Below are 228,447 nucleotides of genomic sequence, written 5' to 3'. Positions count from 1 at the left end.
GAATTTTGCGCGTTACAACCCGCCCTGGACTTTGCCGTTTATGCGGCGAAATGAGGTCATGATTAACCTACGCGACTAATTCTTTGCTTCAAAGCTTTTCAATAAAAATTGACCACCACCATTAATGCCCAACGCTTTCGATAGGGTAGGTAAGGCTTGAGCCAAATGTTTTTCTAGGGTCCAGGGTGGGTTAATAATAAACATACCGCTGGACTGAAGGCGACGTTCACCAGGCACATTTTCAACACGTAACTCCGTATGAAGCCAAGAGCGTTTATGCGTTGCGGCAATTTTCTTCAGGCGATCAGGCAGAGCGATAGATTCTCTTCTGGAAATAACGGGATACCAGATTGCATAGCAGCCAGTGGCAAAGCGTTGCAATGCATCTTCCATGGCGGTTTCAAGGTAGCGATAGTCTTGTTTGTCTTCGTAAGAGGGGTCAATCAATACCAAGCCACGCCGACTGGGAGGGGGTAGTAAGCCTTTAAGTCTGGAAAAGCTATCCTCGGCATAAATATCAATCTGTTTTGATTGCTTGAGCTCGCCAATATTGTGGCGCAGAATATCAATCTCTTTGGGATGTAGCTCAAATAACTTAAGACGGTCTTGCGGACGCAATAGACGAGCCAAAATGAAGGGGGATCCGGGATAAGTTGTCAGTTGTCCATCAATATTCTCCGCATTGATGAATTTTAAATACTCCAAAATACTCTCTGGAACCGGTGTATTCGCATGCTTACAGGTTTCCACATATTGAGTGAGGCGAAAAATTCCGCCATCTGCTTCTTTGCTGACGGTTGAGAAGCCATCTTGCAAGCTATAAACACCTGCACCAGCATGGGTATCCACTATGGTGAGAGCCCCAGGCTTCTCTTGTAGATATTCAACCAAATGAATCAGGGTGAGGTGCTTAAGGATATCCGCATGACTGCCGGCATGAAATGCATGTCTGTAGCTAAACATGTTGAGTCGAACTCATTATGGACGCTCTTGAGTAAATTGCGCTTTGCCATATAGTGCAAGCGTAATCAAGATGATCACAATCGAAGCGTATTGCAGCGGTTGATTTAATTCAAGATCCATTTTTTGGGTGAAGTGTGAGTAGGCTGCCACAACACCACCAAGTGCAATTAGGTGAGTCCATATTTTTTTGGGGCCTAGTTGGTTCTCCGGAAAATGATTGGCTAACCAAGCTCCAATCATGCCACACCAAATACCAAAACCTGCTCCACCCAAAACATCGGTTAGCCAATGCGCTCCCACCGCATTACGCGAAAGCCCTACGAATGCAGCCAAGACAAATAAAAGCAGGAGGGGCGCCCTTTTTTCTCTGGGCGCTGAGAAATAGAAGGCGCTGGCAATAGCAAATGCTGTAAGAGTGTGACCGGAAGGGAAAGCTCTATGTAATAGCGCTTCACCGATGCGATAAAAACTTCCTTCAGCCAAAATACCTGCGGGTCTTGGTAGATTGAATATGCCTTTCAATAGCGAGCTTGTTACAGCCGCTATAGCGCCAGCAAATATACCTGCAGTTAAGATTCTTGGCGCTAATAATAAGAGTGGAAAAGCTAACGCAAAAATACCCCAACCATTACCTAGGAAGGTAAGCCATGCCCAAAGTGTGTCTGGTAGTTGCTGAGTAAATTCATTGATATATAGAAAGCTACTGCTCTGAAGGTCGCAGAAGTAGGTGATGGCTGCCAGCGTAAATGGAGCTAGCGGGATGAACCAAGCAAACCCAGGTATTGCTTTCTTACTCATCCAGCTTAACGAGCCTTTGCCTGATCTGCATCTTGTAATTGCTTCATCACTTTATCTAAGACCTGTGGAACGGTGATGGCTTGCATGCAGACATTGTCATGGCAAGGTGTCTTACGGTGATTGGCGGCACTCACGCAAGGAGAGCAAGCCAAATTGGCGGTGATGGCGATGGAATTGCCAACAGAACCATACAGAGCTGGAGTCTCAGGGCCAAAGAGAACAACGGTTCTTAATGGTGTTACCGCTGAAAAATGGCCTGGACCAGAGTCATTGGTCACCATGACATCGGATAGGGTGTAAAGGGGTGGTAGTTCAGCAAAGCTGACCTGTCCGGCAAAGTTCAGAGCATTTTTAATATTTGCAACGGCGCGAACTTTTTCTACATAGGCAAACTCAGTAGGCGATCCAGTAATGAGAATCAGATCATCTGGGTATTTCTGGTGAATAGCTTGAATCAACTCTGAAAAACGCTGCTGCGCCCAACGGCGTTGTGGTAGCAGATCACTCGCGTTTGGGTTAATCAGAATGAGACGATTTTTCCCAGACACATAATGGATGTTGGCTTCTTTCGCTAGCCTCTCAATTCGTTCGCGAACCTTTTCTAGAGCGCTTGGATTGATGATGGCCTGTTCCAAACGAACCTCTGAATCAGGAATTTCAATCTTGCTAAAAGGAATTTCAATCTTTTGGGCAAAGGCTGCATGGATTAGCGACAGAAAATTCTTAGTAATGTGAATGTGTGGGTTGTAATGGACCTTACGGGTCAGCATGAAACCACGCCATAAGCCTTCGCCATGAAAGATATGATATCCAACACGACGGCGTGCGCCACACATACCAGTTAGTAAAGCTGTGAAGCGTGAAAACAACTCCAAATCAATAACGGTATCAATACGATGCTTGCGAGCAAGTAATAGAAAGAGAAGCGTGTCTTTGATTAAGCCGCCCAAGCTGGATGAGTCGATTGTGAAGATATTTTCCGGTTTAACAGTATTGAGTAAAGTGAGGCTGGCACGATTACTTTTAAAGATAAGGAAAAATATCTCTGCTCCACGAGCCTGCGCATTGCGCATTGCTGGGTCTACCAAAATCGCACTACCCATTTCTGAGAGTTCAATAAAGAGTAATTTTTTTGGAGTCTCTGGTCCGCGATTAAATACATTCTTAATGCCATCAATCAAAGCAATAACAGGACTCACAATTGCACAAAGAGGTACGCCGACCCAATGATCAATGGCGCGCATAGTATTGACGCTAATAGTCATAGTTTTGCTCTAAAAAAATTATTTTCGTTTTAATAAAAAGTAGGCGCCAGGCAGAACTGACAAAACAGTAATTGCTCCATAGCTGATGGAGGCCAGCACTGTTAATGATGGATTTACGCCCCATAAGGCCAAGACTGAAGAAAGGGTAGCTTCACGCAATCCCCATCCAGAGATGCTGATTGGCAACATGAGTAGAAGGCTGAGGGCAGGTAGGCCAATCATGAGACTTTCAATAGGTGCATCCACTCCATAAGCCTTTAAGCAAAATAGCAAGGTCAAAATGGTGAGGAAGTGGATGCCAATTGCTAAGCCCGCTTGCGCAATATTCTTTGGCCATGAAAAAGCTAACTCAATTCCAGGCATCGCATTATTCATATTGAAGCGATCTAGAAATTTTTGTAATAGCTGCTTGCTTGGCCCCCAAGCTAAGATAAGCGCAATGGCTACGCCTGCCAACAACATTACTGCCATGACTGCATATCCTAAGTCTTGTCCCCAAGCTGCAAGAGTGGCACCCCCTAATATCAAACCAATAGCACCGAGTAAGTTGTTACCTGCTAAACCTAAAAGGCGATCGACTAAGACCATTGCAAAACTTAAACGTAATTTCGGCGTGGCGTGCTCAAGGTCTACTGAGTGATGAAGTTCCTCATCTAACTCTTTAGTTTCAGAGAGGTTGCCGGTGTTGGTTAAATGAGTCGCAGTAATTGCGCGATAGCTATCGCCGCCTAATGTGCTTGGCAGCCCCTGATTGATGAGGCCACCGGCAAAGTAGAGGCCGATATAGGAGCGGATGCGGCGTGGAAACCCTACTGCCTGCATGAATAATCCCCAGCGATAACCGCCGCAAATAAAGGCGCTCATCATACTGGCTAGTGCAGCTAAAAACCAGAGTGGTTGCATCTGAATTTGGGTATTAAAAAGTGAGTGCCAATCAATTCCGCTAGTAGCCTTCCAAAGCAATGCTATAGACAGAAGTACGCGAATGGTGGGCCACGCTCGTTTGAGAATGGATTTCCACCCCGATTGGGTTTTTGGGGTGGGCTTGGCTTGTGAACTCATAAGCGTAAGGATAATGCCTTGGGCGCCTAAGGTCTTGAATTTGAGGGAATTACTCTGAAGAACCTGATCCCCGCCATTTGCTACAAAGGCTAAAGTCAAATTTGGACAAAATTCGACCAAATCGCTCAATTTCAAGGCTATCAAGGGGCTGGCATGCCTCAAAGGCAGACTTATTGCCTACTGGCAGAGGGTAGGCCATTCCAGACCAGCTGATAAGAAGGATATTTGCCCCAATCGGAATCTCGCCAAACCATAGGTCAAATTGATCTTGTCTCTGATCTAAGACAAATACCGGGGTGGGTGACGCATACCAAGCAGCGCGACTGCCTAAGGTCCAGTTTTGAACGGCGATGCCATTTGCTTTGGTGGCTTTGGTCAGCTCAGCTGCTTTCTGGCCAGCAATTTTCCATCCGTACAAATCTGCAATGGGGTTGGATTTGATTGCGCCTGAGCTAATTCCTCCAGATAAGACATAAGTAAAGCCGATACAACAGATTGCAATTTGGATGAAAAACAAAATACGAATCCAATGACGATGTTGCATTACCCATGCTTTTGCTAAACCAATTCCGGCAAAAGGAGCGAGGCAGAACCATGCAGGGGAGGTCCAGTGAGGAAGGCCGCCCCCACCCGCTAAGCTAGTAAAAATTACAAAAGGAATAAAAAAGAATCCTAAAAGTGCAACTAGAGAAAGCTTCGCCCCATGCATGCAATCTTTAATAAAGATCACGCAACCCAAGATAAATAGTGGACCAAAGACGAGAATTTGAATTCCAATATACGCAGCTAGTCGACGCCAAAGCCATTCACCGCCACCGCCATGAGCTAGTTGGTATTTAAATGAAATCCAGTCATTCACCCAATTCCAATAAAGCACGGGCGAGATGAGCAAGAGGGCTGTCAATGCTGCTAGCCAGAAACCTACTTTGGTGAACCAAGATTTTCTGGGTGAGCTGAGGAATACTAATAACAATGCAAACGCTGTAAAAGCGGCAGTGTATTTGCTAAGGCCTGCGAGGCCCAGCAAGATGCCAGTCACAATCCAATCACCAATGCTGAATTGATCTTTTCTTAGCCAACGAAGCGCCATTAGCATCAGACCAAGGCTTAAGGGTGCCAGTAGAGTATCGGGCAATAAACCAATTGCTAGTACATGAAGCATCGGTGCGGCAGTGATAATTAACACTGCCAATAGACCGCATAAATTTGCTGATGGAAGTGTACTGGTGAGGTAGCCGGCATTACGTCCTTGAATCAGGCGATGAAGCTCAATCGTGACTTGATAAACCAAATAACAAGAAATAATCCATAACAATTCTGGGATAAGGCGAATCAAACCCTCTGAGGAGGTTAGGGCAACCAGGGGCCACTGAATCCAGCCTACTAAAGGTGGGTGATCAAAATAGCTCCAAGCTAAGTGTTGGGCATACAAAGCGTAGTGGGCCTCATCCACTGAGAACTCAATAGAAAAACCCAGGGCCAAATGCACTACCGCGGCAATAAAGACGCAGATTCCGGCCCAGCTTGAGGGTGATTGATGGCGCATGAAATGATTTTAGACTCACATCGAGCAATCTTTGGGACAATTAAGGCATGTGGAAGCGAGCCCCTTTATTTTTCATTCTCAGTGCGATCCTAATTCTTGTCGGCTGTGCTGGCTTAAGTGGCGATTCTGTCCAAAACGAAGCCGGCCAACCATTTAATGCGGATCAGCTGCCGGACCAAGAGGAGCTGCCTAAATTCTCTGCCGAGACAGCCCGAAACGGTATGCCAAACGGATGGAATTTTTATCGCATAGCGCCCTTTAAAAAGAATACGGTGTATCGCCTTGAGAGCTATCAAGGGAAAACAGTACTGAGTGCAAATTCAAAAACCTCTGCATCTGGATTGGCGGTGAAGTTGCGTCCACGTCAGGCATCAAATCTACTACTGCAATGGGAATGGAAAGCGCTGAATCCAATCGTTAATGCTGACAATGCCGATGGGTATGCTGACGATGCACCCCTGCGCATTCTGGTTGCATTTGATGGCAATAAATCCAAGCTACCCTTAAAAGAAAAAATGACTTTTGAGATGGCTAATCTCATCAGTGGTCAAGAGATGCCGTATGCCACGCTGATGTATATCTGGTCCGGAAAATCACCTGTCGACACCATCATTACAAATGCACATACTTCGCGTATCAGAATGATTGTGGTTGATTCTGGCTGGGATAACTTAGGGCAGTGGCATAAACACCAGCGTGATTTGGCGGCTGACTACAAGCGTGCATATGGCGAAGCGCCCGGTGAAGTTATTGGTATTGCTTTGCTGACCGATACCGATAACACTAAGTCAGAGACACGCGCGTTCTATGGCGATATTGAATTGATACGCAAGAATGCAAAATAAGTACAACTTACTAAAAGATGTTTTATTAGCGAGTAGGGCGCCAGCGCTTGAGTAAAAGCGCATTGCTTAGAACGCAAAAGCTTGATAGCGCCATGGCACTTCCGGCCAGCATCGGCGAGAGGTAGCCCAGAGCAGCCAGAGGGATGCCAGTAGCGTTAAAGATAAAAGCCCAGAATAAATTTTGCTGAATTTTTTGCCAGGTTCGCTTGGAGATATCAATCGCATTTGCAACTAATGTAGGGTCACCTCGCATTAAGGTGATACCGGCAGCCTGCATTGCAACATCAGTCCCAGTAGACATAGCCATACCAACATCTGCGGTAGCTAAGGCAGGCGCGTCGTTCACACCATCGCCTACCATGGCAACAAATTGGCGATGACCATCTTTAGATTGAAGCTTGCGAATAATCTCTGCTTTATCACTTGGCATAATTTGCGCAAATGCTTCTTCAATTCCAATGTTTCTTGCAACACGGTTCGCTGCAGCAACATTGTCACCAGATAGCATTACAGCCCGAATATTAAGATGGCGCAATGAGGTAATTGCTTCTTGAGCATTCTCTTTAAGTTCATCCCCGAATGAGAATATGGCAATTGGCGAAATGGGTACTTCATTATTCATCAAGATTGAAACAGTTTGACCAGCCTCAAAACAAGCCTGAGTTTTACTTAGTATTTCGGCATAGTGGCAGTTGCTCTCTAGGGATGCAATGCTTTGTAGGGTAAGGCTCTGCCCAGCAAGAGGGCCAGCATTAGGTTTGCCGCTAATGCCAATACCAGGCAATGCTTTGCTATCGGTTGGTGTTATTGGGGTCAAATCATTTTGTTTGGCGGCATCAAGGAGTGCTTTTGCAAGAGGGTGCTCACTACCAAGTTGAAGGCCTGCAGCTGTTACCAGGATGTCACTCTCAGAAAATGTTCCGCTAAAAGAAATTACTTTCAGTAGTCTTGGTTTGCCAATGGTGAGCGTCCCTGTTTTATCAAACGCAACAACATTTAAGCGATGCGCCAACTCTAAAACTTGTGGGTCCTTAATTAAAATCCCAAAACGCGCCGCCACCCCAGTACCCGCCATGATGGCTGCTGGTGTTGCAAGTCCTAGTGCGCATGGACAGGCGATCACGAGCACTGATACGGCTCTCAATATGGCAATAGATGCAGAGTCCAGATAAAACCAGTTTGCCAATCCTGTAATGATTGCAATTACGATCACGCTAGGAACAAAAATAGCGCTCACCTGATCTACCAGTTTTTGTATTGGCGCCTTTTGAGTTTGTGCATCTTCAACTAGGGAGATGATTTTAGAAAGCACGCTCTCAACGCCCACTGCTTGAGCCTCAATGACTAAGACGCCTTCGCCATTGAGTGAGCCGCCGATAACTTTTTCTCCGATACGTTTTTTGACTGGATCACTTTCTCCTGTGAGCAGTGATTCATCAATGTGGCTATTGCCAAGTAGGATGATGCCGTCCACTGGTATTCGCTCGCCGGGCAGAACCAAGATACGGTCTTTCGGAAACACCTGATCTAAAGGTAGATCATGAAATTGATCTAATGCGGAACTCTCGGTGATGGCAATATCTCGTTCAATCACTTTGGCGTGCTCTGGCCACAACTTTTGTAATGCACGAATTGCTTCGCTAGTTTGTTGCTTAGCTCTGGCCTCTAACCATTTACCTAGTAAAACCATGCAGATAATGACTGCGGATCCTTCAAAGTACAGCTCATGATTTGCGTGAGGCGATGTAATCATTTGATAAATACTGAGACCATACGCTGCGCTAGTTCCCAGTGCCACCAATAAATCCATATTGCCCACACCGGACATGAGAGATTTGAAGCCTGCTTTATAAAAACGCCATCCCAAAAAGAATTGCACTGGAGTGGCAAGTAGAAGTTGCCACTTTGGCGAAAGTGCCCAATGTATGCCAAAAGGCATGAGGAACATCGGGAGAAAAAGTGGGGCGGAGAGGGCGAATCCTAGTAGCACACGCCCCAAACCATCTGTCCCCCAGAATAATTTAGAGGCTGCTATTTCTGAAATTTGATGGGGGCTACTGATTTTCGCTTCGTAACCTGTTTTTTGGACTATGGCGATAAGGTCATCCGCATTGAGCCCGGAATCTGTTTTTAAGCGGATTTTGGCCTGTTCCGTTGCCAAATTCACACTGGCAGCCTCTACGCCGGGTATTTTGTCCAAAGCCTTCTCAACCCTGCCTACACAGGAGGCGCAGGTCATCCCGCCGATATCCAGAGTAAATAGCTCTGATTTAGTGTCTATTTGGGGTTTCATATAGAAGATAATCTACTGCATGCAAGCCGCATTTACATCAAAAAGGCCTATATGTTGACTTTAAAAGTATCTGGGATGACCTGTGGAGGCTGTATTAATGCGGTCACGAGAGCAATTCAGGCTCAGGACCCTGAAGCTAAAGTTCAGGCTGACTTGGTAAGCCAGATTGTCAGCCTGGAAACTACATTATCTGAAGCGCAGGCTAGCCAGCTTATAACAGATGCTGGCTTTCCAGTTACTAAATAGCAATTGTTTAGAATGTCGTCAAACCTAACAAAACCCGTAGTTTTTGTTCCTAAAGGATCGTGATTTATGTTCTTCAGTAAGCTAATGCCTCACGATGGTAATTTCTTCGAGCTTTTCAATGAACACGCTAACAATATTGTTTCTGCCTCCGAATCTTTCTTAAAGTTTGTCGAGCACTATAACGATGAAGCCTTGCGCGCCAAGTACACACAAGATGTTGATAAAGCAGAGCATGCTTGCGACGACGTAGTAAAAGAGGTACATCGTCGTTTACACAAAACGTTTATCACACCAATCGATCGAGATCAAATTTTCTCGCTCATCAATACGATGGATGACGTAGCCGATTTATTGCAAAACGGTACCGAGGCAATGCATTTATATGACGTAAAGCAAATGACACCAGAAATGGTGCAAATGGCAGAGCTTTGCAATCAATGCTGTATCAGCATGAAGAATGCAGTTGCAACGTTAAAAGATATCTCCGATCCAGAAGTTGCTAAAGCCGCCCTGAAGACTTGCGACGAGATAGATCACTTGGAGTCAGGTGCTGACCGCCTTTTATCTACTGCGATTACCCGCTTATTCCGCGAAGATATCGAAGTGCGTGAACTCATTAAGTGCCAGCGTATTTATGAGTTGCTTGAGGAGGTTACAGACAAATGTGAAGACGTTGCCAATTTAGTTGAAGGCATCGTTCTTGAAAACTCTTAAGGCGAATTAAGTTGCCAGCGATAGAAGTGGCTTTTTGGGTTGTAGCGCTATTGGTAGCATTAGCGCTTGCATTCGATTTCATGAATGGTTTTCATGATGCCGCCAACTCAATTGCCACTGTAGTTTCCACTGGAGTTTTGAAGCCGCAGCAAGCAGTAGTATTTGCAGCCTTCTTTAACTTTCTAGCGATCTTCATTTTTCATTTAAGTGTTGCTGCCACGGTAGGCAAGGGAATTGTGCATCCTGCTGCAGTTGATTTACACGTCATCTTTGGTGCTTTAGTGGGAGCAATTGTATGGAATGTGATTACTTGGTACTACGGTATTCCATCAAGCTCTTCTCACGCTCTGATTGGCGGCTTAGTTGGAGCGGCATTACCAAAAGCGGGTACAGATGGCTTGGTTTGGTCAGGAATCATTAAAACCGTTTCCTTTATCTTTATTTCACCGTTTGTTGGCTTCTTGCTTGGCTCTTTAATGATGTTGATCGTTGCGTGGATTTGCCGAAATGCAAACTTAGCTAAAACAGATCGCTGGTTCCGCCGCCTACAATTAGTTTCTGCAAGCGCTTACAGCTTGGGTCACGGTGGTAATGACGCTCAAAAGACTATCGGCATTATTTGGCTTTTGCTCATTATTACTGGCTATGCTGAAGCTAGCGCAAAGATGCCGCCTACATGGACAATTATTTCTTGTTATGTCGCTATTGCTGCGGGCACGATGTTTGGTGGCTGGCGAATTGTAAAAACCATGGGGCAGAAGCTCACCAAGTTAAAGCCTGTAGGTGGTTTCTGTGCTGAAACTGGTGGCGCAATTACTTTATTCGCAGCAACAGCTATTGGTATTCCCGTTTCCACTACCCATACGATTACCGGGGCTATTGTGGGTGTGGGCTCAACTCAAAGAGCTAGTGCAGTTCGCTGGGGGGTTGCGGGAAACATCATTTGGGCGTGGATCTTCACCATACCAGCAACTGCGCTCATGTCTATGGCGGTCTATTATCTGAGTCTGCTCATTTTCTAAAGCGCTCTATTCCAGCTTGCCGGGGGTTCTCTCAGCAAATATTTGTGGCTACGAGTAAGCTAGCGCTAATTAAGAAAAATACTAAAACCTAGAATCCCACTCTAGGTATATTCATATTAGGAGAAGGTTGTGTCGGTTACACCAGAGTTGGTCCAAGCAGCACTTAAAGGCTTAGTTGATCCTAATACTAAGATTGACTTCGTTACTGCAAAAAACGTTAAAAATCTCCGCGTAGATGATGGCGACATTTCTTTAGACATCGTACTAGGCTATCCAGCAAAGAGTCAGTTTGATTCGATTCGCAAATCGGTGATTAATGCTTTGCGCGAATTGTCTGGCGTTAAAAATGTCAGCGTCAATATTTCTAGTCAAATTGTTGCGCATGCAGTGCAGCGTGGCGTAAAGCTATTGCCTGGTGTAAAAAATATTATTGCGGTTGCTAGTGGCAAGGGTGGAGTTGGTAAATCGACAACAGCAGTGAACTTGGCTTTAGCGCTAGCGGCCGAGGGTGCACAGGTTGGCATTTTGGATGCAGACATTTATGGTCCAAGTCAGCCAATGATGTTGGGTATTACTGGTAGACCAGACTCTCTTGAAGAGAACACGATTGAGCCAATGGAGGCTTATGGCTTGCAGGCAAGTTCAATTGGCTTTTTGATTGATGATGATGCGCCAATGGTCTGGCGTGGCCCAATGGTGACCTCTGCTCTCGAGCAGTTGCTTCGTCAAACCCGTTGGCGTGATTTGGACTATTTAATTGTGGATATGCCCCCAGGTACTGGTGATATTCAATTAACCCTGGCGCAAAAAGTTCCCGTTACTGGCTCAGTGATTGTTACTACACCGCAAGACATTGCCTTGTTAGATGCTCGCAAAGGTCTGAAGATGTTTGAAAAGGTGGGCGTTCCCATCATCGGCATTATTGAAAATATGAGTACCTACGTGTGTACAAAATGCGGAAATGAGGAGCATGTATTCGGTGCAGGCGGTGGCCAAAAGATGTGCAAAGAGTATGGAGTGGATTTCTTGGGTGGCTTACCTTTGAACCTATCTATCCGAGAGCAGGCAGACGCAGGGCGTCCTACAGTGGTCGCAGACCCTGATGGTGCCATTAGTGCGATTTATAAAGGCATTGCTAGACAGGTTGCTATACGTGTTGCTACTCTATCCAAAGATATGAGCAGTAAATTTCCGAACATTGTTGTTCAAAACACCTAAGGCCCTGAACATTTATGCGCTTTGCTGTATTAATGCGTAAACAAAATATTGATAACCCATGGGTTTCTTACCGCTGGGCGCCTCAAGAAGTGGTGCCTGATTTGGGGCAATTTAATAGCAAACAAAGCAATGCTATTTCTGGTCAGTTTCTTGGGCGTGATCCCGAGGGAGAGTCTTGGTTGTTTACTGGTTACGAACTTGATCTTTTTCCTGATGAGGCTGAGGGTTACTACCTCAACGTTTCTGCCACAACCCCAAGCTGGTTTGTGATGTGGCGTCTCGAAGAAGATATTGAGCGATATGTTGACGAGCAATCCTTGGCTTTAGCCAAAGCGGAATCAACTTTTGCAGTGCCACATCGTATTTGCGTTAGCTATAACGAAGCGGCTCGCTTGCTTGATGGCGGTGAGTCAGTTGATACGGTTTCCATGAGTGAGCAGCATGCATCTTGGTTGCAAGAGTACGTCAATGAAAAGTATCGACCTGAACCCAAAAAACGTCACAAGCCTGCCTCATTTAAAGGTCCCGAGCGTCCTGCGGAGGAATGATGGCAGACGGATTTCTCGGGCGTTGGTCTAAACGCAAGGCAGGCATTGAGCCTGATTCTGTAGAGAAGAAGGTTGAAGCTCCTAAGGATTTATCTCCAGCTCCAGCTGTTGAGAAGATTGAAGATGAAGCTCCACCGTTGCCGACATTGGATGACGTTGCGAAGATCGATCGTTTTGACCCCGATTTTTCTGCTTTCATGAAGCCGGACGTAGACCCCGCTGTTCAACAAGCTGCCCTTAAGAAAATGTTTACAGACCCCCATTTCAACATCATGGATGGGTTGGACATTTATATTGACGATTACAGTAAACCAGACCCTCTGCCGCTAGGAATGCTTGAAAGAATGGTGCAGAGCGATATGTTGAAGCTCTTTAGCAAGTCTACTGATGGGCCTCTTAAAGAGGTGTCTACAGATTCCCTGAAAATTGAAGTTCAGTCCGCTAATCCTGAGTTGGAGGCGAATGCTTTAGATGTGCAACAGCAAACTGATTTAACATCCACACAACCAAAGCTCTCCGACCAGTTAGACGGAGTCCCGAAAGATCTGTCGACTGAGCCTGAACAGAAAAAAACTTAAGAAGATTGCGCATGAGTCAAAAATTAGTCTGTAACTGTAATGGCACCATGCCTTTGGATGAAAAAGCGCTTGGTGTGCCGATGCACTCTTCTTTATGTAGACAAGAGGTAGGCTCTTTTTTGAAAGCCTTGGATGGCTCTGATTCCTTAGTAGTGGCATGCACTCAAGAGGCTGCACTTTTTACTGAGTTAGCTGAGCAAGCAGAGAAGCCTCTGATAGCTCCACTGCGTTTTGTCAATATCCGTGAAGTTGCAGGTTGGACGCAAGAAGCGAAAACATCTGGGCCTAAGATTGCAGCACTGTTAGCTTTAGCTGATATGCCAGAGGCTGATCCGGTTCCAGTGGTGAATTACGAAAGCCAAGGAAGGTTGCTGATTGTTGGTGCTGGATCTCAAGCCATTCCTTGGGCTGAAAAATTGAGCCCATCCTTGGATGTCTCAGTTCTATGCACCGAGCCTGGTGATTTGCCACTCAATAGAAGTTACCCAATCTACACTGGTGTTGTTACTAAGTTGGACGGATATCTCGGCAACTTTTCAGTGGATTGGGATTTACAAAATCCGATTGACCCAGAGATGTGCACGCGCTGTGGTGCTTGTGTGGAAGTTTGCCCTGAAGGCGCTATTGATCTTTCCTTTCAGATTGATTTAAATAAATGTAAGTCTCATCGTGCTTGCGTTACTGCCTGCGCTGGAATTGGCGCCATCTCGTTTGATCGCAAAGATCGCGGGCGTAATTCTGAATTTGATTTGATTTTGGACTTACGCGTTGATCCTAAAATGCGCATGAGTCAAGCTCCGCAAGGCTACTTTGCTCCTGGAGTTGATCCCTTGGATCAGGCATTGGCCGTAAATCAATTGTCGGAGATGGTGGGCGAGTTTGAAAAGCCTAAGTACTTTACTTATAACGAAAAGATTTGCGCGCATGGTCGCAATGGCAAAGTAGGTTGCAGCGCTTGTATTGATGTTTGCTCAACTGGCGCTATTGGCTCCATCTTTAAAAATGGCCAGGGTTCTGTGGAAGTAAATCCAAATCTTTGTATGGGCTGTGGCGCTTGTGCCACCTCCTGTCCATCTGGCGCCATGAGCTACAACTATCCGAGCGTTGCTCACCAAGGTAAAGAGTTAAAAATAGTAGCGAATGTATTTACGGCTGAAGCTAAAAAAATTAACCAAGTAATGGCCCCTAGTTTGCTGTTGCATACCTTAAAAGCTGGCACGCAAATGATTGACGACTTGGGTAGGTCATCGCACATCATGCCAAAGCAGTTCGAAGGTCTTCCTGCATTTGTTATTCCTTATGGTATTGAGCACATAGCTTCGACTGGTTTAGATTTGTGGCTAGGCGCTTTGAGCTATGGATTTGCTGAAGTTATCTTGTTGCTAAGTGGAGATGAAGATCCTGCATACCGTGCCGCTCTCGAGGTGCAGGCAGATTTAGCGAATAGCATTCTCAAGGCATATGGCTTCGATGAACGTATTCATTTGATATTGGCTAACTCGATTGATGATTTATCAACGATATCGAAGGCAATGGGAGTATTACGTCAACGTGGCTCCTTAAGTGCAATTTGCACTCCCGCAAGCATTGGTTTATCCAATCAAAAGCGTGAAACATTAGAAGCTGTTTTGGAGCACTTACAAAAGCAAGCTAAAACACCTTTGCCTGATGGAGGCGCAGTACTTCCATCATCTTCATTGTTGGGCGGTCTTACAATTAATAAGGAGGCTTGCACATTGTGTATGTCTTGTGTGAGCAGCTGTCCTGAAGGCGCGCTTTTAGATAATCCTGATGAGCCCATACTCTCCTTTATTGAGAAGCAGTGCGTTCAATGTGGAATCTGTACACAAACCTGTCCAGAGCAAGCATTAATACTTGCCCCTCGCTTGCAGACTGTAGAACAACGTAAGCAAAGGGTGAAGCTAAATGAAACCGAACCTTTCCACTGCATTAGCTGTGGCAAAGTATTTGGAACACTCAAGATGGTTGATTTGATGCTTACTAAGTTGGGTGCGCACGGCGCTTTTGCTGGAGCAGCTATGGATCGATTAAAGATGTGCGGCGATTGTCGAGTAGTAGATATGGTGAAAAAAGAACATGAGTGAAACTGCTAAAGAAGTGGCAAAAGAAAATGTAACGGCTGAAGTGGGGGATGTTGGTTTACCTGAGGATTTGGCTAGAGCAGATTTATATGGCTTGATTGCTCGCTTTTTTCAGATGCCACCCGATCAAGAGTTATTAGATCAAATCGCCGCTACAGCAGATCAGCAAGATGCTGCTAACGATGCGCCTTTAGCCAAAGTGTGGATGGATGTGGTTGAGGTTGCTAAAAATAATTCTGCGAAGGCTTGGCACAATGAGTTTGATTTGAATTTCATTAGCGTTGGTAAGCCTAATGTTGTTCTGAATGGTTCTTTTTATATGGCGGGCCATCTCAATGAGAAGCCTTTGGTTAATATTCGTAAAGCCCTAGAGGGATTTGGGCTTGAGGCGGCGGAAGAGGTCACTGAAACTGAGGACCATATTTCTGCGCTTTGCGAAGTCATGCGATATCTGATCGCTGGGGATGATGTTGAAATCTCAAACCTTACAAATCAAAGGGTTTTTTTTAATGAGCATATCCGCCCCTGGTATGACGAATTGTGCGATGCAATAGAAGGTATTCCAGAGATGCATTTGTACCACCCAGTTGCCGCCCTCACCAGAGAATTCCTCGCGATCGAAGGTCAAGGCTTTGACATGATTTAATGCTGCATAGCAGCAGAGGGAATCCCCTAGTTTTTACTCTTGAAGTAAATATGTCAAAAATGCAATTACGGATTACACTTGTTTGAAATCAAGAATAATCAGATAGGAGCATGTCATGAGCACTAAATCTAAAGTTGCTTTAAGTGATGAAGCTAAGCCATCCCGCCGTAATTTTTTTATTGGCGCAGGCGCTGCAGTCGGCGCTGTTGCAGTAGCGAGTCAAACTCCGGTCGGTAAAGCGGTCATCCAAGAAATCAGTAGCACCAAAACGGTGAAGGATGCAGGTCAAACAATGACTGCACACATGCGCAAGTACTACGAAACCACTTTGATTTAATTAGTTTCACTAGTTATTGCTTTAGTAGTTAATTAATAAATACAAAAACTTTCTCAGGGACACCATATGAGTCTGACTCGTAAATCCAATACCCCACAAAGCAGTCGTTCGACATCACGACTCATTGGCAGTTTGTCACGGGGCCTAAAAGCCGCTGTGCCGACGATGGATCGCCGCACATTCTTAAAGCGCTCAGGCGTAGGAGTTGGTGCTGGTATCGCTGCAAGTCAATTGAGCTTTGTGCAAAAAGCATCAGCAGAGCAAAGCAAAGCAATGCTGGACGGCAAAGGCAAGATTGAGGTTAAGCGCTCCATTTGTACTCACTGTTCAGTAGGTTGCGCAGTCGATGCGACAGTTGAGAATGGTGTTTGGGTTCGTCAGGATCCAGTATTTGATTCGCCAATTAACTTAGGCGCCCATTGCGCAAAAGGCGCAGCATTACGAGAGCATGGTCATGGTGACTATCGCCTACGTTATCCAATGAAATTGGTTGACGGAAAGTATCAACGTATTTCTTGGGATCAAGCGCTTACAGAAATTACTGCACAGATGAAGAGTATTCGTGAGAAATATTCTCCGGATGCAATGTTCTTTATTGGTTCATCAAAGCACAACAACGAACAGGCCTACTTACTCCGTAAGTGGGTCTCTTTCTTTGGCACAAACAATACAGACCATCAGGCTCGTATTTGTCACTCCACAACGGTAGCGGGTGTTGCAAACACTTGGGGCTATGGTGCGATGACCAATAGCTACAACGACATGATGAACTCCAAGGCTGCTTTGTACATTGGTTCAAATGCTGCTGAGGCTCACCCAGTTTCTATGTTGAGCTTGTTGCATGCTAAAGAGAATGGCTGCAAAGTGATTGTGGTTGATCCGCGCTACACACGTACAGCGGCGAAGTCAGATCAGTACATCCGCATTCGTTCCGGTACAGATATTCCATTTTTGTTTGGTCTTCTCTATCACATCTTCAAAAACGGTTGGGAAGATAAGAAATACATCAATGACCGCGTTTACGGTATGGATGAGATTCGTAAAGAGGTTATGGAGAAGTGGACTCCTGCTGCGGTTGAAGAGGCTTGCGGCGTGCCAGAAGCGCAAATGTATAAAGCTGCGGAAACTATGGCTAAGAATCGTCCGAGTACGATTGTTTGGTGTATGGGTCAAACACAACACACCATTGGCAATTCCATGGTTCGCGCATCATGCATCTTGCAATTGGCATTAGGCAACGTTGGTAAGTCTGGTGGCGGTACAAATATTTTCCGCGGTCACGATAACGTACAAGGCGCAACTGACGTCGGCCCTAACCCAGACTCATTGCCTGGGTATTATGGCTTGGCTGCTGGTTCATGGAAACATTACGCAACAGTTTGGGGTGTTGACTACGAGTGGATTAAGGGTCGCTATGCACCTGACATGATGGAGAAGTCCGGCACTACCGTCTCTCGTTGGGTCGACGCTGTTCTTGAACAGAACGACATGATTGATCAACAGACTAGCGTCAAAGGTGTGTTCTTCTGGGGTCATGCTCCAAACTCACAGACTCGCGGCTTGGATATGAAGCGGGCGATGAATAAGTTGGACCTCTTGGTAGTGGTTGATCCATACCCAAGTGCTACTGCAGCGATGGCAGCAATGCCTGCGGCAGAGGGCGATGTAGTAAACAAGAACCGCAATGTTTACTTGTTGCCAGCAGCAACCCAGTTTGAAACATGCGGAACCGCGACAGCATCAAATCGTTCCTTACAGTGGCGCGAGAAAGTGATCGACCCATTGTTTGAATCCGTACCTGACCATGTGATCATGCAAGCGTTTGCTGACCGCCTTGGCTTCGGGGAAGAGTTGTCCAAGAACTACAAGATGCTCAACTCTAAATTTGCTGGTAAGCAATGGAAAGAGCCGCAAATCGAAGACATCTTGCGTGAAATTAATCGCTCCGTTTGGACTATTGGTTACACAGGTCAAACTCCTGAGCGTCTCAAAGCGCATATGAGAATGGTTGGTGTATTTGATCCGAAGACCTTGAAGTCTCGTGGTGGTATAGATCCAGTCACTGGATATAACACTGCTGGCGATTACTACGGTTTGCCTTGGCCTTGCTATGGCACTGCTGCAATCAAGCATCCAGGCTCTCCAAATCTCTATGACACCAGTAAGAGCGTCATGGAGGGTGGTGGTAACTTCCGCGCAAACTTCGGTGTTGAGCGCGATGGCGTGAGCTTGTTGGCTGGTGACGGTTCTTGTTCTAAGGGTTCTGCAATTACTACTGGCTACCCAGAGTTTGATCACGTGTTTGTGAAGAAGCTTGGTTGGTGGGATCAGTTAACTGAAGATGAGAAGAAACTTGCTGAAGGCAAGAACTGGAAGACTGACTTGTCTGGCGGAATCCAGCGCGTTGTGATGAAAAATGGTTGCCATCCATTTGGTAATGCAAAAGCACGCGCAGTTGTTTGGAACTTCCCAGATGCTATTCCAATTCACCGTGAAGCGCTCTACAGTACTAATGAGAAGATGATGCGTAAGTATCCAACTTCTGCCGATAAGAAGAATTTCTGGCGCTTGCCAACTCTCTATAAGACTGTTCAAGATCAAAATTTGAATCAAAAGTTATATGAGAAGTTCCCAATCATTCTGACCTCTGGTCGTTTAGTTGAGTATGAGGGTGGTGGTGATGAGACTCGTTCAAATCCATGGTTGGCTGAACTTCAACAAGAAAATTTTGTTGAAATTAATCCTAAAGCAGCAGCTGATCGCGGCATTAAAAACTGGGATTACGTTTGGGTGAAATCACCTACAGGCGCAAGAATCAAAGTTCGCGCATTGGTTACCGAGCGTGTTGACCAAGGTACAGCTTGGGTGCCGTTCCACTTTGCTGGCTGGTGGCAAGGTAATGATTTGCGTAAGTATTACCCAGAAGGCGCAGCTCCAGTGGTTCTTGGTGAGGCGGTCAATACTGCAACTACCTATGGTTATGACCAGGTAACAATGATGCAAGAGACCAAAACCACTATGTGCCAAATCGAAAAATTTGCCTAAGTAAAAAATAAAGTCAGGAGAACACAATGGCAAGAATGAAATTTATTTGCGACACAGAGCGATGCATTGAATGTAATGGTTGTGTCACGGCCTGTAAAAACGACAACGAAGTACCTTGGGGTGTTAATCGCCGCCGCGTTGTAACGGTGAATGACGGTATCATCGGTCAAGAAAAATCAGTATCAGTTGCATGTATGCATTGCAGTGATGCTCCTTGCATGGCAGTATGTCCAGTAGATTGCTTCTACCGCACTGATGAGGGTGTTGTATTGCACGATAAAGATATCTGTATCGGTTGCGGCTACTGCTCTTTTGCATGCCCATTTGGTGCTCCACAATTCTTAAGCAAGGGTGCATTCGGCACACGAAGCAAGATGGATAAGTGCACGTTCTGTAGCGGTGGTCCGGAAGAAAACGGCAGCGTTGCTGAGTTCGAAAAGTATGGGCGTAATCGCTTAGCTGAAGGAAAGTTGCCGCTATGTGCTGAGATGTGTTCTACCAAAGCTTTGATTGGTGGTGACAGCGATATTATTTCTAGCATCTTTAATAATCGTGTTGCCACTCGCGAAAAGAATGGCAAGTACCCAGGCTCCAAGGCATTTGGTTGGACTACTGCATACGGTGGCCCAGACACACCAGCGCCAACACCAACACCTGCTGCAAAAATTCCAGGAGCTAAATAATGAAAGTTAATTTCAAAACTCTCGGTTTATGTTTTGCAGCAGCAACGTTATTGGCTGCTTGCTCCGAGCCTCCAGAAATTGCCGCTAAAGCCGCTAAACGTCCGGACGTTGCCCCTTATATGGGTGCTAATAATGGCTTTATGACTAAGAATTGGACGCCCGGTAATCAGGCTAGTTGGACTGAGTCTGTTGACAAGCGTACTCAAGGTCAAAACGAATACAGTCGCGTTAAGTGATCAACTAAATAACAATAAATAAAACGAAAACGTTTAAGGACATGTGTATGAAACGATCATTTTCAAAAGTTCTACGCGCTTTAGTAGTGACCGCAGGTTTGTCGCTAACTTTGGCAAGCGGGATCAGTTTCGCGGAGCGTGCACCAATGGCGCCATTGCCTTCTCCAAGTGGAGTGGACATCCCGCCTTTGTCTGTACCTGCCAATCCAAATGCATTGGCTAATGGCACGCAAGCGCAAGCTCAACCTGCGAACCCTTCTATTTTTACCTCTGCTAATAGCGATCCATACAACTATGTCAGCATTCCAGACAAAGAATCTAGCGTATTGATTCAGCGCTCTGGTCAGCAGTGGCGTGTGATTCGCAACGGTGTCATTACTGTCTATGGCGGTTGGTTGCTAGCGCTTGCCTTTTTTGGTGTGGTTGCAATGTACACAATCAAGGGCTCAATCAAACTGCATGAACCAATGTCAGGCGTCAAAATCAAACGTTTCAGTGCTTTTGACCGCCTGGTTCATTGGTTGATGGCTTTTAGTTTCTTGGCTTTGGCATTCACTGGATTGTTGATTCTTTACGGTAAGTATTTTGCAATGCCATTGATGGGTGGCCAAGCTTATGGTTCATTCCTCGATGTTTGCAAGAACATTCATAACTTCACTGGCCCATTGTTTACGATCTGTATCGTGATTTTCTTCTTGCTCTTTGTTAGCAAGAATATCCCGGGCAAAGGGGATATGAATTGGATCATGAACTTCGGCGGCATTTTGAATGGCAAACATATACCGGCTGGTTTCTTTAACTTCGGTGAGAAATTCTGGTTCTGGTTTGGTATGACCTTCTTGGGTCTCCTGATTTCAGCTTCAGGTTTTGTGCTCGATATGATCGTGCCATTCATGACTATTGAATACACCCGTGGCACCATGCAGATTGCAAATATCATTCACAGCAGCGCTGCAATCTTGATGAGTGCGCTGGCGATGGGGCATATTTATATCGGCACTATCGGTATGCAAGGTTCAATCGATGGCATGAAAACTGGTTATGTAGATGCGACTTGGGCTAAAGAGCACCATGAGCTCTGGTACGACGATCTTAATAAAAAGGGTTAAGCCATGAAAAAAATCATTGCTTTCACATTCTGTGCGTTTGCTGGAACAGCGGCATTTGCTGCATTACCTCCTTTAACCCCTGAGCAAGCAGAAGCAGCAGCTTTAACTAAAGCCAAGGCTGCTTATGGAGACAGAGTGGGTGCCTACAAATTATGTCTGGCACAAAACAAGGTGGCGGATCAATTTAGAGTGCCTGGTACACCTGCTCCTGGAGCTTGTACTGCGCCTCCACCATTTACTCCCCCGGTAGCGGCTGCTGCACCTGCGGCGCCAGCAGCTAAGTAACTAGTCGGAGAGCAACTCTTGATGTAAGTAGCACTGGGCTGCTTTAGTCCGAGGATTTTCAAAAAAGGGGCCTACGGGTCCCTTTTCCTTTATCTCCCCCTGATCAATGAAGATGATGTACTCAGAAAGTCTTTGTACTTGAGCTAGTTGGTGAGATGAAAAAATAACATCAGCCCCTTGTTGAGCAAATTGACGAATGAGGTCTTCAACTTGCTCAGTAGTGTTGGGGTCTAAGTTGGCAGTAGGCTCATCCAATAAAACTAAATTCGGTCTAAGAAGAATGGCTCGTGCAAGGCAAAGTTTTTGCCTTTCGCCGGCTGATAATTTATGTGCCGGACTATTGGCTAAGTTGCTGAGGCCAACTTCCTCCATGACCTTTTGGATATCCATTTTTGTGATGTTCGAATCGATATCTTGAACTACCCCAATGTTAGCGGCTGCAGAAGCTTTAATCATTGGAGTGTGATGCAGAACTAATGAGGTCTTCGTTTTGAAGGAGTAGGTTACGTTACCGCCATCTGGTTTGATAAGGCCGTCAAGTACCTTGAGAAAAGTAGTTTTGCCAGCGCCGTTCGGCCCAATACAAGCGGTAATTCTGTCTGCTGGAATGATGGCATGTGGAATATTGAGAATTGTTCTGCCGTTGCTCTTGACGATGATGTCTTTGAGTTCGATGAACCTCTCAAAATTTTCATTGGCTTTATCCATAGCGGTGCTCCGCGACTTGACGTACTGCAAACGTAAATAAGTTAGCTAGTAAAACAATGCCAAGCAAAACGATGCCTAGAGCAAGCGCTAAAGGAAGATCCCCTTTACTCGTTTCAAGCGCAATTGCTGTAGTCATGGTTCTGGTCGAGCGATCGATATTGCCGCCCACAATCATGACGGCTCCAACCTCGGAAATAGCTCTGGCCAAACCCGCAAGGATGGCGATAGTGAGCGAAAAGCGACAATCCCATATCAACCATTTAAAACGAGACAGGGGTGGCAGTCTAAGACTTAGAAAGGAATCGCGGTGTATTTTCCAGGAATCCTCAAGGATTTGTCTGCTAAGGGCGGCGATTAGCGGGGTAGTGAGCAATACTTGGGCCACAATCATGCCATTGACAGTGAATAGCCAACCCCAAGTACCTAGAGGGCCTGTGCGTGAGAGCATGAGGTATACCAAAACCCCAACTATCACTGTAGGCACGCCCATCAAGGTATTGAGGGTCACAATGATCGTCTTTTTGCCGGTAAATTGCTCAGTTGCCAGAAGGGCGCCAATCGGAAGGCCTAAAAGCGTGCCAATCAAAAGGGCGCTCAGGCTTACCTGCAGTGATACTAGGACGATACCCAAAACTGCCCCATCTAGATGGGCAAGCAAATTAAGGGCGTCCTGAAAAGCTTTCAACATGCGCTAGATTCTATCAAGGGAGTGGCAAAATGACTCTAATGCGACTGATTTCCCTATTTTCGACTTATGGCTGAAGTGGTTTGCCTCTGTAATGAGGTTTTCGATGTTGATTTGCGTGAGTATCTAGATACCCACCCGATAGACTCTATTGATGAGTTACGCGAGCAGGCGTCTATTTGTAATAAATGCATGCAGTGTCAGGAATTGGTTGAGGGTGAAATCTATTTAGCGCGCGTTCGACGACAACGTGCGGCAGGGCAGTTTTAATGAGCCAGGTCAACTCTTCTCGCTTCACGGTCTTGAGTATGAATGTTCATAAGGGTTTATCGCCCTTGCATCGACATTCTACGATTTATCAGTTGCGTCAAAAAATGCGCAGCCACTACCCAGACCTACTTTTTTTACAAGAGTTGCAACAAGAGCATCGAGGGAGGGTGCGGCGTTTTGGTCAATGGCCGTTGACAGAGCTAACTCATTTTCTTTCTGAGGATTTTTGGCAGCACTGGCATTATGGAAAAAATGTGGAGTATCGCGATGGGCATCATGGTAATGCGATTCTTTCCAGACACCCTCAGCAAAAAGGAAATAACTACGATATCTCAGCATATCGCTTTGAAGGCCGTGGGTTGCTGCACAGTATTACCAAGTTAAATGGAATAGATAGGCCTATTCATTGCTTTTGTGTGCATCTGGCGCTCTTCGAGCGCGGCAGGGAGCGGCAGCTGGAAACCATCATTCGACATATTCAAGACTTAACGAAAAATGGTCCCACAATCGTAGCTGGCGACTTTAATGATTGGCGCAATAGAGTGAGCGCCCCTATGAAGGCTGCGGGCTTTGATGAGGTATTTGAAGTGCTCACTGGCTCGCCGGCTAAAACTTTCCCCAGTGTAAAACCCTTGTTGGCGATGGATCGAATTTATGTACGTGGATTAAAAATTCATTCTGCTCAAATCTTGCATGAATGGTTAAAGTTATCTGATCACCTTGGCATTACAGCTGAACTGGAACTTGTATGAATATCTTGGCATTTATTTTTGGCTCTCTTTTTGGGTTCTCTCTAATATGGGTCCCAATCGCACATGCCGTTATCGTGCTTTTATTTGGCATTCATTTAATCTCAGCAAGAAGACCGGTCGGCGTTGCCTTCGCATGGTTTTTAATTGTGATTTTGCTTCCCATCATTGGTGTTGCCCTATACATTCTGATCGGTGAGAGGCCGGTTGGTCGTAAACTTACTCGTAAGATTGTTCGCATGAATCGGGAGTACGAGAAGATTACTGAAATGATGCGCGAGGAGTTTGCGGCCGATAGACAGAAATTGCCAGTTGAGGGAAGAGCCCTCAGTCTTTTGGCAGAGTCTAAAAATGGCGCACCGGTAGTGGCTGGTAACAAGATAGAGTTGCATACAGATTCGTTGAAAATCCTCCAAAATTTTATTGACGAGATTAATCAGGCTAAAAAGAGTCTGCACTTGGAGTTCTATATCTGGGCTTTAGGTGGTGATGCTGATCGAGTTTGCGAAGCTTTGATTTCAGCCTCTAAGAGAGGGGTCAAATGTAAGGTTTTGCTTGATTCATTGGGCAGTAAGGATTGGTTTAAGTCTCCATGGCCAGTGCGTTTTCGTGCAGCGGGTATCAAGGTAACAGAAGCATTACCGATTCAGATTGGTCGTTTTCAGTTCCGTAGGGCTGATTTGCGCCTTCATCGCAAGATATTCGTTATAGATGGTGCTGTGGTGTGGACGGGCAGCATGAATTTAGTTGATCCTCGAACCTTTAAACAAGACTCAGGCGTTGGTGAGTGGGTTGATGCTATGGTTCGTATCGAAGGCCCAGTGGCTGCTCAGTTTGAGTTGACCTTTGCATTTGACTGGAGTGTTGATGATCCTAGCATTACTAATTTTAGAGATCGCGAGCCACCAGCATCACCTCGTGAAGGAGGCGCCTTGGCTCAGGAGTTCTCCTCAGGCCCGGTTTACCGTGACGATATTCTTTATCAGGTCTTGCTCTCAGCCATCATGGATGCCCGCGAAGAGTTGACCATTACTACCCCTTATTTTGGGCCGGATGATGGTTTAATCCAGGCGCTGATGGCTGCCGCAGCGAGAGGCGTCAAGGTCACTCTGATCGTTCCCAAGCTCAATGATTCGACGCTAGTAGCTTGGAGTAGTAAGAGCTTCTATGAAGATTTGATGAACTCCGGAGTAATTATTGCGGAGTTCCATGGTGGCTTACTGCATACTAAGAGCTTATTAATTGATAAGCGTATTGCCATCTTTGGCTCTGTTAATTTTGATCAGCGCAGCCTACGCTTGAATTTTGAAATCAGTCTAATTGTTTACAACGTTGATTTTTGCGCCAAATTAGAGAGGTTAATAGGGTCTTATTTAGCGCAATCAGATTATGTTGATCCAAAAGCCTGGGCAAAAAGATCTACATGGCGTCGTTATCTGGAGAATGCTGCACACCTTACTTCACCACTGCTTTAAATTGCTCCATTTGCCCGCATAGACGCTATCTCAGACTCTGAAATCCCGAGCTCTTTGAGAATGGCGTCAGTATGCTGTCCTACTGCAGGTATGGCATCCATCCGGTAGTTGTAGCTGTCATTCAGGCCTGGAGGTAAAAGGGCGGCTATGGAGCCATTCGGCGTATCAACTTTCGTCCAGCGATTGCGTGCTTTCAGTTGTTCATGCTTCCAAAGGCCCGCCATGTCATTGAGATGTGCATTGGCAATTTGTGCTTTTTCTAATCGAGCGATTAATTGCTCTGAACTGAGTTTGCAAAAACAGGCATCAATGATCCCTAAGAGTTCGGCACGTTTTTCGTTACGCTTGAAGTTGCGATCAAAACGTTCGTCTTGAGCTAGTCCGGGATTTTCTAAAACTATCTCGCAAAACTGTACCCATTCGCGTTCGTTTTGAAGGCCCAGCATGACAGTCTTTCCATCGCCTGCTTTGAAGGGGCCATATGGGTAGATAGTTGCGTGTGATGCACCATTTCTTGGTGGCGGGTTCGCCCCGTTGTAGGCGTAATACATTGGGAAACTCATCCATTCGCTCAGGGATTCGAGCATAGAGATGTCAATAACAGAACCTTTGCCAGTTTTCCCTCTTTGCAGAAGGGCGGCTAAGATATTGGTGTATGCATACATTCCTGCTGCGATATCAGCGATGGAATTGCCGGCTTTGCTTGGAGTTTCTGGGGTGCCCGTAACCGATAAGAATCCAGCTTCACTCTGAATCAGTAGATCGTACGCTTTTTTATCGCGATAAGGACCATCACTGCCGTAGCCCGAGATGTCGCACAGAATGAGTTGGGGGTTTTCTTTTTGCAAAACCTCTGCAGTAAGCCCCATGCGGGCTGCAGCTCCCGGAGCTAAGTTTTGCACCAAGACATCAGCTGTCTTTAGTAGTATCTTGAGCGTGGCGAGGGCTGATGGCTGCTTTAGATCTAAAGTCAAACTTTCTTTAGAGCGATTCACCCAAACAAAATGAGAACTGAGTCCATCTACCTGGGTGTCATACCCCCTAGCAAAGTCACCACTACCAGGCCTTTCAACTTTAATAACTCGTGCTCCTAAATCAGCCAATTGACGAGTGCAAAAAGGTGCTGCAATAGCATGCTCAAGGGAAACAACAGTAATGCCATCAAGCGGACAAATGTTCATATTGATAATCTTTTAGAAAGATCTTGGCAGTCCAAGAACATGCTCGGCAATATAGGAGTAAATCAGATTGGTTGAAATTGGCGCCACTTGATAGAGGCGAGTTTCTCTAAACTTACGTTCAACGTCATATTCATTGGCAAAGCCAAAGCCACCATGAGTTTGTAAGCACACATTAGCGGCCTCCCAAGATGCTTTGGCCGCAAGGTACTTAGCCATATTGGCTTCTGGCCCACATGGTTGGTGATTGTCAAATAGTTCACAAGCCTTGAAGCGCATAAGATTAGCCGCTTCAGTTTCGATATAGCTATCTGCGATCGGAAATTGAATCCCTTGATTTTTGCCAATAGGTCGATCAAATACGACTCGGTCATTGGCATAACGACGTGCGCGATCAATAAACCAGTAAGCATCACCTATGCATTCAGCAGCAATTAAGACTCGCTCTGCATTCAGGCCGTCTAGAATATATTTGAAGCCCTGACCTTCGGTGCCAATGAGGTTTTCAGCGGGTATTTCTAGATTGTCAAAAAATACTTCATTAGTTTCGTGATTGACCATATTAGCAATTGGTCTAACCTCCATACCTTTGCCAATAGCATCGGCAAGATTTACGATAAAGATCGACATGCCTTCTGATTTTCGCTGCACTTCGCTGATAGGGGTGGTGCGAGCAAGTAGGATCATCAAATCAGAGTGTTGAATACGGGAGATCCAAACTTTTTGGCCATTCACAACATACTTGTCACCTTTTTTAACTGCAGTGGTTTTTAGCTTAGTTGTATCAGTTCCTGTGGTTGGCTCGGTCACGGCCATGCTTTGTAAGCGCAACTCACCTGATGCAATTTTAGGGAGATACATTTTTTTCTGGGTTTCTGATCCGTGACGCAATAAGGTGCCCATGTTGTACATCTGCCCATGGCATGAGCCTGAATTACCGCCAGAAAAATTAATCTCTTCCATGATAACGGAGGCTTCGGCAAGACCTAGACCTGATCCACCGTATTCTTCGGGAATGAGGGCGGCTAACCATCCAGCTTTGGACATCGCATCCACAAACGCTTCTGGATAGTCTCTTTCGTGATCAATTTTTTGCCAGTATGCAGAATCAAAAGAGCCGCAGAGGTCGCGCAATGCTTCGCGCATTTCTTGATATTGGTCTGGCTTTGGAATGGGGTAACTCATTGAGGTCTCATTTATAGGTTTTATGGTTTAACTGCTCATACAGTCGTTAGTTTAAGCAAGATTTAGAAAACATGGGGCTCACTCAAAACAAGGCAAAATAGCCCATATGAGAGCAAATGAAGGCGCCATAATTGCCAATAGCCTAAGTCAGTGGATTGAGTTCATTTGCTTGCGGGCCTATGTTATGGGAGGCAGGCCTTAATGGAGCACATGTTCGAGCATTTCTTTGCCTGGTTTGGAATGCCCTCCGTTGGATTGCCAGCGGTATTTATCAGTTCCTTTATCTCAGCAACATTAATTCCTGCAGGTTCTGAGCCAATTTTGTTTGGCTATGTCACGCTCAATCCCCACTTATTTTGGCTTGCAATCATGGTTGCTACAGTTGGCAATACATTGGGCGGAATGGTGGATTGGTGGCTTGGATTGGTGGCCCGCAATAGCTTTAAAGCCATGGATGAGCCTAGCAATAGTCGCCTCAAGCGTTGGCTAGAGAGTTGGGGCCCCAAGCTTTTGTTGCTCTCTTGGCTGCCTGGTCTTGGGGACCCATTATGTTTGGCGGCGGGATGGTTAAAGCTTCCCTGGCGGCCATGCTTAATTTATATGTTTATAGGTAAGCTATTACGCTTCATTATGTTCACCTGGCTGCTTACCATGGTCCCAGATAGTTTTTGGCATCAGCTGGGCCGCTGGTTGCACCTCATTTAAACCGCACAATACTTCTGCTGAATCTCATCGTTGTTTAAAAGGTTCTGAGCAGTATCGTGGAACACAATTTCGCCTTGATCCAGAATATAAGCACGATCAGAAATTTTTAGAGCTTGCTGGACGTTTTGCTCCACTAAAAGAATTGTTAGACCCTCTTGCTTTAGTTTGGCAAATAATTCAAACATTTCATCGACCAATACCGGCATGATGCCTTCTGAAGGCTCATCGAGCAAAATCACTTTAGGCTTGCCAATCATAGCTCTAGCAATCGCTAGCATCTGCTGCTCACCACCAGACATAGAAGTGCCATCCTGATGTAGGCGCTCTTTAAGTCTAGGGAAGGTTTCGGCGATTTCATCAACGAGGGCGGCCATGTCGCCAGAATTCTTTTTGGCGATCACACCAAGCTCTAAATTTTCTTTTACAGTAAGGCCGGGAACAATACGGCGATCCTCGGGTACATACGCTAAGCCGAGGTGAAAGCGTTCATGTGGCGGTAAATCTAAAAATGAAGTGCCATCAATTTCGGCTTTACCTTGACGCTTGGAAAGTAAGCCCATTAATGAGCGCAGGGTAGTTGTTTTACCTGCACCATTGCGACCCATTAGGGTCACGATTTCACCTTTGTTCACTTGGAGTGATACACCTTGCAAGACGTGACTGCGGTCGTACCAGGCATTTAAATTCTCTACACGCAACATAATTTGCTCTCTATTTAACCTTGGCCTAGATACACGCGACGTACCTCGGCATTATTTTGAATTTCTTCGGGCGTGCCTTCTGCCAAAAATTCACCATGGTGCAAAACAATGATGCGTTTGCATAAACCCATAATAAGTTTCATTTTGTGCTCAACCAGTATGACCGTGCGCTCACTAGCAAGTGTGCGTATCAATTCCATCATCACTAAGGTCTCTTCTGGAGACATTCCTGCTGTAGGCTCATCCAGCAAGAGTAGGCTTGGATTGCAAGCTAGTGCCATCGCAATCTCGAGTGCGCGTTGTTGACCATGAGCGAGGTCGCCCGTCTTTTTATTACGTAAATGATCAAGATTAACGCGGTGAAGCAATTCATCAGCGATTTCAATAGGCTTTGGATAACTCTGCGCATTACTAAGAAAGTTATAGCGTGATGTCTCCATTTGAGCTGCTACGCGGACATTTTCATGGACGCTTAATTGCTTAAAGACATTTGTAATCTGAAAACTCTTAGAAATCCCAATACGAGCAAACTCATGTTGCTGCATGCCGGTAATGTCTTTGCCGTTAAATAAGATTTGACCGCTTGAAGGGGGGAATGCACCGCTCAGAACGTTAAAGAACGTACTTTTGCCAGCGCCATTGGGTCCGATGATTGCAGTCAGCGTTCCAGGCATAAAGCTGGTCGATACATTTTGCAGGGCCTTGAACTTGCCAAAACTCTTGCTAACGTCACGCGCTTCAAGAATGGGGGTTGTAGTTGCGCTATTCATTATTTCGAATCCTGATTAATTTGTAGCTTGCTCAGAATGGTTCCCCAGATACCTTTGGGGAAGAACAGCACAAAGAACATGAAAATCACGCCAATGACGGCCATCCAATGTTTGGTGAAGGTGGTAACGACATCTTCAAGGTAAAGCATGACTGCCGCACCAATAAATGGACCAAAGAATGTGCCCATACCACCTAAAATACTCATCATCACCGCTTGACCAGATTGAAGGTAATGCAAAGAATCAATTGGAACAATGGATAAGTGGAGGGCGCGCAATGAGCCTGCTAAACCACAAATTGCTGCCGATAAGACGAACACCAATAATTTGGTACGAGCAACGTCAAATCCACAGGCTGCAGCACGTTTCTCATTCTCGCGAATTGCTTCCATCACTGCTCCCAAAGGTGAGCTCAGAATGCGAGAGATCAACCAGATAGCAATTACTACAAAGAAAAGAATGATGTAGTACTTTGTCAGAGGGTTTAAGAAATCCACTGGGATTCCAAAAATATTGAATTGATCGACTCGCACGCCACGCAAACCATTCTCGCCACCGGTAAGGCTCTCTGCCTTATAAAATATGTAATAAATGATTTGACCCAGCGCCAAGGTCACCATGGAGAAGTAAATGCCCCGAGTACGAATGGCCAGATAGCCCATGATGAGTCCACCCAAGGCTGCGCCAATAATACCAACTAAGATGGCAGCTCCCCAGGGCATGCCATAGTGAACAATGCCAATCCCAGTCAGGTAGCTACCAATTCCTAAGAAGGCGGCATGACCAAATGAGAGAAGCCCCATGTAACCAAATAGCAAGTTAAAGCCCATAGCAAACAATCCAAAAATCAGGATATTGATCGCTAGGGCCTCATACGGCATGATGAAAGGGAAGATCGCCAAAAATAACGTACTAGCTAGTACGCGATGACGTGCAATAAGTTGGAAGAATGAATTCATAAATATACCGAGCCTTAGCCCATCGCTCCTGCTTTACCAAATAAACCTTGCGGGCGAATTAATAGCACTACAGCCATCAATATAAAAATAGATAGCTCCGCTAAGTCAGGGAAGAAAAGGGATGTCATGCTATAGACCACACCTACTAATAGTCCGGCAACCACTGCGCCTACTGGTGAGCCCATGCCGCCGACAACAGTCACCACAAACGACTCTGCCAAAATCGGGATGCCCATCTCAGGATTTACAGAACGTGTTGGCGAGGCCAAGATACCTGACAGGCCTGCGATTGCGCAGCCCAGTCCAAAGACTAATAACCATACCTTGGCAATATCAACGCCCAATACTTTGACGATCTCTTGATCCGCTGCACCAGCTTTGATAATGAGACCATAGCGAGTTTTTTGGATGAGAAACCACACTCCTAAAATAATGAGTGCGGTAGCAGCAATTAAGAAGAGACGGTATTTGGGGAAGTAGCCAATTCCAACATTCATTGATCCAGTAAGTCCTTCAGGGGTGACTGAAGGTAGACCCTCAATACCGAAGGTAACTCGCATAATTTCGATCAGCACATAAGAAAGGCCAAAGGTAAGCAGCAGAGGATAGTCAAGTCCGCGACCGTATAGCGGCCTTACTAAGAAACGCTCAGTGATCAAGCCAATAGCGCCAGTAACCAAAGGGGTTATCACTAGACTAAACCAAAAGCTTCCGGTGATGCCCAAAAAGTAGACGCCCAAAAATGCGCCCACCATAAAGAAGGCGCCATGAGCGAAATTAACTACGTTAAGCATGCCAAAAATAAGGCATAAGCCAAGCGCAAGAAGTGCATAAATGCTGCCTAAGGCAATGCCTGTTAGCAACTGCATGGCAAGAAGTTCAAAAGTAAGACCGGTCATAAATTTACTCAGAAAAAACTCCCCTTCACCGGGTGGTATTGGGGAGTGGGTCAGGGTGAACGATTAGTCCACCCTGAAATTTTGGGATTAGGCTTTGTGGCCTAGCTCTGCGCAAGAGCGCATGTTTTTCTCAGTAGTAGGCTCAATCGTCAAAATATTGAAGACGTCATACTTGTCTTTCATATTTTTAGATTTTGACTCTACGATGATGACTGTTTGAACTGCTTGATGATCACATTTGCGATAGTACTCCGGACCCTTGTAAAAGTCGTACTTCAAGTTTTCCAGTGCAGTAACCACCTTCATTGTGTCAGTGGATTTTGCGTTCTTAACTGCGGCAAGAACAGTTTTTACACCGGCATAGCCTAGTGCACCGTAATCGGATGGCACGGAGCCGTTATACATCTTGCGGAACGCATCATTAAATGCCTTGGCGGTTGGGATGCGATCTTCCAGACCCCAGTAATATGAAGTGCCGCCGATAATGCCTTCAAAGGCATCTGGACCACCAGCAAGACGTGCAGTGTAGAGAAGTACCGGTGTCACGATCTTGATGTTATTTTTGAGGCCAAAGTCAGTACATTGCTTAGCTGAATTAACTAAGTCGCGACCAAAGTTACAGAGAACCAAGATATCTGGATTTAATGCTTTGATACGTGGCAAGAAAGCAGAGTAGTCAGAGGTACCCAATGGGTGGCGAATATCAGCCAAAGTAGTTGCGCCCATTTCTTTTCCAGCGCGCTCAAAAGCACGAACCATTTCATGGCCGTAAGCGTAGTCTGCTGTCAGGAAAACAATTTTCTTGCCGAAGCGAGGAATAGAGTAACGCGCTACGGCACCTGCAGTCATAGTTGGGTTTAGCGCTTCGTGGAATGTGTATACGCTCCAGTCTTTAGCTTCGTTAATTGCATCGGATTGGCTAATAGAGTTAAAAAGCACCTTACGCTCTTTGCAAACTGCATTGATTGAAAGTTGTGTTGCTGCAGAGAGTGAGCCAACAACGTAATTCACTTTATCTTTTTCAATCAACTCCAGGGTTCGGGTTGCAGCTTCACCTGGGTTAAGTTTGTCATCTCGAACCAAGAGTTCTGCTTTCCGACCATTAAAACCGCCAGCATCGTTGAATTCTTTAATGGCCAATTCAGCAGCCCTAACTTGGTCTTGTGCCTCAGCAGAGAATGGACCAGTCAAAGGGGTTGGAAAGCCAATCTTAATAGTGTCGGCTTGTGCGTTTGCAACATTTAACCAAAGTGGGGTGCTTGCAGCAGCAGCTCCACCAATCAACATCTTGCGTCTAGTTTGATTCGTTACTTTTTGTTTCATGGTTGTCTCCTCCATATAAAACTTTGTTAAATAAGAATACTTTTTGTTATCAAATCTTAACTGAATGCGCCAATTAATGTGCGTACTCAGGCACTGCTTTCCCTTGAGCTAATAGTTCGCTGATATCGATAGCAGTTTCTGCCATGACAGTATCCGCATTTCTTTTGAGCTTCTCGTTATCCCTATTACCCTTGCTACCCTGGGCTTGCATATAGCGCCCCAAATACTGGGCTCTGGCTACCACCTGTTGGCCAAGCTTAAGACGTTCATCGCTGTAGGCTTTGAGGGCAGCTGGGGTGGCTCCAAGGGCCGCAATATGCTTTGCAATTACCATAGCTTCATCGCCGGCTTTGGTTACACCCATACCAACATGTGGCCTGCCAACGAATGCTGCATCACCCATTAATGCGATTCTGTCAAAAACAATTTGTTCAGAGCGCACGTCATAAATTGCTTGCAAGAATGGGGCTGCGGTTTTCTCTAGAATTTCAGCGTACTGTGGTGCTAAGATTTCTTGCGCTACTTTACGCATATGAGCAATATGCCTCCAAGAAACCTTCAGCGGCGGAATACCAGTGGGGTAATGATTTCCATCATCGTCTGTCAGAAGGCTCACTAACTCTTCATGCTCCGAGGCGGGGCGATACCAAACAAAGTTATATCGACGCTTTCCTGGGCGAGTATCGTTGCCAGAGCCGGCTACGGGATAGCCTAGCATTTGCTCACCATTGGGTAAGCAAAAGCCAAATTGATTAAATAGCGTCTCGAGTGTGTACTTTGACAAACAAGCCTCATCACAGACGCCACGCCAAGCAATGTATCCGGCGTACTCAGGCTGAATCTGTGGAGCAACTTGAGCTCTTACTGCAGAGCGGATACCATCAGAAGCAATTAGTAGTTCACCATCATATTTGCTGCCATCCTCACAAAGCACATGCACAGTACTTTCATCTTGTGTAACTGTCTTTACTGTTTTTCCTTGGAGGTAGCGTTCACTAGGGAAGCCTTCTTTGAGCATGTGATACAGGCGGCTCCAGGATGTAAGCACTTGAGGTAATTCCATTTCTCCGAGGCTTTGACCATCGGCGCCCAATGTAACTCGTTTATTAACAGATACGCCTAGAGTTTCATCAACAGCTACTCCAGCAGCGCGCAGTGCTTCAGCTAAGGCATCGTGAGTCACAATACCAGCGCCTCTGCCATCTAAGGATCCAACTGTCTTCTCTAGGAGGGTCACATCGTGACCTTGGCGCAGCAGAATATTGGCAGCAAATAAGCCGCCAAGAGATCCGCCTGCTACCAATATTTTTGCCATCACTAGCTCCTATGCTGCTTTCGCATCTAAGGCGGTTTTTTCTGCTGCTGGATAGTTCAATTCAATAACAATGCCATTAGGGTCATCCAAAAATATTTGATAGAGTCCTATGACCGGTACGGTTCTCTCGCGAAAAGAAATATTTAATTTTTTGAGAAGCGCAATTTTTTCTTCCAGACCATTTGCAAAAAATGCGATGTGATCAACCGCGCCTGATCCATGCAAGGAGCGAGGGTCGCGCTCACCTAAATATTGTTTTAGACCGTTCGGATCATTTTTATCAATAGCGATAAGGTGTAGTACTGCATTAGCCCAGCTACTTTCATCGCCGTTGTAAAGCCAAACACCTGGAAACGGGAACTCTGGTCTAGGACCGACTTTTAAGCCAAGTAACTTGCTATAGAACTCAGTAGTTTTTTCGATCTCGAGGCTGCGGATTGAGAAGTGGTTAAGGCTTAAGTTAGACATGATGACCTTTGTAATTAAGCGAATAGTGATTTGGCGGAATGAAGATAAGCCTGAACGCGATCCCGAATAATTTCTTGTTCGGTATCAGGGCTTTCAGCGGCATAGATGGCTTGCCCGTAGATCCAGCGGCGCATCCCGATGTAGAAGACACCGCCATGCAGACCCATTAGGAATTCAAGCTCACGCTGAGTCGGTTTTGAGGTATTGGGTCTACCACAATGCTTGCGGGTTTCCCGGATGAGTCGCGGTAATAAGCGTGAGCGCAAAAGTTCAAAAAATTTATCGCTGATGGAGTGATCACTCAAACCAGAGAATATTAAGATGCGTACGAAGTCGTAAGTGAGTACGGTATTTGAATAATCGAGATAAAAAGCATTCAACTTTTCTTCTGGAGTGAGCGAGTTATCGTCCAGCAATTCTTCCCACTCAGGCTTCCAGCGAGATTCAAAAACCTCTTTGTAAACTTCCTGAATCAAGGCATCTTTAGTGGGGAAGTAGTGATAGAGCAGGGTGTGTGTAACACCCAATTCTTTTGTTAAATTTCTTAATTGACCATCAATGCCATGCTTAGCGAAGAACTGAATGGCGCTATCCAATATTTGGCGCTTGCGTTCAGCTGTACCCATTCGCTTTCTTGTTGGCGTTGCTACCCCTGCTGAAACTTCAGCTTTATTCGGGCTGGAAACGCTATCTTCAGTAAAACGCATGGGTTCTCAGGGTTTATCCGAATTTGGACTTATTGACCAAAAGTTAAATAATGGTACATTGTTGAACAATTGGTAGATAAGACTCTATTCGTACAAACCCCAAGGAGATCAAATGGAATTAAATGGTGAGCAACTAATATCGGCTCCAATCCCTGATGTGTGGAAGGGTTTGAACGATATTGACGTGCTGGCCAAGTCCATTCCTGGCTGTGAGGAGATCAGCCGAGTTTCCCCGGAAGAGATCCACGCCAAAGTAATGTTCAAAATCGGGCCTGTTAGAGCCCGCTTTGCCGGGAAATTGCTCTTGAGCGATATCGTTCCTGACCAGTCATGTTCTATGGCCTTTGAGGGGTCTGGTGGGGCAGCAGGCTTTGCCAAAGGAAAGTCGCGTGTAGAGCTTAAGCAGGCCGAAGGGGGGACTTTGGTCTCCTACACAACTGAAGCTTCGATTGGCGGCAAGTTAGGACAAATTGGTGGTCGCTTGATTAGCGCATCAGCAAAAAAGATTGCAGACGACTTTTTTCAGAGGTTCGCAAAAGAATTAGGCGGGGAGACAGTGGCGTTGGAGTTGGACGCCAGCAGTAAATAAAAGAGTAAACATAAAGCTCTATAAAACTAAAAAAAGCAGTTGCTGTAAAAACTAAAGTAGTGCAAAAAATAAAAAGCTAAAAAGGCTAATTACATTGGTGGTGGAGGAGACGTAATGAAAGCTGCAGCATTTGACTATGTGAAGCCTAAGGCCTTACATGAGGCCCTAACTTTGCTTGAGGAAGCTGGTGAAGATGCCCGTTTAATTGCGGGTGGACAAACTTTGTTGGCAACGCTCAATATGCGCTTGTCTGAGCCAAGCGTATTGATTGACATTACTGATATCGCCGAGCTCAAAGGCATTTCTGTTGTTGGAAATAGCTTGCGCATTGGTGCACTTGTTACTCATACAGAAATCGAAGATTCAGACTTGGTTGCAAAGCACGCACCGCTTTTGAAAGCTGCTGCACCGCATATTGCACATAGAGCTATTCGCAATCTAGGCACCTGGGGCGGTTCTTTAGCTTACGGTGATCCTGCGGCCGAGTGGCCAGCCTGTAGCTTGACTCTGCGTGCCACGATGATTATTCATGGTCCAGCGGGTGAGCGTCGTATTTCCGCAAAAGATTTCTTCATTGATTTGTACACAACCTCTCTTGAGCCCGATGAAATTTTAGTTGCAACAGAAATTCCTCTTGCTTGCTTGCAAGAGGTTTTCTACTTTCATGAGCTTGCTAGACGTCACGGTGACTATGCGGTTGCTGGTCTTGCGGCGGTAGCTCAAAAGCAAGGTGAAGTATTAACCAATTGTGCTTTTACTTTCTTCTCGGTTGGAGCTACACCGGTGATGGCGACAGCTGCACAAGATTTGGTTGATGGCAAAAAACTAAATGATGAATTGATTGCTCAAGCGGTTGCTGCAGCACGTAATGAAATTGAAGCAATTGCTGACATTACGAATAGCGCAGAAGCCAAGCAACACTTAATTGGTGTTTTGCTTGAGCGTGGTCTTAAGCACATGGCTGCATAAGACAAAACAGCAAAACATCATTAGAAGAATTTGGAGATCAAAATGACCTTGAAGAAAAAAATTTCAATGACTGTAAACGGTCAACTTGTAAATGCAGAGGTAGAGCCGCGTAAACATCTAGTGGATTTTTTACGTGAAGACCTTTACCTCAAGGGACCTCATTTGGGTTGCGAGCAAGGTGCTTGTGGAGCCTGCACCGTCAAGGTCGATGGACAAATCATTCGTGGCTGTCTGTTTTTGGCAGTTCAAGCTGACGGTAGCGTGGTTGACACTGTTGAGGGGTTGACTAAAAACGGCGTTTTAACGGATCTTCAAGAATCTTTCATGCGACATAACGCAATGCAGTGCGGCTTTTGCTCATCAGGCATGTTGCTAGCTGCCGCAGAGTTAATTGAAAAGCAACCAAAGGCAACGCGCGAACAAGTGCGTGAATGGATCTCTGGTAATTACTGTCGTTGCACTGGCTATCACTCGATTGTGGATGCCATTATTGACGTTTTGGATGCTCGTGCTAAGGGCCAAAAAATTAAACCTGTCCTTGCTAACGCTTAGGGTATTGAGGGAAACGCATTATGAATAAGCCAAGTGATTTGAAGGGAATGGTTCTTGATCCCGTAACAAATGATCAGCGTTACATCGGTCATAGTGAACCAAGACACGGTGCTCGACGTCTGCTAGAGGGTCAAGGAACTTATATTGATGACATTCAGCTGCCACGTATGGGGCACGTTGTGTATTGGCGCTCTCCAGTGGCGCATATGAAGATTGGAAAAATCCATACTGAACAGGCGAGCAAGATGCCTGGCGTTCTGGCCGTTGTGGATGGTGTGCAGATGGCAAAGCTTTGTAAGCCATGGGTTGCAACCTTGGGCCACTTGGCTGGCATGAAATCTGCCCCACAACATGCATTGGCCATTGATCGTGCGTGCTGGCAAGGTGAGCCAGTGGTTGCGGTCGTTGCTGAAACTAGAGCGCAGGCAGAGGATGCTTTGCAGCATATTGATGTTGAGTGGGAAGAATTGCCTGCGGTAGTTTCTATGGAAACTGCTCTTGATGCAAATACTCCATTGATTCATCCAGAGCTTGGTGATAATTTATGCTTTACCCGTAGCTTAGATGTTGGTAATGTGGATGAGGTATTCGCAACAGCTGATGTGGTTGCTGAAGCTACCTTTGGATTTGGTCGCCATACTGGAGTGACTCTTGAGCCGCGCTGTCAGATTGCAGATTACAACCCAGGCAATCGTCGCCTGACTGTGTACCACTCGCAACAAGCGCCTCATATGATGCAAGATTTATATTGCCGCCAGTTTGGGCTTTCAGAGTCTGACGTGCATGTAATCTGTAAAGATGTAGGCGGTTCTTTTGGCATCAAGGTGCATGCTTATCCTGATGACTTTGCTACTGTCGGTCTATCGATGATGCTGCAGCGTCCTGTGAAGTTTGTTGCTGATCGTTTGGAGTCATTTACCAGCGATATTCATGCGCGTGAACATCGCATTAAAGGTCGTATCGCCGCCAATAAGGCGGGCGACATCTTAGCTTTTGAGATCGATGACTTAACGGCAATTGGCCCTTACTCAATGTTCCCAAGAACGAGTGCTATTGAGGGTAACCAGGTTGTCAATTTAGTCGGCGGCCCATACAAGCATCAAAACTATCGCGCTCATTTAAATGTAGTCTTTCAGAACAAAACTCCAACTTGCCAGTATCGCGGTGTGGGACATCCGATTGCTTGTGCAGTGACTGAGGGCTTAGTTGATTTGGCTGCTCAAAAATTACAAATGGATCCGCTTGAGTTCCGTAAGCGTAATGTGATTCCAGATGATGCATATCCATGCTCTGGGATTTCTGGAATTAAGTTAGAAGTGCTCTCGCATGAGCAGTGCTTACGTGAAATTGAAAAAATGATGGATTACCCAGCCTTGCGCAAGGAGCAGGCAGAACTCCGTAAGAAGGGTATCTATCGTGGCATTGGATTTGCAACCTTAATTGAGTTAACTAATCCAAGCCCAGCATTCTACGGAGTGGGTGGAGCAAGAATTGCCTCTCAGGATGGAGCTACTGTCCGTATGGATCCTAGTGGCGTGGTTTCTGTAATGATTGGTGTTGGTGAGCAAGGACAGGGAACTGAAGGTATCTACACTCAAATTGCTGCTGATGCGGTGGGCGTTTCAATTGATCAAGTGCGGATCATCACTGGCGACACTGATGTCACTCCATATGGAGGAGGTACCTGGGCATCTCGTGGTGCAGGTGTTGGTGGCGAGGCAGTTCTGTTGGCAGCCCAAGCCCTGCATGAAAATATATTGAAACTTGCCGGTGCAATTTTGAATCGTCCGCTTGCGGAACTTATTGCTCGTCGTGGTTATATTTTGGATAAAGCAACTGGTGAACAGTTGCTGCCGTTTAGTGAAGTTGGTAGGGTTGGTTATTTCCGTACCGATACTCTGCCAGCAGGATTTTCTGCTGATCTCATGGTAACGCGACATTACACCCAGAAAGATTATCCATTTATCTTTACCAATGGTGTTCAGGCATCCTATGTTGAGGTTGATCCGGAAACTGGATTTGTGAAGTTACTAAAACACTGGGCTGTAGAGGATTGCGGACGCGTGATTAACCCAATGTTGGTTAATGAGCAAGTTCGCGGTGCAATTGTGCAGGGTATTGGTGGCGTTCTGTTTGAAGAGTGCCTCTATGATGAAAGTGGTTTGTTACGCAACGGCAGTATGGCCGACTACTTGGTACCGATGGCCAATGAAATGCCGGATATTGAGGTGGCACACGTAGAGACCCCTACTCAGTCTTCAAAATTAGGCGCCAAGGGGGCGGGTGAGGCAGGAACTGCTGGCGCACCAGGGGCGGTACAAAATGCAATCAATGATGCTTTGGCGCCATTTAATGTAAACGTCTTAGATCAGCCCATCACTTCAGAAAAGATCTTGCGAGCCCTCAAGAAGATCTGATTTTTAATGGGTTCTGGCCGCCCTAGTGCATTGTCTGCTGGGGTGGTCCGGCTCATCCTGTAACATCAAGTTTTTGGGCAAATTGAACGGCCCTTTAGTTAACTTGATACGGTAAAAGAGAAATGTCCACATTAAAAGGTAAAACTGCCCTAGTTACTGGCTCTACTAGCGGTATTGGCTTGGGAATGGCTATTGCATTAGCAAAGCAAGGTGTCAACATTATGGTTAATGGTTTTGGTGAGAAAGATGAGGCCATTGCCAAAATCAAAGCATGTGGAGTAGAAGTTGATTATCACGGTGCAGATATGAGCAAGCCCGCTGAAATTGAGGACCTCATCAAGCAGACAGAAAAGCGTTTTGGCTCACTGGATATTTTGGTTAATAACGCCGGCATTCAATACACTGCAAGTATTGAAGAGTTTCCGACAGATAAGTGGGATGCCATCATCGCTATTAATTTGAGCTCTGCATTTCATACGACGCACCATGCATTACCTGGAATGAAGAAGCGTAATTGGGGCCGCATTATTAATATTGCATCTGTACATGGTTTAGTTGCCTCTACTCAGAAGGCTGCTTACGTTGCTGCAAAGCACGGCATTATTGGTCTTACAAAGGTTACCGCTTTAGAAAATGCCCGCACTGGTATTACCTGCAACGCAATTTGTCCGGGTTGGGTTTTGACCCCGCTAGTGCAGAAACAGGTAGATGCGCGTGCAGAGCGTGAAGGCATTTCTAATGAGGCTGCCAAAACTGCTTTGGTATCTGAGAAGCAGCCTTCCGGTGAGTTTGTTACTCCAGAACAATTAGCTGCTTTGGCGGTATTTCTATGTGGGCCGGATGCTTCTGAGGTACGTGGAGCAGCTTGGAACATGGACGGTGGTTGGACGGCTCAATAGGCTGCAAAACCCCATGTTTTATTGGATGCCGGCGAACCTGCCGGCATTTCTTTTCTTAACTAGGCCTTAAGTTATCAGGGCTTGCAGAATTTATTTGTCCCTCAAACAAAAAAGCCAGAATAGTCTATAGTTATTCAAAAATAACCTATATTTTTGCTCTTAATGTAATTAAAAGGAATACAAATGGAACATACCTTACCTCAGTTGCCGTATGCACTTGATGCTTTAGCGCCTTACATTTCTAAGGAAACTTTGGAGTTTCACTACGGCAAGCATCATCAGACCTATGTCACTAATTTGAATAACTTAATTAAGGGTACCGAGTTTGAGAATGCCACCCTTGAGGAGATTGTTAAAAAATCTTCAGGCGGTATTTTTAATAATGCAGCTCAAGTTTGGAATCACACTTTTTATTGGTTCGGCATGAAGCCAAATGGCGGCGGAGCTCCAACAGGTGCATTGGCCGATGCCATTAATGCTAAGTGGGGATCATTTGATAAATTCAAAGAAGAGTTCACCAAATGCGCAGTTGGAACTTTTGGATCGGGTTGGGCATGGTTGGTTAAGAAGGCGGATGGCACTCTTGATCTGGTTTCTACTAGCAATGCAGCAACTCCTCTTACTACTGATGCTAAAGCTCTGCTCACATGCGACGTTTGGGAGCACGCCTACTACATCGATACTCGCAATGCACGTCCAAAGTATCTCGAAAACTTTTGGAATCTGGTGAACTGGGATTTTGCTAGCCAGAATTTCGCTAAATAATATTTGAATCTCTGGAAAATCTCATGACTTCTATCTTAACTTCGCTGGGACGTACTGTTCTTGCGGGCTTTGTTCTTCTTGTCTTAATCATCTTTGCTTTGGGCGGAAGCTTTAGCTCTGCTGAGCTCCCGTTTGTATTCCGTTGGTTGCACGTGATGTTTGGCGTGATGTGGATTGGTTTGCTCTGGTATTTCAACTTTGTGCAAATTCCTTCTATGCCAAAGATTCCAGATGAGCAAAAACCAGCGATTGGCAAAGTGATTGCTCCAACTGCATTGTTTTGGTTCCGTTATGCAGCCTTGTTTACTGTGGTAACTGGCTTGATAGTTGCGGGCTTAAGTGGCTATTTACACCAAGCTTTCACACTGCAAGCACCATTTCGCGCAATCGGTTTAGGTATGTGGATTGCTCTAGTCATGGCTTTCAATGTTTGGTTCATCATTTGGCCAAATCAGAAGCGTGCGCTTGGTATCGTAGCCGTTGAGTCTGATGTAAAAGCAAAGTCTGCTCGTTTTGCGATGCTGACATCCCGTTTAAATACAGTCTTATCTATCCCAATGTTGTTCTTGATGGTTGCTCAATCACACAACACCACTTGGTTTGTGATTGTTTCTTAATCACCGCTAGCTGTATAAAGAAAAGGCCCGTATTGCGGGCCTTTTTTTGTTTTTGTATCGGGGTTGCTTAGGCCAGTATGGCTGGCAGTTCCTTGGTGAGGGTGCCGCGTTGTGCTGTGGCTGCGCCCATTAATGCAAAGCCCAATAACTTGCCATCAGCAGATTCAAAGCGGGCCTCCAGGCCACCCTCTACTGGGTTGGTGGCCCACTTACCTTCAGCGCCCTTTGCTGGCGGAGAAACAATGGTGGGCAAGGCAGGGGTCTTCACCATCACCGGCATTGCAGGGTAGGTGAGTGCTGTGGCTTGACCTAATAAGGTTGGTGCCAATGCTCTTGCTGCCTGCATAATTGGCATCACGTATGGCAAAACTAAACCATCCACCTCTGCGCAATCTCCTATTGCAAAGATATTTTTGATATTGGTTTCTAGTTCGCGATTGACCTGAATGCCTGTGCCAACGCTGATACCAGCTGCATTTGCTAATTCAATTCTCGGTTTTAGACCTACTGCAGACAAAAATACATCGCAATGTATCGTGCTGCCATTTTTCAGTGTTACCTGCAGGCCCTCTCCCGTGCGGTCAATGGCATTTACAGTTGTAGCAAGATGCCAGCGCACTCCAGCTGCACTTAAATTTCCTTGCAGCTCAAGTGCCGCCGCTTCCGGTAATAGGCGCCCTAAGGCCTGTGGAGCCAAGTCAATAACATCTACCTCGAATCCACCCAGCACAAGATCGTTGGCAAACTCACAACCAATTAGACCTGCACCCAGAATGGCCACTTTCTTTTTGCCATCAATAGCGGCGCGAAAACGGGCATAGTCTTCAAGATCATTAACAGTAAAGACTTCGTTGGCAGCGTTACCTTGTAATGGCAAACGAATTTGATCGGATCCCAATGCCATGACCAATTTCCCATAAGGAAGATCACCCTTGCTGGTTTTAATTGTTTGAGTACTAGATTCAATTCCGCTAACATCACACTCACTCAAGATCGTCATATCTAGTTGTGTTGCCATGCCATCAGCCGCAGTTGAGATGAGTTGCATTGCATCTTTCTTACTTGCAAGTGCAGTGGAGAGCATTGGCTTGGAATAAAAGTAACCAGGCTCTCTTGTTATCAAAGTGATGGGGACTGCTTTATCCAGTTTACGAATTTCTCGTACAACAGTGTAGCCAGCCAATCCGCTGCCAATGATGACAATCGCGGAACCGGATTGAGGGGTGGTTTGATCCAAAGCTTGACTCTCCAAAATGACGAAAAATAAACAGGGTTAGTTGTGATGAATGGGCATTAGCTTACTTGAACCATCTCAAAATCAGCTTTTGCAACTCCGCAGTCAGGGCATTCCCAATCATCGGGTACGTCAGCCCAGAGTGTTCCGGCTGGAATGCCATCTTCAGGAATGCCTTTTGCTTCATCGTAAATGTAGCCACACACGATACATTGGTAAGTTTTCATACTGGTTCCTTAGATAATTCGTTAATTTTAAATTTAATTGCTATTAATTTCTGAGCCACCCTTATTGAGCGGCAAAAACCTTTGCTTTTTCCAAAGCCTGCTTGTAATGGTTTGCGTGGCGCTCTTCAACATTGGCCAATGCAGCGAACCGTTTTGCTGCTTTTGTTAGTACCGCCTGAAACTGCTGTGCATGCTCTTTTGATTCAGCAATTTGCTCATCAATCTCTTGAATTGCAGCTGCATTACCTTCTTCTACGGCAGTTTTTCGGAACGAAGGATACATTTCAGTGTATTCATAAGTTTCACCTTCGATTGCAATTTCCAAGGCGCGCGCTGGCGTAATTGTATTGGCAGGGTAGAGTATGTCTAGGTGACCAAATGCATGCATTACCTCTTGCTCGGCGGTTACTTCAAATATTTTGGCTGTCTCTTCGTCGCCTGCTGCGCGAGCTAACTTGGCAAAGTAGCGATATTTAATATGGGCCATAGATTCACCAGCAAAAGCTGACTCTAAGTTGTGGATAGTTTTGATTTCTGGACGAGCCATTTTGATTCCTTTTTATTAAGTTCGATTTGTTGAGTCTTTTGAGTTCTATCTACTGCTTTCTCAACCATGGATGTAGTGTGCGCTTAATTCATTTATCATTCCAGTAAATGATTATGATAGTATTTATCCAATAAATCGATAACAAGGGGTATATATGGCTTATTTACCGTCTTTAAGACAGTTAGGTTATTTCGTTGCCCTAGCTAAAGAGCTCAATTTCACCAGAGCTGCGCAAGCCTGCTTTGTTGGGCAGTCAACATTGAGCGCAGGATTAAAAGAATTGGAGGATGCGCTAGGGATCCATTTGGTGGAACGTGATCGCCAAAATGTATCAATAACCCCGATTGGGTTAGAGGTGCTTGAGCGTGCAAAACTTATTTTGGCTGCTTCTGAAGATTTGGTGGAGTATGCAGGTGCAACCGGTAAGCCGATGACCGCCACCATTCGATTGGGGGTAATACCAACCATTGCTCCATTCTTGTTGCCTGTAGTTTTGCCGGAAGTCCGCGCGCGATTTCCGGATCTCAAAATTACTCTAAGGGAGGATCTAACAGCAAATCTACTTTCAAGACTTGCTGAACACAAATTAGATTTTGCTTTGATTGCTTTGCCATATGATGTCAGCGGACTTCTCGTACAAGAATTGTTCGACGATCACTTTTGGTTGGTTGCTAAAGAGGGTGATCCAGCTTTAAAAGGGAAAGAGGTAACTTTGCCAGCTAAGATGGCCGAGCGTCTCTTGTTGTTAGAGGAGGGGCATTGCTTGCGAGAGCATAGCTTGCAAGCATGTAAGAGAACTGATATTCGCAAAGCTGAAGGCTTGGAGGCAACAAGCCTTCTAACGCTATTGCAAATGGTCGAGTCAGGCCTTGGGATCGCTTTGCTTCCTGGTATGGCGGTAAAGAGTAGCTTGTTGAATAACACTCAATTAGTGGCCAAGGAATTGGCGTCGCCTACACCTAAAAGGGTGATAGCGTTGGTTGCGCGGTCATCTACGGCGCATACCCAGGAATTTAATGCACTGGCTAATTGCATTCGTGAGCAATTTGGACGCACCTAGTTGAGCCAGCTCCTTGCTCAGCAAAAACTACCAATCCTTGTTACAGTCCATCATCTAATTTATTAATACAAAAGGGCAGCAAATGTCAGGCAAAGAAATCATGTTCACACCGGTTAGTCTCGGTTCAATTCAATTAAAAAACCGTCTAGTCATGGCGCCGCTTACAAGAATGCGAGCGATTGCAGGTGATGTGCCAAATCCATTAGCAAAAACCTATTACGCACAGCGTGCTAGCGCTGGATTAATTATTACCGAGGCAACGCAAATTTCTCCCTTGGGCAAGGGCTATCCTGCTACGCCTGGAATTTATTCGGCAGAACAGACTGCCGCATGGAAAGAGATCGTTCAAGCGGTTCATGATAAGGGTGGCTCAATCGTTGCGCAGTTATGGCATGTTGGCCGTATCTCACATTCTTCTTTGCACCCTGAGCAGGGCGTACCTCGGGCGCCTTCAGCAATTGCCCCCTTTGGTCAAACATATGGTGCTGATTGGAAGCTGCATGATTATGAAGTGCCAAAAGAAATGAGTTTGGAAGACATCACTCGTTTGCTTAAGGAATTTGAGGAAGCTGCTCAAAATGCAAAAGCTGCAGGCTTTGATGGCATTGAAATTCATTCTGCTAATGGCTACTTGTTAGATCAATTCTTGCAAGATAAAACTAATCAACGTACCGATCAATATGGTGGCTCCATTGAGAACCGCCTGCGTTTATTGGGTCAAGTCATTGAGTCAGTCTGCAAGGTGTTTCCAAGTGATAAGGTGGGCGTACGCCTTTCACCTTACGGTACTTTTAACGATATGGGAGATAGTGATCCGGTTGCCTTGTTTACAGCTGCGATTGCAAAACTCAATACTTATAACCTGTCCTATGTTCATATGATTGAGCCTCGCTCAAGCAGTGCGGGAGGCGGTGATCAAGTGAATGAAGATGCGCCTATCACCTCTGAAATGTTCCGCTCTGCTTATACGGGAAAATTTATCACTGCTGGTGGGTATGACCAAGCTATGGGTGAGAAGGTTCTGGAGGATGGTTTGGCTGATGCAGTAGCTTATGGCCGTATGTATATTGCTAATCCAGATTTGGCTGAAAGATTCCAGAAAGGCGCCGCTTTAAATCCTTATAACCGCGCTACTTTTTATGGTGGTGGTGAAGCTGGCTATACCGATTACCCAACTCTTTAATACAAGCCTTAGACTCGGAAATGCATGTTAATAATCCCACCCACATAGGTGGGATTATTTTTTGTCTTCAGGATCTTTTAGAAGATCGTAGTGATTCGCCACAAGCAGAACGGCGATGGACGCGCAACCCATTGCAAAGAATTGCCACTGGTGCAACATCGCGGTTCCAATAACAGTCATTAAAATTGTCCAGCCTACAGCCATCTTGGCTTTTTTAGAGAGTGGCTTCATTTAGTTATTGCTCCAAATATAGTTGAGTTATTCACTTCAATAGTGAATGCTAGCGACCCTAATTTAATTGTTCGGACGAGCTTTTGCACTAAGCTCATTGGCTGTACCTCGTTTATCTAGCTGAGAGAGCCTGAGAGCCTCTACCTCAAAGTCCAGCTGTCCAGGATGAAAACCCTCGTCATTTTGAAGATGAATGACGTAGGTCCAGACCAGCTCGCGGCCACGGTTTTTAAAAACATCCACTACACGTTTCATCTGGACCGCCTTTATCGTGAAGCTTATTTAATGCCGACCGATGGCTGGGCTTTTTCCATCTGCTGCATTAGATTATTTTTTAGCGCTACTAGATTTCTAGCTTCAATTCGAATTACTCCACCTCTTGGACTGTCAATGTCGGCAATCAAAAAGAATGACACTGCAACAACAAAAGGGAAGATCATGAAGAGAGCAATATTCTTTTGAAAATTACGCGCACCAAATCCCACTAATAGATTTGCACAAACTGCTATGGCGGCCATTAGCGCCCAGGCGGTGTATGGTATGCGATTCCACCAAGCGGCCTGAACATAGCCTTGAGAATTTAAGACATCATTCATGCCGGATGCAACTAGAGCAATCGGGGCGGTGGGTTGCGTACGAACAACTGGAAGGATTTCATTCCAGAGGGCCATTTGCAGCTGATCTGTTTTGCTGCGAATTTCCAGAATCTTTTCTGGGCTCTGTTTGGAGTAAAACAGAATGCGTTGATCTATATATTGAATTAATAAATCTTTAGTTGCGGCTGCGGCCTTTGGGGGGAGAAGGTCTGCTCGTAAGTACTCGGTTCCGATAGCGTTTGCTTCGCCTTCCTCATAAATTTCCCGCTGGTCATGGCGATCAATAGCCATTGAGAAGGTAAATCCAATGATGAGCGCCAGCAAAGTTAATGTGGCAGTCTGAATGATGCCTAGATCTTCAGAGGTTTCGGTGTCTTTGGTGCGGTAGCGACTAAGTGCAGCATGCCCAAACCATACGGCGAAAGCGAATACTGCAAGTGATACACCAAAGACGGCAAGAGGGTAGTTGAGTAGGTGAAAAATTTAAAAGGTTCCCGGATACAAAATATCTTTAGTCACATTTTGGATATCACGATGACCTGTAAATGCCATGGTGATGTCTAGTTCATTGTGGATGATCTCTAGGCACTTAGTGACGCCGGCTTCGCCCATCGCGCCCAAGCCATACAAGAATGGGCGACCGATCATCGTGCCGCGTGCACCCAAAGCCCAAGCCTTCAGAACATCTTGACCAGAGCGTATGCCACCGTCCATCCAGACTTCAATATCTTTGCCAACCGCATCAACAATTCCGGGCAATGCCTTGATGCTAGAAATTGCGCCATCGAGTTGACGACCGCCATGATTAGAAACAATCAATGCATCTGCCCCGGAGTTTGCAGCTAAGCGTGCATCATCTTCATCCAGGATGCCTTTGATGATGAGCTTTCCGCCCCAGAGTTTTTTAATCCATTCAACATCTCCCCAGTTAAGTCCTGGGTCAAACTGTTCTGCAGTCCAAGAGGAGAGTGAAGACATGTTGCCAACGCCGGTGGCATGACCAACAATGTTGCGGAATGTTCTACGCGGCGTCATTGCCATTCCCATGCACCAGCGTGGCTTAGTTGCCATATTGATCATATTGGCAATGGTGAGCTTGGGTGGGGCTGAGAGACCATTCTTTAAGTCTTTATGGCGTTGACCTAGGATTTGTAAATCCAAAGTCAGAACAAGAGCGGAGCATTTTGCTGCCTTAGCGCGTTCAATGAGGCGCTCAATAAAGCCACGATCCTTCATAACATAGAGCTGAAACCAAAATGGCTTGGTAGTACGTTCTGCCACATCCTCAATTGAGCAGATACTCATTGTGGATAGACAAAATGGCACGCCAAATTTCTCAGCAGCCTTGGCGGCCAAAATTTCACCATCAGCATGTTGCATTCCAGTGAGGCCAGTTGGCGCCAGAGCAACCGGCATAGCAACTTCTTGACCAACCATAGTTGTCTTGGTCGTACGGTTGGTCATATTGACGGCTACACGTTGACGCAATTTAATTTTTTGAAAATCAGATTCATTGGCGCGATATGTGGACTCGGTCCATGATCCAGAGTCTGCGTAGTCGTAGAACATCTTGGGGGTACGTTTTTTGTGGAGGACCCGCAAGTCTTCTATATTGGTAATGATTGCCACAATAAATCCTTCTATTTGATGCTATTTTGTGAGAGCAAAAGCTTAATTTAAGCACTATCTTAGCAATACCCGGAGAATTGTTTCTACAATAACTGGGTATCCCTTGTTCGGGGACGCTAAATAACCGCTCCCCCTCATAAATCTCACTATGCCCCAGCTTAATTTCGCGACTATCGGCTACTTACTATTGGCTACCGCCTTGTGGGCAGGTAATGCTATTGCTGGCCGTGTATTGGTGGGAAGCATTTCTCCAATTACTTTAAGCGCAGTTCGTTGGGGGTTAGCTGCTTTGCTTCTACTTCCATTAGGTTGGCGTGTCTTCATGCCCGGAAGTGCTTTATGGCAAAACAAAAAACGCTTTCTACTCTTAGGTTTATTTGGGGTGGGGAGCTATAACGTACTCCTGTACCTTGCGCTGCAAACTTCTACTGCGATCAATGTCACCTTAATTGGCGCCAGCATGCCGATCTGGATGTTATTAATTGGCGCAGTGTTTTATCAAGTAAAGCCAAGTGTCCTGCAAATGATTGGCGCATTAGTGAGTTTGCTGGGTGTTGGCATCGTATTAACACGCGGTGATTTAGCAACGCTGTTGTCCATGGAAATGGTGATCGGCGATCTTTTAATTATGCTGGCCACTATCTTGTGGGCTTTTTATAGCTGGATGCTTAGCCGCCCTGGATCGAGTTCTGAGCGCCAATGGCCATGGGCCGAGTTTTTAATGGCGCAAGTGACTGTCGGTCTTTTGTGGACAGGATTTTTCGATGGTGTTGAAATTGCCGCCGGCCATGCTTTTATTGACTTAAATTGGTGGACAGCATCTTTAATCTTGTTTGTTGCTATTGGCCCATCTCTTATTGCCTATCGTTGTTGGGGTTTGGGTGTAAATGGAGCCGGACCTACGGGCGCTGCTTTTTTTGCGAACTTCATTCCTCTGTTTACAGCACTTTTATCGGCTGCCATGCTCGGTGAGCCACCGCAGCTATTTCATGGTTTGGCTTTTGCGCTAATCGTTATCGGAATCGCTATTTCTTCCAAAACTGGAAAGTAGGCTGGCAAAACAGTGAAAAAAGCCCTTTTAAAGAGGGTTTGGGCTTCATCTGCCCAAAAAAGACTTAAATCAGTATCATTTAGGGCTAATTACTGAAATCCCTAGGAAATTACTATGCCAGGCCTACTTCCCAACGTTGATCCAGACGGTTTATTGGAGTTCTCGGTTGTTTATACCGACCGCTCTTTAAATCATATGTCTGAAGAATTTAAGCGCGTGATGGTTGATATCTCAAGCGTCTTAAAAGATGCTTATAACGCTAGTTCAGCAGTGATCGTTCCTGGCAGCGGCACTTTTGGCATGGAGGCGGTTGCTCGTCAGTTTGCCAATAATGAAAAATGCTTAGTTTTACGCAATGGTTGGTTTAGCTACCGTTGGACACAAATCTTTGATTTGGCGAATATCACCAAGGATGTCACCGTTATTAAAGGTCGCCAATTAGAAGATTCCGCGCAAGGTGTATTTGCTCCAGCTCCGATTGAGGAAGTGGTGGCGTTTATTAAGAAAGAAAAACCAGCGGTAGTATTTGCTCCGCACGTAGAAACTTCGGCGGGCATCATTCTTCCAGACGATTACCTCAAAGCAGTAGGTGATGCAGTGCGCTCAGTAAACGGTTTATTTGTATTGGATTGCATTGCCTCTGGTGCAATGTGGGTTGATATGAAGGCTTGCAATGTTGATGTGCTGATTACTGCACCTCAAAAAGGTTGGAGCAGCTCACCATGTTGCGCGCTGATCGCCTTAGGTGAGCGTGCACGTGAGCGTATTGATGCTACCCAAAGCAGCAGCTTTTCGATGGATATGAAAAAGTGGTTACAGATCATGGAGGCCTACGAAAAAGGTGGCCACGTTTATCACACCACTATGCCTACGGACGCTTTAAAGATTTTGCGTAACGTGATGAAAGAAACTCAATCACTCGGCTTTGCTGCACTTAAAGACAAACAGGTGGAGCTGGGTACAAAAGTACGCAACCTATTGGTTTCTAAAGGCTATCACTCTGTCTCAGCTAAAGGCTTCCAAGCTCCTGGCGTTGTAGTGAGCTACACCAAAGATCCCGATATTCAGTCTGGTAAAAAGTTTATTGCGCTTGGCTTGCAGACTGCAGCAGGCGTTCCTTTGCAGTGTGACGAGCGTCCTGACTTCCGCACTTTCCGCATCGGTTTGTTTGGTTTAGAAAAGCTGGCTCATGTTGATCGCACTGTCGGTCATCTTGAAGCGGCACTTGAAAAAATTACCGAGACTGAAGCCCAGCCTGCATAAAGAATTCGGTAGTTAAGTAATATAAATAAAGGCCATCACATGATGGCCTTTATTACGTTTTCTGAAATTAAATTCAGATTCATCTCGCCAATCATCTGGCTAGAGGATTAGGCGTTGCCTCTCCAATCTTATGTAGCGTATTGTTATCTACATGATGAAATAACTCTGCCTGATCTTTGATTTTCATAACCGTATCTTGCTCATAAGACCAAGTGCCATCATCATTAATTGAAACCTGAATGTGAAACTCGACCGTTCTAAATGCGTAATCCAGGAAAGGGTTGGAGGAGATGCCTGCACATCGATCATCTTCACTGGCGAGTAACTCAAATTGCTTGGCATCTGGAGTGGCTTTGCCAGTTGCCATCGTGATCATGCCGCGCGGTATCGAAAGGGTATGAATGATGTTGCCAGTTGCTGGCTCCCATAGCCAATATCCAACCTGATCATGGTAGGTTTTTACTTGATCGGGCTTGGTAATATGAGTGTGATATCTCAAGCCATAAAACAATTGAGGACCATTAGTTTGGGGATCAATAGGCTGTAGTTCAATGCGCTCTACATAGGTTTGTTTCTTTGGCCCCTCTGCTTTAGGTTTCACATCTAAGCCACGTACGCCTTCCCAGATACCCGCCATACCAGTCAAAGGCCCTAGCTGTTCTAGGGTGTTGACTGAATATCCTTGAGGCTCAGTAAAGATGTCGTTCGGAAAATCGCTCATGTCCAGCCTTGTAAAAATGAAGCATTAATCTCAATTTTTTGAGTATTATTAAATTATCCACAAACTTTCTCGGAGAATTACATGATTTCTCGTATTGCGCGCTTGAGCCTAGCTGCTCTGATTTCTGCTGCTATCGGTATTGCCCCAACTTTTGTGATGGCTGCTGACCCAGCGCCAGCGTCTGCCCCAGCTGCTGCCCCAAGTGAGAAATCTGCCGAGAAGAAGGCTAAGAAAAACGCCAAGAAAGAAAAGAAAGCTGAGAAAAAGTCTAAAAAGAAGTCTAAAAAGAAATCTAATCCAGCAGCTGACGCAGCAGTACAGTAAATCGGTTTCCCCTAATTTAGGGGCTCCGCACTATCGAAGTCATCAGATTTTTTTGGGTCTGGTGACTTTTTTGTTGGCGCATCATTGCGTACTAATAGCCACATAGCTGCAATCACTAAAGTCATTCCACTAATTTGCGTCCAGGTGATTGGCTCAGCCAAAATTAAATATCCCATAAAAATAGTAGATACAGGGCCGAGTATTCCCGCTTGTGCCACCAATGGTGATCCGATGCGATTGATGGCAACCATGATGAGTAGCATTGGAATGACTGTGCAGAGACTCGCATTCAGTAAGCTATACCAATAAATCTGTGGGGGTTGCTCAAATATGGCGGTCGGATTATGAATCGTTGATTGCAATATGCTGAGGATGGCTGAGGCTGAGCTGGCGTAGACAACAAGGCGAACGCTTCCAATGCGCTTGACCATTTCTCCTGCGCCAATCATGTAGGCCGCGTAAGAACAGGCGCTACCAAAAACTAAGAACATTCCAAGCCATGCACTTAACCCTGAAGAACTGGCATCCTGTATGAATACGATAAATACTCCAATGTAGCCAACGATCAGTGAATACCATTGCAGTTTAGAGATCGGTTTTTTTAATACAAAGTAAGAGATAAGCAGAACGATAGTTGGTGTGAGATAGAGGACGATGCGCTCCAAACCAACCGAGATATATTGCAGACCTAAGAAATCAATGTAGCTTGATAGGAAGTAGCCCAAGAACCCCAAGAAGAATAATTTGCCACGATCAAGCCAGGTAATTGGACTCATAGTCTTGCGACGAGATTCCCACCAGAAGATCCCCCAAAATAAGGGAAGGGCCATGAGCATGCGTAAAGCTAAAAGTGTTTCTGCGTTTGCACCATAACCAAAAGCGAGTTTTACCAAAATCGCCTTGCCTGAGAACAGCATGGAGCCGATCCCAGCCATCAAGATGCCATAAAGGTACTGTCGATGATGATGTGCTGCGCTTACTGAATACATAAAGATTTACAACAGTTTATTGAGTAGGGATCGCATTTCTAAAATAGTCTCGGAGGGAGTAAGGCCAATCGGGCCAACCCCTTTTTTTACGAGGCTATCTGCAGCACTAGCATGGAGCTCAACCGCGATCCCGGTCGCCTGCCATAAGTTAATTTGATGTCGCACGCCTTGACCTGCGATGGCTGCGATGCTTCCAGTCAGAGCATCCCCCATACCTCCTGTTGCCATACCGGGATTGCCTGCCAGGCATTGCATTGGAGGATGCTCTGGCAAAGCAATCAGGGTATGTTGTCCTTTGAGTACTACGATTGAATGCGTTAATTCAACAAGTCGTTGGATAGATTTCACGCGATCTGACTGCACTTCTTCAGTCGTAGACTGCAAGAGTTTTGCCGCTTCCCCAGGATGTGGTGTGAGAACGGTAGAGCCAGGAAATTGTTTATTGCGAATCTGAAGTTGCTTAAGTAACTCAGGAGATTCGCTAATGAGATTGAGTGCATCGGCATCAATTACTAACGGAATGCCTGGGTATGCCAGTGCTGCATGCAAACAGCAAGATGCCAACTCCGATTTGCCGAGGCCTGGGCCAATAGCAATCACATCAGGTTTTGCAGCAGCTAGGCTTACTTGAATATCCAACGTGGCAAGACGAATCATGAGCTCGGGTTGGCCGGTATCGGCATGTGCTGACGCTGGGTCTAGCATATCCAGAATGGTCCAGCCTGCACCTAGATGTAAGCAGGCATTGCCTGCCAAAATCAGTGCACCAGCCATGCCAGGTGCGCCGCCAATCAATACAACTTTACCGGCACTGCCTTTATGTTCTGCAGGCTCACGTTTGAGAAGCTTAATTAGCTTTAGCGTATCGAGGGTCGCTGGTTGAGAGTTCATTTGAGTAGTATCGCTCTGATTACAAAGCTCTTGAGCTCATTATAGAAAAGAGTATGCTGAGATTATGAAGATTCAATTTCTTGGTGCTGCGGGCGAGGTAACAGGCTCACGCCATTCGGTTGAGGCGATGCTTTCTGGGAAGCTAAGGCGTTTCATGGTTGACTACGGCATGTTCCAGGGTGGTCGCGAGGCAACCAATAAGAACCTTGAGCCTTTACCATTTGCACCTAAAGACCTTGATTTTGTGGTGCTCACACATGCACACATTGACCATAGTGGTTTGTTGCCGCGTTTATGCGCGCAAGGCTTTTCCGGGCCTGTCTACTGTACTAAAGCTACCTATGAATTGTTAAAAATTCTTTTGTTGGATAGCGCTCATTTACAGCGCGCCGATGTGGAGCGGGCGGAGAGAAAGAAAAAAGCAGGTAAGTGGCATGGAGAGATGCCAGTTGTGCTTTATTCAAGAGAAGAAGTTGAGATGACGCTGACCCAGTTTGAGTCTTTGGAGTATGGGCAGTCGGTAGAACTAGCCCCGGGTGTACAGCTAGAGTTTCGTAACGCTGGGCATATTTTGGGTTCAGCTATAGCGGTCATAGATATCACTGAAGATGGTCTGGAGAAAAAACGCTGTGTGTTTTCAGGTGATATTGGCATGAAGGGTAAAGTCCTTATGCCTGATCCTGATTTAATTCGCAGCGCTGATGTTGTTGTGGTTGAGTCAACTTATGGCGATCGACTCCATCGCAGTCTCCAAGATACAGAAGACGAATTAGTGGAAGTGATTAATTCGACCATGACTGCGCGTGGCAATATAGTGATACCCGCTTTTGCGGTCGGACGAACTCAAGAAATTCTCTTTCTATTAATTGACTTGGTGAGAAGAGAGCGTCTACCCCATTTAAGTATTTGGGTAGACTCTCCGATGGCTACAGCAGCAACTCACCTCACTCAGCATTTTTTTGCGCAGCTCGATGGTGAGTCGCAAGTATGCTTTGAGTGGTACAAAAATAATCCGGATGCGGTAGACCTTCGCTTTATTGCTGATGTAGAAGAATCTAAGGCGCTAAATAAGCTGAAGGGCGGCGCGATCATCATTTCTGCCAGCGGTATGTGTGATGCTGGCCGCATTGTTCATCACTTGGCTAGTAATTTGCCGCGCTCGCAAAATGCGATTGTGATTACTGGCTTTCAGGCATATGGCAGCCTTGGTAGGCGCCTAGTAGACAAGGTGCAGAAAGTGCGTTTATTTGGCGAGGACGTGCCTGTTAAAGCATCTATACATACCATTGGCGGCTTGTCGGCCCATGCTGATCAGGCGGGATTGCTGGATTGGTTGAAAGGATTTGAAAAGGCGCCTAGTGCTGTCTTCGTAGTACATGGCGAACCAGAGTCTTCTTCGGTGCTGGCTGAATGCATCAGGGATGAGCTGCGTTGGAGCAATGTCATCATCCCCGAGCGTTTGCATACCTATCAGTGCTAGATAGGTATAAATTTAGTCGGCTACTTTTGCGCCCTGAATGTTATGACGCTTCATGGCGTCAGCAATGAAACCGGATTGTTTGAGTTCGGCGATGACATCGCTTAAGTAGGCAGTGGTGCTCTCATAGTGCGTACGAGCCTTCGGAATGCCAATCGCCTGATTGATCACCATAAAACGTCCGGGTAGCATGCGTAAACCCTCGTAACGTTTTGCATCACTCTCTAACTGCTGTTTTACGCCTGCCGCTACATTTCCCTGACCAGACATAAAGTCGTCTACAACAGCTTGCGAGCTAGCAGCACGGAGTAGGGCGGCGTTCTTGATCTCACGGGACAGGTAGAGGTCATAGGCGCTGCCTTTGCCTACCACGATTTCATTGCCGACAGCATCCACCTCTTCATTGTTGTCGATGTTTGAATCGGCCTTGACCATGTAAGCGCCTTCAATCTGAATGTAGGCTGGGGTGTAGCTAATATCGGCGCCACGCACTGGATCAATCGCTACAAATACTAAATCAATTTCTCCAGTCTTGACTGCATCGACTGTTGCGCCAGCAGTTTTAAAGGGGGTGAGTTGCACCGGTAGAGAAATTCTCTTTCCAATCTCGTTTGCAATATCAATCGTTACGCCATAAAGACGTTTTGTATCAGAGTCCTCATTTGCAAGAATAGGATTGCCCAAATTGATTCCGACACGCAAGGTTGCGGTTGGTGCAAAAGAAGTGAGGGTAGAAGAGTCGATGGTTTTCATGGCTATAAAAGTAGATATAAAAAAACCGCGGCGGACCGCGGTTTTATATACAGAAGAAAGAATTACTTCTTAGCGTCGGCTGCAGGAGCTGCTGGAGCTGCTGCAGGAGCGGCAGGTGCATCTTTCTTTGCATCTTCCATGTGCGCAGCTTCAGCACCATGCTTTTCACCGCCCATATCAATGTCGCCATCGCCTTTGATTAGTAAATAGGCTGTGGCACCAATTAAGACTAGTACCATAATGATAATTGCACGGTTGCTCATTGCTTTTCCTTCGATTGGATTGAAATTACAACTATATTAACTCGGGATGGGCTCTGGGTAAATCCCAATAATCCCTAGAGGCCCCTTATCCTTGGTTGAACTAGGTATTAACACTTATTTTGGACGCGAGTTAAGATGGTCCAAATTACCCCAAAAGGTTGCCCTATGAGTCCGAAGCTGCCCATCCATAACTCGCAAACGATCACCGAGTTTTTAAATCTGCATCAAAGTCAAATCTCGGAGCAAGATTCTCAGGACTCTTATAAGTTTGCTTTTGATGATGAAGCTTTTTTAGCTCGCAGAGAAACTATGGGCATTCGATTTGAGTTGGAGTTGCTTAAACCAGAGGTGTTACTCAAAGAGCATGGCATTGAGCACACGATCACTGTTTTTGGATCCACGCGTTTTGTGAGTCAGGCAGTAGCGCTAGCTCTCAAAGAAAGTGCCAAGACTTCAGACGAGATGGCTGCTGCTAATAAAGCCTTACTCCACAGTCAATATTACGAGTCTGCTCGTCAGTTTGGCGCTCTAGTAGCCTCTTACAATTCAACGCAGAAAAAAGACTCTGACAAGCTTCATATTTGTACGGGTGGAGGCCCTGGCATTATGGAAGCGGCTAACCGAGGTGCGTTTGAATCTGGTGACAAAACGATTGGTTTTAATATCAGCCTTCCTAGAGAGCAGCATCCAAATCAGTACATCAGCCCTGGTTTAAGTTTTCGTTTTCATTATTTCGCTCTGCGTAAGATGCACTTCATGCTGAGAGCAAGGGCAATCGTGGCCTATCCAGGGGGATTCGGTTCTTTTGATGAGTTGTTTGAGGTCTTAACGCTCATACAGACCAAAAAGGTTGTGCCTATACCAGTGATTTTGGTTGGTCAAAGCTATTGGAATGAGATGTTGAACTTCAAGGGTATGGTGGAATTTGGTGTGATTGATCAAGAAGATATGCAGAGCATACACTTTTCCGAGACCGCAGAGGAGGCTTGGCAGGTGATTCGAGATTGGTATCAGCTAGGCTAAGAGGGCGCCTGTAAAATCCGAATATGAATCCTTCGCAAGCCAACCTCGTTACCTCTCTTGATCTTCCTGGCTATCTTCTAGGCGGGGCTATGCTCTTATTGATCATGGTGTTCCATGGCGTAATACTGCTCCAGATTGCTAAGCGCTATGAGGTAAAAACATTTTTGTATTTGGCTGAGAAAAAATATTCTGCTGTTGCGCTCTGTTTTTATATCAGCGTATTCCTGTTATTTTTAACACACATTGCTGAAATACTCATCTGGGGTATTGCGTTATATGCATTCAAATTACTGCCAGCATTAGGCCAAAGCATTTTATTTAGCGGTAGTACCTATACTGCAATGGGCTTCATGGAAGACATTCTTCCAGATGGTTGGAAAATGTTGGCAGTTATCATCGCTTTTTCTGGAATGTTTTCTTTTGCATGGACAGCATCAGTCATGATCTCGATGACCAAGAACTTCCGTCAGGCCTATACCAAGCTTCATATGAGAAAGCTGAAAATCTCATCTGACATCATCGATCGTTTTGAGTAAGGCATGAGTAAAACTTGGGATGCCATTGTTATTGGTGGTGGTGCAGCGGGCTTATTTTGTGCGGGCGTAGCAGGTCAGTTGGGAAAGAGGGTGCTAGTACTAGATCACGCAGAAGTTTTGGGCGAGAAGATTCGTATTAGCGGGGGCGGTCGTTGCAATTTCACAAACCTGAATAGCAGCCCGGCCAATTTCTTATCCCTCAATCAACATTTTGTTAAAAGTGCACTTGCCAGGTATCCATCCTCGGAATTCATTAAGCTAGTTACCGCTTATAAGATTGCTTATCACGAGAAACATCAAGGCCAGCTGTTTTGCGATGACTCTGCCAAGCAAATTATTGAGATGCTGTTTGCTGAGTGTTCCAAGGGTAAGGTCACTATTCGTCATCCTGTCACGATTCGCTCCATTGCTCAAGACGAAGATCAGTGGGCTGTGCATACGAATGCAGGTATTGAAAAGTCAAAGTCAGTGGTTATGGCTACCGGTGGTTTGCCTGTTCCTGCTATTGGAGCCACTGCCTATTCTTTGGATATTGCAAAGCAGTTTGGGTTAAAAGTAGTTGACCCAAGGCCTGCTCTAGTGCCGCTTTCATTCACTGCAGATAATTTTGGGAATCTGAATGAATTGGCTGGCCTGAGCGTCCCCGTCAGAATAGCTTCAGGATCCAAAGGATATCGTTATGGTGCCTGTAGATTTAATGAAGATCTACTTCTCACTCACAAAGGCTTATCAGGCCCAGCAGTTCTGCAGGCAAGTAGTTATTGGGAGGAGGGCGAGCCGATTCATATTGATTGGTTGGGTGCCATCGAGCGTCCAGGAGGATTTAATTGCGATGAACTCTTTAGTAATGAAGAGAATCGCTTAAAACTGACTGAAACTATTTTGGCCTCTGTTTTACCGCAGCGATTGGCTAAAGCATTTGCAGATCAAAAAGGCTTAACGGGTCGTAAGTGGGCCGAAGTTTCTAAAAAGGATCGTCAAGCTCTCAGAGAGCTCATCACAAACTGGTCAGTCAAACCGGCTGGTACTTTGGGGTGGAAAAAGGCCGAGGTAATGTTGGGTGGCGTAGACACGAAAGAGCTCGATGGTCAAAGCATGATGTCACGCAAACATCAGGGGTTATTCTTTATTGGCGAATGCGTTGATGTCACTGGCCATTTAGGCGGACATAACTTCCAGTGGGCTTGGGCGAGTGGATTTGCTTGCGCACACGCTCTCTAAATTGCTGATCCGGCTCTAGTCGGGTTGATTTCTCATCCAGTCTGCAGTGTTGAAAAACGACTCTTCTAGTTGTTTTGCAATGTTGCCCTTGATACCACATTCTTCCATGGCTTTATACATGCACGCCAACCACTGATTGCGTTCTTTTAAGCCGATCTTAAATGGGAGATGGCGGGCTCTGAGCATGGGATGCCCATACTTCGGGGAGTAGATATCAGGACCGCCCATCCAGCCCGTCAGGAAGAATTTGAGCTTTTCTCGTGAGGTCGAGAGATCTTGAGGATGCATTGCTCGTAAATCATGAAAAATTGGCTCTAAAACCATTAAATCGTAAAAACGATCCACTAATTCATCGATTTTGTCGATTCCACCAATGCTGTCATAAACGGATTTTCTTTCAGTCATCCCCTCATTTTAATGCCTGGAATCAGGGGAATTGGCAGCTCACCTAATTCGGTATAGAGTTAAGTATCAAAGTCTTATTAACCCTTATTCATAGGAGCGACAAAATGGATGCAAAAGATCTACAAAAGTGGCAACAAGAAAAAGCTAAGGAATTGTTTGACTACTCACACAAGTTATTGGATGCTGCTAAACAATTAAGCGAGCATCATATTGCCGAAATGGAGTGGGGCATGAAAAATGCCCTCGATAGCGCTAAGTCGGCCGCAAAAAATGATTTGGCTAAATTAAAAGATTTGCAAGAAGAGGCAACAAAGGAAGCTGCAAAGAGGGCTGCTGTTTATCAAAAGAAAGTGAAATCAGTTCTCAAGGATATTGGTGAGAGTGCCGCTGATGAAACCGAGAAGCATCTTGAGAAAGTTCGCAGCTCATTAGTCAATTGGCTAGAGGATGCTGAAAACAAGCTACCAAGTCATGCCGACAAGTTATCCAAGGTTGTGAATGAAATGTCTACAACCGGACAGAAGATGTTTAAAGAAGGTCGTCGTATTGTGAATCAAGTGGCTGATGCTGCTGAAAAGAATATCGATGACTTGGTTAAAAAATCTGGAGGCAAAAAGTAGCCTGATTAACAATCATCCCTACTAACGCACTGCAAGAGCCGCCTCATTCCCGAGGCGGTTTTTTATTGCCAGCCCTGCAACCATAGCTCGCTATTGGTGAGATCGCGCCATGCGATGAGGGTTGTTTTCTTAGAATAGACAGCTTCAATTTCAACGAATTCAATTTTCTCGCTTGGTGGCTCGGGAAGAATCACCTTGCTGACTAAGAAGTGTTTTTGTTTGGCAATCGGGTTTACGGCCGTCCATTTAGTGAGGAGTAATTTCTTAGGGCTGAGGCGGTTCATGGGTTAATTGAGTGAGGTTACCTTTACAACGCTGCGCATTGCAACTCCCGACCTTTGTTTACCAGTAATCCCGTAGATGGTGTAAATGTAATGCTAGATTGATTTGTCTCGGCTGAACATTTTTGATCAAAGTAGCTTTGATTTCCAAGGCTGCCGCAATAGTCAAAAGCATTCCCTTGTAGTTCCATTTGGGCTTTTCGCAGCACCATAGGAATCTTACTTTCTGTTTGGGAATTGCAACTCCAGCTTGTATAGGTTTCACGCTCGCAAGCGCAAAGTCCTAAAAAAATAAGAACGCAGGCCAGTGGTCGAAAAGGCACAGATGCCTGAGGGATGGCTATCAAGGGTTACAGCACCCAGAAGTGATGAGTACCATCTTTCCCAAGTTGCTCCACTAAACCAAACTCCCAGTCTAAATATGCCTGCATAGCAGCCGGGTCAACGTTGGTGCCTTCATAAGGGCGCTTGTAGCGGTCAAGAGGAGGTGATGCCAAATGGCTTGGACCTTTCTCAATCTCCAATCCTGCCTTTGTCCAGGCTGTATTGCCGCCCTCTAAAACAAGCACTTCTGCATCGGAGAGAGCTTGCAATTCTTGGGCGGCAAAAAGACTTAATTCACTTGGTGAGCTTGTGATGACATAGCGATCTGCCTGGGGGATTTTTTTCATTGCCTCTGCAAGTTCAGAGCGCAGGGCATACCAACTTCCTGGGATATGCCCTTTAACGTAATTAGCATGCGTGCTGAAATCAATTGCAATGGTGTTGCTGTCACTCTTGAGCCAATTAGAAACGGTGGCCGCATCTACAGTTTCTAATTTTGGAAGGTCTGGTAAAGGTGATTGCCATGGTCCTTTTTCAGTGAGATTAGAGGAGTGGACTTCATCAAGCACATAGACATCCCAGGCCATTTGCGCTAACCAAGAGGCTGGCATATTGGCGCGTACTCCTCCGCCGCTAGGGTCTACTAGGACTACACGGGCGCCACGAACTGGGGCAACCATCTCGGTCTCTTGTACAAGCTGTCCGCCTGGTACGGAGCGAAATCCTGGGAGGTGGCCTGCCTCATATTCTTCTGGAGTGCGCGTATCAAAGAAATATGTAGTGCGTTCAGATTGCGCTTTCCAAGCTTGGACATCATCAAGTCTGGCACGTTTGACACCAGCTCTATCGGCAACGTTACGAGCACGAATCGCTGCTTCATTCTTTGTGTCGTCGCTCACCTCATGAAATTTTCTACTCTGGCCTTTATCTAGCTCTTGTCCAGCAAGTGTCCAGCCGATCGTGCCATTGCGCAGGGCATTTACTTTATTGGGGATACCTGCGTTAATAAGCGATTGGGTGCCGATGATGCTGCGGGTTCTGCCGGCGCAGTTCACAATCACCTTGGTTTTAGGATTGGGGGCCAACTCAGGAAGGCGCAGTACAAGCTCAGCACCAGGCACGCTAATCCCAGTTGGAATACTCATAGTGTTGTACTCATCAAAACGACGAACGTCTACAACTACAACATCCTCTTTGCTGTCGATTAACTGCTTCACCTCTTGAGCTGATAATGAGGGTGTGTGCCGCTTTGATTCCACAAACTCACCAAAAGATTTGCTGGGAACATTTACATCCTTAAAGACTTCGCCTCCTGCTGCCTTCCAGCCCTTGACTCCCCCTTCAAATACAGAAACATCGGTAAAGCCTAAATTAGCTAAGCGTTGTGCTGCAAGCTGAGCAAATCCTTCGCCATCATCTAGGGTGACAATAGGCACACTATTCTTTGGCAGCTTGGCGTATGCATCAATCTCAATTCTGGAAAGAGGTAAGTTTGCAGCAAAAAGAGGGTGTTCCTGTGCATGAGGATCTTCTTCGCGCACATCTAGGAATGCAATCTCTTCTTTATTGAGAAGCTTGTTACGAACAAAGGAATAGTTTTTGGTCTGAATGGTCATGCTGTCTCTTGATGAGTATGTATTATTTTTTTTAGTCTAATTTGGCGCCGGACTTTTTAACCACTTCGCTCCAGCGAGTAATTTCTTGATTGATGTAAGCGGCAAGCTCAGGGCGTGTCATCTTAGGAACGGTAGCTCCCATGCTTGCCCAGCGCTCTTTAATATCAGGGGAGGCAAGTGCGACTTGTACTTCAGAACTCATCTTGTCAACGATCTCTTTAGGTGTGCCTTTGATGGCCCACATGGCATACCAACTGGATACGATGAAATTCGATATTCCGAGTTCTTGAGCGGTTGGCACGTTTGGAAACGCATCCACTCGTTTGGAGGTTGCCACTGCGACTGCAATGAGTTGTCCATTCTTGATGAAAGGCGCAGCTCCAGCTAGTGTGTCAAACATCATATCAACCTGACCTGCAACGAGGTCTTGGAGAGCAGGCCCTGTACCGCGGTATGGAATATGCGTAATGAACAGCTTGTTTTGCATCTTAAAGAGCTCACCCGTTAAATGCTGTGAGGTACCGTTACCAGTAGATGCGTAGTTGTATTTTCCTGGATATTTACGAATCTCTTCCATGATGGATTTCAGATCATTCTTCGGAAACTTTGTAGGGTTGACAACAATGACATGGGGAACGCTGCCAATAATCGCGATAGGTTCAAAATCCTTGGTGATGTCATAAGAGAGGTTGGTATACATGCTTGGCGCAATTGAATGATGCACTGCACCAAGAAGCCAGGTATACCCATCTGGCGCCATTTTTGCTGCAGCAGCAGCGCCGACTGTGCCACCAGCACCCCCACGGTTATCCACCACGATGGAGTCGTTTAGTTGGGTCGATAGTTGCTTGGCAAGCGGGCGTCCAAACGCGTCTACGGCCCCTCCTGGAGGGAAAGGGTTAATAAACGTGATTGGCTTGCTGGGATTGGGCCAGGAGGTGGTTTGTGCATTGGCTGAGAGTCCAATGAGGGCGCCAAAAACCAATAGAAAGATATTTCTAATCATTTTGCATGTCTCCGAATTATTTTTATTAATCAGCCTATTTTGGCTGAAGCCACCAATATAAGAGTTATCCCTGATTTAAGGGTTGATTTCCTGTGGTTTTTATAGGGATATACTGAATTAGCTGTCAGTATAAATATTCATTTGTTAATAGGAGATGTGATGTCACAACACGATACATTGTTGGCTGCTTTCGAAACATATAAAGCTGAAAACGAAAAATTTATTGAAAAAGGCATTAAGGCATCTGCTGCGCGCGCACGCAAAGCCTTGCAAGAAATCGCTGGTGCTTGTAAAGAGCGTCGTAAAGAAATCACTGCTGCCAAAGAGGCAATGGAAGCGAAGAAGTAATTCTCACCTCATATTGATAGATCAGCCTAGCTTGCGAGCTAGGCTTTTTATTTTCGGTACCGAAATTTAAAGAGTGGATCGCTTTACTTATATTGCAATGCTAAATAGGGTGAACTTCATTGCTTTGTTGCGAATAGGTACAAGAGCTTGGTACTCGGGACTATTGGCCCATGTTTTAGCATCTTTTGCACTAGGAAATTCTAGCTCTACAAATGCCCTGAATGGCGTGCAATCAAGTTCATTCCAAAACACGTCGACAACAGAGCCCCGATTGTTGATGGAGCCCTCATATAGCTCTACGGTCTGACCTACTTGGGAGCGGTATTGCTCAAAAGCGCCTTCATCCCGTAATTCAATCAAACCAATCACTTTTACCATCATGACCCCCTATGAAAATTGCTTAATGCCAGGTGAGTATATCCACGCTATAGTTAAGGCATGAATTCAGGGCAATTTTTGCATTTGCTTCGACAGGATGGTTTCCCTGAGCCGGTAGAGGTTCAGCAAGCCCCCAATGGGCTGCTTGGCATTCACGAGCATCCCTTTGAAGTGAAGGCTCTAGTTATCGAGGGAGATATCACTATCGAGGTCGATGGCTTCAGTACGATTTACAAGGCTGGGGATATTTTCCACCTGGCATTAAAGCAGCCTCATGCAGAATCATATGGATCTGAGGGTGTGAAATACTTGGCCTCAAGAAAACAATAAAACTAGGAGCATTATGAAAATCGGATTTATTGGGCTTGGCAATATGGGCTTACCCATGGCCCTGAACTTACTAAAAGCAGGTCATCAGGTATCAGGCTTTGATTTGGTAAAGAGTCAGCTAGATGCATTTGCGAATGCGGGAGGTATTGTTACAGCTAATGCCAACGACACGGCTAAAGATGCGGATGTGTTGATTAGTATGCTTCCTGCTTCACATCATGTCGAAGGTTTGTATCTTGGTGACACAGGCTTATTGGCAAACGCCAATCCTAAAACCTTGCTGATTGATTGCTCAACTATTTCACCTAAGGTAGCGCAAGCAGTTGCTGCTGCAGCCAAGGCAAAAGGTTTTGTCATGATTGATGCGCCCGTCTCTGGTGGAACTGCTGGTGCGCAGGCTGGCACCCTAACGTTTATGGTTGGTGGTGCTGTTGGGGCGGTGGAGTGCGCCCGCCCGATATTGGAGAGGATGGGTAAAAATATTTTTCATGCTGGTGCTAATGGAGCAGGGCAGACCGTTAAGGTTTGTAACAATATGCTGTTGGGTATTCAGATGCTCGGCACGAGTGAGGCGTTGCGTTTGGGTATTGCAAATGGCCTTGATCCCAAGGTGCTTTCTGACATCATGACGAAGAGTTCGGGGCGCAATTGGACGCTAGAGCTTTATAACCCTTGTCCAGGCGTTATGGAAAATGTGCCATCCTCAAAGGAATACGCTGGTGGATTCGGAGTTGACCTTATGCTCAAAGATTTGGGTTTGGCAGTTGAAAATGCTGAGAAGCTTGATGCCAGCGTTCCGCTTGGAAAGCTGGCGCAGCAGCTTTATGAAACTCATAGCAAAGCAGGTAACGGTCAGCTTGATTTCTCAAGCGTATTTAATCTCAAGAAATAAAAAATCTTAGCAGCTTAAAAATTGCTAAGAAACAACTAACGGCTTGTCTTGGCGCTTGCTCATTTGACCAATGACGCGGGCGCCCAAGAAATGATGTTGATTAAAAATATCCAATACCTCTTTGACACTATCAGGACTGCAAGACACAAGCAGACCGCCGCTCGTTTGTGGATCCGTTAATAAAGCACGTTGAGCAGGAGTGAAGTCTGCTGGGATGCCAACTTCATTGCCATAGCTAAGCCAGTTTCTATCGGAGGCGCCAGTAATCACGCCATCATCAGCCAGTGTCTGTACGTTAGAGAGCAGGGGTACTTGGCTCCAGTCAATATGTGCTGTGCAATTAGACCCGCGTGCCAATTCTAGAGTGTGACCAGCTAATCCAAATCCAGTGACATCAGTTAAGGCATGCACGCCAGATAGTTTGGCCAGATAAGGGCCGGCAGCATTAAGTTTGGTTGTATTGGAGATCATCTCTCGATATCCGTCTGGACCTAATAGATCTTTTTTCAAGGCGGCAGATAAGATTCCTACGCCCAGAGGTTTTCCTAGGATGAGTACATCGCCTGGTTTTGCGCTGGCGTTACTCTTTACGCGCTTAGGGTCAACTATACCAATTGCTACCAACCCATAAATAGGTTCAACAGAGTCAATCGTATGTCCGCCAGCAATAGGAATGCCAGCGCTGCGACAAGCTTCAGCGCCACCTTCTAAGATGCGAGCAATGGTTTTATTTGATAAGACCTTAATAGGCATACCAACTAAAGCAAGCGCAAACAAAGGAGTGCCACCCATCGCATAGATATCGCTAATCGCATTGGTAGCAGCAATTTTTCCGAAATCAAATGGATCATCTACGATCGGCATGAAAAAATCGGTAGTCGCAACGATTGCCTGGGAATCATTGATTTGATAAACCGCAGCATCGTCTGATGTTTCAATTCCAATAAGCAACTCTTTTGGAAAAGGTAGCTGCGGAACGTTCTTCAGAATTTCAGAAAGAACTCCAGGGGCAATCTTGCAGCCGCAGCCCCCACCATGTGAGAGGGAGGTAAGGCGTGGTTCGTTCGGAGAGGTGTCTGCGTTTTGGCTCATGCTAAATATTCTAAACGTAGGTGCAATTAACGATTAGAGCTTCTTTTAGAGGGCCTACTGCGCTTGGCCGGAGTCTTTTTGGTCGGGGCGCCACCAGCACTAGCAGGTCTTGGCTTTCTGGATTGTTGGTGTTGTTGACTACGCAGCTGAATGGGTTGCGCCACTGCATTCGGATCTGGCTCAAAACCTGCAATTACTTCCTGCGGTAACTTCTGCTTAATCAATTTTTCAATATCTCTCAGCATTTGATGTTCATCAACGCATACTAAAGACACAGCTACGCCATTTGATCCCGCACGTCCTGTACGTCCAATGCGGTGTACGTAATCTTCAGAGACGTTCGGTAGATCGTAGTTAACAACATGAGGTAGCTGGTCGATATCAATTCCGCGTGCTGCAATATCGGTAGCAACTAGGGCGGTTAACTTACCTGCCTTGAAGTCGGCTAATGCTTTAGTACGGGCCGATTGGCTCTTATTGCCATGAATAGCCATGCTAGTGATGTCATCTTTTTCTAGCTGCGTCACTAATTTATTGGCGCCATGCTTAGTACGAGTAAATACCAGCACTTGCTGCCAGTCGTTACTCTTAATAAGATGGGCTAATAATGGATGCTTCTTGGTTCTATCTACTGGATGTATGAGTTGGGCGATTGCCTCATTGGCGCTGTTACTGCGAGCTACCTCAATCAACTCCGGTGTATTTAGCAATCCATCAGCCAGCGTTTTGATTTCGGAGGAGAAAGTGGCTGAGAAGAGAAGGTTCTGGCGCTGCTGTGGTAGTGCGGCTAAGATTTTCTTAATGTCGCGCAAGAAGCCCATGTCGAGCATACGATCCGCTTCATCGAGAACTAAAATTTCAATGTTCTTGAGTGAAACACAATTTTGCGACATTAAATCTAACAGGCGCCCTGGTGTGGCCACCAAAATATCAAGACCACCAGCAATCGCTTTAATTTGAGGATTGGCACCAACTCCGCCAAAAATTACTGTGGACTTTAAGCCAGTGTATTTGCCATAGGTCACAACAGACTCTTGGACTTGAGCGGCTAATTCGCGAGTAGGCGTCAGAATCAAGACGCGTAACAAGCGCTTACCTGAACTTGCCTTGCTTGAAGTTAAACGCTGCAGAATTGGAAGGGTAAAGCCAGCAGTTTTGCCTGTGCCAGTTTGTGCTGCAGCTAATAGATCACCGCCTTTTAAAACAGCAGGAATCGATTTAGCTTGAATCGGTGTGGGGCTGGTATAGCCTTCTTCAGCAATAGCGCGAAGAATGGGCTCTGATAAACCAAGATCTGCGAATAACATAAGGACCAATAAAGTATTGACCCGTATTCAACGTATTTAAAAAACGACTATCCCGGTCAATGGGGTGAGCTGCCACGCTAATACGTTTGCAGTAAGAGGCTCTATTTTAAGTCATCGACCGCAAAGCTCGAGAATTGCCTAATTAAGCAGGATTCCAGAGGTTTGGTACGACGGAATTAGCATAGCCAGAGACAAAAGATTTTTCTGCGCCGGTGGCGGGATCAAATACGGAGCGATGAATGCGTCCAATATTGCCACCATAGACATGAATGCTGATTGAAGTCTGATCGCTCACGTTGTTTTCTACTACATGAATATCGTGGGTTGTAGGTGATACGGTATCTACATGTCCTGGTCGGCTAATGCAGGATTCACCAGGTTTAAATTCGCCATTTGCCTGTCGATAGTAAGGCGTTCCTTTTTCTTGGCCGCGTAATTGACCAACCATTCCCCAGACGGTGTGATTGTGAATGGGTGTTTTTTGTCCCGGACCCCATACAAAGCTGACAACTGAGAAGCGATCTAGAGGGTCCGCATATAAAAGATATTGTTGGTAATACTGGGGATCGGGCTTAGTAAATTCTTCGGGAAGCCAATCATCAACGGTAATCAGATTCTCTAGTAATTTTTTTCCTTTAGTAAAAATCACGGCCTCACTCGGCTTTTGCTCAAGCAGCAGGCTAAGTTCCTTTACGAAGGTTAGGAGTTTCCCATCAGACATACATTGCTCCAGTGCATACATTACTCATTTTGGAATACACAATCAGGCCATGCCTTGGGTTTGAGAGTATTGGTGTCAACGCAGACGATATGCAGTACAGCGCTTGCAATCACCTGGAACTCTTCGCTATTAGGAAGTTTTCTTTGAGCCGTCTGCTTAACGGTCACTTGAGTGCGGCCACGGTGTTCAATGACTTGGTCTATGTAAAGCAAATCATCCAGACGTCCTGGCTTATAGAAGTTCATGGTGAGTTCACGCAAGGGCATGACCATGGTGAATTCATTTGCAAGCTGAGTGGGGCTTAGTCCTTTTTGGGCGAGCCATTCTGCGCGACTGCGCTCAAATATTTCCAAATAGCGACCGTGATAAACAAAACCAGCGGCATCAGTATCGGAATAGCAAACTCGATGAACGTAAGTGAAAGTTGAAAGGCTTGAGGTGGTGTTAGTGGTCATTACTTATTAATCTGAATTTGCTAATGAGAGCATCATATTACGATGTGGAATGCCAGCCTCATCATAGATATCCCCTTGAGCTTGAAAGCCCAGTTTTTCATAGAAAGGGATTGCACTAACTTGGGAATGCAGAATGATTCCTCGGATTCCCCGGGAGGCCGCTAGATCCACTAGCTTTCGCAGGATTTGCTTCCCTACGCCTTTCCCTCTAAATTTGGGTAAGACCGCCATACGTCCAATTTGAGCCTGCTTAGCGCTTAAATTCACTAGTCTTCCTGTGCCAATGCACCGAGCATCTTGATAGGCCAATACATGAGCTGCTGACGAATCAAAACCATCCAATTCAAGTTCGGCTGGAACGCCTTGCTCCACGATAAAAACTTCCTGGCGTACCAAAAAGGCGTCAACTTCAGCCTCTTTCCACGATTTCAGCAGTATTTCCAAGATCTTTTGCGCCTTTGTTTTGATTTCTCGCTCAATTTACCAAAGAAGTGTGGGTGGCAGATAGTTCGCTTTCGCACAAAAAACAGTTCATTCCATGGTTAAAATGAATTGTGGCTCTGAATTGAGCCCCTCTGAAACCTTTTACTCACTAGGAGTTATCTTGAAGAAATCTTTATTGGCTGGTTTATTTGCGGCAGCAGGCGTTACCCTTGCAAGCTCTGTGTTTGCACAACTTCCTGCAAAAATGATGCCTTTGGCAGCTGACGTTGTGGTTTTAAGTGCTACTGTTGATTCAGTGGATGCTAAGAAGCGCATCGTTGTATTGAAAGATGCTAATGGTAATTTGGCGCAGATGAATGTTGCTAAATCTGTTAATGATTTAGAAAAAGTTAAAAAAGGCGATGTGTTCTTGGTTGAGCATGCTCAAGCGGTTGCTGTTGGCTTGACTGCTGTAGGTAAAGATCAAAAACCTGGCGTATCTGGTGTGCGCTCAGTAGTAGTGGCCGGTAAAGGTTCTGCTAAGCCATTTGAGGAAACTACAGACACTGTCTACGCAACTGTAAAGATTTCAACCATTGATCAAAAGACACGTATCGTGACTTTCACAATGCCTAGCGGCGAGAAACAAAAGGTAAAAGTGGATCAAGCCGTTCTTGGTCTTGAGAAATTTAAAGCTGGTGATGACGTGATGGTTGAGTTTGTTGACGACACCGCTATCGGCTTTGTAACTCCAAAGAAATAAAGACTCACAGTATTAAATGAGCTGGGTGGTGCACCAGCAAGAAAAAGCCCGCTAACGCGGGCTTTTTTATTGCCTTTTAAGATATTGATTTACGCACTTTTGGCGATCATGACATCAGAGGCTTTGATAACAGCCCAAGCTTGATCACCAACCTTAAGGTTGAGCTCGTCCACTGCTTCATTAGTAATGGAGGCAGTCACAATGTGGCCACCACCAATATCTAACTTCACATGAGAGGTGGTTTGACCCATTTTGAGCTCAACTACTTTCCCGTTTAGAGTATTGCGAGCGCTAAGTTTGACTTTCAGTTCCATGATTTCTCCTAATTAATTTTGGGTGCGAATTTATTTTCCAGCATTAGGGAAGAACAATTGCTCTCCATCAATCTTGTAGCTAGCAATCACGTCTTGACCATTCTTGGAGATAAGCCAATCAATAAACTCCTGTCCTTGTGCTTTTTTCACATGAGGAAACTTAGCTGGGTTTACTAGCATCACGCCGTATTGGTTAAATAACTTTGGATCTCCTTGAACCAAAATCGTGAGATCGCCGCGATTTTTAAAGCTGAGCCAAGTGCCACGGTCAGCCAAGATGTAGCCATTCATTGCTGATGCAGTGTTCAGGGCGGGCCCCATGCCTGAGCCAGTTTCTTTATACCAAGATGGGCCAGGAGAGACTGAAACGCCAGCACCTTTCCAGTAGCGCAATTCAGCTGCATGAGTGCCGCTCTTGTCTGCGCGAGACACAAATGGTGCTTGTGCGGCAGCAATTTTTTGAAGTGCTACTTGAATATCTTTGCCGCCAGCAATTTTTGCAGGATCTGATTTAGGTCCGATAAGGACAAAGTCGTTGTACATCACTTCGTATCGTTTTGTTGAGAAACCTTCTTCAATAAATTTTTCTTCAGCAGGTTTATCGTGAACAAATACAACATCAGCATCGCCACGTCTACCAATGTCTAGCGCCTGACCAGTTCCTACAGCTACTACTTTGACTTCGATGCCAGTTTTCATCTTAAAGATGGGCAGCATGTAATTGAAAAGGCCTGATTGCTCAGTAGAAGTGGTAGATGAAACCACAATACTTTTCTCCTGCGCACAAACCTGTGCCGCAGGAATGGATAGGGCTACGAGGGTAGTAAGGAATAGTTTCCGGAACATTTTTTTCATATTTGCACTCGAAAGGGTTGATTAAAGGGATATCATCGCATACATTAATACTTAATGAATATGAAAAAAATTACATATGCAAATTGAAGTCCGCCCCACGCTAATTGTTAATACCAAGGTTGATGGAAGGGCTTCTGTCGATCTGATTTGGCTCTCTCAGCTGCTCAAAGACATTGGTCAAGGCAGCTCTCTGGTAGTTGCTAGTAAAAAATCAGGCACTTCCTATAGGGGTGCGTGGGGTAAGTTGAATCAAGTAGAGGCTGAATTAGGTATGCCGCTCATTATTCGGACCAAAGGCCATGGCTCCGAGTTGACCGAATTCGGAACTTTTTTAATTCAGTTTATTGAGGATATGCAGGCCGAGCACTTAAAGCACGATGCCCACTATCACGATAGATTGTTAAAAGAAATTAAGAAAATACAAAAGTCAGAAAGCGTACGCTGGAAATTTTTCTCCAGTAGCGATTCCGTTATTCAAAAAGCAGCAGGAGAAATTCAGGGGCTTGAACTCAAAATTGCAGGTTCAGGCGAATCGCTAGAAAGACTTCTCAGTAACGAAGCGCATATTGCTGGCTATCACGTCTCTGATCAAGATAACTCAAAAGCGATTTATCAGCGCTTATCAAAAAGTAATATTGAAATCTACCCCGTTATGAAGCGTACCCAGGGGTTGATTGTGAAAAAAGGAAATCCACTCCGCATTCGTGCGGTTGAAGATTTGATCGGCAAAAGAGTGCGCTTTATCAATCGCCAAATCGGCTCAGGGACTCGTTTGTTATTGGACAACTTATTAATGGAGGAGGGAATTGATCCCTCAGACATTAATGGTTATCTCCATGAGGAATTTACCCATTCAGCCGTAGCTAATGCGATTCTTGCGGGCAAAGCTGATGTCGGCTTGGGGGTAAAAAATATTGCCATAGAAAATGGCCTTGGATTTGTGCCTATCAAGGATGAAATTTTCTTTGTGGCTATGCATAAGGATATGACTGCTCATTCAGCATCTTCTAAGTTGATACGTAAGATTCGAAGTGCCTCTGGTGAAACGCCTGGGTATAAAGCGGTCAGTCTCAATAGACAAATTCAGGATTGGCTGTAGTTCTCTAAAGACCACTCCATCAGCTAGAATGGATTTGACATGATCAAGCGAACCTTTTTCTTACTCGCAGTATTTTTTTTCTTTACCGGTAGCGTATTTGCACAGGTTAGTACTATTGCTGTCGCGGCCAATATGAAAGATGCCTTTACGGAGATTGCCGCTGAATTTAGATCTACCCGAAAGCCTGAGATGAGAGTGGTTTATGGCTCATCTGGTAATTTCGCTGCGCAAATTATGAATGGCGCTCCTTTCAGCTTATTTATTGCGGCGGATGAGCAGTTTCCGCTTGAGCTCTTTAAAAATGGCAAGACCGTAGATGATGGTTCGGTGTATGCCATTGGTAAGTTAGTCATCATCACTAAAACATCATCTGGCATTCATTTGCTAGATGGTAGGGCAGACATTGCTAAGGCAATTAGTAAGGCCAATAAGGTAGCAATTGCTAAGCCAGAACTTGCGCCTTACGGTAGGGCAGCCGTTCAATATTTAAGGGCGGAAGGTCTATGGGACCTTGCAAAAGACAAGCTTGTTTATGCTGACAATGTTGGGGCTGCGACTACCTATGTAGCTAGTGGCGCCGCCGATCTTGGCTTTACTGCATTTTCATTGGCGCTGTTGCCTGAACTTTTAAAGCAAACGAGTTATGTGGCGGTCGATACAAAAATGTATGAGCCTATTAAGCAGCGTATGGTGCTAATAAAAGGTGCGCCACAAGAAGGGCAAGATCTGTACCGTTTTATGCAGGGACCTAAAGCAAAAGCTATCCTGCAAAAATATGGTTACAGCACGCCTTAGTCACTAAAGAGCGTATTAATCCCCTTCCATTTGCTTTGGATCAAGCCTTAGATGCTTGAAACGGGGCATTATTGCCAGATGGTTAGTCCGTTAAACGAATGATATTCATTCTCATTTGTAGCTATAATGGACTTTAAACAAGCTAAAAAGCATATTTAATGAATTTAGACCAAGTCGACTTAGGTAGTCTTTATCGTGTTACTGAGGTAGACGCACCCAAAGGTGCACCCCAAATTAAAGGGCAACTAGAAGACATTGGCTTTTTACCTGGTGAGCAAGTTACTGTTTTGCGTAAAGGTTTGCTTGGTAAGGGCCCCTATATGGTTCGCGTAGGCGCTTCAACTTTTGCCTTGAGGCAATCAGAGGTGCGCATGATTTTGGTTGAAGCTTTGCGGCATGCCTGAATCCAAAGTCCACTTTTTTCCTAGTGAGCCACTTGTAGCACTTTTGGGTAATCCCAATTGCGGCAAAACAGCACTATTTAATTTATTAACTGGTAGTCGCCAAAAGGTGGCTAATTATTCTGGCGTTACCGTTGAGCGCAAAGAAGGGCGTCTGACGCTAGATTCAGAAAAAAATATTCGCATCCTAGATTTACCGGGTGCATATAGTCTGTATCCAAGATCGCTAGATGAGCGGGTGACTTGTAATGTATTGCTTGGCAGGGCGGAAGGTGAGAAGCGCCCTGATTTGGTTATCTGCGTATTAAGCGCAATGAATCTACGCCGCAACTTACGTTTGGTATTGGCCGCCAAACGCCTTGGTTTGCCTTGTGTTGTGGTGCTCAACATGCTCGATATCGCCAAGCGTCAAGGCCTGCAAATAGATACTGCTGCGCTATCCAAGGAGTTGGGCCTGCCCGTGCTTACCAGTATTGGTATTCAATCCAATGGTGCTGATGAGATTAAGCAGTTTCTGTCTACTTTAGATTGGCGAAACTTAAATAGTCTTCGCACTGGCACAGGTGACGCTACTCTGGAGAGTGTTGCTTCTCATATTGCGCATACTGAATCAGACAATATTCAAGTGCAAAAGATTCTGCAAAACCTGAAGTTGGATCGCATCATTCCTGATCAGTTAAGCGATCGTCTGGATGCGGTATTGCTCCATCCAGTTTTTGGTCCCATTATTTTGGTGGTCTTACTCTTTTGCATTTTTCAGGCAGTCTTTAGTTGGGCTACGGTACCGATGGACCTCATTAAGGATGCGGTCGAATATCTTGGCGGTCATATTGCTGAATTGCTGCCCAATGGTTGGTTGCGCAGTTTATTGATCAACGGAATTTTGGCCGGCTTAGGTGGCGTGGTGATCTTCTTGCCGCAGATTCTAATTTTGTTTTTCTTCATTTTGTTGCTTGAAGAATCCGGCTATCTTCCAAGAGCTGCGTATCTTTTGGATAGGGTAATGGGATCGGTTGGTCTGTCCGGCAGATCTTTTATACCGCTGCTTTCCAGCTTTGCTTGTGCAATTCCTGGAATCATGGCTACTAGAAGTATCTCGAATTCGCGCGATCGTATGGTGACCATTCTCATTGCGCCGATGATGACGTGTTCTGCGCGTTTACCGGTTTATGCGCTATTAATCTCTGCATTTATTCCAGAACGAAAGCTCTGGGCAGGTATTGATCTGCAAGGCTTAGTTTTGTTCTTACTCTATCTCGCTGGAATCTTAGGGGCGATGGCAGTTGCTTGGATTCTGAAACGCTTTACGAGTGAGCAATTTAAGATGAACGCGCTGATGATGGAGTTGCCTAGCTATCACATGCCTCGCTTAAGTAATTTGGCGATCAGCCTATGGCAACGCGCAGAAATATTCTTACGTCGTGTCGGCGGTATTATTTTGGTAATGACAATTGGCTTATGGGTGTTGTCTAGTTTTCCATTGCCTCCAGACAGTTCAACAGGCTCGCCTATTCAATATAGCTTTGCTGGCATGTTAGGCCAAGCCTTGGCTTATGTATTCTCGCCTATTGGTTTTAACTGGCAAATCAGCATTGCCCTGGTGCCTGGTATGGCGGCTCGCGAGGTTGTGGTGAGCTCTTTGGCAACGGTATACGCGTTATCCAGCTCAAGTGCGGATGCAGCAGACGCATTGATCCCTTTGATTTCTAGCGGCTGGTCTTTAGCCACTGCACTTTCTTTATTGGCATGGTTTGTATTTGCTCCGCAATGCTTGTCAACCATTGCGGCAGTAAAGCGAGAGACTGGCGGCTGGAAGATTCCTTTCATTATGCTGGGCTATCTGTTCGGATTGGCCTATATTGCTGCATTTATCACCTATCAGATTGCTAGCGCCCTTGGCTTGGCCTGATTATTTATTGGGTGTAGGCAAATCTCAGCAATTTGAGATACATTCTTAATCATCCATTAATAAGAGGGTGCTCCGATGCGCTTAAAGTCCTTTAGCTTGATCTTGCCATGTTTATTCGGTGTTATGTTTTCACAAATCGCTAACGCGCAATCTGGCGAGAACACCTATAAACAAGTCTGCGCCGCTTGTCATGGAACGGGTGTACTGAATGCACCTAAATTTGGTGACAAAGCTAAATGGGCTCCTCTCATTGCAGAAGGCCAGGCAACCTTGACCGCTCATGCTTATTTTGGCGTGAGAGGAATGCCTCCAAAAGGTGGCAACCCTAATCTCAGTATTGAGGGCTTCTCAGACGCAGTGGTTTATATCGTCAATAATTCAGGCGGCAATTGGAAAACGCCAGATGCCAAAATGACTGCAGCCATTAATAAAGAATTAGAAGTTCGTAAAGCGGGTACGAAAAAGCCTTAACTCTGGCGCTATAGAGTGAAGCGGAACATAGATTGTTTGCTTTAGAGATTAAATGACCTTAAATCCTCATCAAATAGAGATTATTGGTTATTGCGCTGCATTCTTAACCACAATCGCCTTTCTGCCTCAGGCCTTACGCTCTTGGCGAACGAGGGATCTTTCGGGCATTTCCTTAGGGATGTATTCCTTGTTTACTGTTGGCGTGGGCTTGTGGCTCATCTATGGCCTCATTATTGAGAAGTGGCCTCTGATCATAGCAAATGCATTGACCTTTGCTTTAGCTCTTAGTATCTTGTTATTGAAATTGCGCCATACTTCTACTCATCAGAAATAAAACACTCATTTAGCAAAATTCATAGAAAGGTTTTTATGTGCTCAGCATTTGTGATTGACCCTCCTGCAGTAGTTTCCCTGCCGGTAACGGGGGATACCCGTCGCTTTGCAGTCAATCGCATTTATTGTGTTGGCCGTAACTATGCTGATCATGCTCGTGAAATGGGGCATGATCCTGATCGTGAGCCACCATTCTTCTTTATGAAGCCTGCTAATTCGATTGTGACTGATGGCAAAGAGATGGCTTATCCCAATCTTTCAAATGACGTTCATCACGAAATTGAAATGGTTGTAGCGATTGGCAAGGGTGGTGCAAACATCCCTGCAGATAAAGCGCTTGAACATGTGTATGGTTATGGGGTGGGTTTGGATATGACCAGACGTGATCTACAAGGTGAGGCTAAAAAGATGGGGCGCCCTTGGGATACGGGCAAGGCATTTGATCAATCTGCACCGTGCGGAGAAATTACCCCAGTAAGTCAGTGTGGCCATCCATCCAAGGGTTCAGTCAAGTTGTTAGTGAATGGTGAAGTTCGTCAAGAGGGCGATCTCAATCAACTGATTTGGAATGTTCCTGATACGATTGCTTATCTTTCTACTCTATTTACTTTGGAACCAGGGGATCTTATTTTCTCGGGCACGCCAGCAGGTGTTGGTCCCGTGAAAAAAGGCGATGTGCTCGAAGGTAGCGTTGCAGGCTTACCTAATTTAAAGACAAAAGTGATCTAAATACAAAAGAGGTTTGCTTGATGAATCGTTTGTTTAAGAAAATAGGTCTCGTATTTTCGGCAGGGGCTCTGTCCTTGTTTCTTGTTTCCTGCGCTCATAATGAGCAAGCTAGCAAACCTACTGCTCCGTCCAGCCTCTATGCTGATGCAGCCCCATTAGATTTGCGCTTAAGTAATTGGCCCTATCCTTACCCTTTAAAAGAATTTAAGACTTCCTTACAAGGGCAGCCAGCCAGCATGATGTACATGGATGTTGCTAGTTTAGGTAAACAAAAGGGTGTGGTGGTTTTGTTTCATGGCAAGAACTTTTCTAGTGATTATTGGGTGCCAACGATTGTTGGCCTATCTAAAGCCGGTTATAGGGTAATTGCCCCAGATCAGATTGGCTTTGGAAAGTCCTCTAAGCCTGATGTGGCTTACCACTTTGATGATTTAGCTGCTAATACTCAGGCTTTATTAAAGTCTCTCAATATTCAACGAGTTTCAGTCATTGCAAACTCAATGGGGGGAATGGTTGGTGTTCGTTTTGCACGTCTATATCCTCAAACAGTGCAAAAGTTGGTTCTAGAGAATCCACTGGGTCTTGAGGATTACAGTAAAGATATTCCTCCGCAGAAGAATGAAGATCTTCTGAAATTAGAAATGGCGCAAACAGAAACTAGCTACCGTCGTTTTTTGCAAACCTATTTCCCAGTTTGGCAGCCTAGTTATGAAAAGTTTGTAGAGGTCTATGTGCGAGTACAAAAAGGCCCAGACTATCCAGCTTATGCTAAGACTTCTGTGCTGACCTATCAGATGATTGCAGAAAAACCAGTTGTGAATGACTTGCCGCAACTAAAGATGCCGGTGCTCTTGGTAATTGGTCAAAAAGATCGCACCGTATTTGGACGCCGCTTTGCGCCGCCAGAGGCTGTTAAGTCTTTGGGTAACTTTCCGGAGTTGGGCAAGAAAGCGCAAGCAGCTATCCCTAATGCAAAACTAGTACCGATTGAGAATGTCGGTCACGTGCCTCATGTTGAGGTGCCGGATCAGTTTGTAAAAATCGTAGTGGATTTTTTAAACTCTAAGGCTAAGTTAGCGGCTCTTTAGGCCTTACTTACCAATCCACTGGGGTGAGCGGCTCTCTAAGAAGGCGTTCACTCCCTCTCTGAAGTCTTTACTGTTGTAGGTTTCACGCATGAGATCAGTGCAATCCGGTAGATTGCTTTGGAGAAGACGTGCCAATGCTAGCTTGCTTGCCTTTTGAGTGATTGGTGCAAGTGATGCCAGTTTTTGTGCCAGCGCAGTCGTTGCTGCATCTATTTCTGATGCATCTATCGTTTGATATAGAAAACCTGACTCCAATAATTGTGGTGCCTTAATCAGTTCTGCGGTGAGTAACATTTTCTTTGCGGTAGGTATGCCAAGGTGAGTCGCGAGCCAGGATAGATTGCTTGGTGATAAGCAGTTACCCAAGGTCTTGGCTACTGGTATACCAAAGCGCGCTTCGGGTGTGGAGATTCGAAAGTCACATGCGGTTGCCATTAAAAGTCCGCTACCTACTGCCAAACCTTCAATCATAGCAATCGTTGGCATAGGCAGTTGTTGCAAGGAAGCAAAGATTTGGTCGACAGCAACTTCATAAGCCTCATTCTCTTTGAGATCAACAAACTGTTGAATATCGCTTCCCGAAACAAATGCTTTGTCTCCCGCTCCCCGAAAAATGACTACTCGAATATCGGTGTTTTTTGCCAGTGAGTCGCAAATCAGTTTTAGCTCTTCATACATTGGCCATGTTAGGGCATTACGGGCTGCGGGATTATTAAAGATAACTCGCGCAATTTTTCCGTCGATGTTTAAATCCAGGCAGGGTGGGGAGGAGTTGGCAGTCATAGTCTTATTCTAAACAAAGGCCCATGCCTTAAATCGAGAAAAGACCATTTCTCAAGCCTTGCAATAGAGTTTTTATCCATACCCAGAACCTACTGCGCTAGAATTCCTTTATGTACATGTTCCTGCCTTTCCTGACAGCTTTCATCGGACTCGTATTGGTCTGGTTTGAGAAACGCCTTGCAGGCTTAATACTTTTGGCCATTACTATCGGAATCCTGTTGGTTTGGTTCCGTTTCCATGCAAATAGCCATCTCAACATTAGTCTGTAATCCATCATGAGCAGACATTCTTTTCCTTCATTAGCCGCCTTGGGTAACCAACTTGCGCTGCTAGCGGTTGTTGGCATGCTAGCCTATGCATTTGTAGATCAAATCTATTTTGGTGAGCTGCCTTGCCCTCTATGTCTAATGCAACGTATTGGATTTGTGATTATTGGTTTTGCCTTGGTCTTAAATATTCGTTGTGGTGCGCATTCATCTCATTATGGCTGGGGCATTATTGGTGGCCTTGTGGGGATGATGGTTTCATTACGCCAGGTGTTCTTACATATTTTGCCGGGCGACAAAGGTTTTGGTAAAACCTTCTTAGAGTTGCATTTCTATACTTGGGCTTATGTTGGCTATACCGGTTTATTGCTAGGTTTAGCAGTGTTGTTAATGCTGCCTAATCGTGATGTGCGCTCGCGCTCCTGGTTTGCAAATGCTTTAGTCATTCTCTTTATTTTGTTGGTACTAGGAAATCTTGTTTCCACTTTGCTGGAATGCGGTATCGGCCCTTGTGCTGACGACCCAGTGAAATACGATGGCTGGCTGTGGCTGCGCTCTCGCTTTGGTTTTTAACTTAGACCCCTCGGTCTAGTTCTGCGTTCATAGAATATGCAATTCTCCAGGGTTTTTAAGCGCCTCCTGTTTTTTTGTCTAGCGTTGCTAGTGGCTGTTAGCGCTCATGGACAATCGAAATCAGCGGGAAAGTCTGCTTGGCCTAAGCAGCCAATTCGGATTATTGTCACTTTTACTCCGGGCGGCGCACCAGATATCTTGGCCCGCGTGCTAGCTGAAAATTGGCAGCAAAGCTTAGGGGTTCCAGTATTGGTAGAGAACAAGCCAGGTTATGGCGGTAATATTGGTGCTGACTTGGTTGCAAAAAGTGAGTCTGATGGATATACCTTACTCATCGGCACCGTAGGCATTCATGCGATTAATGGCGCTCTTTATGAAAAACTTTCTTACGATCCTGTAAAAGATTTCACGCCCATTAGTTTTTTAGCTAGCACACCAAACGTACTGGTTGTGAATAAAAAATTAGGCGTGAATAATCTTCATGAGTTAATTGAGTTGGCAAAAGCAAAGCCAGATCAATTGACTTTTGGCTCATCAGGAGTTGGCACTTCACTGCATATGTCAGGCGAGCTATTCAAAGAGATGGCTGGCGTTCAAATAAGACATATCCCTTATAAGGGTCGCGCCCAATCATTGCCAGATTTATTAAGCGGCCGTATCTCCATGCTATTTGATAACCTCTCATCGTCTTTGACTCTGATTAAGGCCGGGGAAGTACAGGCTCTTGGAGTAACCACTCTCAAGCGTTCTCATGCCGCCCCAGAAATCCCGACTCTGGCTGAGCAGGGATTGACCGGGTTTGAATCCGTTTCTTGGTTTTCTTTGATGGCGCCAGCGAATTTGCCTCCGCATATTCAAAAGCAACTGAATCAAATGGTGCGCCATACCTTGGGTAATTCCGAGGTTAAATCCCGTCTTTTGGCTGGTGGCCTCGATCCAGCGCCTGGCAGCCCCAAAGACCTTTCTAAGCTAATCGCTTCGGAGGCCTCTAAATGGGGTAGGGTGGTGCAGCAATCTGGCGCAAAATTAGAGTAATAAGCTCTTTTATGTCAGCTTCAAGCTGTTTTCAGGCGTTAAAAGGGTGGCAGCTAAATAAAGGCACTATTGTTTTTCTACTATATTCACCAACCCATCAATTTGCTTAAATTTTTAGCATTAGACTTTTCTAAATTCGGTATCGTACTGGCAGTCACTTTATTGCTTGGCTGCGCAACGCAGACTCAGCAATTGAAGATGAATGAGTCTAAGGAGCCGTTCAAAAACGGAGACTTGCAAAACACTGCGGCTGTCATTCAGAGTGCATTCAAAGATAAAAATACCCTCTACTACATGGAGATGGGTGGGGTGCAGCGCTTACAGGGCCCTTCTCAGATCCCAAGTAGTACACAAAATCTGTTAGCAGCAGATCAATTGGTAAGTCGTTGGGAGGTAACAACTGGCGACAAACTGAGGCGCTCTTTTTCGGGAACTAGCTCCTATGTTTTGTCTGAAGGTTTTAGTAGTGAGTACGACCCCAAGCCTTATGAAGTGACTTTGTTAAGTCAGACCTTAGCTTTAAATCATCTCTCACAAGGCCGATGGGATGATGCCATGGTAGAGGCAAAAAAGATGGCGCAGCGCGAGAAGGTGATTGAAGAGCTTATTCAAAGTAAAGTTGCCGCAGTATCCAAAGTAGAGCGTGAGCAGCAAGCGAACCCAAATACTCAGGCCGCTACCAGTCGTATTGAAAATATCAGCGGCTATCCAATTAATTTATTGGACGATGAAGAAACCCGTAGCCTCAAGAATTCTTATCAAAATCCAGCAGCGTATTACTTATCAGGCTTTATTCATGAGTCACAAGGTGAGGCTAGCTTGGCTGCTCCAGGATATCGCCTTGCGATTGAATTGCGTCCACAAGTCAATTTCTTTAAAACCAGTATTGCTAAGCTAGATTCAAATATTGCTAATCGCAGTAAAAAATCTTTTGCCGATACCTTGATCGTGATTGATACAGGGTATATGCCAAAAATTATTCCTTATCAAATTAGCCAAACATTTAATATCGGCGGCAATTCTAAGCTCATCACCTTAACTTTTCCTGTGATTGAAAAATCTACTGAGCGTTTTAGACCCTCATTGATCCAATTGGGCGATAGGGTAGCCAATCCAGAATTGGTTGCAAATATTGATGCAATGGCCCGGAAGAACTTACGTGATGAGATGCCGGCTTACGTCTTAAGAGCTTCTTCAAGAGCGCTTGTATCTCTTGCTGCTCAATTTGCGGCTGATCGCGCTGCTCAACAAGCTGCTACTCAGCGTAATCAGAACAATCAAAATAACCAAAACAATGGGACTGCCGCTCTTATAGGGGCTATAGCTGGCATGATCACGGGGTATGGTCTACAAGCGATTAATGTGACCGATGTGCGCCATTGGTCAACTTTGCCAGCACAAACGTATATGGCCAGAATGGGTTTACCAATTGGCCCTACTGCTCTTAAATACACTTTGCCATCAGGCGTAACAGCTTCCCAAACAGTCAATTTGGTGGGCGGGTATAACGTAGTTTACATTCGCATGTTTAGAAATAAAGCTACAGTACTCACCTCAAATGATCCGGCAGCGCTTCCGCCTAAATTAGTTGCGCCCGTACCTGTTACTAGTAGTCCCGCAGTACCTCCAGTTGAGGTCTCTACAGCTACAACTTCATCTATCACCCTACCAGCTCAGTCATCAGGCAGTGCCATGGATGGTCTCAAGAAGTTATGGGAAAGTTTTCAGGATCCAAAGCCTGAGGAGGTCGATTCAGTAGTGCCGATCGTGACTACCGAGAAGGTTATTTCTACACCTGTTGTAGCTCAGCCGTCGACTCCAACACCAGCCCCAGCCTCAAGTCCGAATAACGCTTCTGCGCCCAGCCCTTCTGATAGACCAGCAAGCAGTAATATAGAAGGGGTGAGGCCGTATGAGCCACCCAACCTGCTAAACAGCTTTCAGCAGCTTTTTAATTAAGAAAGACCTCGATGAATAAGTACCTTGCCATTCTTCTGACCGCGCTTGCACTAGCAGCGTGTAGCTCAACACCATCCATGAAGGACATGACGGTAAGGATGGGTGATACAGATAGCATTCAAATTACCGATATGCGAAGTCTGATGCGCAATGGCGTATTAACTGCACAAGTGACGATTTTGAATGAGAGTAAATCGAATCTCGTTTCTTATCGATTCAAATGGATTGGTAAAAACGGCATGACAGTGACAGATGAAGAGGCATGGAAGCCTGTGACGGTTGGCAAAGGTCAGACGACCGTTATTATGGGTATAGCTCCAACACCTGATGCTACCGACTTTCGTTTTGAGTTAAATCAATACAAATAAAAACCTTTTTGAAGACATTAGGACTGATTGAAAATGACTATGAAGACAAAGACCATCCATTTATCCGCCATTGTTTTGTCTGTAGCCGCTCTAGCTGCTTGCTCAGGACCGCAAGTTCGTTACGGCGATGCCAAAGCTGTTGAGACAGTCAACGTAAATTATGGCTCTACTGATTTGCAGATGATAGCTGAGGCAATGACAAGATCATTGCTGCAGTCTAAAGCCATCTCTGGAAGTAAGGATGCGCCTATTGTGACCCTGGCAGACGTGAAGAATAAGACTTCTGAGTACATTGATACGCGCGTCATTACCGATAAGATCCGCACGCAATTAATGAAAAGTGGTCAAGTGCGTTTTGCCGTTAGCGTATCTGAGATGCAAAATCAAACAGAAGAGCTTAAGCGTCAGAATCAGTCAGGCCTATATAAGAACAGCACAATTGCCAAAACTGGCAATATGCAAGGTGCTCAATATCGCATTGAGGGATCTATTGCTTCTATTGTGAAGAATACGAAAGATGTAAAAGATGTTTATTACGTCTTTAACTTAAATCTGATTAATAACGAATCTGGTCTGCTTGAGTGGGCTGATGAAAAAGAGATTCGTAAGACTGCAACGCGCTAATACGCTATTTCACACCATAAAGAATTGAGCATACATGAATAAAATCTTTTTAGCTTGCACGAGTCTGAGTCTGGTTTTCTTGGCTGGTTGTGCTACTAAGCCGCCTGCTCCAAGCGTAGAATCGGCGATCGTTGGTCAAAGACCTGCTGATCCACCCAAGAATCCAGTCATTAATGCTGAGGCTCTTAATGCTGATTCGAAGTCTATTGCCGTGACGGATATCTACTTCAAAAGAGAAGGTAAGAACTTAACCTTTATTGAGGAGACTAGAACAACGACAGGAAACAGCATATCCTCAACTATTGCACCAAAGACAATAGAGGTGGATGCTGATAAGGCAAATGCCTCTGCTATTACAGGCGGCGCAAATTCATCTGCATTTCCAGTGAAGTTCACAGACTTATCTGATCCAAAGGCGACAAGCCCTGGCACAGGCGCGCCTCCAGCCCCACTAGTTGATGCTGCGACACCAGGCTCAAGCTCATCAATCGCAAGTACCCAAAGCATGAAGAAGTCTGGCTATCAAAGTAATAGTGAATATGGCGAATTGCGTTATTTGGCTAACCCTATTCGCGGTCTGCTAATCAAGTCCGGCTATAAAGTAGTTCAAGCTAAAGCTACCGTAGCTACGCCTAATCAAGGTGACGAGTTTTTTGATATCGTCAAACGTATTAAGGCAGGTGATTTTGGTGATGCAGACTATGTGTTGTATGGCGTTTTAGCTGAAATATCCAGTACAGATAACGTAGCAGATATCCCGGGTACAAAATCTACCTCGCAACAGGTGACGCTAGAGGTGACAGTAGACTTTAATATTATTGACACCAAGACATCTCAAATCGTGGCCTCTTTTGTTGCTTCAGGAGAGGGCAAAGACGTTCAAATCGACGGTAGAGATACCGGCCATAAACCAAGTAACGCGAAGCTAATGAAGTTGGCTTCTTTGGATTTGGCGGAAGATGTCCGTAAGCATTTGGCTGATCAAAACTTTATTACCAATAACCCTGGATCCGCAGGGCAGCAGCGCAATTTGAAGAGACGTTTAGATGATGATGCTTCTACTTTGAAGGTTTATAAGTAACGGAGCAGAAACGTAAAAGGCGTAAAGCCTTTTATTAAACCTCTACCGGCGGATGCGTTTTCTCATAGCGCTCCGCCGTTCTTCTAAAGAGGTAGAGTAAAAAGCATGCAGCCAAAGCTAGGCTCAGGCTATTTCCGGCCCAGAACCCATTAGCCCCCCGCAAGAACTCAGGCGTATTACCTAAGACATTAAAGCCCATGAGGTAGCCGCCACCAAGGCCAACACCCCAAAGCGAACCCGCGTAGATGACCATGGGCCAAAAAGCAATGCGGTAAGCTCGCAAAATAAATGCCGCAGTAATTTGTAGCGCATCAAACACTTGATAAAACGCAATAAACAAGAAGAGGGGGATGGAGAACGCCTTCACTTCCGCCGGTGGATCATATAAATCGAGTAGCTGCGCTCTTAAAATCCAAACGGTAATACCAATGCTGATACAAAGTGCGGTTGTAAAAAAGACGGAGGACCAACCGATCTCTTCGGCGCGCTCGGGTTTATTGGCGCCAATCGATTGAGATACTAGTGTCATCGTTGCAATCGAGAGTGAGAGTGGCACCATATAAATGACGGTCCCCATATTCGCCACAATTTGATGGCCTGCTAATGCGGTAGTTCCAAGGCGAGCGATAAATAGAGACATGAAGGTGAATGAAGTCACCTCAATCAAGTAACTAAAGCCAATAGGGGTACCAAGTTTAAGTAAAGTCCAGATGCGGTGCCAGTTAGGCATACTAAAGCGCGTAAAGATCTTAAATGGCTTGTAAAAGTGGTCAAACAATACAAAGCCCAAAGTCATGAGTAGCCATGACCAATTGATGATGACAGTGGCAACGGCACAACCGGGACCGCCCATGCCATCAATACCTAAGCCACCGTAAATAAAGAGCAGGTTGAGGGGTAATTTAAGAGCTAGGCCGATGATTTGCACCACTGTAATCACGGTAGGGCGCGACACGGCATTGTGAAGTGCCATCAGGACGCGCATTCCCATGCTGGCAGGTAGGCCGATTGCTAGGATATTGAGATATAACTTTGCTTTGCCTTCAATCGCGGTATTCATTTGTGAGATGGAAAGTAAATGATCTGCGTTGAGCAAAATGAAGCAGCCTAAAACACTCAGTCCTAAAGCGAGCCAGGTTGCTTGACGAACCTCTTCACCGATTTCTGAAAAGCGTTTCGCGCCAAATAGTTGACCTGCAATTGGTGCAAGCGCAGAGATCACGCCTGTTAACCCAACATAAATACTAATGAAAATAGCTGAGGCCATTGCGAGTGCTGCTAGGTCGTCAGCGGAGTATCGAGCTGTCATTGCTGTATCTAGAACGCCAAAAGCAATAACCGCTAGTTGACCAATAAGTAATGGCCCAGCTAGTTTTAGTAAGGAGGGAATATCCTCGCGCAGGCGCGATAACTTAAAGTGCAGCACGATTTATTCTGGGATGACTTCGTAAAGACGCAAGCGCTCGTCGCGGTCAGCGGCACGACGGTCTTCCCAAAGTAGAGTGAGTTTCTTATTATTCAATTGTGCGTAGGCTTTTGCCTCGGATTGGCTGTGGGTAAGCATCCAAGGACAATTTGGATCATCGCGCAAGTTGAGTTTGGAGAAATATTCAAAAGAGGCTAGTTGAGCAAAGCCAAGATTGCTGGTATCAATACAGCCACCTCTTGAGGGAACCATTTGCACTAAACGAGCTGAAACATGACGATAGGTTTTGGCATAGTTAATGGTTGGTAACCAAAGACTCATCAGTAGAACCCACATGAGGGTGGTGCCTGATGCTGAGATGATGAGGCAGCGCCAAATTTCTTTTGGAGCGCGTGAAGTTCTCCAGCGAACGACTGCAAGCCATACGCCAGTAGTAATGAGCGCCACAATGAATGCCAGAGCATTAAATTGACTCTCAAACCCTGGAAGTAGGCGTGCAATATTTGCCGCAGTAGATTCTGGATAGCCGGTAACTTTTGCTAACCAAATAATCCAGATGGCTAATGCAATGAGAGTAAAGCTAAACATCGCAAACCAATCAATAAAGCTAATCACACTACGCTTGAGAACGGGCAGGCTAAATGCAGCAATGATAGAAAGGCTTGGAATTAAGATCATCAAGTCATGTTCATTCGCTTCTAGGCGGAATAGAACATAAATTAAGCTGCCAATAAATAAACTCAATGGAATGGCGAGGTGTGGAGCGCGCCATGCGCCAGCTTCTTTAGTGCGACCCCAGTGAGCAAGTGAAACGACCGCAAGCGGCCAGACAGGCCAAGCGTAAGCCCAGAAGTTCACGCTTAAGAATCCTAGTGATTCAATAGATGGAGTAGCACGCATTTCTGGCATGTTGCGCCAACCTTCTTCGGCGATATGTCGCCACTGTGGTGAGAGATCGCCTAAGTACCAAACTAAAGGCCAAATTGCAAAACCAATTAAGCCCAAGACAGTGCTGGTAAGCGTCCAGCGAAAGCGCAACTTTGCATTGCTAGCAATGACCGCAATAATGGTTGAGGTGACAACAATTAAGCTCAGAGTGAGGTTGCTCGATAGTGCGACGATGGCAATACCAAGACCAGTCCATAAACCACCTTGCCACGGCTTATCTAAGCCACGCACTGTCCCATAAAGAACAATGCTGATGCCCATTAGTTGCGCCATCATTGGCGTAGTTTCATGAGCGCGCTGAGCAAGACCTACGCAAGCTAAGAAAATGAGTAGAGCGCCATCTGCCAAGGTCATGCCGTAACTCTTTAAGTCAGGTTGACCGCCAACAGCTAACGCCATTGGTTGCACTTCACGACGACGACCTAATAAATAGGTTGCATACCAAATAGCTAGTGCGGCAGCAAAGAAGCAAATTGCCGAATATAAACGAGCAGCATTGGCAGCGCCAATAAGTGGACCAAACCATTTAATGAGTGTCGCCCCAATCCAATAGGGTAGTGGTGTACCGAGTGAGATATCGCGACCGGCTAAATGCGGAACTATCCAGTCAATAGAGTTGCCGCGAAAGAGTGTCCACATGCCGCCAAAGCCAATAGCGTCTTCGTTCTTCCAGGGATCCCGAAAGAAAAGGCCAGCAAAACCATAAACCAAAGTCAGCGCAAAAATAATGATGCGCGGAATCGATTTAGTGGCAGCGGCGGTAAGTTTGACCATGAGTGCAGTTCAAAATAAAAAAGGCAGCAAACGCTGCCTTAATTATCTCGCAGAGATGGTATTTCATATACCCTGCGAATAGAGGTGTATTAAGCCTTCTTCTTGGCTGGCTTTTCAGCAGCTTTAGCTTCTGCAGCAGCAGCTTTTTTCTCAGCTGTTTTAGCAGCGCCATCACCGGATGCCTTAGCAACAGCCTTGGTGCCGAATTTCTGACGGAATTTCTCAACACGACCAGCGGTATCCATAATTTTTTGGGTACCAGTGTAGAAAGGGTGTGATTCAGAAGAAGTCTCGATCTTGGCCAATGGATATTCATTGCCATCTTCCCACTTAATGGTCTCTTTAGTAGCCATTGTGGAGCGAGTCTTGAAGCTGAAGTTATTAGAAACGTCTACAAAGACGATTTCACGATATTCAGGGTGAATGCCAGGTTTCATTATGAGTCCTATGAGCGGGTAGCCGTTTGAGCCAAATTGACTTAAATACTTTCCCAGGTTTTAAAAGCAGTAAAGGCGAAATTATGCCATGAAATCAATAACAAAGCGCATTTTGGCGGTCTAAAAAGGGCCAAAACGGCCTCCTAGACCCCTAAATTAGCCTCCGCGACGCATTAAGTCGAAGAATTCACCATTATTTTTGGTTGATTTGAGCTTATCGACGATGAAGTTCATCGCTTCGATATCGTCCATATCGGCCAGTAATTTACGCAATACCCAGATCTTCTGGAGGTTTTCAGCTTTAACCAGCAACTCTTCACGGCGGGTGCCGGACTTATTAAGGTTAATAGATGGGTAAACACGACGCTCGGCCAAACGACGCTCAAGGTGAACTTCCATATTGCCAGTACCCTTGAACTCTTCATAGATAAGGTCATCCATACGGCTGCCAGTTTCTATCAACGCAGTAGCGATGATAGTGAGAGATCCACCTTCTTCAATATTGCGAGCAGCACCGAAGAAGCGCTTAGGGCGTTGCAATGCATTTGCATCTACACCACCAGACAGTACCTTGCCTGATGAAGGAACTACCGTGTTGTATGCGCGAGCAAGACGGGTAATCGAGTCAAGCAAGATGATCACATCTTTACCCATTTCTACTAAACGTTTTGCTTTTTCAATCACCATTTCGGCAACTTGAACGTGACGCACAGCTGGCTCATCAAAAGTAGAGGCAACAACTTCGCCGCGAACGGAGCGTTGCATTTCAGTAACTTCTTCTGGGCGCTCGTCTACGAGCAATACGATGAGAATGGCATCAGGATTATTTGCAGAAATTGCGTGTGCAATGTGCTGCATCATCACGGTCTTTCCGGATTTAGGCGATGCTACGATCAAGCCACGTTGGCCGTAGCCAATAGGGGAGATCATATCAATAATGCGGCCAGTCAGATTCTCTTCTGCCTTGATATCGCGCTCTAAGCCGATCACACGGTTTGGGTGCAAAGGCGTTAAGTTCTCGAACATGATGCGGTTCTTGAGGGCTTCTGGGGCCAAACCGTTGATCTTGTCGACCTTTACCAAAGCAAAGTAACGCTCGCCATCTTTAGGTGTACGCACTTCACCTTCAACGCTGTCGCCGGTGTGTAAGTTAAAGCGGCGAATCTGCGCAGGGGAGATATAGATGTCATCTGGAGAAGCCATGTAAGAGGCTTCAGGTGAGCGCAAGAAACCAAAGCCGTCAGGCAATACCTCCAAAGTGCCGTCGCCGAATACTGTTTCACCAGCCTTCGCACGTTTTTTCAGAATGGCAAACATCAATTCTTGTTTGCGCATCCGTTGTGTGTTTTCAATCTCCAAGCTAGCTGCCATTTCAAGCAAAGCGGATACGTGGAGGCCTTTGAGTTCAGTTAATTGCATGTGGTTCTCGGGTGTAGATAAAAGAAAAAATCAGAATAGAAAGAATTTGTTTTGGGGTATCGCTGCGCTGATAGAGATCACGCAGATGTAGAAAAACAGAATTTGGGGTGTTTGCTAAAGAAGGGGGTAATTTGCTGAAAATCGGGGCACTGATTAGTGCGTTTAAGTAATACTACACTAAAAAACGGGGATGACAACTACCGTAAATTAGTAAAAACCACAGGCTCAGCTGGTGAACCTGTGGTCTGAGACTATTTACAGGTGACTATCAATAAATGCAGTCAACTGAGATTTGGCCAAAGCGCCTACTTTTTGAGCAGCCACGGTGCCATTTTTGAAGAGGATCAAGGTAGGAATGCCGCGAATATTAAATTGGGCAGGTACGCCTTGGTTCTCATCCACATTCATTTTTGCGATCTGTAGCTTGTCGCCGTATTCGCCAGCGAGCTCTTCCAGGATTGGACCAATCATTTTGCAAGGACCACACCACTCAGCCCAGAAGTCGAGCAGAACAGGTTTATCGGACTTGAGGACGTCTTGTTCGAAAGAGGCGTCAGTTACATATTTAATGCCGGCACTCATGAAAATTCCTTATTTAGACTTATTTAGCGAGTTATTTAATTATGTCGTTACAGCGCTTATATTAGCAATAAGCGAAACATTCTGCTCAAAATAGATAAATACACACTTAAATGCCTCAGTCTTTCCCAACCATTTCTGACCATAAGCAGCCGCAAGCTTGGGCAATCACGCCCAATAACCAAGCGCTTACCCAATTGGCAAAAGGTATCTGGGATTGTGCAGTGCAAACCAATCAGCGCCCTTTGGTAGTGCTAAGTACTGCTGGCCCAGTCATTGGGGTGAGAGTAGCTTTGGAGCGAAACCGACCCAAAGACTTGCCAAGCAGTATTGCCTTCTTGCCTCAAGTCATTAGCTTCACTGACTGGTTAGAAGCGGCACCAGGTGCATGGAAGTTTCCCAAGAAGCAAAGTGATTTAGAGAGATGGTTAAATGTCTACGCTACTTTGTGCAAACATAAAAATTTGCAGGCGTGGTTTAAGGCTGAAACTGAATCTGGTGCATGGGGCTTGGCGCAAGCAATTGTCGAAGCTTGTGACGCCTTGTCGACGGCGGTAAGTCCACTGCTGCAGAAACAGGTTCAAGAGTTTATTCAAAATAATCTAGCAGGACCGAGTAATCTCGGTGAGATTTGTCTTGTGCAAGCGCAAGCATTATTGGATAACGCTGTTGCTAAAGTCTATTCAAAAATGGCACGCAAGGTCGTGGATCAAGAGACTAAGGTCTTACTTGAGTTTTGGCGCTATACCGCGAGCGTGAGTGACCCAGCATTTCGTAATCAGCTTGCAATGGCCGCACACTTGAACGCCATTGAAACTGCAAAAAAAATAAATCAAAAGAATCAATCAAGTCAAGCAAGACCGCTCATATGGGTTGAGACCGCTGATCCAACACCAATTGAGCAAGAGAGTATTAGCGACTTACTTCAGCAGTATGCTCAGCATGCGCCGGTAGTAGAGGTCAAAATGGATTGGAGTGATGTGGGCTTGTGGCCGGAATCTATTGGCTCTGAAGATGGTGAGCAGGCAAAGGCGCAAGCGTTAGCAAATGCAAGGCACACCCAAAGCAAGGACTGGCGATTAATTGCTGCTAAACGCTTTGAAGAATTAGCATGGGCTGCTGCTAAAGCAATTGAGCAACATCTCATTGATGGCAAAACCAATTTGGCGCTGGTTGCACAAGATCGTTTAGTTACAAGAAGGGCGCGTGCACTACTCTCACGTTTAGGTCCATCGCTCAATATTCGTGATGAAACTGGTTGGAAGTTATCTACTACACGCGCTGCTGCTGCACTCAATAGTTGGTTGGAGCTCATGAAAGCGCCCAAAGATGGTCCGAGTGCAAAGACTTTGCTTGAGTTTTTGCAGAATCCTTTTTTAGACATTAGCAAGATCCTGAATCGAGATACGGAAGCGTGTGTAGGGCTTATTGCTGAGCTGGAAGATATCTTGGTTGGTAGTAAAGCTGAGTCGGGTTGGAAGACCTTTCACTTGGCCATTGAAGGGGCGCAAGCTAATGCAGCAAAAATGGCTGGCACATTACCAAGTGCCGCCTTGTTTGAGTTATTGCAGTTTATTCGGGAGCGCCATCATGAGTGGCTAAGCCTTAAGGTTGATTGCAATAAAGCTTTCGCTCTGTTGCAGAGGAATCTTGAGGTCACCGGCATGGCGCAAAGCCTGGAGAAAGACTCAGCCGGAAAGCAGCTACTAGAAGTGCTGAAGACATTTGATTTAAGTAAGACTCAACATCAGGAAATATCTATTCGTTTGAGTGAGTGGCTGAGTTTGCTCAAAACCGTTGTAGAGGGCGCTAGCTATCAAGAGGCTGGCAAAGACGCTCTAGCCACACTAAGTATTCTGCCGCTCAGTTCTACACGCATGCGTGACTTTGAGGCGGTAGTTGTCGTGGGTTGTGATGAACAACAGTTGCCAGCGTATTCAGAGCCACCACTATTTTTCTCGGATGCGCTTAATCAATTATTAAAGACCTCAACAATTGCCATGCAATTTGTGCAGCAATCTAGGGATCTGTCGCAACTCTTAGTGTCATGTCCCAATGTGGATTTGCTTTGGCAAAGTAAAAGTAATAATGGCGAGCCACTCAGACCCTCGGCTTGGATTCAGCGTTTGCAAAACCAAATGAAGTGGGAAGCGATTCCAACTCAATTAAAAAAACGACCTTTTGAAGCTGCGCCAATGGAGATGGCAGTTGCGCATTTTGAAGAACAATTGCCAATGCCGCTATCGATGAGTCCCAGTGCCTATAAGGCTCTACGGGATTGTCCGTATCGTTATTACGTCCGCAGTCTATTAGGTTTACGTAAAAACAAAGAGTTCGACGAAGGCTTTGATGCTTCGCTAGCAGGACAAACTTTACATAAATTACTCAAGCGTTTTTATCAAGCGCTTAAAACCCAAGAGCATACCAACGCAACACTCAAAACCAATTCAGAGCAAAGACGTGCCTGGATGGAGCAGAGCTTAAATATTTGTTCAGAGCAAGAGTTTGCCGCTTTGATTGAAGGCGACGCTAGAGTTATGGGTGTGTTAAGAGACTGGCAAAAACAAATTCCTAGCTTTGTGGATTGGCAATTGCAACGTGAGCTAGCGGGTTGGCAATTTTTTGATGGCGAGGTCAAAGTTGGCTTTGATCTGCCATTTCAAGACACTGATGGCAATCTTAAGATGATTCGCATTGAGGGCTATGCTGATCGCTATGACGTCCATATGGATGACAGCAGGCGTGCTTCAGTGATTGACTACAAAAATCAACGCTTTGAAAGAGTCAAAGTAAGAGCGGAGCATATCTTGGACGACCCTCAGCTCTTGATCTACGCCAGAGCTGCCAACGAAGAGCAAGAAAACCATAAGCTAATGGGTCATCAAGTCGAGCAAGCGGAATGGGTAGCCCTAAAGGCCGATATCTCTAAGGATGGTCAAAAGGCTGCACGTAGCCAAGAGGTGGCTGATATGCCAGAAATGATGCAGCAGTTCTCTGCGCAGATGATAAAAGATGTGGAGCAGCTTTGGGCTAAAAAGCCAATGCAAGCATTTGCACCTGATGGGGTATGTCAGTACTGTGAAGCAAGGGGTATTTGCAGGAAGGGGATTTGGTGAACGATCAATTCAGTAGCCTCCCTGTAAAGCAAGCATATTCAGAAAAGCTGGCTTGTGATCCGCAGCGCTCAGTGATTGTCTCTGCTTGCGCAGGAAGTGGTAAGACTTGGTTGTTAGTTGCTCGACTACTCCGTCTATTGCTCGATGATGTAAAGCCACAAGAAATCCTGGCGCTCACATTCACACGAAAAGCAGCGCAAGAAATGCGTGACCGTTTATACGGATTACTTGAGCAATTTTCGAAAAGTGATGACGCTTCTTTAATCAAAGAGCTCACCGTTAGAGGCCTGGAGAAGGTGCAAGCTGAAAAATATCTACCTAAAGCCAAAGCACTTTATGAGCAGGTACTAGCAAATCCACAGCCCATTGTGATCGATACCTTTCATGGTTGGTTTGGCAGGCTGCTAGGCGCAGCCCCAGTCTCGCTGGGTATTCAGCCGGGATTTAAATTACGCGAGGATGCTAAGCGACTACAAGAAGAATGCCTAGATGACTGGTGGGGCAATCTCACGCCAGAGCTCAAAGCACATTACGACGTCCTGCTCAACTATTTGGGTTCGCATGAGACACAAAAACTCTTAATGGGTAAAAGTAGCCTCTTTAAGCAAAGGGGCGCATGGACATTCTTTGCAAAGAAATGCAATCAAGCTGGCATCACTCCAATAGAGAGTCTTCAGCAATCTTTGCATAAGTTAAACCTACCAAATCCATTGCTAGCCCAGTGGAATGCGCCCAATGCATTGGCAGACTTGCAGTTCTTGGCACGCTGTTTTCAAAATAGCAGCGTAAAAGATAGTGATCTTCTCCAATATTTGCTACCTGCAATTGCTTGCAAGGAGCGTGCTGGAGATGTGATGGAAGTTGTGAGTAACTTTCAAACCGCTTTCTTAACTAAAGACCCAAAATACCGAAGCAATAATGACAAGGCCTTGGGTGAGATGAAGAAGTATCTTGAGAGGATGGGTGAAGCGCACCGTATCGAAGAACATATCGCCATCAAGCAAAGCTGGGGCCATGCTTTTGAGGAATACCTGCTCTGGCAAGCTGAGAAAGATATCTTTGCGATTAATGAAGCTTGGTTTGCGCTGAGCCAATCCATGATGGCGCACGCCAACGCCCAAAAAGAGAATATGCGCGTGCGTGACTTCGATGATTTAGAGGTTGGCGTTAGTTTGTTGATGGGCGAGCCTGAGCATGCTGCGTATCTTCAATCTCGATTAGATGCAAAGTACAAGCAAATCTTAGTCGATGAGTTCCAAGATACTAATCCATTGCAGTGGCAAATTCTGCGAGCCTGGTTAACGGGCTACAGCGAAGGTGATGAGCGTCCAAAAGTATTTATTGTGGGCGATCCCAAGCAGTCGATTTATCGCTTTCGGCGTGCCGATCCCAGATTGTTTGTGAGTGCGGCACAGTTTTTGCACCAGCATCATGACGCTGTCTATATCGAGCAGGACAAAACGCGTCGTAATGCTCCTGAAATTAATAAAACCGTTAATGCAATCTTTCAGGGCGAGCAAGTACCGCCCGATTACCCATACTCAGAGCAGCAAACCCTGTGGACTACTCCAGATAATGGCAAGCCAAGTGATGCGTATGCCCAGCAAGGCGAAGTGTATCTGTTGCCATTGATTCCTTATGTGGAGCCGACGCAGGAACTGCGAGAGGGTAGTGCTTTTGATGGGGCAATTGCTGATTTGAGTGAAACAGTTGGCGTGATTCAGCGCCAGCATGAGGGCGAGTTGGTTGCGCGTCTTATTAAAGAGATTATCGCCACACGTAAGGTCGCTGATAAAGAAGGCGGCCAAGAAATCTGGCGTGATGCTAGAGCAAGTGATTTCTTGTTACTAGTAAAGCGTCGTAAATATTTACCTCAATACGAAAGAGCGCTACGTGATGTAAAGCTTGCATATGAGAGCCCGCGCTTGGGTGGCTTACTCAATACTCTTGAGGTCGATGATCTGATTTCCTTGCTTACTGTATTGGTAACGCCTCGTCATGATTTGCCGCTGGCCCAGGTTCTCAGAAGTCCTATTTTTGGTTTTGCCGAAAAACAAATGCAGCAACTGGCAGTAGCGATGACTTCCGGTCGCTATCGCTCTTGGTGGGATGCTTTACAAGATAGTAAAGATGCAAAACTACAAGGGGCTGCACGTTATCTCCAGCATTGGCATCTTTTAGGCGAATGCTTGCCAGTGCATGACTTACTCGATCGTATTTACCAAGAGGGTGATGTTCGCCTTAAATACGCTGCAGTCTGTCAGGATCTCGATCGTCCGCAGGTATTGGCTAATTTGGATGCATTCCTTGAGGTTGCACTCAATCAAGATGGTGGTCAGTATCCAAGCTTGAGTCGTTTTATTCAGGAGATGAATATCAAACGCCGTGGCGATGACGATGAAACGCCTGATGAAGGGGATGTAGATGCAGCCAGTGATGACAACTTGGCTGAAATAGATGAAGAAAGTGAGATGTCAGAAGAGGATCGTCATAAGCGTGTGCGCCTCATGACAATTCATGGGGCTAAGGGATTAGAGTCGCCCTTTGTCATCATTCTTGATGCGAATAATACTGACACGAATGTGGACTACAGCGGTGTCTTGATTGATTGGTCGCCACAAGAAGAGAGTCCATCTCATTTATCGCTGTTCACTTCTAAAACATTAACCGGACTCCGTGCTGAGATTAACGAAGCAGAGAAGCAAATCGGTGAAAAAGAAAACTGGAACCTGCTTTACGTCGCTATGACGCGTGCGCGCCAGGGTTTATGGATTAGCGGCGATGCGCAAAAGCCAACCGCTAATAATCCTAGTGGCTTAGATAAAAGTTCTTGGTATGGCAAGGCGAGTAAAGCCGAGTTGTCCGTATATCAAGTGCGTGAGCAAGTGATAGCGGAGGAGGTTGAGAGTGTCAGGACCGCAACAGAATACGCAGTAGAAGATTATGTCTTGGAATGGAATCCTGCACAAGATAGCTATAAGCAAATGCTAAGTGATATTGAGAGCGGTGTAACTGTTGAAGTATTTGTTGGTGAAGATGAGCAAGTAGAAAATCCCGATCCAGAAATCTTGGAAGAGGGTATAAACTTCCACAAGTTACTAGAGTTCATTACTCCAGACTCTGCCAATCCAAGTAAGCCAGCAATGCCAAGCGAGCAAGAAGTGATGAACTGGCTGAATATAGATCAAGTCCACGCTAAAAGGGTTATTGAGCGAACTAAAACAGTATTAGAGGCGCCTAAACTCAAACCCTATCTCACCTCGGGTCAATGGATTGCCGCATGGAATGAATTGGATATCGCAAGCGAAGTGGGTAAAAGCTATCGTATCGATCGCTTGGTAGAGTTAGAGGATCATATTGCGATCATTGATTACAAACTCACGATCCCGGAAGTGGGAAGCGAAAAATATGAAATATATCGCAGGCAGTTACAGGGGTATCAAGCGGAGCTTATAAGAATCCGTCGGGATAAGCCCAGCAAAGCGTATTTGATTGCTGCGGATGGAAAGATGCATCAAGTTAGCTAGCCAACATGCTCTTAAATTTGTTCTAAATGCTCTATGCTATTTGAGTAAAGCAAAAACCTCCAAACTGGGGTTAATGAACGTGACAAGCAATATTCCGTTAGGAGGTAATGTGAACAAGCGTAATTTAATAAAGGCGTTTGTCTAACGCATTTCTTGATGATCCAGCCACTTTGGCATACATGTTCCGTTAGTCGGTTTTAAATGTTAAGTAAATTTTGCACATAAAGTGTGCAAATTGTCATGCAGATATCTTATTTTTTTGGTAGCCTAGACCCTTATATATTTTAGATAGGTTTTGACTTGGTCTTTTCAAGGCCGGTCTGCTATCAAAAAGAAAAAGGATGTTGGGAGATGACTGAGGGAGTATTGATCGGGGGCTTAGTAGTAATAGCGGGCTTAGTTGCTAGCTATATGAAGAGGCACCCCTTTTATAGTTATAAGACTCAAAAATACAAAGAGCGCTTTCAACACAAGCTGCAAGATGCACTCGCAGGCACTTATGACGCAAATGACTCTTATTGGCTGTCACGGGCAATTGCCGACAATATCTTTGATTTTGGTACGAGAACATATCGTGATTTCCACGTAGAGCGCTACGAGAAAAAAGCAAAATCAGAAAGACCCCATCTCTATAAAATGCATGTCGAGGAGCCCAGAATTTTATGTGAGCATTTGACAGAGCGTGCTATAGAATTAAAAGTCCCAGTTAGCGCTTTTAGTATGCATATGCGCTATCTCTGGCAAGAGTATCTAGTGCCAGTGGGTCGATTAACTCCAGCATCACTTGATCGTCTGCCCGGATCAAGCCTTTATGCCGCTGAATTAAAAAACTTGCCCGTCTCCAAAGAGGATGTGCAAATATTTATATATAAAACCGAGCAATCTTAATAGCGCACCCTTACTTAATCATCCCTGCGTTCTTTGCATCATCCATAGCTTGAGCAGCCCCCTTCATAAATGCCGGCATCTTTAGGGTGCAAAGGCTCAATACCATCGTCGGGCATCATGATGCCGTGCTTGCGCCAGTAGTCATCACCTCAATCAAAATGCTCGCATTCAAAAGCAACTTTAGGATGTTTTTTTAATTAAGGCGCAACTTCTAGGTCCACTATGCAATTCCTCAGGCCCAATGCAAGCATAGGGCACTTGGGGTTTATGGCTAGAGAATTGACGTGGGAAAGGGTTGGAAAAGAGGGGGTAGGAGGGGGTCATAGCCCCAAAACAACAAAAATAGCCCTGTTTTTGGGGTTTTTGCATATACTGTATAAACATACAGTATATTAATGACTATGACGCAAGTAATAAACCTCGAAAAAGCAACCCTCAGCCAGTCGCCACAAGCCTTGGCGGGGCATTTTGCTGCCTATGAGCTTAAGCTCCTGAGTCACCGGATTTCAGCTGGATTCCCTAGTCCAGCGGCAGATTACGCTGAGGATGGCTTGGATTTGAACCATTACTTAGTGCAGAACAAGCCAGCCACCTTCATGTTCACCGTGAAGGGGGATTCCATGTTGGGTGCAGGTATTTGCGATGGCGACAAGGTCGTTGTTGATAAAGCACTCAAACCAAAACACAAAGACATTGTTGTGGCTGTTGTCGATGGTGAATACACCATTAAGCGCCTCTATCAATTGCGTGGTCGTATTGAGCTCCAACCAGAAAATCCCAATTACCAACCCATCACCTTTAGCGAGGGTAGTGAGTTGCAGATCTGGGGTGTGGTTGTTGGGGTGGTTCGCAAGTACAGCAATACCAGTACTAGATACGGCAAAGAGGGTAAGTGAGATGAATACCCATTCACAAACTGCATCAATCTCATCAAATTCACTCTTTGCCCTCGTCGATGTCAATAACTTCTACGTTTCTTGCGAGCGCGTATTCCAGCCAAAGTTAGAGCAAGTGCCGATGGTTGTGCTTTCCAATAACGATGGTTGTGCTGTGGCGCGTAGCGCTGAGGTCAAAGCGCTTGGGGTAAAAATGGGCACACCTTGGTTTCAGATGAAAGATCTTGCCAAGAAGCATGGCATCCTGGCTCAATCATCGAACTACACGCTATATGGCGACATGAGTAGCCGGGTGGTTCAAGTGCTCAGAACATTTACACCCAATCTCGAGGTCTACAGCATCGATGAGAGCTTTTTGCAAATCGAAACTGTCTTGAAGCAATATTTAAATGCCACGCAACTAGGCCAAACAATCAAGCAAACAGTCAAAGACACTACCGGCTTGCCAGTCTGTGTTGGTATTGGACCTAGTAAGACCTTAGCAAAACTCGCCAATCACTTCGCTAAAAAGCACAAGCAGTTCGCCGGCGTATGTGATGTAAACGCTATGGCAAAAGAAGAGCTCTACCAGTGGATGAGTGAGACTGAGGTGGGTGAGGTCTGGGGTGTTGGTAAGCAAATTACCAAGAAACTCAAAGCCCAAAATATTCAGAGCGTATTGGATCTCTTGCAGGCCTCCCCACAAGCCATGCGGCAACAGTTTGGGGTGGTGATGGAGCGCCTTTGCTATGAACTGCATGGTACATCTTGTCTGCAGTTAGAGGAGGTAGCGCCAGCCAAACAACAAATCATTGCCTCACGTAGCTTTGGAAAATTGGTAACGAATCAAGCAGAGCTTGCGCAGTCCGTAGCGACCCATGTAGCGCGCGCCGCCGAAAAGTTAAGAAGTCAAAACAGTACTACGGGCGCGCTCACGGTATTTATTCAGACCAATCCATTTAAACAAAATGAGCCCCAGCATCATCAAAGCATCACTGTTCCATTGGTAAACCCAACTGATAACACGCTCACATTAACAAATGCAGCCTTAGCGGGGCTCAAGCAAATTTATCAGGCGAACTTTCGTTACAAGAAGGCTGGCGTTATTCTCAATCTCATTAGTGATAAACCGATAGCACAGCAATCACTCTTTGATGATCCTGAGACCAAAGGTAAGTCTATTCATCTCATGAAAGCAGTAGATGAGATCAATGCGCGATTTGGTAATGCGGTCATTCGATCTGCAGCTTCAGGAACCAATAGCGCTAAACAAGAGTGGCAAATGCGATCAAACAATCGTTCTCCAAACTACACCACCAGATGGGATGAGTTACCGATAGCAAGATAAAAGTATCGGAAAAAACACAAAAAACTATACGAAAAGACGCGAAAAAATATGAAATTTACACACAAAAAACCACTATTTTTCACTAGCTCATTTCATGAGCTTTAAGTCCGATATTCTGAATTCATAGCAGCAAAAAACAAATAGCAAAGAGGAGAAATAAATGAACACAATCAGCAACTTGATGAATAACTTTAACGGTATCTCATTGGCAGCAATCATGATTCTGTCTTACTGTGCAGTGTTGAAAAACACTAAGCGTAATGAAGGCGCAATAAAGCAGGTATTTAATCGTCACTATCAGTAATCAATACTGGTAGTAGAAGTAAAAACGCAGTAGGCAGCAAAGCAATGGGGGAATAAGGAAATCACGGATTCCTTATTCCCTTGCTCTTTTTTAGGGCAATAAAGTAAGCTATCAAGGTAATTTCATTACTGTGCAATCAAATGACTTCCAATCCTTGTTTTGAATGTGGCATGTGCTGCCAGTATTTCCGGGTCAGCTTTTACCATGGAGAAATTGCAGGCAATCGTACGGGAACAGTTCCAGAAGAGTTGACCACAAGAGTCTCTACCCATTTGGCCTGCATGAAAGGTACTGAGAAAGGTGGTGAACCATGCGTTGCGCTACGCTATACCCCGGAAGAAGGCTACCGCTGCTCTATCTATGAAAAGCGTTCAAGCACTTGTAGATCTTTTAATGTGCTCAATGACGATGGCACACCCAATCAAGATTGTCAGAAGTTACAACTGATTGCTAAACAGAAAAAGCAGCAGGGATTGGGCTGTAAGTAACTCTTACTTGGCTTCTAATGCTTTGCGTAAATAACCAGAGACATTATCTTGGCGCAATAACCATTGCTTGTAGTCAGTTGGTACTTGGCTAATGAGCTCACCCTTATGTTTGCCATAAGGCATGACCGTTGGGATCCTGGCTTTCTCAGACATTTCCCATAAAGCATCTAAAGAAACTGGATGGAGCTTATTAATAATCTGAGCAACTATCTTTGAGCAAATCCAAACATCGGCTAAAGCGCTATGGGCATTGCGTAATTGCTCTCTAGCGGTATCGCGTTCAAAGTAATAGAGTAGAGCACTCTGAGTATGGCTATCGAGTTCAGGCCAAAGGCTACGTGCCAAGGCTAATGTACAAATGCGTTTGACCTCAGGACTGCCAATAGCTACCCAGTCAAAATCAATATTGTGACCAATGAGATATTTAGTGCCAGCTGCCAATCGAAAGGAGCTGCTGGCTGGGCAATTAACTAATTCTTCATCCATGATGTGATGGGTAGCTAGCGCACCCAAGCTAATTGGCTTACCCGGGTTGTAACGCTGCACCCAAGGATTGCCAACTTCAAAAGGATTTAGTGAAGTGACATCAAGTGAGGCTGCCTCAATAATGACAGCATCGTTCTTATCGGTTGCTTCTACATCGAAAATAATGGCTTGGGACATAAGGAATTTGAAAAGGTTGTATGGATCTATTGTGCCCTGACTATCAACTTACTTACACCCAAATCATCCAAAATCCCTACTCGATCAGATATCAAATCGCTACGCTGAACTCTTATATGTAAAGGGGCTGACTTTGCGAGTATCTATTGAATGTTCTCATAAGCAATTGCAGTTATTTAGGATCTCGCTGGATGCGCGAACCGTCCTAGTTTTGCTAATTATTTGGATGATTTGGGGAATTTTCAGGATTCTGAAGATCTTCTGAATCGCTGTTTTTATAGGGGGAGGGTGGATGAGCCAAACCCCCGGCACTGGCAGAAATTGGGTTTGGCTGCTTCGTTCCCGACCTGACCAGGTTATCCAACCCACCATGCGGGGAGGCCCATCCAATTCCATTTTAGCTTGTTAGAATGTAAGACATGACAGCATTGGCATTAGCCCGTTCGTGGCGCCCCAAAACCTTCTCTGAATTAGTCGGCCAAGACCATGTGGTTAAGGCTTTAACGCATGCCTTAGATCAAGGCCGTTTGCATCATGCATGGTTATTTACGGGTACCCGTGGGGTAGGTAAGACAACAATCGCCCGCATCATGGCCAAAGCGCTCAATTGCACAGGATCCGATGGTTCAGGCAAGATGACTTCAGAGCCTTGCGGAAAATGCCCAGCTTGTATGGAAATTGATGCTGGTCGCTTTGTTGACTATGTAGAGATGGATGCTGCAAGTAATCGTGGTGTTGATGATATTGCTGCTCTCTTAGAAAAGGCCGCGTACGCACCAAGCAATGGTCGTTATAAGGTGTACATGATTGACGAGGTGCACATGCTCACCAATCATGCCTTTAACGCCATGCTCAAGACTTTGGAAGAACCACCAGAGCACGTCAAATTTATTTTGGCTACTACCGATCCACAAAAGATCCCAGTAACCATTTTGTCTCGATGCTTGCAGTTCAATCTCAAGCAAATGCCAGTACCGCTCATCGTGGAGCATCTCGAAAAAGTTCTCGCCTCGGAAAAGGTCGAATACGAAGTCAATGCCTTGCGTGTTCTGGCTAAAGCAGCTCAAGGCTCTATGCGTGATGCCTTATCGCTCACCGATCAAGCGATTGCGTACGCAGCTGGCAAGGTGACTGAAGAGTCTGTGCGCGGCATGCTTGGCACATTAGACGACGCTTACCTCATTCGTATTGTGGATTGTTTGATTGCTAAAGACGGTGCTAGCCTGCTAGCAGTCGCAAACGAGATGGGGGAGCGCAGCATGTCTTTCTCATTAGCATTGCAAGATCTCTCCAGCTTGTTGCAAAAAATTGCAGCAGCGCAAGTTGTTCCAGAGTCTGTATTGGATGATTGGCCAGAAGCGGGCGAGATTCGTCGCTTGGCCACTCAATTGACAAAAGAAGAAGCGCAACTCTTCTATCAAATCACCATTACAAGTCGCCCAGATTTATCACTCGCACCTGACGAGCAAACGGGTTTTGCTATGACGCTCTTGCGCATGTTGGCGTTTCGTCCAGGAAATAACAGCAGCGGCGGAGGAGGTAATTCTTCCTCGGCGCCCTCATCACCTTCGGCCCCACCAGTAAATACTTCACGCCCAGCAGCCTCAGCTGCTACAGCTGCTCCTGCATCCAGAGCTTCCGCACCAGCACCTGCTGCTAGAGTACCTACGTCTGCTGCACCATCGGCATCCGCTCCTAGTGCGCCAGCTGCTGTAGCTAGCTCAGCTGAGCGTCCTGATTGGCATGCTTTGATGCGTCAGCTGCCAGTTAAAGGATTGGTACAGCAATTGGCGTTTCAGACGGAGTTGCAAGATTGGAATGATTCAGTGGCTGGTGTGCGTGCAACGATTGTGACGCCCATGCCGCAGTTAGCTTCCGAGGCCTCAGTTGGTCGCCTTGCCGATGCATTAACTGCACACTTTGGTAAGCCGGTGAAGATCGTAATTGAAAAGGGTGAAGTAGAAGGTAAAACCGTGGCCAAGGTTGATGCCCAGATTCATCAAGAGAAAAGAATGAATGCTGAGCAAATGATTGCGGCTGATCCCTTTATTCAGCAATTAGAAAAAGAGTTTGGCGCTAAAGTCGTTGGTGGCTCAGTTAAACCTCTTTAATTTATATCAATATTCAAAAGCACTAAGGAAATAAAGCAATGATGAAAGGTGGACTTGCTGGTCTCATGAAACAGGCTCAGCAGATGCAAGAGAAGATGAAAACTGCGCAAGCCGAATTGGCTGCGTTAGAAGTAACGGGCCAAGCTGCTGGCGGCTTAGTTAAGGTAACCGTCTCTGGCAAATATGAACTTAAGCGCGTACAGATTGATCCGGGTGCAATGGATGATCGTGAGATGCTAGAAGACCTCATTGTGACCGCCTACACAGAAGCATTTAAGCAGGTAGAAGCGGCCAGTGCGCAGATGATGTCTGGCGCCACTGCTGGTATGCCAATGCCTCCAGGCTTTAAGCTGCCGTTCTAAATCTCTTTAAATATAAAGCTCTGATTACATGGCGCGCATAGAGGCACCTCAAGATGCACTCGGTCGATTGATCGAGGCCTTACGCGTGCTTCCGGGAGTAGGTCCTAAATCTGCTCAGCGCATGGCGTTCTATCTTTTGCAGCATGATCGTAATGGTGCAGCAGTTCTCGCTCAGTCATTGGGTGAGGCAGTGGAGACAGTAGGACACTGTGCGCGTTGTAATACATTTTCAGAAACACAGATTTGCAGCACTTGCTCGGATGATCGTCGTGATCCTTCGTTGCTTTGCATTGTCGAAACGCCCGCTGACCAAGTCATGGTGGAACAGACTCTCAGTTTCAAAGGTAATTACTTTGTATTGATGGGTCGCCTCTCGCCACTAGATGGCATGGGTCCTAATGAAATTGGTTTTGATCGTTTGCTCAATCGCATCGAGACTCCTGATACTGGTGTGCCAATTCGGGAAGTGGTGTTAGCAACGAATTTCACGAGTGAAGGCGAGGCTACTGCCCATTACATTGGCGAGGTGCTCAAAGCCAAAGGTATTAAAGTTACCCGTATTGCTAGAGGTATACCAGTTGGTGGCGAGCTTGAGTATGTTGATGCAGGCACACTGGCAAGAGCCTTAATGGATCGCCGCTAATCATCCTCTTCTATTTGTTTTAAAACTTACCTTAGGTTCATCATGAAAAAATCTACTTTAGCCTTGCTGGTTGCAGCACAGTTTTCTTTATTGGCTTGCAGCTCTAATCCCACGGCTAATTTAGGTGTAAATGCACAAAGAGTGGCAGTGTCAAACTTTGATCGTGACGGTATCCGTTTGGCTTATACGCTTGATGGAAAATTAGTTAGTGTAGAGTCCATCGTCTACACGCCAATATTTGGTGTTGATCCATTGGCAACAGAAAGCGCTCAAAAACGCACCGAGAAAATTTCTAAGGTACAACTCAAAAGCTTCATCGACAAGAAAGTTCTCGCAGGCACACTCTCCGCTAGCATCATCTCGATTAACCTTGAGCATGCAAGTATGCAAAAGAAAAGTGGTATGTCTGATGCTCAAAATCTTGTAGCTTCAGATAGAGAGGTATTTCTAGATAAATCCGGAAAAGATATCAATGCCAGCTCCGAGAGCTCAAAGGTATTGGATGACGCCACTAAATTAGCCCAGCTGCTTGATAAAAACGCTGATTGGAGAGCTATCGATAGCGGTATGGTTCTCTCAAGCTCTAAACCAATTAATAACGGCCAGACCTTAGAGGTGATCTATCGCTGGACTGCTAAGCCCCAAAATTAATCAGTCTTTTGCGCTTCACTTTTTTGGTTTTGTCGCCCATTGCCATCAATCTGTCATTGTCGCGACATAAAGACTAGGTAAATTGCTCCTTTTTGGGGATAATTTGGGTCTGCGCCACCCTTGAGCTTCAATCTCAAGCTGTGTTTGCCCTGTTTTCCCATCGGCATGTTGCCAATGCATCGTACCGGCATCCCCATTTAGAAATTGTGAATGACCCGCAAGATTTATTTACTCCTCCTGTTGAGCATCATTTGCACGTTTTTCGGAGCAACTGCATTTGCGCAGAGGGCAGGGTCGGGTGCTGATCAAATTGCTAGCTTTGCAGATGATTTATCTTGGTTGCCAACCGAGGGTGAGTTGTTTGGTTTGCCAGTAAATATTCATGGTCAAACCACGTATATCAATCAACGTTACAACAATTTCACATCCAGCTACTCTGGAGAGAATAGTTTGTCTTCCTTGAAGTCAATGAGCTATACCTGGTCTGGGACTTTGTTCTTGGGCGCACGCTTAGCGCCAAACACCGATATTTATTTCAATCCAGAGGTGGTATCTGGTGTGCCATTTTCTGGTTTAGTTGGTCTTGGTGGATTTTCTAACGGTGAGGCGACAAAAGCAGCTGGACTAAATGCCAAGTTTTATTCTGCGCGCGCATTTTTGCGGCAGACTATCAATCAAGAAGGTGATAAGGTTGTTCTGGAGAATGACGCCAATCAAATCACGCAAACGGTGAGTAGTAATCGCGTAGTGATTACTGCTGGACAGTTTTCTACTTTAGACATTTTTGACGATAGTAAATACGCCAAAGACCCTCGCATTCAGTTCATGAATTGGGGTAATATGACGTATCTAGCCTATGACTATGCCGCCGACGCGCGCGGCTACAGTACTGGCTTAGCGGGCGAGTGGTACCTGGATAACTGGGTATTGCGCGCATCTCGTATGCTCGCACCAAAGAACCCCAATGGCCGTGATTTGAATTGGCAAATCTTTAACGCCTATGGCGATCAATTTGAAGTGGAGCGTCAACACAATATTGCTGACTTACCTGGCAAGGTCTCGGTATTGGCTTATCGCAACAGAATGATCTTGGCGCGTTTTCAGGATGCGACAAATTACGTGATTGCTAATAATGCGCAAGGTACGCAAGCCATTAACAATGTACGCAATAACTACCAATACAAAACTGGCATCGGTATTAATGGGGAGCAGGCCTTAACCAAAGATTTAGGCATCTATGGTCGTGCGTTCACATCCGATGGTCACACAGAGACGATGTCTTTTACTGAGGCAGATAATTCAGTCTCCGTTGGTATGGGTTTAAATGGCGCCGGCTGGAAACGACCTTATGACACGATTGGAATCTCGATGATGCAAAACGGGCTCTCCAGTTTTAGAAGGGGATATCTGCAGGCTGGCGGTGTGTCTTACTTTATTGGTGACTATGCCGGTCCAGGACAAACTATTTCTTATCGTCCTGAGCGTATCGGCGAGTTGTACTACAACGCCCTAGTAGTTAAGAATGTATTGGCTGGTTTGAACTTTCAGCACATCAATAATCCAGCCTATAACTCGGCTCGCGGTCCTGTGAATATCCTATCCTTTAGGATTCATGCCGAGTTTTAAGGGTTTTGCTGACATTGGTGATAATTATTATCTTTAAAATCAATAAGTTAGAGAGCTCAAATATTTCGACTTTTGACTTTTGTCACCTATAATCCCTAAAACCCCCTGAAGTGGGCATAGATTGGATCTAATTCTGCATCTGGGGCTATAAAAACAGCATTTGATTGATTTAGAGGCAGTGGCATTTGTTGATTCTCGGCAAACATACAACAAGCGAAGTTAAATCGCTCAAAAGCAAGACATCATTTGCGGTATTTGCTTGCCTTCTTTGTGTCTTTGCCTCCCCATCTTTAGTGCTGGCCCAGCTTTCTACAAGCGAGATTCCTGCAAGTGTTACGGTTCAGTCCGGTGATACGTCTTTGGCTGCACCGCCATCGATTAGTGCTCAGTTGGGTGCGCAAGACCAAAAAACAAATGCGAACTCTAAAGCTTCCGAATTATTTGCCCCGGTAACAAAAGCAAATACGCCAAAGATTTATACCAAGCCTGTCTCATCGGGTCCTACGGAAATGGATTTGCGTCAGCTATGGAATGAGCTCAAGATCAATAATCCGCAGCTGTCTTCATTACGTGAGTCATATTTGTCTGCCAAAGCAACTGTTCCGCAGATTAATGCGCCAGCCAATCCACAAGTGGGGTTGGTTTGGTCTGGTATGCCTGTGGGTTCACCTTTGGCGCTAGGACTTGCAGGTAGCAATCCTAATGTTAGTAATAACAATGCAATATCGATTGCGCAACCTTTCCAGTTTCCTGGTAAGAAGAGTCTTGCTGCAGATATTGCCAATACGAATGCCGAGGCTTTGCTAGCTAGTACAGAGTCTACCTATTTGCAATTGGGCGCTCAACTTTCAACCTTGTACTACAGTGCTTTATCTTCACAAAAGCAATTGGCAGTTCTAAAGGAATCCGTCATTCGTTTAGAGATGATCAAGAATGTAGCAAAAGCACGTTATGCCAATAATGCCGCAGCCTATGTTGAATATCTAAATGCCCAAGTGGCACAGAGTGCTGCTCAAGCGGATCAATTCAATGTAGAGCGTCAGCTCAATGTAGCTTTACATAACATCAACACTTTGGTTGGCCGCCATTCACGTGAAAAATTGGTATTACGTGGTGATGTTCGTCGTGCTATGAGTGGCGTTCCAACCTTAATTGAGCTAGAAGATTACGCCGAAAGTAGTCATCCATCTTTAAAGAGTTCAGCACTTCAGTTGGATGCGGCTCGCAAAGGTGTTGATTTGGCTAAAAAGGCTTATTTGCCAGACTTTCAGGTGATTGGTTCATCCTATACTCCCCGTGGACCGCTCTCGGCAAATAACGGTGCGCTTTACTATCAGTTCGAACTGGATCTGATTATTCCTCTGTACTTCTTTACTAAAGAAAAGTATGGGGTAGAGCAAGCGCAGCGTAATGAAGCGGCTGCTGAAGCGGGAAACATCTCTAATCGTCAGCAAATTGTCTTGGCTGTAAACACAGCCTATGCTACTTACGAGCAAGCCAAGAATCAAACCCAGTTTTTGAAAGAGCGCCAAGTACCACAAGCTGATGCAGCATATAAGGTAGGTTTGACTCAGTATTCAAATAATGGCCAAGGCTTTAATGATTTATTGACTGCGCAAACACAGTTGCGTAACTTAGAGATTGCATTGGCTCAGGCTGAGAGTAATCTACTGCAATCGCAGGCGGTATTAATGGTATCAGCGGGTAAAGAGCCCTTTTAAGGAGCAGTTTTGAAAGACAAAATTCTTTCGTTTCTAAATCAATTAGCTGAAAAGGTTAAGCCAATTCTGCATAAAGGCGCGCATCACGGCACGCACCATGCAAAAGTGGCTGCTGTTGGCTTGGCAGGTTTGTATTGGAATCTATCACCGCAGAATCGTTATCGCGTTCGTCTCGCTGCTTTTGCTTTTGCCATTCTTTCCTTGGGCATCGTAGTAGGGCGTGTAACCAACGTCAATCGCGCTGTAAAAATCGAAGCCTCTGATAAAGCGCTCAAGGTTGAAAGCAGTGGCGTTTTGGAATTAAAGCTTCCCGGAGTGACTCTCAATCCTGATATTTATGTTTTTCAGACTGCTGAAAAAGTACAAGTTCCCGTTAATATCAAAGTGCCAGGTCGTCTGGCATTTAACGCAGAGAAATCTAAAGTTCTGTCAGCTCGTGCGCCTGGCCGCGTAGAGCGTATCTATGCTTTCGACGGCGCTCAAGTTGACATTGGTTCGCCAATTGTGGAGATGTATAGTCCAGAATTTTTATCTGCACAGCAAGAGTATTTGCTGTCTTCAAAAACTGCTAAGGTTCTCGAGGCAAACAAAAGCATGAGTGATTTGTTGGGTGATGCGCGTATTACTCAGCAAGCTGCCGCAAACCGCATGAGAAATCTCGGCGCTGCCGAGGGTGATATCAAAAATATCGAATCTACTGGTAAGACAAGCAATAACTTAATCATGCGCTCCCCTTTGAAGGGGGTGGTGGTAAAGCGTAATGTTGAGCCAGGCTCAGCGGTAAGTTCCGGTGATGTAATCACTACTTTGGCCGATCCTAAGCAGCTCTGGTTCTTGGGGAATGTGTTTGAGCAAGACTTTAGGATGATTAAACACGGTCAAAAAATGGTTTTGCATCTAGAAGCCTACCCAGAAAAAGAATTCATTGCTTATGCCAATTACATTTCGCCAACGGTAGATCCGCAAACCCGCGCCTTATTGATTCGTGCGGATGTTGAAAACACAGATGATCTCTTGCGTCCGGATATGTTTGCCTCTGGCTCTTTAACTACAGGTACAGCAGATGCTGTAGTGGTTCCGCAGTCAGCGATTGTAAGAATTCGTGAAAACCGTTACGCCATCATTAAGGTCGGCCCTGAAACATTCCGTCGTGTACCTGTTAAAGGCTATGACCTCAATAGCAAGAGTTTTGCAATCACCGAAGGTGTAGAGCAAGGCTGGCAAGTGCTATCTGAAGGAGCTGTTTTGTTAAACGATCGTTTTGCAAAGCAGGAGGACTAAGTGAGCGTTTTCACCTCCTTTATTCGAGGGGTAGTTGAGAAGCGTGTGCTTGTCATTTTTGCATCCATCGTATTGCTCGGCTTGGGCATGCTCAGTTTGAGCAAGCTGCCAATACAGCCTTATCCTGGTGTCGCGCCATTAACCATTCAAGCAATTTCGCAATGGCCGGGAAGAAGTACTACCGAAGTGGAGCAGCAGGTTACCATTCCAGTCGAGAATGCTTTGGCGGGTATTCCAGGCTTGCAAGCATTTCGCTCGGTATCGCTTTTTGGTTTATCTGTTGTTACTCTCAAATTTAATGACACTGCCGATCCATTCAAGGCTCGTCAAACCTTTTTAGCTAACTTAGCAAACGTTGCGTTTCCACAGGGCGTTACTTCCAGCATCAGCCCTGATTCAGATGCTACCGGCGAGATCATGCGTTACGAAGTCCGATCTGAGTATGCATCGTCATCTTTGTTAAAGACTTTGCAGAACTACGAGATCTATAAAGAGCTTAAGCAAACCCCGGGTGTAGCTGATGTCTCGTCTTTTGGCGGTAAGGTTCGCCAATATCAAGTTATTGTTAGCCCCGAGAGCTTGCAGGCGAAGGGTGTATCGGTTAACCAGTTAATTACCGCTCTCACTAATGCCAATAGCAATACCGGTGGTGGCTTGCTACCCAGTGGTGAGCAGCAGTTTGTGGTGCGCGGTGTAGGTCTTCTGAAGAATATTGATGACATCAAGCAAGTTGTGGTCACAATTAATAGTGGCGTTCCTATTCGCATTGGTGATGTAGCACGGGTAGAGATCGGTAATGCGCCACGCTTAGGCATGTTCCAGTTCAATGACAATCCCGATTCGGTTGAAGGCATTGTTTACTTGCGTCGTGGCGAGAACGCTACAGAGGTGCTGGCTCGTGTGCGCAACACAGTTGAAAACATTAACAAACATATCCTGCCACCTGGTATTGAGGTAAAGCCTTTCTACGATCGTCAGGTGTTGTTAGATATCACAATCGGTACTGTTAAGCACACATTGTTCTTCGGCATCTCTCTTGTATTGGCAGTCTTATTTTTCTTCCTAGGAAATATTCGTGCAGCTGCGGTAGTGGCTGCTGTGATTCCTCTGGCGCTTTGTGTTTCATTTATTCAAATGCATTTATGGAGTGTGCCAGCTAATTTGATTTCTTTGGGGGCAATTGACTTTGGTGTGATTGTTGACTCGGCGGTGATTCTGACCGAAAACGTCATGCGTCACTTAGAAGAGGGCGGTAAGCGCCTGAACCAAAGCATCATTTTGGCAACTAGTGAAGTGCAGCGTGCCATGATTTATTCTACTGGCATCATCATCGTCGCGTATTCACCATTGTTCTTTATGGGCGGTGTAGAAGGTATCATCTTTAAGCCGATGGCATTCACAATGGGCTTTGCTTTGATTGCGGCTATGGTTTTGAGTTTGACATTCCTGCCGGCAATGATTTCATTGGTATTTGGTGAAAATCTGCATCACAAACCACCATCTTTCATTACCAAGATTTTGGATAGTTATAAGCCTTTGCTGAGACGATGGATGGATCGTCCATTAACTGTTTTCTCAGTGGCAGTCTTTGTACTGGGAATTACGCTCCTGAGTATGACTCGCCTAGGTACGGCTTTCTTGCCAACCTTGGAAGAAAACAATATCTGGCTGCGGGTAACTCTGCCAAATACCGTTGATCTTGATTATTCAGTGAAGATTGCCAATCAATTGCGCGAAACCTTTATGAAGCAACCGGAGATTGAAAAGGTTGCCGCACAGATTGGTCGTCCAGACGATGGTACTGACTCTACTGGAGTGTTTAACCAAGAATACGGTCTTTACTTAAAGAGTCCTGACAAGATGCCAAGCGGATCCTCAAAGAAGGATTTGATAGCGCATTTAGAAGCTGAGCTCAATAAGATTCCGGGTATTACTTATAGCTTCTCCCAATACATTCAAGATAACGTTAACGAAGCTTTATCCGGTGTTAAGGGCGAAAACTCAGTCAAGATTTACGGTACAGACCTTGAGGTTTTAGATCAAAAAGCACATGAAGTTATTGATCAGCTCAAAAAAGTTCGGGGTGTAGCTGATGAGGGCATTCTGAAAGAGTTAGGTCAGCCTACGCTGAATATTCAGATTGATCGTGATCGTGCAGCGCGCTACGGCATTAATGTGAATGATATTCAGACAGTGGTAGCGAACGCCATTGGTGGCGCTGCTGTTACTAACTTACTTGAAGACGAAAAAACTTTTGGTATTGCCGTCCGCCTTAATGAAGGTAGTCGCAACGACGTGGCTGATATTGGTCACTTACTGGTTGAGGCACCTGATGGCACTAAGATTCCTCTGTCAATGGTGGCCAGTGTTCGCTTAACGGATGGTCCATTCTTTATCTACCGCGAAGCGGGCAAGCGCTATATTGCGATCAAGTTTAGCGTTCGTAATCGTGACTTAGGTAGTGCCGTTGAAGACGCTCAGTTCTTGGTAGAAAAGAACATCACCTTGCCGCCAAACTATTCGATTAGTTGGGATGGTCAGTTCAATCAAATGAAGCAAGCGCAGAAGAAGTTGATGTTAATTGTGCCGTTGGCATTGTTAGGCATTTTCTTATTGCTAGTAAGTGCATTTGGTAATTTCCGCGACGCCTTCATTGTGATGATCAACGTGCCATTTGCTGCCATTGGTGGTGTGATTGCCTTACATCTCGCAGGTGAGACCTTGAGTATCTCCGCATTCTTTGGGTTCTTATCGCTGTTTGGTATTGCGATCCAGGATGGTGTGATTCTGATTTCCTTTATTAATAAGACAGCTGCTACAGAGCATGGTCAGATGAAAGACATCATGGTAGAGGGCGCCTCTTTACGTGTGCGCCCAGTGTTGATGACTGCAGCACTTTCTGGTTTGGGCCTCTTACCAGCCGCCTTATCGCACTCTATTGGATCTGAGGCGCAGCGTCCTTTGGCATTGGTGATTGTGGGTGGTATGGTAACGACTACGATCTTGACGCTTTTGGTATTGCCAGTGATTTATGGCTGGTTTAGAGCTCGTGCATTGACCCCAGCAAGTAATATTTAATCGCTTTTAATTTAATAGCTAACAGAAAGAACTAAATAGTCATGAGCAATCGTCAACCTCACATCTTGGTTTCCAATGATGATGGCTATTTAGCTCCTGGCTTGCTGGCGTTGGTAAATGCTGTTCGTCCTTTGGGTCGAATTACGGTCATCGCTCCTGAGCAAAATCACAGCGGTGCATCGAATTCATTAACGCTCTCAAGACCGCTCTCGATTCATCGCGTTGCTGGTGGTGAACGTGATGGATTTTTCTTTATCAATGGTACGCCAACCGATTGTGTTCACGTTGCGATGACAGGCTTCTTAGATGAAAAGCCAGATTTGGTGATCTCCGGAATTAATCAAGGCGAGAACATGGGTGAAGATACTCTTTACTCTGGGACGGTTGCTGCTGCTATTGAGGGTGTCATGTTTGGAGTGCCGGGTATTGCTTTCTCACAAATTGATCGTGGCTGGAATCGTATTGAAGATGCCGCTAAAGCAGCGCACGATGTAGTAGCTCAGATGCTAGTGTCTGCCTTAAGCAAGAATCATGCTGATGGCGTAGCAACACTGCTGAACGTCAACATTCCAAATCGTCCTTACGCTGACCTTTATCGCTGGCGCGTAACCCGTCTAGGCAATCGCCATCATTCACAGCCGGTTGTGGTGCAAGACAGCCCTCGTGGTGAGAAGATCTATTGGATCGGTGCGGCAGGTGACGTTAAAGAGGGATCTGAAGGTACAGACTTTCATGCGATTGCTGAAGGGTGTATTTCAATTACGCCGATGCAATTGGACTTAACGCATCATGCACGTTTAGCGGCGATGCGCGCTAATGGATGGGATCGCGGTTGAAAGCTCCAACAGAACGCTTTGCTGCTTATCGGCAAGCGCTAGCTGCAAAAGTGCATGCTGGTGGCGTTAAGCATGGTAAAACTTTAGAGGCCATTGCCACTGTTCCACGACATGCTTTTATGGATGCGGGTTTGCATGCGCAGGCTTATGAAGATACCGCCTTGCCTATTGGGCATGAGCAAACCATCTCTAAGCCATCCGTAGTAGCGCGCATGATTGAACTACTTCATAAGCCCAAGCATAAGCTTGGCAAAGTGCTAGAGATTGGTACTGGTTGCGGTTATCAAGCGGCGGTTCTCAGTTTGCTAGCAGATGAGGTTTACTCCATTGAGCGTATACGTCCACTGCATGACATGGCTAGAGCGAAGTTACGCCCATTTCGGATTAATAACCTGCGTCTAATTTATGGAGACGGCATCTTGGGTTTGCCCCAAGCAGCACCATTTGACGGGATCATTTTGGCTGCAGCAGGCTTGGGCATTCCAGACGCCTTGCTTGACCAACTATCCATTGGCGGTCGCCTGGTAGCCCCAGTTGCCAAAAATGAGAAAGAGCAACAGCTTGTCATGGTAGAGAGAATGAGTTCTCAGCGCTATCAAAGAACTGTGCTGGACGAGGTCTTTTTTGTCCCCTTACAATCAGGGGTAGTATGAGATTTATGATGAATTCCACAATTCAGAAACCAATTTAATGCAAAGTACCCTATTTAAGCCGTTCTTCGTTGCACTCATTTCTGCGTCATTGATGTTGATGGTGGGTTGCTCAACACCTCGTACGAAGCCTGCCAGCGTAACTGATCGCAGCGGCGGATCTAGTAGTGAGCCAACGCCACCTGGATACTATCGAGTTAAAAAGGGCGATACCTTGGCGCGTATTGCTTTAGATAATGGTCAGGCGCCACGTGATGTGACTCAGTGGAATAAAGCAATTAATCCCAACTTCAATCCGAATGTGATTGAGGTTGGCGATTTGATTCTAATTAAAGCCCCTGCAGGGTCTAAGTCTGCGCGCATTGGGGATAAGAAACCAGCAGCAGATAAATCAGATTCACCGGTGACCTCTCCAGAGCCAGCAAAAGCTGAAGTAGTCGCTGAACCAGGTATTCGCTTATCTTGGCCGGCTAAAGGTAAAGTTATTACTGAATTTAGCGAGACCAATAAAGGGATTGATATTGCCGGTAAAGTCGGTGAACCTGTTCTTGCAGCGTCTGATGGCAAGGTGGTTTACGCTGGTAATAGCTTGCGTGGTTACGGCAATCTAGTCATTGTTAAACATGACAATACTTATCTCACTGCTTACGCCCACAATAGCAAACTCTTGGTAAAAGAGGGTGATGCTGTTCGTAAGGGTCAGAGGATCGCTGAGATGGGTGATACAGATGCCAATGCGATCAAGTTGCACTTTGAGTTACGCGTCAACGGAAAACCAGTTAACCCAACGCCGTATCTGCAGTAACGTTGCCCTAAGTAAGTATGGCAACCGTTCTCGTATTCGATATTGAAACCATTCCTGATGTAGCGGGATTGCGGCGCCTAGAAGATTTTCCAGAATCGATGAGTGATGCTGAAGTAGCTAGTAAAGCCATGACTGATCGTGCTGCTAAAACTGGCAGTGAATTTTTACCCTTGTTTCTGCAAAAGATTGTCGCTATATCTTGTGTGATTCGCAGAACTACTAAAGAGGGGTTGCCACAAATTAAAGTTGGGACCCTAGGCACCCCACAAGATGATGAAAAGGTTTTGGTTCAGGCCTTTTTTGATCTTATTGAAAAATATACCCCGCAATTAGTTTCATGGAATGGCAGTGGCTTTGACTTACCGGTATTGCACTATCGCGCTCTAGCAAATCACATTCAAGCACCGCGCTATTGGGAGATGGGTGAGAGCCAAGAGTCCGATAGCCGTGAATTCAAATGGAATAACTACATCAGTCGATATCACATGCGTCATCTCGACATGATGGATCTACTGGCTAAATTTAATGGTCGCGCCAATGCGCCTCTTGATGGTTTGGCTAAGTTATGTGGCTTTCCTGGCAAGATGGGTATGGATGGCAGTCAAGTATGGCCCTCTTACCAAGACGGCAAGATCAATGACATTCGCCGTTACTGTGAGACGGATGTGGTCAACACTTATCTCATGTACTGCCGCTTTCAGTTGCTGCGTGGCGGCTTCTCTCTCGAGGAATATCAAGAAGAGATTGAGTTTGTAAAAGCCTATTTAGAAAAAGAAGCTAAAGAGCCAAATGGTTCTCAATGGCAAGAATATCTCCAGGGTTTTTCAGCTAATGCGTAGAGGTGATAAGCCAGTCAATATCGAAGTGACTGAGCCAATCAAAGTTGAAGCCTTGGATCTCGATGCTCAAGGGATTGCGCGCTTAACGCCTAATGAGGAAGAGCTTGCCCAGGGTCAAAGCGGCAAAGTCATCTTTATTAAGGGAGCATTACCAACGGAGTTGGTGACTTACACCATCACCGGTGATAAAGCTCGCTTTAGTAAAGCTAAAGTTCGTAATATTCTCAAGCCAGCTGTATTTCGGGCTGAACCCAAATGCAAAGCCTTTGGTGTCTGCGGTGGCTGCACGATGCAGCATTTGGATATCCGCGCACAAGTGGCGATGAAGCAGCGGGTGCTAGAAGACGATCTGCAACACATTGCCAAAGTAAAGCCAGGAGAAATTCTGCGTCCAATGGGTGGACCCACCTGGGAATACCGTCATCGTGCGCGCTTAAGTGCTGTGAATCGCTCCATTAAAAAAGGCACAGTATTAATTGGCTTTCATGAAGGCAAGAGTGGCTATGTTGCTGACATGCTGGCCTGTGAGATTCTGCCTAAGCACGTATCCGATTTGCTACCACAGATGCGTAAATTAGTGATGGGTTTGTCTATCGTCGATCGTATGCCACAAATTGAAATTGCTGTTGGTGAGTCAGAAGATTCGCAATCAGAAGACCCTAAAAAATCAAAACCAGTTACTGCATTGGTGTTTCGGAACCTCAAGCCTCTAACGGCTGATGACGAACAACTGCTGCGAGAGTTTGCCGATCGGCATCAGGTGTGGATATGGCTCCAGCCTAAAGGGATTGAGACGGTGGCACCGTTTTATCCAGAGACTGGCAAGCTTTGTTACCGACTTCCTGAATTTGAAATCGAGATGCCATTTAAGCCGGCAGACTTTACGCAGGTTAATCACATGATGAACCGTGCATTGGTGAGTAGGGCGATTCGCTTGTTGGAAGTGAAGGAAACAGACCGAGTATTAGATCTCTTTTGCGGCATTGGTAATTTCACATTACCGCTTGCTAGAAAAGCAAAACAAGTTTTAGGTATAGAGGGTTTAGCAAGCTTAACCACTAGAGCAAAAGCCAATGCTGAACATAATGGTCTAGTGGATAAAGCGAACTTTATGCAAAGTGATTTGTTTGAGGTGACGCCAGAAACAATTGCATCCTGGGGAAAAGCGGAGCGTTGGTTAATGGATCCACCACGCGAAGGTGCGATGGAGATTTGCAAGGCGCTAGCTCAATTAAATCTCGGGCAAAGCAGTCTGCTCCCTCAGCGCATTGTCTATGTTTCCTGCAATCCCAAAACGCTAGCAAGAGACGTTGAGATTCTTTGTCACCAAGCGGGCTACTCCTTGAGTAGCGCGGGGATTATCAATATGTTCCCTCACACCTCCCATGTGGAGTCTATGGCAGTTTTTGATCGGCCTTAGCCGCCTAAGCCGTTGATTTAGGGGCGTTTTTCACTGTTAAACGCCCTAGATTGCCCCAATTTAGTGCGTAGAGCCTAAATCCAGTGCAGTTGGTAAATGCTCCACCCAAAGCCAAGAGTAGATTGAACTTGTGCAGAGATGTATTGCTGCCAAACCCGTAAATTACTTTGGGAGTTTGTCATGAAAGCCTCAGATAGTTTTGCCCTCTTATTAATATTGATGGCTCTGTCATATGTTGTGAGTATGTTTGTTGCTGTCTAGTTATAAACAATCCACATAAAGCTTTTTTGTAAGCAATAAAAAGGCGCCCGCAGGCGCCTTCGGAGAACATCACACTTCGGTTCTTAGTATTACTTAATCTCTATTACCGCCAACAATACCCAAGAGGGCAAGTAAGTTAGTAAAGACGTTATACACATCCAGGTAAATAGCTAATGTAGCCATGATGTAGTTGGTCTCGCCACCGTTAATCACGCGTTGTACATCAACCAAAATAAACGCGGAGAAGATTGCGATAGCTAGGACCATCACAGTCAGCATCAAAGCAGGTAACTGCAGCCAGATGTTTGCCAAAGAGGCCACGATCAAGAGCAATACGCCAACCATGAGCCACTTGCCCATGCCAGCAAAGTCACTCTTGCTTACAGTGGCAATGGTTGCCATCGTGGCGAAGATAGCAGCTGTGCCGCCGAATGACAGCATGATGAGCGTAGCACCATTGCTATAGCTATTCAGGGTAAAGCCAACTAAGCGGGACATCATGACGCCCATGAAGAAGGTAAAGCCCAGGAGTAGGAGAACGCCTACACCAGTATCTTTATTCTTTTCAATTGCCCAGAAGAAACCGAAGGCAACTGCCATGAACACGATAAAGCCGATGAATGGGCTGCCCGCAAAGAAATCCAATCCCATGGCAACACCGAGCCAGGCACCAATGACAGTAGGCACCATGGACAGCGCCAATAGCGCATAGGTATTGCGAAGTACGCGGTTGCGCACTTGGACGGTACTAATTGAGCCGGTTTGGCCAAAGCCGTAAGAGTTCAGATCACTCATATTGACTCCTTCTTTTTCATAGTTATTACAAGAGCCCATATAGGGCTGTTGTCTCTAAGTATAGACAAAACGCCTAAATTTCAAGCCCCCCTATGAAAGACCTACAAAATAAAGGCTTATGCCCTGTAAATTCAAGGGCTTAGCCCTACGGATATAGGGGTAAATACCGTCGGGCAATGTATAATTCGGGGGTCGCTGGAGTGGGGTCCTTAAAGCCCCAACCTGGCAAAAACCCTTGAAATCACTATTGGAGTCTTGAATGGCAATTGAACGCACCCTTTCTATTATCAAACCTGATGCTGTCGCTAAAAACGTCATCGGCAAAATCTATGACCGTTTCGAATCTGCTGGTTTGAAGATCGTTGCTTCCAGAATGGCGCATTTGTCACAATCAGAAGCAGAGCAGTTCTATGCCGTTCACAAAGATCGTCCTTTCTTCAAAGACTTGGTGAGCTTCATGATCTCCGGACCTGTCATGATTCAGGTTTTGCAAGGCGAGGGCGCTATTGCTAAGAATCGCGACTTGATGGGCGCTACTGATCCTAAGAAAGCAGAAAAAGGCACAATCCGTGCTGACTTTGCTGACAGCATTGATGCAAACGCTGTTCACGGTTCTGACGCTCCTGAAACGGCTGCTGTGGAAGTTGCATTCTTCTTCCCTGGCATGAATGTTTTCAATCGTTAATCGCTGATTAATCGATTCGCTATTTATTTATAAGTAGGCGCATTGACCTCCCCGCGCGTAAATCTCTTAGATTTTGACGCTGACCAAATGGCAGCGTATGTCGCGGGGTTGAATGAAAAGCCTTTTAGGGCAAAGCAGCTCATGCAGTGGATACATCAACGTGGTGTATCGGATATAAATGACATGAGTGATTTAGCAAAAAGCTTTAGAGCGACTTTGCTAGATAAGGCAGAAGTACTTTCTCTCCCTGTAATGAAAGATGAGCATGCGCTCGACGGCACCCGCAAATGGTTGCTGGATGTGGGCGCCGGCAATGCGGTGGAGTCCGTTTTTATTCCTGAGGATGATCGAGGCACTTTGTGCATCTCTTCTCAAGCAGGTTGTGCAGTGAACTGCCGCTTTTGCTCAACTGGGCGTCAGGGCTTCTCACGCAATCTCACTTCCGGTGAAATCATCGGTCAACTTTGGTTTGCTGAGCATCTCTTGCGCAACGATCCAGACGCTATTCGCAGGGTGGAGAAGTTTCCGACTCCAGGCTGGGAGCATACCGGTCGTGTGATTTCTAATGTGGTGATGATGGGAATGGGTGAGCCATTACTCAATTACGACAACGTTGTTTCTGCATTGCGTCTCATGCTTGATGACAGGGCTTATGGCTTGTCTCGTCGCCGAGTGACTGTTTCAACATCAGGTGTAGTACCGATGATTGATCGCCTGGCACAAGATTGTCCAGTGGCATTGGCAGTTTCCTTGCATGCGCCGAATGACGCATTACGTGATCAACTAGTGCCGTTGAACCAAAAATATCCTCTACGTGAATTACTTGATGCTTGTGAGCGCTACTTGCCATTTGCTCCAAGAGACTTTTTAACTTTCGAATATTGCATGCTCGATGGCGTGAATGACTCCGATATTCAAGCAAAAGAATTAGTGCGCTTGCTTAGAAACATTAAGTGCAAAATCAATCTCATTCCATTTAATCCTTTCCCAGAGTCTGGGCTTAAGCGTTCATCAGCCCAGAGGGTAAATGCCTTTGCCGGCATTCTTTTGGACGCTGGCATGGTTGCGACAGTACGTAAGACTCGTGGTGATGACATTGCTGCGGCCTGCGGTCAATTAGCAGGTGATGTTGTCGACCGCACTCGAGTTCGTGAGCGTGCGGTCCACAGTGCTGAGATTGAAATCGAAGAAGTGGAATCCGATGAGCAGTCAAATGAGCGCCCAATTGAGTGGCTCAAAAAATTAAATTAATGATTAGATCCTAGTAAATAGATCCAATGAGCTCCAATAATCTTTTACCACCATTGCCATTAGGTCCAGCGCCTAAGCGAGCCACACGTCAGGCAACCGTTGTCTGGAAAACTAACATCATTACTGTTGGTGGAGATGCTCCTGTTCGTGTGCAGTCGATGACAAATACCGATACTGCTGATGCAGTTGGTACGGCAATTCAGGTAAAAGAATTAGCGCGCGCTGGTTCAGAGATGGTGCGTATTACCGTTAATACACCAGAAGCTGCTGCTGCAGTTCCTTATATTCGCGAGCAGTTAGACAAGATGGATGTCTTGGTGCCACTCATTGGCGACTTCCACTACAACGGCCATACTTTATTAAATGATTTCCCGGAGTGCGCAAAGGCGCTCTCTAAGTACCGTATTAATCCAGGCAATGTAGGTAAGGGCGCGAAGCGTGACCCGCAGTTTGCTCAAATGATTGAGGCTGCATGTAAATATGACAAGCCGATTCGGATTGGTGTGAACTGGGGTAGCTTAGATCAAGACCTCCTGGCTTCCATTATGGATAGTAATGCGGCTTTAGCGGTCCCAAAAACTGCACAAGAAGTGATGATTGAAGCTTTGATTCAATCTGCACTGCAGTCTGCAGAAAAAGCAGTGGAGTTGGGTATGAACCCCAATCAAATTTTGTTGTCTTGCAAAGTAAGTAATGTGCAGGACTTGGTTGCGGTATATCGCGATCTCTCACGTCGCTCTGACTATCCATTGCATTTAGGTTTAACTGAAGCAGGCATGGGAAGCAAAGGAATTGTTTCTTCCACTGCGGCAATGGGCATCTTGTTGCAAGAAGGTATTGGCGACACAATTCGAGTTTCGTTAACGCCTGATCCAGGCGCGCCTCGTGAAAACGAAGTGATTGTTGCGCAAGAAATATTGCAGACCATGGGACTGCGTAATTTCACGCCAATGGTGATTGCTTGTCCCGGTTGCGGCAGAACAACCAGTACCACTTTCCAAGAATTAGCAGCCAATATTCAGTCCTACTTGCGCCAACAAATGCCGGTTTGGAAGAAAACCCATCCTGGCGTTGAGAATATGAACGTGGCTGTTATGGGATGTATCGTCAATGGCCCGGGTGAGAGTAAACATGCCAATATTGGTATTTCTTTGCCTGGAACGGGAGAAACCCCGGCGGCTCCAGTGTTTGTCGATGGGGTTAAAGTAAAAACGCTGCGTGGTGAGAGAATTGCCGAAGAGTTTCAGGTGATTGTGGATGAATACGTGAAACAAAATTACGCAGCTAAGGTTTAAATAGGTTTAAGTAAAGTAATAACAAAACAATAATAAAAATGACTGATCAAAATAACCAAGTTCAAAAAACGCAGAAGACGCAAAAAATTAATGGCGTGCGCGGCATGAATGATTTGCTGCCAGCTGATGCTGCTCAATGGGCGCATCTTGAACATGTTTTACGTGATCTCACACGCGCATATGGCTATGAGTTTTTGAGAACGCCCATTGTGGAAGCAACGGCGGTATTTCAGCGTGGTATTGGAGAGGTAACCGATATCGTTGAAAAGGAAATGTATTCCTTTGAAGATCGTTTAAATGGTGAGCAGCTGACATTGCGCCCAGAGGGCACTGCAGCATTAGTGCGTTCTGTTATTGAAAACAATTTGTTATATGAAGGACCAAAGCGTCTCTGGTACACAGGTCCGATGTTCCGTCATGAGCGTCCACAGCGTGGCCGCTATCGTCAGTTTCATCAGTTTGGTATTGAAGCCTTGGGCTTTGCTGGTCCTGATATCGATGCAGAAATTATTCTCATGGGTCAGCGCCTCTGGGATGAGCTTGGTCTGAAGGGCGTTCGTTTAGAGATTAACTCTCTGGGTCAAGCGCCTGAGCGTGCAGAGCATCGTGCAGCCTTGGTAACGTACTTTGAGAAGAACAAAGCGCAGTTGGATGAAGATTCACAACGTCGCCTCATTACAAATCCTTTGCGCATTTTGGATTCTAAGAATCCAGAGATGCAGGCCCTAATCGAAGGTGCGCCGAAATTGTTGGATTTTTTGGGTGAGGAGTCGCTTAAGCATTTCAATGCGGTGCAAGCATTGCTTAAGGCGAATAACATCCACTGCAAAATTAATCCCCGCTTAGTTCGTGGCTTAGATTATTACAACCTCACTGTATTTGAGTGGGTGACAGAAGAGTTAGGTGCGCAGGGCACTATTGCCGGTGGTGGTCGCTATGACCCCTTAATCGAACGCATGGGCGGTAAAGCTGCTCCGGCATGTGGTTGGGCGATGGGGATGGAGCGCGTTCTGGAGTTAATGAAAGTTTCTGGCTCATTGCCTGAAGCCAAGGCGCAATGCGATATTTTTGTTTTACACCAAGGTGGCGAGACATTATCGGCTGCCATGATCATTGCCGAGCGTTTACGCAGTGCTGGAATTGATACCATTCTTTTCTGTCCTCCAGATGGCCAATCCGCTAGCTTTAAGTCCCAAATGAAGAAGGCTGACAGCAGTGGAGCAGCCTTTGCAGTCATTATTGGCCCTGATGAATTGGCTAAAAATGAGGCTCAGCTCAAGGATCTGCGTGGCACAGGTGAACAAAAGTCTGTTCCTTTGGATGGCGTCTTGGGAGCAGCAATTGATGCCCTGGTAGGCGCCTCCGAATAGAATTAGCTTAATACTTATAAATTACCTATTAATTAGTTTGGATTGATATGCCTTTAGATCTAGAAGAACAAGAGCAATTAGACCAATTTAAAGCGTTTTGGCAAAAATATCGCAATCTCATTACAGGCGTAATTACTGCTGCTTTATTTGCCTATGCTGCTTATAGTGGTTATCAGTGGTGGCGTAATAGTCAGGCGCTTGAAGCCTCGAAACTATACGAAACAATGGTCGGCGCAATTGCTAAGGGCGATAAAGATCAAACCTTGCGTGCCGCAGATGATTTGCAAAAAGATTTTGGCCGTACACCTTATGCGGCGATGTCTAGTCTAATTGCTGCACGTATCGCATCAGATGCGGGTGATGGTAATAAAGCGTTGGATTATTTACGTTGGGCAGCTAAGAATGCTTCAAATAATGGCTACTTGGCATTGGCAAAGTTACGTTTAGTGACGCAGTTAATTGAGCAGGGTGGAGAAAAGGATTTTGCTGAGGCAGATCAAATTCTGAATCTGAAGCCGATTGCTGGTTTTGAGTCTCTCTGGCTTGAGCGTCGTGGTGATTGGTATTTGGCGCAAAAGAAAAATGATCAAGCAAAGCAGAGCTATCAAGAAGCCTGGAAGAAGTTAGATCAAGCAAAAGAATTTCCAGAGGAGGCGCGCCGCCTCTTGAAGGTTAAATTGGATGCAGTTGGAGGAGTTGCTCAGTGATGACTAAAGAGATGAAGCGTTTGCCGAAGCGCCTAGGCGCTGCCTTGGTATTGGGTTCGGTGGTAATGGCTTTAGTCGCTTGTTCGGGTAGCTCTCGTGTTAGAAAGCCCGCTGAACTGACTCCGGTGACGAATCAATTTGATTTGCAGCCGGTATGGTCAACTAGCGTGGGCTCTTCAGAAGGCTTTAACTTTCATCCTATTGTTGCTGGCGATGCTGTATACGCTGCTTCTCATCGAGGTAATTTAGCCAAAATTGATTTGGCATCAGGCAATAAGGTTTGGGAAGCATCTGTACCTGAGCGTTTGTCTGTTGGCCCTGGTTCTGATGGGCGTACTACGGTTGCTGTGACTACCAAAGGCGCTGTCTACGCTTATGACGACACAGGCAAGCAGATTTGGAAAGTCAGTGTTGGTAGTGAAGTATTGAGTGAACCAGTAGTTGCGGGCGGCATAGTAATTGTGCGCGCACTAGACAATCGGTTTGTTGGACTGGATGCGCAGACTGGCGCCAAAAAATGGACCTATCAGCGACAACAGTCTGCTTTGTCATTGCGCGTAGGTTATGGCATGTTGGCTATTGGTAACGAAGTTATTGTTACTGGTTTTGCAGGCGGACGTTTTGGCATGATTGCGATTGCTAATGGTGGTTTAGTGTGGGAGACACCGGTATCGTTTCCAAAAGGGTTTTCAGAAATTGAGCGCTTGAATGACGTCACTGCTAAACCTAGTATGGAAGGCGAGATTCTCTGTGCTGTTTCTTATCAAGGTCGCATTGGTTGTGGTCAGGCGCGTACAGGCAACCTTTTATGGTTCAAGGATTACTCAAGCTATACCGGCACTTCCCAAAGTGCGGATATGGTTTTCTCGGCAAACGATAAATCCTATGTCACTGCTTTTGCGACCAAGGATGGCACTCAGGTTTGGGAAAATACTCAGTTAACTTACCGGGACGTAGGCGAGTCGCTTGCAGTGGGTAGAGTTTTATTAATGGGTGATGCTCAAGGTTACATCCATGCATTTTCACAGGCGAATGGTGAGATGGTTGCACGTATTCGTCACGACAGTAGTCCAATCTCGGCTGCCCCAATTGCGGTAGGTGGCCTCATCTTGGTTCAATCTCAAGGTGGAAAAATAGCGGCGTACAGTCCAAAATGAATCCAGTCATTACCATCGTCGGTCGTCCCAATGTAGGGAAGTCGACTCTCTTTAATCGCTTAACGCGTTCACGTGATGCATTGGTGGCGGATTTTTCTGGCTTAACCAGGGATCGACACTACGGCAAAGGTCGCATTGGTGAGCGTGCATTTATTTGCGTAGACACCGGTGGTTTTGAGCCTGTTGCAAAAACTGGCATCGTTGCCGAAATGGCCAAACAAACCAAGCAGGCTGTTGCTGAATCAGATATTGTTATTTTCTTGGTGGATGGTCGTTTAGGGATGGCGCCACAAGATCGCGTCATCGCAGACTTCTTGCGCAAGACTGGTCGCCCGATCATCTTGGCAGTTAACAAAACTGAAGGCATGCAAGCTGGCGTTGTCACCGCAGACTTTCATGAGTTGGGTTTAGGTGAGCCTTTCCCAATCTCATCTGCGCACGGCGATGGTGTGCGTGGTTTGATTGATGATGCATTGGATTCTCTAGGCATCGCAGAGCCAGACGCAGATGAATTAGCAAACGATCCAAATCGCCCAATGAAGATTGCGGTTGTGGGTCGTCCAAATGTGGGTAAATCCACATTGATCAATAAGTTGATCGGTGAAGAGCGTGTTATTGCATTTGATATGCCAGGTACAACGCGCGATGCGATTGAAGTTCCCTTTGAGCGCAATGGCAAGCCTTACATCCTGGTTGATACCGCTGGTCTGCGTCGCCGGGGAAAGGTATTCGAAGCGATTGAAAAGTTTTCTGTTGTCAAAACATTGCAAGCGATTGCTGACTGTAATGTTGTGATCTTAATGTTGGATGCTCAGCAAGATATTTCTGAGCAAGATGCCCATATCGCAGGATTTATTGTTGAAGCTGGCCGCGCGCTAGTGGTGGCAGTGAATAAGTGGGACGGCATTGATGCGTATGTAAAAGAGCGTGCTCGTTTAGAGATTGCGCAAAAACTACGTTTCTTAGATTTTGCAAATGTTCATCCGATCTCAGCCAAAAAAGGTACCGGTCTCAAAGAACTTTTTAAAGATGTGGATTCTGCATACGCTGCAGCGATGGCCAAATTACCAACCCCTCGTTTGACCCGCATCTTGCAAGAGGCAATTGAGCATCAGCAGCCAAAACGGGTTGGTATGGGCCGTCCAAAATTACGTTATGCCCATCAAGGGGGCATGAATCCTCCAATTGTGGTCATTCATGGCACATCCTTGAGTGGGGTGACTGATAGCTATAAACGATACTTAGAGGGTCGCTTTAGGGATGTCTTTAAGTTACGCGGTACGCCTTTGCGGATTCAGATGAATACCGCCAAAAACCCCTATGTGGATGCTGATAAGGGCAAAAAAGGCAAAAAGCGTTAATTTGGGATAAGCTTTCGCCTTAAGGTTGATATGGACTTGATTTTTTCGAAAATCAGATCAATATATAAGGCTAAAGATGTAGTTCTCGTAAAGATTGGTATTTAATTAAAAAAGCAAGACTCCGAAAAAAGTAGTTCAGAAAAGATAAATAAGGGGCAGTATGAATAACAAACAAATTCAATTACTTCAGGATCCATTTCTCAATGCATTGCGTAAAGAACATGTACCTGTTTCGATCTATCTCGTAAATGGCATTAAGTTGCAGGGCAATATTGAATCCTTCGATCAATATGTGGTCCTCCTGCGCAATACCGTAACGCAGATGGTTTACAAACACGCAATCTCGACGATTGTTCCTGCTCGTGCAATTGATTTTCGTTTAGAAGAAGCTAGCCCTGTATAAAACTGGAGTAGATGCGGCACGCGCTGTTCTGGTTGGAGTGGACACGGGGCGCGAAGATTTTGCTGACAGCATGGCTGAGCTCAGCCTTTTAGCTGATAGCGCCGGATCCATACCCGCAGCAAGTGTTATCGCCCGCAAAGGCAGGACGGATCCTGCATTATTCATTGGCTCAGGTAAGGCTAATGAACTTAAAAGGGTTATGGAAGAGCAGGGCGCAGAGCTAGCAATCTTTAATCATCCTTTATCTCCAACTCAGCAACGAAATTTAGAACGCCACATTGGATTTCATGTGATGGATCGTACTGGTTTGATTTTGGATATCTTTAGTCAAAGAGCGCAAAGTCACATTGGTAAGACGCAGGTTGAGCTTGCGCAAGTGCGATATCGCATGTCTCGATTGGTGAGGGCATGGAGTCACTTAGAGCGTCAGCGTGGGGGTATTGGTGTGCGCGGTGGCCCTGGTGAAACGCAAATGGAGTTGGATCGCCGAATATTGGCAACCAAGGCCAAGCGTCTTGAGAATGAGTTGGAAAGGCTACAGCGCCAACAAAGAACGCAAAGACGTGCTCGAAATCGCAAGGATGTGTTTTCAGTCTCTTTGGTGGGGTACACCAATGCGGGCAAATCCACCCTTTTTAATGCCCTAACCAAAGCAGGGACATACGCTGCTGATCAGCTATTTGCCACCCTCGATACCACCTCCAGAAGAGTCCATTTGTATGGGGTTGGGTCGATTGTGGTCTCCGATACAGTGGGATTTATCCGAGATTTACCCCATCAGCTGGTTGAGGCTTTTAGGGCCACTTTGGATGAAACCATCCACGCGGACCTGATTTTGCATGTTATTGATGCCTGTAGCCCTGTAGTCAGGGAGCAAAAGGCTGAAGTTGAGGCTGTTTTAGAGGAAATTGGGGCTGACGACATCCCAAGGATCGAGGTAATGAACAAAATCGACCTCATGCCTCAAACCTTTACCCATGGGGCTGTTTTAGAGCGGGATGGGCAGGGCATTCCTAGCCAGATTTTCCTGTCAGCCCAGTCCGGCTTGGGCCTTGATTTACTTCGTTCAGCCCTCGCCGAATGCTCTCAAATGACTGATAGAATAAGGGTCGAGCACAACCGTGCCAAGAAACAATTGGCCCCGGATGAGTTTTTAGAGCCTTTACCTGAACGACCAGAAACTTCTGAATTTAATCCGATTTCCAACCCGAGCTATTTCTCAAATGACGCGTAAATTTCTAGGACTGTTTTCGGTCAATGATCCCGGTTGGGGCAATAGCCACAATTCCGGTGGATCTAAAGATGCTAAAGATGGGCAGGGGGGCGATCAAGCTCCAAAAGCGGATCCAGAAACCAATCAGCCAGTAGAAGCCCAGCCAAACAATCGACCAATAGGTCAGCCAAATAAGTCAGATGGCCCTCCAGATTTGGATGAGCTCTGGAGGGATTTCAACGACAGAATTGCTGGCATTTTTGGGGGCAAAAAATCTCCCGGCGCAGCAAGTAAGCCATCTAATAAACCAAGTAGCACTAATATTCCCCCGCCTTCACAACGAGGTGGTAGCGGTGGCAATGGTGGTGGAAGTGGCGGCTTCAGCGCACCTAATCTCAACTTTAGTAATCCCTTTGGATCAAAGGCAAGCATTCTGATTGCAGGTGCAGTTGTCTTCTTTATGTGGGTTTGCAGTGGCTTCTTCATCATCCAAGAGGGTCAAGCTGGTGTCATCCTTACTTTTGGTAAGTATGACTACACCGCCAAGCCTGGTATCAACTGGCGTATGCCGTGGCCAATCCAGTCTGAAGAGACGGTGAACTTATCAGGTGTTCGTTCTGTAGAAGTGGGGCGCCCAGTCTTAATTAAAGCGACGAATCAAAAAGATTCTTCCATGCTGACTGAGGATGAAAACATTATCGATGTGCGCTTTGCTGTGCAATATCGCTTAAAAGATCCTACTGATTATTTATTTAATAACCGCGATCCTGATGCGGCGGTAGTGCAGGCTGCTGAAACAGCTGTCCGCGAAATCGTTGCGCGCAGCAAGATGGATACCGTTCTGTACGAAGGTCGCGAAAAGATTGGTGTTGATTTAGCGAATTCCATCCAGAAGATTTTGGATAGTTATAAGACTGGTATCTATGTGACGAGTGTAACTGTGCAAAACGTTCAGCCACCAGAGCAAGTGCAGGCTGCATTTGATGACGCAGTAAAAGCTGGTCAAGATCAAGAGCGCTTAAAGAGTGAGGGTCAGGCGTATGCGAATGACATTATTCCAAGAGCTAAAGGTACCGCTGAACGCCTGATTCAAGAAGCTGAAGGTTATAAGGCCCGTGTAGTCGCTACCGCAGAAGGTGATGCCACACGCTTCAAGCAAGTATTGGTTGAGTACTCTAAAGCTCCTCAAGTAACGCGTGATCGTATGTATATCGATAGCATGCGTGAGATGTACAACAACGTTACTAAGATATTGGTTGATACCACTAAGAGCAATAGCCTTTTATATCTTCCGCTCGATAAGATCGTTGCGCAAGTGAGTGCTGAAAGTGCTCAAGCTGCCAGCACTCAGGTTCAATCTGGCGCAAGCACCCCTACGGGAAGTGTGACGGTGGGCGGTGCCACCGGTTCAAATGCATCTAGCTCGTCTTCTGGCGCCACCTCGACTAGCAATAGTTTCATAGATAAGCGTGATGGTCTTCGCAGTCGCGATAGGGAGGCTAGATAATGAATGCAAATCGTTTAATTGCAGCAGGCATTGGCTTTGTTGCGCTCATCTATATTTTGTCGTCAAGCATCTTTGTGGTTGATCAGCGTAAATTTGCTGTGGTATTTGCGTTTGGGTCAATTGTGCGAGTGATTGAAAATCCTGGCATTCAAGTAAAGTTGCCGGCGCCATTTGAAAGTGTTCGCTTCTTCGACCGCCGTATTTTGACAATCGACAATCCAGAGGCAGAGCGGTTCATCACTGCTGAGAAGAAAAACTTGTTAGTAGATTCTTATGTGAAATGGCGCATTGTCGATCCACGTAAGTTCTTCATTAGCTTTAAAGGCGATGAGCGCTTGGCGCAAGACCGCTTAACTCAGTTAGTTCGCTCAGCCTTGAATGAAGAGTTCACCAAACGCACTGTTCGTGAATTAATTTCTGATCAGCGTGAAGAGGTAATGCAGGGTATTCGCAAAAAGGTTGCCGATGATGCATCTGATATCGGCGTTGAGATTGTGGACGTGCGCTTAAAGCGTGTTGACCTATTGGCTGAGATTAGTGACTCTGTATATCGCCGTATGGAAGCAGAACGCAAACGTGTTGCCAATGAGTTGCGATCTATGGGTGCTGCTGAATCTGACAAGATTCGCGCAAATGCAGAGCGTCAACGCGATACGATTTTGGCTGAAGCCTATCGTGATGCCCAAAAAATTAAGGGTGCAGGTGATGCTAAAGCGACAGCGCTTTATGCAGAGGCATTTGGTCGTGACCCACAGTTTGCTCAGTTCTATCAAAGTCTAGAGGCCTATAGAGGCTCTTTCAAGGATAAGAAAGATGTGATGGTGGTTGAGCCAACTAGCGACTTCTTTAAGTTCCTGCACAAAAAATAAGAAAGCAAATAGCTCACATCATGAATCGCTGGTTACTTCCTGAAGATATTGCAGATGTTTTGCCTGCTGAGGCTCGCAAGGTTGAGTCTTTGCGTCGCGCCATTTTGGATTTATATCAGTCTTATGGTTATGAGTTAGTTGCCCCTCCAATTTTGGAGTTCTTGGATTCTTTATTAACCGGCACTGGTTCGGATCTTAATCTTCAGACCTTCAAATTGGTGGATCAATTATCTGGTCGTACCTTAGGTCTGCGTGCAGATATGACACCACAGGTAGCGCGAATTGATGCTCACCTCTTAAATCGCGCTGGGGTTACCCGTCTTTGTTATGCAGGCTCTGTTGCGCACGCTCGCACTCCAGTGGGCAGCTCTGCTCGCGAAGAATTGCAATTAGGCGCTGAGATTTATGGATGTTCCACTTGGGAAGCTGATTTAGAGGCCATTACTCTATTACTCAAAACTTTGTCGGTTGCTGGTTTAGAGAAGGTCTATATAGATTTGTCCCATGCTGGTATTTTGGCTGGCATCTTAGATGGTCAGAACTTAAATAAAGATACGGTTGAGGCTTTGTACAGTCTTTTGCAAAGCAAAGATCGTCCACGCCTGACTCAATGGGCAACTTGCTTGCCAGCAAATATTGCAAAAGCACTGATCACTTTGACCGAGTTAAATGGTCCTTGTGTAGAAGTGCTGACAAAGGCAAAAAAAGACTTACCTAAGCATGCTGCTATTGACCAGGCTTTAGCGGATCTTGAGCGTTTGGTGTCAGCCGCAGCAAAACTATCTGCCAATTTAGAGCTCAGTATTGATCTGGCTGATTTGCGTGGCTATCAGTATCACAGTGGTGTGATGTTTGCCGCCTATGTTGACCAATTACCGCAGCCAATTGCAAGAGGCGGCCGCTATGATCATGTTGGTCAAGCCTTTGGACGTCCACGTCCTGCTACTGGTTTTTCTTTGGATCTATTAACGCTAGCAAGTTTGTCGCCTTTAAGTGTCCGCAAGATGGCAATCATTGCGCCTTGGTTAGAGGATGCTGATTTAAACAAAGCTATTGCCACCCTCAGAGCTCAGGGTGAGGTAGTGATACAGGTTCTAGCAGGCACAACCCTTGAGGCTGCTGAATACGAATGTGACCGAGAGCTTGTAAAGCGGGGCAACTCTTGGGAAGTAAAAAAGAAGTCAGGCAGTTATTAAATTAAAGCAGTGAACAGTTAACTTATTTTGTAATTATCTTTTTGGATTTCATTATGTCTTCAAAGCAGCAAGCTAAAGGTCGTAACGTAGTTGTCATTGGCACCCAATGGGGTGATGAAGGCAAAGGTAAGGTGGTAGATTGGTTAACTGATCATGCAAAAGCAGTAGTTCGCTTCCAGGGTGGCCACAATGCTGGTCATACTTTGATCATTGGCGATAAGAAAACAATTCTTCGTTTGATTCCATCTGGAATCATGCATAAATCTGTTATTTGCTATATCGGTAATGGCGTAGTTCTTTCACCAGAAGCGCTCTTCAAAGAGATTGGCGAATTAGAAGCAGCAGGTTTAGATGTTCAATCACGCCTCAAGATTTCTGAAGCAACTACATTGATCCTGCCGTACCACGTGGCAATTGACCATGCACGCGAGAAGAAGCGTGGCGAAGCGAAGATCGGTACCACTGGGCGTGGCATTGGTCCTGCTTACGAAGATAAAGTGGCACGTCGTGCATTGCGTGTACAAGATTTGTTTTACCCGGAAAAATTTGCTGAGCAGTTGCGTGAAAACTTGGAATATCACAATTTCATGCTCACCAATTACTACGGTGCAGAGCCAGTAAATTACGAGAAGACATTGGCTGAAGCCATGTCCTACGCAGAGCGTCTTAAGCCGATGGTGGTGGATGTCTCTAGTGCTTTATATGCTGCCGAGCAATCTGGTCAGAATTTGCTGTTTGAAGGTGCTCAGGGCACCTTGTTGGATATTGATCACGGCACTTATCCATACGTTACTTCCAGTAACTGCGTAGCAGGTAATGCTGCTGCAGGTTCAGGAGTTGGACCTGATTCATTGCAATACATTTTGGGTATTACTAAAGCCTATTGCACCCGTGTTGGTGCTGGCCCATTCCCAAGTGAACTTTATGATCATGACAATCCTGCTAAACAAGATCCGGTTGGAGTGCGTTTAGCTGAAGTGGGTAAAGAATTTGGTTCTGTCACTGGACGTCCACGCCGTACTGGCTGGTTGGATGCTGCTGCATTAAAGCGCTCCATTCAGATCAATGGCTTGTCTGGACTATGTATTACTAAGCTAGATGTTCTAGACGGCCTTGAAACTATTCGCTTATGCGTTGGCTACAAGCTCGATGGTAAGAAATTGGATGTATTACCGCGTGGCGCAGAATCAGTGGCTCGCTGCGAACCAATTTATGAAGATTTCCCAGGCTGGAAGGGCACAACCTTTGGTATCCGTGAGTGGGGCAAGCTGCCTGTTGAGGCTCAAAACTTCCTGCGTCGTATTGAGGAAGTTGCTGGTAAGCCAATCGCAATGGTATCTACCGGTCCAGAGCGTGATGAAACCATTCTCCTCCAGCATCCTTTTCAGGATTAATGGAAAATAACCAATTCGATTTAATTTATTAACTTTTGCATAAGAAGATAACAACATGACTGCGCGCACTACCTGTAATAGCCTTCAAGTGGCAACCCCCTTATATCGTTTTATCGAAGACAAAGTGCTTCCAGGTACCGGTATTAAGAGTGCTGACTTTTGGAAGGGTTTTGATGAAATCGTTAAGGATCTCACTCCAAAAAACGAAGCCTTACTCGCAAAACGTGATCGCATTCAGGCGGATTTAGATAAATGGCATCAAGCCAATCCAGGCCCAATTACCGATATGCCTGCATATCGCAAGTTTCTAAAAGAGATTGATTACTTGGTAGATGTTCCAGGCAAGATCACTGCAACAACTAAGAACGTAGATGATGAACTGGCTCTTCAAGCTGGTCCTCAGTTGGTGGTTCCAGTTCTCAATGCCCGCTATGCATTGAATGCCGCTAACGCTCGTTGGGGGTCTTTGTATGACGCCCTTTATGGTACTGACGTTCTCTCTGAAGAAGATGGCGCCACTAAGACTGGTGCTTACAACCCAATTCGCGGTGCAAAGGTTGTTGCTTATGCTCGCAACTTCTTGGATCAGTCAGCTCCATTGGCTAAAGGCTCACATCGTGACTCAGTTGCCTACACAGTTGATGGTAATAAGTTGGTAGTCAAGTTAAAAGATGGCACAACAACTGGTTTGGCTGATGAGAAGCAATTTGTTGGTTATCAGGGCGAGGCCTCAGCGCCAAGCTCAATCCTCTTGCGTAACAACGGCATTCATATTGATATCGAAATTAATAAGAGCAAAACGATTGGCGCAAGCGATCCTGCTGGTATCAATGACGTTGTGCTGGAAGCCGCGCTTTCCACCATCTTAGATTTGGAAGACTCTATTGCTGCGGTGGATGGCGATGACAAGGTTCTTGCTTATGAAAACTGGTTAGGCATCCTCAAGGGAACTTTGGTTGAGGAGGTGAAGAAGGGTGATAAGACAATTACTCGTGCACTCAACCCAGACCGTAAATACAAAGCCGGCATTGGCGCTGTTGATGCAAAAGATGGCATTGTGACATTACATGGCCGTTCACTCTTGTTCCTCCGCAACGTTGGTCATTTGATGACTAACCCTGCAATCATTACCGGGGAGGGTAAAGAAATCTACGAAGGTATCTTGGATGCTGTTGTAACTGTATTGATCGCTTTGTACGATATTAACCGTCCAGCAAGTCAAGCCATTGGCAATACTCGCAAGGGTTCTGTTTATATCGTTAAGCCAAAAATGCATAGCCCTGAAGAAGTGGCTTTTGCAGGTGAATTGTTTGGCCGCGTTGAAAAATTACTCGGCCTGCCAGCTGATACAGTGAAACTGGGCATCATGGATGAAGAGCGTCGCATGAGTGCGAACATCAAGGCAGCGATTGCTGCTGCTGGTGCGCGTGTTGCTTTTATTAATACTGGCTTCTTAGATCGTACTGGCGATGAGATGCACACTGCTATGTATGCAGGTCCAATGATGCGCAAGGGCGATATGAAAACCAGCAAGTGGTTGTCAGCCTATGAGCGTCGTAACGTATTTGCAGGTTTGGATTGCGGCTTGCGTGGCCGTGCTCAAATCGGTAAAGGTATGTGGGCAATGCCAGACATGATGAAGGCTATGGTTGAGCAGAAGATTGTTCACCCAAAAGCAGGCGCCAATACTGCTTGGGTGCCATCTCCAACTGCTGCAACCTTGCATGCGCTTCACTATCACCAAGTAAACGTAGCTGAGCTACAAAAAGAAATGGAAAAGCTCGATACTCAGGCTGAAGCGGAAGCCTTAATTAATGATTTGTTGACCATTCCAGTGGTAGAAAAGGCTAACTGGTCTAAAGAAGAGATTCAGCAAGAGTTGGACAACAACTGCCAAGGTATTTTGGGTTATGTAGTTCGCTGGATCGATCAAGGCGTTGGTTGCTCTAAGGTGCCCGATATTCATAACGTAGGCTTGATGGAAGATCGTGCAACTTTGCGTATCTCTAGCCAGCACATTGCTAACTGGTTACTCAATGGTATTGTGACTGCAGATCAAGTAAATGAAACTTTGCAGCGTATGGCCAAGGTAGTTGATGGCCAGAATGCTGGCGATCCCTTGTATAAACCAATGATGCCAAATTACAAAGATTCATATGCCTACAAAGCAGCAAGTGACCTGATTTTCAAAGGTCTTGAGCAGCCTAATGGCTACACTGAGCCTTTGTTGCACGCTTGGCGTTTAGAAGTGAAGAAGGCTCACGCTTAATACTTCTTTAGCGCTTTATATAAGAATGGATTTGCCCACAAAGCAAATCCATTTTTTATTTGCCAACTTTTATGTTCGGATTTCTTAACCCTTTCTCTAAAAAGTACTCCAAGTATTCATTTCAGTTAAATGATGGCGGTAGGGAGAAGGCTGGCTTTAAAGGAGGGGCAGGGGATTGTGTTGTGAGATCTATTGCAATCGCAGCAAACCTTCCTTACATGCAGGTCTACGAAGACCTCAGGCTTGCAAACGAAAGATATGCACAAGTCAAATACGATCGACTTGCTAAGAGACTAAAGATTAAAGGTTCGTCACCCAGAAATGGCAATCATCGCAATGTCTTTCATAATTACATTCTGGCTCAGGGATTTGACTGGGTACCCACCATGAAGGTGGGAGCGGGATGCCAGGTGCATCTACGCCCCGACGAGCTTCCAGAGGGCGTGCTGATTGCGAAGGTTTCCAAGCATCTGACGACCATCATTGATGGTGTGATACACGATACCCATGACCCATCAAGAGGTGGAAATCGCTGTGTTTATGGGTACTACCTTAAGAGGCGGTAGGATCTTTTTGGTGGTGCTTTAGATTCCAGGCTGCTTTATATGAGTTGGTCATGCCAATCATGACAGAGGTAGTCCATGCGATTGCAAACAAGCCAGAAAATGATATGAAGAATGCAAGGCTTTTCCAGCCATCTGGCAGAAGATCCTCAACAAATCCCACCGTAGTGTAGCAGCTGCCAACAAACAATAATGTTTGCACTGCATTGTCAATTAAATCGAGTTGATGAACATAGACCGTCCAGATGACGATTTCTGTCAGATGAATAATAGCGATGTAAAAAAATGATAAATAAAAATGAAAAAAAACTCGGTTATATTGTTTCTTTGCTAGGTTTTTATTGGTCAATCTCTCAAAGCGGGTGATGAGAAAATTAATAGTACTTCCATGGTATAGCAGAACGATGATGATGCCAAAGATGCCAAAAAAAGTATTCCGGACTAAGGGCCATAGCGGTAGTCCTGCTAGGGAAGATTGAATAATGGCGTCGGTAGCAGTAGACATAAGTTTTGTATGACTTGAAATAAATAGGCAAGTATTTCGTCCAAAGACGATAATGTCATATTGATTAAGCCAAGTAAAGCATCCCTTGAATACCGCCCCTCATACTGTTGAAACCAAGAAGCGAGAACGCTTCTTTTTGTTTTCTTTGGCAGGCATACAGTTCACCCACATCTTGGATTTCATGATCATGATGCCATTGGGCCCTGAATTTATTCGGGAGCTCAATATCAACACGCATCAATTTGGCTTGCTGCTTTCTTCTTATACATTTGCCGCAGCCGCTGCTGGTATTTTGGCTACTTATTATGTTGATCGCTTTGAGCGCAGGCAACTTCTGCTAAGTTTGTATGCGCTCTTTATTATCGCCACTTTTGCTTGTGGCTTAGCCCCCAACTATGAAGCGCTCTTTATTGCTCGCGCATTTGCTGGTGCCTTTGGCGGCATTCTGGGTTCCCTAGTTCAAACGATTGTCGCTGACTCAATTCCCTTTGAGCGGAGAGGTAAGGCGCTAGGTACGGTAATGGCTGCATTTTCGGTCTCGACAGTTGCTGGAGTTCCCTTGGGATTATTTCTTGCGAACCATATCCCAAGTTTGGGTTGGCGTGCACCATTCTTTTTTATCACCTTAATTTCAAGTCTGATTCTGTATTTAGGCTATCGCAATATTCCTAAGATCGCAGAACATTTAGATCATGTTCATGAAGGCAGTCGATTGAGTCAGGTTTTGAAGATCTTGATTGTGCCTTCGCATATCAAAGCTTTTGTATTCATGGCACTCATTATGATTACAGGTTTCTCTGTTATCCCTTATATCGCTCTCTATTTCACCTCCAATGTTGGAATTAGTAACTCTTATATTTCTTTGATTTACCTTTGTGGTGGTGTAGCTACCCTATTGAGCTCTCGTTTTATAGGCCATATGTCTGATAAGTATGGAAAGGTTGCTGTTTTCCGGGTCTTGGCAATTGTTAGTCTTATACCGATCTTGGTAACAACTAATTTACCGGTAACGCCTCTATGGATCGTGTTGATTAATTCAACCGCATTTTTCGTTTTAGTATCAGGAAGAATGATTCCGGCAATGGCAATGGTGAGTCAAGTGGTTGAAAACAAGATTCGCGGAACCTTTATGAGTTTGGTTGGTTCGGTACAAATGCTGTCCTCGGGTATTGCCTCAGTTTTGGCTGGTTGGATAGTGACTATTGGGCCTGATGGCATGATGCAGCACTACAACCTCGTGGGCTATGGCGCCTCAATTTGTGGGTTGCTCACTTTCTGGCTGGTAGGATATATTCATTCTGATACAAAAAATGCATAAGGAGATACCCATGATTGAATTTAAAAGACCCGATGGACAAGTAGTAAGGGGTTACCTTGCTGAGCCGGTCGATAAGTCCAACGCTCCAGGAGTGGTTGTGATTCAGGAGTGGTGGGGTCTAGATGACGAGGTCAAGGCGGTAGCTGATCGTCTTGCAAGTACTGGGTACAGGGCGTTAGTTCCTGACTTATATCGCGGTAAGTTGGCCATCGAAGCAAATGAAGCAGAGCATCTAATGGGCGATCTTAATTTTGGTGATGCTGCCGGACAAGATATCCGTGGCGCCGTTCAGTATCTAAAAGCTACTGGGAGTGCCAAAGTTGCGGTAACGGGCTTCTGTATGGGTGGTGCACTCACCATCTTGGCTGCCTGCAATGTGCCTGAGCTTGATGGCTCGATAGTTTGGTATGGCAACCCTCCGCTGGAATATGTAAACGCCCAAGCGATTACAAAGCCAATTCTCGGGCACTGGGCAATGCATGATGAATTCTTCCCAATCTCCGGTGTAGATCAACTGGAGGATAAATTAAAGCAGGCAGGCGTGAATTATGAATTTCATCGCTATGACACTAAACATGCATTTGCAAACCCTAGGTCAGATACTCGTGGCCTATCGCCCTTGAAGTACAACGCTGAGGCTGCACAGCTAGCTTGGGAGCGCACAATGAATTTTTTAAATAAGTATATAAATAGTTAGGCCCATGAATACTCGACGTGAAGATGCGTTCTTCAATTGGATATACAAAAAAAGTAATGTCCAAATCTTATTAATACTGGTTCTCTTTTTTGTTACCTTGCTAGATGTATTGCCGCGTTTACTGCAATGCGTTCCCATCTTTGCGCCAACCCAAGATAGCACTCGATTAGGTTTAGGACTTTTTGGATCTATTATTACTTTAAGTGGTTTATTAATTGGTTTTTTACTAAATCAAGCACAGACCAATTTTCGCGAGGTTCAGACCTTGGTTTCTCAAGAAGCGGGACGTATTAATAACTTGGACCGCTTGCTGACCCGTTTTGGCGATCCTTCCATTGCACCTATACGTGCCGAGTTATTTGAGTATATGAATTCTATCGTCAATGACGAATGGGCTCTATTGCAAAAGGGCGAGGGAAGCACCAAGACGCATATGTTGTGGCGTGGCATTTCACGAAAACTGATGGCGATTGAACCTCACACCAATCGTCAAACCGCTATGTACACCGACATTATTAAGAAGTCAGAAGAGGTGGCAGAAAGTAGGGAGGCTCGTATCGAGCGATCAACTATCCGTCTGCCAGGCCTATTTTGGATAGTGATTCTGATTTGTATGTTTGCGTTGATGAGCATCAATACCTTATTTCTGCCATCAGACTCTTTTTTCTTTGGTTTGAAAATTTTGCCGATCACTATGGGGGCGCTGATTTCTCTATTGGTCATTACTGATCAGCCTTTCAAAGGGCAGAACTCTGTGCAACCCGACGCCTTCTATAAAATAATCGAATCCATTAAAACTCGTAAAGAGTAAGTCTCTATTAATTGTTATGCACTTATTTTCTGAAAATCTTGCTGTAGAAATTTCATCCTACTATCGTAATTTGGCCTTGGGGCATGGGGTGGTGCCGAAAGTCTTTACTTTAGTAAACGGCGAGGGTGATCAATATCTTTTCTTTATAGATGATCTACCCTATGAGGGTGAGGAAGAAAAGAATCAATTTCTAGCATATATCGTTCAACAGCATGATGCTGTTTGCTATGCTCGCGGAACACTGGTGATTGTTGAAAAAAATCAGCAGTACATTGAGTTTGCGGTGATTGATAGGGATGATGCTGAAGCGATTGTTTGCTCAGCTCAGTTAACTAGGGATATGGATGACAAGCCAATTGACTTGGGTGAATTTGAGAAGACCTTGGTTAAAAAGGGTTCCATTATTTTTGGAGGACTCTTCGAGCCCATTAAACTATCTGAAGAAAAGACTGAAGACTTTGAGAGCCTTTGGTTGGAAATGAAAGCAAAAATCTTGCACCGCTCAATGGGGCTATGATTCCTTTCTCAGAAATTTACGGGAAGTAGCTTCTACCGCAAACGATCCAATTAGGGCGGCAATGAGAGCGATTGCACTACCTCGAGCGCTCTCAATCACATTGATAAATAAGGTCGCAAACAAACTTAAGTTGATGATGATTGCTGCCCAGAGTGGCCAAAGCTTGGCGCCAGTTTGCTTGCGAACACGAATATGCCCAAAGGTAATTGCGGCGTAGACCAATAAAAAGGCGAGACTTGCCATTTTCCCAACCACCTCAAGCGGAAAGGCCAATACCAATGCAATTACTAAAGCGGTTGATATAGATAAAGAGCGCAGCCCCGTTTTCAGTACGTTCACGCCAAGTGCTTTGGAAATTGAGTTCTTGTTAGCCATATCAGCAGCGATATTGGATGCAGCAAAGATCGTCGCATTGAGGGCTGCGGCACAAGCTAAGAGCGCAGATGTACCAATAACAACAAAGCCAGTATTTCCAGCTACGATTTTGGCTGCATCAGCCAATACATGGCCGTTATAGGCAGCCATTTGAGCAGGGGAGAGCAGCAGGATGGCTGCGGTACTGACTAGAACATATGCGATAGTTACTAGAACAAGCGCCGAAAACATCGCAAGGGGCAGTTCCTTATGGGGCTCTTGCATAGCATTTGAAGAGTTGGTTACTACGCCAAACCCTTGATAGTTGATGTACAAAATACCAGTAGCAATAGCAATGCCATCAATAGACCAGCTAGACATCTTATATGCGCCAATATCGGCAACATGAATGCCATCTATAGAAAAGAGTATGAGAGCAATCGTCACAAAGCCAATTGCTAGCGCTTCTACCTTGCCAACAAAATTAGTCCCAAGTAATTTAATGCCGGCGCAAAAAATAACTATGCCAGCGCTAACCAGTTTTATTTCTAGTGGTGATAAATTGCCGCCTAGCAAGGTATTGGCGTATTCAGAAAATCCGGCAGCGTAAAGCGCAGCAGCTATTAGGTATGCTATGAATTGAAATATATTGAGGCCGCCTGAAATAACGCCTGGACCAAAACTCATTACAGTGAATGTGGCAGCTCCTCCGCTACTGGGAAACGTGGCACCCAATTTGGCGTAGGAATAGACCGAGAAAGACGCAGCAATGGCTCCCAGCAAAAAGGCTAGCGGAATATGTGTTCCTGCATGAGCGCTTGCAGTACCCAGTAGGGAAAAGAGTCCTGCACCCATCATCCCGCCAATACCCAGGGCAGTAGCTGAAAAAAGGCTAATCCTTTTATTCTTCTTGCTAGAGGTTTTGAGTAGGGCGAGGTTCAATTTAGAGGTTATAGACTGGTAATGGGTTGGGTTCAGCAGTTGAGCAGCAGAACCCTGTATTCAGGCTCTTAAGGGCGACTTTAAGCTATTTGGTGCCCAGGAAGGGACTCGAACCCCCACAACCTTACGATCGCCAGCACCTGAAGCTGGTGCGTCTACCAATTTCGCCACCTGGGCATGCCTTTATTATAGAGGGATGGGTATTTCTAGGTCATTTCTGGCCCCATTTGGCTTTTTCCCATCAGACTTGGTGGTTTGATACAGTAGCCTTATTCATAACAAAAATAGATATCACTAGATATATACAGGGCATGTATTGCCGAAGGAATTAAATGCGTAAAGCAAAAAACTTGGTGCCGCGTGAAGCTGACCGTTTGGGAACGGTTCAAGGGCATCGAGATGGATTTGGATTTGTTATTCCCGATGATGGTGGTGAGGATATTTTTCTATCTGAAAGGGAAATGTCACGCGTCATGCACGGCGACAGAGTGAATGTCAGAGTTTTAGGAACCGATCGTCGTGGTCGTCCTGAAGGTCAAATCGTTGAAGTTGTTCTTCATGCCAATAAAGTAGTTATCGGGCGTCTCCTAAATGAAAATGGTGTTTTGATTGTTGCGCCAGAAGATAAGCGTATCGGTCATGATATTTTGATTCCGCCAAAAGCTCAGGGCAATGCCAAATTAGGCCAAGTGGTGAGTGTCGAGATTATTGATTACCCAGATAGCTATCGCCAAGCAGTTGGACGAGTGGTAGAGGTTTTGGGTGAGATTGATGATCCCGGTATGGAAATCGAAATCGCTGTGCGGAAGTATGGCGTGCCTCATGAGTTTTCTGCTGCCGCCATGAAAGAGGCGACAGCGTTGCCGGATGCTGTGCAGCAATCAGATCTAGAAGGTCGCGTTGATCTGCGTGATGTGCCTTTGGTTACTATTGACGGTGCTGATGCGCGCGACTTTGATGATGCTGTGTACTGTGAGCCAGTCATGTACGGTCAGACTAAGGCTTGGCGTTTAATCGTTGCGATTGCCGACGTATCGCATTACGTCAAACCAGGTCAGCCATTGGATGATGAGGGCTTACTGCGAGCTACTTCGGTGTATTTCCCAAGACGTGTGATCCCAATGTTGCCAGAGAAGATCTCAAATGGTCTTTGCTCTCTTAATCCAGGTGTAGATCGTTTGTGTATGGTTTGCGATTCGGTTGTGGATAACAATGGTATTGTTTTAGCCTATCAGTTCTATCCAGCGGTGATGCACTCAGCACAACGATTTACTTACGAAACTGTTTGGGAGATCCTTTCTAATAGTAAAGGTCCTGAGGCGGCACGTTTTGCACAGTTCCGCCCCTTACTAACGAATCTCTACTCGCTGTATAAGATTTTGTTATCTGCCCGTGAAAAGCGGGGTGCTATTGAGTTCGAAACGACTGAGACCCAAATCATTAGCAATGAACTTGGCAAGATTCTGCGTATTGAGCCGCGTCTTCGTAATGATGCGCACCGCTTAATTGAAGAGTGCATGTTGACAGCTAACGTTTGTGCCGCAGACTTCATTGATAAAAATAAGCACCTCAGCTTGTATCGTGTTCACGCCGAGCCATCAGAAGAGAAGCTGGTTACCTTGCGTCAGGTTCTTAGAACCTCTGGCCTCTCATTGGGCGGTGGAGATAAGCCTAAGCCACGTGATTACGCTAAATTGATGCGTGAAATCAAAGAACGACCTGATGCCAATATGCTCCAATCGGTTGTACTGCGATCTATGCAGCAGGCGATGTATCAACCAGATAACGAGGGTCACTTTGGCTTGGCTTATCCAGCGTATTCTCATTTCACGAGTCCGATTCGTCGTTACCCTGACTTACTCACGCATCGGGTTATCAAATCGATTCTGCAGAAAAAACCTTACGTACCGGTATTGCCACCGAAAGTGCCTCTCAACTTAACCCTGCCACGCAAAGGTAAGGGTCGCGAGAATGCAGTCAATGCTAAGAAATCCCAAAGCGATGCAAAAGCAGGGGTCAAGGGCGCAAAAACACCTAAAGGAGTAAATGCGGCGCTGCCAATTTGGGGTCAGTTAGGCGTTCACTGTTCCTCCAACGAGCGTCGTGCCGATGAAGCATCGCGTGATGTCGAGGCGTGGCTCAAGTGTTACTACATGCGTGACCATTTGGGTCAAGAGTATGCTGGTACGGTAACTGGAGTAGCCAACTTTGGTCTATTCATTCAGTTGGAAAATCTGTTTGTTGAAGGCATGGTGCATGTCACTGAACTTGGCGGTGATTACTTCCAGTATGACGAAGCACGTCAAGAGTTGCGTGGTGAGCGCACCGGTATTCGTTATCGCTTAGGCGATCGCTTGCATGTATTGGTAAGTCGTGTTGATTTGGATGCTCGCAAAATTGAATTTAGCCTAGTTAAATCCGTTGGGGTAGAGCCTGGCGGATCATCTAATCGTCGTCAACTCTTGTTGGCAGCTGATACTGGCAGACCAAATAAAAAAGCAGCCTCCAAAAAGAGTCGCCCAGATAATAAGATTCCTCAAAAACCTAGCGGAATCAATGTCAATGCGGCCAAATCTGCGGGCACACTCGGTGCTAATCAGTCCAAGAGCAAAGCGACACGTAAAACCGGCAAGACTATTAAGTCTGGAAGATCGATTGGCAAACCAGCCGGCAGCAAACCTCCAGTTCGCAGCACTAAAGCGCGCCGTAAATAAAGATTCATTAGAAAAGTAAGATTAAACAAAAAAGATGAAGCAAATATTAGTTGGATTTCATGCGGTACAAGCGCGATTGCGTGTCGATCCGGGCAGTTTGAAGTCAGTGTACTTTGATTCTGGTCGTCGAGACAGACGCATGGGTGATTTCCTCAAACAAGCCGAAGAGATTTTGGGCGAACGTTTGCATGCGGCTGACGCGGAGCGCTTGCATAAGTTAACTGGGCATGACCGTCATCAAGGCGTAGTTGCTTTGGCTGAAAAAATGACTGTTGCAAGAACCGTCACTGAAGTAGTAGAAGATGCTGAGAGCGCGCAGAAGAAACCATTATTTTTGGTTTTAGATGGCGTTACCGATCCTCATAACTTTGGCGCATGTTTGCGCGTAGCAGATGGCGCTGGTGTAGACGCCATGGTGATACCTAAAGATCGTTCGGCATCCATTAATGCCACTGTGAGCAAGGTTTCTAGTGGCGCAGCAGAAGTCATGCCAGTCATCACCGTTACCAACCTCGTTCGTAGCATGAAAGAAATGCAAGAAGCAGGTGTTTGGCTCATCGGCACTGATGACGAAGCGACCAAGTCAATCTATGACATCGATCTTACGGGCTCGATTGGCATTGTCATGGGGGCTGAAGGTGAGGGTATGCGTCGCCTCACAAAAGAAAACTGTGATGAGTTAGTCCGTATTCCGATGCAGGGTGTGGTCTCAAGTTTGAATGTATCCGTTGCAAGTGGCGTATGCTTATACGAGGCATTGAGACAGCGCCTGGCCAAAGTATCTGACAAAGCTGCCAAGTAAAACAAGGAGCTTCATATGAAATGCAATATGGGACACACAGATCGCGTTCTGCGAATGACTGTTGGCGTAACCCTGATGGGTTTAGCTGGTTTTGGTATTACTGGTCCCTGGGCCTGGATTGGCGTTATTCCCTTATTAACGGGAATGATCGGTAATTGCCCAGCCTACTCAATATTGGGCATTAATACTGGTAAGAAGTAACGGGCCTTATTTAATTCCTAGCAGGGAATTACTGGGCTAGTAGCGCTTCCAGCTTTTCTGTATCAATGCAGAAGTTCCGTATACCTTCGGCTAATTTCTCGGTCGCCATGGCATCGTTGTTGAGCTGCAGGCGGAAGCTAGATTCATCGAGCTTAAGGGGTGTGATGCCTTCGGACTGCAATGCTGCTTGGGCATTGGCAGGATTGAGTTTTTTCTCAACTGATGCATTGCTGTTTTGAAGTTCGGCCAATAGTTCGGGGCTAATTGTTAGTAAGTCGACACCCGCCAACTCCAATATCTGACTGGTGTTTCTAAAGCTTGCGCCCATGATCTCGGTAGGGATGCCAAAGTGCTTGTAGTAATGAAAAATTCTCTTCACTGAAGTCACACCAGGATCATTTGCTCCGCCATTAACTGCATCACTCCAGTTGGAGCCAAGCTTGGCTTTATTCCAATCGGTAATGCGTCCTACAAACGGGGAAATCAATTTAGCATTGGCTGCGCCACAGGCTGCTGCCTGAACTAAAGAGAAGAGTAGGGTCATATTGCAATGAATGCCTTGGGCTTCTAATTCTTTCGCAGCGGCGATGCCTTCCCATGTGCCGGCTAATTTAATCAGAATGCGCTTGCGATCGATCCCATGAGATTCATATAGAGCAATTAAGTGTTTAGCCTTGGCTACAGTACCTTTGGTATCAAATGAGAGTCTGGCATCCACTTCGGTAGAAACGCGACCAGGGACAATCTTCAAAATCTCTAAGCCAAAGGCAACCAAAATGTAATCAACTAGTTCCGTAGGGCTCATGCCTGGGTGAGCTGCTTTAACAGATTGCACTAAATCCTGGTAATTACTTTGCTGAGCAGCTTTTAGAATGAGTGATGGGTTGGTAGTCGCATCCTGCGGTTGGAAGGACTGCATACGCTCAAAATCACCTGTATCGGCTACAACCGTAGTGAGTTTCTTGAGTTGTTCTAACTGGCTTGATGCTGGGGCGGTGCTATTCATGGGCTTGCTCAATACTCTAAATTGGTTTACTTGTAATTATCATATGATAGATGGATTAATTACTCAGTTCCAGTAAAGGCGTTCGATAGTTATATGAATCAAGATCAACTCAAGCAAATGGTAGGTGAAGCGGCCAGAGACGAGGTTCTCAAGTTGCCTGCTGGACAGATTTTGGGCGTAGGCACGGGTTCTACAGCCAATTGTTTTATTGATGCAATAGCTCCGCATAAGGATCATTTTGCAGGTACGGTATCTAGTTCTAATGCAACTACTGAGCGCTTACTAAAGCACGGTTTTAAAGTACTTGACCCAAACGATGTGAAAGGCTTACCTGCCTATGTCGACGGTGCGGATGAAATCGACCCGGCTGGACACATGATTAAAGGTGGCGGCGGGGCACTCACGAGGGAAAAAATCATTGCCTCCATGGCAAATCAATTCATTTGCATTTGTGATTCCTCTAAACAAGTGCCTGTGCTGGGTAACTTTGCACTACCAGTAGAAATCATTCCTCTTGCGAAAGGTATCGTGAGCCGTGAGTTGGAAAAGTTTGGCGGTAAGGTGACACTCCGCTTAGCAAAAAATACGCGCGCCGACCTCAATCAAACTCCTAGCGAGCCATTCGTGACGGATAACGGTGGGTGGATTTTGGATGTCGCATGCTTAAAGATTGCAAACCCCATTCAAATGGAAGCGCAGATCAATCAAATTGCTGGCGTCATCACCGTAGGTTTGTTTGCCAAAGAAAAAGCCAATATTTTGCTAGTTAGTAACTCTGCAGGTGTTGAGCGCATTGTTCTCTAGGAAATAAAAAACCCGACGGGGTATCCCCATCGGGTTGTTTTGCCATGGTTTGCATGGCGCAGGCGCTCGGAAGGTATTTGGTTCCTTAGCCTATAAGCACATAGATGTACTTATTCAGATTGGCTTTCGCCAATGTAGTAGGACACCATATCTGCCTTACTACGTCTCCATCCTATGCTTGTGATTTGGGCTTGTCAACATCCCAAATCAAGGGTGAGCACTATTTATTCTGATGCTGGAGGTACGTAACCTTGTGCGGTATCAGCGCCCCCCTCAAAGAAATGCTTTTCTACCTGTTTTAAAAGGTATTGGCGTGCGCGCGGGTCTGCCATATTGAGGCGATTTTCATTAATCAACATGGTTTGCTGCTTCAACCAGCCAGCCCAAGCTTCTTTTGATACTTGATTCCATATTCTTTTACCCAGCTCTCCAGGAAGAGGGGCGAAATCCATGCCTTCAGCTTCTTTGTTGAGTTTGATGCATTGAACCATGCGTGCCATTTGTAGTGCCTTTCAAGTATTTCTAGCGTTTCTTATAGATCTTTAGTTAAAACCATGGACTTGCGGTCCCAGTTATAAATTTGTTTTCTTTCTTCGGGCAAGTCATCCACTGATGCTCGTTTAAAGCCGCGCTTTAAGAACCAATGCTCAGTTCTAGTCGTGAGAACAAATAATTTCTTGATGCCTTCTTGTTTGGCGCGCATCTCAACGCGCTTTAGTAGACGCTCACCGTCACCGGATCCTTGAACATCAGGATCAACGGCAAGGCAGGCTAGCTCGCCAACGCCATTCGGGAATGGGAAGAGGGCGGCACAACCGAAAAGTACGCGATCATGTTCAATCACAGAGAAGCGTTGAATATCACGTTCAATCACATCTTGACCACGAGCAGCCAGAATGCCTTCCTCTTCTAGAGGCATGGTCAGTTGCAAAATGCCGCCAACATCATCTTGGTTGGCTTCACGTAAGTTTTCAATATCGGATGAAGCCAGCATCATGCCAATACCATCATGGGTAAAGAGTTCTTCCAGGAGGGCTCCATCTTGGTTGCAAGGGAGGAAGTGAACGCGGCCAACACCAGCCCGAATCGCTCTGCCAGCAGTATTCAATAGACCCTTCATACCAAGATCCATATCTTTGTTCTGGGCAACATACTCATGTAGCTGTGGCATCGACAGTTCAGTAATGAAATCACCCTCAGCATCTTTGAGGCCAGCGTATGGACTTAAGAAAATGAGCTTATCTGCTTTGAGCGCTGCAGCGGTAGATGCTGCTACATCCTCATACGCCAAGTTGAATGCTTGACCCGTTGGTGAAAAACCCAAAGGTGAGAGCAAAACAATTTTGTTGCTATCCAGAGACTGTCTAATTGAGCCTGAGTCGACTTTGCGAACTAGTCCCGTATGAATGTAGTCGGTACCCTCGACAACGCCTACTGGCATAGCAGTAATAAAGTTGCCAGAGATTACTGAAATACGTGAACCCGCCATTGGTGTATTTGGAAGACCACGGCTAAACGCTGCTTCAATATCTAGACGTAATTCACCGGCAGCTTCTTTGACGCACTCTAGTGCAGCAGCATCGGTAATTCGGTAGCTATGCATAGCACTCTTGCCGAACTTGCTCTTGATCTTACGGAGCATGAGTTGCTCTTCAATCTGCGGACGAATGCCGTGCACCAACACAATACGCATGCCCATGGCGTGCAACATGGCGATATCTTCAATCAGGTTCTCAAGACCAATTTCTTGTACGAGTTCACCCGCAAAAGCAATAACAAAGGTCTTTTCACGGAAGCTATGAATATAGGGTGCAACATCACGCAGCCACCCTACAAAAGGGAAGTTGGAGGTCGTTTCATCGGCCAATGAGGCCTGGTTTGGTGCATTTGTTGGCATAGTGAGAAAATTATAGGGTGCAAGAGCCTATAAACCAACAAAAACCCAAAGCAATCCCAAAGCCTGTGCCTGCTTCCAACACCTTGCGGAAGCTAGATATTCGCTTTCCGGAGGAATTGCCGGTCTCTGGTCAGCGTCAGCTGATCAAGGATGCCTTGCAGAGCCATCAGGTGGTCATTGTGTGCGGAGAGACGGGCTCAGGTAAGACCACGCAGCTGCCAAAGATCTGCTTAGATCTGGGTCGAGGCACTGTTAACGGCGGCAAGCTCATTGGGCACACTCAACCCCGCAGGATCGCGGCAACTGCAACAGCCAAGCGTATCGCCCAAGAGCTAGGTTCACCCATCGGCCAGGATGTTGGCTACCAAGTACGTTTTGCCGACAAGACCAGCAACACAGCATCCATCAAACTCATGACAGACGGTATATTGTTGGCAGAGACGCAGCGTGATCCACAGCTGCGCGCTTATGACACGCTCATCATCGATGAGGCACATGAGCGTAGCCTGAATATTGATTTCTTATTGGGCTATTTGCGTCAGCTTCTGCCTAAGCGACCCGATCTGAAACTCATCATCACTTCAGCAACGATTGATGCACAACGATTTGCGGAACACTTTGCTATGAATGGCAAGGTGGCGCCGGTTATTGAGGTGAGTGGTCGACTGTTTCCGGTAGAGCAGCGCTATGCACCGCTGGAGCCAGATGCTAAGCCCGATGGCAAGAAAGAGTCGAAGACTGCCAAAGAAATTCCGGATGCCGTTACCGAAGAGATTGCAAGCTTGTGGCGTGAGGGTGCCGCTGGTGCTGGAGATGTATTAGTATTTTTGCCAGGTGAGCGCGAGATACGTGACTGCGCAGAAGCTTTACGTAAAGATCATGTCCTGCAGCAACGCTTTCATCCAGAGATTCTGAGTCTCTTTGCACGTCAGTCCGTTGTCGAGCAAGAAAGAGTGTTTAGTCCGGGCAATGGTCGCAGGATTATTCTGACAACGAACGTTGCAGAGACTTCATTAACGGTTCCCAATATTCGTTATGTGATTGATAGCGGACTAGCGAGAGTAAAGCGCTACTCATACCGTAACAAGGTTGAACAGCTCCAAATAGAGCCGATCTCTCAAGCAGCCGCCAATCAAAGGGCGGGGCGTTGTGGTCGTGTATCGGATGGCATCTGCGTGCGTTTGTATAGTGAGCAAGATTATCATGGCCGTCCAAAATTTACAGACCCTGAAATATTACGTAGTTCACTAGCAGCAGTGCTGTTGCGCATGAGCTCCTTACGCTTGCCAAAGATTCAGCACTTTCCATTTATTGATAAGCCACTAGGCAGGGCAATTGCAGACGGCGTACAGCTTTTGGATGAGTTGGGCGCAATTGAGTTTGATGAGTCAGAGCCATCAGATGGGAAGGACATCAACAACAGCTTCAAACTCACTGTCATTGGTAAACAGCTTGCAGATTTGCCATTAGATCCCCGTATTGGACGAATGCTTTTGGCTGCAAAAGAGCAGAATGCTTTAAAGGAAGTAACCATCATTGCTTCAGCGTTAGCCACACAAGACCCGCGTGATCGACCCATGGATCAGACCGCTGCTGCAGATCAAGCGCATTTGCAATTTGCTGATGAGCGTTCTGAATTTTTAAGTTTCGTAAAGCTCTGGAATTGGTATCAGGATGCTTTACAACATAAGCACAGTAATCGTCAGCTAGAGAATCTCTGTAAGAGTAAGTTTCTGTCGCCACGTCGCTTACGTGAATGGCGCGATGTCCACGGTCAACTCCATACGATGCTTGGCGAAAAGGGTTGGAAAGAAAATGGCTTGGCCGCAACCTATGAACAAGTTCACCTTTCATTATTAACAGGCTTACTTGGGTATGTCGCTAAAAAAGAAGAGGATGAAAAATCCCAGGATCGCAATAGCAAAACTGGTGGATATGTTGGCGCCCGAGGTATACGTCCATTCATCTGGCCTGGGTCTACCATTGGTAAAAAAGCGGGTGCCTGGATTTTGGCCGGCGAACTGCAAGAAACTAATCGCATGTATGCCAGAACCATTGCCAAGATTGAGCCGCAATGGGTAGAGCGGGTTGCTGCGCATCGCCTGATTAAATCGTTGAGCGATCCCTTCTGGGATATCCGTCAGGGCGAAGTTATGGCGTTTGAACGTGGCACTTTGTACGGGTTGCCGATTTACCATGGCCGTCGCGTGCGTTTTGAGCCACATAACCCTGAAGAAGCGCGCGAACTATTTATCCGTCAAGCCCTAGTCCAAGAAGAAATGTTTGGGCGTATGGATACGCCAGCATTGCAACGTGAGACCGAAGCTGACGCCAAGAAAAAATACCCAAATCTGTTTGGATTCTTTTGGCATAACCGTCGTCTCATTAAAGAGATTGAAGATCTAGAGCATCGCTCACGTCGACCAGACGTTTTGGTAGATGATGAGTTGCTATTTGCTTTCTACGAGTCACGCATTCCAAAAGGAGTATGTAGTCGAGACAGTCTTAAAGCGTGGTTAGCTAAAAAAGGCGGAGAAGATAAAAATCAAGGAAGTGAGCTAGATGCTCAACTTCGCCTTGAAAAGGCAGACCTAATGCGCCACGAGGCAGCAGGTATTACTGTGGATCGTTACCCTAAGACGATGCTGGTGGGCGGTGCGCAACTGAGCCTGACGTATCACTTCGAACCTGGCAGCCCTAAAGACGGTGTGACGCTTGTTGTTCCTTTGACGCAGTTGAACCAAGTGGATGGGCGTCGTTGCGAGTGGCTTGTGCCAGGCATGTGTGAAGAAAAGACGCTACTACTTCTGAAGTCCTTACCCCAAAAACTTCGCCGTCATTGTGTGCCATTGCCGGATTACGCAAAATCATTTCTGGAGCGTAAGTTAGAAGATAAGCAATTTGGTGTTGGCGACTTCTTAGATAGTTTAATTAGCGACATCCGCAAAGAGCGTGGATTGGAGATTAAACGTACTGACTTCAGACCAGAGGCTCTGCCTTTGCACTCCTCAATGAACTTCCGCTTGATTGATGAGCATGGGCGACAGTTAGAAGTGGAGCGCAATCTAGCTCGATTACGATCTGAGTATGGGCAGACTGCTCGAAATGCTTTCCAGGTAATTGCCCAAGAAACTGCTCAGGTCGAGCTAGGCGTAGAGCCGCCAGTAGGTAAAAAAACTCAAGCTAATTCAAATGGCGGTACAGGCTCTGTTGATGCAACACGAAGAGTGAAGCAGGGCGGTTATCGTGCCTGGGAGTTTGGCGAGCTACCTGAAACATTAGAGATACAAAAAGGCAATAAAACTTTATTTGGTTATCCTGCTCTGATGGATCGCGGCGACTTCTGTGATCTAGAGGTATTTGATGATCTGGAGGAGGCTCGTAAGCAACATGGTTTAGGGTTGCGACGCCTATTTGCGCTTAGCAATAAAGATACGATCAAGGCTTTGCAAAAACAGTTGCCAGGGATTCGTGAATTAGGCCTGCTCTTCATTAATGTGGGCTCAGTAGAGGGATTGATTCAGCAGATTTTGAATTTAGCTCTTGAGCGTGCCTATATGGCTGAGCCATTGCCAGTGAATGCTGAGCAATTTGCAGAACGCTTACAAGCAGGCAAACCAAGATTGGCACTCATCGCCCAAGAGATTTCTCGTCACGCATTAAATGCATTGCAAGCCCACGCGGATTTACAGAAAAAAATCGCCAGTGCAAAAGCGGCGTCACCGAGCGCTTATGCTGATATTCAGGCGCAGGTGCAGGGTTTGATATTCCCCAAATTTGTTGCAGAGATACCGTATGCCCAACTGGTTCATGTGCCGCGCTACTTAAAGGCCATTGCTATGCGGATTGATAAATTGCGCTCCAACCCAAGTCGCGATGCCCAGTGTCAAAAAGATTGGGAATCGGTTGCACGTCCATGGCAAAAAATGGTGCAGGGGAATAAGGGCGGCTTATCCTATGCGATGGCCGAAGACCAGGCTTTAATGGATTTCCGTTGGCAATTAGAGGAGCTGAGGGTGGCTTTATATGCTCAGGAGTTGAAAACCCCAACCCCGATATCCTTAAAGCGCCTTGAAAAGGTTTTAGCCAGTTTGCGCTAAGTCAAATCCATTGCAGCCTAGAGGTCATTTTGGGGCTCTCGATTGCTTACAATGGGGGTATGTATACATTTATCAAGATTAGAGGTTTTCGCACAATTGCGACCTCCGCTTTTTTGACTCTCCTTTTAGTCAATCAAAATGCATTTGCGCAAGCGAGTAACGCTGCAGTACAGGTAGCAGCCAATCAACCTAAGTTGGCAGTGATTCTCAATTCTGGCGAAGCTTCCATTAGTTTGATTGATATGCGCACTCGTCAAGTCATCAAAACAATTCCAGTTGGTAAAGAGCCTCACCACCTGATGTTGACTCCGGATCAAAAGACTTTGCTAATCGCAAACGCGGCAGGTAATGATGTGGCATTAATGAACCCAACCACTGGTGAGTTAACTGGCAGAATTCCAAACATCATTGATCCATACCAAATTGGATATTCTCCGAATCACAAATGGTTTGTGGCAAACGGCAACCGCTTAGATCGTGTCGATATATATGCGGCCGATGGCGCTAATCTCAAATTAGCGAAGACTGTGAAGTTGGCAAAGACTCCAAGCCATATTGCATTTACAGCTGACAGCAAAATTGCATTTATTACCTTACAAGACTCAAATGAACTTGCTGCAATTGATCTTGAAACACAAAATGTATTGTGGGTAATACCGACAGGCAAGGTTCCTGCAGGCTTATGGATGACGCCTGGTGATCAGTACCTATTGGTTGGTATTACTGGCGAAGATAATGTTCAGGTGATTGATTGGAAAAATCGCAAAGAAGTAAAACGCATTCCAACAGGTAAGGGCGCGCATAACTTCCGCCCTCTAGGGGATAAGAAGCATGTATTTGTGAGTAACCGTATTGCCTCCACAATTAGTCTGATAAACATGCAGACCTTGGAAAAGGTTGGCGACATCACTGGGCTCCCGGCAGGTCCTGATGACATGGAAATCACTCCTGACGGAAAAACACTTTGGGTTACCTTGCGGTTCTCAAAAAAAGTGGGAGTCATCGATATCCCAACTATGAAGTTAGCTACTGTTATTCCAGTGGGTAAGTCGCCTCATGGAGTCTTCTTTACCCCAAGGGCTGGATGGGAGTAAGCATCAAGATGAAGTGCATGAGTCATCCCGCATTCATACGAATCACAGCCGTGCTTTTGCTCGGCTGTTTTTCATTGAGTGTCTCTGCTCAAACTGCCCAATGTAATAAAAAGGTTTATCTTACTTTTGATACTGGCAATATGGCGGTCGCAGAAAAAGTAGCAGAGATTTTGAAGCGACAAAATGTGAAAGCTACATTCTTCTTGGCCAATGAGAAAACTTTCCGCGATGATTTTTCTTTGGATGACTCTTGGAGGTCTTATTGGCAAGAGCGCGTTAAAGAGGGGCACCACTTTGGTAGCCACACCTATGACCATACCTATTTTGTTAAAGATGGACCTAAAGGTGAGGTATTTGAGAAACCTCAGTTTGGTTCAAAGGCAGGTATGACAGTCCTCTATAACGAGGCGACAATGTGTAAAGAAATACGCCGCGTGGATCAGCGTTTTCAAGAACTCACCGATCATCCGATTCAAAAGATATGGCGCGCACCTGGCGGAAAAACTTCACCTACCTTGATTCGCATGGGTAATATGTGTGGATATGAGCATATAGGCTGGGATCCCGCTGGATTTCTGGGTGACGAGCTGAGCTCTGATAAGCATCCCAACAGCACTCTTCTGGATAAGGCTAGCCGTAACATCAAGGATGGCGACATCACTATGGCTCATTTGGGAATTTGGTCCAGAAAAGACCCTTGGGCGCCTGCTGTATTGGAGCAGCTCATTGTTAATCTCAAGGCTCGTGGATTCTGCTTTGAACTGCTGCCCAAGAATTCAGTAAATCAGTCAAAATAAAGTATGGATCTCAATCCCGTCACTTCTGCTATTTCTGCTGCGTACGCTAGCGTTCAGGAGTTTCTGTTTGCAAATTTAGTAGCCCCAGTTTTATATCAATTCGATTTAATGGCTTGGGCTGAAGATGTATACGATGGCATTGATTGGTTTTTGTTTGGCTGTATCCAAATTTTCTTAATCATTGTTGTCTTAAGGACCTGGGAGCGACTTGCGCCAGCTGAGAAGCAGGAGCGTTTTGCAAAAGCAAGTAGGGCAGATGTCTTGTACACCTTGTTTCATCGCTTAGGTATTTTTCATGGTCTAGTGTTTATCACTTTGTCTGGATTCTTCTTTGGGGTCGACTCCATCCTGCATGATTTCCGTTTCGATCGTTTAAACGTCGAGTCATGGTGGCCAGGCGTAACTTCTATTCCAGCTATTAGCTTCTTGATTTATTTGGTATTGCTGGATTTTGTTGATTATCTCTACCATCGCGCATCGCATGTATTTAACTGGTGGTGGCAATTGCACGCCTTACATCACAGTCAAACAGTCATGACTGCTTGGTCTGATAATCGTAATCACATACTGGATGACATCATGCGGGCAGTGGTGATGTCTTTTGTTGCGTTGATGTTTGGAGTTACACCAGGCCAATTTATTTTACTGATTGCAATGAGTGAATTTATTCAAAGTTGGCAGCACGCTAATATCAAGATCCATTTAGGTGCTGCTAAATACCTATTGGTATCTCCTATGTTTCATCGCATGCACCACGCTGTTGGGTATGGCCATGAAGCCAAAGGTAAGCCTGGCGTCTTAGGGGGTTGTAACTTTGGTGTTTTGTTTCCGTGGTGGGATATGTTATTTAGAACAGCTATCTTCCCTAAAGAGGTCTATCCTACAGGGGTAAGAAACTTAACAGTTTCACAAAATATCCTTACTCAACAATGGCAAGGCCTTGTTCATGCCTTTAAAGAAATCATGCCCAAGTAGACTTCAGGTCTGAAGGCAATAGGAGTTGTATGGTCGGCTTGCAGCAGGTATTTAAATCATTCGGCATGGCTTTGGTTGGAACTATGCATCCGCGGATGTTGTGGCTCAGCTTAAGACCATTTCTGATTGTTTCCGTGCTGTGGGGTTGTCTTATCTGGCTTACATGGACGCCTGCACTTGAAGCATTAAGCGTCTTTCTAACAACTTCGATATTTACCAGCTGGATTCAAGAAGGTCTTGTTTGGGCTGGATTTGATAACGCCCGAGCATGGATAGCACCATTATTTTTTGTCATGCTGATTATTCCGCTAATCACAATTAGCTTGCTGGTATTTATTGCCTTTTCAACCGTACCTGCAATTGTCAAAATTGCATCCCGCCAATCGCAATTTCATGATCTCGAATGTAGGCATGGTGGCGGGTTCTTCGGCAGTTTGATTTATTCTTTGTGGTCGGCCATCATTTGCCTAGCTCTCGTGATGTTGACTTTGCCTGTTTGGTGGGTCCCTCCACTTGTCGCTGTCTTACCCCCCTTGCTCTGGGGGTGGTTAACCATGCGACTCATGTCCTACGATGTATTGGCTAAGCATGCCAGTTCAGAAGAGCGCGATCTCTTGCTTGATAAATATCGCTGGCCATTGCTTATTATGGGCATTGCATCGGGGATGCTCGGGGCCGTGCCTACATTCTTTTGGGCTACCTCGGCATTGGCTTTGGTACTGTTTCCGATCGTAAGCTTTATAGCGCTTTGGATATATTCTTTGATCTTTGTATTTGCTGCCTTGTGGTTTAGTTACTTCTTGTTGGATGCTCTCAAGAGCTTGCGAGAAGAAGAGTTGGATCGTGCACTTACAGTGGAATCGCGCGTTGTAGATTTGGAACTTTCGTCTCATAGTTAACGAGATGGCAAATAAAATGAGTAATTCAATGAAAAAAGTTGAAGTAGATGATGTAAGTGGATCAACTACACCACAACGTCGCTTTGGTTTAATTGTGATCGGTGATGAAATCTTATCGGGTCGCCGCCAAGATAAACACATGAGCAAAATGATTGAGCTTCTCAACGAGCGTGGTCTGAGTCTTGCCTGGGCTAAATATGTTGCAGATGATCCAGAGCAAATTACTGCGACGCTAAAGGAAAGCTTTGCAAGCGGGGATGTCGTGTTTAGCACTGGCGGTATTGGTGCAACACCTGATGACCATACTCGTCAATGCGCTGCTTTGGCCTTGGGAACAAAGATCGAGTTACATCCAACTGCTAGAGAATTAATTGCAGGACGAATTCAGTCGATGGCAGAAGGTGATCCGATTAAATCGGATCTCAATACTCCAGAAAATCAACATCGTTTCAAAATGGGTGAGTTTCCTATTGGCAGTGAAATCATTCCCAATCCCTATAACCAGATTCCGGGCTTCCGAATTCAGGAGCATCACTTTGTGCCAGGCTTTCCGGTGATGGCAGCGCCAATGATGGCATGGTGTCTGGACACTCATTACAAAGATCTATTTCATCAAGAGAACTGGGCAGAGCAGAGCTTTATCGTTCCCAAGGGGATTGAATCAACGTTAACCCCCTTGATGGAGCGCATAGAAGCCAATTTTCCGGGGGTGAAGGTCTTTAGTCTGCCATCGGTAGGCGATGCCACCAAGGGTGGGGTGTACGCCCAGCGCCATATTGAATTGGGCATTAAAGGTAATGCCAATCTTCTGGAAAGCGCCTGGATTGCCCTTAGAGCAGGCACCCAAGAGCTTGGTTACGAAATCCACGATATTAGCTAGGATAATTTGCACTAATATGGTGCAAATTGGGGTATTTGAGCCGGTGCGAGGGGTAATTGGGCACTTAATCAGTGCAATAATGAGTGTTCCCATTTGTTTGCTTCAGTAAATTACATACATCCATAAGGCATGTTTGGTGCCTGGAATAAACAGGGGTGTATGCCTTAAGTTTTAGTTCCGAATTTAGTTAATAGAGGAGATTTGCATGACGAAGACCGTCGCTGATGTGATGAAGTTAGTTAAAGAGAAAGAATGTACTTTCGTTGATTTCCGCTTTGTAGATACAAAGGGTAAAGAACAACACACGACAGTTCCTATCTCTGCTTTTGACGAAGACAAATTTGAGAGCGGTCATGCATTTGACGGTTCTTCTATTGCTGGTTGGAAGGGTATTGAAGCATCAGACATGTTGCTCAAACCAGACCCAACAGCTGCTTACATTGATCCATTTTATGAAGAACCAACATTGGTTCTTACATGTGACGTAATCGAGCCAGCCGATGGTAAAGGATACGATCGTGACCCACGTTCTATTGCTAAGCGCGCTGAAGCATATTTGAAGAGCACCGGCTTGGGCGACACAGCTTACTTCGGTCCAGAGCCAGAATTCTTTATTTTTGACGGCGTTCGCTGGGGTGCTGACATGCAGGGTTGCTTCGTGAAGATTGATTCCGAAGAAGCGCCATGGTCTTCATCTGCTGAAATCGAAGGCGGTAATACTGGTCACCGTCCAGGCAAAAAAGGCGGCTACTTCCCAGTTGCTCCTGTAGATACATTCCAAGACATGCGCTCTGAAATGTGTTTGATTCTCGAATCATTGGGCATTCCAGTTGAAGTTCATCATCATGAAGTTGCTGGTCAAGGTCAAAACGAATTGGGTACGAAATTCAGCACATTGGTACAACGTGCTGACTGGACTATCTGGCAGAAGTATGTAATTCAAAACGTTGCACATGCTTACGGCAAGACAGCAACTTTCATGCCTAAGCCAGTAGTTGGTGATAACGGTTCTGGTATGCACGTTCACCAATCCATTTGGAAGAATGGCGAGAACTTGTTTGCTGGTAACGGCTACGCAGGTTTGTCAGAATTTGCATTGTTCTACATTGGCGGCATCATCAAGCACGCTAAGGCATTGAATGCGATTACTAACCCAGGCACAAACTCATACAAGCGTTTGGTTCCAGGCTTTGAGGCTCCAGTTAAGTTGGCTTACTCAGCGCGTAACCGTTCAGCTTCTATTCGTATTCCTCACGTTGCCAATCCTAAGGGTCGTCGTATCGAAACTCGTTTCCCAGATCCACTTGCTAACCCATACCTCTGCTTCTCTGCATTGATGATGGCTGGTTTGGACGGCGTTCAAAACAAGATTCATCCAGGCGAAGCTGCTGACAAGAACTTATATGACTTGCCACCAGAAGAAGACGCAAAGATCCCAACCGTTTGCGCGAGCTTGGAAGAGGCATTGGAAGCATTGAAGAAAGATCACGAGTTCTTGACTCGTGGTGGTGTATTCACTGAATCCATGATTGACGCGTATATCAATTTGAAGATGGAAGATGTCACACGTTTCCGTATGACTACTCACCCTATCGAATTTGATATGTACTACTCCCTGTAAGCGAAGGAGAGAACTTGAGCGCAGGTCTGTTGCGCAATTCGTTCAAGGGAGCAGCTTCGGCTGCTCCTTTTTTTCCGACATTGCTTGATCAGATGCCCAATGCCATCGTGGTATTTGAGGCTGAGACCCAACAATTGGTGTACGTAAACCCGGCTGCCGAGTCAGCTTTGGACCTCTCACGTAAATCACTTGAGGGCCAATCTGTACACAATTTATTTGGAGACAATGAAGCATTAAAGGCAATGATTGGTGAAGTGAAGCAGGGGCACGTACTGGCGCAGCGCCAAGAAATGATTCTGCATTCCCTGCCCGGCAGTATTCATCATGAGTCAATACCGGCACACGTGGTTGTGGCGGTTCTCGAGGATCCAACTCTCATCATGATGGAGTGGTTTCCGATTGATCAGCAGTTGCGAAGTGAGCGCGATGAACGTGTAACGCAGCAGGTTGAGGCAAACAAACAGTTGATGCGCAATTTAGCGCATGAGATTAAAAATCCATTGGGTGGAATTCGTGGAGCAGCTCAACTGCTCGAGTTCGAATTGCCAGAAAAAGGTTTGCGGGAGTACACGCAAGTCATTATTAAAGAATCAGACCGTCTCCAGACTTTGGTGGATCGTCTTTTGGCGCCACATCGCAAGGCGCATGTAATGGAATCCTTCAACGTGCACGAGGCTTTGGAGCGTGTACGTAGTTTAGTTTTGGCTGAGTTTCCAAAGGGGCTCAAAATTATCCGTAATTACGATACGAGTCTGCCAGATGTATTGGGAGACCGTGAGCAGTTGATTCAGGCGACTCTTAATATTGTTCATAACGCAGCACAAGCACTTTCTGAAGAGATTCAAAATGGTGTTGCGCAAATTGAACTAAAGACCCGCGTGGCACGTTCTGTGACGATTGCTAAGCATCGCTATAAGTTAGCGATGGATTTACATGTCATTGATAATGGTCCGGGCATCCCAGAAGAAATTATTGAACGCATCTTCTTCCCGCTGGTTTCGGGTAGAGAGGGGGGTAGTGGGCTTGGCCTTACTTTGGCGCAAACCTTTGTTCAGCAGCACCAGGGCTTTATTGCTTGTAATAGCCGTCCTGGCCGCACCGATTTTCATATTCAAATTCCATATCGTAGGCAGGAGAAAGCATCATGAAACCAATTTGGATCGTTGACGATGATCAATCCATTCGTTGGGTCTTAGAAAAAGCTCTATCGCGTGAGAATATTCCGCACAAGAGTTTTTCTAACCCAAATGATGTTCTGAATGCCTTGGAGAAGGAGTCTCCTCAGGTACTTATTTCGGATATTCGCATGCCACGCGGAAATGGATTAGATCTATTGCAGCATGTAAAAGCTAGTCACCCGAATTTACCTGTCATCATCATGACAGCATACTCAGATTTGGATTCAGCTGTATCTTCATTTCAAGGCGGTGCATTTGAGTATCTCACCAAACCATTTGACGTTGAAAAAGCAGTTGAGTTGATTCATCGTGCGGTCGAGCAGGGTGTTCGTAATGATTCTGGTGCCAAAGAATTAACCGCATGGCGCCAAGACGCTACTGAGATCATTGGTCAAGCCCCGGCCATGCAAGAAATCTTCCGTGCAATTGGTCGTTTGGCTCAATCCAATGCAACAGTCCTGATTACTGGTGAGTCTGGCACTGGCAAAGAGATGGTAGCCCACGCATTGCATAAGCACAGCCCTTGCGCTAAAGGACCATTTATCTCTTTGAGCACATCAGCTGTACCAAAAGATTTACTAGAGTCAGAGTTATTTGGTCATGAGCGTGGCGCTTTCCCTGGTGCCCAAACCCTACGCCGCGGTCGTTTTGAGCAGGCAGATGGCGGCACTCTGTTTTTAGGTGAGGTGGGTGATCTTCCATTTGAACTGCAGACTCGTTTACTGCGAGTTTTGTCCGACGGTCATTTTTATCGCATTGGTGGTCAAGATCCGATTAAAGCTAACGTACGCATCATCGCATCTACTCATCAGAACCTGGATACAAGAGTGGCAGCAGGTCTCTTTCGTGAAGATTTATTGCATCGCTTAAATGTCATTCGTTTGCGCATGCCATCATTGCGTGAGCGTAGCGAAGATATTCCGATGTTAGCGCGTCATTTCATGCTCAGCTGCGCTAAATCATTAGGTGTTGAGCCTAAAAAACTTTCTGATGAAGTATTAAAAGAGATCAGCGCAATGCCATTTCCAGGTAATGTGCGCCAATTAGAAAATTTGTGTCATTGGTTAACAGTAATGACGCCTGCTAATGTGATTGGGGTAAGCGATCTACCTGCCGATATCGTTGCCGAGGCTAGCGAGCAACCCGTGATTCTTCAGGGTGAGTCCTCGCCAAGTAATCCTGCTGCGACTAAAGTTGCCTCAGGTGACTGGGAGAGCGGTTTGGGACGTCTTGCTGTAAAGATGCTGCAAGATGGCGATAAGGAAGTCTTCGATGCCCTCACTGCGCGCTTCGAAAAGGTGGTATTACAAGCTGCTCTTGAAGTTACGCGCGGCAGAAGGGTGGAAGCGGCTCAGCGTTTAGGTATTGGACGCAATACGATTACCCGTAAGTTGCAAGAGTTGGGAATCGATGACTGATTCAGTTTGCATAGCCGCGTGGAATGTGAACTCATTAAAGGTTCGCCTTCCACAGGTCCTGCGTTGGTTACAGGATCAGGAAAAAAAGCAGCAGCCTATTGATGCATTGTGTTTGCAGGAGCTCAAGCTCACGGATGATAAGTATCCGCACAAAGAGCTCGAGGATGTTGGCTACTTGAGCTTGGCTGCAGGCCAAAAGACCTATAACGGCGTGGCTATTATTGTGCGCAAGGCGGCACTAGCACCAATTGCATCTGATATAGCAACCAGTTTTCTAAAGCCCACCAGAAATATTCCAAACTTCGAGGATGAGCAGCAGAGAATCTTGGCGGCCACGATTCCTTTTGCGGGAACGCAGCCGATGAGGTTGGTCTCTGCATATTTTCCAAACGGTCAATCGCCCGATAGCGATAAATTCGTATACAAGCTCAGTTGGCTTAAGGCCTTACAAACTTGGTTAGGCGAAGAGCTCCAGCAGAACTCGCGTTTAGCTTTGCTGGGTGACTTCAATATTGCGCCTACCGATGCTGATGTGCATGATCCTTCTAAGTGGATCGGGCAGAACTTAGTTTCCCCTGAAGAGCGCAAAGCCTTTCAAGAGTTGATTGAATTAGGCTTAACAGACTCTTTCAGAATGTTTGAGCAGCCTCCGAAAACCTTCAGCTGGTGGGATTACCGCATGATGGGATTCAGAAGAAATGCCGGCATGCGCATCGACCACATCCTTCTCAGCGAATCACTTAAAGAAAAGTGCAGTGCTAGCGTAGTCGATAAAGAGCCCAGAACCTGGGGGCAGCCTTCTGACCATACCCCTGTAATCGCCACAATTAAAAAAGTTTAGATAGCTCTAATTTCTGTTTGGCTTGGTGTTTAATATAGGTATAAGAACCTAATTTCACCATATCTATGAAAAAAATTACTCGTCTTTCAGTTTTGGCGCTCGGTACAGCCTTGGGGGTTTTGTCTACTGCTGTATTGGCTGATCCTCCTGTGCAGCCTTTTTATGCGGCCGTAATGAAGATGGCTCCCGAAGGTAAATTGGGGCAAGTCATCAAGCAGGAAAAAATTGAAACTTCTGTCAAAGGCGCTCAAGCCTGGAAGATCGCTTATATTTCATCTGATGTACAAGGGCGTAAAACCATTTCAACTGGCTTAGTCGTTGCACCAGTGGGGCCGGCTCCTGCAGGAGGTCGTCCTGTAATGACGTGGGCACATGGAACAACAGGTGCCGCGCAAAATTGTGGCCCATCTCAAGTACTTGATCCAGTGGTTCCCCTAAATGAATACTTCTTGGTGGGTGGAAATTCTTGGACAGATTATGGAATTCCAGCAATCGAAGAATTTATTAAAGAAGGTTATGTAATCGTTGCAACGGATTACCAAGGCTTAGGCGGCGGCGGAAGACATCAATATGGTGTTGCGGCAACCAATGGTATAGATACACTCAACGTAGCCAGGGCGGCGGTCTCCATGAAGGAAACTGATGCCAATAAAAAAACCTTGGTTTATGGCTGGTCTCAAGGCGGTGGAGCAGCTATTGCCTTAGCAGGGATGCCTGAGTACATTAAGCAAACAGGTACTGCAGCTGATAATCTGGATATTGTTGGTTTTGTGGCTTTAGCACCGCAAGATATTTCGATTCTTGCGCCAACTGGAAAGCTTGATCAGGCCGCTGCTGATAAGTACTTCCAAGGTTTGCTCAAGATGTTCTCTGATAACGTCTTTAATTTCACCCATGCAACGATGTATTTTTGGGGATCCCAGGCTGCCTTTCCTAATTTGAAGCTATCCGACGTGTTTACCGACGAAGGTATAAAGGTAGCCAATGATATCTTCAGCAATAAGTGCATGCATGCAGCTAGCGACACATTTAACTTTAACTATGGATCAAACTTCGCCAGCTTAATAAAGGCGACTCCCACAAATACTATTGCTTGGGCGCAGTCAATGCTGAAGGGTGGTGTGCCTGTTGTAAAACCTGTTGCACCGATACAGATCTACTTTGGATCAAAAGATACCGCAGTTCCTCCGATGATGCACAAACTCTATCAAGATCAAGTTTGCAAGCTTGGGGGTAATGTTGGAAGAATGCAGTTGCCTGGCGAGCAATCTCACTTTACGACTCCAGGATCATCTAAGCCATTCTATTTGTCATGGATTAAGGATCGCATAGCTGGCAAGCCGCTAGAGAATGCCTGCCCCAAAAACTAAATCTGTAATTAAATCAAAATGAACTCTTGAAATTCATAGGTCAAGAAGCAGAAAAACCACCCTAGGGTGGTTTTTCTATTTGCATAATCCAGTAAATTAGTTAAGCTAAGCCACCATGCCTGAGAAGGGCGTCAATGCTCGGCTCTCTCCCTCTAAAGGCCTTGAAGGATTCAGCTGCCGGACGGCTACCACCCACTTCCAAGATCTCTTCGCGATAACGGGTGCCCGTTTTTTGATCTAGGACGCTGCCAGTGAGTTTTGCTGCTTCTTCAAAGGCCGAGAAGACGTCAGCAGATAAAACTTCCGCCCATTTGTAGCTGTAATAACCTGCTGCATAGCCACCCGCAAAAATATGGCTGAAGGTGTTAATCCAGCGGGAGATAGGGGGTTGCGGGATAACATTAAATTGATCGGCAATCGCTCTCGATAGGTCTAGTACTGCTTGATCTTTTGCATTATTGGTGTCTAAGCTAGAGTGCAAGCGCCAGTCGGTTAATGACATCACAATTTGGCGCAGGGTCATATAGCCATTCTGGAAATTCTTGGCGGCCAAGATTTTTTCAAAGAGCTCGCGCGGCAATGGTTTGCCGGTTTCAGCATGCGCAGTCATCTTTTCTAAGACTTCCCATTCCCAACAGAAGTTTTCCATAAACTGGCTTGGTAGCTCAACCGCATCCCACTCAACACCGTTGATCCCGGAAACACCCAGAGCGTTTACTTGGGTCAAGAGGTGATGCAACCCATGCCCACTCTCATGGAAGAGGGTGATCACATCATCATGGGTAATGGTTGGCTGACGCAAGACGCCATCAATCTTCACTGGGGGAGCAAAGTTACAGACTAAATATGCTACGGGTACTTGGATTTCTCCATTGGGCAAGACTCTGCGACCGCGGGCATCATCCATCCAGGCGCCGCCACGCTTGCCAGGGCGAGCATAGGGGTCGAGATAGAAATAGGCTACGATATTTCCCGTACCATTCTTTACTGAGAAGGATTGCACGTCAGCATGCCATGTAGGTAGGTTAGCCGCTTCAATTTTTACGCCAAACAAAGTTTGGATAACCTGGAATAGCCCATCCAATACTTTGGGCAATGGGAAATATTGTTTCAATTCATTTTCTGAAAATGAGTAACGCTCTTGCTTCAATCGCTCAGAAGCAAATGCCACATCCCAAGGCTCTAAGCCATCTTTAATTGAAAGTTCATTTTGGGCAAACTCAGAAAGCTCTTGCCAATCCTTTAGTGCAAATGGTTTTGCCTTCTGGGCAAAATTAGTTAAAAAGGAATCAACTTCCTCAACGCTATTGGCCATCTTTGGAGCCAAACTCAATGCGGCATAATTCTTGAATCCCAGCATCCGCGCTTCTTCATCGCGCAGTCTGAGTTGCTCAAGCATATTTTGCGTGTTGTCCCAATCCAGCTTGCCCTTAGCGTACTGTGGGGCCAGCTCTGAGGCACGTGTGACATAGGCCTCATACATTAAGCGGCGTAAGGTACGATTTTCTGAGTACTGCATGACTGGATAGTAAGAAGGGAAGTGCAGTGTAAATGCCCATCCTTGCAGATTCTTTTGCTGAGCAGTATCTGCGGCTGCTGCAACTACATCCTCAGGTAGGCCTACCAGATCAGCCTTATCTGTTACAAGATGTACAAAGCCATCGGTTGCATCTAAGACATGATCAGAAAAGGCTTTTCCTAAGGTCGCTTGCTCATCCTGGATTTGGGTAAAACGTGGCTTGTCTGCATCGCTCAGCTCTGCACCGCCAAGGCGAAAATCTCGTAAGGAGTTTTCAATCACTTTCTTTTGGGCAGAACTCAGTTTTGCAAAGTCAGGAGACTGGCTGAGCTCTTTAAATTTCTTATAAAGGTCTAAATTTTGCCCAAGACTCGAAAAGAAGGCGGTCACCTTAGGCAACATTGCGCCATAGGCAGCTCGTAATTCTGGTGTATCAGCAACACTGTTGAGATGAGAGATTACGCCCCAAGACCTACCTAAAGACTCAGTGGCGTCTTCTAGTGGCTCAGCCAATGCATCCCAAGATGGTGCCGTATTTGGATTTACTGCAACATCCACTGCGTCCTGTGCATGCTTCAATAGATAATCAATTGCAGGGGCAATATGCTCAGGCTTTACTTCAGAGTAGGCGGCAATACCTCTTCCGAAAGTAATGAGTGGATTGTTCTGTAATTCTGCGGGTAGTGTCTTGGTGAGAGATGTAATCATCCCTCTAGCTTAATGGACTGGAAGTAATTTTGCCAAAAGTCCCAGTCAAATCCTTAGTGAGAACTTAGTTAATGCTTTGCTGCCTTTTCAGCTGCTTCTAAGGTATTCATCAGCAGCATCGTGATGGTCATGGGACCGACGCCGCCAGGAACGGGGGTGATCCAGCCAGCAACGTACTTGGCAGTATCAAAATCAACATCACCACAAAGCTTGCCATCTGGCAGGCGATTAATACCAACGTCAATCACTACCGCACCATTTTTGACCATATCACCAGAGATCATCTTGGGTTTGCCGGTAGCAACTACCAAGATATCGGCATCCTTTGTATGGTGCGCTAGGTCACGTGTCTTGCTATTGCAGATGGTAACGGTTGCACCAGCCTGTAGTAGCAACATGGCCATTGGTTTACCCACGATATTAGATGCACCTACAATTACAGCGCGGGCGCCGCGAATAGGATATTCAATGCTCTCTAAAATCTTCATGCAGCCATAAGGCGTGCAGGGCTTGAATTCTGGTTGACCAACCATCAATGCACCGGCATTCGCAACGTGAAAGCCATCCACGTCTTTCTCGGGAGAAATCGCCTCGAGTACACGTTCAGATGCGATGTGTTCTGGTAATGGCAGTTGTACCAAAATCCCATGAATAGCGGGGTCTGCATTTAGAGTAGCAATACGAGCCAGCAATTCTTCTTCACCAAGCTCAGAAGAATAGCGCTCTAAAACAGAATGAAAGCCAACATCTTCACAAGCTTTGACTTTATTGCGGACATACACTGCGCTGGCAGGATTGTCACCCACTACGATGACAGCTAAGCCGGGACGAGTACCTTTGGCGGTAACGATTGCGCCACGAGCTGCGATCTCTGTACGAAGCTTTTTAGAAAGTGCGTTTCCATCCAATAATTGCGCTGGCATTTCAAGACCCAGATATTAATTAGGTTGTGGATCGGATAAAGCCAAGCGGAGCAGGTCTGCCACAGTATTGACGTTGAGCTTCTCCATGATGTTAGCGCGGTGTGCTTCAACGGTCTTAATGGAGATACCAAGGTCGTCAGCAATTTGTTTATTTAAGCGACCAGCCACAATACGCTCGAGCACTTGACGTTCACGACCAGTAAGTTTGCTGAGTAGGCTTTGAGTAATTTTGCGTTGGCTTGCTTGTGAGTAATCAATGCGAGCTTTAGCAAGCATGCGATCTACCAAACCACAGAGATCATTCTCTTTAAATGGCTTTTCAATGAAGTCTACTGCGCCGCGCTTCATAGTTGATACCGCCATAGAAACATCGCCGTGACCTGTGATGAAGGCTACTGGCATTGGCAAATTTTCAGCAGTTAAGCGCTCTTGCAATTCAAGGCCTGACATGCCAGGCATGCGCACATCCAAAATGGCGCAAGAGATGGTGGACTTATCAGTACTTTGCAAAGACTGCAGGAAACGTTCAGCGCTTGCATGGCAACGCACAACATAGCCATTACTTTCTAAAAGCCAAGTGAGGGAATCTCTAACCGCTTCATCATCATCAACAACATAGACAACTTCGGCTTGGTTTGGTTTTGCAGTAGCACTTAAGTTCATATCAGTTCTCGTGAGGTAAACCTATAAATTCAATGTTAAGTATTGGCCTTGGTTTCAGGGGATTCCAAGGGTAGAAGTATTGTAAAGGTGCAGCCAGCCAGCTTGGTCTGTTCTGAGTCTGTGACATTGGTTGCCCATAGCCTGCCGTGATGGGATTCAATAATGGAGCGGCAGATATTGAGTCCCATGCCCATACCATCGGATTTGGTACTAAAAAACGGCTCAAACATGTGTTCCAGGACGTTTTCGGGTATTCCACCCCCTCCGTCGGTAACCTGAATTCTGAGCATAGCAGGGAAAATGCTGGTGTCTAAATCGGCTGAAATCTTCACTGCAGGAGCTGACCAGCGCGAGGAGAGCGGGTAGGCCTCACGAACGCTATCAAGTGCATTTTTTAGTAGATTGACCACCACCTGCAAAATGAGGACTGGATCTAGATTAACTACCGGAAGATTTTCAGCAATCTCCGAAGTGATGCTGAGACGGTGACGATGTGCCTCAATTTCAACAAGGCCAACTGCGTCATTAATGATTTCAGTAATACATGCTGCTTTACGCTGGGGTTCACTACGCTTAACGAAACTTCGAATCCGTTGAATGATCGTTCCAGCACGGTGGGCTTGTTCTGAGGCTTTGGCTAGAGCCGGCAAGATCTCCTTTGTAATAGAAGGGTCGACATTGCCATCTAAACGTTTCGCAACCCCATTGCAGTAATTTGAAATTGCAGAGAGTGGTTGATTTAATTCATGAGCCAATGAAGAGGCCATTTCACCCATGGTGGTGAGACGACTGGTGAACTGCATGCGCTCTTGTTGTTGAAGTGCTAAATCATCCGCTTCTTTACGAGCAGTGATATCGGTAGCAATCAATAATTGCGCAAGATGACCGTCAACCCATGGGATGAAGCGTCGTCTAACCTCAAACCATTTATTGCTGCCATCAGTCAATTGCACCTCTTCTGACTCCGATTCCTGATAAAGAAAGGAAGTCGGAATGCCATCGCGGATGTAGTCTTGCAGATCCTGCGCAATATTATGCAAAGTCGCAATCTGATTATCTTGGTGGGCTAATTGAAAGTGCCCCTTAGAGTCGTTACCAAAATTTTCTCGGTAGAAGCGGTTTGCAAATAACAGTTCATCGGTTTCTAATGAGACAACAGACACTGCGGCATCTAGACTTTCTAGAACGGTGGTGAAGCGCTCTTGAGATGCAGCTAATTCTTCACGAATCTTTTTTGGCTCTGAAATATCAATTAATGAAGTTACCCAGCCAGTCTGTTTACCCTTTTCATTAATCAAGGGGGCAATAAAGGTGCGGGTCTGGATCATAGTTCCATCTCGCTTCATGATCGCACCCTCAATACCAATCTTCATACTGCCGCTGATATCGGATTTCAGAGCACGATTCATTTTTTCTACCAACTCATCTCTTCTGCTATCTGGCCAAAATGGAAATGGCGGAGTGAGACCTAGTAACTCCTCAGAGGTCCAACCTGTCATTTCGCAAAAGGCTCGATTGACATAGGTAATTCGTCTTTCCATGTCGTGAGCACGAATACCCACCGGAGTGGAGTTCTCCATCGCATTGCGAAAGCTAGTTTCAGTACGCAGACTTGCTTCTGCTTCTTGGCGCACCTGCATTTGCTTAAGAACTGACCACAAACTCCAGATCACAAAGATGCTCAAACCCAACACAACGCCAATCAACATCCTGAAGGTGAGATTGGTGGGTGGGGGATAGGTATCAATTCGCAAAGTGATGTTTGGGCTCAATACTCCGATATCCAAACTAGTCTGATTGCTAAAGGCTCTTTTAGGAACTCCTTTATCCGAAGAAATCGCCAGAACCTTCTCTTTATCGGTAATAAGGGTGAATCGGTAGTAGGACTTAAGCTCTCCGGGAATGACGTCCAGAATCCCTTGAGTGGTGTAGAGTGCCGCTAAGAAACCCACAGCTTCTCCACCAACGATATTTGGAACCACTTGCCAAAAGACAATTTTTCTCTCGGCACCCATTGGTTGATCGCTTGGTAAATCGAGGAAGATAAATTGGCTGAACGCAGCGCGACTGGTTACCCTACTTAATTCAACAGTGGATGCAAGATTGGCATTTACCGGCTGATCATTTTTGGTTTTAGTTATCCAATCAGATTTACCTATATCGGCTGGAGCAACCCACTGACGCTGACCTTCATTATCGAGTAAAAGGATTTTGATGATTTCATGATTGTTGATAACTAGTTCGTCCGCTTGTTCCTTGGCGATTAGTTTTAGCTTTACTTGATCTTCGCTGGCAGCAACCTCTCGATTGATGGTATTGAATACCTCTAAATTATTAGCAAAGCGTGATTGAATCCGTTGCTTTGCGAAAGATAATTCTCTGAATAGTGCGGCTTCTTGTTGATTCTTTTCTTGTAAGTGCAGGGTACCCAAAATAATGCCCATAACCGCAGTAAAAATCACAATTGCAAGAAGCGGTGTATATACAAGCCTAAATCCGCGTATTTTGCGGAGCCATTTCAATGGTCTAAAGAGTGCGTTGGTAGAGGCTGATACTTTCATGAATACAAAGCATTTTGCCCTATTGTTACCCCTGAAACGGTATTTCTGGTCTATGTAGCTATTCTTATTTGCGCCGCAATAAAATTCCACATAATGAGAAATATTATCATTATGTGGAAAATTGCTTGTTTACACCCATATACCTTCCTAGAATATTGCCTATAGAGTTAATGACAAATAAGCACTATTTAACGGAGACTAAAGATGGCAGCGGTTCCAGATCAAGTATTAGGCAAACAGAACGCTCAGGACGCTGATCCGGGTGAGACTCAAGAATGGTTGCAAGCGCTTGATGGCGTGATTCGCAATGAGGGGCCAGAAAGAGCTGCCTATCTTATTGATCAACAAATTTCTCATGCACGTGTAAACGGAGTAGTTCAGCCATTTCATGCTGAGACTCCTTACATTAATACGATTCCTGTTGAAAACCAAGCGCGCTTGCCTGGTGATCAGAACGTAGAGCACCGTATTCGTTCTTACACTCGTTGGAACGCGATGGCGATGGTTTTGCGCGCTAATAAAGATACCAACGTTGGCGGCCACATTTCTTCATTCCAGTCAGCGGCGACTTTATACGACGTAGGCTTTAATCACTTCTGGCATGCGCCGTCTCCTGAGCATGGTGGTGATTTGATATTTGTACAAGGTCACTCAGCCCCAGGCGTATATGCACGTGCTTATATGTTGGGTCGTCTTGAAGAGGATCAGCTCAATAACTTCCGTCAAGAAGTTGGCGGCAAAGGAATTTCTAGCTATCCACATCCTTGGTTGATGCCAGACTTCTGGCAATTCCCAACAGTATCGATGGGCTTGGGTCCGATCATGGCGATTTACCAAGCGCGCTTTATGAAGTACCTAACAGATCGTGGTTTTATCCAAGAGCAAGGTCGTAAGGTTTGGGCATTCTTGGGCGATGGTGAAACCGATGAGCCAGAATCTCTGGGCGCGATTGGTATGGCTGGCCGTGAAAAACTCGACAACCTTATTTTTGTTATTAACTGTAATTTGCAGCGCTTAGACGGACCGGTGCGCGGTAACGGAAAAATTATTCAAGAGCTTGAGAGCGAGTTCCGTGGCTCGGGCTGGAATGTCATCAAGGTAGTGTGGGGCGGTCAATGGGATGCTTTATTTGCTCGCGATAAAAAAGGTATCTTGATGCAGCGTTTGGGCGAGATCGTTGATGGTCAATACCAGACAATGAAGTCTAAGAATGGCGCCTATGTTCGCGAGATCGTTTTCAACACTCCAGAATTAAAAGCTTTAGTCAGCGACTGGAGTGATGATGAGATTTGGCAGCTTAATCGTGGCGGCCACGATCCTCATAAAGTGTTTGCAGCCTTTCATGCAGCGGTAAATCATAAAGAGCAGCCTACAGTGATCTTGGCTCACACCATTAAGGGTTACGGCATGGGTGGATCGGGTGAGGCAATGAATATTGCCCACCAAGCGAAGAAGATGAATGCTGATGACGTTCGTCGCTTCCGCGATCGCTTTGAAATTCCGGTTAAAGATGAGCAGTTGGATGAAATGCCTTTAGTGAAATTTGCTGAAGGCAGCCCAGAGTTGGAATACATGAAGGCGCGTCGCCAAGAATTAGGTGGCTATTTGCCGCAGCGTCGCACTAAGGCTGAGAGCTTGCCTGTACCTTCATTGGAAACTTTTGCGCCATTACTGGAAGCAACTACAGAAGGTCGCGAGATCTCTACAACGATGGCATTTGTGCGCTTGCTCAACACCGTCGTACGCGATAAGGTGCTTGGTAAGCGTGTAGTCCCTATTGTTCCAGACGAGTCACGTACTTTTGGCATGGAGGGCATGTTCCGCCAATTGGGCATCTGGAATCAGTTAGGTCAGCTCTACACTCCAGAAGATCACGATCAATTGATGTTCTATAAAGAAGATAAGACTGGTCAGATCTTGCAAGAGGGTATTAACGAAGCTGGTGGTATGTGCGACTGGATCGCCGCTGCTACCTCTTACTCTACCCATGGCGTACCGATGTTGCCTTTCTATATCTTCTATTCCATGTTTGGTTTCCAGCGTATTGGTGACTTAGCTTGGGCTGCCGGCGATATGCGTAGCCGTGGCTTCCTATTGGGCGGTACTGCTGGTAGAACTACTTTGAACGGCGAAGGCTTGCAACACGAAGATGGTCATAGCCATTTGTGGAGTGGTGCAGTTCCAAACTGTATTAGCTACGACCCTACATTCGCATTTGAATTGGCAGTAGTAATTCAGGATGGTATGCGTCGTATGTTAGAAGTTCAGGAAGATGTGTATTACTACGTTACCTTGATGAATGAGAACTATGCACATCCTGCGATGCCTAAGGGCGCAGAAAAAGACATCATTAAGGGGATGTACAAACTGAAGTCAGTTGGCGACGCTAATGCAAAATTGCGCGTGCAACTCTTAGGCTCCGGAACAATCTTCCGCGAAGTTATCGAAGCTGCAGAGATTTTGAATAAAGACTGGGGTATTGCTTCAGACTTGTGGGGTTGCCCAAGCTTTACTGAACTTGGCCGCGATTGGACTGCAGTGCACCGTAGTAATCTCTTGAACCCAATTGCTGCACCGGTTTTATCTCATGTTGAGAAGTGCCTCAAAGACACAACTGGTCCAGTCATTGCTGCGACTGACTATGTTCGATTATTCGCAGAGCAAATTCGTCCTGCGATTCAGCATATGGGTCGTCGCTACGAAGTGCTTGGTACTGACGGATTTGGTCGTTCAGATACCCGTGAAAAACTCCGTGACTTCTTTGAAGTAGATCGTCGTTGGGTAGTTCTGACTGCTTTGAGATCATTGGTTGACTCTGGTCAGCTCGATCGCTCTAAGTTAGCTGAAGCGATTAAGAAATACGACATCGATACTACTAAACCAAACCCAATGACGGTTTGATAAGAGATAAATACTATGAGTCAAATAATTGAAATCAAAGTTCCGGATATCGGCGATTACAAAGATGTACCGGTGATTGAAGTATTGGTTAAAGCAGGCGATAAAATTGAGAAAGAGCAGTCCATCCTCGTGCTTGAATCTGATAAAGCCACCATGGACGTTCCTTCATCACACTCTGGTATCGTGAAAGAGGTCAAGGTCAAGATAGGCGATAACCTTTCTGAGGGTTCTGTTGTTATCACTTTAGAAGAGGGTGCTTCGGCTGCAGCACCAACCCCAGTTGCTAGCGCTCCTGCATCAGCCCCGGCTGCAGCACCAGTAAGCGCTGGCGGATCCCCAATTGAAATTAAGGTTCCAGATATCGGTGACTACAAAGATGTTCCTGTAATCGAGGTTTTGGTGAAGGTGGGCGACAAGGTTGAAAAAGAACAGTCCATCGTCGTGCTTGAATCTGATAAAGCCACCATGGATGTTCCCGCATCGCACTCTGGCGTTGTTAAGGAAGTCAAAGTTAAGGTTGGTGATAACCTTTCTGAGGGATCGGTTGTTTTGATCTTGGAAAGCGGATCTTCGGCATCCGCTCCTGCTCCAGTTGCTACCATCACAGCACCAGCAACTAAAACTGTTGAGCCTCCAATCGCAAGAGCCCCAGCACCGCCTCCACTAAGCAATACTCCTCCGCCAGTTGAAACAGCGGTGAGTCACGCTAGCCCTTCTGTGCGTAAGTTTGCGCGCGAGCTAGGCGTCACGATTGATCAGGTTAAAGGATCAGGCCCTAAAGGCCGCATTACTCAAGAGGATGTACAGGCCTTTGTAAAGGCGGCAATGAGTGGTGGAGCAGTAAGTCCTGCGGCAGCCGCTAGTGGTGGCAGTCTAGGCGGCTTGAATCTTATCCCTTGGCCAAAAGTAGATTTTACGAAGTTTGGTGAGATTGAGCGTCAGCCACTAAATCGCATTAAGAAACTCACTGCAGCTAACCTGGGTCGTAACTGGGTAATGATTCCAGCTGTGACATATCACGAAGATGCTGACATTACGGACTTAGAGGCATTCCGTGTTCTCACTAACAAAGAGAATGAGAAGAGGGGTGTCAAGATCACGATGCTTGCTTTCTTAATGAAAGCCGCAGTAGCGGCATTGAAAAAATATCCTGAGTTCAACAGTTCTTTAGATGGCGATGATCTCATTCTGAAGAAATACTTCAATATTGGTTTTGCTGCAGACACTCCTACTGGTTTAGTCGTGCCAGTAATCAAAGATGCTGATAAAAAAGGTATCTTTGAACTCGCTAAGGAAACTTCGGATCTAGCGGCGCTTGCTCGTGACGGCAAATTAAAGCCAGATCAAATGCAAGGTGCGAGCTTTACGATTTCATCGCTAGGCGGCATTGGTGGTACGTATTTCTCGCCAATAGTGAATGCGCCTGAAGTTGCCATTTTGGGTGTGAGCAAAGCTGCGATGAAGCCAGTTTGGGATGGTAAGCAATTTGTGCCACGCCTCATTTGCCCATTGTCTTTGTCAGCAGATCATCGCGTGATTGACGGCGCTTTGGCTACTCGCTTCAATGTGTATATTGCTCAGCTCTTGGCCGACTTCCGTCGCGCTAGTCTGTAAGGGGAATTCATGGCTAAGCAAATAATTCTCGTTCCAGATATTGGTGACTATTCTGATGTACCTGTCATTGAAGTGCTGGTGAAAGTTGGTGATGTTATTGAAAAAGAGCAACCACTCTTGGTGCTCGAATCAGATAAGGCAACGATGGAAGTGCCAGCAGATGCTGCAGGCACTGTTACTAGTATTGCAGTCAAACTTGGGGATAAAGTTAGCAAGGGTTCTGTGATTGCAGAAATCGAAGCAAGTGGCGCAGTGCCAGTTGCTAAACCCGCAGTAGCACCTGTGGCATCAGCTCCTGCTGCCCCTGCAATGACAGCCGCACCTGCCCCAGTAGCTGGTCAGTTCAGCGGTAAGGTAGATCATGAATGCGAGGTATTGGTTTTGGGTGCCGGTCCTGGCGGCTATAGCGCAGCGTTTCGTAGCGCTGACTTAGGTATGAATACCGTTTTAGTGGAGCGTTACCCAACTTTGGGCGGCGTTTGTTTGAACGTTGGCTGTATTCCATCTAAAGCATTACTCCACACCACTTCAGTTATGGATGAAGTGAAGACCATGGCAAAGCATGGCATTAACTTTGGCGCGCCGAAGATCGAGATTGATCAATTGCGCGGTTACAAAGAGTCTGTCATTGCCAAATTAACTGGTGGTCTTGCTGGCATGGCAAAGGCTCGCAAAGTAAAAGTGGTGCGCGGCCTCGGTAAGTTCTTGGATGCGAACCATGTCGAGGTTGAGTTAACTGACGGTACTGGTCAAGATCTCACTGGCAAAAAAGAAGTGGTGCGCTTTCAGAAGGCCATCATTGCTGCTGGTAGTCAACCAGTCAAACTGCCTTTCTTGCCAGAAGATCCACGCATTGTGGATAGCACTGGTGCTTTATTGCTCAAGAGCATTCCAAAGCGAATGTTAGTTATTGGCGGCGGCATTATTGGTTTAGAGATGGCAACCGTTTACAGCACGCTAGGCTCACGTATTGATATCGCTGAGATGATGGATGGCCTTATGGCGGGTGCGGATCGTGATTTAGAAAAGGTCTGGGAGAAGTTCAATGCCGGACGTTTTGAAAAGATCATGCTCAAGACGCGTGCCGCCAAGGCGGAAGTGAAGCCTGATGGCATACAGGTCAGTTTTGAGGGCGAGAATGCGCCAGCGGAACCGCAAACCTACGACTTGGTATTGGTTGCAGTAGGCCGCACGCCAAATGGTAAGAAGATTGATGCTGGTAAAGCAGGCGTGCTTGTAGATGAGCGCGGCTTTATTCCAGTTGATAAGCAAATGCGCACTAATATCCCTAATATTTTTGCAATTGGCGATTTAGTGGGTCAGCCGATGTTAGCTCATAAGGCAGTGCATGAAGGTCACGTTGCCGCTGAAGCAGCAGCAGGCGAAAAATCCTACTTTGACGCGAAGCAAATTCCATCGGTTGCTTACACTGATCCGGAAGTGGCATGGGCCGGCTTGACGGAAGAGCAGTGCAAAGCACAAGGTATTGCCTATGAAAAAGGTTTATTCCCATGGGCAGCTAGCGGACGAGCGATTGCTAATGGACGTGATGAAGGTTTCACAAAACTCATTTTTGATGCTACTACCCATCGTATTATCGGTGGTGGCATTGTTGGCACACATGCTGGTGATTTGATTGGTGAAGTATGTCTGGCCATTGAGATGGGGGCTGATGCGGTGGATATTGGTAAGACTATTCATCCACATCCAACCCTCGGTGAATCAGTGGGTCTTGCGGCTGAAGCGGCCCATGGCCACTGCACCGATCTACCGCCAGTAAAAAAGAAAGCCTAAGAATCTTTTCGATATACAGTAGTAAGTGGCAGAAATAAAAAGCCCCGAGTAACCGGGGCTTTTTATTACCGAGCACCTGAAGTGCGGGGTAGTATATTACTACTTCTTACTGGTTTTACTTGCTGTGTCAGCTGCTTTCATAACAGTTTCAGTAGCGGTAGTTAAATTTGTTTGCGCAACTTCAACTGCATGCTTGACAGCCTTTTGGCTAGTCTCAAATACATTGTTAGCAGAGGCGATAGCTTGTTTCATAGCCTGCACAGCTGCGTCTGATCCAACTGGTGCATTCTTAGTCCACTCTTCTACTAAAGAGTTGATTTTCTTTTGACCTGCTTGGAATTCTTTTTCCGCAGATTGAGTGAAGCTGTTTTGAGTTTCGTGAGCCAACTCATATAGGTGGCGGCTATAAGCCATAATTTTTTCTGCCATTGGCTGAACTGCTTCAGCTTGATGAGCGAGTAACTGTTGAATGTCTTTTACTTCCAATGCTTTTTTAGCGCTATTCATGCTATCGCTCAAGCTTTGTTTGGCAATATGCATATTCAGTTCCACTAATTTTTCAATGCTTTGCAAAGCTTGATTGGTTAATCCGCTCAAGGTCTCTAGGTTTGCTTTTTGTGCTGCTGCTATTTGTTCTGGAGTTAGGTTCATTTCGGTCTCTTTTCGTTCGATAAGTATCTGGGTTCTGACTTTGGGCTATTTCCTAATGTACTCTTTTTGGTAAATTATATGGCATATATATTGCGTTGCAGCATAAGTTTCCCATCCTAGATTTAAATGGGGCGGGTAGGCAAAAGCGCCTAAAATCAAAGATTCAGTAAAAAACCCTAATATTTTCAGCAGGTTACTCATGAAGCTTATGCTAGACAACGCCATTGCCCCGATATTTGTACTCATTTGGAGTACCGGTTTCGTGATCGCGCGTCTAGCAATGCCATATGTAGAGCCGGCAACTTTCTTGTTTTGGCGGTTTGCAGGGGTTTTGGCTGCGATGGTAGCGCTTAGTTTCGTGTGGAGAATTACTTGGCCTAGCTGGTCTCAAATCAAGCATATCGCCGTTGCTGGCATCTTGCTTCAGTTTGGTTACTTGCTCGGCGTATGGTTCGCGGTTAGATTGGGAATGACGGCTGGGTTAGTTGCCATCATTGTTGGCCTTCAACCAATTGTGACCGCTTGGTTTGCTGCCTGGATATCAGAGAAGGTTACGCCACGCCAATGGATTGGTTTGGGATTTGGTTTTGCTGGTGTCGCCTTGGTAGTGGTTGAAAAGATAGGTTTTACACATATTCCTCTGGCGAGTTACGCGCTCGCATTTGGAGGGCTTCTCTCGATAACTTTTGGTACTCTTTATCAAAAGAAATTTTGTCCAGTATTTGACTTGCGCGCTGGCTCCTCTATTCAGTTTGGTGTTTCAGCGGCACTATGCTTTGTCTGTATGTATTTGTTTGAATCAGGCGAGATGGTTTGGAATCCCTCCGTTATTGGAGCATTGCTCTGGGCCATCTTCCCTTTATCGATAGGATCAATCAGCTTGTTGTTCATGATGATTCGCAAGGGGGCTGCTACCAAAGTCACCAGCTTTCTCTATTTAGTGCCACCGACAACTGCAGCAATGGCTTGGCTGTTATTTGATGAGCCATTCACCTTGTTGATGGCCGTTGGTTTATGTTTAACGATGACGGGAGTGGTGCTGGTAAACGCACGTCAGGCTAATACAGTGGCGACAATTGCAGAGTAGGGTGTATAGCGAGAGTGGATTTTGGTGAGTGGAAGGCCTATATTGGGGCGAATAAAACCGCCTTGCTCTGGGAAATTAATTATCATTCCGTATGTTGAAAGTTTTGGAAGGTATTTTGGGATGCGTTTGAATCGATTTTGGCTTTTTGCCTTGGCTGTATTTTTTGCGGTTGGCGCCATGGCGAACGCACCTGCAATTGCTGCCAATAAAGAGAAGCAGCAAACCAAAACTACTGCTAAAGCAGCCACCAAGACAAGCACCAAGACTTCCAAAAAGCCCAAAACCGTTCGTGTAACAGTTACGCGCTCAACAGAGCCGGTTGTGCCTGCAAGACCATCTCTTGCAACTGCATTAGGATTACGTGGACAACATGACGACCTAAATCTCAAATCTAGCGTAGCGATGGTGGTTAATCAAGATACTAAAGAAGTGTATTTTGAAAAGAACCCCTCTGTAAGTTTGCCAATTGCTTCCATTACCAAGTTAATGACAGCGATGGTGGTGTTAGATGCCAAGATGCCATTAGATGAAACTTTGGTAATCAACTCTGAAGATGTGCAAAGTTACCGCTCTTCGCGTTTGGCAGGTGGAACTGTTTTAACTCGTGAAGAGGCGCTCTTGCTTGCTTTAATGTCCTCTGAGAACCGGGCTGCATATACCTTGGGCAGAAATTACCCGGGCGGTGTACCAGCATTTGTAGGTGCTATGAATCGCAAGGCAAAAGAGCTTGGCATGGACCATTCTAATTTTGCGGATCCAACCGGCCTCATGAGTGAGAACGTTGCCACAGCAGAAGATCTGACACGCATGCTCAGTGCAGCATATCAATACAAAACCATTCGTGAGTTTTCAACTTGGCCAGATCTGACCATGGTGATTGGGAAACGTCCGCAAAAGTTTATGAACACTAATCGTTTGGTACGCTCTGGTGATATGAATATCGGCCTACAAAAAACTGGCTTTATAAATGCTGCTGGTAAATGTTTGGTCATGCAGGCTAGAGTAAATAATACGCCATTGTTGTTGGTGTTCTTAGATTCTGTCGGAACGCAATCACGTTTTGCTGATGCCGTGCGCGTACGTGACTGGTATGAGCGCATGCCATCTGGTGCGCAGTCAATTCGTCGCTTAATGTAAGGCTAGTTTGAGCTGCCTGGTTCGGCCGATTTGGGTTTGAAGCCCATGCCTTTGGAGATCTGTAAGGCAGTTTCTTGAAGAGCGCGTAGCCAGTCCGCCTGAATACGGTCGGTTGGGGCGCTTAAAGAAAGGCCAGCAACCAATTTCCCGGTGTCATCCAAGATGGCTGCAGCTAAACAGCTCACACCTAACTCCAGCTCTTCATCATCGCGAGCATTGCCTACTTTGCGTACTTGATTGAGTTCAGCCTCCAGTTTGCCTAATTCGGTAATGCTATTGCGAGTATGTCCGGATAAGCCAGTGCGCGTGACATAGGCTCGAACCTGACTGGGGTCATCGCTAGCTAAAAAGAGTTTGCCAACTGAGGTGAGATGCAACGGCGCACGACCGCCAATAGCGCGGACAACTTGCATTCCTGAGCGTTCGCTATAAGCGCGATCAACATAAACAATTTCATCGCCTTGGCGAACAGATAGATTCACTGTTTCGCCGGTGAGCTTGTGTAGGGTGCGCATTGGTAGCTGCGCTGCTTCGCGGACCGATAATCTTGCCTTCACTAAATTGCCAAGCTCTAATAGCTTTAAACCGAGACGGTAAGTGCCTCCATCACCACGCTCAACAAGTCTGCAGGCAACCATATCATTCAAAATGCGGTGGGCAGTAGAGGGATGTAGACCAGTTAGTTCAGCAAGATTTTTGAGGCTGCTGGAGTCCTCTTGATCGGCTAGCGCATCTAGCAAATTCATCATGCGTTCCACCACTTGGATGGCTGTTTTTCCAACCTCACCGGTAGATTTGGGAGTTTTGATGGTTTTGCTAGGGCTCATAGGGCTTATTGTAGCGATTTCAGATGAAATTGCATATTGTGAAATGCCATTTTATTGGGCAAGTAATAAAAAGCCCCTTAATAGGGGTGATTTAAACGCGTTTTAGGGTTGTCGCAGAGCAGTGGCGCACTCGTTGACCAAGTCTGGGCCGCGATAGATTAAGCCGCTGTAGAGTTGGACTAGGCTGGCGCCTGCCATGATTTTTTCTCTGGCATCAGCACCAGACATGATGCCGCCAACGCCAATGATCGGTAGTTGATTGCCAAGTCTAGCTTTCAAAGCTTTGATGACGATATTGGAGGCATTGCGAACGGGTGCACCAGATAGACCACCGGCTTCTTCGCCAAATTCCATTCCTTTAACTGCATCTCGGGAGATGGTTGTATTGGTGGCAATGACTGCATCAATACCAAACTCGAGTAGTAGATCGGCAATCAGATTGATATCGCCAGGATCTAAGTCCGGCGCAATCTTCAGGAAGAGTGGTTTGCGTACGCCATGACGATCGCATAAACGCTTTCTGGCTTCATCAAGGCTACCCAATAATTCACGGAGCATTTCTTCGCCTTGGAGAGCGCGTAGATTTTGAGTGTTTGGAGAAGAGATATTGACGGTAATGTAAGTAGCGATTTCGTATACAGCTTCCATGGCTAATACGTAATCACGAGAAGCCTCTTCGATTGGCGTGCTGGCATTTTTACCAATGTTCATGCCTAGAACACCACCGTTTTTCCAAAACTTTGAGCGACGCACTCTGGTTACGCAGGCATCAACACCATCATTATTAAAGCCCATGCGATTGATGATGGCCTGCGCTTCAGGAAGGCGAAACATGCGAGGTTTTGGATTGCCAGGCTGTGGGCGTGGCGTTACCGTGCCAATTTCTAAAAATCCAAACCCCAATGCGGCTAATGCATCAATGTGTTTGCCATCTTTATCCAATCCAGCAGCCAGACCAACCGGATTCGGAAACTCGATTCCGCAAAGCATTTGTGGATCATTAATCGGCTTAGTTACTAAACGCTCTAACATTCCCCAGCGCTGCGCGCGATCCATATTGCTCAGAGTGAGGTTATGGGCTTTTTCAGGGTCTATGCAAAAGAGCCAAGGGCGCAGAAGGGAGTAGCGATCGATCATGGGTAGATATTATGACTCAGACAACGGTTGCCAATGATCGTCGATCAACCCTTCCATGGGCTGATAGTTAATCTTGTACGACATCTTGTTGCTTTCTTTGATGTAGTAGCCAAGATAGAGGTAAGGCAAGCCCAAGATCCGCGCTTGCTCGATCTGCCACAAAATGCTGTAGCTGCCATAGCTAGCTGCATGGCTTGAGGTGTCGTAGAAGGTATAAACGGAGGAGATGCCTTGCTCCAAGATATCAATCATGCTGACCATGCGTAATCGACCTGGATGCGGATCGTGAGGACCATCCCGAAATTCAACAATTCGCGAGTTCACTCGACTTTGCAATAAAAATTGCATGTACTGATCTTGATCGGCGCTATCCATATCTCCACCTTCATGTCGCTCATGTTGATAGCGTTGATAGAGTTCGTAATGCTCTTCTTGGTAGCCAAGATTTAATACTGATGTTTCAAGACCGGCATGCTTTTTCTGGGCCCGGCGCTGACTTCGGGAAGGTGTGAATTGATTTACTAAGATGCGTGTTGCAATGCAGGCTTTGCATTCATCGCAATACGGTCGGTAGGTATACAAACCGCTACGTCTAAACCCAGCATGTAATAAATCACTGTAGAGATCCGCATGAATCAAATGCGATGGAGTGGCCACTTGAGAGCGAGCAGTCTTATTCGGAAGATAGCTACAAGCATATGGAGCGGTTGCATAAAACTGCAGGGTGGTTAGAGGAAGTTCTTTGAGCTGGGTCATAGCCAGTGATGTAAGATTTTTTTATCAAATGTCCAAGATTTATCAATCTTAGTTTGATTTAAAGAAACTTGCAGTTGCTCTAAAAAGTCTTTACGCGGTATGGGTGCAGCGCCCAAAGAAAGCAAGTGAGCCGTCTCTTGCTGGCAGTCAATCATGTGTACCTTATTGGTCAGACACCAGGTGCTGAGGGCGGCTAGAGCGATTTTGGACGTATTGGTCTTGCGGCTGAACATGGACTCCCCAAAAACCATGCCTCCAAAAGAAACGCAATAAAGCCCACCCATCAGCTGGCCATCTTCAATTACAGCAATGCTGTGAGCATTGCCTTGCTCATGTAATGCTGTGTAGGCATCCATAATTTCATGGGTAATCCAAGTGCCATCTTGATCTTTACGAGCGCTTGTAGCGCAAGAGCGGATAACGGCACCAAAATCTCTATCTACTTCTATTTGAGATTGAGAATTTTGACAAAAGAGGCGAATAATTTTTCGCAAGGAAGCACTGCATTTGAAGTTGCTTGGCCTTAAAACCATTCTGGGGTCTGGTGACCACCAGAGTACTGGCTGGTTATCGGAGTACCAGGGAAAGATGCCTTGTTGATAAGCGCGCGCGAGTTGCCCTGGATATATTTGTTCGCTTACTGCAATCAACCCAGGAACGCTAGGATCTGGATCGGCTTCTAGCAGAGGATTGGGGAAAGGGTCATGAGGCCCTAGCCAGGCAATCTGACCCATAAGACTCTTTAAATTCTTTCGGATGACAAGATGTCGCGACTGCGCACATGAAACTCTTTGCCAGTTTCTAAGTTGCCTGCAGCACGATCAGCAAAAAACCATTCCAAGGTTTGCTTCACTGTGGGAAAGGCTAAATCATTCCAAGGAATGTCGGCCTCATTAAAAAGTGCAACTTCAAGACTTTCTTCACCAGCGGAGAACTCCGGCGTATTCATCGTCGCTAAATAAAATAGATGCACTTGCTCGGCATGTGGCACGTTGAGTAATGAGTACAGTGGCCCGATGTTGACTGTGGCACCAGCTTCCTCGAGTGTCTCGCGAGCAGCGCCATGACTTGTACTTTCACCTAACTCCATAAATCCTGCGGGAAGCGTCCAATATCCATGACGAGGCTCAATCGCTCTGCGGCATAAGAGTACTTGCTGGCCGTACACAGGAATACTGCCTACCACATTGCGAGGGTTCTGATAATGAATGCTGCCACAAGCTTCGCATACATGGCGCTCACGAGAATCATCTGCTGGAATTTTGATCGTCAATACAGCGGCGCAGTTAGGACAATACTTCATACTGACTTTCTAAAAATGGGCTTTGATAGCCCCACGAAGGGCATTGCTAAGGATAATCTCATCTGCCATTGAAACATCTTTAATAGTCAGGTTGGCTTCACGGGCATTCATTTTTGGATCAGCAAGCAGGGCTGCACGCATGACGCCGGGCAGAAGACCTGCTGAGACGGGTGGCGTAAGCCATTCAGGACTACCTGGAGGTTTAACAAAAATGCTAGTCCTGCCACCCTCTGTCACAAAGCCTTGTTCATTGCAAAAGAGGGCATCAAAACCACCCAGCTTAGTGGCTTCTTGCCATGCACGATCATAAAGAGCTCGCTCGCTAACTTTGTGTCGCAGAAGCGCATCCCCTGAATGCATCGTTACATCGCCAGACAGAATGTCTCTAGCCCAGAATATTTTGACGGGCTCATTTGTCTGATGAATGACGGCGCTTGAAACTGAAAGAGCTCCATTGGATGCGAGATCTAGTCTTAATCGATGCGACAAGTTTTTATCAAATGATGCACAAGCATCCACAATCAACTTTTCTGCAATCTCACTATCAAAGGAAATTCTTAAAGCTAAAGCTGAGGCACGCATACGCTGTATATGTGATTGGAGTCTCTGGGGCTCTCCATGTATCACCGCAATCGTTTCGAATAAGCCGCTAGAGCTTGGAAGATCCATCAGAAAGGCGGATTTGATGTGACATTCTTGCCACTCTTGTTTGACATCGGAGTCATTCGTAATGCCTGCGCCGACACCTAAAGTGAATGTAGAGGTATGGGATTGATTATCTGTGGCAATTTCAACTGTACGAATAGGTACGCTAAAGGCAAAGTTGCCGTTGGGATCAAGCCATCCTAAGGCACCGCAGTAGTAGCCACGATCCTCGGGTTCAAGCTCTTGAATAATCTCCATGCTGCGTTTCTTTGGGGCGCCAGTAACAGAGCCACATGGAAAAACGGCCTTGAAAATATCAAAGAGACTAACATTAGGTTTTATCTGGCCTTGCACTGTAGAAGTCATCTGCAAAACATCACCATGTCTTGCCACTTCGAAAAGATTGGGTACCGTGACTGATCCCGGCAAAGAGATGCGACTCAGATCATTGCGCAGTAAGTCAACAATCATGACGTTCTCTGCTTGATTCTTGGGGTCATCAGATAAAGCCCTGGCAACCGCGGATAAAGCACTGGCAGTGCCTTTCATGGGCATGGCTTTTAAAGTATCGCCATCACGCGCAATAAATAGTTCTGGGGACTGAGATAACAGAAAGCTCCCATCATGTTCTATGTACGCCCCAAATCTACCGGGTTGCCTATCCCGTAGGCGACTATATAAAGCTAAAGGGGCTCCATAGGTCTCACCCTTGATGCGATAGGTGTGATTAATTTGGTAGCTATCACCGCTACGAATGTATTCTTGAATGGTGTCGATATCTGCAGTAAAGCGATCCTCGGATATCGATTCTTGAACATCCATTACACCTGCACAACGTTGAGAGCTCTCAAGCAAGGTAAGCTTTTCTGAGATGCAGCTATCAACATCTTGTTTAGAAAGTTTTTTAAAGCTTGAGAAAGCCCATGCCTCTATTAATGGATGTGGTTCATTAGGTAAGGATGGTCTCTGGGGTAGTTTGTGTATTTGCCTACCTAATTCATAGGCAAAAGCAGCTACAACATATTCACCTCTAGTAAGAGATTCTGAGATCTCGGAAAGACATTTCTGGGTGGCAGATAAATCTATTGCGTTGTCACCACTGGGCAGAACGCGCCAGTAATGGAGCGCATTTTCATAGAGGCGACTGGTAGGTGAGGCCGCGGTACTTTGCGCATCATCGAGCAAAATCATCGCGGCTAACCTAATAAAGTCTTATTACTTCAGAATCGTGGCTGATTCGATAGTGACAGTCTTGGTCGGAACATCGGCCATTCTGCCCATGCGTGGTGCTGGGGCAACCATGGTCGGGATCTTACGAATGGCATCAATTGTTTCTGTTCCGGAAATCACTTTGCCGAAAACGGTATAGCCATTGCCCATCGCATTTGGATAATCCAAACCCGCATTATCTTTAACGTTAATAAAAAACTGTGCAGTTGCAGAATCAGGATCAGAAGTGCGAGCCATGGCAATCGTGTAGGCATTATTTTTTAGACCGTTTTGCGCCTCAGAAACTACGGGAGCATTGGTTGGCTTTTGATTTAGATCTGCAGTAAAGCCACCACCCTGAATCATGAAGCCATCAATCACACGATGAAAGATGGTGCCGTTATAAAAACCGCTCTTGACGTAGTTTAAAAAGTTAGCAGTGGTCTTAGGTGCTTTAACGTCATCCAATTCCACTACGAAATTACCCATAGTTGTCTTAAATTCCACCTTTGGTCCTGCAAATGCCGCTTGGCTGGCAAAGCAAGAAAGGGTGATAGCGAGGGCGGCGAGTAGCTTGCGCATATGAGTTCCTTAAATAATATGAAAGTGACTTGAATTGATTGTATTGCTCATTACTTGTCAGCTCAGACCATTTGGCACATTTCCGGCATAGGCATAAGAAGCCTCTTCAAACATGCCAGGCCGGGTAAGGTAATCCAATGCCCAATCGATCGTATCTACTCCCCAAAAGCACTGTTGATTGACTATCAGGGCGGGCACGCCAAAAGCACCATCGGCTTTGGCCTGGTTGGTATTGGCAATCAACTTTGCTTTTACCTCTGGGTTTTCAGGTTTGGGGATGTCAGCAGATAAACCTAAGTATGTACAAAATTCTGGCCAAGATAAATTGGGATCTCTGCCTTCTACCCAGACATATTCAAAGGCCCGCTCAACCATTTCCCAGTCAGCATTCTGTTCTACTAAAAGACGTTGTGCTGCAACTGTCATAAATGGATGGTGCTCAGGAAAGCGGAAAGGAATACCAAGCTTCTCAGCTTGCCAGATACAGAATTGATAGGTATGAGGACGTTTAGCTGCTACCTCACCTGGACCTTTATTCTCAGCTGCGCGTAGAAGACCCCCTAAGAGAACCGGAACTGGCTTGATATCTAGTTTGCCCTCAAGACGTTGCCTTTGCTTGACGTAAAGATAGGCAAATGGCGAGACAATGTCGTAATAAAAGGTAGCTGGAGTTTTTGTGCTCATATCACCTTACTTCTTCTTATACTCTTCATCGAGCTTTTTTAAGAAAGCCAATTTTTCTTTAATCTGAGATTCCAGGCCGCGTTCAACAGGCTCATACCAGTGCGGCTCTTTCATACCTTCGGGTAAGTAGGATTCACCAGCAGCATAGCCATGCGGTTCATCGTGGGCATAGCGATACTCTTTGCCATGACCGAGTTCTTTCATTAACTTCGTTGGGGCATTGCGTAAATGATTTGGCACGGCCCTAGATTGGTCTTGCGCCACAAATGCACGAGCGGCATTAAAGGCGTTGTAGCTAGCATTGCTCTTGGAGGCAACGGCGAGGTAAACCACTGCTTGTCCAAGTGCCAGCTCGCCTTCAGGTGAGCCCAGTCTTTCAAAGGTTTGCGCAGCATCATTGGCTAATTGCATTGCTCTTGGATCGGCTAAGCCAATATCTTCCCATGCCATGCGGATAATACGACGCGCTAGATATCGGGGATCTGCGCCACCATCAAGCATGCGACAAAACCAATATAAGGCAGCATCAGGATTCGATCCACGCACAGATTTATGCAGGGCAGAGATTTGATCATAGAAGTGATCGCCACCTTTATCAAAGCGTCGTGCTTGAGCACTTAAAGCGTTTTCGATAAATTGTTGATTGACAGTCTTGAGTACAGCATTCGGTGTGAGTGCTGCATTGCGCACTTGTTCAACCAGATTGAGTAAGCGCCTTGCATCGCCATCAGCATTAGAGATGAGAGTATCAATAGCAGCAGACTCAAATTGCACATCAGGCATTGCATGTTGGCGCGCACGATCAAAAAGCAATCTCAACTCCTCTGGAGTGAGTGACTTTAATACGTACACCTGAGCTCGCGATAGGAGGGCTGAGTTCACCTCAAAAGAGGGGTTCTCGGTAGTAGCGCCAATAAAGGTAAAGAGGCCTGATTCCACGTGGGGAAGTAGGGCGTCTTGCTGGCTTTTATTAAAACGGTGGATCTCATCCACAAACAAGATCGTTTGTTTGCCGTATTGAGCCATGTTCTGTTGGGCTTGCTCAATAGCCTCACGGATTTCTTTGACACCAGCTAATACGGCAGAGATAGCAATGAACTCACGATCAAATGCTTTTGCCGAGAGACGTGCCAGCGTTGTCTTACCAACGCCTGGAGGCCCCCACAAAATCATCGAGTGAGGTTTACCTGATGCAAAAGCTAAGTTGAGGGGTTTACCGCTGGCTAATAAGTGGGCTTGCCCAATGACCTCTTCAATCGTTTTTGGACGCAGAGCTTCCGCTAAGGGTGGGGGCGGAGTGCTATCAAAAAGACCGCTCATTACATCATGCTTGAATAAAAAGAATCACCAAAGATGCCCAGGTTAGGCATGCGGCGGCAACATAGGTCAAGCGATTACGCATCGTCATAAAAGCAGAACGAGTAGCTTCATTGGAAAAATAATATTGATAGGTATTCTGATCAATATTGCGCTGAATAATCAAGGTGGAGGCAAGAATGAGCAAGCCCACAGGTATATAGATATGCAGCGCCACCCAAGCAACTAGTGCTGGAATAACGCCCCAGATCCAGGCATTACGGTCCTCCCAGCGATCTCCAGCGGGTGCTTTACCCAAGAGATGCAAATTAGCACCCCAATGTATAGCTCCCATGAATGAAGTGATTACAGCCCCATAACCAGCCAAGGATTCAGCGCTCAAGTAGTTCATTGGTGTGGGTGCTAATTGCACCATTAAAGCTAGTCCAATAAATGGAATAAGACCGGCATAGCCAAGTTTGCGTACTAGAGGTGGAATCGGATTCACAATGAACAATTTCGTTATAAAGGTGTGGAGAAAGTTATTTATCGTAGGTGTATACGCCGCGACCTGTCTTGCGACCGAGATACCCAGCCGCAACCATTTCGCGAAGCAGTGGGCAAGGGCGATATTTAGAGTCGCTGAAGTTTTCAAAATAGACTTCCATCACTGCTAAGCAGGTATCTAAACCAATAAGGTCAGCTAATGCCAGAGGGCCAATCGGTTGATTGCAGCCTAACTTCATGCCTGCATCAATATCTTCTGGACTAGCAAGCCCTTCGGATAAAACAAAGAAGGCCTCGTTGATCATCGGCAGCAAAATACGATTGACTACAAAGCCTGGGGAGTTCTTAACGGTGATTGGCTCTTTGCCAACGCGCTTAGCCATTTCAATAATGGCAGCATGGGTCGCGTCACTGGTTTGTAAGCCACGTATCACCTCCACCAGAGCCATCAAGGGTGGCGGGTTAAAAAAGTGCATACCAATAAAGCGCGCAGGATTAGAATCAAGTGCTGCTAATTTGGTGATGGAAAGAGAAGAGGTGTTGGTGGCGATGATGGTCTCTTTACTCACAATCTCATCTACTTGTTTCAAGATTTTCTCTTTGATCGCTTGATTTTCAGTAGCAGCTTCAATAACTAAACCCAAGCCTTTGAAGTCGTTATAAGAAGTGCTGCCTTTAATTCTTTTGAGAGCTACATCTTTTGCTTCAACCGTTAGGGTTTCTTTTTTTACTAGGCGATCTAGACTTTTGCTGATTTGTTCGAGGCCACGTTGAACAGCGGCCTCATTAATATCAACCATGACGACATCTAAGCCGGCAACTGCACACACTTGTGCAATACCATTTCCCATGGTGCCCGCACCGATTACACCGACTGATTGAATGCTCATCTTATTTCCTCTTTTGATACTGCGTTGAACCAAACAACTGCTCTCTAGCCTTGGCATCGTGCAAAGGCTTACGTAATGCTGTTAATACATCGCAACCACGCTTAACTGCGGGCCGTGCACCAACCTTTTCAAACCATCGTTTGAAATGTGGAAACTCATTGATATCGATGCCTTGATTTTTCCAATTACGCGTCCATGGATAAATCGCAATATCGGCAATCGAATACGTTTTCCCTGCTACATAGGGATTATCTTTCAGTTGACTATCCAACACCCCGTAGATTCGTTTGGCTTCATTGGTATAGCGATTGATCGCATATTCAATTTTCTCAGGTGCATACAGGCGGAAATGGTGGTTTTGCCCAAGCATAGGGCCAAGACCGCCCATTTGGAACATGAGCCATTGCAGTACTTCATACTTTCCACGGTTGTCTTGCGGTAAGAATTTGCCGGTCTTCCCGGCCAAGTAGAGCAGAATCGCGCCTGACTCAAATAGGCTAATTGGTTTGCCGTCTGGCCCATTGGGATCGATGATTGCTGGGATCTTATTGTTGGGGCTAATCTTTAAAAAATCAGGGGCAAATTGATCTCCTGCGCCAATATCAATGGGGTGAGCGATCCAATCTTTTCCTAATCGAAAGCCGCATTCTTCTAGCATGATGTGCACTTTGTGACCATTTGGAGTGGGCCAGCTGTATACATCAATTACGGTTGATTTTTTATTTGCCATGATGTCCTTTAGATTCTTTCTAAACGTTGTAAGGCACTCGTGAGTGTTTGATCTTGCTTCGCAAAACAAAAACGAATGACGCCAGATTCGGTCGCTTGCTCATAAAAAGCAGACACTGGGATAGCCGCTACCCCAATCTCCGTTGTCAGCCATTTGCAAAAGTCAGCCTCATTCAGTTTTGCCTGAGGAATATCTAACGCTGAGTAATCTACGCACTGAAAATAAGTGCCTGGAGCGGGCAGTAATTTAAATTTGGTCATACCAAGTCCTGCTCTGAAAAAATCACGCTTAGCTTGGTAAAAGGCGGGGAGATTTAAATAATGTTCAGCGTCGGCAAGATAGGTCGCTAGACCGTATTGCATGGGCGTGTTCACAGTAAATACATTGAACTGATGAACCTTGCGAAACTCCTTAGTTAGCGAGGGTGGTGCGGCTACATAACCTACTTTCCAGCCGGTGACGTGATAGGTCTTGCCAAAGCTAGAAATCAGAAAGCATCTGGCAGCAAGCTCTGAATGGGATGCAACACTGTGGTGTTGCGCTCCGTCGTAAACCATATGCTCGTAGACCTCATCGCTCAAAATCAATGCCGAAGTATTGCGAACTAAATTCGCGAGACTATCTAGATCATTTTTGCTCCAAATCATCCCAGTAGGATTATGCGGAGTATTAATAATGATCAAGCGGGTTTTGGAATGGATTGCCTTAGTTAATGCATCCCATGGGATTTCATAGGAGGCCACTTGCCCATGCTCATCACGAATCACTTGTAAGGAAATAGTAATCGTTTTGCCGCCAGCTAATTCGATGGCAGGACGGTAGCTGTCATAAGCTGGTTCAATGATGATGACCTCGTCGCCCGGACTAACGCAAGCGAGTACGGCTGTCAGGATGCCTTGTGTGCCTCCTGCAGTGATAGTGATTTCTGTATCGGCATCGTAGTGATGGCCGTATAGGTTTTGAATCTTTTGACTGATACCATTACGTAGCTCTGCAATGCCAATCATTGGAGGATATTGATTGCGGTCAGCCAACATGGCCTCATTTACTTCAGCAATCAATTTTCTATCGCAGAGAAAATCTGGAAAACCTTGACCTAAATTAATGGCTTTGTGCTCAGCAGCTAAAGCGGACATTACCGTAAAGATCGTGGTCCCCACTTTTGGCAGGCGACTGGGAAAAGAGGGGGTCTCTAGTGGGTTCATGGAGGCGCAGGGTGGTGTTCAGTCGTTTAGAGCGGATATAGCCGGTAGTCGCTAGAATGGTAAAAATACATTAACAAATTGTGCCATGCTGATCGTCCTTTCGCCTGCTAAATCCCTGGATTACAAGACCCCAGTCAAGGTCAAGGCGCCAACTTTGCCTGAGTTTGTCTCTGAATCAGCCAAGTTAATTGCCGACCTGAAGAAATTGGCACCTCAAGATGTTGCCAAACTGATGGGCTTATCCGATCAATTGGCCACATTGAATGTTGGACGTTATCGAGATTGGTCCAAGAAATTCACCGAAGAGAACAGCAAGCCAGCAATCTATGCTTTTGATGGCGATGTTTATGACGGATTTGATGTCAAAAGCCTGGATGCTAAGTCTGTTCAATTTGCCCAAGACCATATTCGGATTTTGTCTGGCCTTTATGGTGCTTTGAAGCCTCTGGACCTAATGCAGCCATATCGCTTAGAGATGGGAACTGCATTTAAGAACGCCAGAGGCAAGGATCTTTATGCCTTTTGGGGTGGCAGAGTTACTGATGCCATCAAAAAGGTTTTAGAAAAACAAAAGAAGCCTGTGCTACTCAATTTGGCTTCTGAAGAGTATTTCAAGGTGCTTCAACCTAAGGAGTTGGATTGCCCAGTGATTGCTCCTGTATTTCAGGATGCTAAGGATGGTAAGTACAAGATCATTTCTTTTTATGCCAAGCGGGCTCGCGGTCTAATGGCGCGCTATGTGGTTGAGAATCGCATTACCGATCCAGCAGATTTAAAAGGCTTCAACTTGGACGGGTATAAATACCATGCCGCAGAATCTAAAGTAGATAAGCCTGTATTCAGAAGGGCAGAAAGAAAATAATGGCTGTTCATCGCACCAAAGCATCACAGCGCAATTCTCCTGAGGTGGAGAAATTAGTGGCAGATGCTATTTCTCTGGCTGCATCTGGAAGTCAGGTTGAAGACCGTTTTTGGGAAGAGCGTCTGAATGCGCGCTTGATGCGCTTGCTAAAAAGCCAAAATCAAAATGTGATTGATGCTGCTCTAGATCAAACCTTCCGTATTAATACAGTAGCTTTTGAGGTGCTCGCTGATATCGCTGAAACCTTGGCAGAATCCTTAAGGATTGAGCATGAAGGTCAGCAGTGGGATGTGTTGTTATTGGCAATGCCTATCGTTGCTCACACGCGTTATCAGATCCCATCTGGCCCTTTGCCAGTCAGCATCATTGAGTCTACAGCTCATGCTTTGCATGGTGCCATCGCCTCAACGGACACGCGCTTGGCGATCGTTCCTTGGTTGTATAGCATTGATCAAATGCCTCACTCGCATTGTCAAACTCGTATCCTCACTGAGTCATTAGCAAGTGCAGCTATCTCAGGAAAGGATGTGAAGCTCGAGTTGCGTGATATGTCTGAAACCATTGCTGTATTGGCTGATCCTCGTTTCATTATTGCGGCCTTAAGTGCGCCTGTTGGCTCCCCAATATTTCGTTGGCAGGCTGAGCCTCCAGCGCGTCAAGAGCGCGGTGTGAGTTTGATTGGTTGGCAAAATGCTATGCAAGAACCAATAGCTTCTTTGTTGCCTGGCTGTGAGTTCGAGCTTCTCCTACCTGAGGCGTATTTCACAAACTGCCGCTTGGCAGACAAGCATGTGCGACCTTTAAGCATTCGTGCAGCAGTGAACTTTCTCGAGAGTACTCTCGGCATTCTCCCTGCTGGCTTGTCTTGCGTTGTTGGTGCATTTGGTGAAGAGCAGGCTGATGAGTACCGGATTTCATTCAGTGCAAAAGGCTCTTCGGAAGTCATCTATGGCGTGATCTGGCCGCTCTATGATCGTGAGAGTGTGGCTAGTGATGCTTTAAATGATTTATCGGATGATGAGAGTCCGATCAAGAAAATTTGTGATGCTTTGCATGATGCTGGAGTAGAAGATGTCTTCCGCCATGCCATGCTATTTGATCCAGAGCTTTGTGACGACTGTGGTGCACCTTTATTTCCGGATCGTTCTGGTGAAGCGGTGCATGCAGAAATGCCGGACGATGCGCCTTCACAGCAGCCCTTGTTTCACTAGAAAAATAAGAAACTAAGCATTAAAAAAGCCGAGGAATCCCCGGCTTTTTTAATTAATGCAATGTGAGAAATTAATTCTGCACAAATGGTTCTGCACCAGCAAACAAGTGTGGCAGCTTACCGGATTTCATATCTGCTGTTTGGCAGAAATCGGCAAGACGCACGCCTGCTTTGATGTTAAACAACATTGCTTTGTTACCTAGCACTACAAGATCGTAACCGGAGTTCATGTTCTTGTAACGCAAGCTGCCTGGCAATGAAGTTTGGCGCTCTAAATCATAAGATTTAGATTCCCAAGTTAAGCGAACTTTTTCAGTAGAGCCAGTAGTTTTGAACTGCTTGCTTTCTTGACAAGTCCATGTAATTACTTCTTCACTAGCGCTAGCATTCACGGCGCCTAAAAGGCTTGCAAGTACTGCGCTAATGGCGAGAAGATTTTTTTTCATGTGCAAATTTTCCTTATGAGAGCAGGTGCTTAACGCCAGCTTGCTCTTCAAGTAATTCATTCAAGGTGTGTGTCATGCGCTCACGGGAGAACTCATCGATCTCTAAACCTTCGATCATTTTGTATTCGCCGTTTTCGCATATTACTGGGAAGCCGTAAATCACTTCGGCAGGAATGCCATATTCGCCCTTAGAAGGAATACCCATAGTTACCCACTTGCCGTTTGTACCGAGTACCCAGTCATGAATGTGATCAATTGCTGCGTTCGCTGCAGAGGCTGCAGAAGAAAGGCCGCGAGCTTCAATGATGGCTGCACCACGTTTACCAACAGTGGGAATAAACACATCTTTGTTCCATGCTGCATCGTTGATAGAGTCTTTAACTGACTTGCCATCAATGGTTGCAAAGCGATAGTCTGGATACATTGTTGGGCTATGGTTACCCCAAACAACTAATTTCTCAATATCAGCAACAGGCTTGTTTAACTTGTTAGCTAATTGTGAGAGAGCACGGTTGTGGTCGAGACGTAACATTGCTGTGAAGTTTTTCGCAGGAATATCTGGGGCAGATTTCATAGCGATGTAAGCGTTAGTGTTTGCTGGGTTGCCAACAACCAATACTTTTACAGTCTTCTTGGCAACAGCATTCAATGCTTTGCCTTGGGCTGTGAAAATTTGTGCGTTAGCGGAGAGTAGATCCTTACGCTCCATGCCAGGACCGCGTGGACGTGCGCCAACTAAAAGGGCAACGTCGATATCTTTGAATGCTGTCATTGGATCTGAGTGAGCTGTCATGCCAGCCAAGAGTGGGAATGCACAGTCTTCCAGCTCCATCATTACGCCAGTTAAGGCTTTTTGTGCTTTTTCATCAGGAATCTCAAGCAATTGCAAGATTACGGGCTGATCTTTGCCCAAAAGGTCGCCATTGGCGATACGGAATAAAAGGGAATATCCGATTTGACCGGCTGCACCGGTTACGGCGACACGCATTGGGGCTTTTGCCATTACTAATCACTCCAGAAGAAGGTTAAGAGGGTTAAATTACGAAAACTTTTCTATTATCCATTCAAGTGTAGGGACTTTAGCTTTACACTGTCAATGATGTCTTATATAAGACTAGAATTACCTTGAATTTTATCCAATTGACGTAGTCTGGAGTTAATTTGTCTGATGTGACTTTGCCTGTTGCCTCATTTAGCCCTCTGTACGAACAGATTAAGGCGATGATTTTGGCTAGCTTGCAAGCCTCTGAATGGCTTCCAGGAGAGGCTATTCCCAGTGAGATGGAGTTGGCAGCCCGCTATGCAGTAAGTCAGGGAACGGTTCGCAAGGCAATTGATGAGCTTGCCGCCCAAAACCTCCTAGTTCGTCGCCAAGGGAAGGGCACTTTTGTCGCCACCCACCAAGAAGATGACTGGCAATACCGTTTTTTACGTTTAGCCCCAGATTCTGGCGAGAAATTTCACCTGACCAATCAGTTTCTGTCCTGCGAAAACACTCAAGCAAGCCCTTATGTGGCCAATTTGCTTAAATTAAAAGCAGGCGACCCCATCATTCATATCGACCGGGTGCAAAGCTTTGCTGGCAAACCCATTGTTTTTGAAGAGATTTTTCTTCCTGGCGCGCGCTTTAAGGGTTTAGATTTAGAGGCGCTCAATGCTTGGCATGGACCGGTATATGCCTTTTATGAGGGGCAGTACGCAACCCACATGGTGCGAGCAGAGGAAAAGATAAAGGCTGTAGCTGCTGATGAGACTTTGGCAAAGCACCTGCATTTAGCGCAGGGCGCGCCACTCCTTTCTGTTGAGCGGGTGGCGTTTACCTACGGGAATAAACCAGTAGAAATTCGTCACGCTAGATACGACACTTCAGAGCAGCATTACGAGAACAAATTGAACTAAACAAATCAGTAAAAACCAGTAATTAACCCCTTTAAACGCCAAAAAATCCCCACCACCCCTAAGGTTTCCAATAGAATATGTTGCGATACAACAAAACCACACTGAACCTCCACCTAAAGATAGAGATTACCCATGGTTGATTCACAGCAAAACGTAAAAAAAGATAGACCGGTTTACCGCAATATTGGTCTTGCCCAGTTGATTAAATACCGCCTTCCTTGGGCGGGTAAAGTGTCAATTCTTCATCGCATCAGCGGTGCAGCATTGTTCCTCTTATTGCCATTTATCCTGTATCTCTTCGATCAGAGCGTTGCCTCTGAGTTGAGCTATCAAAAATTCCAGGCTTTTACCGGAAACATATTGGTAAAAATTATTTGCCTCGGTTTGATCTGGTGTTTTTTACATCACTTTTGTGCTGGTATCCGCTACCTCTTGCTCGATTTAGAAATCGGCGTAGAGAAGTCTGAAGCTAGTCGTTCGGCCATCGTTGTTCTTGTTGTTGGTCTAGCTTTGACTGCAGTAGTTGGTCTCAAAATGTTCGGCTTGTACTAAGCGCTAATCATTTAAGGAAATCTCATGCCTATTTATCAAATCGGACCAAAGCGCTTAGTTGTCGGCGCGCATTACGGCCTTAAAGAATGGATCATCCAGCGCGTAACTGCGATTGTGATGGTGGTATTTACGATTGTTTTGTTAGTTGACTACTGCATCACTGGCAGCGCCTCCTACGAGGGCTGGTCTGGCTTGTTCAGCGGCCAAGTAATGAAGTTGTTAACACTCTTGGCTTTCATCAGCTTGTTCTATCACGCTTGGATTGGCGTGCGTGACATCTGGATGGATTACATCAAGCCCGTCAGCATTCGTTTGACACTTCAAGTGTTGACCGTTTTGTATCTCGTAGCCTGTGCGGCCTATGCCGTTCAAATTTTGTGGAAAGTGTAATTCGATGACTGCAATTAAAAAATCATTGCCACGCCGCCGTTTTGACGCGGTGATTGTTGGAGCGGGTGGTTCAGGTATGCGCGCATCATTGCAGTTGGCTGAAGCTGGCTTGAATGTTGCTGTTCTAACAAAAGTTTTCCCAACACGTTCACACACTGTTGCCGCACAAGGTGGTATCGGTGCTTCATTGGGCAACATGAGCGAAGACAATTGGCACTATCACTTTTATGACACCATCAAGGGTTCTGACTGGTTAGGTGACCAAGACGTTATCGAATTTATGTGTCGCGAAGCTCCAAAAGTTGTTTATGAGCTAGAGCACTTTGGTATGCCGTTTGACCGTAATCCAGATGGTACGATTTATCAGCGCCCATTCGGTGGCCACACAGCAAACTATGGCGAGAAGCCAGTGCAACGTGCTTGCGCTGCTGCTGACCGTACTGGCCATGCAATGTTGCACACTTTGTATCAGCGTAACGTCCGCGCAAAAACCAATTTCTTCGTTGAATGGTTGGCGCTCGATTTGATTCGTGACGATGACGGTGATGTTGTTGGTGTAACTGCTCTCGAAATGGAAACCGGCCAGGTTTACATCCTGGAAGCCAAAGTTGTGATGTTGGCTACCGGTGGTGCTGGTCGTATTTGGGATGCATCTACTAACGCATTTATTAATACCGGTGACGGCATGGGCTTAGCGGCTCGCGCTGGCATTCCATTGGAAGATATGGAGTTCTGGCAATTCCACCCAACTGGCGTAGCTGGTGCAGGTGTGTTGTTGACAGAAGGTTGCCGTGGTGAGGGCGGCATCTTGCGTAACAAAGATGGTGAGCGTTTCATGGAACGTTATGCGCCAACACTGAAAGATTTAGCTCCACGCGATTTCGTATCTCGCTCAATGGACCAAGAAATCAAAGAAGGGCGCGGTTGCGGTCCTAAAGGTGATTATGTTGTGCTCGATTTGACACATATTGGTGCCGATACGATCATGAAGCGTTTACCTTCTGTTTATGAAATTGGTATCAACTTTGCTAACGTTGACGTTACTAAAGAGCCAATTCCTGTTGTGCCTACGATTCACTATCAGATGGGCGGTATTCCTACCAACATCAATGGTCAAGTGGTTGTACCTGCAAATGGTATTCACAATGAAATCGTCAATGGCTTGTATGCTATTGGTGAGTGTTCATGTGTTTCTGTGCACGGTGCGAATCGCTTGGGTACAAACTCATTACTTGACCTCTTGGTATTCGGTCGTGCTGCTGGTAACCACATTGTTGGCCTTGATCTCAAGAATCGCGAATTCAAGCCATTGCCTGCTAATGCTGGTGAGCAAACATTGGAGCGTATTGCGAAGTTGGATAACTCGACTTCTGGTGAGTATGCGCAAGATGTTGCAAACGATATTCGCAAGTGCATGCAGAAATACGCAGGCGTATTCCGCAATCAAGAGTTGATGGACGAAGGTGTTCGTCAAATGGCTAAATTGACTGAGCGCGCTAAGCACTTATGGGTTAAAGACAAGTCCGAGATTTTCAATACAGCACGTATTGAGGCGCTGGAAGTGGCTAACTTGGTTGAGACTGCAAACGCAACCATGACTTCTGCGGCAGCTCGCAAAGAAAGTCGTGGTGCTCACTCACATGACGATCATCCGCATCGTGATGATGAGAACTGGATGAAGCATACCCTTTGGTACAGCGAGGGCAATAAGCTTACTTACAAACCTGTTATTTTGAAGCCTTTAACTGTTGAGTCCTTCCCTCCAAAAGAACGTACTTTCTAAGCGAAGAGAAATAGAAAATGAGTGATATCCGTATATTCGAAATTTACCGCTACGATCCAGATGTTGATGCAGCTCCACGCATGCAACGCTATGAGTTAGAACTCACTGGTGAACGTATGTTGTTGGATGCTTTGATTTCTTTGAAGAAGCAAGACGAAACCATTTCTTATCGTCGCTCATGCCGTGAAGGCGTGTGCGGTTCAGATGCAATGAACATCAACGGTAAAAACGGCTTGGCTTGCTTGACCAATATGTTGACTTTGCCTAAGGTCATCACATTACGGCCATTGCCTGGCTTGCCAGTCGTACGTGATTTGATCGTCGACATGACTTTGTTCTTCAAGCAATACTTGTCTATCAAGCCTTACTTGGTAAATGACAATCCGCCTCCTGAAAAAGAGCGTCTCCAGAGTCCTGAAGAGCGTGAAGAGTTAAATGGCTTGTACGAGTGCATCTTGTGCGCATCTTGCTCAACATCATGCCCATCATTCTGGTGGAATCCAGATAAGTTTGTTGGCCCAGCTGGCTTGTTGCAGGCATATCGCTTTATTGCCGATAGCCGTGATGAAGAAACTGCGCAGCGTTTAGATAACTTAGAAGATCCATATCGCTTGTTCCGTTGCCATACCATCATGAATTGCGTGGACGTATGTCCTAAGCACTTGAATCCAACTAAGGCAATTGGCAAGATCAAGGAGTTGATGGTTCGTAGGGCAGTATGACCCTCGGAAATGCAGAGTTATATCGTTTAAAAAGTGATGCTCGCAGGGGCTTGCTAGAGAATGATTTAATTCTGCAACGTTTCTTTGAGCGCTATGGCACTCAGTTAAGCGTTGAAGATGGAAAAGTATTAACCCAGCTATTGGCTCTGGATGACAACGACTTAATGGATTTATTGATTGGTCGTAAAGATTCTGTAGAAGGCTTGGAGAAAGAGGTGCAAACAGACTCTTTCAAACTGGTTTTACAAAGACTGAGAGAGAAGTAATTCAGCCTTTTGGTGCAGTAAGCGTATAAATGCATGAATGAATAGTGTATTAATCATAATTTTGAATGACTAAGGATTAGAAATGATTGAATCGGACATCAAAGCAAAACTCTCGTTTTCGGATGGAACACCAGATATTGATCTGCCAATTTACAAAGGGACAGTAGGCCCTGACGTAATTGACATTCGTAAGCTCTATGGTCAGACCGGTAAGTTCACTTACGATTCAGGCTTTCTGTCTACTGCATCTTGCAATAGCAAAATTACCTATATTGATGGCGACAAGGGCGAGTTGCTCTATCGCGGTTACCCAATTGAAGATTTAGCAAATAACTGTGACTTCTTAGAAGTTTGCTACCTCTTAATCAATGGCGAACTGCCAAACGCTACTGAGAAAAAAGCATTTGATGAAATGGTCATGCACCACACTATGGTTCATGAGCAAATGCAATTCTTCTTGCGTGGCTTCCGTCGTGATGCACATCCAATGTCCGTCTTGACTGGATTGGTTGGTGCAATGGCTGCTTTCTACCATGATGAGATTGATTACAGCGATCCGCATGCACGTGAAGTTGCTCAAATTCGCTTGATTGCAAAGATGCCTACATTAGTAGCGATGGCTTACAAGTACTCCGTAGGACAGCCATTTATCTATCCAGATAACTCTTTGTCATATACAGCAAACTTTATGCGCATGATGTTCGCAACACCATGTGAAGAGTACAAAGTGAACCCAGTATTGGTTCGCGCTTTGGATCGCATCTTCACATTGCATGCTGACCACGAACAAAATGCTTCTACTTCTACAGTGCGTTTGTGCGGTTCTTCAGGCACAAATCCATTTGCAGCTATTTCTGCTGGTATTGCTTGTCTCTGGGGTCCAGCGCATGGCGGTGCAAATGAAGCTTGCTTGCAGATGTTGAATGAAATTCAAGCTCAGGGTGGCGTGGATAAGATTCATGAATTTATCGCTCAAGTAAAAGACAAGAACTCTAGTGTTCGCTTGATGGGCTTCGGTCACCGTGTTTACAAAAACTTTGACCCACGCGCTAAATTAATGCGTGAGACTTGCTACGAAGTATTGAATGAATTGGGCTTGCAAGATGACCCATTGTTCAAGTTGGCAATGACACTTGAGAAGATTGCATTGGAAGATGACTACTTCGTAAGTCGTAAGCTCTATCCAAACGTAGACTTCTACTCAGGAATCGTTCAACGCGCTTTAGGCATTCCAACAGAAATGTTTACTTGTATTTTTGCCTTGGCAAGAACTGTAGGCTGGATTGCTCAGTGGGAAGAAATGATTACTGATCCTGAGTACAAGATTGGTCGTCCACGTCAGTTGTATGTTGGTGAAACAGCACGTAAGGTTCCAAACATTACAGTTCGTAAATAAGGTTTTTAAGGTCACTCATGTCTCGTACGCTTTATGACAAATTGTGGGATGACCACGTTGTTTACTCTGAAGAGGATGGCACAGCCACGATTTATATTGATCGTCAGTTGCTTCACGAGGTAACCAGTCCTCAGGCATTTGAAGGTTTAAATTTAGCTGGTCGTCCTGTTTGGCGCATCTCCGCCAATCTCGCAGTATCTGATCACAACGTTCCGACAACGGATCGCTCTGAAGGTATTACTGATCCAATTTCTAAGTTACAAGTAGATACCTTGGATCAGAACTGCGATGCCTTTGGTATTACCCAATACAAAATGAACGATACCCGTCAAGGGATTGTTCACGTGATAGGACCGGAGCAGGGTGCCACCTTGCCTGGAATGACAGTTGTTTGCGGTGATTCTCATACAAGTACTCATGGTGCATTTGGTGCCTTGGCATTTGGTATCGGCACCTCTGAAGTTGAACATGTACTGGCAACTCAAACCTTGTTGATGAAAAAGAGCAAGAACATGTTGGTAAAAGTAGATGGCCGTTTACAGCCTGGCTCTACCGCTAAAGATATTGTTCTTGCCGTTATCGGTAAGATTGGTACAGCTGGTGGCACTGGTTACACCATTGAATTTGCTGGCGAAGCAATTCGCGATCTTTCGATGGAAGGGCGCATGACTTTATGCAATATGGCAATTGAAGCTGGCGCACGTGCTGGTTTAGTTGCTGTAGATGAAACAACTATTGAGTACATTCAAGGTCGTCCATATGCGCCTAAAGGCCCTGCAATGTTGCAAGCATTGCAGTATTGGAGAACTTTGCACTCTGATCCAGATGCGAAATTTGATGCTGTAGTTGAATTGCGCGCTGAAGAAATTGCTCCACAAGTTACCTGGGGAACATCTCCAGAAATGGTACTCGCAATTAGCGATCGCGTTCCTGATCCAGAAAAGGAGCGTGATCCGAACAAGCGCTCTGCCATGGAGCGTGCTCTGCAGTACATGGACCTTAATCCAAATACCCCAATCAGCAGCATCTCTGTTGATAAAGTATTTATTGGATCTTGTACCAATAGTCGTATTGAAGATATCCGTGCTGCCGCAAAAGTAGTAGATCGTATAGGTAAAAAAGTTTCACCTAATGTCAAGTTGGCTTTAGTGGTTCCTGGCTCTGGTTTGGTTAAAGCTCAGGCAGAACGCGAAGGTTTGGATCGTATTTTCAAAGCTGCTGGTTTTGAATGGCGTGAGCCAGGATGCTCTATGTGTTTGGCAATGAACGCTGATCGCTTGGAGCCAGGCGAGCGTTGTGCCTCAACTTCTAATCGTAACTTTGAAGGTCGCCAGGGTAATGGTGGTCGCACTCATTTAGTAAGTCCTGCCATGGCAGCCGCTGCTGCAATTGAAGGTCACTTTGTTGACGTTCGCAAGATTTCATAAGGAAACTAATCGATGAAATTTTCTTCACTCTCTTTAATTTCCAGATTAGCCATTGTTGGTATTGCTGGCTTAGTGATTTCAGCCTGCAGCAGCACAATGGAAGGCATGGGCAAAGATTTGCAGAACATGGGAACTTCCATGGGGGGATCGAGCAATACACAACAAGGCAATCAATCTCAAACAAAGGGTAAGGACGTTGTCGTTACTCCTGTGAAGTAAATAACTAGAGTAAATAGAGCAAAAGTCGAATCATGGAAAAATTTACGGTATACAAAGGTTTAGTTGCTCCACTTAATCGCGAGAACGTAGATACCGATGCCATTATTCCAAAGCAATTTTTAAAGTCTATTAAAAAGACTGGTTTTGGGCAAAACCTCTTTGATGAATGGCGCTATTTAGACCATGGTGAGCCTGGTCAAGATTGCAGCACTCGTCCAATTAATCCAGACTTTGTTCTCAATCATCCACGCTATAAGGGCGCAGGTATTCTGCTGGCCCGCAAGAACTTTGGTTGCGGCAGTTCCCGTGAACATGCGCCATGGGCACTAGAGCAATATGGCTTTAGAGCGGTTATTGCCCCCAGCTTTGCAGATATTTTTTATAACAACTGCTTCAAAAATGGCGTTTTACCCATTGTTTTGACAGAAATGCAGGTTGATCACCTTTTTAATGAAACCATGGCTTTCAATGGTTATCAGTTGACGATTGATCTAGAGGCTCAGCAGGTCATTACCCCTGATGGCACCGCTTATAGCTTCGATGTTGCCCCCTTCAGGAAGTATTGCCTCCTCAATGGCTTAGACGATATTGGCTTAACTCTGCGACATGCAGATAAAATTAAGGCTTATGAAGCCGAGCGCATTCTTAAGATGCCTTGGCTTGCGACACAATTGCCGTAATTTCGTTGATTTAAAGGCCTTTCATGAAAATTGCAGTTCTACCGGGCGATGGTATCGGCCCGGAAATCGTTGCTCAAGCCGTTCGAGTACTCTTAGCCCTTGGCCCCAAGTTTGATTTAGAAGAGGCCCCAGTCGGTGGAGCTGCCTATGACGTTGCTGGTCATCCTTTGCCACCAGCAACACTTGAGTTGGCTAAAAAAGCCGATGCTATTTTGTTTGGTGCGGTAGGTGATTGGAAATACGACACCCTTGCTCGCGAACTGCGTCCTGAACAAGCGATCCTGGGTTTGCGAAAAAATTTAGAGTTGTTTGCAAACTTTAGGCCAGCTATTTGCTATCCAGAATTGACTGCTGCATCAAGTCTTAAACCGGAAATTATTGGCGGTTTAGATATTTTGATTGTGCGTGAACTGAATGGCGATATTTATTTTGGTCAGCCACGTGGCATTCGTACTTCAGAGTTACCTTTGTTTAAAGGGGCTCGTGAAGGCTTTGACACTATGCACTATAGCGAGCCAGAAGTAGAGCGTATTGGACACGTTGCTTTTCAAGCTGCACGTAAGCGTGGCAAGAAAGTATGTAGCGTTGATAAGGCGAACGTATTGGAAACTTCACAACTTTGGCGTGAAGTAATGATTCGTATTTCAAAAGAGTATCCAGACGTTGAGTTATCACATATGTATGTTGATAACGCTGCAATGCAGCTAGTTAAAGCACCTAAGGCGTTTGACGTGGTAGTCACCGGTAATTTGTTTGGTGATATTCTGTCTGACGAAGCAGCTATGTTGACTGGCTCGATTGGTATGCTACCTTCTGCATCATTGGATAAGAACAACAAGGGTTTATATGAGCCAAGTCATGGCTCTGCACCGGATATTGCTGGTAAAGGTATTGCCAATCCATTGGCAACGATTTTGTCTGCCGCTATGATGTTGCGCTACTCCTTGGGAATGCCTGCTGAGGCGGACCGAATTGAAAAGGCAGTTCAGAAAGTATTAGCGCAAGGATTGCGTACGGCTGATATTTATACTGAAGGTACGAAAAAAGTATCCACCATTGAAATGGGTGATGCCGTTGTTGCAGCACTTGCATAAGCAATAAAACAAACAAAAAAACCTAAACAGAACTCAAATTCACTAGATAGTTAACATAATGGCAAATACAAATACACCTTTGGTTGGTTTAGTTGGCTGGCGCGGTATGGTTGGTAGCGTTCTCATGGAGAGAATGTTGGCTGAGAAGGATTTTGATCTGATCGAGCCAGTATTTTTTAGTACCAGCCAAGCGGGTGGTGAAGTGCCGCTCCTTAATGGTAAAAAAGTTACCAAGAGCGAAAGTACTCTACAAGATGCTAACGACATCAAGGCATTATCACGTTGCGACATCATCTTGACATGTCAGGGTGGCGACTACACCAACGACATCTTCCCTAAACTACGCGCTGCAGGGTGGAATGGTCATTGGATTGATGCTGCTAGTGCGCTGCGCATGAAAGATGACGCTGTATTAGTTTTGGATCCAGTGAATCGCCCAGTGATCGATAAAGCTTTGGCTGCAGGCGGCAAGAATTGGATTGGTGCTAATTGCACCGTGAGTTTGATGATGATGGCAATGGGTGGCCTGGTGAAGGCTGATATGGTTGAGTGGATCAGCGCCATGACTTACCAAGCGGCCTCTGGTGCTGGTGCACAGAATATGCGCGAATTGCTCTTGCAAATGGGTGCATTACGTGACAGCGTAGCTACTGAGTTGGCTGACCCATCTTCATGGATTTTAGATATTGATCGCAAAGTTACTGAGACCTTGCGCTCTGCTAATTTTCCGAAGAAAAATTTCCGCAATACTGCATTAGCAGGTAGTTTGATTCCATGGATTGATGTGCCCGTTGAAAACGGTCAAACTAAAGAAGAGTGGAAGGGTGGTGCTGAGTTCAATAAGATCTTGGGTCGTCCAGCATTCCGTACGCCAGGCAGTATTCCAATTGATGGTCTATGTGTGCGTGTTGGTGCGATGCGCTGCCACTCACAAGGCCTGACTGTAAAACTCAAAAAAGATATTCCACTCACAGAGATTGAGGCAATTTTGGCTGCGGATAATCAGTGGGTCAAAGTGGTTCCAAATGATCGTGAAACAACTGAGCGTGATTTATCTCCTGCAGCTATCAGTGGCACATTGACTGTGCCTATCGGTCGTTTGCATAAGATGGCAATGGGTCCAGAGTATTTGGGTGCATTCACTGTTGGCGACCAACTCCTGTGGGGTGCTGCTGAGCCATTGCGTCGTATGCTTCGCATTTTGCTCGAAAAGTAATCTGAATTTGATGCTACGTCTTAGCCAATTACGCTTTTTAAAGCTCCTTTGCTTTGTTTGGCTAAGCTGGTCTTACCACGTCGCTGCAATCTCGTTAGGCGCGCCGCAACTCCAGTCTCGCCCAGGTGAACCATTACGAGTAGAAATTCCTATTCGGGTGGGAGCGGACGAGCAAGGTGCTTTATCGAGTCTGAATGTGGTGATGCCGAATAAGGCTGGATATGAGCGCCTCGGAATCTCTCAAAAGATACTGCAGTTAAATCCACAGGCGATGGTCTATCGCAATCGTCAAGAGCAGTTAATGGTGCTTGTTGAAACAGTTGACTCTGTTCCCATGACAGATGATCCATTCCTGGATGTATTGGTCAATCTCAATTGGTCGAGCGGAAGTATTACTAAGACATTTACGTTATTACTGGGTGATGTACAAAAAATCACTGTAAAGCCAGGTCAAACCTTATCTGAGATTGCTGCCACTATTGCGCCTCAACTAGAGGGTGCTACCCTTGATCAAACCATAATGGCTTTGTATAAAGCCAATCCGGATGCCTTTGCTAGCGGCAGTATTAATCGCTTGGCTGCTGGCGCTGAGTTAACTAAGCCAAGTCAGGCCTTGTTGGGCTCAATCAGTCCTGCAGAAGCAAATCAATTTGTTGCCGACGCTAATGAAGAGTGGCGTGCGGAGCATGATGGTAAGGGTGCTAATTTAGGCGCTGGAACAAATGCCGCCAAGTCGGTGGAGGTAGCGCCAAAAGATCGTTTAAAGATTGGTTCAAGCGCTGAGGGTAATGAGGAAGAGCGTCGCTACACTGAAGAGTTGGTCGCTCAAGAGAAGATGCTTGAGCAAACTAAAGCCCGTGTCGCTGAATTGGAAAAGAATATTGCCGATTTGCAAAGGCTCTTGGGTAAATCAAAAGAGAAGAAGGTGATAGATAGTAATTTTGGTTTAGGTGGCTTTGGCTCAGCTATTTTGGCTATTAGTTTAATTGCTCTAACCGGTCTGCTTCTGTGGGGCTTAGCTCGTAATGCGCGTCGTTCAGAGACATCAGTTATTTATGCGCATGCCCATCAAGCAAGTAAAGAAGAAAATCAGCAAGATGAGAAGCCTGCTGCAGGATCTGCTTCTGAAATGCCAGCTCGCACTAAAGCATTGTTTGAGGGGATTGATCTTGATCTTTCAAAGCCTGCAAAAGCGACGCCATCAGTTACAGCAGTCCCGGCTTCTGATCCTCTAGCAGATACCTTGCGCGTCAAACTCAATTTGGCACGCGCTTACATCACGATTGAAGATTTTTCTGCCGCTAAAAAGTCTTTGGATGAGGTGCTCCGAATGAGCAATTCGGTTGACCCTGCAATTACCATTGAAGCACAGGGCTTGTTGGCAGAAATCTCGCATCGCAACACCTAATATGCGTATAGCCCTTGGCCTTCAGTATGACGGCAGCCCATATTCTGGTTGGCAAACTCAGGTCAATCACAACACCGTACAAGACGAATTAGAAAAAGCAATCACTGCTTTTGTTGGTGAGCAGGCGAGTGCAGAATATCCCATCAATACCATCACCGCAGGTAGAACTGATGCTGGAGTTCATGCTCTTGGGCAGGTAGTGCACTTTGATACCAATGTCGAGCGCGAAGATTTTTCTTGGGTGAGGGGTGTGAACTCCTTCTTGCCCCCGTCAATTGTGGTGAACTGGGCTAAGCCAGTTTCCGATGAATTTAGCGCTCGTTTCTCGGCGTATGAGCGCGAATATATCTACGCATTACAGGCCGGGCCTTGTCGTTCACCCATGTCTCATTCACGTGCAGGATATTTAATGTTGCCACCAGGTCATTGGCTTGATGCAGAGGCAATGAAGAAATCTGTTGAATGTTTGATTGGTGAGCATGACTTCAGTTCATTTCGCTCGTCTGAATGTCAGAGTAAAACCCCAGTAAAAACGATTTACTCCATAGAGATTATTTCTGAGCAACCTTGGGTATATTTTCGGATTCGTGGAAATGCCTTTTTGCATCATATGATCCGCAACATTGTTGGATGCTTCTTGCAAATCGGGCAAGGCAGACAAAAGCCAGAATGGATGACAGAAGTGTTGGCGGCCAAGAATCGGCAAATTGCCGCTCCAACCTTTATGGCCGATGGTCTGTACTTGGCTAAAATTACTTATCCCGAAGAATTTGCCATTCCTCAGCCATGGCTGGAAAACTCCTGGCTACCCGCCAAGGTTATCGGGAAGTAGGGGAAATAATAGGCCCCAGGCCTTATCATTCATTTATGGGTTTACTGACATATTCTCCCGGCCGAACCAGGGTCAAAATCTGCGGTTTAAAGACATCTGCTGATATTGATGCAGCCGTTGCCGCAGGTGTGGATGCAGTTGGCTTCGTTTTTTACCCTCCAAGTGTTCGGGCTGTAAGCCCCAATATCGCCGCCCAGCTCATTTCTAGGCTTCCAGCAGGGGTGGATGCCGTTGGATTGGTTGTAAACGCTACAGATGAGCAATTTGCAGCTATTCGAGCTAATGCCTCAATCACATTATGGCAGTTTCATGGGGATGAGACCCCTGAGCGCTGCGCCCAGCTTGCTGCAGGCGAGCCCTGGATGAAGGCTGCCCGAGTAGGAACAGGCTTTGCATTTGATGATTTTTCCCTACAATATGGCCATGCAAACGCTTTTCTGCTGGATGCCCTCGTTGAGGGGTATGGGGGCGGAGGCGTTCCTTTTGATTGGCAGGGAATACCGGAGACATGGGCAAGCGAAAACGCGCCTCGGGTCGTTTTGAGTGGTGGATTGAACGCGCACAACGTGGGCGAGGCGATTGCACGCCTGCATCCTTGCGCAGTTGACGTCAGCAGTGGCGTAGAAATCAGCAGGGGTGTCAAAGATCCTGCGCTCATGGCTCAATTTATTCAAGCAGTACGCGCAGCAGATGCGAAACCATCATCCCAATAATTTGCTGTAAATAAATCAAAAGAGGTAGTTATGTACGATAAGCCAGATGCACGAGGACACTTTGGTCCCTATGGTGGCGTATTTGTTTCTGAGACATTGATGTATGCATTGGATGAGCTCAAGGAAGCCTATGCAAAATATCAAAACGATCCAGATTTTATTGAAGAGTTTCATTACGAACTCAAGCACTTTGTAGGCAGACCATCGCCGGTATATCACGCTAAGCGTTGGAGTGAAATGCTCGGTGGCGCGCAGATCTATCTTAAGCGTGAAGATTTAAATCACACTGGTGCGCACAAGATTAATAACGTGATTGGCCAGGCGATGTTGGCTAAGCGTATGGGTAAGCCCCGCATCATTGCTGAGACTGGAGCAGGGCAGCATGGCGTTGCCACGGCCACTATCTGCGCCCGCTTTGGCTTGGACTGCACGGTATATCAAGGTTCTGTTGACGTAGCGCGCCAAGCGCAAAACGTATTTCGCATGAAGTTGCTCGGCGCCAAAGTCGTTCCAGTGGAATCCGGTACTAAGACTTTAAAAGATGCGCTTAACGAAGCAATGCGCGATTGGGTGACTAACGTAGACAACACTTTCTACATAATTGGAACTGTTGCAGGACCACATCCTTATCCAATGATGGTGAGAGATTTCCAAAGCGTGATTGGTGAAGAGTGCAAAGTGCAAATGCCAGAGATGACTGGTCGTCAACCAGACTTCGTTCTTGCTTGTGTTGGCGGTGGCTCAAATGCGATGGGTATTTTCTACCCTTATATTGATTACCCAGAAGTAAAGCTGGTTGGTGTTGAGGCAGCGGGTCATGGTTTAGGTAGTGGCTTGCATTCTGCAGCGCTATGCGTAGGTAAGCCAGGTGTATTGCATGGTAATCGCACTTATTTATTGCAAGATGAAAATGGTCAGATTTCTGAAACCCATTCCGTATCTGCTGGCATGGACTACCCAGGAGTAGGTCCTGAGCACGCTTGGTTAAAAGATTCTGGTCGCGCAGACTATGTGGCAATTACTGACGAAGAAGCATTGCAAGCATTCCATGACTGTTGCCGTATTGAAGGCATCATTCCTGCGCTTGAGTCCTCCCACGCTATAGCTTATGCCTGCAAGCTGGCTAAGACTTTGCCAAAAGACAAAACGATCTTGGTGAACCTATCTGGTCGTGGTGATAAAGATATGCATACCGTTGCTCAGGCAACTGGCTCCGAAGGCTAAAAAGAAAAAACAAAAATAGAAAAATAAAATAGCTATGTCAAAAATTACTGCGCTCTTTAAGGATCTAAAAGCAACGGGTAAAAAAGGATTAATTCCTTTTATTACTGCTGGCGATCCAGACCCTAAGCAAACTGTTGAACTCATGCATGCATTAGTACGCGGTGGTTCAAGCGTGATTGAGTTAGGTGTGCCATTTTCAGATCCAATGGCTGATGGCCCTGTTATTCAAAGATCATCAGAGCGTGCATTAACGCATGGTGTCACTTTGCATAGTTGCTTAGAGATGGTGAAAGAGTTTCGTAAGAAAGACGCCAATACACCGGTAGTGTTGATGGGTTACGCAAATCCAGTTGAGCAAATGGGGGCAGAGCGTTTTGCGACTGAAGCAAAAGCTGCTGGCGTTGATGGTGTTCTAGTGGTTGATTACCCACCAGAAGAGTGCGTTGATTTTGCTGCTCGTATGCGCATTGCTGGCATTGACCCGATTTTCTTATTGGCACCTACTTCATCCCATGAGCGTATTAAAGAGGCTGCCAAAATAGCTTCTGGTTATATCTATTACGTTTCTATGCGCGGTGTTACAGGGGCGTCGCACCTCAATACCCAGGACGTAGCAAGCATCATCCCGAAAATCCGCGAAGAAACCGATATTCCAATCGCTGTAGGCTTCGGAATTAGCGATGCCGCTAGCGCCAAAGCTGTGTCGGCTAGTGCTGATGCCGTGGTGATTGGCAGTCGAATTATTCGCCTTTTAGAGGATGCACCCCCTGGCCAGGCGGTACAATCACTGGAAACCTTCATTCGTGAGATTCGCGACGCATTGGATAGTTAAAAACTAATGAGCTGGATAGATAAATTACTCCCACCCCAAATTCAACACACTGATCCTGCGAATCGCAAGTCAGTTCCTGAGGGATTGTGGGTTAAGTGCCCTGGTTGCGAAACCGTTCTTTACAGCACTGATATCGAAGCTAATTTATCAGTTTGTCCGAAATGCAGTCACCACATGCGCATCGGTGCACGTCTACGCTTAGATAGTCTTTTAGATGAAAAAGGTCGCTATGAAATTGGTGCCGATATTTATCCAACTGATCCACTGAAGTTTAAAGACTCCAAAAAATATCCAGATCGCATTAAAGAAGCAAACGATGCTTCTGGTGAGTCTGAGGCTCTGATTGTGATGGGCGGCAAGATTGAAACGATTCCTGTAGTTGCTGCATGTTTTGAATTCCAGTACATGGGCGGCTCAATGGGTTCTGTAGTTGGAGAGCGTTTTGCCCGCGGTGTACAAGAAGCGATTAATAAGAAGTGTGCATTTATTTGTGTAACTGCCACTGGCGGCGCACGTATGCAAGAGAGTTTGTTATCTCTATTTCAAATGGCTAAGACCAACTCTATGTTGACATTGTTGGCTAAAAAAGGCTTGCCATACATCAGCGTTCTTACAGATCCAACCATGGGTGGCATCTCTGCGAGCTTTGCCTTTATGGGTGATGTTGTGATGGCTGAGCCTAAAGCCTTGATTGGTTTTGCTGGTCCTCGTGTGATTGAGCAAACTGTGCGTGAGAAATTGCCAGAGGGATTCCAGCGTTCAGAATTCTTGCTGCAAAAGGGTGGTATTGACATGATTGTTGATCGTCGTCAGATGCGCGGTGAAATTGCCCGTTTGCTTGCTTTGCTGCAAAAACTTCCTGAGCCTGCAATAGCGGGTAGCGCCGCCGTTTAAGCGCTTGAGCTCAGCACACCAAGCCCCCATTTTATTTTCTAGCCTAGAGGCTTGGCTTAGCCACCTCGAAACTGCTCACCCTGTCGGCATCGACATGGGGCTTGAGCGCATCAATCGTGTGAAGACCGCATTGGATTTGCATTTTGATTGCCCAGTGATTACTGTTGCTGGCACCAATGGCAAAGGATCTACTTGTGCTTTCTTGGAAAGTATTCTGCTGGCTTCCGGTTATCGCGTTGGTTGCCATACTTCACCGCACTTACTGCAATTTAATGAGCGTGCTCGTATCGGTGGCGAGGATGTCAAAGACAATATCTTGCTTGAGCATTTTGCTGCTGTAGAAAAAGCACGAGTTAGTTTAGTTGATGCTCCAACTCTGACCTATTTTGAGTTCACGACTTTGGCCATCATGCATCTGTTTTCTAAATCGAATCTAGATGCCGTTGTATTGGAAGTTGGCATGGGCGGACGTTTAGATGCAGTCAATATTGTTGATGCCGATTGCGCCATCGTGACTAGTGTTGATATTGATCATGCGGATTTCTTAGGCGGTACACGCGAAGCGATTGGTTTAGAGAAAGCGGGTATATTCCGTCCAGGTCATATTGCTGTATGTGGTGACCCCGTACCACCACAAACACTCATCGATCATGCTGAAAAGCTAGGTTGTGATCTTTGGTTGCAGGGCCGTGATTACAACTTCCAGGGTGATAAGCAGCAGTGGGGTTGGGCAGGGCGTAATAAGCGCTTTAGTGGCCTTGGTTATCCAGCGCTGCGTGGTGCCAATCAGATTCTCAACGCATCGGCTGTAATTGCTGCCTTAATGGCACTACATCAACGTTTGCCTGTAAGTGCTCAGGACATCCGCAATGGCTTTGCCTTAGTGGAGCTGCCTGGTCGCTTTCAAGTCCTTCCTGGGCAGCCCACAGTCGTTTTGGATGTGGCTCACAACCCCCATGCTGCAGCTACCTTAGCTCAGGGTTTGGATAAGATGGGATATCACCCATATACCTATGCCATTTTTGGGGCAATGGCTGACAAAGATATCGAAGGGGTCATTAAACCCCTTCTGAATATCGTAGATTTCTGGTTTTGTACAGATTTACCAACAGCTAGGGCGGCTTCAGGGCAGTTCCTTGCTCAGAAGCTTGAAAGTATGGGTGTAAAGCCTAAAAATGGGTCGGATGGCGGTATCGAAATCTTTGAAAATCCCGCTTTAGCGTATCAAAAAGCGCTATCTCAGGCTGGTGAGGGTGATAGAATTGTCACCTTCGGATCCTTCTATACCGTTGCAGGCGTAATGACTTACCGAAACAACCAGGCCCACTGATCCATGATTCGTTTATCAAGCTTTTTTAAGCGAAAACCCCAGTCTGATGAACTTGAATTTGATTCAAGGGGTGGTCGCACCGCCACAAGAGCGGCACCGCGTAGTTTTCAGCGTGCGGCAGAAGCTGAAGAGTTGGCCCTAACCGAAGATCCAGAACAGCAAAGAGCGCGTCATCGTCTTATAGGCGCAGCAGTATTGGTCCTAATTGCAGTGGTTGGTCTGCCTCGTATTTTGGATAGCAAGCCAAAGTTGGCCCCAAACGATATCGCTGTAAATATCGTAACCAGCTTGCCTATCCCAGGTACCGAGACCAAGTCTGAAGAAAACCCAAAAGTAGAGGTACCTGCTCAGGTCGCTAAAGATATGCCCAAAGTTGTACCTGCGCCTGAGGTAAAGTCAGAAGTAAAACCGGACACCAAGGTCGAAGTTAAACCAGCAGTTCCCACTGCAAATAAATCTGGCGCTTTAGGTTTGGTGGCCGGCGAAGAGGTGGTTGCTGCCAGCGCCCCCAAGGTAGATAAATCTAAAACAGATGACACAAGCAAGCCTGCCACCTCAAATGGTTCAGGTAAGTACGTTATTCAGATTGGCGCCTTTGCATCGGAGGAGCGCGCCAAAGGCTGGATTGCAAAATTGAAAGATCAAAAGATTCCGAACTATGTCTTAAATAAGACTGGTACTGATGGGACTAAGTTGTATGTATTGCGCGCAGGACCATACACTGATAAAGAAGCCGCCGAAGCAGCCGAAAAGAAAATTAAGGCGATGGGTCTGTCACCAAGACTCGTCGAATCCGGTAAACAGTAATGGAATACTTATCCACCCTCAAGCTAACATCGGTGGATTACTTCACCCTAGTTGTGCTCCTGGTATCAGCTTTGGTCGGCATCTCGCGTGGCTTATTTAAAGAGGTGCTTGCTTTAGCCTCTTGGTTTGCTGCGGCTTGGGTTGCTTATCACTACAGTAATTACCTTTCTACTGAATGGCTCTCTACGTTTCATTTGGATGAGTTGCTCAGTTTAGGTGTGAGCTTCATCATTCTGTTTATATTGACCCTCATCATCTGCGGCTTGTTTGGTGGGGTAGTGCAAAGAATTATTCTTTCAGTTGGCTTGAGCTTGACTGACCGCTTCTTGGGTTTGATATTTGGCGTGATTCGTGGTGGCTTGATCGTTGTTGTGCTTGCTACCTTGGCTGCGCTTACTCCTATTCCGCAAAGCATGGCCTGGAAGAATGCCATTACCAGACCAGCAATTGATATGGCAACCGGTTTAATTAAAGGTTGGCTCCCAACTGACTGGGCAAAGCAATTAGGTGATGCCATGCCTAAAGTAACCCCTACCATTACTCCTAAATTAACAATAGGAATCTAGAGATATGTGCGGCGTCGTCGGAACTATTTCCCACTCACCAGTAAATCAACTTCTCTATGATGCCTTGTTGCTTTTGCAACATCGCGGTCAAGATGCCGCAGGTATTGCGACGATGAACGGTAATTCGTTCACGATGCATAAAGCCAATGGCTTAGTACGAGATGTTTTCAGAACACGCAATATGCGCAGCTTAGTAGGTAATGCGGGCATTGGTCAGGTGCGTTATCCAACCGCCGGCTCAGCAAGCAGCGAAGAAGAGGCGCAACCTTTTTATGTCAGCGCACCATACGGCATCATCTTGGCGCACAATGGCAATCTGACAAATGCACCAAGCTTGCGTGTTGAGATGGCATATCGTGATCGCCGTCATATCAATACAAGTTCTGATACTGAAGTATTGCTGAACGTATTGGCAGATGAATTGCAAAAAGAAACCAATAGCGCAGCTCTTGATGAGGGCGCGATGTTCAACGCCGTTACTGGAGTGACTAGTCGTGTTAAAGGTTCATATGCGGTTGTGTCATTAATTGCTGGCTATGGCTTGTTGGCTTTCCGTGATCAGTACGGTATTCGTCCTCTGTGTATTGGACGAATTGATACGCCTCAAGGCCCTGAGTGGATGGTTGCCTCCGAGTCTGTTGCTCTCGAAGGTTTAGGCTTTACATTTGTGCGTGACGTCAATCCTGGCGAAGCAATCTATATTGATTTGGATGGTAATTTCTACTCACGTCAGTGTGTACCGAATGCAGTGCTTACGCCTTGTATCTTTGAGTATGTCTACATGGCTCGTCCAGACTCGACTATTGATGGTGTCACTGTTTATAACGTGCGTATGCGCATGGGTGATTACTTGGCCGAGAAGATTCGCAAAGAGACCAACGTAGATGAAATTGACGTGGTGATGCCGATCCCGGACTCTAGTCGCCCAGCAGCAATGCAGGTTGCTAAGAACTTAGGCGTTGATTACCGCGAAGGCTTCTTTAAAAACCGTTACATCGGTCGTACCTTCATCATGCCAGGACAGGCTGTTCGCAAGAAGTCAGTTCGTCAAAAACTCAATGCGATGCGTATCGAGTTTAAAGATAAAACTGTACTAATTGTTGATGACTCTATCGTTCGCGGTACTACTTCCTTTGAGATTGTGCAGATGGCTCGCGAATCTGGCGCCAAAAAAGTAATCTTTGCTTCTGCTGCGCCGCCAGTGCGTTTCCCGAACGTTTATGGCATTGATATGCCTACACGTAGTGAATTAGTTGCTTATGGCCGCACTGATGAAGAAATCAACAAGATGATTGGCGCTGATCAACTCATTTATCAGAGCGTAGAGGATATGAAGCAGGCGGTGAGAGATATCAATCCGAATATTCAGAACTTCGAGGCTTCTTGTTTTGATGGCAATTACATTACAGGCGATATTACCGAGTCCTATTTGGATGCTTTAGAGGCAGCCAGAAATACCTCAGCTGCTAAGGCTGACCGTCAAAAGGATTCGAGCGACTTCGCTCGCTCTCAGCTTCACCTGCATTTAGCTACCGAAGACTAAAAAGCGACAGGATATTGCCTCATACGAGGCAATTCCTCAATTCGGTGTCAAAATAGCATTATGAAGAGCAAATCCACCCGCAAAAAACCTGATTTTTCTAAACTGGCCCTAGAGACTCTAGCGGTCCGTGCTGGCACACGTCGAACTGCTGAGTATCATGAACACTCCGAGGCAATGTTCCTTACTTCAAGCTTTTGCTTTGATAGCGCTGAATTAGCGGCTGATGGTTTTGCTCACGCTGATCAGGGGTTTATCTATTCCCGCTTTACCAATCCAACAGTCAGCATGTTCCAAGATCGCTTGGCTGCTCTGGAGGGAGGTGAGGCTTGCATTGCCACTGCCTCTGGAATGGCTGCCATCATGACAATGGCGATGGCGCATTTGCAAGCAGGTGACCACGTTGTATGTTCGCGTTCAGTATTCGGTGCAACGATTCAATTGTTCACTAATATCTTGGGTCGCTTTGGTATTACAACGACTTATGTTGATTTGGCTGATGCCAAGTCATGGCAAGCTGCTGTTCAGCCAAACACAAAACTCTTTTATTTGGAGACGCCCTCTAATCCACTGACTGAGATTGCGGACATCAAGGCAATTGCAAAGATTGCCAAGAAAGCAAAAGCTTTATTTGCTGTAGACAACTGTTTCTGTACGCCAGCATTACAAAAACCATTAGCGCTTGGTGCTGATGTCGTGATTCATTCGGCTACTAAGTACTTGGATGGTCAAGGCAGAGTAGTTGGTGGTGCAATCGTAGGTAGCAAAGACTTCATCATGGGTAAAGTATTCCCATATGTTCGTACCGCAGGCCCAACACTGTCTGCATTTAATGCTTGGGTATTCCTAAAGGGTTTGGAGACTTTGGAGCTTCGCATGAAGCAACAAAGTCAGAATGCGCTTGCCTTGGCTCAATGGTTAGAGAAGCAGCCTGGTGTTGAGCGTGTTTACCATCCAGGCCTGAAGTCACATCCTCAACATGCATTGGCTAAGCGCCAGCAAAAAGAGGGTGGGGCGATTCTGTCTTTCACGCTGAAAGGCGGTAAGAAGGCGGCCTTTAAACTCATTAACCAAACTAAGCTTTGCTCGATCACTGCAAATCTAGGTGATACGCGCACAACCATCACCCATCCAGCAACAACAACGCATTGCCGCGTGTCACCTGAAGCTAGGAAAGCTGCTGGTATCACGGATGGCTTAGTGCGTATTGCAGTTGGACTAGAGAATATCAATGATCTCAAGAACGATTTGGTTGGCGGCCTAAAGAAATAAGTCTCACCCTCAATCGAAAGATTAAAAATATGAGTTTTGCTGATTCAACCCAGTTCTGGAATGAACGTTTCGATAAAGAAGAGTTCATTTTTGGTAAAGAGCCAAACGAATATCTTGTTGAAAAGACAAATAAGTACCTCAAGCCTAAAGATAAGGTTCTATGCATCGCTGATGGCGAAGGCCGGAATGGCGTCTGGCTTGCAAAGCAAGGAATGCAAGTTGTTGGATTCGATGCGTCTGATATTGCGCTAGCTAAAGCAAAGCAGTTTGCTAAAGACAATCAAGTCGAGGTTGAGTATTCATTCTCAGATACCGATAGCTTTACATGGCAAGCCAATACTTATGATGCAGTTATTGGTATCTTCATCCAATTTGCCGATCCAGTAATGCGAGAGAGAATCTTTAAGCAAACATATGAGGCCCTCAAGCCCGGCGGTATCTTTATTCTGCAAGGCTACACCCCAAAACAGTTGGAATACAAGACGGGCGGCCCAAGCTTAATTGAGCACCTCTATACAGAAGAGCTAATCAGAGGTCTTGCTAAAGAGTTTCGGATTCTTGAGCTGGTCAGTTATGAGAAAGAGCTTTCTGAAGGCCCAAGGCACACTGGTATGTCAGCAATCTTAGGTCTTGTTGCTAAAAAATGAGTTTTCACATATGAAGACCATTGAAATTAAAAGTGCATGGCAGGGTAATAGCGATTGCAATGCTTGCTCTATTCGAAGATCGGCTTTATTTGCTGAGTTGAATGAAGAAGATTTTTCCAAAATTCATTCGCCAATTGATGATCTTCGATTTGAGGCTGGTATAGGTATATATACCCAAGGTGATACTGCTGATCATCTGTACACACTTCGTGAGGGTTATATCAAACTGTTACACGTTAATTCTGATGGTTCTAGCAGAATCGTACGATTAGTTATGCCAGGCGATCTTTTTGGCATGGAGGCCTTACTCGAGAAAAACTACGCCCATTCTGCTAGCGCTTTATCAAATGTTCATTTATGCCGTATTCCAAAAGCTATTATCTCCAGCTTAGGTGAAGAGTCACCACGTTTGCATCGTCAGATAGTTAAAAAATGGGGAGAGGCTTTAGCTCAATCCGAGTCTTGGTTTTCTGAAATTAATACCGGTCGAATTGAGGTCCGTTTAGCCCGTTTTTTTCTTAGAGTGGCCAAAGTCTCTGGAGAGATGGCAGTTGCACCGTTATTCAAGCGTGAGGATATGGGTTTAATGATGGATGTGAAGTTTGAAACCATTAGCAGAGCGCTTTCCTCAATGGCTGAGCAGGGGCTGATTTCAAACATTAGTAGATTAAGCATCCAGATTCCTAGCTTAGAGAAATTAAGAAGCTTTTCTCAATCAGGATCCTAGTTCTGGTGGAAGATGGGTGGGGATATAAAAGCTACTTATGAATTCATAAGTAGCTTTTATTTTTCAGTGCTTAACTAAATTCTTAATTAAGCCTTCTTAGCGTAAGCAGAGCACCAGCCTTTACCGGCAACTTTCTTAGTGCCAAATAAAGAGCAGCCGCCTGTCGCATCACCTACTTTGCCCTGAAACAGAGCGCAGTTATCGCACTCTTGACCAGCGGCATATTTAGGGTACTTAGCTTTATCTACGGCTGTTGCAACTGCTTTGTAACCCAATGCAGCAGCTTGTGGGTCTGTTTCAGAAACCATTGCTTGAGCTTGAACTTTGCCGTTCAAAGCCAACGTGCAGGCACCAGCAGCAGACAAAATCATAAATTGACGACGACTATTTTTCATAAAGACTCCAGTGTTCATATAAGTAAAAAGCTTTAATAACTAGCTATAAAGGATATTAAAGGGGATAACACCACCAACAATAGGGGTTTCTCTGTATTAAGTTTAGCAAGCCTAAGCCTCACACTACGTAAATATGCATAAATGCGTATATAAGCATTTAAATAACTGATTTACGACAAATATATTACATAGAGGGTTTTATGAAAAAGTTTATTTCTCTTGGTCTGATGTTGTTTTCAGGTCTCGTAGCGGCTCAATCCACTGCGACTGCAAGCCCTGAACTGCTGCAAATTATCGATAAATCTACAAAATTTGTGGTGAATACGCCAAAGGGCCCTGTAGAAATTACTCGCGTGATGACGCCTTGTGCCAAGAATAAAGGCTGGTTACAGCCATTAATTCCAATCAAAGGTGTTGTGCCTGTTGATGAGATCGACGTGCTTAATGCATTGAATGACAAGGATTCAATAGTAGTAGACATGCGCGTTGTCGATGATCGCGTTAAAGGAACCATCCCTGGTTCGGTTGGCATTCCATATACAGAAGTGGCGATGCGCATGGATGAGTTAGGTTGCAAAAAACCTGCTGCCGGTTCAACCAAGTGGGATTGCTCTAAAGCTAAGAAAGTTTATGCATTCTGCAATGGCCCTGTTTGCCCGCAAAGTCCAATGGCCATGGCCGCAATGACACGCGATGGCTTCCCAGCAACCAAAATTTATTACTATCGTGGTGGTATGTTGGATTGGGATGCATTGGGATTGACAACCGTTAAAGGTGAGTTCTGATCATATTGGTTTAATAGCTTAATTTTGAAAAAAAGGGGGGCTGCGGCCTCCCTTTTTAATGCTTGATATCTTTACCTAGATTCATTCTGCGCAGGTAAATGGCTATTCATGATGTAGATCAAATAATGCAGACTTGTTTATTTTTGTCGCTTGACATTGCCGGATAAATTGATAATATATAAATGTATATATTATTTAAACCTTAAATGAGGTCCTTAAAGATGGTCAATAAATCAGGGCAGGCTAAACCAGCGCCATATATGAACCCATTGCTAGCAGGCATTCTGCTTGGAATGGTTCTATTAGCAACTTTTGTGATTACGGGTCATGGGTTGGGGGCCACAGGGTTTACTACCCGCTTGACTGCTTGGGTTGGAATGCATGTTGTGCCAGTCGCCACTAATGCAAATGAATATTTAGGTGGAATGGTAGAGGAGGGCAAGCCTTTAAATGCATGGATTACCTGGCAGGTGATTGGTGTTGCTTTGGGCGCATTGCTATCCGCATTCTTGGCAAAAAGAATTCACTTCCAATTGGATGGCAAGAAGTTTCTTGGTGGTTCTAAGCGTCCTATGACTGCATTATTTGGCGGCATCCTGGCTGGCTTTGGAGCACGTGTAGCTGCTGGTTGCACTAGCGGTCTAGGTTTATCTGGTGCAGCAGTGCTAAGTTTGGCTGGATTTACTTTTCTTGGCACATTCTTTGTGGTGGGTTTAATGGTAAGCCGTTTCTTGAAAGAGGAGAAATAAGATGAGCGAAATTCTTTCGGGAATTTTTTTGGGTACAGCCTTCGGTTTTGTTCTGGAGCGCGCTGGATTTGGCAATCCCAATAAATTAACTGGCCAATTTCGGTTAACGGATTGGTCTGTGTTTAAGGTTATGTTCACCGCAATTGTGTTTGCTGCAGTTGGGCTCGTGATTATAGAAAAAGCTGGGCTGGTGGATGCCGGTAGTTTGTTTGTGCCTCCGGCATTCTTGGGTGCAGCTGCCTTAGGTGGGGCGCTTGTAGGTGCTGGCTTCGCAATCGGTGGGTATTGCCCTGGAACATCAGTTGTTGGTTTGATGTCTGGCCGCATTGACGCAGCGATCTTTTTGCTCGGCTTGCTTTTGGGTACCGTTGTTTTTGCTGTTATTTACCCAGAGATAGAGGTGTTAACTACTTTAGGAGTGTTTGCTAAAGCAGACTCATTGCCAGACGCTTTCAATATCTCGGATTGGTCTATTGATATTGGAATGATTGTCGCGGCCGTTGGTGTTTTTATCTTGGGCTCTTGGATGGAGAGGAAATCCAAAGGCCCAGTTAGTTCTCAAGCTTAATTATTAAAAGGAAATATATGTCTAAAAAATCTACTGTTGCTGCATTAGCACTTGCCTTGGCGGGTTTATCTGCGGCACCGCTCGCTCATTCAGCTGATGCGCCTGCGAATCCAACAAGTGCTGAGCAAAAGAATCCATGCGGCCCCAAAAAGGAAGCTGCAAATCCTTGTGGGCCGGCTAAGAAAAAAGCAAGTAATCCTTGTGGGCCTTCAAACCCATGCGGTCCTAAGAAGCGCAAAGCAGCGGAGTAACTCTTAAATGCTCACTCAATCTAATCTCTGGTTGGCCGCTCAGAAGCTGGCAAACATTCAAATGCAGTACGCAAAATCTGGGCGTACATTGAATGAAGCTGCTTTATGTGGCGCCAAGGATTTTGTTGAGTGGCAGCACTATCCGAATAATGATTTAGCTGATGTGAATAGTGGCTATGAGTTTTATTACCATGCGCACTCAGCCGATGATATGCCCAATGGAGAGCATGGCCATTTTCATGTGATCAAACGTGATGCAAAGACCTTTCATCACCTGGTTGGAATTGCATTGGATCAAAAGGGTTTACCAACTCGTTTATTTACAACGAATCAGTGGGTCACAGGCGAGGCAATGATTGATTCAGCAACGACTATTAAATTCGTTAAAGAATTTGAGATGGTCATAAAAGGTCGTTTGGCACCAGTAAGCAATTGGGTCGGCGCACTAATTTATTTATTTAGCGCAGAAATTGAAAAATTAATTGTGGAGCGCGATCAGAAAATTAGATTGCTGGAGGCTGAATATGGCAATCGTGAGCTTGTCTTGAATTCTAGAAAGCATCATGTTTTAACTGAATGCAAGATTGATTTACTGGGTCGTCTTTCAGAGAATTTATTGGTAGTTAATTCATAAAGGAGTAGAAATGAAAAAGATTCAATGGGCGGTTGCTCTTGTCTTGACTAGCATTGTGAGTTTGGCGCAGGCCATCACCTTGCCTGGACCTATTGTTAGCGCCGACTGGCTTGCTGCAAACCAATCCGAAGTGCAGATTCTAGAGGTCAGAGGTGATGTTGCTAGTTATGTGCGTAGCCCAGAATTTGAAGTCGACAAAAAGACTGGGAAAAAGATGTTGGTTGAAGTAGGTGGTCATATTTCAGACTCTACCTTGCTTGACTTTAAAAAAGTCAGAGCTGATCGGATGATTGATGGAAAAAAGATTAAATACTTGATTCCTGAAAAGGCGGATTTTGAAAAAATTATTCAAGCTGTTGGTATTAACTCTGACAAGCCTATCATTTTGGTGCCGGTTGGGTTGGATATTTCCGATGTAGATGAAGCCCTACGAGCCTATTGGCAGTTCAAGGTATACGGCGAAGACAATATTGCCGTCTTGGATGGTGGTATGGCAGGTTGGCTTGCTGAAGGTCGAGATTATGTAGTGAACCCTTCAACCAAAACCGGTGGAAACTGGACTGCAAAAGCTGAGCGCAAAGAATTGATTGCCAATTCAGAGCAAGTAGCCTCTGCATCAAAAAGTGGCAAAGTGAGCTTGGTTGATGCTCGCCAACCAGCTCAATTCTTTGGCTTAAGTAAACGTGACTATGTGGGTGCTTATGGGCACATTGCTGGCGCAAAAGAATTAGCTCCGGAGTTGCTGGCAAAAACTTCAAAGGGTGCGCTGTATTTTTGGGATAAAAATACTTATAACGCATTGTTGACAGCAAACGGTATTAATCCAAAATCACCAGCAATTAGTTATTGCAATAGCGGCCATTTAGCGGCTGGCGGTTGGTTTGTGATGTCTGAGTTGGTGGGCAATAAATCAACCAAGTTGTATGACGGCTCTTTATATCTTTGGACTCTTGAAGGGCGTCCATTGGTAGGTGTTCCGCTTAACTAAGAGAGTCAATCATGCCTCCTCTTGCAGCCAACATCAATTTACAAAAGATGCAGTCATCAGCAGAAGATGCCTGTCGTTTGATGAAAGTTCTCTCTAATCGAGATCGAATGATGTTGTTATGCCAAATTAGCCAGGGTGAAAAGTGCGTGGGTGAGCTAGAGACATGTCTTGATATTAAGCAGCCCACCTTATCACAACAGCTCACTGTTTTAAGGAACGAAGCTTTGGTGAAAACTAGAAGAGAGGGTAAGCAAATTTATTACTCACATTCCAATCATGTTGCTTTAGAGGTGATGAATGTGCTTTATCAAAATTACTGTAGTAAATAATTTAAAAGGAGCTTTAATATGAAATGCAATGTTGGCGGTATTGATCGTATGTTACGTATGGTGGTGGGCTTAGTATTAATTGGCCTTGCTGCAACCGGCACTGTTGGTGTCTGGGGTTGGATTGGTGTGGTGCCGCTTGCAACAGGTCTATTTAGATTCTGCCCAGCCTATCCATTATTGGGAATTAATACTTGCGGCACTGATGCATCTTGTGGCGGCGGTGGTTGCTGTAAATAAGTTGTTTCAGTAAAAACAAATAAGGGGCGCTCAGTTGCCCCTTATCTTTATCTCCGATGCTTGGATAAAAAGACTGCTATGTCCAATCGTTTAGCCCCACAGCAGCCCAAAGAATAGAAGCATTGCGTACAGGTGTGCGGCTGCTAAATTGCACACAATCAGGCTCTTTATTTTCTCTTTCTTGCTTATCTCCAGCGAAACCCCTTTACCGCTATACAGGAATAAGGGCAAAAGGAGGAGTGTGATGAGAGTTGCCTTAGGCAATCCAAGGTAATGGACGCTAATTATCTGCAGGGCATAAGAACCAGTCATTACAGTCATATACCAACGACCTAATTCATTGCGAGTAGTTTGTGTTGCAAGTGTCAGTTTATGCGAATTTTGGTCAGCCCTAATATCGGGAATCTGGTTTACTAACAGGATATTGGAAACAATTAAACCGAATGCAATACCGATTGGAATTGCCTCATATGCAATAGCATTTATTTGGATGCTGGCAAAGCCAATGACCACAAGGGACCACGCTATTGAGATTGCTAATTCACCAAGAACACCCTTAGACATAAACTCAAAAGGAGGGGCAGAATATGCCCAAACTATAAATACCCCAACCATTCCAAGGGGAATTAAATGCCATGTTGTTTGTGAACATATATAAAAGCCTAATGCTGTGCTTAATAAAATGAGCGTGATGCTAAGCAGAAGGATTTCTCTTGGCTTGAATTTTCTGTCCTGTATGAAGCGACTGCCCCCGGTGAATGGAGTAATGCGATCTTCATTAATCTGGTCAGATCCGTTGAGGTGATCGAAGTAATCGTTTAGTAAATTAGCTGCTGCGTGAGCAAAAAGAGCTAAGCTGAGGGCTAGAAAGTTAATTCCAAAAGTTTCTTTTGTGGCACTAGGTAATGCAAGACCTATTAAGCAGCCTAACAATGTGATGGTGAGAAATGAGGGCCTAGTTGCTAAAAGTAGATTTAACTTTGTACTCATGACGACGTCATGCGTTGCTTATAAATGACCCACAAATCGTCTTGGATCATTAATTGGGCGCAAGGGCATGATATGAATTTGATCTCCATCTAATTCAATATGCATTTGACTGCCAACTTCCATGCCTAGTCTTTTAACTTCAGATGCCGATGCCACCCACTCGATTTTGTGCGTGCTATTTTCAATTTGCAACTGAACAACGGCAATTTGACCTAAGCTGCTAATTTCAACAGCGGTGGCAGGAATGCTGCCTGAGGTCAGAGTGTTGTTGATTCTTAATCCATCCTGCGGAATCACCCAAGCAACTTGCGCATTTGAAGGAATCTTTCCTTTGTCGGCCACAGTAAAAGTTTTTTCACAGCCATCCCAGGTGAGATTGCCAGCATTGAATATTCCATGAAACATATTGCTAATGCCTACCAACTCAGCAACGCGTGAATTTCGGGGTTTTTGGAATAGAACTCGGGGTGGAGCTGTTTGTAGGCTTATGCCATTGTCAATTACGGTAATGCGGTCAGCAAGTAGATCAGCCTCACGCAGGTCATGTGTTACTAGCAGAATGGGAATGTTAAGATCTTTGCGTAAATCAGCGAGGGTTTTGTAAAGACTCTGACGTGTTGGCGCATCTACTGCAGAGAAGGGCTCATCTAGTAACAAAATCTTTGGCTGCCGAGCCAAGGCCCTGGCAAGCGCAACGCGCTGCTGTTGACCGCCAGAAAGCTGGCTCGGTAAACGATGCGCAAGTTCTGCTATTCCCATACGATGTAGCCATTCTTGAGCAATTTCTTTGCGCTCACTTACTTCATAGGTGGAGTTTTGTAGTGGAATGACGACGTTTTCAACGGCTGAAAGGTGCGGAAAGAGGGCGTACTGTTGAAATAAGAAGCCGCAAGAGCGTTGTGCAGGAGCTAAGCTTTTAACTATCCCTGAAAGTTCACTCGCTTCAAACCAGGTTTCTCCGTCGCACTCAATTTTTCCGAACTTGGCTTGACTCAGTCCGGCGATAGTTCTGAGGGTGCTAGTTTTGCCGCTACCAGATGGCCCTACAAGTGCATGTAATTGACCAGGAGCGCACTCCAAGTTGATTTGCAATGGATTGGGAAGGGTTTGGTTAATTTTGAGTTTGAGCATTAGCCTCTCCCTTTACCTCGTTGGGTAGCGCTTTTTCCAAAGACGCCATAAGAGAGCGCAATCGCAATCAGTGAAATTCCCAGCAGAAGCAAGGCAAGCGCTCCGGCCCCAGCAGTATCAAAACTCTGTACCTTGTCGTATATGGCAATAGATACCGTTTTGGTTTCTCCTGGGATTGCACCACCGACCATGAGGACGACCCCAAATTCCCCAAGGGTATGGGCAAAAGTAAGCACTGCTGCGCTGGTAATGCCTCTCCAGGCTAGCGGAAGCTCAATTAAACGAAAGATTTGCCAATTGGATAGGCCGCTTACTTGGGCGGCTTCGCGAATTTCTGGATTAATAGCTTCAAAAGCGCGCTGAATTGGCTGTATAGCAAAGGGTAGATTGACTATGAGGGAGGCTATCAAGATGCCGGTAAAGGAAAAAACTAATGGAAAGCCTAAGAAGCTCTTTCCGCCCAGGCCAACCAGAAGGTAATAACCCAAGACGGTTGGAGGTAAAACGAGTGGCAGAGCCAAGGCTGCCTCCACCCATGGCTTGCTTCTATTAAGCCTAAGCAGGCTATGGGCTACCCAAACCCCAAAAGGGATTATGAGGGCCAAAGTCCAAAGTGCCAGCTTTAGCGAAAGAAGGATTGCGTCTATATCCATCGTTTTGATTGTATTGCCAAGCAATATAGGGTATCTCACTATACCGATTTAGCCACTTCAGGAGTCCAATATATGCGTATACATGCATATATATTACAAGGCGTTGGTTTAGGTGAAATCTAAGGTTCAAAAAGTAACAAAAAACTTATCTCCGAAACAGATGGAGAAAGTATTTTCTCAGGTGGCTGCTTATTTCAATGTGCTATCTGAGCCGGCACGCCTGCGCATTATGTATTCCGTCTGCGGTGGAGAAAAGTCAGTTTCTGAAGTGGTTGAAATGTGTGGCTCAAGCCAGGCGAATGTTTCAAGACATCTTTTAGCCATGTATAAAGCGGGAATACTGCTCAGACGTAAAGAGGGTGTAACGGTTTATTACTCCATTGCAGACAATGCAACTGTGGAAATGTGTCAGTCAGTCTGTGCAAAGATTGCTGAAGGTATTCATTAAGTTTTGCAGTAAATCACTTTTTAAGTAGAGGTCAAATGACTAAGAAGCAAATTGAATTAAGTGTCGAGGATATCTCGGCAGTTGAAAAGCCGGTGAATAGAGCCCGCTTAGTTAAGGCGCCAGAGCACTTTATCTCTCAGGAGTTAATTGCTGACATCAACGCCAATGGCCTTGATGAAACACGTCGCGGCTTCTTGCGTAAGGGCTTTATGTCTGCGGTTGGCGGAGCGGCAGCAGGTTTGGCTGCGCCGCTGGCGTTTGCTGCGGGTGAGGGCGACCCAGCAATTTTAGAGAAACAAGAATGGCAAACAACGCTTGGTAAGAACGTTGCCACCATGCCTTATGGTGTGCCGTCTATCTATGAAGCCAATTTAATTCGTCGTGAGTCACCAGGCTTAACACGTGTATCAGCAGCATCGGTTGCCTTTACACCTTTGCAAGGTTTATTTGGAACAATTACGCCAAACGGTTTGCATTTTGAACGTCATCACCAAGGTTGGTACAACTTGAATCCTGAGACCCATCGATTGATGGTGAACGGCATGGTAAAAAATGCTCGCGTCTTCACGATGAACGACTTGATGCGTTTGCCTTCTGTTTCTCGTACTCACTTTATTGAGTGTGGAGCTAATACTGGTTTAGAGTGGGGCAACGTTGCTGTACCTACAGTGCAGTACACACACGGCATGTTGTCTTGCTGCGAATTCACAGGCGTACCGCTGAAAGTATTGCTTGAGGAATGCGGCGCGGATCTTAAAAAAGGCAAGTTTTTACTTGCCGAAGGCGGTGATGGCTCTGGCATGACTCGCACCATCAATCTTGAAAGCTGCCTAGAAGATACTATCGTCGCTTGGAGCATGAATGGAGAGATGCTTCGTCCGGAAAATGGTTTCCCATTGCGATTAGTGGTGCCTGGAGTACAGGGTGTTAGCTGGGTTAAGTGGTTGCGTCGCCTTGAAGTGGGCGATATGCCATGGAATACCAAAGATGAGGCAGTTCACTATATTGAGCTGATGCCGGATGGAATTCACCGTCAGTATGCATCCATTCAAGAATGTAAATCTGTCATTACTACGCCATCTGGCGGGCAGCAATTGCTAGACAAAGGTTTCTATAACGTGAGTGGTATGGCTTGGTCTGGTCGCGGCAAGATTAGGCGTGTTGATGTTTCTTTTGATGGTGGCAATAACTGGCGTCAGGCACGCCTCGAGACTCCAGTGCTTACTAAGTCAATTACACGCTTCAATATTGATTGGGTTTGGGATGGATCGCCGGCAATATTGCAATCTAGAGCAGTAGATGACACGGGTTATATCCAACCTTCAATTAAAACTTTGCGCAATGTTCGTGGCACACGTTCGATATATCACAACAACGCAATTCAGTCATGGAAATTAGATTCAAACGGCGAGGTGAGCAATGTACAAGTTGGGTAAATCGATTGCTCGCTTAGGGCTGTTATCTGCAGCATTGTTGGCTGCTAATCTTGCCTATGCGCAAGGAACGCAGGGCTCTGCTAAGTTTCCTGGAGTGGGTCGCAATGCCACCCCAGCTGAAGTAGCGGCATGGGATATTGACGTGCGCCCTGATTTCAAAGGATTGCCAAAGGGGTCTGGATCGGTTGAGCAGGGTCAAACAATTTGGGAGGCCAAGTGTGCTAGTTGTCACGGTATTTTCGGCGAATCAAATGAGATTTTTACCCCGATTACTGGCGGCACAACTAAGGATGATGTCAAAACTGGAAGAGTAGCTTCTCTTGCGGATATGAAGCAGCCACAACGAACCACTTTAATGAAGGTTCCTACGGTTTCTACTTTGTGGGATTACATCTATCGCGCAATGCCA

General features: G+C 45.8%; 231 protein-coding genes, 1 tRNA gene, 1 other RNA gene and 1 pseudogene (2 of these 234 cut by a window edge). 153 read left to right on the top strand and 81 right to left on the bottom strand.

What is annotated here, in order from left to right:
- Positions 1–79: the end of a heme-binding protein gene (locus ICE93_RS09750; RefSeq protein WP_216187722.1), read on the top strand. 488 nt of this gene lie to the left of the window's left edge; only the last 79 of its 567 coding nucleotides appear in the window; its start codon lies beyond the left edge, outside the window; its stop codon occupies positions 77–79.
- On the opposite strand, the gene ICE93_RS09745 is transcribed toward ICE93_RS09750, so the two are convergent.
- Genes ICE93_RS09745 through ICE93_RS09725 form a run of 5 tightly spaced genes read right to left on the bottom strand, consistent with a single transcriptional unit; the run spans position 76 to position 5,634 of the window.
- Positions 76–963, bottom strand: a complete 888-nt coding sequence (locus ICE93_RS09745) for a 23S rRNA (adenine(2030)-N(6))-methyltransferase RlmJ (protein ID WP_216187720.1) — start codon at positions 961–963, stop codon at positions 76–78. The genes ICE93_RS09750 and ICE93_RS09745 overlap by 4 nt on opposite strands.
- Before the next feature lie 15 nt (positions 964–978).
- Positions 979–1,761: a phosphatase PAP2 family protein gene (locus tag ICE93_RS09740; RefSeq protein WP_216187718.1), complete on the bottom strand. Its 783-nt coding sequence runs from the start codon at positions 1,759–1,761 to the stop codon at positions 979–981.
- A 5-nt stretch (positions 1,762–1,766) separates the two neighbouring features.
- On the bottom strand, positions 1,767–3,026 hold the full coding sequence (locus ICE93_RS09735) for a glycosyltransferase family 9 protein (RefSeq protein WP_216187716.1): 1,260 nt from the start codon (positions 3,024–3,026) through the stop codon (positions 1,767–1,769).
- An 18-nt stretch (positions 3,027–3,044) separates the two neighbouring features.
- Positions 3,045–4,088 carry a lysylphosphatidylglycerol synthase transmembrane domain-containing protein gene (locus ICE93_RS09730; RefSeq protein WP_216187714.1) on the bottom strand — a complete coding sequence of 348 codons (1,044 nt, stop codon included), beginning with the start codon at positions 4,086–4,088 and terminating at the stop codon, positions 3,045–3,047.
- 49 nt (positions 4,089–4,137) lie between these two features.
- Complete coding sequence (locus tag ICE93_RS09725) at positions 4,138–5,634, bottom strand: glycosyltransferase family 39 protein (protein ID WP_216187712.1); 1,497 nt, start codon at positions 5,632–5,634, stop codon at positions 4,138–4,140.
- 47 nt (positions 5,635–5,681) lie between these two features.
- On the opposite strand from ICE93_RS09725, the gene ICE93_RS09720 reads away from it, so the two are divergent.
- Entirely contained in the window at positions 5,682–6,479 is a 798-nt protein-coding gene (locus tag ICE93_RS09720) for a DUF3047 domain-containing protein (protein WP_216187710.1), read from the top strand.
- Between the two features lie 25 nt (positions 6,480–6,504).
- Here ICE93_RS09720 and ICE93_RS09715 read toward each other — a convergent pair whose 3' ends face one another.
- Positions 6,505–8,772, bottom strand: a complete 2,268-nt coding sequence (locus ICE93_RS09715; protein ID WP_216187709.1) for a cation-translocating P-type ATPase — start codon at positions 8,770–8,772, stop codon at positions 6,505–6,507.
- 51 nt (positions 8,773–8,823) lie between these two features.
- Here ICE93_RS09715 and ICE93_RS09710 point away from each other — a divergent pair, with 51 nt between their 5' ends.
- The 14 genes from ICE93_RS09710 (at position 8,824) to ICE93_RS09645 (ending at position 21,541) form a co-directional block, all read left to right on the top strand.
- Positions 8,824–9,018: a heavy-metal-associated domain-containing protein gene (locus tag ICE93_RS09710; RefSeq protein WP_216187705.1), complete on the top strand. Its 195-nt coding sequence runs from the start codon at positions 8,824–8,826 to the stop codon at positions 9,016–9,018.
- 66 nt (positions 9,019–9,084) lie between these two features.
- Entirely contained in the window at positions 9,085–9,732 is a 648-nt protein-coding gene (locus ICE93_RS09705) for a DUF47 domain-containing protein (protein ID WP_068321769.1), read from the top strand.
- A gap of 80 nt (positions 9,733–9,812) precedes the next feature.
- Positions 9,813–10,754 (top strand): anion permease, encoded by a 942-nt coding sequence (locus tag ICE93_RS09700; RefSeq protein WP_370624630.1) that lies wholly within the window; start codon positions 9,813–9,815, stop codon positions 10,752–10,754.
- 129 nt (positions 10,755–10,883) lie between these two features.
- The gene (gene apbC, locus ICE93_RS09695; protein ID WP_216187701.1) at positions 10,884–11,972 is read left to right on the top strand and encodes an iron-sulfur cluster carrier protein ApbC; all 1,089 of its coding nucleotides are present in this window, start codon (positions 10,884–10,886) and stop codon (positions 11,970–11,972) included.
- Between the two features lie 32 nt (positions 11,973–12,004).
- Positions 12,005–12,520 (top strand): DUF3305 domain-containing protein, encoded by a 516-nt coding sequence (locus ICE93_RS09690; RefSeq protein WP_370624610.1) that lies wholly within the window; start codon positions 12,005–12,007, stop codon positions 12,518–12,520.
- The gene (locus ICE93_RS09685) at positions 12,517–13,098 is read left to right on the top strand and encodes a DUF3306 domain-containing protein (RefSeq protein WP_216187697.1); all 582 of its coding nucleotides are present in this window, start codon (positions 12,517–12,519) and stop codon (positions 13,096–13,098) included. Before ICE93_RS09690 ends, ICE93_RS09685 begins: the two co-directional genes overlap by 4 nt.
- Before the next feature lie 11 nt (positions 13,099–13,109).
- The gene (locus ICE93_RS09680) at positions 13,110–15,203 is read left to right on the top strand and encodes a 4Fe-4S binding protein (RefSeq protein WP_216187695.1); all 2,094 of its coding nucleotides are present in this window, start codon (positions 13,110–13,112) and stop codon (positions 15,201–15,203) included.
- Positions 15,196–15,846 carry a molecular chaperone gene (locus tag ICE93_RS09675; RefSeq protein WP_216187693.1) on the top strand — a complete coding sequence of 217 codons (651 nt, stop codon included), beginning with the start codon at positions 15,196–15,198 and terminating at the stop codon, positions 15,844–15,846. The genes ICE93_RS09680 and ICE93_RS09675 overlap by 8 nt, the downstream gene beginning before the upstream one ends.
- Before the next feature lie 115 nt (positions 15,847–15,961).
- Positions 15,962–16,183, top strand: coding sequence for a hypothetical protein (locus ICE93_RS09670; RefSeq protein WP_216187691.1), 222 nt, complete (start codon positions 15,962–15,964; stop codon positions 16,181–16,183).
- Positions 16,184–16,249: 66 nt separating this feature from the next.
- Positions 16,250–19,228: a formate dehydrogenase subunit alpha gene (locus tag ICE93_RS09665; protein WP_216187689.1), complete on the top strand. Its 2,979-nt coding sequence runs from the start codon at positions 16,250–16,252 to the stop codon at positions 19,226–19,228.
- A 26-nt stretch (positions 19,229–19,254) separates the two neighbouring features.
- Positions 19,255–19,911, top strand: a complete 657-nt coding sequence (gene fdh3B / locus ICE93_RS09660; RefSeq protein ID WP_216187687.1) for a formate dehydrogenase FDH3 subunit beta — start codon at positions 19,255–19,257, stop codon at positions 19,909–19,911.
- Positions 19,911–20,147, top strand: a complete 237-nt coding sequence (locus ICE93_RS09655) for a hypothetical protein (RefSeq protein WP_215348833.1) — start codon at positions 19,911–19,913, stop codon at positions 20,145–20,147. Before fdh3B ends, ICE93_RS09655 begins: the two co-directional genes overlap by 1 nt.
- 47 nt (positions 20,148–20,194) lie before the next feature.
- Positions 20,195–21,256: a formate dehydrogenase subunit gamma gene (locus tag ICE93_RS09650; RefSeq protein ID WP_216187685.1), complete on the top strand. Its 1,062-nt coding sequence runs from the start codon at positions 20,195–20,197 to the stop codon at positions 21,254–21,256.
- Between the two features lie 3 nt (positions 21,257–21,259).
- Positions 21,260–21,541, top strand: a complete 282-nt coding sequence (locus ICE93_RS09645; protein ID WP_216187683.1) for a hypothetical protein — start codon at positions 21,260–21,262, stop codon at positions 21,539–21,541.
- Here ICE93_RS09645 and ICE93_RS09640 read toward each other — a convergent pair whose 3' ends face one another.
- Positions 21,542–22,249 (bottom strand): ATP-binding cassette domain-containing protein, encoded by a 708-nt coding sequence (locus ICE93_RS09640; protein WP_216187681.1) that lies wholly within the window; start codon positions 22,247–22,249, stop codon positions 21,542–21,544. It lies immediately after the preceding gene.
- Positions 22,242–22,937 carry an ABC transporter permease gene (locus ICE93_RS09635; protein WP_216187679.1) on the bottom strand — a complete coding sequence of 232 codons (696 nt, stop codon included), beginning with the start codon at positions 22,935–22,937 and terminating at the stop codon, positions 22,242–22,244. The genes ICE93_RS09640 and ICE93_RS09635 overlap by 8 nt, the downstream gene beginning before the upstream one ends.
- Before the next feature lie 66 nt (positions 22,938–23,003).
- On the opposite strand from ICE93_RS09635, the gene ICE93_RS09630 reads away from it, so the two are divergent.
- Genes ICE93_RS09630 through cls form a run of 3 tightly spaced genes read left to right on the top strand, consistent with a single transcriptional unit; the run spans position 23,004 to position 25,428 of the window.
- Complete coding sequence (locus ICE93_RS09630) at positions 23,004–23,204, top strand: hypothetical protein (RefSeq protein WP_216187677.1); 201 nt, start codon at positions 23,004–23,006, stop codon at positions 23,202–23,204.
- Complete coding sequence (locus ICE93_RS09625; RefSeq protein WP_216187675.1) at positions 23,204–23,956, top strand: endonuclease/exonuclease/phosphatase family protein; 753 nt, start codon at positions 23,204–23,206, stop codon at positions 23,954–23,956. The genes ICE93_RS09630 and ICE93_RS09625 overlap by 1 nt, the downstream gene beginning before the upstream one ends.
- Entirely contained in the window at positions 23,953–25,428 is a 1,476-nt protein-coding gene (gene cls, locus ICE93_RS09620; RefSeq protein ID WP_216187673.1) for a cardiolipin synthase, read from the top strand. The genes ICE93_RS09625 and cls overlap by 4 nt, the downstream gene beginning before the upstream one ends.
- Here cls and ICE93_RS09615 read toward each other — a convergent pair.
- The gene (locus tag ICE93_RS09615; RefSeq protein WP_216187670.1) at positions 25,425–26,609 is read right to left on the bottom strand and encodes a CaiB/BaiF CoA-transferase family protein; all 1,185 of its coding nucleotides are present in this window, start codon (positions 26,607–26,609) and stop codon (positions 25,425–25,427) included. The two genes, cls and ICE93_RS09615, sit on opposite strands and share 4 nt — an antisense overlap.
- A 12-nt stretch (positions 26,610–26,621) precedes the next feature.
- On the bottom strand, positions 26,622–27,791 hold the full coding sequence (locus ICE93_RS09610; protein ID WP_216187668.1) for an acyl-CoA dehydrogenase family protein: 1,170 nt from the start codon (positions 27,789–27,791) through the stop codon (positions 26,622–26,624).
- A gap of 201 nt (positions 27,792–27,992) precedes the next feature.
- Between ICE93_RS09610 and ICE93_RS09605 the strand changes: the two genes are divergently transcribed.
- Complete coding sequence (locus ICE93_RS09605; protein WP_216187667.1) at positions 27,993–28,496, top strand: YqaA family protein; 504 nt, start codon at positions 27,993–27,995, stop codon at positions 28,494–28,496.
- Here ICE93_RS09605 and ICE93_RS09600 read toward each other — a convergent pair.
- The 8 genes from ICE93_RS09600 to ICE93_RS09565 all read right to left on the bottom strand — a co-directional run bounded on the left by ICE93_RS09600 (position 28,493) and on the right by ICE93_RS09565 (position 35,638).
- Positions 28,493–29,197 (bottom strand): ABC transporter ATP-binding protein, encoded by a 705-nt coding sequence (locus ICE93_RS09600; protein ID WP_216187666.1) that lies wholly within the window; start codon positions 29,195–29,197, stop codon positions 28,493–28,495. The genes ICE93_RS09605 and ICE93_RS09600 overlap by 4 nt on opposite strands.
- 14 nt (positions 29,198–29,211) lie before the next feature.
- Positions 29,212–29,967, bottom strand: coding sequence for an ABC transporter ATP-binding protein (locus tag ICE93_RS09595; RefSeq protein ID WP_216187665.1), 756 nt, complete (start codon positions 29,965–29,967; stop codon positions 29,212–29,214).
- Positions 29,967–30,926: a branched-chain amino acid ABC transporter permease gene (locus ICE93_RS09590; RefSeq protein WP_216187664.1), complete on the bottom strand. Its 960-nt coding sequence runs from the start codon at positions 30,924–30,926 to the stop codon at positions 29,967–29,969. The genes ICE93_RS09595 and ICE93_RS09590 overlap by 1 nt, the downstream gene beginning before the upstream one ends.
- A gap of 14 nt (positions 30,927–30,940) precedes the next feature.
- Positions 30,941–31,825, bottom strand: coding sequence for a branched-chain amino acid ABC transporter permease (locus ICE93_RS09585; protein WP_216187663.1), 885 nt, complete (start codon positions 31,823–31,825; stop codon positions 30,941–30,943).
- Positions 31,826–31,912: 87 nt separating this feature from the next.
- Positions 31,913–33,148: an ABC transporter substrate-binding protein gene (locus tag ICE93_RS09580; RefSeq protein ID WP_255554586.1), complete on the bottom strand. Its 1,236-nt coding sequence runs from the start codon at positions 33,146–33,148 to the stop codon at positions 31,913–31,915.
- Positions 33,149–33,221: 73 nt separating this feature from the next.
- Positions 33,222–34,463 (bottom strand): FAD binding domain-containing protein, encoded by a 1,242-nt coding sequence (locus tag ICE93_RS09575; RefSeq protein ID WP_216187662.1) that lies wholly within the window; start codon positions 34,461–34,463, stop codon positions 33,222–33,224.
- 9 nt (positions 34,464–34,472) lie between these two features.
- Entirely contained in the window at positions 34,473–34,931 is a 459-nt protein-coding gene (locus ICE93_RS09570) for a VOC family protein (RefSeq protein WP_216187661.1), read from the bottom strand.
- Between the two features lie 14 nt (positions 34,932–34,945).
- The gene (locus ICE93_RS09565; protein WP_216187659.1) at positions 34,946–35,638 is read right to left on the bottom strand and encodes a TetR/AcrR family transcriptional regulator; all 693 of its coding nucleotides are present in this window, start codon (positions 35,636–35,638) and stop codon (positions 34,946–34,948) included.
- A 112-nt stretch (positions 35,639–35,750) separates the two neighbouring features.
- Here ICE93_RS09565 and ICE93_RS09560 point away from each other — a divergent pair, with 112 nt between their 5' ends.
- The 7 genes from ICE93_RS09560 to ICE93_RS09530 all read left to right on the top strand — a co-directional run bounded on the left by ICE93_RS09560 (position 35,751) and on the right by ICE93_RS09530 (position 42,446).
- The gene (locus ICE93_RS09560; protein ID WP_216187657.1) at positions 35,751–36,227 is read left to right on the top strand and encodes a CoxG family protein; all 477 of its coding nucleotides are present in this window, start codon (positions 35,751–35,753) and stop codon (positions 36,225–36,227) included.
- A gap of 114 nt (positions 36,228–36,341) precedes the next feature.
- Entirely contained in the window at positions 36,342–37,196 is an 855-nt protein-coding gene (locus ICE93_RS09555) for a xanthine dehydrogenase family protein subunit M (RefSeq protein WP_216187655.1), read from the top strand.
- 42 nt (positions 37,197–37,238) lie between these two features.
- Complete coding sequence (locus ICE93_RS09550; RefSeq protein ID WP_216187653.1) at positions 37,239–37,748, top strand: (2Fe-2S)-binding protein; 510 nt, start codon at positions 37,239–37,241, stop codon at positions 37,746–37,748.
- 20 nt (positions 37,749–37,768) lie between these two features.
- Positions 37,769–40,165: a xanthine dehydrogenase family protein molybdopterin-binding subunit gene (locus tag ICE93_RS09545; RefSeq protein ID WP_216187651.1), complete on the top strand. Its 2,397-nt coding sequence runs from the start codon at positions 37,769–37,771 to the stop codon at positions 40,163–40,165.
- A 122-nt stretch (positions 40,166–40,287) separates the two neighbouring features.
- Positions 40,288–41,064: a 3-hydroxybutyrate dehydrogenase gene (locus ICE93_RS09540; RefSeq protein ID WP_216187650.1), complete on the top strand. Its 777-nt coding sequence runs from the start codon at positions 40,288–40,290 to the stop codon at positions 41,062–41,064.
- Between the two features lie 183 nt (positions 41,065–41,247).
- Positions 41,248–41,829: a superoxide dismutase gene (gene sodB, locus ICE93_RS09535; RefSeq protein ID WP_216187649.1), complete on the top strand. Its 582-nt coding sequence runs from the start codon at positions 41,248–41,250 to the stop codon at positions 41,827–41,829.
- Positions 41,830–41,852: 23 nt separating this feature from the next.
- On the top strand, positions 41,853–42,446 hold the full coding sequence (locus ICE93_RS09530) for a urate hydroxylase PuuD (protein WP_216187648.1): 594 nt from the start codon (positions 41,853–41,855) through the stop codon (positions 42,444–42,446).
- A 67-nt stretch (positions 42,447–42,513) separates the two neighbouring features.
- On the opposite strand, the gene ICE93_RS09525 is transcribed toward ICE93_RS09530, so the two are convergent.
- From ICE93_RS09525 to ICE93_RS09515, 3 genes are all read right to left on the bottom strand, one after another.
- Positions 42,514–43,683 carry an NAD(P)/FAD-dependent oxidoreductase gene (locus ICE93_RS09525; protein WP_216187647.1) on the bottom strand — a complete coding sequence of 390 codons (1,170 nt, stop codon included), beginning with the start codon at positions 43,681–43,683 and terminating at the stop codon, positions 42,514–42,516.
- A 56-nt stretch (positions 43,684–43,739) separates the two neighbouring features.
- On the bottom strand, positions 43,740–43,907 hold the full coding sequence (locus tag ICE93_RS09520) for a rubredoxin (protein WP_216187646.1): 168 nt from the start codon (positions 43,905–43,907) through the stop codon (positions 43,740–43,742).
- A 61-nt stretch (positions 43,908–43,968) separates the two neighbouring features.
- Entirely contained in the window at positions 43,969–44,454 is a 486-nt protein-coding gene (locus ICE93_RS09515) for a rubrerythrin family protein (RefSeq protein ID WP_216187645.1), read from the bottom strand.
- A gap of 154 nt (positions 44,455–44,608) precedes the next feature.
- On the opposite strand from ICE93_RS09515, the gene ICE93_RS09510 reads away from it, so the two are divergent.
- Positions 44,609–45,514 (top strand): hydrogen peroxide-inducible genes activator, encoded by a 906-nt coding sequence (locus tag ICE93_RS09510; protein WP_216187643.1) that lies wholly within the window; start codon positions 44,609–44,611, stop codon positions 45,512–45,514.
- A gap of 82 nt (positions 45,515–45,596) precedes the next feature.
- Positions 45,597–46,697 carry an alkene reductase gene (locus ICE93_RS09505; protein ID WP_216187641.1) on the top strand — a complete coding sequence of 367 codons (1,101 nt, stop codon included), beginning with the start codon at positions 45,597–45,599 and terminating at the stop codon, positions 46,695–46,697.
- Positions 46,698–46,751: 54 nt separating this feature from the next.
- Here the strand turns inward: ICE93_RS09505 and ICE93_RS09500 are convergent, their stop codons facing one another.
- The 4 genes from ICE93_RS09500 to ICE93_RS09485 all read right to left on the bottom strand — a co-directional run bounded on the left by ICE93_RS09500 (position 46,752) and on the right by ICE93_RS09485 (position 49,153).
- A complete protein-coding gene (locus ICE93_RS09500) occupies positions 46,752–46,928 on the bottom strand; it encodes a hypothetical protein (RefSeq protein ID WP_216187639.1) in 177 nt (58 codons plus the stop codon).
- A 63-nt stretch (positions 46,929–46,991) separates the two neighbouring features.
- Positions 46,992–47,183: a hypothetical protein gene (locus tag ICE93_RS09495; RefSeq protein ID WP_216187636.1), complete on the bottom strand. Its 192-nt coding sequence runs from the start codon at positions 47,181–47,183 to the stop codon at positions 46,992–46,994.
- 23 nt (positions 47,184–47,206) lie between these two features.
- A complete protein-coding gene (locus tag ICE93_RS09490; RefSeq protein WP_216861317.1) occupies positions 47,207–47,848 on the bottom strand; it encodes a hypothetical protein in 642 nt (213 codons plus the stop codon).
- A 159-nt stretch (positions 47,849–48,007) separates the two neighbouring features.
- Positions 48,008–49,153, bottom strand: a complete 1,146-nt coding sequence (locus ICE93_RS09485) for an L-lactate dehydrogenase (protein ID WP_216187633.1) — start codon at positions 49,151–49,153, stop codon at positions 48,008–48,010.
- A gap of 148 nt (positions 49,154–49,301) precedes the next feature.
- Here ICE93_RS09485 and ICE93_RS09480 point away from each other — a divergent pair, with 148 nt between their 5' ends.
- Together ICE93_RS09480 and ICE93_RS09475 are read left to right on the top strand one after the other, a co-directional pair.
- Complete coding sequence (locus ICE93_RS09480) at positions 49,302–50,204, top strand: DMT family transporter (RefSeq protein ID WP_216187632.1); 903 nt, start codon at positions 49,302–49,304, stop codon at positions 50,202–50,204.
- A 114-nt stretch (positions 50,205–50,318) separates the two neighbouring features.
- Positions 50,319–51,467, top strand: coding sequence for an aminotransferase class V-fold PLP-dependent enzyme (locus ICE93_RS09475; RefSeq protein ID WP_216187631.1), 1,149 nt, complete (start codon positions 50,319–50,321; stop codon positions 51,465–51,467).
- A 91-nt stretch (positions 51,468–51,558) separates the two neighbouring features.
- On the opposite strand, the gene ICE93_RS09470 is transcribed toward ICE93_RS09475, so the two are convergent.
- Positions 51,559–52,188, bottom strand: a complete 630-nt coding sequence (locus ICE93_RS09470; protein WP_216187630.1) for an FABP family protein — start codon at positions 52,186–52,188, stop codon at positions 51,559–51,561.
- Positions 52,189–52,269: 81 nt separating this feature from the next.
- On the opposite strand from ICE93_RS09470, the gene ICE93_RS09465 reads away from it, so the two are divergent.
- The gene (locus ICE93_RS09465; protein WP_216187629.1) at positions 52,270–52,512 is read left to right on the top strand and encodes a protein tyrosine phosphatase; all 243 of its coding nucleotides are present in this window, start codon (positions 52,270–52,272) and stop codon (positions 52,510–52,512) included.
- 11 nt (positions 52,513–52,523) lie between these two features.
- Here the strand turns inward: ICE93_RS09465 and ICE93_RS09460 are convergent, their stop codons facing one another.
- The gene (locus ICE93_RS09460; RefSeq protein ID WP_216187628.1) at positions 52,524–53,501 is read right to left on the bottom strand and encodes a DMT family transporter; all 978 of its coding nucleotides are present in this window, start codon (positions 53,499–53,501) and stop codon (positions 52,524–52,526) included.
- A 6-nt stretch (positions 53,502–53,507) separates the two neighbouring features.
- Positions 53,508–54,392, bottom strand: a complete 885-nt coding sequence (locus tag ICE93_RS09455) for an NAD(P)H-hydrate dehydratase (protein ID WP_216187626.1) — start codon at positions 54,390–54,392, stop codon at positions 53,508–53,510.
- Positions 54,393–54,456: 64 nt separating this feature from the next.
- Between ICE93_RS09455 and ICE93_RS09450 the strand changes: the two genes are divergently transcribed.
- A complete protein-coding gene (locus ICE93_RS09450; protein WP_216187623.1) occupies positions 54,457–55,872 on the top strand; it encodes an MBL fold metallo-hydrolase RNA specificity domain-containing protein in 1,416 nt (471 codons plus the stop codon).
- Between the two features lie 12 nt (positions 55,873–55,884).
- Here the strand turns inward: ICE93_RS09450 and ICE93_RS09445 are convergent, their stop codons facing one another.
- Together ICE93_RS09445 and ICE93_RS09440 are read right to left on the bottom strand one after the other, a co-directional pair.
- Positions 55,885–56,622 carry an ABC transporter substrate-binding protein gene (locus ICE93_RS09445; RefSeq protein ID WP_216187620.1) on the bottom strand — a complete coding sequence of 246 codons (738 nt, stop codon included), beginning with the start codon at positions 56,620–56,622 and terminating at the stop codon, positions 55,885–55,887.
- A gap of 62 nt (positions 56,623–56,684) precedes the next feature.
- Positions 56,685–56,885, bottom strand: coding sequence for a hypothetical protein (locus ICE93_RS09440; RefSeq protein ID WP_068320974.1), 201 nt, complete (start codon positions 56,883–56,885; stop codon positions 56,685–56,687).
- A 165-nt stretch (positions 56,886–57,050) separates the two neighbouring features.
- Between ICE93_RS09440 and ICE93_RS09435 the strand changes: the two genes are divergently transcribed.
- The 3 genes from ICE93_RS09435 to ICE93_RS09425 are packed head-to-tail and all read left to right on the top strand — an operon-like array spanning position 57,051 to position 59,665.
- Positions 57,051–57,908: an LOG family protein gene (locus ICE93_RS09435; RefSeq protein ID WP_216187619.1), complete on the top strand. Its 858-nt coding sequence runs from the start codon at positions 57,051–57,053 to the stop codon at positions 57,906–57,908.
- 23 nt (positions 57,909–57,931) lie between these two features.
- Positions 57,932–58,444, top strand: a complete 513-nt coding sequence (locus ICE93_RS09430; RefSeq protein WP_216187617.1) for a hypothetical protein — start codon at positions 57,932–57,934, stop codon at positions 58,442–58,444.
- Positions 58,445–58,447: 3 nt separating this feature from the next.
- Positions 58,448–59,665, top strand: a complete 1,218-nt coding sequence (locus ICE93_RS09425; protein ID WP_216187614.1) for an NAD(P)/FAD-dependent oxidoreductase — start codon at positions 58,448–58,450, stop codon at positions 59,663–59,665.
- Between the two features lie 15 nt (positions 59,666–59,680).
- Here ICE93_RS09425 and ICE93_RS09420 read toward each other — a convergent pair whose 3' ends face one another.
- A complete protein-coding gene (locus tag ICE93_RS09420) occupies positions 59,681–60,070 on the bottom strand; it encodes a group II truncated hemoglobin (RefSeq protein ID WP_216187612.1) in 390 nt (129 codons plus the stop codon).
- A gap of 104 nt (positions 60,071–60,174) precedes the next feature.
- On the opposite strand from ICE93_RS09420, the gene ICE93_RS09415 reads away from it, so the two are divergent.
- Positions 60,175–60,690 (top strand): hypothetical protein, encoded by a 516-nt coding sequence (locus ICE93_RS09415; protein WP_216187610.1) that lies wholly within the window; start codon positions 60,175–60,177, stop codon positions 60,688–60,690.
- 62 nt (positions 60,691–60,752) lie between these two features.
- On the opposite strand, the gene ICE93_RS09410 is transcribed toward ICE93_RS09415, so the two are convergent.
- The 3 genes from ICE93_RS09410 to ICE93_RS09400 form a co-directional block, all read right to left on the bottom strand.
- On the bottom strand, positions 60,753–60,974 hold the full coding sequence (locus tag ICE93_RS09410) for a TIGR02450 family Trp-rich protein (protein WP_216187608.1): 222 nt from the start codon (positions 60,972–60,974) through the stop codon (positions 60,753–60,755).
- Between the two features lie 347 nt (positions 60,975–61,321).
- The gene (locus ICE93_RS09405) at positions 61,322–62,911 is read right to left on the bottom strand and encodes a rhodanese homology domain-containing protein (RefSeq protein WP_216187606.1); all 1,590 of its coding nucleotides are present in this window, start codon (positions 62,909–62,911) and stop codon (positions 61,322–61,324) included.
- 31 nt (positions 62,912–62,942) lie between these two features.
- Positions 62,943–63,917, bottom strand: a complete 975-nt coding sequence (locus ICE93_RS09400; RefSeq protein ID WP_216187604.1) for a tripartite tricarboxylate transporter substrate binding protein — start codon at positions 63,915–63,917, stop codon at positions 62,943–62,945.
- A 159-nt stretch (positions 63,918–64,076) separates the two neighbouring features.
- Here ICE93_RS09400 and ICE93_RS09395 point away from each other — a divergent pair, with 159 nt between their 5' ends.
- Positions 64,077–64,265 (top strand): hypothetical protein, encoded by a 189-nt coding sequence (locus ICE93_RS09395; protein ID WP_028819023.1) that lies wholly within the window; start codon positions 64,077–64,079, stop codon positions 64,263–64,265.
- 87 nt (positions 64,266–64,352) lie between these two features.
- Here ICE93_RS09395 and ICE93_RS09390 read toward each other — a convergent pair whose 3' ends face one another.
- Positions 64,353–64,646 (bottom strand): DUF1330 domain-containing protein, encoded by a 294-nt coding sequence (locus ICE93_RS09390; RefSeq protein WP_255554583.1) that lies wholly within the window; start codon positions 64,644–64,646, stop codon positions 64,353–64,355.
- 57 nt (positions 64,647–64,703) lie between these two features.
- Here ICE93_RS09390 and ICE93_RS09385 point away from each other — a divergent pair, with 57 nt between their 5' ends.
- Together ICE93_RS09385 and mmsB are read left to right on the top strand one after the other, a co-directional pair.
- On the top strand, positions 64,704–64,973 hold the full coding sequence (locus tag ICE93_RS09385; protein ID WP_216187602.1) for a cupin: 270 nt from the start codon (positions 64,704–64,706) through the stop codon (positions 64,971–64,973).
- Between the two features lie 10 nt (positions 64,974–64,983).
- Positions 64,984–65,865, top strand: coding sequence for a 3-hydroxyisobutyrate dehydrogenase (gene mmsB, locus ICE93_RS09380; protein WP_216188367.1), 882 nt, complete (start codon positions 64,984–64,986; stop codon positions 65,863–65,865).
- A gap of 24 nt (positions 65,866–65,889) precedes the next feature.
- Here the strand turns inward: mmsB and selD are convergent, their stop codons facing one another.
- The 5 genes from selD to ICE93_RS09355 all read right to left on the bottom strand — a co-directional run bounded on the left by selD (position 65,890) and on the right by ICE93_RS09355 (position 69,884).
- On the bottom strand, positions 65,890–66,957 hold the full coding sequence (gene selD / locus ICE93_RS09375; RefSeq protein ID WP_216187600.1) for a selenide, water dikinase SelD: 1,068 nt from the start codon (positions 66,955–66,957) through the stop codon (positions 65,890–65,892).
- A 26-nt stretch (positions 66,958–66,983) separates the two neighbouring features.
- Positions 66,984–68,264, bottom strand: a complete 1,281-nt coding sequence (locus ICE93_RS09370; protein ID WP_216187597.1) for a DEAD/DEAH box helicase — start codon at positions 68,262–68,264, stop codon at positions 66,984–66,986.
- A 142-nt stretch (positions 68,265–68,406) separates the two neighbouring features.
- Positions 68,407–68,985, bottom strand: coding sequence for a hypothetical protein (locus tag ICE93_RS09365; RefSeq protein ID WP_216187595.1), 579 nt, complete (start codon positions 68,983–68,985; stop codon positions 68,407–68,409).
- A 20-nt stretch (positions 68,986–69,005) separates the two neighbouring features.
- Entirely contained in the window at positions 69,006–69,440 is a 435-nt protein-coding gene (locus tag ICE93_RS09360) for a YbgC/FadM family acyl-CoA thioesterase (RefSeq protein ID WP_216187593.1), read from the bottom strand.
- Between the two features lie 6 nt (positions 69,441–69,446).
- On the bottom strand, positions 69,447–69,884 hold the full coding sequence (locus tag ICE93_RS09355) for a GNAT family N-acetyltransferase (protein WP_216861315.1): 438 nt from the start codon (positions 69,882–69,884) through the stop codon (positions 69,447–69,449).
- 160 nt (positions 69,885–70,044) lie between these two features.
- On the opposite strand from ICE93_RS09355, the gene ICE93_RS09350 reads away from it, so the two are divergent.
- Positions 70,045–70,626 carry a hypothetical protein gene (locus ICE93_RS09350; protein WP_255554582.1) on the top strand — a complete coding sequence of 194 codons (582 nt, stop codon included), beginning with the start codon at positions 70,045–70,047 and terminating at the stop codon, positions 70,624–70,626.
- An 89-nt stretch (positions 70,627–70,715) separates the two neighbouring features.
- On the opposite strand, the gene ICE93_RS09345 is transcribed toward ICE93_RS09350, so the two are convergent.
- Together ICE93_RS09345 and ICE93_RS09340 are read right to left on the bottom strand one after the other, a co-directional pair.
- Positions 70,716–70,940 (bottom strand): molybdopterin-binding protein, encoded by a 225-nt coding sequence (locus ICE93_RS09345; RefSeq protein ID WP_215348965.1) that lies wholly within the window; start codon positions 70,938–70,940, stop codon positions 70,716–70,718.
- A 30-nt stretch (positions 70,941–70,970) separates the two neighbouring features.
- Complete coding sequence (locus ICE93_RS09340) at positions 70,971–71,786, bottom strand: substrate-binding domain-containing protein (protein ID WP_216187590.1); 816 nt, start codon at positions 71,784–71,786, stop codon at positions 70,971–70,973.
- Positions 71,787–71,871: 85 nt separating this feature from the next.
- On the opposite strand from ICE93_RS09340, the gene ICE93_RS09335 reads away from it, so the two are divergent.
- The 8 genes from ICE93_RS09335 to ICE93_RS09300 all read left to right on the top strand — a co-directional run bounded on the left by ICE93_RS09335 (position 71,872) and on the right by ICE93_RS09300 (position 78,620).
- Positions 71,872–72,894, top strand: coding sequence for a substrate-binding domain-containing protein (locus ICE93_RS09335; protein WP_216187587.1), 1,023 nt, complete (start codon positions 71,872–71,874; stop codon positions 72,892–72,894).
- Positions 72,895–72,933: 39 nt separating this feature from the next.
- A complete protein-coding gene (gene modA, locus ICE93_RS09330) occupies positions 72,934–73,689 on the top strand; it encodes a molybdate ABC transporter substrate-binding protein (RefSeq protein ID WP_216187585.1) in 756 nt (251 codons plus the stop codon).
- A gap of 158 nt (positions 73,690–73,847) precedes the next feature.
- Entirely contained in the window at positions 73,848–74,093 is a 246-nt protein-coding gene (locus tag ICE93_RS09325; protein ID WP_216187583.1) for a FeoA family protein, read from the top strand.
- Complete coding sequence (locus tag ICE93_RS09320; RefSeq protein WP_216187580.1) at positions 74,086–75,999, top strand: ferrous iron transporter B; 1,914 nt, start codon at positions 74,086–74,088, stop codon at positions 75,997–75,999. Before ICE93_RS09325 ends, ICE93_RS09320 begins: the two co-directional genes overlap by 8 nt.
- A 75-nt stretch (positions 76,000–76,074) precedes the next feature.
- The gene (locus tag ICE93_RS09315) at positions 76,075–76,470 is read left to right on the top strand and encodes a cytochrome c5 family protein (RefSeq protein ID WP_216187578.1); all 396 of its coding nucleotides are present in this window, start codon (positions 76,075–76,077) and stop codon (positions 76,468–76,470) included.
- A gap of 52 nt (positions 76,471–76,522) precedes the next feature.
- Positions 76,523–76,804, top strand: coding sequence for a SemiSWEET transporter (locus tag ICE93_RS09310; RefSeq protein WP_216187575.1), 282 nt, complete (start codon positions 76,523–76,525; stop codon positions 76,802–76,804).
- 35 nt (positions 76,805–76,839) lie between these two features.
- A complete protein-coding gene (locus ICE93_RS09305; protein ID WP_216187573.1) occupies positions 76,840–77,532 on the top strand; it encodes a fumarylacetoacetate hydrolase family protein in 693 nt (230 codons plus the stop codon).
- 20 nt (positions 77,533–77,552) lie between these two features.
- The gene (locus tag ICE93_RS09300; RefSeq protein ID WP_216187570.1) at positions 77,553–78,620 is read left to right on the top strand and encodes an alpha/beta fold hydrolase; all 1,068 of its coding nucleotides are present in this window, start codon (positions 77,553–77,555) and stop codon (positions 78,618–78,620) included.
- 3 nt (positions 78,621–78,623) lie between these two features.
- Here ICE93_RS09300 and ICE93_RS09295 read toward each other — a convergent pair whose 3' ends face one another.
- On the bottom strand, positions 78,624–79,403 hold the full coding sequence (locus ICE93_RS09295; RefSeq protein ID WP_216187568.1) for an enoyl-CoA hydratase/isomerase family protein: 780 nt from the start codon (positions 79,401–79,403) through the stop codon (positions 78,624–78,626).
- A 110-nt stretch (positions 79,404–79,513) separates the two neighbouring features.
- On the opposite strand from ICE93_RS09295, the gene ICE93_RS09290 reads away from it, so the two are divergent.
- The 7 genes from ICE93_RS09290 to ICE93_RS09260 all read left to right on the top strand — a co-directional run bounded on the left by ICE93_RS09290 (position 79,514) and on the right by ICE93_RS09260 (position 85,309).
- Entirely contained in the window at positions 79,514–79,672 is a 159-nt protein-coding gene (locus tag ICE93_RS09290) for a DUF5993 family protein (protein WP_216187565.1), read from the top strand.
- Positions 79,673–79,678: 6 nt separating this feature from the next.
- Positions 79,679–80,242 (top strand): disulfide bond formation protein B, encoded by a 564-nt coding sequence (locus ICE93_RS09285; protein WP_216187563.1) that lies wholly within the window; start codon positions 79,679–79,681, stop codon positions 80,240–80,242.
- Positions 80,243–80,278: 36 nt separating this feature from the next.
- Positions 80,279–81,277: a tripartite tricarboxylate transporter substrate binding protein gene (locus ICE93_RS09280; protein WP_216187560.1), complete on the top strand. Its 999-nt coding sequence runs from the start codon at positions 80,279–80,281 to the stop codon at positions 81,275–81,277.
- A 102-nt stretch (positions 81,278–81,379) separates the two neighbouring features.
- Entirely contained in the window at positions 81,380–83,236 is a 1,857-nt protein-coding gene (locus ICE93_RS09275) for a COG3014 family protein (RefSeq protein WP_255554579.1), read from the top strand.
- An 11-nt stretch (positions 83,237–83,247) separates the two neighbouring features.
- On the top strand, positions 83,248–83,604 hold the full coding sequence (locus ICE93_RS09270; RefSeq protein WP_216187558.1) for a YcfL family protein: 357 nt from the start codon (positions 83,248–83,250) through the stop codon (positions 83,602–83,604).
- 33 nt (positions 83,605–83,637) lie between these two features.
- On the top strand, positions 83,638–84,228 hold the full coding sequence (lpoB, locus tag ICE93_RS09265; RefSeq protein WP_216187556.1) for a penicillin-binding protein activator LpoB: 591 nt from the start codon (positions 83,638–83,640) through the stop codon (positions 84,226–84,228).
- Positions 84,229–84,262: 34 nt separating this feature from the next.
- Complete coding sequence (locus tag ICE93_RS09260; RefSeq protein WP_216187553.1) at positions 84,263–85,309, top strand: hypothetical protein; 1,047 nt, start codon at positions 84,263–84,265, stop codon at positions 85,307–85,309.
- 34 nt (positions 85,310–85,343) lie between these two features.
- Here ICE93_RS09260 and ICE93_RS09255 read toward each other — a convergent pair whose 3' ends face one another.
- The 5 genes from ICE93_RS09255 to trxA form a co-directional block, all read right to left on the bottom strand.
- Positions 85,344–86,735 (bottom strand): MATE family efflux transporter, encoded by a 1,392-nt coding sequence (locus ICE93_RS09255; protein WP_216187551.1) that lies wholly within the window; start codon positions 86,733–86,735, stop codon positions 85,344–85,346.
- 3 nt (positions 86,736–86,738) lie between these two features.
- Positions 86,739–88,457 (bottom strand): glycosyltransferase family 39 protein, encoded by a 1,719-nt coding sequence (locus tag ICE93_RS09250; RefSeq protein WP_216187549.1) that lies wholly within the window; start codon positions 88,455–88,457, stop codon positions 86,739–86,741.
- 89 nt (positions 88,458–88,546) lie between these two features.
- The gene (locus ICE93_RS09245) at positions 88,547–88,894 is read right to left on the bottom strand and encodes a type B 50S ribosomal protein L31 (protein WP_068321059.1); all 348 of its coding nucleotides are present in this window, start codon (positions 88,892–88,894) and stop codon (positions 88,547–88,549) included.
- 156 nt (positions 88,895–89,050) lie between these two features.
- The gene (gene rho / locus ICE93_RS09240) at positions 89,051–90,313 is read right to left on the bottom strand and encodes a transcription termination factor Rho (protein WP_215401123.1); all 1,263 of its coding nucleotides are present in this window, start codon (positions 90,311–90,313) and stop codon (positions 89,051–89,053) included.
- Between the two features lie 255 nt (positions 90,314–90,568).
- Positions 90,569–90,895, bottom strand: a complete 327-nt coding sequence (gene trxA, locus ICE93_RS09235) for a thioredoxin TrxA (protein ID WP_068321063.1) — start codon at positions 90,893–90,895, stop codon at positions 90,569–90,571.
- 110 nt (positions 90,896–91,005) lie between these two features.
- Here trxA and ICE93_RS09230 point away from each other — a divergent pair, with 110 nt between their 5' ends.
- The 7 genes from ICE93_RS09230 to ICE93_RS09200 all read left to right on the top strand — a co-directional run bounded on the left by ICE93_RS09230 (position 91,006) and on the right by ICE93_RS09200 (position 101,438).
- Complete coding sequence (locus ICE93_RS09230; RefSeq protein ID WP_216187547.1) at positions 91,006–94,008, top strand: PD-(D/E)XK nuclease family protein; 3,003 nt, start codon at positions 91,006–91,008, stop codon at positions 94,006–94,008.
- Positions 94,005–97,535 carry a UvrD-helicase domain-containing protein gene (locus tag ICE93_RS09225; protein ID WP_216187546.1) on the top strand — a complete coding sequence of 1,177 codons (3,531 nt, stop codon included), beginning with the start codon at positions 94,005–94,007 and terminating at the stop codon, positions 97,533–97,535. The genes ICE93_RS09230 and ICE93_RS09225 overlap by 4 nt, the downstream gene beginning before the upstream one ends.
- Before the next feature lie 351 nt (positions 97,536–97,886).
- Positions 97,887–98,423 carry a hypothetical protein gene (locus ICE93_RS09220; RefSeq protein ID WP_216187544.1) on the top strand — a complete coding sequence of 179 codons (537 nt, stop codon included), beginning with the start codon at positions 97,887–97,889 and terminating at the stop codon, positions 98,421–98,423.
- Positions 98,424–98,818: 395 nt separating this feature from the next.
- On the top strand, positions 98,819–99,319 hold the full coding sequence (locus ICE93_RS09215; protein ID WP_216187541.1) for a LexA family transcriptional regulator: 501 nt from the start codon (positions 98,819–98,821) through the stop codon (positions 99,317–99,319).
- Position 99,320: 1 nt separating this feature from the next.
- The gene (locus tag ICE93_RS09210; RefSeq protein WP_216187540.1) at positions 99,321–100,646 is read left to right on the top strand and encodes a Y-family DNA polymerase; all 1,326 of its coding nucleotides are present in this window, start codon (positions 99,321–99,323) and stop codon (positions 100,644–100,646) included.
- 160 nt (positions 100,647–100,806) lie between these two features.
- Positions 100,807–100,950: a hypothetical protein gene (locus tag ICE93_RS09205; RefSeq protein WP_216187539.1), complete on the top strand. Its 144-nt coding sequence runs from the start codon at positions 100,807–100,809 to the stop codon at positions 100,948–100,950.
- Between the two features lie 140 nt (positions 100,951–101,090).
- Entirely contained in the window at positions 101,091–101,438 is a 348-nt protein-coding gene (locus tag ICE93_RS09200) for a YkgJ family cysteine cluster protein (RefSeq protein ID WP_216187537.1), read from the top strand.
- 3 nt (positions 101,439–101,441) lie between these two features.
- On the opposite strand, the gene ICE93_RS09195 is transcribed toward ICE93_RS09200, so the two are convergent.
- Together ICE93_RS09195 and ffs are read right to left on the bottom strand one after the other, a co-directional pair.
- Positions 101,442–102,101, bottom strand: a complete 660-nt coding sequence (locus ICE93_RS09195; protein WP_216187535.1) for a putative quorum-sensing-regulated virulence factor — start codon at positions 102,099–102,101, stop codon at positions 101,442–101,444.
- A gap of 288 nt (positions 102,102–102,389) precedes the next feature.
- An RNA gene (ffs, locus tag ICE93_RS09190) (signal recognition particle sRNA small type) lies at positions 102,390–102,488 on the bottom strand.
- Between the two features lie 32 nt (positions 102,489–102,520).
- On the opposite strand from ffs, the gene dnaX reads away from it, so the two are divergent.
- The 13 genes and pseudogenes from dnaX to rlmD all read left to right on the top strand — a co-directional run bounded on the left by dnaX (position 102,521) and on the right by rlmD (position 118,124).
- The gene (gene dnaX / locus ICE93_RS09185; RefSeq protein WP_216187532.1) at positions 102,521–104,212 is read left to right on the top strand and encodes a DNA polymerase III subunit gamma/tau; all 1,692 of its coding nucleotides are present in this window, start codon (positions 102,521–102,523) and stop codon (positions 104,210–104,212) included.
- 38 nt (positions 104,213–104,250) lie between these two features.
- Positions 104,251–104,574 carry a YbaB/EbfC family nucleoid-associated protein gene (locus ICE93_RS09180; protein ID WP_215359808.1) on the top strand — a complete coding sequence of 108 codons (324 nt, stop codon included), beginning with the start codon at positions 104,251–104,253 and terminating at the stop codon, positions 104,572–104,574.
- Positions 104,575–104,602: 28 nt separating this feature from the next.
- Complete coding sequence (gene recR / locus ICE93_RS09175; RefSeq protein ID WP_216187529.1) at positions 104,603–105,217, top strand: recombination mediator RecR; 615 nt, start codon at positions 104,603–104,605, stop codon at positions 105,215–105,217.
- Between the two features lie 42 nt (positions 105,218–105,259).
- Positions 105,260–105,868, top strand: a complete 609-nt coding sequence (locus tag ICE93_RS09170) for a hypothetical protein (RefSeq protein ID WP_216187527.1) — start codon at positions 105,260–105,262, stop codon at positions 105,866–105,868.
- Positions 105,869–106,078: 210 nt separating this feature from the next.
- Entirely contained in the window at positions 106,079–107,494 is a 1,416-nt protein-coding gene (locus ICE93_RS09165) for a carbohydrate porin (protein WP_216187525.1), read from the top strand.
- A gap of 185 nt (positions 107,495–107,679) precedes the next feature.
- Complete coding sequence (locus ICE93_RS09160; RefSeq protein ID WP_255554577.1) at positions 107,680–109,215, top strand: TolC family protein; 1,536 nt, start codon at positions 107,680–107,682, stop codon at positions 109,213–109,215.
- Between the two features lie 9 nt (positions 109,216–109,224).
- Positions 109,225–110,496 carry an efflux RND transporter periplasmic adaptor subunit gene (locus tag ICE93_RS09155; protein ID WP_216187522.1) on the top strand — a complete coding sequence of 424 codons (1,272 nt, stop codon included), beginning with the start codon at positions 109,225–109,227 and terminating at the stop codon, positions 110,494–110,496.
- Positions 110,497–113,574 (top strand): CusA/CzcA family heavy metal efflux RND transporter, encoded by a 3,078-nt coding sequence (locus tag ICE93_RS09150; protein ID WP_216187520.1) that lies wholly within the window; start codon positions 110,497–110,499, stop codon positions 113,572–113,574.
- Between the two features lie 41 nt (positions 113,575–113,615).
- On the top strand, positions 113,616–114,410 hold the full coding sequence (surE, locus tag ICE93_RS09145) for a 5'/3'-nucleotidase SurE (RefSeq protein ID WP_068321101.1): 795 nt from the start codon (positions 113,616–113,618) through the stop codon (positions 114,408–114,410).
- Positions 114,411–114,439: 29 nt separating this feature from the next.
- A pseudogene (locus ICE93_RS09140) lies at positions 114,440–115,063 on the top strand (protein-L-isoaspartate(D-aspartate) O-methyltransferase); the annotation flags it as partial.
- A 37-nt stretch (positions 115,064–115,100) separates the two neighbouring features.
- Entirely contained in the window at positions 115,101–115,865 is a 765-nt protein-coding gene (locus ICE93_RS09135; protein ID WP_216187515.1) for a peptidoglycan DD-metalloendopeptidase family protein, read from the top strand.
- A gap of 17 nt (positions 115,866–115,882) precedes the next feature.
- On the top strand, positions 115,883–116,704 hold the full coding sequence (locus ICE93_RS09130; protein WP_216187513.1) for a 3'-5' exonuclease: 822 nt from the start codon (positions 115,883–115,885) through the stop codon (positions 116,702–116,704).
- On the top strand, positions 116,697–118,124 hold the full coding sequence (rlmD, locus tag ICE93_RS09125; RefSeq protein WP_216188359.1) for a 23S rRNA (uracil(1939)-C(5))-methyltransferase RlmD: 1,428 nt from the start codon (positions 116,697–116,699) through the stop codon (positions 118,122–118,124). The genes ICE93_RS09130 and rlmD overlap by 8 nt, the downstream gene beginning before the upstream one ends.
- A gap of 354 nt (positions 118,125–118,478) precedes the next feature.
- Here rlmD and ICE93_RS09120 read toward each other — a convergent pair whose 3' ends face one another.
- Positions 118,479–119,180, bottom strand: coding sequence for a Bax inhibitor-1 family protein (locus tag ICE93_RS09120; RefSeq protein WP_216187511.1), 702 nt, complete (start codon positions 119,178–119,180; stop codon positions 118,479–118,481).
- A gap of 259 nt (positions 119,181–119,439) precedes the next feature.
- Between ICE93_RS09120 and ndk the strand changes: the two genes are divergently transcribed.
- The 15 genes from ndk to ICE93_RS09045 all read left to right on the top strand — a co-directional run bounded on the left by ndk (position 119,440) and on the right by ICE93_RS09045 (position 136,423).
- Positions 119,440–119,865 (top strand): nucleoside-diphosphate kinase, encoded by a 426-nt coding sequence (gene ndk / locus ICE93_RS09115; protein WP_216187509.1) that lies wholly within the window; start codon positions 119,440–119,442, stop codon positions 119,863–119,865.
- A 42-nt stretch (positions 119,866–119,907) separates the two neighbouring features.
- Positions 119,908–121,116, top strand: coding sequence for a 23S rRNA (adenine(2503)-C(2))-methyltransferase RlmN (gene rlmN, locus ICE93_RS09110; protein WP_216187506.1), 1,209 nt, complete (start codon positions 119,908–119,910; stop codon positions 121,114–121,116).
- A 26-nt stretch (positions 121,117–121,142) separates the two neighbouring features.
- On the top strand, positions 121,143–122,411 hold the full coding sequence (ispG, locus tag ICE93_RS09105; protein WP_216187504.1) for a flavodoxin-dependent (E)-4-hydroxy-3-methylbut-2-enyl-diphosphate synthase: 1,269 nt from the start codon (positions 121,143–121,145) through the stop codon (positions 122,409–122,411).
- A gap of 38 nt (positions 122,412–122,449) precedes the next feature.
- Positions 122,450–123,781, top strand: a complete 1,332-nt coding sequence (gene hisS / locus ICE93_RS09100) for a histidine--tRNA ligase (RefSeq protein ID WP_216187502.1) — start codon at positions 122,450–122,452, stop codon at positions 123,779–123,781.
- A 47-nt stretch (positions 123,782–123,828) separates the two neighbouring features.
- Positions 123,829–124,488 (top strand): tetratricopeptide repeat protein, encoded by a 660-nt coding sequence (locus tag ICE93_RS09095; protein WP_216187500.1) that lies wholly within the window; start codon positions 123,829–123,831, stop codon positions 124,486–124,488.
- The gene (gene bamB / locus ICE93_RS09090) at positions 124,488–125,645 is read left to right on the top strand and encodes an outer membrane protein assembly factor BamB (RefSeq protein WP_216187498.1); all 1,158 of its coding nucleotides are present in this window, start codon (positions 124,488–124,490) and stop codon (positions 125,643–125,645) included. The genes ICE93_RS09095 and bamB overlap by 1 nt, the downstream gene beginning before the upstream one ends.
- Positions 125,642–127,006 carry a ribosome biogenesis GTPase Der gene (der, locus tag ICE93_RS09085; RefSeq protein WP_216187496.1) on the top strand — a complete coding sequence of 455 codons (1,365 nt, stop codon included), beginning with the start codon at positions 125,642–125,644 and terminating at the stop codon, positions 127,004–127,006. The genes bamB and der overlap by 4 nt, the downstream gene beginning before the upstream one ends.
- Positions 127,007–127,166: 160 nt before the next feature.
- Entirely contained in the window at positions 127,167–127,409 is a 243-nt protein-coding gene (gene hfq / locus ICE93_RS09080; RefSeq protein WP_068321135.1) for an RNA chaperone Hfq, read from the top strand.
- On the top strand, positions 127,402–128,643 hold the full coding sequence (hflX, locus tag ICE93_RS09075) for a GTPase HflX (protein WP_255554722.1): 1,242 nt from the start codon (positions 127,402–127,404) through the stop codon (positions 128,641–128,643). The genes hfq and hflX overlap by 8 nt, the downstream gene beginning before the upstream one ends.
- Positions 128,633–130,129, top strand: a complete 1,497-nt coding sequence (gene hflK, locus ICE93_RS09070) for an FtsH protease activity modulator HflK (RefSeq protein WP_216187495.1) — start codon at positions 128,633–128,635, stop codon at positions 130,127–130,129. The genes hflX and hflK overlap by 11 nt, the downstream gene beginning before the upstream one ends.
- Positions 130,129–130,998, top strand: coding sequence for a protease modulator HflC (gene hflC, locus ICE93_RS09065; protein ID WP_216187492.1), 870 nt, complete (start codon positions 130,129–130,131; stop codon positions 130,996–130,998). Before hflK ends, hflC begins: the two co-directional genes overlap by 1 nt.
- 20 nt (positions 130,999–131,018) lie before the next feature.
- Complete coding sequence (locus ICE93_RS09060) at positions 131,019–132,194, top strand: ATP phosphoribosyltransferase regulatory subunit (RefSeq protein WP_216187491.1); 1,176 nt, start codon at positions 131,019–131,021, stop codon at positions 132,192–132,194.
- Between the two features lie 53 nt (positions 132,195–132,247).
- Entirely contained in the window at positions 132,248–133,588 is a 1,341-nt protein-coding gene (locus ICE93_RS09055) for an adenylosuccinate synthase (protein ID WP_216187489.1), read from the top strand.
- Positions 133,589–133,643: 55 nt separating this feature from the next.
- The gene (locus ICE93_RS09050) at positions 133,644–135,857 is read left to right on the top strand and encodes a malate synthase G (protein WP_216187487.1); all 2,214 of its coding nucleotides are present in this window, start codon (positions 133,644–133,646) and stop codon (positions 135,855–135,857) included.
- Between the two features lie 71 nt (positions 135,858–135,928).
- The gene (locus ICE93_RS09045) at positions 135,929–136,423 is read left to right on the top strand and encodes a hypothetical protein (RefSeq protein ID WP_216187485.1); all 495 of its coding nucleotides are present in this window, start codon (positions 135,929–135,931) and stop codon (positions 136,421–136,423) included.
- On the opposite strand, the gene ICE93_RS09040 is transcribed toward ICE93_RS09045, so the two are convergent.
- Positions 136,410–136,925, bottom strand: a complete 516-nt coding sequence (locus tag ICE93_RS09040; RefSeq protein ID WP_216187483.1) for a hypothetical protein — start codon at positions 136,923–136,925, stop codon at positions 136,410–136,412. The genes ICE93_RS09045 and ICE93_RS09040 overlap by 14 nt on opposite strands.
- A gap of 85 nt (positions 136,926–137,010) precedes the next feature.
- Here ICE93_RS09040 and ICE93_RS09035 point away from each other — a divergent pair, with 85 nt between their 5' ends.
- Genes ICE93_RS09035 through ICE93_RS09020 form a run of 4 tightly spaced genes read left to right on the top strand, consistent with a single transcriptional unit; the run spans position 137,011 to position 140,268 of the window.
- On the top strand, positions 137,011–138,243 hold the full coding sequence (locus ICE93_RS09035; protein WP_216187481.1) for an MFS transporter: 1,233 nt from the start codon (positions 137,011–137,013) through the stop codon (positions 138,241–138,243).
- A 10-nt stretch (positions 138,244–138,253) separates the two neighbouring features.
- Positions 138,254–138,940, top strand: a complete 687-nt coding sequence (locus ICE93_RS09030; protein WP_216187480.1) for a dienelactone hydrolase family protein — start codon at positions 138,254–138,256, stop codon at positions 138,938–138,940.
- Positions 138,941–138,944: 4 nt separating this feature from the next.
- Entirely contained in the window at positions 138,945–139,751 is an 807-nt protein-coding gene (locus ICE93_RS09025; protein WP_216187478.1) for a DUF4239 domain-containing protein, read from the top strand.
- A gap of 16 nt (positions 139,752–139,767) precedes the next feature.
- A complete protein-coding gene (locus ICE93_RS09020) occupies positions 139,768–140,268 on the top strand; it encodes a hypothetical protein (RefSeq protein ID WP_216187476.1) in 501 nt (166 codons plus the stop codon).
- Here the strand turns inward: ICE93_RS09020 and ICE93_RS09015 are convergent.
- Entirely contained in the window at positions 140,263–141,564 is a 1,302-nt protein-coding gene (locus ICE93_RS09015) for an APC family permease (RefSeq protein ID WP_216187474.1), read from the bottom strand. The two genes, ICE93_RS09020 and ICE93_RS09015, sit on opposite strands and share 6 nt — an antisense overlap.
- 90 nt (positions 141,565–141,654) lie before the next feature.
- Positions 141,655–141,741, bottom strand: a tRNA-Leu gene (locus ICE93_RS09010).
- 155 nt (positions 141,742–141,896) lie between these two features.
- Here ICE93_RS09010 and rnr point away from each other — a divergent pair.
- Genes rnr through ICE93_RS08995 form a run of 3 tightly spaced genes read left to right on the top strand, consistent with a single transcriptional unit; the run spans position 141,897 to position 145,281 of the window.
- Positions 141,897–144,278 carry a ribonuclease R gene (gene rnr, locus ICE93_RS09005; protein ID WP_216187472.1) on the top strand — a complete coding sequence of 794 codons (2,382 nt, stop codon included), beginning with the start codon at positions 141,897–141,899 and terminating at the stop codon, positions 144,276–144,278.
- Between the two features lie 34 nt (positions 144,279–144,312).
- Complete coding sequence (gene rlmB, locus ICE93_RS09000) at positions 144,313–145,080, top strand: 23S rRNA (guanosine(2251)-2'-O)-methyltransferase RlmB (RefSeq protein ID WP_216187471.1); 768 nt, start codon at positions 144,313–144,315, stop codon at positions 145,078–145,080.
- 15 nt (positions 145,081–145,095) lie between these two features.
- Entirely contained in the window at positions 145,096–145,281 is a 186-nt protein-coding gene (locus tag ICE93_RS08995) for a DUF2892 domain-containing protein (protein WP_068321183.1), read from the top strand.
- 28 nt (positions 145,282–145,309) lie between these two features.
- Here ICE93_RS08995 and tal read toward each other — a convergent pair whose 3' ends face one another.
- The gene (gene tal / locus ICE93_RS08990; RefSeq protein WP_216187469.1) at positions 145,310–146,287 is read right to left on the bottom strand and encodes a transaldolase; all 978 of its coding nucleotides are present in this window, start codon (positions 146,285–146,287) and stop codon (positions 145,310–145,312) included.
- 93 nt (positions 146,288–146,380) lie between these two features.
- On the opposite strand from tal, the gene rpiA reads away from it, so the two are divergent.
- Entirely contained in the window at positions 146,381–147,091 is a 711-nt protein-coding gene (gene rpiA, locus ICE93_RS08985) for a ribose-5-phosphate isomerase RpiA (RefSeq protein WP_216187467.1), read from the top strand.
- A gap of 224 nt (positions 147,092–147,315) precedes the next feature.
- On the opposite strand, the gene ICE93_RS08980 is transcribed toward rpiA, so the two are convergent.
- Entirely contained in the window at positions 147,316–147,591 is a 276-nt protein-coding gene (locus tag ICE93_RS08980; protein ID WP_216187465.1) for an oxidative damage protection protein, read from the bottom strand.
- Between the two features lie 32 nt (positions 147,592–147,623).
- Positions 147,624–148,988, bottom strand: a complete 1,365-nt coding sequence (gene argA, locus ICE93_RS08975) for an amino-acid N-acetyltransferase (protein WP_216187463.1) — start codon at positions 148,986–148,988, stop codon at positions 147,624–147,626.
- Positions 148,989–149,041: 53 nt separating this feature from the next.
- On the opposite strand from argA, the gene hrpA reads away from it, so the two are divergent.
- The 11 genes from hrpA (at position 149,042) to ICE93_RS08920 (ending at position 164,161) form a co-directional block, all read left to right on the top strand.
- Entirely contained in the window at positions 149,042–153,088 is a 4,047-nt protein-coding gene (hrpA, locus tag ICE93_RS08970; protein ID WP_370624629.1) for an ATP-dependent RNA helicase HrpA, read from the top strand.
- A 59-nt stretch (positions 153,089–153,147) separates the two neighbouring features.
- Positions 153,148–154,182 carry a beta-propeller fold lactonase family protein gene (locus tag ICE93_RS08965; protein ID WP_255554574.1) on the top strand — a complete coding sequence of 345 codons (1,035 nt, stop codon included), beginning with the start codon at positions 153,148–153,150 and terminating at the stop codon, positions 154,180–154,182.
- Positions 154,183–154,199: 17 nt separating this feature from the next.
- Entirely contained in the window at positions 154,200–154,979 is a 780-nt protein-coding gene (locus ICE93_RS08960; protein ID WP_216187460.1) for a polysaccharide deacetylase family protein, read from the top strand.
- Between the two features lie 3 nt (positions 154,980–154,982).
- Complete coding sequence (locus ICE93_RS08955) at positions 154,983–155,954, top strand: sterol desaturase family protein (RefSeq protein WP_216187458.1); 972 nt, start codon at positions 154,983–154,985, stop codon at positions 155,952–155,954.
- 29 nt (positions 155,955–155,983) lie between these two features.
- Positions 155,984–156,853: an EI24 domain-containing protein gene (locus ICE93_RS08950; RefSeq protein ID WP_216187456.1), complete on the top strand. Its 870-nt coding sequence runs from the start codon at positions 155,984–155,986 to the stop codon at positions 156,851–156,853.
- 28 nt (positions 156,854–156,881) lie between these two features.
- A complete protein-coding gene (locus ICE93_RS08945) occupies positions 156,882–157,733 on the top strand; it encodes a molybdopterin-binding protein (RefSeq protein ID WP_216188354.1) in 852 nt (283 codons plus the stop codon).
- A 205-nt stretch (positions 157,734–157,938) separates the two neighbouring features.
- Complete coding sequence (glnA, locus tag ICE93_RS08940; RefSeq protein WP_216187454.1) at positions 157,939–159,354, top strand: type I glutamate--ammonia ligase; 1,416 nt, start codon at positions 157,939–157,941, stop codon at positions 159,352–159,354.
- Positions 159,355–159,380: 26 nt separating this feature from the next.
- The gene (glnL, locus tag ICE93_RS08935) at positions 159,381–160,502 is read left to right on the top strand and encodes a nitrogen regulation protein NR(II) (protein WP_370624628.1); all 1,122 of its coding nucleotides are present in this window, start codon (positions 159,381–159,383) and stop codon (positions 160,500–160,502) included.
- Positions 160,499–161,950 carry a nitrogen regulation protein NR(I) gene (gene ntrC, locus ICE93_RS08930; RefSeq protein ID WP_216187450.1) on the top strand — a complete coding sequence of 484 codons (1,452 nt, stop codon included), beginning with the start codon at positions 160,499–160,501 and terminating at the stop codon, positions 161,948–161,950. The genes glnL and ntrC overlap by 4 nt, the downstream gene beginning before the upstream one ends.
- The gene (gene xth, locus ICE93_RS08925; protein WP_216187448.1) at positions 161,943–162,791 is read left to right on the top strand and encodes an exodeoxyribonuclease III; all 849 of its coding nucleotides are present in this window, start codon (positions 161,943–161,945) and stop codon (positions 162,789–162,791) included. Before ntrC ends, xth begins: the two co-directional genes overlap by 8 nt.
- Before the next feature lie 65 nt (positions 162,792–162,856).
- Positions 162,857–164,161: a lipase family protein gene (locus ICE93_RS08920; RefSeq protein ID WP_216187446.1), complete on the top strand. Its 1,305-nt coding sequence runs from the start codon at positions 162,857–162,859 to the stop codon at positions 164,159–164,161.
- Positions 164,162–164,261: 100 nt separating this feature from the next.
- On the opposite strand, the gene ICE93_RS08915 is transcribed toward ICE93_RS08920, so the two are convergent.
- From ICE93_RS08915 to ICE93_RS08900, 4 genes are all read right to left on the bottom strand, one after another.
- A complete protein-coding gene (locus tag ICE93_RS08915) occupies positions 164,262–166,388 on the bottom strand; it encodes a M3 family metallopeptidase (RefSeq protein WP_216187444.1) in 2,127 nt (708 codons plus the stop codon).
- Between the two features lie 68 nt (positions 166,389–166,456).
- A complete protein-coding gene (gene folD / locus ICE93_RS08910) occupies positions 166,457–167,311 on the bottom strand; it encodes a bifunctional methylenetetrahydrofolate dehydrogenase/methenyltetrahydrofolate cyclohydrolase FolD (RefSeq protein ID WP_216187442.1) in 855 nt (284 codons plus the stop codon).
- 15 nt (positions 167,312–167,326) lie between these two features.
- Positions 167,327–167,974, bottom strand: a complete 648-nt coding sequence (locus tag ICE93_RS08905; RefSeq protein WP_068321237.1) for a response regulator transcription factor — start codon at positions 167,972–167,974, stop codon at positions 167,327–167,329.
- A 35-nt stretch (positions 167,975–168,009) separates the two neighbouring features.
- Positions 168,010–170,535, bottom strand: coding sequence for a PAS domain S-box protein (locus tag ICE93_RS08900; protein ID WP_216187440.1), 2,526 nt, complete (start codon positions 170,533–170,535; stop codon positions 168,010–168,012).
- A gap of 204 nt (positions 170,536–170,739) precedes the next feature.
- Between ICE93_RS08900 and aceE the strand changes: the two genes are divergently transcribed.
- Genes aceE through lpdA form a run of 3 tightly spaced genes read left to right on the top strand, consistent with a single transcriptional unit; the run spans position 170,740 to position 176,844 of the window.
- Entirely contained in the window at positions 170,740–173,436 is a 2,697-nt protein-coding gene (gene aceE, locus ICE93_RS08895; RefSeq protein WP_216187438.1) for a pyruvate dehydrogenase (acetyl-transferring), homodimeric type, read from the top strand.
- A 15-nt stretch (positions 173,437–173,451) separates the two neighbouring features.
- Positions 173,452–175,050, top strand: coding sequence for a dihydrolipoyllysine-residue acetyltransferase (gene aceF / locus ICE93_RS08890; RefSeq protein WP_216187436.1), 1,599 nt, complete (start codon positions 173,452–173,454; stop codon positions 175,048–175,050).
- A gap of 9 nt (positions 175,051–175,059) precedes the next feature.
- Positions 175,060–176,844, top strand: coding sequence for a dihydrolipoyl dehydrogenase (gene lpdA / locus ICE93_RS08885; RefSeq protein WP_216187434.1), 1,785 nt, complete (start codon positions 175,060–175,062; stop codon positions 176,842–176,844).
- A gap of 99 nt (positions 176,845–176,943) precedes the next feature.
- Here the strand turns inward: lpdA and ICE93_RS08880 are convergent, their stop codons facing one another.
- The gene (locus tag ICE93_RS08880) at positions 176,944–177,495 is read right to left on the bottom strand and encodes a phasin family protein (protein ID WP_216187432.1); all 552 of its coding nucleotides are present in this window, start codon (positions 177,493–177,495) and stop codon (positions 176,944–176,946) included.
- A gap of 199 nt (positions 177,496–177,694) precedes the next feature.
- Here ICE93_RS08880 and ICE93_RS08875 point away from each other — a divergent pair, with 199 nt between their 5' ends.
- Both ICE93_RS08875 and ICE93_RS08870 read left to right on the top strand, forming a co-directional pair.
- A complete protein-coding gene (locus ICE93_RS08875) occupies positions 177,695–178,582 on the top strand; it encodes a DMT family transporter (protein ID WP_216187430.1) in 888 nt (295 codons plus the stop codon).
- A gap of 120 nt (positions 178,583–178,702) precedes the next feature.
- Positions 178,703–179,719, top strand: a complete 1,017-nt coding sequence (locus ICE93_RS08870; protein ID WP_216187428.1) for a serine hydrolase — start codon at positions 178,703–178,705, stop codon at positions 179,717–179,719.
- A gap of 2 nt (positions 179,720–179,721) precedes the next feature.
- On the opposite strand, the gene ICE93_RS08865 is transcribed toward ICE93_RS08870, so the two are convergent.
- The 13 genes from ICE93_RS08865 to ICE93_RS08805 form a co-directional block, all read right to left on the bottom strand.
- The gene (locus tag ICE93_RS08865; RefSeq protein WP_216187426.1) at positions 179,722–180,546 is read right to left on the bottom strand and encodes an IclR family transcriptional regulator; all 825 of its coding nucleotides are present in this window, start codon (positions 180,544–180,546) and stop codon (positions 179,722–179,724) included.
- Between the two features lie 102 nt (positions 180,547–180,648).
- The gene (locus ICE93_RS08860) at positions 180,649–181,683 is read right to left on the bottom strand and encodes a quinone-dependent dihydroorotate dehydrogenase (RefSeq protein WP_216187424.1); all 1,035 of its coding nucleotides are present in this window, start codon (positions 181,681–181,683) and stop codon (positions 180,649–180,651) included.
- Between the two features lie 9 nt (positions 181,684–181,692).
- Positions 181,693–182,439, bottom strand: a complete 747-nt coding sequence (locus ICE93_RS08855) for an arginyltransferase (protein WP_216187422.1) — start codon at positions 182,437–182,439, stop codon at positions 181,693–181,695.
- Positions 182,436–183,173 carry a leucyl/phenylalanyl-tRNA--protein transferase gene (aat, locus tag ICE93_RS08850; protein ID WP_216187420.1) on the bottom strand — a complete coding sequence of 246 codons (738 nt, stop codon included), beginning with the start codon at positions 183,171–183,173 and terminating at the stop codon, positions 182,436–182,438. The genes ICE93_RS08855 and aat overlap by 4 nt, the downstream gene beginning before the upstream one ends.
- 8 nt (positions 183,174–183,181) lie before the next feature.
- The gene (locus tag ICE93_RS08845) at positions 183,182–183,742 is read right to left on the bottom strand and encodes an NUDIX hydrolase (protein WP_216187418.1); all 561 of its coding nucleotides are present in this window, start codon (positions 183,740–183,742) and stop codon (positions 183,182–183,184) included.
- Positions 183,743–183,751: 9 nt separating this feature from the next.
- Positions 183,752–185,578, bottom strand: coding sequence for a bifunctional chorismate-binding protein/class IV aminotransferase (locus ICE93_RS08840; RefSeq protein ID WP_216187416.1), 1,827 nt, complete (start codon positions 185,576–185,578; stop codon positions 183,752–183,754).
- Positions 185,579–185,602: 24 nt separating this feature from the next.
- A complete protein-coding gene (locus ICE93_RS08835; protein WP_216187414.1) occupies positions 185,603–186,178 on the bottom strand; it encodes a peptidylprolyl isomerase in 576 nt (191 codons plus the stop codon).
- Between the two features lie 57 nt (positions 186,179–186,235).
- The gene (locus ICE93_RS08830; RefSeq protein ID WP_216187412.1) at positions 186,236–186,862 is read right to left on the bottom strand and encodes a 2-hydroxychromene-2-carboxylate isomerase; all 627 of its coding nucleotides are present in this window, start codon (positions 186,860–186,862) and stop codon (positions 186,236–186,238) included.
- A 6-nt stretch (positions 186,863–186,868) separates the two neighbouring features.
- Positions 186,869–188,182, bottom strand: coding sequence for a replication-associated recombination protein A (locus ICE93_RS08825; protein WP_216187410.1), 1,314 nt, complete (start codon positions 188,180–188,182; stop codon positions 186,869–186,871).
- 4 nt (positions 188,183–188,186) lie between these two features.
- Positions 188,187–188,666 (bottom strand): DUF3429 domain-containing protein, encoded by a 480-nt coding sequence (locus ICE93_RS08820; RefSeq protein WP_370624609.1) that lies wholly within the window; start codon positions 188,664–188,666, stop codon positions 188,187–188,189.
- Positions 188,667–188,700: 34 nt separating this feature from the next.
- A complete protein-coding gene (locus ICE93_RS08815; RefSeq protein ID WP_216187408.1) occupies positions 188,701–189,555 on the bottom strand; it encodes a 3-hydroxybutyryl-CoA dehydrogenase in 855 nt (284 codons plus the stop codon).
- Between the two features lies 1 nt (position 189,556).
- Positions 189,557–190,285: a glutathione binding-like protein gene (locus ICE93_RS08810; protein ID WP_216187406.1), complete on the bottom strand. Its 729-nt coding sequence runs from the start codon at positions 190,283–190,285 to the stop codon at positions 189,557–189,559.
- An 8-nt stretch (positions 190,286–190,293) separates the two neighbouring features.
- Positions 190,294–191,490, bottom strand: a complete 1,197-nt coding sequence (locus ICE93_RS08805; protein WP_216187404.1) for a pyridoxal phosphate-dependent aminotransferase — start codon at positions 191,488–191,490, stop codon at positions 190,294–190,296.
- Positions 191,491–191,575: 85 nt separating this feature from the next.
- Here ICE93_RS08805 and yaaA point away from each other — a divergent pair, with 85 nt between their 5' ends.
- Positions 191,576–192,352, top strand: coding sequence for a peroxide stress protein YaaA (gene yaaA, locus ICE93_RS08800; RefSeq protein ID WP_216187402.1), 777 nt, complete (start codon positions 191,576–191,578; stop codon positions 192,350–192,352).
- Entirely contained in the window at positions 192,352–193,563 is a 1,212-nt protein-coding gene (locus tag ICE93_RS08795; protein WP_216187400.1) for a DUF2863 family protein, read from the top strand. The genes yaaA and ICE93_RS08795 overlap by 1 nt, the downstream gene beginning before the upstream one ends.
- Positions 193,564–193,633: 70 nt before the next feature.
- Here the strand turns inward: ICE93_RS08795 and ICE93_RS08790 are convergent, their stop codons facing one another.
- Both ICE93_RS08790 and ICE93_RS08785 read right to left on the bottom strand, forming a co-directional pair.
- Entirely contained in the window at positions 193,634–194,008 is a 375-nt protein-coding gene (locus tag ICE93_RS08790; protein ID WP_216187398.1) for a hypothetical protein, read from the bottom strand.
- Positions 194,009–194,021: 13 nt separating this feature from the next.
- Positions 194,022–195,011 (bottom strand): malate dehydrogenase, encoded by a 990-nt coding sequence (locus tag ICE93_RS08785; RefSeq protein ID WP_216187396.1) that lies wholly within the window; start codon positions 195,009–195,011, stop codon positions 194,022–194,024.
- Positions 195,012–195,178: 167 nt separating this feature from the next.
- On the opposite strand from ICE93_RS08785, the gene ICE93_RS08780 reads away from it, so the two are divergent.
- The 25 genes from ICE93_RS08780 to ICE93_RS08660 all read left to right on the top strand — a co-directional run bounded on the left by ICE93_RS08780 (position 195,179) and on the right by ICE93_RS08660 (position 218,444).
- Positions 195,179–195,907, top strand: a complete 729-nt coding sequence (locus ICE93_RS08780; RefSeq protein ID WP_370624627.1) for a GntR family transcriptional regulator — start codon at positions 195,179–195,181, stop codon at positions 195,905–195,907.
- Between the two features lie 132 nt (positions 195,908–196,039).
- Positions 196,040–196,459 carry a succinate dehydrogenase, cytochrome b556 subunit gene (gene sdhC, locus ICE93_RS08775; RefSeq protein ID WP_216187392.1) on the top strand — a complete coding sequence of 140 codons (420 nt, stop codon included), beginning with the start codon at positions 196,040–196,042 and terminating at the stop codon, positions 196,457–196,459.
- Positions 196,460–196,483: 24 nt separating this feature from the next.
- Positions 196,484–196,849, top strand: a complete 366-nt coding sequence (gene sdhD, locus ICE93_RS08770) for a succinate dehydrogenase, hydrophobic membrane anchor protein (RefSeq protein WP_068321349.1) — start codon at positions 196,484–196,486, stop codon at positions 196,847–196,849.
- Between the two features lie 4 nt (positions 196,850–196,853).
- Positions 196,854–198,632, top strand: coding sequence for a succinate dehydrogenase flavoprotein subunit (sdhA, locus tag ICE93_RS08765; RefSeq protein WP_216187390.1), 1,779 nt, complete (start codon positions 196,854–196,856; stop codon positions 198,630–198,632).
- A 17-nt stretch (positions 198,633–198,649) separates the two neighbouring features.
- Entirely contained in the window at positions 198,650–199,354 is a 705-nt protein-coding gene (locus ICE93_RS08760; RefSeq protein ID WP_076023369.1) for a succinate dehydrogenase iron-sulfur subunit, read from the top strand.
- Positions 199,351–199,620 carry a succinate dehydrogenase assembly factor 2 gene (locus ICE93_RS08755; protein WP_216187388.1) on the top strand — a complete coding sequence of 90 codons (270 nt, stop codon included), beginning with the start codon at positions 199,351–199,353 and terminating at the stop codon, positions 199,618–199,620. The genes ICE93_RS08760 and ICE93_RS08755 overlap by 4 nt, the downstream gene beginning before the upstream one ends.
- 82 nt (positions 199,621–199,702) lie before the next feature.
- Positions 199,703–201,016: a citrate synthase gene (gltA, locus tag ICE93_RS08750; RefSeq protein ID WP_068321361.1), complete on the top strand. Its 1,314-nt coding sequence runs from the start codon at positions 199,703–199,705 to the stop codon at positions 201,014–201,016.
- A gap of 17 nt (positions 201,017–201,033) precedes the next feature.
- Positions 201,034–202,443, top strand: coding sequence for a 3-isopropylmalate dehydratase large subunit (gene leuC, locus ICE93_RS08745; protein ID WP_216187386.1), 1,410 nt, complete (start codon positions 201,034–201,036; stop codon positions 202,441–202,443).
- 12 nt (positions 202,444–202,455) lie between these two features.
- The gene (locus tag ICE93_RS08740; protein WP_216187384.1) at positions 202,456–202,662 is read left to right on the top strand and encodes a hypothetical protein; all 207 of its coding nucleotides are present in this window, start codon (positions 202,456–202,458) and stop codon (positions 202,660–202,662) included.
- A gap of 32 nt (positions 202,663–202,694) precedes the next feature.
- Positions 202,695–203,342, top strand: coding sequence for a 3-isopropylmalate dehydratase small subunit (gene leuD, locus ICE93_RS08735; protein WP_216187382.1), 648 nt, complete (start codon positions 202,695–202,697; stop codon positions 203,340–203,342).
- A 23-nt stretch (positions 203,343–203,365) separates the two neighbouring features.
- Complete coding sequence (gene leuB, locus ICE93_RS08730) at positions 203,366–204,436, top strand: 3-isopropylmalate dehydrogenase (RefSeq protein WP_216187380.1); 1,071 nt, start codon at positions 203,366–203,368, stop codon at positions 204,434–204,436.
- Positions 204,437–204,494: 58 nt separating this feature from the next.
- The gene (asd, locus tag ICE93_RS08725; protein ID WP_216187377.1) at positions 204,495–205,652 is read left to right on the top strand and encodes an aspartate-semialdehyde dehydrogenase; all 1,158 of its coding nucleotides are present in this window, start codon (positions 204,495–204,497) and stop codon (positions 205,650–205,652) included.
- A 10-nt stretch (positions 205,653–205,662) separates the two neighbouring features.
- Complete coding sequence (locus tag ICE93_RS08720; protein WP_216187376.1) at positions 205,663–207,060, top strand: FimV/HubP family polar landmark protein; 1,398 nt, start codon at positions 205,663–205,665, stop codon at positions 207,058–207,060.
- A 1-nt stretch (position 207,061) separates the two neighbouring features.
- Complete coding sequence (gene truA, locus ICE93_RS08715; protein WP_216187374.1) at positions 207,062–207,892, top strand: tRNA pseudouridine(38-40) synthase TruA; 831 nt, start codon at positions 207,062–207,064, stop codon at positions 207,890–207,892.
- Positions 207,893–207,927: 35 nt separating this feature from the next.
- Entirely contained in the window at positions 207,928–208,605 is a 678-nt protein-coding gene (locus tag ICE93_RS08710) for a phosphoribosylanthranilate isomerase (RefSeq protein WP_216187372.1), read from the top strand.
- Between the two features lie 30 nt (positions 208,606–208,635).
- Entirely contained in the window at positions 208,636–209,829 is a 1,194-nt protein-coding gene (gene trpB, locus ICE93_RS08705; protein WP_216187370.1) for a tryptophan synthase subunit beta, read from the top strand.
- Between the two features lie 34 nt (positions 209,830–209,863).
- Positions 209,864–210,661 (top strand): tryptophan synthase subunit alpha, encoded by a 798-nt coding sequence (gene trpA, locus ICE93_RS08700; RefSeq protein WP_216187368.1) that lies wholly within the window; start codon positions 209,864–209,866, stop codon positions 210,659–210,661.
- A 6-nt stretch (positions 210,662–210,667) separates the two neighbouring features.
- Positions 210,668–211,555 (top strand): acetyl-CoA carboxylase, carboxyltransferase subunit beta, encoded by an 888-nt coding sequence (gene accD / locus ICE93_RS08695; RefSeq protein ID WP_216187366.1) that lies wholly within the window; start codon positions 210,668–210,670, stop codon positions 211,553–211,555.
- Between the two features lie 4 nt (positions 211,556–211,559).
- Positions 211,560–212,885: a bifunctional tetrahydrofolate synthase/dihydrofolate synthase gene (gene folC / locus ICE93_RS08690; protein ID WP_216187364.1), complete on the top strand. Its 1,326-nt coding sequence runs from the start codon at positions 211,560–211,562 to the stop codon at positions 212,883–212,885.
- 3 nt (positions 212,886–212,888) lie between these two features.
- Positions 212,889–213,692, top strand: a complete 804-nt coding sequence (locus tag ICE93_RS08685; protein ID WP_216187362.1) for an SPOR domain-containing protein — start codon at positions 212,889–212,891, stop codon at positions 213,690–213,692.
- Positions 213,692–214,258 (top strand): CvpA family protein, encoded by a 567-nt coding sequence (locus ICE93_RS08680; RefSeq protein WP_216187360.1) that lies wholly within the window; start codon positions 213,692–213,694, stop codon positions 214,256–214,258. Before ICE93_RS08685 ends, ICE93_RS08680 begins: the two co-directional genes overlap by 1 nt.
- A gap of 4 nt (positions 214,259–214,262) precedes the next feature.
- Entirely contained in the window at positions 214,263–215,801 is a 1,539-nt protein-coding gene (gene purF, locus ICE93_RS08675; RefSeq protein WP_216187359.1) for an amidophosphoribosyltransferase, read from the top strand.
- 60 nt (positions 215,802–215,861) lie between these two features.
- Positions 215,862–217,070, top strand: a complete 1,209-nt coding sequence (locus ICE93_RS08670; protein WP_216187358.1) for an O-succinylhomoserine sulfhydrylase — start codon at positions 215,862–215,864, stop codon at positions 217,068–217,070.
- A 29-nt stretch (positions 217,071–217,099) separates the two neighbouring features.
- Entirely contained in the window at positions 217,100–217,717 is a 618-nt protein-coding gene (locus ICE93_RS08665) for a bifunctional 2-polyprenyl-6-hydroxyphenol methylase/3-demethylubiquinol 3-O-methyltransferase UbiG (protein WP_216187357.1), read from the top strand.
- 10 nt (positions 217,718–217,727) lie between these two features.
- Complete coding sequence (locus ICE93_RS08660; protein WP_216187356.1) at positions 217,728–218,444, top strand: Crp/Fnr family transcriptional regulator; 717 nt, start codon at positions 217,728–217,730, stop codon at positions 218,442–218,444.
- Positions 218,445–218,530: 86 nt separating this feature from the next.
- On the opposite strand, the gene ICE93_RS08655 is transcribed toward ICE93_RS08660, so the two are convergent.
- Positions 218,531–218,839 (bottom strand): high-potential iron-sulfur protein, encoded by a 309-nt coding sequence (locus ICE93_RS08655; protein ID WP_216187355.1) that lies wholly within the window; start codon positions 218,837–218,839, stop codon positions 218,531–218,533.
- Positions 218,840–219,039: 200 nt separating this feature from the next.
- Between ICE93_RS08655 and ICE93_RS08650 the strand changes: the two genes are divergently transcribed.
- From ICE93_RS08650 to ICE93_RS08615, 8 genes are all read left to right on the top strand, one after another.
- On the top strand, positions 219,040–219,624 hold the full coding sequence (locus ICE93_RS08650) for a rhodanese-like domain-containing protein (protein WP_216187354.1): 585 nt from the start codon (positions 219,040–219,042) through the stop codon (positions 219,622–219,624).
- Between the two features lie 206 nt (positions 219,625–219,830).
- On the top strand, positions 219,831–220,373 hold the full coding sequence (locus tag ICE93_RS08645; RefSeq protein WP_255554570.1) for a YeeE/YedE thiosulfate transporter family protein: 543 nt from the start codon (positions 219,831–219,833) through the stop codon (positions 220,371–220,373).
- A gap of 1 nt (position 220,374) precedes the next feature.
- Positions 220,375–220,941 (top strand): DUF6691 family protein, encoded by a 567-nt coding sequence (locus ICE93_RS08640; RefSeq protein WP_216187353.1) that lies wholly within the window; start codon positions 220,375–220,377, stop codon positions 220,939–220,941.
- Between the two features lie 17 nt (positions 220,942–220,958).
- A complete protein-coding gene (locus ICE93_RS08635) occupies positions 220,959–221,192 on the top strand; it encodes a hypothetical protein (RefSeq protein ID WP_216187351.1) in 234 nt (77 codons plus the stop codon).
- Positions 221,193–221,199: 7 nt separating this feature from the next.
- Positions 221,200–221,826, top strand: a complete 627-nt coding sequence (locus ICE93_RS08630) for a hypothetical protein (protein ID WP_216187349.1) — start codon at positions 221,200–221,202, stop codon at positions 221,824–221,826.
- 10 nt (positions 221,827–221,836) lie between these two features.
- Positions 221,837–222,814 (top strand): sulfurtransferase, encoded by a 978-nt coding sequence (locus ICE93_RS08625; RefSeq protein ID WP_216187347.1) that lies wholly within the window; start codon positions 221,837–221,839, stop codon positions 222,812–222,814.
- An 11-nt stretch (positions 222,815–222,825) separates the two neighbouring features.
- Positions 222,826–223,143: a helix-turn-helix transcriptional regulator gene (locus tag ICE93_RS08620; protein ID WP_216187345.1), complete on the top strand. Its 318-nt coding sequence runs from the start codon at positions 222,826–222,828 to the stop codon at positions 223,141–223,143.
- Between the two features lie 18 nt (positions 223,144–223,161).
- A complete protein-coding gene (locus tag ICE93_RS08615; RefSeq protein ID WP_216187343.1) occupies positions 223,162–223,380 on the top strand; it encodes a DUF2892 domain-containing protein in 219 nt (72 codons plus the stop codon).
- Between the two features lie 90 nt (positions 223,381–223,470).
- Here ICE93_RS08615 and ICE93_RS08610 read toward each other — a convergent pair whose 3' ends face one another.
- The 3 genes from ICE93_RS08610 to modB all read right to left on the bottom strand — a co-directional run bounded on the left by ICE93_RS08610 (position 223,471) and on the right by modB (position 226,154).
- A complete protein-coding gene (locus ICE93_RS08610; RefSeq protein WP_216187341.1) occupies positions 223,471–224,313 on the bottom strand; it encodes a prenyltransferase in 843 nt (280 codons plus the stop codon).
- Positions 224,314–224,388: 75 nt separating this feature from the next.
- A complete protein-coding gene (locus tag ICE93_RS08605) occupies positions 224,389–225,501 on the bottom strand; it encodes an ABC transporter ATP-binding protein (protein WP_216187339.1) in 1,113 nt (370 codons plus the stop codon).
- Positions 225,501–226,154, bottom strand: coding sequence for a molybdate ABC transporter permease subunit (modB, locus tag ICE93_RS08600; RefSeq protein ID WP_216187337.1), 654 nt, complete (start codon positions 226,152–226,154; stop codon positions 225,501–225,503). The genes ICE93_RS08605 and modB overlap by 1 nt, the downstream gene beginning before the upstream one ends.
- 112 nt (positions 226,155–226,266) lie before the next feature.
- Between modB and ICE93_RS08595 the strand changes: the two genes are divergently transcribed.
- The 3 genes in view from ICE93_RS08595 to ICE93_RS08585 are tightly spaced (at most 35 nt apart) and all read left to right on the top strand, a layout consistent with a single transcriptional unit that may run on beyond the window.
- Complete coding sequence (locus tag ICE93_RS08595) at positions 226,267–226,602, top strand: metalloregulator ArsR/SmtB family transcription factor (protein ID WP_216187335.1); 336 nt, start codon at positions 226,267–226,269, stop codon at positions 226,600–226,602.
- 35 nt (positions 226,603–226,637) lie between these two features.
- Entirely contained in the window at positions 226,638–228,038 is a 1,401-nt protein-coding gene (soxC, locus tag ICE93_RS08590) for a sulfite dehydrogenase (protein ID WP_216187333.1), read from the top strand.
- A protein-coding gene (locus ICE93_RS08585) for a c-type cytochrome (RefSeq protein WP_216187331.1) crosses the window boundary here: on the top strand, positions 228,022–228,447 show its 5' portion. It continues 666 nt past the right edge of the window; 426 of the gene's 1,092 nt are visible here — the first part of the coding sequence; its start codon is at positions 228,022–228,024; its stop codon lies off the right edge, out of view. Before soxC ends, ICE93_RS08585 begins: the two co-directional genes overlap by 17 nt.

This window comes from Polynucleobacter sp. MWH-HuK1, from assembly GCF_018881815.1.
In the GTDB taxonomy this organism is placed as follows: Bacteria; Pseudomonadota; Gammaproteobacteria; order Burkholderiales; family Burkholderiaceae; genus Polynucleobacter.
The sequence above is the reverse complement of the archived record's forward strand: the minus strand, read 5'-3'. Positions and strand labels throughout refer to the sequence as shown.

What these genes read in the sequence shown, in the direction of transcription:
- ICE93_RS09745 (WP_216187720.1), bottom strand. Translation starts at nt 963, where the DNA reads ATGTTTAGCTACAGACATGCATTTCATGCCGGCAGTCATGCGGATATC.
- ICE93_RS09740 (WP_216187718.1), bottom strand. Translation starts at nt 1,761, where the DNA reads ATGAGTAAGAAAGCAATACCTGGGTTTGCTTGGTTCATCCCGCTAGCT.
- ICE93_RS09735 (WP_216187716.1), bottom strand. Translation starts at nt 3,026, where the DNA reads ATGACTATTAGCGTCAATACTATGCGCGCCATTGATCATTGGGTCGGC.
- ICE93_RS09730 (WP_216187714.1), bottom strand. Translation starts at nt 4,088, where the DNA reads ATGAGTTCACAAGCCAAGCCCACCCCAAAAACCCAATCGGGGTGGAAA.
- ICE93_RS09725 (WP_216187712.1), bottom strand. Translation starts at nt 5,634, where the DNA reads ATGCGCCATCAATCACCCTCAAGCTGGGCCGGAATCTGCGTCTTTATT.
- ICE93_RS09720 (WP_216187710.1), top strand. Translation starts at nt 5,682, where the DNA reads ATGTGGAAGCGAGCCCCTTTATTTTTCATTCTCAGTGCGATCCTAATT.
- ICE93_RS09715 (WP_216187709.1), bottom strand. Translation starts at nt 8,772, where the DNA reads ATGAAACCCCAAATAGACACTAAATCAGAGCTATTTACTCTGGATATC.
- ICE93_RS09710 (WP_216187705.1), top strand. Translation starts at nt 8,824, where the DNA reads ATGTTGACTTTAAAAGTATCTGGGATGACCTGTGGAGGCTGTATTAAT.
- ICE93_RS09705 (WP_068321769.1), top strand. Translation starts at nt 9,085, where the DNA reads ATGTTCTTCAGTAAGCTAATGCCTCACGATGGTAATTTCTTCGAGCTT.
- ICE93_RS09700 (WP_370624630.1), top strand. Translation starts at nt 9,813, where the DNA reads ATGAATGGTTTTCATGATGCCGCCAACTCAATTGCCACTGTAGTTTCC.
- ICE93_RS09690 (WP_370624610.1), top strand. Translation starts at nt 12,005, where the DNA reads ATGCGTAAACAAAATATTGATAACCCATGGGTTTCTTACCGCTGGGCG.
- ICE93_RS09685 (WP_216187697.1), top strand. Translation starts at nt 12,517, where the DNA reads ATGATGGCAGACGGATTTCTCGGGCGTTGGTCTAAACGCAAGGCAGGC.
- ICE93_RS09680 (WP_216187695.1), top strand. Translation starts at nt 13,110, where the DNA reads ATGAGTCAAAAATTAGTCTGTAACTGTAATGGCACCATGCCTTTGGAT.
- ICE93_RS09675 (WP_216187693.1), top strand. Translation starts at nt 15,196, where the DNA reads ATGAGTGAAACTGCTAAAGAAGTGGCAAAAGAAAATGTAACGGCTGAA.
- ICE93_RS09670 (WP_216187691.1), top strand. Translation starts at nt 15,962, where the DNA reads ATGAGCACTAAATCTAAAGTTGCTTTAAGTGATGAAGCTAAGCCATCC.
- ICE93_RS09665 (WP_216187689.1), top strand. Translation starts at nt 16,250, where the DNA reads ATGAGTCTGACTCGTAAATCCAATACCCCACAAAGCAGTCGTTCGACA.
- fdh3B (WP_216187687.1), top strand. Translation starts at nt 19,255, where the DNA reads ATGGCAAGAATGAAATTTATTTGCGACACAGAGCGATGCATTGAATGT.
- ICE93_RS09655 (WP_215348833.1), top strand. Translation starts at nt 19,911, where the DNA reads ATGAAAGTTAATTTCAAAACTCTCGGTTTATGTTTTGCAGCAGCAACG.
- ICE93_RS09650 (WP_216187685.1), top strand. Translation starts at nt 20,195, where the DNA reads ATGAAACGATCATTTTCAAAAGTTCTACGCGCTTTAGTAGTGACCGCA.
- ICE93_RS09645 (WP_216187683.1), top strand. Translation starts at nt 21,260, where the DNA reads ATGAAAAAAATCATTGCTTTCACATTCTGTGCGTTTGCTGGAACAGCG.
- ICE93_RS09640 (WP_216187681.1), bottom strand. Translation starts at nt 22,249, where the DNA reads ATGGATAAAGCCAATGAAAATTTTGAGAGGTTCATCGAACTCAAAGAC.
- ICE93_RS09635 (WP_216187679.1), bottom strand. Translation starts at nt 22,937, where the DNA reads ATGTTGAAAGCTTTTCAGGACGCCCTTAATTTGCTTGCCCATCTAGAT.
- ICE93_RS09630 (WP_216187677.1), top strand. Translation starts at nt 23,004, where the DNA reads ATGGCTGAAGTGGTTTGCCTCTGTAATGAGGTTTTCGATGTTGATTTG.
- ICE93_RS09625 (WP_216187675.1), top strand. Translation starts at nt 23,204, where the DNA reads ATGAGCCAGGTCAACTCTTCTCGCTTCACGGTCTTGAGTATGAATGTT.
- cls (WP_216187673.1), top strand. Translation starts at nt 23,953, where the DNA reads ATGAATATCTTGGCATTTATTTTTGGCTCTCTTTTTGGGTTCTCTCTA.
- ICE93_RS09615 (WP_216187670.1), bottom strand. Translation starts at nt 26,609, where the DNA reads ATGAACATTTGTCCGCTTGATGGCATTACTGTTGTTTCCCTTGAGCAT.
- ICE93_RS09610 (WP_216187668.1), bottom strand. Translation starts at nt 27,791, where the DNA reads ATGAGTTACCCCATTCCAAAGCCAGACCAATATCAAGAAATGCGCGAA.
- ICE93_RS09605 (WP_216187667.1), top strand. Translation starts at nt 27,993, where the DNA reads ATGGAGCACATGTTCGAGCATTTCTTTGCCTGGTTTGGAATGCCCTCC.
- ICE93_RS09600 (WP_216187666.1), bottom strand. Translation starts at nt 29,197, where the DNA reads ATGTTGCGTGTAGAGAATTTAAATGCCTGGTACGACCGCAGTCACGTC.
- ICE93_RS09595 (WP_216187665.1), bottom strand. Translation starts at nt 29,967, where the DNA reads ATGAATAGCGCAACTACAACCCCCATTCTTGAAGCGCGTGACGTTAGC.
- ICE93_RS09590 (WP_216187664.1), bottom strand. Translation starts at nt 30,926, where the DNA reads ATGAATTCATTCTTCCAACTTATTGCACGTCATCGCGTACTAGCTAGT.
- ICE93_RS09585 (WP_216187663.1), bottom strand. Translation starts at nt 31,825, where the DNA reads ATGACCGGTCTTACTTTTGAACTTCTTGCCATGCAGTTGCTAACAGGC.
- ICE93_RS09580 (WP_255554586.1), bottom strand. Translation starts at nt 33,148, where the DNA reads ATGAAACAAAAAGTAACGAATCAAACTAGACGCAAGATGTTGATTGGT.
- ICE93_RS09575 (WP_216187662.1), bottom strand. Translation starts at nt 34,463, where the DNA reads ATGGCAAAAATATTGGTAGCAGGCGGATCTCTTGGCGGCTTATTTGCT.
- ICE93_RS09570 (WP_216187661.1), bottom strand. Translation starts at nt 34,931, where the DNA reads ATGTCTAACTTAAGCCTTAACCACTTCTCAATCCGCAGCCTCGAGATC.
- ICE93_RS09565 (WP_216187659.1), bottom strand. Translation starts at nt 35,638, where the DNA reads ATGCGTTTTACTGAAGATAGCGTTTCCAGCCCGAATAAAGCTGAAGTT.
- ICE93_RS09560 (WP_216187657.1), top strand. Translation starts at nt 35,751, where the DNA reads ATGGAATTAAATGGTGAGCAACTAATATCGGCTCCAATCCCTGATGTG.
- ICE93_RS09555 (WP_216187655.1), top strand. Translation starts at nt 36,342, where the DNA reads ATGAAAGCTGCAGCATTTGACTATGTGAAGCCTAAGGCCTTACATGAG.
- ICE93_RS09550 (WP_216187653.1), top strand. Translation starts at nt 37,239, where the DNA reads ATGACCTTGAAGAAAAAAATTTCAATGACTGTAAACGGTCAACTTGTA.
- ICE93_RS09545 (WP_216187651.1), top strand. Translation starts at nt 37,769, where the DNA reads ATGAATAAGCCAAGTGATTTGAAGGGAATGGTTCTTGATCCCGTAACA.
- ICE93_RS09540 (WP_216187650.1), top strand. Translation starts at nt 40,288, where the DNA reads ATGTCCACATTAAAAGGTAAAACTGCCCTAGTTACTGGCTCTACTAGC.
- sodB (WP_216187649.1), top strand. Translation starts at nt 41,248, where the DNA reads ATGGAACATACCTTACCTCAGTTGCCGTATGCACTTGATGCTTTAGCG.
- ICE93_RS09530 (WP_216187648.1), top strand. Translation starts at nt 41,853, where the DNA reads ATGACTTCTATCTTAACTTCGCTGGGACGTACTGTTCTTGCGGGCTTT.
- ICE93_RS09520 (WP_216187646.1), bottom strand. Translation starts at nt 43,907, where the DNA reads ATGAAAACTTACCAATGTATCGTGTGTGGCTACATTTACGATGAAGCA.
- ICE93_RS09515 (WP_216187645.1), bottom strand. Translation starts at nt 44,454, where the DNA reads ATGGCTCGTCCAGAAATCAAAACTATCCACAACTTAGAGTCAGCTTTT.
- ICE93_RS09510 (WP_216187643.1), top strand. Translation starts at nt 44,609, where the DNA reads ATGGCTTATTTACCGTCTTTAAGACAGTTAGGTTATTTCGTTGCCCTA.
- ICE93_RS09505 (WP_216187641.1), top strand. Translation starts at nt 45,597, where the DNA reads ATGTCAGGCAAAGAAATCATGTTCACACCGGTTAGTCTCGGTTCAATT.
- ICE93_RS09500 (WP_216187639.1), bottom strand. Translation starts at nt 46,928, where the DNA reads ATGAAGCCACTCTCTAAAAAAGCCAAGATGGCTGTAGGCTGGACAATT.
- ICE93_RS09495 (WP_216187636.1), bottom strand. Translation starts at nt 47,183, where the DNA reads ATGAAACGTGTAGTGGATGTTTTTAAAAACCGTGGCCGCGAGCTGGTC.
- ICE93_RS09480 (WP_216187632.1), top strand. Translation starts at nt 49,302, where the DNA reads ATGCCCCAGCTTAATTTCGCGACTATCGGCTACTTACTATTGGCTACC.
- ICE93_RS09475 (WP_216187631.1), top strand. Translation starts at nt 50,319, where the DNA reads ATGCCAGGCCTACTTCCCAACGTTGATCCAGACGGTTTATTGGAGTTC.
- ICE93_RS09470 (WP_216187630.1), bottom strand. Translation starts at nt 52,188, where the DNA reads ATGAGCGATTTTCCGAACGACATCTTTACTGAGCCTCAAGGATATTCA.
- ICE93_RS09465 (WP_216187629.1), top strand. Translation starts at nt 52,270, where the DNA reads ATGATTTCTCGTATTGCGCGCTTGAGCCTAGCTGCTCTGATTTCTGCT.
- ICE93_RS09460 (WP_216187628.1), bottom strand. Translation starts at nt 53,501, where the DNA reads ATGTATTCAGTAAGCGCAGCACATCATCATCGACAGTACCTTTATGGC.
- ICE93_RS09455 (WP_216187626.1), bottom strand. Translation starts at nt 54,392, where the DNA reads ATGAACTCTCAACCAGCGACCCTCGATACGCTAAAGCTAATTAAGCTT.
- ICE93_RS09450 (WP_216187623.1), top strand. Translation starts at nt 54,457, where the DNA reads ATGAAGATTCAATTTCTTGGTGCTGCGGGCGAGGTAACAGGCTCACGC.
- ICE93_RS09445 (WP_216187620.1), bottom strand. Translation starts at nt 56,622, where the DNA reads ATGAAAACCATCGACTCTTCTACCCTCACTTCTTTTGCACCAACCGCA.
- ICE93_RS09440 (WP_068320974.1), bottom strand. Translation starts at nt 56,885, where the DNA reads ATGAGCAACCGTGCAATTATCATTATGGTACTAGTCTTAATTGGTGCC.
- ICE93_RS09435 (WP_216187619.1), top strand. Translation starts at nt 57,051, where the DNA reads ATGAGTCCGAAGCTGCCCATCCATAACTCGCAAACGATCACCGAGTTT.
- ICE93_RS09430 (WP_216187617.1), top strand. Translation starts at nt 57,932, where the DNA reads ATGAATCCTTCGCAAGCCAACCTCGTTACCTCTCTTGATCTTCCTGGC.
- ICE93_RS09425 (WP_216187614.1), top strand. Translation starts at nt 58,448, where the DNA reads ATGAGTAAAACTTGGGATGCCATTGTTATTGGTGGTGGTGCAGCGGGC.
- ICE93_RS09420 (WP_216187612.1), bottom strand. Translation starts at nt 60,070, where the DNA reads ATGACTGAAAGAAAATCCGTTTATGACAGCATTGGTGGAATCGACAAA.
- ICE93_RS09415 (WP_216187610.1), top strand. Translation starts at nt 60,175, where the DNA reads ATGGATGCAAAAGATCTACAAAAGTGGCAACAAGAAAAAGCTAAGGAA.
- ICE93_RS09410 (WP_216187608.1), bottom strand. Translation starts at nt 60,974, where the DNA reads ATGAACCGCCTCAGCCCTAAGAAATTACTCCTCACTAAATGGACGGCC.
- ICE93_RS09405 (WP_216187606.1), bottom strand. Translation starts at nt 62,911, where the DNA reads ATGACCATTCAGACCAAAAACTATTCCTTTGTTCGTAACAAGCTTCTC.
- ICE93_RS09400 (WP_216187604.1), bottom strand. Translation starts at nt 63,917, where the DNA reads ATGATTAGAAATATCTTTCTATTGGTTTTTGGCGCCCTCATTGGACTC.
- ICE93_RS09395 (WP_028819023.1), top strand. Translation starts at nt 64,077, where the DNA reads ATGTCACAACACGATACATTGTTGGCTGCTTTCGAAACATATAAAGCT.
- ICE93_RS09390 (WP_255554583.1), bottom strand. Translation starts at nt 64,646, where the DNA reads ATGATGGTAAAAGTGATTGGTTTGATTGAATTACGGGATGAAGGCGCT.
- ICE93_RS09385 (WP_216187602.1), top strand. Translation starts at nt 64,704, where the DNA reads ATGAATTCAGGGCAATTTTTGCATTTGCTTCGACAGGATGGTTTCCCT.
- selD (WP_216187600.1), bottom strand. Translation starts at nt 66,957, where the DNA reads ATGAGCCAAAACGCAGACACCTCTCCGAACGAACCACGCCTTACCTCC.
- ICE93_RS09370 (WP_216187597.1), bottom strand. Translation starts at nt 68,264, where the DNA reads ATGTTATTCGCAGATCTTGGTTTATCAGAGCCCATTCTTCGCGCTATT.
- ICE93_RS09365 (WP_216187595.1), bottom strand. Translation starts at nt 68,985, where the DNA reads ATGTCTGATGGGAAACTCCTAACCTTCGTAAAGGAACTTAGCCTGCTG.
- ICE93_RS09360 (WP_216187593.1), bottom strand. Translation starts at nt 69,440, where the DNA reads ATGACCACTAACACCACCTCAAGCCTTTCAACTTTCACTTACGTTCAT.
- ICE93_RS09345 (WP_215348965.1), bottom strand. Translation starts at nt 70,940, where the DNA reads ATGGAACTGAAAGTCAAACTTAGCGCTCGCAATACTCTAAACGGGAAA.
- ICE93_RS09340 (WP_216187590.1), bottom strand. Translation starts at nt 71,786, where the DNA reads ATGTTCCGGAAACTATTCCTTACTACCCTCGTAGCCCTATCCATTCCT.
- ICE93_RS09335 (WP_216187587.1), top strand. Translation starts at nt 71,872, where the DNA reads ATGCAAATTGAAGTCCGCCCCACGCTAATTGTTAATACCAAGGTTGAT.
- modA (WP_216187585.1), top strand. Translation starts at nt 72,934, where the DNA reads ATGATCAAGCGAACCTTTTTCTTACTCGCAGTATTTTTTTTCTTTACC.
- ICE93_RS09325 (WP_216187583.1), top strand. Translation starts at nt 73,848, where the DNA reads ATGAATTTAGACCAAGTCGACTTAGGTAGTCTTTATCGTGTTACTGAG.
- ICE93_RS09320 (WP_216187580.1), top strand. Translation starts at nt 74,086, where the DNA reads ATGCCTGAATCCAAAGTCCACTTTTTTCCTAGTGAGCCACTTGTAGCA.
- ICE93_RS09315 (WP_216187578.1), top strand. Translation starts at nt 76,075, where the DNA reads ATGCGCTTAAAGTCCTTTAGCTTGATCTTGCCATGTTTATTCGGTGTT.
- ICE93_RS09310 (WP_216187575.1), top strand. Translation starts at nt 76,523, where the DNA reads ATGACCTTAAATCCTCATCAAATAGAGATTATTGGTTATTGCGCTGCA.
- ICE93_RS09305 (WP_216187573.1), top strand. Translation starts at nt 76,840, where the DNA reads ATGTGCTCAGCATTTGTGATTGACCCTCCTGCAGTAGTTTCCCTGCCG.
- ICE93_RS09300 (WP_216187570.1), top strand. Translation starts at nt 77,553, where the DNA reads ATGAATCGTTTGTTTAAGAAAATAGGTCTCGTATTTTCGGCAGGGGCT.
- ICE93_RS09295 (WP_216187568.1), bottom strand. Translation starts at nt 79,403, where the DNA reads ATGACTGCCAACTCCTCCCCACCCTGCCTGGATTTAAACATCGACGGA.
- ICE93_RS09290 (WP_216187565.1), top strand. Translation starts at nt 79,514, where the DNA reads ATGTACATGTTCCTGCCTTTCCTGACAGCTTTCATCGGACTCGTATTG.
- ICE93_RS09285 (WP_216187563.1), top strand. Translation starts at nt 79,679, where the DNA reads ATGAGCAGACATTCTTTTCCTTCATTAGCCGCCTTGGGTAACCAACTT.
- ICE93_RS09280 (WP_216187560.1), top strand. Translation starts at nt 80,279, where the DNA reads ATGCAATTCTCCAGGGTTTTTAAGCGCCTCCTGTTTTTTTGTCTAGCG.
- ICE93_RS09270 (WP_216187558.1), top strand. Translation starts at nt 83,248, where the DNA reads ATGAATAAGTACCTTGCCATTCTTCTGACCGCGCTTGCACTAGCAGCG.
- lpoB (WP_216187556.1), top strand. Translation starts at nt 83,638, where the DNA reads ATGACTATGAAGACAAAGACCATCCATTTATCCGCCATTGTTTTGTCT.
- ICE93_RS09260 (WP_216187553.1), top strand. Translation starts at nt 84,263, where the DNA reads ATGAATAAAATCTTTTTAGCTTGCACGAGTCTGAGTCTGGTTTTCTTG.
- ICE93_RS09250 (WP_216187549.1), bottom strand. Translation starts at nt 88,457, where the DNA reads ATGGTCAAACTTACCGCCGCTGCCACTAAATCGATTCCGCGCATCATT.
- ICE93_RS09245 (WP_068321059.1), bottom strand. Translation starts at nt 88,894, where the DNA reads ATGAAACCTGGCATTCACCCTGAATATCGTGAAATCGTCTTTGTAGAC.
- rho (WP_215401123.1), bottom strand. Translation starts at nt 90,313, where the DNA reads ATGCAATTAACTGAACTCAAAGGCCTCCACGTATCCGCTTTGCTTGAA.
- trxA (WP_068321063.1), bottom strand. Translation starts at nt 90,895, where the DNA reads ATGAGTGCCGGCATTAAATATGTAACTGACGCCTCTTTCGAACAAGAC.
- ICE93_RS09230 (WP_216187547.1), top strand. Translation starts at nt 91,006, where the DNA reads ATGCCTCAGTCTTTCCCAACCATTTCTGACCATAAGCAGCCGCAAGCT.
- ICE93_RS09220 (WP_216187544.1), top strand. Translation starts at nt 97,887, where the DNA reads ATGACTGAGGGAGTATTGATCGGGGGCTTAGTAGTAATAGCGGGCTTA.
- ICE93_RS09215 (WP_216187541.1), top strand. Translation starts at nt 98,819, where the DNA reads ATGACTATGACGCAAGTAATAAACCTCGAAAAAGCAACCCTCAGCCAG.
- ICE93_RS09210 (WP_216187540.1), top strand. Translation starts at nt 99,321, where the DNA reads ATGAATACCCATTCACAAACTGCATCAATCTCATCAAATTCACTCTTT.
- ICE93_RS09205 (WP_216187539.1), top strand. Translation starts at nt 100,807, where the DNA reads ATGAACACAATCAGCAACTTGATGAATAACTTTAACGGTATCTCATTG.
- ICE93_RS09200 (WP_216187537.1), top strand. Translation starts at nt 101,091, where the DNA reads ATGACTTCCAATCCTTGTTTTGAATGTGGCATGTGCTGCCAGTATTTC.
- ICE93_RS09195 (WP_216187535.1), bottom strand. Translation starts at nt 102,101, where the DNA reads ATGTCCCAAGCCATTATTTTCGATGTAGAAGCAACCGATAAGAACGAT.
- dnaX (WP_216187532.1), top strand. Translation starts at nt 102,521, where the DNA reads ATGACAGCATTGGCATTAGCCCGTTCGTGGCGCCCCAAAACCTTCTCT.
- ICE93_RS09180 (WP_215359808.1), top strand. Translation starts at nt 104,251, where the DNA reads ATGATGAAAGGTGGACTTGCTGGTCTCATGAAACAGGCTCAGCAGATG.
- recR (WP_216187529.1), top strand. Translation starts at nt 104,603, where the DNA reads ATGGCGCGCATAGAGGCACCTCAAGATGCACTCGGTCGATTGATCGAG.
- ICE93_RS09170 (WP_216187527.1), top strand. Translation starts at nt 105,260, where the DNA reads ATGAAAAAATCTACTTTAGCCTTGCTGGTTGCAGCACAGTTTTCTTTA.
- ICE93_RS09165 (WP_216187525.1), top strand. Translation starts at nt 106,079, where the DNA reads ATGACCCGCAAGATTTATTTACTCCTCCTGTTGAGCATCATTTGCACG.
- surE (WP_068321101.1), top strand. Translation starts at nt 113,616, where the DNA reads ATGAGCAATCGTCAACCTCACATCTTGGTTTCCAATGATGATGGCTAT.
- ICE93_RS09135 (WP_216187515.1), top strand. Translation starts at nt 115,101, where the DNA reads ATGCAAAGTACCCTATTTAAGCCGTTCTTCGTTGCACTCATTTCTGCG.
- ICE93_RS09130 (WP_216187513.1), top strand. Translation starts at nt 115,883, where the DNA reads ATGGCAACCGTTCTCGTATTCGATATTGAAACCATTCCTGATGTAGCG.
- rlmD (WP_216188359.1), top strand. Translation starts at nt 116,697, where the DNA reads ATGCGTAGAGGTGATAAGCCAGTCAATATCGAAGTGACTGAGCCAATC.
- ICE93_RS09120 (WP_216187511.1), bottom strand. Translation starts at nt 119,180, where the DNA reads ATGAGTGATCTGAACTCTTACGGCTTTGGCCAAACCGGCTCAATTAGT.
- ndk (WP_216187509.1), top strand. Translation starts at nt 119,440, where the DNA reads ATGGCAATTGAACGCACCCTTTCTATTATCAAACCTGATGCTGTCGCT.
- ispG (WP_216187504.1), top strand. Translation starts at nt 121,143, where the DNA reads ATGAGCTCCAATAATCTTTTACCACCATTGCCATTAGGTCCAGCGCCT.
- hisS (WP_216187502.1), top strand. Translation starts at nt 122,450, where the DNA reads ATGACTGATCAAAATAACCAAGTTCAAAAAACGCAGAAGACGCAAAAA.
- ICE93_RS09095 (WP_216187500.1), top strand. Translation starts at nt 123,829, where the DNA reads ATGCCTTTAGATCTAGAAGAACAAGAGCAATTAGACCAATTTAAAGCG.
- bamB (WP_216187498.1), top strand. Translation starts at nt 124,488, where the DNA reads ATGACTAAAGAGATGAAGCGTTTGCCGAAGCGCCTAGGCGCTGCCTTG.
- der (WP_216187496.1), top strand. Translation starts at nt 125,642, where the DNA reads ATGAATCCAGTCATTACCATCGTCGGTCGTCCCAATGTAGGGAAGTCG.
- hfq (WP_068321135.1), top strand. Translation starts at nt 127,167, where the DNA reads ATGAATAACAAACAAATTCAATTACTTCAGGATCCATTTCTCAATGCA.
- hflK (WP_216187495.1), top strand. Translation starts at nt 128,633, where the DNA reads ATGACGCGTAAATTTCTAGGACTGTTTTCGGTCAATGATCCCGGTTGG.
- hflC (WP_216187492.1), top strand. Translation starts at nt 130,129, where the DNA reads ATGAATGCAAATCGTTTAATTGCAGCAGGCATTGGCTTTGTTGCGCTC.
- ICE93_RS09060 (WP_216187491.1), top strand. Translation starts at nt 131,019, where the DNA reads ATGAATCGCTGGTTACTTCCTGAAGATATTGCAGATGTTTTGCCTGCT.
- ICE93_RS09055 (WP_216187489.1), top strand. Translation starts at nt 132,248, where the DNA reads ATGTCTTCAAAGCAGCAAGCTAAAGGTCGTAACGTAGTTGTCATTGGC.
- ICE93_RS09050 (WP_216187487.1), top strand. Translation starts at nt 133,644, where the DNA reads ATGACTGCGCGCACTACCTGTAATAGCCTTCAAGTGGCAACCCCCTTA.
- ICE93_RS09045 (WP_216187485.1), top strand. Translation starts at nt 135,929, where the DNA reads ATGTTCGGATTTCTTAACCCTTTCTCTAAAAAGTACTCCAAGTATTCA.
- ICE93_RS09040 (WP_216187483.1), bottom strand. Translation starts at nt 136,925, where the DNA reads ATGTCTACTGCTACCGACGCCATTATTCAATCTTCCCTAGCAGGACTA.
- ICE93_RS09030 (WP_216187480.1), top strand. Translation starts at nt 138,254, where the DNA reads ATGATTGAATTTAAAAGACCCGATGGACAAGTAGTAAGGGGTTACCTT.
- ICE93_RS09025 (WP_216187478.1), top strand. Translation starts at nt 138,945, where the DNA reads ATGAATACTCGACGTGAAGATGCGTTCTTCAATTGGATATACAAAAAA.
- ICE93_RS09020 (WP_216187476.1), top strand. Translation starts at nt 139,768, where the DNA reads ATGCACTTATTTTCTGAAAATCTTGCTGTAGAAATTTCATCCTACTAT.
- rnr (WP_216187472.1), top strand. Translation starts at nt 141,897, where the DNA reads ATGCGTAAAGCAAAAAACTTGGTGCCGCGTGAAGCTGACCGTTTGGGA.
- rlmB (WP_216187471.1), top strand. Translation starts at nt 144,313, where the DNA reads ATGAAGCAAATATTAGTTGGATTTCATGCGGTACAAGCGCGATTGCGT.
- ICE93_RS08995 (WP_068321183.1), top strand. Translation starts at nt 145,096, where the DNA reads ATGAAATGCAATATGGGACACACAGATCGCGTTCTGCGAATGACTGTT.
- tal (WP_216187469.1), bottom strand. Translation starts at nt 146,287, where the DNA reads ATGAATAGCACCGCCCCAGCATCAAGCCAGTTAGAACAACTCAAGAAA.
- rpiA (WP_216187467.1), top strand. Translation starts at nt 146,381, where the DNA reads ATGAATCAAGATCAACTCAAGCAAATGGTAGGTGAAGCGGCCAGAGAC.
- ICE93_RS08980 (WP_216187465.1), bottom strand. Translation starts at nt 147,591, where the DNA reads ATGGCACGCATGGTTCAATGCATCAAACTCAACAAAGAAGCTGAAGGC.
- argA (WP_216187463.1), bottom strand. Translation starts at nt 148,988, where the DNA reads ATGCCAACAAATGCACCAAACCAGGCCTCATTGGCCGATGAAACGACC.
- ICE93_RS08965 (WP_255554574.1), top strand. Translation starts at nt 153,148, where the DNA reads ATGTATACATTTATCAAGATTAGAGGTTTTCGCACAATTGCGACCTCC.
- ICE93_RS08960 (WP_216187460.1), top strand. Translation starts at nt 154,200, where the DNA reads ATGAGTCATCCCGCATTCATACGAATCACAGCCGTGCTTTTGCTCGGC.
- ICE93_RS08955 (WP_216187458.1), top strand. Translation starts at nt 154,983, where the DNA reads ATGGATCTCAATCCCGTCACTTCTGCTATTTCTGCTGCGTACGCTAGC.
- ICE93_RS08950 (WP_216187456.1), top strand. Translation starts at nt 155,984, where the DNA reads ATGGTCGGCTTGCAGCAGGTATTTAAATCATTCGGCATGGCTTTGGTT.
- ICE93_RS08945 (WP_216188354.1), top strand. Translation starts at nt 156,882, where the DNA reads ATGAAAAAAGTTGAAGTAGATGATGTAAGTGGATCAACTACACCACAA.
- glnA (WP_216187454.1), top strand. Translation starts at nt 157,939, where the DNA reads ATGACGAAGACCGTCGCTGATGTGATGAAGTTAGTTAAAGAGAAAGAA.
- ntrC (WP_216187450.1), top strand. Translation starts at nt 160,499, where the DNA reads ATGAAACCAATTTGGATCGTTGACGATGATCAATCCATTCGTTGGGTC.
- xth (WP_216187448.1), top strand. Translation starts at nt 161,943, where the DNA reads ATGACTGATTCAGTTTGCATAGCCGCGTGGAATGTGAACTCATTAAAG.
- ICE93_RS08920 (WP_216187446.1), top strand. Translation starts at nt 162,857, where the DNA reads ATGAAAAAAATTACTCGTCTTTCAGTTTTGGCGCTCGGTACAGCCTTG.
- ICE93_RS08915 (WP_216187444.1), bottom strand. Translation starts at nt 166,388, where the DNA reads ATGATTACATCTCTCACCAAGACACTACCCGCAGAATTACAGAACAAT.
- folD (WP_216187442.1), bottom strand. Translation starts at nt 167,311, where the DNA reads ATGCCAGCGCAATTATTGGATGGAAACGCACTTTCTAAAAAGCTTCGT.
- ICE93_RS08905 (WP_068321237.1), bottom strand. Translation starts at nt 167,974, where the DNA reads ATGAACTTAAGTGCTACTGCAAAACCAAACCAAGCCGAAGTTGTCTAT.
- ICE93_RS08900 (WP_216187440.1), bottom strand. Translation starts at nt 170,535, where the DNA reads ATGAAAGTATCAGCCTCTACCAACGCACTCTTTAGACCATTGAAATGG.
- aceE (WP_216187438.1), top strand. Translation starts at nt 170,740, where the DNA reads ATGGCAGCGGTTCCAGATCAAGTATTAGGCAAACAGAACGCTCAGGAC.
- aceF (WP_216187436.1), top strand. Translation starts at nt 173,452, where the DNA reads ATGAGTCAAATAATTGAAATCAAAGTTCCGGATATCGGCGATTACAAA.
- lpdA (WP_216187434.1), top strand. Translation starts at nt 175,060, where the DNA reads ATGGCTAAGCAAATAATTCTCGTTCCAGATATTGGTGACTATTCTGAT.
- ICE93_RS08880 (WP_216187432.1), bottom strand. Translation starts at nt 177,495, where the DNA reads ATGAACCTAACTCCAGAACAAATAGCAGCAGCACAAAAAGCAAACCTA.
- ICE93_RS08875 (WP_216187430.1), top strand. Translation starts at nt 177,695, where the DNA reads ATGAAGCTTATGCTAGACAACGCCATTGCCCCGATATTTGTACTCATT.
- ICE93_RS08870 (WP_216187428.1), top strand. Translation starts at nt 178,703, where the DNA reads ATGCGTTTGAATCGATTTTGGCTTTTTGCCTTGGCTGTATTTTTTGCG.
- ICE93_RS08865 (WP_216187426.1), bottom strand. Translation starts at nt 180,546, where the DNA reads ATGAGCCCTAGCAAAACCATCAAAACTCCCAAATCTACCGGTGAGGTT.
- ICE93_RS08860 (WP_216187424.1), bottom strand. Translation starts at nt 181,683, where the DNA reads ATGATCGATCGCTACTCCCTTCTGCGCCCTTGGCTCTTTTGCATAGAC.
- ICE93_RS08855 (WP_216187422.1), bottom strand. Translation starts at nt 182,439, where the DNA reads ATGACCCAGCTCAAAGAACTTCCTCTAACCACCCTGCAGTTTTATGCA.
- aat (WP_216187420.1), bottom strand. Translation starts at nt 183,173, where the DNA reads ATGGGTCAGATTGCCTGGCTAGGGCCTCATGACCCTTTCCCCAATCCT.
- ICE93_RS08845 (WP_216187418.1), bottom strand. Translation starts at nt 183,742, where the DNA reads ATGAAGTATTGTCCTAACTGCGCCGCTGTATTGACGATCAAAATTCCA.
- ICE93_RS08840 (WP_216187416.1), bottom strand. Translation starts at nt 185,578, where the DNA reads ATGATTTTGCTCGATGATGCGCAAAGTACCGCGGCCTCACCTACCAGT.
- ICE93_RS08835 (WP_216187414.1), bottom strand. Translation starts at nt 186,178, where the DNA reads ATGCGCAAGCTACTCGCCGCCCTCGCTATCACCCTTTCTTGCTTTGCC.
- ICE93_RS08830 (WP_216187412.1), bottom strand. Translation starts at nt 186,862, where the DNA reads ATGAGCACAAAAACTCCAGCTACCTTTTATTACGACATTGTCTCGCCA.
- ICE93_RS08825 (WP_216187410.1), bottom strand. Translation starts at nt 188,182, where the DNA reads ATGAGCGGTCTTTTTGATAGCACTCCGCCCCCACCCTTAGCGGAAGCT.
- ICE93_RS08815 (WP_216187408.1), bottom strand. Translation starts at nt 189,555, where the DNA reads ATGAGCATTCAATCAGTCGGTGTAATCGGTGCGGGCACCATGGGAAAT.
- ICE93_RS08810 (WP_216187406.1), bottom strand. Translation starts at nt 190,285, where the DNA reads ATGGCAAATAAAAAATCAACCGTAATTGATGTATACAGCTGGCCCACT.
- ICE93_RS08805 (WP_216187404.1), bottom strand. Translation starts at nt 191,490, where the DNA reads ATGAACCCACTAGAGACCCCCTCTTTTCCCAGTCGCCTGCCAAAAGTG.
- yaaA (WP_216187402.1), top strand. Translation starts at nt 191,576, where the DNA reads ATGCTGATCGTCCTTTCGCCTGCTAAATCCCTGGATTACAAGACCCCA.
- ICE93_RS08795 (WP_216187400.1), top strand. Translation starts at nt 192,352, where the DNA reads ATGGCTGTTCATCGCACCAAAGCATCACAGCGCAATTCTCCTGAGGTG.
- ICE93_RS08790 (WP_216187398.1), bottom strand. Translation starts at nt 194,008, where the DNA reads ATGAAAAAAAATCTTCTCGCCATTAGCGCAGTACTTGCAAGCCTTTTA.
- ICE93_RS08785 (WP_216187396.1), bottom strand. Translation starts at nt 195,011, where the DNA reads ATGGCAAAAGCCCCAATGCGTGTCGCCGTAACCGGTGCAGCCGGTCAA.
- sdhC (WP_216187392.1), top strand. Translation starts at nt 196,040, where the DNA reads ATGGTTGATTCACAGCAAAACGTAAAAAAAGATAGACCGGTTTACCGC.
- sdhD (WP_068321349.1), top strand. Translation starts at nt 196,484, where the DNA reads ATGCCTATTTATCAAATCGGACCAAAGCGCTTAGTTGTCGGCGCGCAT.
- sdhA (WP_216187390.1), top strand. Translation starts at nt 196,854, where the DNA reads ATGACTGCAATTAAAAAATCATTGCCACGCCGCCGTTTTGACGCGGTG.
- ICE93_RS08760 (WP_076023369.1), top strand. Translation starts at nt 198,650, where the DNA reads ATGAGTGATATCCGTATATTCGAAATTTACCGCTACGATCCAGATGTT.
- ICE93_RS08755 (WP_216187388.1), top strand. Translation starts at nt 199,351, where the DNA reads ATGACCCTCGGAAATGCAGAGTTATATCGTTTAAAAAGTGATGCTCGC.
- gltA (WP_068321361.1), top strand. Translation starts at nt 199,703, where the DNA reads ATGATTGAATCGGACATCAAAGCAAAACTCTCGTTTTCGGATGGAACA.
- leuC (WP_216187386.1), top strand. Translation starts at nt 201,034, where the DNA reads ATGTCTCGTACGCTTTATGACAAATTGTGGGATGACCACGTTGTTTAC.
- ICE93_RS08740 (WP_216187384.1), top strand. Translation starts at nt 202,456, where the DNA reads ATGAAATTTTCTTCACTCTCTTTAATTTCCAGATTAGCCATTGTTGGT.
- leuD (WP_216187382.1), top strand. Translation starts at nt 202,695, where the DNA reads ATGGAAAAATTTACGGTATACAAAGGTTTAGTTGCTCCACTTAATCGC.
- leuB (WP_216187380.1), top strand. Translation starts at nt 203,366, where the DNA reads ATGAAAATTGCAGTTCTACCGGGCGATGGTATCGGCCCGGAAATCGTT.
- asd (WP_216187377.1), top strand. Translation starts at nt 204,495, where the DNA reads ATGGCAAATACAAATACACCTTTGGTTGGTTTAGTTGGCTGGCGCGGT.
- ICE93_RS08720 (WP_216187376.1), top strand. Translation starts at nt 205,663, where the DNA reads ATGCTACGTCTTAGCCAATTACGCTTTTTAAAGCTCCTTTGCTTTGTT.
- truA (WP_216187374.1), top strand. Translation starts at nt 207,062, where the DNA reads ATGCGTATAGCCCTTGGCCTTCAGTATGACGGCAGCCCATATTCTGGT.
- ICE93_RS08710 (WP_216187372.1), top strand. Translation starts at nt 207,928, where the DNA reads ATGGGTTTACTGACATATTCTCCCGGCCGAACCAGGGTCAAAATCTGC.
- trpB (WP_216187370.1), top strand. Translation starts at nt 208,636, where the DNA reads ATGTACGATAAGCCAGATGCACGAGGACACTTTGGTCCCTATGGTGGC.
- trpA (WP_216187368.1), top strand. Translation starts at nt 209,864, where the DNA reads ATGTCAAAAATTACTGCGCTCTTTAAGGATCTAAAAGCAACGGGTAAA.
- accD (WP_216187366.1), top strand. Translation starts at nt 210,668, where the DNA reads ATGAGCTGGATAGATAAATTACTCCCACCCCAAATTCAACACACTGAT.
- ICE93_RS08685 (WP_216187362.1), top strand. Translation starts at nt 212,889, where the DNA reads ATGATTCGTTTATCAAGCTTTTTTAAGCGAAAACCCCAGTCTGATGAA.
- ICE93_RS08680 (WP_216187360.1), top strand. Translation starts at nt 213,692, where the DNA reads ATGGAATACTTATCCACCCTCAAGCTAACATCGGTGGATTACTTCACC.
- purF (WP_216187359.1), top strand. Translation starts at nt 214,263, where the DNA reads ATGTGCGGCGTCGTCGGAACTATTTCCCACTCACCAGTAAATCAACTT.
- ICE93_RS08670 (WP_216187358.1), top strand. Translation starts at nt 215,862, where the DNA reads ATGAAGAGCAAATCCACCCGCAAAAAACCTGATTTTTCTAAACTGGCC.
- ICE93_RS08665 (WP_216187357.1), top strand. Translation starts at nt 217,100, where the DNA reads ATGAGTTTTGCTGATTCAACCCAGTTCTGGAATGAACGTTTCGATAAA.
- ICE93_RS08660 (WP_216187356.1), top strand. Translation starts at nt 217,728, where the DNA reads ATGAAGACCATTGAAATTAAAAGTGCATGGCAGGGTAATAGCGATTGC.
- ICE93_RS08655 (WP_216187355.1), bottom strand. Translation starts at nt 218,839, where the DNA reads ATGAAAAATAGTCGTCGTCAATTTATGATTTTGTCTGCTGCTGGTGCC.
- ICE93_RS08650 (WP_216187354.1), top strand. Translation starts at nt 219,040, where the DNA reads ATGAAAAAGTTTATTTCTCTTGGTCTGATGTTGTTTTCAGGTCTCGTA.
- ICE93_RS08645 (WP_255554570.1), top strand. Translation starts at nt 219,831, where the DNA reads ATGAGGTCCTTAAAGATGGTCAATAAATCAGGGCAGGCTAAACCAGCG.
- ICE93_RS08640 (WP_216187353.1), top strand. Translation starts at nt 220,375, where the DNA reads ATGAGCGAAATTCTTTCGGGAATTTTTTTGGGTACAGCCTTCGGTTTT.
- ICE93_RS08635 (WP_216187351.1), top strand. Translation starts at nt 220,959, where the DNA reads ATGTCTAAAAAATCTACTGTTGCTGCATTAGCACTTGCCTTGGCGGGT.
- ICE93_RS08630 (WP_216187349.1), top strand. Translation starts at nt 221,200, where the DNA reads ATGCTCACTCAATCTAATCTCTGGTTGGCCGCTCAGAAGCTGGCAAAC.
- ICE93_RS08625 (WP_216187347.1), top strand. Translation starts at nt 221,837, where the DNA reads ATGAAAAAGATTCAATGGGCGGTTGCTCTTGTCTTGACTAGCATTGTG.
- ICE93_RS08620 (WP_216187345.1), top strand. Translation starts at nt 222,826, where the DNA reads ATGCCTCCTCTTGCAGCCAACATCAATTTACAAAAGATGCAGTCATCA.
- ICE93_RS08615 (WP_216187343.1), top strand. Translation starts at nt 223,162, where the DNA reads ATGAAATGCAATGTTGGCGGTATTGATCGTATGTTACGTATGGTGGTG.
- ICE93_RS08605 (WP_216187339.1), bottom strand. Translation starts at nt 225,501, where the DNA reads ATGCTCAAACTCAAAATTAACCAAACCCTTCCCAATCCATTGCAAATC.
- modB (WP_216187337.1), bottom strand. Translation starts at nt 226,154, where the DNA reads ATGGATATAGACGCAATCCTTCTTTCGCTAAAGCTGGCACTTTGGACT.
- soxC (WP_216187333.1), top strand. Translation starts at nt 226,638, where the DNA reads ATGACTAAGAAGCAAATTGAATTAAGTGTCGAGGATATCTCGGCAGTT.